This window comes from Nocardioides sp. BE266 (assembly GCF_031457855.1).
GTDB lineage: Bacteria > Actinomycetota > Actinomycetes > Propionibacteriales > Nocardioidaceae > Nocardioides.
On record NZ_JAURTI010000002.1, the window covers coordinates 111,634 to 334,740 of the forward strand.

The window sequence follows — 223,107 nt, forward strand, 5'->3', positions numbered from 1 at the left end:
GCAGGACGGCAGCCACCTCCCCGAGCCGATCTTCACGCCGGCCACGAAGGCCGAGCTCGGCGACCACGACGAGAACGTCGACTACGAGGCGGTCGTCGAGGCCGTCGGCGACGACGCCGCGGCCGAGCTCCGCATGCTGACCATGGAGGTCTACGACAAGGCCCACGCCATCGCCCGCGAGCGCGGCATCATCCTGGCCGACACCAAGCTGGAGTTCGGCCGGCGTCCGGACGGCACGACGATCCTCGCCGACGAGGTCCTCACCCCCGACTCCAGCCGCTTCTGGCCCGCCGACCTGTGGCAGCCCGGGCGCGCCCAGCCGTCGTACGACAAGCAGATCGTGCGCGACTGGCTGACCGGGGAGTCGGGCTGGGACCGGCACTCGGGCGAGGCCCCGCCGCCGCTGCCCGATGCCGTCGTCGAGCGCACCCGGGCGCGCTACGTCGAGGCGTTCGAGCTGCTCACCGGGGAGACGTTCTGACCACCCGCCGCTTCTCCGCCACCGTGGAGATGCCGCACACGGCGGAGCAGGCCTTCACCTACCTCGTCGATCCCCGGCTGCGCCCGGAGTGGCAGTCGAGCCTGCTGTCGACGGACGTGCCCGAGGACGAGGAGCCGCACCTCGGCCAGGCCTGGACCGAGCTGACCATGGTCGGCGTGCGTCCCAGCCTGGTCGTCGTCGAGTTCGCCCCGTTCCGCTCGTGGGCCGAGCGCGGCACCTGGCGCGGGGTCGAGGCCACGCTGCGGCTTCGGTTCACCTCGACCGGCCGTGGGTGTCGCGTCGTTGCCGAGGGCGAGGTGACCGGCTCGGGCGTGTACGCCATGGCCGCCGGCAGCTCCGGGCTGCTCGCGGGCCGCGCGATCGCCGCCGACCTCCGCACCGCCACTCACCGGATCACGCAACGCCAGGAGCCTCCGGCAGACGCGTGACGGCCTGCGAACCGGTGAGTAGGTTGACGTCATGCCGAACCTCTCCTCGCTCCTCGAAGGCTCCGCCGAGGCCCACCCGGACCGCACTGCTGTCGTGCTGGGCGACTCCCGCCTGAGCTACGCGCAGGTCAACGCCGCCGCCAACCAGGTCGCCAACCTGCTGGTCTCGCGCGGCATCGAGCCGGGCGACAAGGTCGCGCTGAGCTGCCCGAACCTGCCGTACTTCCCGATCGTCTACTACGGCATCCTCAAGGCCGGCGCGACCGTGGTGCCGCTCAACGTGCTGCTCAAGGGACGCGAGGTGGCCTACCACCTGGACGACTCGGACGCGAAGGCGTACTTCTGCTTCCAGGGCACGCCCGAGCTCCCGATCGGCACGGAGGGGTACGCCGGCTTCCAGCAGGCCGAGGGCTGCGACCACTTCTTCGTGATCACCGCCGACCCGGCCGCGCCGTCGCCGATCGAGGGCGCCCAGACGCTCGGCCAGGCGCTGGTCGGGCACGCTCCGATCTTCTCGTCGGTCGACGTCGACGGTGACGACACCGCGGTCATCCTCTACACGTCGGGCACCACCGGCCAGCCCAAGGGCGCCGAGCTGATGCACCGCAACATGATCAGCAACGCGCTGGCCAGCGACGCCCTCTTCGGCGCCGACGCCGAGACGCCCGACACCCTGCTCTGCGTCCTGCCGCTCTTCCACTCCTTCGGCCAGACCGTGATCATGAACGCCGGCTTCGCCTTCGGCGGCACGGTCGTGCTGCTGCCGCGCTTCGAGGCCGGGCCGGCCCTCGCGCTGATGGACAAGGAGGACGTCACGTTCTTCGCCGGCGTCCCGACGATGTACTGGGGCCTGCTCGGCGCGCTCGACGACTCCGGGGTCGACGTGCACAAGCTCGCCGAGCGGATGCGGGTCGCCGTGGCCGGTGGGTCCGCGCTGCCGGTGGAGGTCCACCACGAGTTCGAGCGCCGCTTCGGCGTCACCATCCTCGAGGGCTACGGACTCTCCGAGACCTCGCCGGTGGCCAGCTTCTCCGTCTGGGGCGAGCCGGTGCGCGTCGGCTCGATCGGCAAGCCGATCCCCGGCGTGGAGATGAAGCTGATCGACCCCGAGCCGGGTGTGCGCGAGGACGTCGAGGACGGCGAGGACGTGGTGGGCGAGATCGCCATCAAGGGCCCCAACATCATGAAGGGCTACTACGGCCGTCCCGACGCGACCGCCGAGGCGATCGTCGACGGCTGGTTCCGCTCCGGCGACCTGGGCCGCAAGGACGCCGACGGCTGGTTCTACATCGTCGACCGGTCCAAGGACATGATCATCCGCGGCGGCTACAACGTGTACCCCCGCGAGATCGAGGAGGTGCTCCTCACGCACCCGGACGTCTCGCTCGCCGCCGTGATCGGCGTTCCCCACGAGAGCCACGGCGAGGAGATCAAGGCCGTCGTCATCCGCAAGGACGGCGCCACGGTGACCGAGGACGAGCTGGTCGCGTGGGGCAAGGGGCAGATGGCGGGCTACAAGTACCCGCGGATCGTGCAGTTCGTCGACGCCCTCCCGATGACCGCCACCGGCAAGATCCTCAAGCGGGAGCTGAGCTGATGCGACCCCTCCTCATCGCGCTCGGCGTGGTGATGGTGCTGACGGGCGGCGTGTGGACGGCCCAGGGCCTCGGCTACCTGAAGGGCAGCCCGATGACCGACCAGAGCATCTGGGCGATCCTCGGCCCCCTCGTCGCCGGCCTCGGCCTCGGGCTCGTGATCGTCGCCGCCCGCCGCCGCGAGTGACGTGGCTGGGTCCTGCATCAGGAAGGCAGTTCGCGTCGATCGCTGTCGTCCGCACGCTCAGCGCCCGTGCTGCATGCCTGAACTGCCTTCGTGGTGATCCTCGCCCGTGTCCGCACATGCGTGCCCGGCGCACGGGGCCCGCGCAAGGCTCACTAGAATCGGGCTCGCCCACCTCCAGCCTGTCCCCAGGAGCACTCCGTGGCCCGAGTCGTCGTCGACGTCATGCCCAAGCCCGAGATCCTCGACCCCCAGGGCAAGGCGGTGCTCGGTGCGCTGCCCCGCCTCGGGTTCGACCTCGTCACCGATGTCCGCCAGGGCAAGCGGTTCGAGCTCCAGGTCGACGGCGAGATCACCGACGCGGTGCTCGCCGAGATCGACAAGGTCGCCGAGACGCTGCTCTCCAACCCGGTGATCGAGGACTACGAGGTCCACGTCGAGGACCACTCCGTCGCCGAGGTCGCCCACGAGGCCGGACGATGAGCACCCCACAAAACTGCTCGCTGCGCTCGCACTTCCGCGGGGACCCCGCATGAAGGTCGGGGTCGTCACCTTCCCCGGCTCGCTCGACGACGTCGACGCGCGCCGTGCCGTCGGCATCGGCGGCAACGAGGCGGTCGCGCTGTGGCACGGCGACGCCGACCTCAAGGGCGTCGACGCGGTCGTCCTGCCGGGAGGCTTCTCCTACGGCGACTACCTCCGCTGCGGCGCCATCTCGCGCTTCGCCCCGGTCATGACGTCGGTGATCGAGGCGGCCGGGAAGGGCATGCCGGTCCTGGGCATCTGCAACGGCTTCCAGATCCTCTGCGAGTCCCACCTACTGCCCGGTGCGCTGATCCGCAACGACCACCGCAAGTTCGTCTGCCGCGACCAGCGGCTGCGCATCGAGCGCGTCGACACCCCGTGGACGTCGTCGTACGCCGCCGGGGCGGAGGTCACGATCGTGCTCAAGAACGGTGAGGGCGGCTTCGTCGCCGACGAGGCGACGCTCGACCTGCTCGAGGGCGAGGGCCGCGTGGTCGCGCGCTACCTCGACGACAACCCCAACGGCTCGCTGCGCGACATCGCCGGCGTCTCCAACGAGCGCGGCAACGTCGTCGGCCTGATGCCCCACCCCGAGCACGCGGTCGAGGACCTCACCGGTCCCGGCACCGACGGGCTCGGCTTCTTCACCTCGCTCGCCTCGAAGGTCTTCGCGTGAACCCTGTTCGTCTCTACCGCCTCGTCGCGCGTGCCGAGGCCGTCACCTGGGCGCTCCTGCTGACGGGCATGTTCCTCAAGTACGTCACCGAGACCACCGAGCTCGGCGTGCAGGTCTTCGGCATGGTCCACGGCGTCGTGTTCATCGCCTACTGCCTGACCACCGTGCTGCTCTGGATCGACCAGCGGTGGTCGCTCGGGCGCGTCGCGCTCGGCCTGCTGGCGGCGATCCCGCCGTTCGCGACCGTGCCATTCGAGTCGTACGCCGAGCGCGCGGGGCTGCTCGGTGACACCTGGCGGCTGCGCACCGAGGAGCCGACGGGCATCCTCGAGAAGCTCGCCGCCTGGCTGCTCCGCCGGCCCGCCCAGGGCCTGCTCGTCGGCCTGCTCGCCGTCGCCGGGCTCACCGGCGTCGCGCTCGTCGTCGGCCCGCCGGCCTGACTCGTCAGCGATCCCCGGTCAGCCGGGGATTCCTGAACTTGTCAGGCGTTGCACGGGCCGACAAGTTCAATGATCCCCGGTCAGCCGGGGATCACGAAAGAACGGTGCGACCTCAGCGGCCCTGCTGGAGCTTGTTCCAGGTCTGGGTGGTGGCGACGCCGGAGACGCTGATCCTCAGCCGCTTCTGGTAGGTCCGCAACGCGGCCTCGGTCTTGGCGTCGAAGACGCCCGTCGCCCGGAAGCGGCCGGCGCCGGCCGCGTTGAGCGCCCGCTGGAGCCGGTGGACCGACTCGTCGGCGGAGCCGAGCTTGATCGTCGTACGGGCTCCGGCGGAGAGCAGCGCGACCCAGTGGCGCTTCTCGAAGGTGTCGGCCGGGGTGAACTTCCGCGCCGCCTGCCAGGCACGCGCCGCGGCGATCGTCGCGGCGTCGTACGCACCGTTCAGCGGACCGGAGTAGGTGCCCTGCTCGGTGAGCAGGCACTGCAGCACCTTCACGCGGGTCGCCTGGGCGGTGCCGGGGGACAGGGCCGGGTACTTCCAGTAGCCGAGCCGGGTGCCCGGGCAGCGTCCCTCCGCCACGGGCTGCGAGCCGGCGCCGAGGTCGATGTAGTTGCTGTCGATGTTGATCGTGACGCCGCCCCACGTCTCGTTGTGGCCGCCGCGGTACTGCTTCATCCGGCCGCCGGGACGCCACCCGTCCTCGGGGATGTACGTCGTCGAGGTGTTGGCGGCGCCGTCCCACCGGGCGATCCAGATCCGGTCCGGCAGCACGAACTGGCCGGGACGCTGGAGGCGGGCGTCGTCGAGCATCTTGATGCCGGAGCTGGCGCTGGAGTAGAAGCCGGCGACGTAGCCCTGCGCCTTGATCCGGCTCACCCAGTTGGAGACGAAGACCAGCGCGGACTCGCGGCAGGCGGTGTTCTTGAGGTCGAAGCCCTCGAGGTCGTACCAGATCGTGCTGCCCGGCCCGATGCCGTACGCCATCGCGTCGGCGACGTTCTTGTCGGCCTCGGCCACGCCCTGTGCGGCCGCCGTGGCGTAGCCGCCGGCGGACTTGTTGGAGATCTTGAAGTCGTCCTTGTAGCGCGGGAATCGCGGCTGGCAGGAGGCCTGCGGACCGAGCGCGATCGGCAGCAGCCGCCAGCCACGGGCCACCTGGGTGGCGATCCAGGTGGGGCTCAGGTTGGTCTGCGTGCGGCAGGCGCGCGAGTCACCGGAGATGTAGATGCCCACCGCGGAGAAGGGCGACTTCTTCCACCAGGTGTCCATCGCCGACTGGGTCGGGGCCAGGCACTGGTCGAAGCCGTGGCCGGTGAAGTCGCCCGGCGTCGCCATCGCGATCTGGAGCTGGCTGGCGAGCTTCGGCGCGCTCGTGCCGTCGGACGCGCCCGCGGGCACGGAGCCCAGCGGGACGAGGAGGATGAGCGAGAGGAAGGCGAGGACGACGCGACGCATGGGTGGACAAAACCACACCAGTCACACACGTAACAGGGCTTCCGGAGAACTACAACGCTGTAGTTCAGGAGTCGCTGCTGGGCACCTCGTCGAGCAGGAAGTTGCCCTTGGCCTCTTCCTCCTCCACCAGCTCCTCGAAGGCCAGTGCGATGTCCTCCTTGTGCTCCTCGAACATCCGCGTCAGGTGCCCCTGCAGCAGTACGCCGTTCGGCGACTCGCCCGCGAAGACCTGCTCCCAGGTGTCCTCGCCGCCCTTGATCTTCTCGACGAGGGCCTGCATGTCCTCGCCGAGCTCACCGGACTCCGCCTGCTCCTCGAGGGCTTCCTTCTCCTCGTCGGTGAGCAGCGGGCGGGCGTTCATCTGATCGACGGTCGCCTGCAGGTCGGCCAGGCTCGCGCCGAGGTCGTCGCGGGCCTCGGCGATGGCCGCCAGGATCTCGGCCTGGCTGCGGACCTCGTCGCTCATCTCGGGGTCCCTGCGGCGTTGTCGGCGGGAGGAGCGCAGCGGGGGACGACGAGAACGTCGTGGGGTGAGTTCATGCGAGGGCGGGGGTCGGCGCGGTGGGCGCGACCGGGGCGCGCTGCCCGATGGTCGGCGTGCTGACCGACTCGGGGTCGCGGATGACGCTGCTCGGCGTGCCGGTCGAGGTCGGGGCGGTCGGGGTCGAGACGGGCGCCTTGTCACCGTCGAAGAAGTTCTTCACGGTCTCGATGAACGACTTCACCTGCTTGAGGATGTTGATCAGCTTCATGATCGCCTTGTAGGCCTTCATCACGGCCTGGAAGGCCTGCCACACGGCCTGCACGACGCGGGCCCAGCCGACGCCGGGGATGCTCATCGTGGCGAGCGCCGAGGAGACCGTCTGCACGGCCGACTTCACGCACTGCACGACCGAGAGCGCGGTCTGCCAGGCGTCGCGGCAGATCTGCACGATGTTCTGGCCCATCTGGATCAGCTGGCCGGCCTGGGTGTTAAGGGAGCCCACCCAGGTGCCGATCTGCTTGATCGCCGCGTCGGAGGCGCCGCCCTGCCACGTCTTCGAGATCGTCTCGCCGCCGCTCTGCAGGTTGGCGGCGACGCCCTTCATCGAGGTGCCGAGACTGCCGAAGGAGGAGCCCTGCGAGGAGGCGCCGACCACGTCGCCGCCGATCTTCTCGGCGAGCTCGGCGCGGATGTCGAAGCCGGTGAGCATCCGCACCAGGTCGCACACGGTGTCGTAGGGGAAGCCGAAGCTGATCTGCGGCAGGCTCGTCTCGGTCGGCCCGGCCCTGCGGATCGTGGTGTCGGCGACGTCGAAGAAGCTGCTCGAGCCGTCGCGCCCGTCGGCGCCTGCGGCACGGTGACGTCGTACGACGCCGTCCTCGGTGAGCGTGAAGTCGCGGGCCGTCGCGCGCAGGGCCTCGGCGTGGTCACCCATCCCGGTGCCGTTGTCGGTGAGCGACTGGTTCACCGAGGGGAGGAGGGAGTTGTAGGCGCCCATCATCGTCTCGAGGATCGGGCCGAAGTCGGTCTGGACGAGGGCGTTGCCGCCGTTGCGGGCGATGCCGGTGAGGTCGTCGCTGGCGCGCTGGACCTGGGCTGACCAGGCGTCGAGCTCCGAGAGGTCGACGGTCATCACGGCGTTCATCAGCATCTCCTGGGGGCCGAGGGGGAGGAGCTCGAGGGGTGCCGGGTCACGTTCCCCGAAGTCGGCGCGGCGAAACCGCAGGCCGTGATTTGTTTACCCACAGGTTCGGTGGAGGGGTGTTTGGGCCCGGTCGTCGCGGGTATCCCGCACAGGTGAGCGGAAGCGGCAAGCGGTCCCTGATGCAGGTCGACCCGACCAGGCTGGTCGAGCTCGCCGCGTCCTCGGAGGCGATCCTCGACGCGATGGTGCAGGACTGGTCCACGGCCCTCGACGACCTCTCGAGGGCCTGCGCGAACCTCGGTGACGCGGTCGGCACGCGCAACGTCTCGGCGTCCTACGCCGACTCGCTGGCCGACGCCGGCGAGGTCGTCGCGTCGCTGGCCGAGACCCTCGCCCTGGGCGTCAGCGGTCTCGTCGACGCCGCGCACGACGCCGTGCGCGCCGACGACACGGTGGCCTCCGAGCTCGACCGCACCACCCAGCAGATGGCCGACGGCGGCTTCGGCCACCGGCCCGGACGGGGAGGTCGCTAGCCGTGCCCGCCAACCTGTGGGAGCTGCGCTCCGACGTGCTGCCCCTCGAGGTGGCGGCGCAGCGGTGGAGCGAGATCGCGACGCTGATGGCCCGCCGCGGCGACGAGATCGTCGACGCCGCGGTGCGCGCGACCGAGGGCTGGGACGCCGCGGCCGCCGAGAGCTACGACCACCACCGCCGCCAGGTGCTGGCCAACCTCGACCGCTTCACCACCCTCGCCAGCCAGATCTCCGGCTCGCTCCGCGCGGTGGCCAGCATCATCACCTCCTCGCAGAAGGAGCTCGACCTGGCCTGGACGAAGGTCGAGATGATCCCCCACGAGGTGGTCGGCGACTCCCGCTACCTCGTGTTCAAGCCCGAGGCCGACGACGACCGCACCAAGGTGACCGCCGGCCAGGAGGAGGCCGAGGAGATCCGCCGGCGGCTGACCCTCTCGCTCGACCAGGAGAGCACCCGGCTGCGGTCGGCGCGCTCGGAGTTCATCATGGTGCGCACCGAGCTCCAGACGATCGGCGGCGGCACCTTCGCAGGCGGCATCGAGAGGGGCACCGAGGAGTCGGGCGTGGGCACCGTCCCGATCCCCAGCACCTCGGTGCCCGGCTCGGCGCAGGGCGGAGGCGGCGCTGCCGGGCTGCCCCCGATCGGCCCGATCTCGTTCGAGATGCCGCACCTCACCGGCATCTCGGCAGCGGGCCTGGCCCCCTTCATCGCGACGGCGGCCGGTGCCGCCGCCCCGGGCCTGCGCGGGGGTCGTCGTACGTCGCCCGCAGGCACAGCTCCGATGGGGGGCATGGGCGCCGGCGGCATGGCGGCCCGCGCCGGCACGATGTCGCGCGGCATGGCCGGCGGGCGTAGCGGCTCGCAGCGGCTGGCGACCCCCAAGCTGCAGGGGCAGGCCGAGTCCGAGGCCGCCCTCTCGGCCACCGACAAGGACGCCGCCAAGCAGGCGGCGAAGGAGGCCAAGCGCGCCGAGCTCGAGCAGAAGCGTGCCGAGCGCGCTGCCCGCCGGGCCGAGCGCGAGGCCGAGAAGCAGGACCAGGACCGAGTGCCCGAGGCCGAGGTCGACGAGGCCGAGGAGGGCGAGCACGATGACGCCCCCGACGCCGACCGGGAGGCCGACGGCGGGGGCGCGGATCGTTGATCCCGTGGGGATCGGGTGGGTCAGGCCGCCTCGGCAGCCAGCTCGGGCTCGGGGTCGGTGACGACCTCCGCGACCTCCTGCTTGGGCGTACGCAGCACGGTGGCCGCGACGAGCAGGGCGACGGCCGCGAATCCGGCCGAGGTGAGGAAGGCCGCCTGCAGGCCGGGCACGAACTGGCCAGGCACCGCGCCGGCGGCGTACACCGACACGATCACCGCGACGCCGACGGCGCTGCCGAGCTGTTGCGTGGTCTGCAGCAGGCCCGACGCGGATCCCGCGTGCTCGTGCTCGACGCCCGAGAGCACCGTGACTGTGATGGGCATGAACACCAGGCCGGTGGCCAGGCCCGCGATCAGCATCGGGCCGAAGACGGCGCCGAGGTAGGTGCCGGTCGCGTCCGCACCGCTGAGCCAGGCGTAGCCCACGGTGAGGGCGGCCGTGCCGGTCATCAGCATCGCGCGGGGTCCGACCCGCCCGATCAGCCACGGGGTGACGCGTGACATCCCGAAGATGCCGAGGCTGAAGGGGAGGAACGCGAAGCCCGACATCAGCGGACCGAAGCCGAGGACCGTCTGGACGTACTGGACGACCAGGAAGAACATCGACAGATTCGCGCCGATGACCAGCGCCATCGCGGCGAGCGCGCCGACGCGGCGGCGGCGGACCAGGTGCGGCTGCACCATCGGGTGCGGGTGCCGGGTCTCCGTGCGGGCGAGCAGCAGGAGCAGCGCAGCGCCCAGGACGAAGCCGCCGATGGTGCGCGGCGAGGTCCAGCCGTGCTCGGGTGCGCCGATCAGGGCCCACACGAGGGACACGGCGCCGACGGTCGCGCTCGCGGCACCGACGAGGTCGAAGCGGCCGGGGCGGCGCGGCGTCTCGTCGACGAAGCGTCCGACCAGCAGCAGCACGGCGATGCCGAGCGGCACGTTGATGAAGAGCGTCCAGCGCCACGAGCCGACGTCGGTCAGCAGGCCGCCGAGGATGAGGCCGATGGACGCGCCACCGGAGGAGACGGCGCCGAAGAGGGCGAAGGCCCGGTTGCGCGCGGCGTCGTCGGGAGCGCTGGTGGTGAGCAGTGCGAGCACGCTCGGCGCGGCGAGCGCAGCACCGACACCCTGGAGGGCGCGGGTGATGACGAGCTGGCCCGGGGTCTGGGCCAGTCCGCCGAGCGCGGACGCGACGGTGAAGACGGCGAGGCCGAGCTCGAAGGCCCGGCGTCGGCCGAAGACGTCGCCGAGGCGGCCGCCGAGGAGCAGCAGTCCGCCGAAGGCGAGGGTGTAGGCGTTGAGGACCCACGACAGCGACGCGGGGCCGAAGCCCAGGTCGGCGTCGATGCGGGGGAGCGCGACGTTCACGACGGTGGCGTCGAGCACGATCATCAGCTGGGCGACCAGGACGATCGCGATGCCGGCGGCTGCGCGGCCGGCCTGCGGCGGCAGCTCCACGGGGAGCTCCCGGGGGGATCCCTGCTGGCGCAGGGAGGTGGTGGATGACATGAGGTGCGGTCCTGTTCTGGCCTCGTGGGCCGAGGTACAGTAGATCCGGAGGATGACTCCGCTTCCTCCACGACAATACGGAGACTGTCTCCGTTTAGCAAGCCCGAGGTGAGATTTCCGTGCGAGCCGATGCCCAGCGCAACCGAGACCGCATCGTCGAGGTCGCTCGCCAGGTCTTCCGCGAGCAGGGGTACGACGCCTCGCTCGACCTCATCGCGAAGCAGGCGGGCGTCGGACCCGGCACGCTCTACCGCCACTTCCCGAGCCGCGACGACCTGATCGACGCCGTCATGCAGGCGTGGGTCGACCACGTCGAGGAGACGGCCGACAAGGCGCTCGCCCACGAGGGCGATCCGCGCGACGTCCTGCTCAACTGGTTCGAGGAGTACGTCCGGCTGATCAGCGTGCACAAGGGCGGCCCCGCCAAGATCACCGGCGCGATGGGCGACGAGGCCTCCCCGATCCGCACGAAGTGCCAGGTGCTGCAGTCCGCCAGCGGCCGCGTGCTCGACCAGCTGCGGGCGGAGGACGCCGTACGCGACGACGTGTCGTCCCTCCAGGTCGCGCGCCTCGTCGGCGGTGTCGCGACCGTCGCCGACCAGTCCGACCTCGAGCCCGCCGCGGTGCGGCCGATGCTCGAGATCCTCGCGGACGGACTGCTGAAGTAGGGCGCGACAGCGCACTACTTCGATGGTGGTCGAGCAGCGACTCCGGCTGAGCCTGCGAAGCCGGGACGGAGCGTGTCGAGACCTGGTGGGCCGGGAAGCAGCCTCCAGTCGATCGCCGGTAGATTGGCGCCTGTGCCCGACACGAGCGCCCAGTCCCTGACCACGTCCGGCGCGACCGGCACCCTCGACACGGTGGCCCAGGCGTCGACCGACGCCGAGCGCGAGCAGCCGTGGGCCGAGCTCGGCCTCAAGGCGGACGAGTACGCCCGGATCCGCGAGATCCTCGGCCGCCGCCCGACCAGCTCGGAGCTGGCGATGTACTCGGTGATGTGGAGCGAGCACTGCTCCTACAAGTCCACCAAGGTGCACCTCAAGCAGTTCGGCGAGATCCCGCAGGAGACGCCCGTGGGCAAGATGCTCGCCGGCATCGGCGAGAACGCCGGCGTCATCGACATCGGCCAGGGCTACGCCGTGACCTTCAAGGTCGAGAGCCACAACCACCCGTCGTTCGTCGAGCCCTACCAGGGCGCCGCGACCGGCGTCGGCGGCATCGTCCGCGACATCCTCGCGATGGGCGCGCGGCCGGTCGCGGTCATGGACCCGCTGCGCTTCGGCCCGCTCGACGCCCCCGACACCGCGCGCGTGCTGCCCGGGATCGTGGCCGGTGTCGGCGGCTACGGCAACTGCCTCGGCCTGCCCAACATCGGCGGCGAGGCCGTCTTCGACGCGACCTACGCCGGCAACCCGCTCGTCAACGCGCTCTGTGTCGGCGTGCTGCGCCACGAGGACCTCCACCTCGCGAAGGCGTCCGGTGTCGGCAACCAGGTCGTGCTGTACGGCGCCCGCACCGGCGGCGACGGCATCGGCGGGGTGTCGGTGCTGGCCTCCGAGACGTTCGACGCCAATTCCGATGGGAGCAGCGGGCCGGCCAAGCGCCCCAGCGTCCAGGTCGGCGACCCCTTCATGGAGAAGCTGCTCATCGAGTGCACGCTCGAGCTCTTCGCCGCCGGCGTGATCGCCGGCATCCAGGACCTCGGCGGCGCCGGCCTCTCGTGCGCCACCTCGGAGCTGGCCTCGGCCGGTGACGGCGGCATGCACGTCGAGCTCGACCGGGTCCCGCTGCGCGACTCCACGCTCGCGCCGGAGGAGATCCTGATGAGCGAGTCGCAGGAGCGGATGATGGCGGTCGTCGAGCCCGGCGACGTCGACGCGTTCATGGCGATCTGCGAGAAGTGGGACGTCGAGGCCGTGGTCGTCGGCGAGGTGACCGACACCGGCCGGCTGCACATCGACTGGCACGGCGAGCGCGTCGTCGACGTACCTCCACGGTCGGTGGCGCACGACGGCCCGACCTACCAGCGCCCCTTCGCCCGCCCCGACTGGCAGGACGAGCTGCAGGCCGACGACGCCTCGCGCCTGGCGCGTCCGGCGTCGGGCGAGGAGCTGCGGTCCACGCTCCTCCGGCTGGTCGCCTCGCCGAACCTCGCCGACAAGTCGTGGATCACCGACCAGTACGACCGCTACGTCCAGGGCAACACCGTCCTCGCGCAGCCGGCCGACTCCGGGATGGTGCGCGTCGACGCCGACACCAATCTCGGCGTCTCGGTCTCCACCGACTGCAACGGCCGCTTCGCCAAGCTCGACCCCTACACCGGCGCCCAGCTCGCGCTCGCCGAGTCGTTCCGCAACGTCGCCACCGGTGGCGCGCGGCCGCTCGCCGTCTCCGACTGCCTCAACTTCGGCTCGCCGGAGGACCCGGCCGTGATGTGGCAGTTCGCCGAGGCCTGCCGCGGCCTCAAGGACGCCTGCCTCGAGCTCGGCATCCCGGTCACCGGCGGCAACGTCAGCCTCTACAACCAGACCGGCGAGACGGCGATCCTGCCGACCCCGGTGGTGGCCGTGCTGGGCGTGATCGAGGACGTCACGCGTCGTACGCCGACCGGCTTCCGCGCCGCGGACGAGCGCGTCTTCCTGCTCGGCGAGACCCGCGACGAGCTCTCGGGCTCCGAGTGGGCCCACGTCGTGCACGGGCACCTCGGTGGCCTACCGCCCGTGCTCGACCTCGCTGCCGAGCAGGCGCTGGCGTTGCTGCTGCAGGACGCCGGCCGCGACGGTGTCGTCACCAGCGCCCACGACCTCTCCGAGGGCGGTCTCGCCCAGGCCCTCGCGGAGTCGACCTTCACGGCCGGCATCGGCGTCTCGGTCGCGCTGGCCGGCGACGCGTTCGTCGGGCTCTTCTCCGAGTCGACGGCCCGCGCGATCGTCACGGTGACCGACGAGCAGGCCGACGCGCTGGTCGCGCTCGCCGAGCGCCACGGCGTGCCCGTCACGCCCCTCGGCCGCACCGGTGGCGACACGATCTCGGTCGAGGGTGCCTTCGAGGTGCCCGTCGCCGAGGCCAAGGCAGCCTGGCAGGCGACCCTCCCGGCGGTCCTCGGCTCCTGACTCCCGCTGTAACGCCGGGTTGTTGCTTGTAGGCACCCCCGCCGGAGATGGGTAGAACAAGCCATAACCCGGCGTTACAGCGAGCTCGGGGCAGACTCGGCCGCGTGCGTACGACGATCGCTGCCCTCGCCCTGCTCCTCCTCGCGCCGGCGCCGGCGGGCGCCGCACCCACCCCCGAGCGGGCCGCACCTGAAGGGCTCGCGGTCACCGGCTACGCGCTGCCGAGCACCCGGCCGGTGATCATCCGCCGGGACGCGGGTGCGCTGACCACGGTCACTGTCGCCGCCGTCTCCTTGAAGCCTCGTGGTGACTCGACGACCACGCCCGATCCGCGGACCCTCCGGCTCGTCGAGGTCGCGCACCGGCAGGGACTGCGGGCCGAGCTGCTCGTGGGCAACTGGAGCGACCGGCTCGGTGCCTTCGACCCTGACGCGGCCTCGTCGCTGCTGTCCGACCCGGACCACGTCGCGATCGTCGCCGACCGGCTGACCGCCCTCGTCGTCGCGGGCGGCTGGGACGGCGTCAACGTCGACCTGGAGCTCGTCCGGCGCCGCGACTCCCGCGGCCTGGTCGCCCTCGTGGTGGCTCTCCGGCAGCGGCTGCCGGCCAGTGCCTCGATCACCATCGACGTGTCGGCGAGCAGCACCGCATCGGCGTACAGGGATCGGGGGTATCGGCTCGCCGAGCTCGCGGCCGTAGTCGACGCGATCCAGCTGATGGCCTACGACCAGCACGGCCCCGGGTGGTCCGGTCCCGGCCCGGTCGGCGGGCTGCCCTGGGTCGAGAAGAGCGTCGCCGCCGCGCTCGAGGCAGTGCCGGCCGCCAAGCTCGACCTCGGCATCGCGGGCTACGGCTACCTCTGGCGACCCGACGGCACCGGGCGGACCCTCACCGTGAAGGCCGCCCAGCGCCTCGTCGAGCGTGCGGGCGTCGAGCCCCGCTGGCGATCGGGTCCGGCCGAGTGGTCGGCCCGCCTCCCTGACGGCAGCCGCCTCTGGTGGTCGGGCCTCAGCTCGATCGCCCGCCGCGCCACCCTCGCGCAGGACCTCGGCCTCCGCGGCACCGCGATCTGGCGTCTCGGCTCGGCCGGCCGGCTGACCTGACCGACAAGCCGCCGGTTGAGCAGGGCGCCCCGCGCCCGTGTCGAAACCAAGGCCACGGTGGACCTTGGTTTCGACACGCTCGCTGGCGCTCGCTGCTCAACCAGCGGTCCGTTCAGCTGGAGCGGCGCATCGCCCGCACGCCGACCCAGAGGCCGAGGGCCGCGACGACGGCCGCACCGGCGACCCCCCGCGCGACGACGTCGGCCGGGAAGGTGCCCGCGAAGAGCGCGCGCACCGCGTCGACGACGTACGTCATCGGGTTGAGGGTGGAGACGACCTCCAGCCAGCGCGGGGCGCCGTCCATCGGCAGCAGCACGCCGGCAGTCAGCAGGGTCGGGAACAGCAGGGTCTGCTGGACCGTCCAGAACATCCAGTCCTGGCCCTTCGACGCGAGCGCCAGCGCGAACGACAGCGCGCCGACGCCGATGCTGAAGAGCGACAGCACGGCCGCGGCCGCGAGGACGCCGCCGAGGTGGAGGTCGAAGCTGAACGGCGTCACGACCGCGACGATGATCGCGACCTGCATCAGCATCGGCACGACCTCCTTGAGCGCCCGCCCGACGAGCAGGGCAGGACGGCCGAGAGGCGAGACCAGCTGGCGCTCGTGCGAGCCCGACTGCATCTCCTCCATCAGGTTCGAGCCGGTGAACGACGCACCCATCAGGGCGGTCATCGCCACGATCCCGGGCACGAACCACTGGAGCGCGGAGCCGGACGCCATCTCCGGCAGCAGTGGCGCGAAGAGCCCGAGGAAGACCAGCGGCTGGATCATCGCGAAGATGACCGCCATCGGCTCGCGCCAGAGCGGCTTGAGCTCGCGGTTCATCACGTTGACGGTGTCGGCGACGAAGGTGCTCATGCTGCGACCTCGCTCTCGATGGTGGTGGCGTCGGCCTCGGTGGCCGACGGGTCGGGGGACTGCTGGGTCTCGCGCAGGCTGCGACCGGTGAGGTCGAGGAAGACGTCGTCGAGGGTGGGTCGCGCGACCTCCACCCGCTCCGGGGGTACGCCGTCCGCAGCCAGGTCGGCGAGCAGCTCACCGACGAGGGTCGAGCCGTCCTTGACCCGCAGGTCCACCGAGGAGTCGGTGACGTCGACGCGCGACTCGGGCACGCGCTCCAGGCGGGCGGCGGCCCGCGCGGAGGCGGCAGGGGTGGCGAAGCCGAGGCGGACCAGGTCACCGAGCCCGCTCTTGAGCCGGGCGGCGGAGTCGTCGGCGATGGCCCGGCCGTGGTCGACCACGATCACGCGGCCGGCGAGGGCGTCGGCCTCCTCGAGGTAGTGGGTGGTCAGCACGACAGTGCTGCCGCTCTCGGCGTGCAGACGCTGGATCAGGCCCTGGAGGTTGACCCGGTTCTGCGGGTCGAGGCCGGTCGACGGCTCGTCGAGGAACAGCACCCGCGGCAGGTGCACCAGTCCCATCGCGATGTCGAGGCGGCGGCGCTGGCCGCCGGAGAGGGAGGACACCTTGCGGTCGGCGACCGCGGTGAGGTCGAGGTCGTCGATCAGCTCGGCCGCCCGGCGCTGGGCGTCGGCGCGGGAGAGGCCGTGGGCCCGTCCCTGGCTGATGAGCTCGTCGCGACCGAGCTGGCGGTGGCCGGCGCCGTTGCCCTGGCCGACGAACCCGATCGCGCGGCGCACGTCCCGCTGCCCGGTCACCACGTCGTGGCCGGCCACGCTCGCAGTGCCGGAGGTGGGTGGGATGAGGGTGGTGAGCATCCGCAGGGTGGTCGACTTGCCGGCCCCGTTGGGCCCGAGGAAGGCGACCAGCTCGCCCTGCCCGATCTCGAGGTCGAGGCCCTGGACGGCCTCCACGGTCTGCTTGCGCGACGTGAAGTGGCGGGTCAGGCCACGGGTCACGATCGCCGGTCCTGTGTGAGTGAAGGTCATGAAGAAGACGCTAGGGACGTATGCGGTCAGTTCCTGTCCGCATTGAACATATTCTGAGGGCATGAGCACGAGCGAGCGGATGTTGCGGCTGCTGTCCCTGCTCCAGACCCACCGCTACTGGCCGGGTCCGGAGCTCTCCGAGCGGCTCGAGGTGAGCTCGCGGACGCTCCGCCGTGACGTCGACCGGCTGCGCGACCTCGGCTACACCGTCGACGCCGTCCGCGGCGCCGCCGGCGGCTACCAGCTGCGTGCCGGCGGGTCGCTCCCGCCGCTGCTGCTCGAGGACGAGGAGGCCGTCGTCATCGCCGTGGGCCTGCGCTCCACCGCGACGGCCGCGGTCGCCGGTGTCGACGACTGGTCGGTGCAGGCGCTCTCGAAGGTGCTGTCCCTGATGCCGCCGCGCCTGCGCCGCCAGATGGACGCGGTCGCCAGCCAGACCGAGTCACCCGGCCCCTGGGAGGGTGCGCCGGTCTTCGACGCCGCCGTCCTGACCACGCTCGCCCAGGCCTGCCGCGACAGCGAGCTGCTCCGCTTCGACTACTCCGCGCGCGAGGCCGAGGTGACCCACCGCCGCGTCGAGCCGCTCCGCCTGGTGAGCCTCGGCCGCCGGTGGTACCTCGTCGCCTGGGACCGCGACCGGATGGACTGGCGCAGCTTCCGCCTCGACCGGATCGCCGACCCCGAGCCCACCGGCCAGCGCTTCCGCCCGCGCGACCTGCCTGCCGACGACGCCCTCGCCTTCGTGGAGCAGGGCATCAGGCAGATGCCCCAGCGGTACGCCGTACGGGTGCGGGTGGACGTGCCGGCCGACGAGCTCGCGACCCAGGTCGGGCGCTGGGGCACCGTCACGCCCGACGGCACGGGCTGCCTGCTGGAGATGAACGTCGACGACCTGGCCTGGCCGGTCATGGTGCTGGCCGGCTCGGGCGGCAACTTCGTCGTGGAGTCCCCGCCCGAGCTGGCCGAGAAGGTGGCCGAGGTCGGCGCCCGCTTCTCCCGCGTTGGCACGTCGGGGTAGTCCAGTGGACAACGGTCGTCCTGGGTGCTTCTGGACAGCCGTTCACCACTGGACTACCCCGCCGAATCAGCCATTCGTCACTGGACTACACCGACCCGGGATCTACGCGGCCACCGGAGCGCTGATCGGCGGCGCGGCCTCCTCGACCACCCACTCCGAGGGCCGCGGCACCGAGCGGATCGAGCGGCTCGCGGTGAGCAGCACGGCCAGGAGCGCGGACGCCACCACGAGGACGGTGATGGCGGTCGTGCCGCCCTGGTGCTCGAGCAGCCAGCCGCCCAGCAGCGGCGCGAGCGGCATGATCGACATCGAGACGAACTGGCTGGTCGACCCGACCCGGCCTTGCAGGTGGTCGGGCGTGACGGCCATCCGGTAGGAGCTGATGCCCGCGTTGCCGACGGGGTTGAGCAGCAGCAGGAAGAAGGTGCTGGCGCACGCCGTCCACACGCTGGCCGACACCGTGAGCGGCACCAGCGGCAGGCAGCACATCCAGCCGATCAGCACGGTCAGCCGGCCGGTCGGCATGCGGTGGATCAGGCTCGGCGCGAGCATCGCGCCGAGGATGCCGCCGACACCGGCGGCGGTGGAAACGAGGCCGATCTGCGCGGCAGGCACGCCGTCGGCGACCATCCGCAGCACGACCACGAAGAAGATCGCGTTGGTCACCAGGTTGGTCAGTGATGCCCAGGTCATCAGGGTGCGGAAGAACGGCCGCGCCCACATGAAGCGGAAGCCCTCGGTGAGCTGCTGGCGCAGCGGCTCGCTCCGGCGGTGCGGCGCGGAGAGGTCGGTGCGCACCCGGCTCACGGTGACGCACGCGACGGCGTACGACACCGCGTCGACGGCGAACGGCAGCCAGCGGGTGACGGCGTACAACGCACCACCGAGCGGGCCGCCGAGCAGCGAGGCGACGTGCTGGCGCGCCTGGTTCTGGCTGAGCGCGGTCGGCAGGTCCTCGGTCGACACCACCGACCGGATCGCCGACATCTGGGCCGGGTTGAAGACGCCCGCCGCGACGCCCGCGACGAGGGCGACGGCGACCAGGTGGGGGAGCGTGAGGGCGCCGACCGCTCCCGCGACGGCGAGCGACGTGTACGCCGCGCAGCCGGTCGCGCTGGAGACGAGCATGATCCGCTTGCGGTCCACGCGGTCGGCGAGCACGCCGGCCGGCAGCAGCGTCGCGCACAGCCCGCCGAGGTAGGCCGCCTCGACGACGGCCGCGGTGAGCGCCGAGCCGCTGAGGGCGTAGGCGATGAGCGGGAAGACGAACATCGACAGCGCGCTGCCGAGCTCGCTGACGGTGTCGCCGATCCAGAGGACGGTGAAGTCGCGGTTCTTCGAGAGCTGGCGGTATCCGGGCATATGCGCACCATATGTTGCGCAAGTGATGTTGCGCAATAGTGCGTGCGCATTTTCGCTACGATGCGCGCATGGCCGAGCCGAAGCCCTTGTCCGACCCCCGCGTCCTGCGCGCGATCGCGCACCCGGTGCGCACGCGGATCCTCGACGAGATCTCCGCGACCGGCCCGATCCGCGCCGCCGACGTGGCGCGCGAGCTCGGCATCCCGGCCAACCAGGCCAGCTTCCACCTGCGCCAGCTCGCGAAGTACGGCCTCGTCGAGGAGGCGCCGGAGGAGGCGCGCGACAAGCGCGACCGGGTGTGGCGGGCCACCGCGGAGCAGGGCTTCACCGTCAACCTCAGCGAGCTCGCGGAGGCGCCCGGGGGCCGGGCCGCGGTGGAGGTGTTCCGCAGCAGCAAGATGGCCTCGCTGCACGAGGTGGTCGATCGCGCGTTCGCGATGAGCAAGGAGGAGGGCCGCGGGGTCTTCGCGGTGTCCGACCACGCGCTCAAGCTCACCGACGACGAGGCCCACCAGCTGCGGGGCGAGATCGACGCCGTGATCGAGGCGTGGGCCGAGCGCACCCGGGGCCGCGAGCCGGGTCGCCGGACCTACCAGGTCGTGCAGGTCATGCAGCCACGCGCCGACGGGTGACCGAGCGATCCGCGGATCGGCTCCGAACACCGCACATGCGCCGTCGTACGCTTCTGGCCCTGCCCGTGCTCGGGCTCGCCCCGCTCGTCCTGCTGACGACCTGCTCCGAGGAGTCCGTCGTGCCCACGCCCGATCCCGGACCCGTCACGCCGGACGGCGTCGAGCGCATCACCTACGGCGACGACCCCTCCCAGTTCGTCGAGCTCTATCGCCCGCAGGGTGCCTCGCGCGGCGTCGTGGTGGTCATCCACGGCGGCTTCTGGAAGGCGGCGTACGACTACACGCTCGGGCAGCCGCTGGCCGCCTCGCTCGCGGAGCGGGGCTGGACCGCCTGGAACATCGAGTACCGCCGGGTCGGCAACGGCGGCGGCACCCCCGAGACCTTCGACGACGTGGCCGCGGCGATCGACGCCCTGGCCGAGGTCGACGGCCTCGACCTCTCCACCGTGGTGACGCTCGGGCACTCCGCCGGTGGGCACCTCGCCGTGTGGGCCGCCGGTCGTGTCGATCCGGGCGTCGCGGTGACGCACGCGATCTCGCAGGCCGGCGTGCTCGACCTCGTCATGTCCGAGCGGATGGGACTCGGCGGCGGGGCGGCCGCGGCACTGCTCGGGCACACCCCCGGGCCCGACGACGCGCAGTGGGACCCGCAGCAGCAGATCCCGCTCGACGTACCCGTGTGGTGCGTGCACGGCGTCGACGACGCGATCGTCTCGCTCGGCCAGTCCGAGGGCTACGTCGTGGACGCCACGGCGGCCGGGGCGCGGGCCGAGATCATCCGGGTCGAGGGCGACCACTTCGTGGTGATCGACCCGGAGTCGCCCGCGTGGCAGTCCCAGCTGGAGATCCTCGACTCCATCGCCTGAGCCGGCCTGACTAGGCTCGACGAGTGCCTGCCCGACTCAAGGTCCTGACTGAAGCAGAGCTCGAGGGCGCCGACACCAAGGCGCTCGTGAAGCACTACCTGGCCGTCCTCGAGACGCGCGCGCCCGGCCGCTCGGTGGAGGTCCGCGTCCCGCCCTACGCCGCCGTGCAGGCGATCCCCGGCGTGCGACACACGCGCGGCACGCCGCCCGCGGTCGTCGAGACCGACGCCGAGACCTGGCTCGCCGTCGCCACGGGTCGGACGACGTGGGCCGAAGCGGTCGACTCCGGCCGGGTGTCGGCGAGCGGCGAGCGCACCGACCTGACGCCGTACCTCCCCTTGACCGGGGAGCAGGCATGAAGGCCGCGATCGCGACGCAGGAGCTGGCCGACGCGGTCGGCCCGGTCGACGGCGTCGAGGTCGCGATCTGGAACGGCGACGGCCCGCCGCCCGCTGGCGAGGTCGCGCTCTGGGTGCCGCACTACGCCACGCGCGCCGACGTCATCGACCGCGGCCACCTGCTCGACGGGCTGCGGGTGGTGCAGCTCCAGAGTGCCGGGTACGACGGCGTGGCCGAGCGGCTGCCCGACGGGATCACGCTCTGCAACGCGACCGGCGTCCACGACGACGCCACCGCCGAGCACGCGGTCGGCCTTGTCCTGGCCAGCCTGCGCGGCATCCCCGAGGCCGTGCGGAGCCACGGGCACTGGACCTCCGACAAGATGCGGCGCTCGCTGGCCGACTCGCGGGTGCTGGTCCTGGGCTACGGCTCCATCGGCCGCGCTCTGGCCGAGCGGCTGCTGCCGATGAAGACCTCGGTCACCGCGGTCGCCACGCGCGAGCGCGACGACGACCTGGTCGGCCGGGTGCGCGCGATCGCCGACCTGCCCGACCTGCTGCCCGACCAGGACGTCGTGGTCGCGCTGGTGCCGCTGAGCGACGCCACCCGCGGGATCCTCGACGACGCCGCGTTGTCGTTGCTGCCCGACGGAGCCCTCGTCGTCAACGTGGCCCGCGGCCCCGTGCTCGACACCGACGCGGTCCTCGCCCATGCCGGGCGGCTGCGCTTCGCCCTCGACGTCACCGACCCTGAGCCGCTGCCCGACGGCCACCCGCTCTGGGACGCGCCCGACGTGCTGATCACGCCGCACATCGCAGGAGGTACGACGGCGATGCTGCCGCGCATCTCCGCACTGGTCCGCGACCAGCTGCGCCGCATGGTGGCCGGCGAGCCGCTGGTCAACGTGGTGGGCGAGTAGCCCTCCAGAACAGGGTCGGAAGGCCTGCACTTCTGGATCCCGATTCGGGTACGAAAGAGCCATGGCGACCCTCAGCGATGAGCAGGTGCACGACCTCGACCTCTGGTTCCGCGCGGCCAACTACCTCGCCGTCGGGCAGATCTACCTCCTCGACAACCCGCTGCTCGAGCGGCCGCTCGAGCGCGACGACATCAAGCCGAGGCTGCTGGGCCACTGGGGCACGACGCCCGGGCTCAACCTCGTCTGGACCCACCTCAACCGGCTGATCCGCGAGCGCGACGCCGACGCGATCATCCTGTGCGGCCCGGGGCACGGCGGCCCGGCGGCGGTGGCCAACGCCTGGCTCGAGGGCACCTACTCCGAGGTCTTCCCGGCCATCTCCTTCGACCGCGAGGGCATGTCGCGGCTCTTCCGGCAGTTCTCGTTCCCGGGTGGCATCCCGAGCCACGTCGCGCCCGAGACGCCCGGCTCGATCCACGAGGGCGGCGAGCTCGGCTACGTCCTCTCGCACGCCTACGGCGCCGCGATGGACAATCCCGACCTCCTCGTGACGGCGGTCGTCGGCGACGGCGAGTTCGAGACCGGCCCGCTCGCGGCGAGCTGGCACGCGAACAAGTTCGTCGACCCCGTGCACGACGGCGCGGTGCTGCCGATCCTGAGCCTCAACGGCTGGAAGATCGCCAACCCGACCATCCCTGCACGCATCCACCGCGACGAGCTCGAGAGCCTGCTGCGCGGCTACGGCCACCAGGTCATCACGGTGGAGGGCGACGACCCCGCCGACGTGCACCAGCAGATGGCCGCGGCCCTCGACGAGGCGTACGACACGATCCGCGAGATCTGGCGCGCGGCGCGCGAGGACGGCGACGTCGAGCGCCGCCCCTGGCCCATGATCCTGCTGGTCACGCCGAAGGGGTGGACGGGCCCGGCCGAGGTCGACGGCAAGCCGGTCGAGGGCACCTGGCGCGCCCACCAGGTCCCGCTGGCCGGCACCCGGGAGAACGACGAGCACCGCGCGCAGCTCGAGGAGTGGCTGCGCTCCTACCGGCCCGAGGAGCTCTTCGGCGACGACGGACGGCCCGTCGAGGCGGTCGCCGGCCAGGCGCCGTCCGGCACCCGGCGGATGAGCGCCAACCCGCACGCCAACGGCGGCCTGCTCAAGCACCCGCTCCGGCTGCCCGACTGGCGCGACTCCGCCGTCGAGGTGGAGCGACCCGGTGCCTCGATCCACGAGCCGACGCGCGTGCTGGGCCAGTACCTCGTCGACGTGGTGCGCGACAACGACACGAACTTCAAGATCTTCGGGCCCGACGAGACCGCGTCCAACCGCCTCGACGCGGTCTACGAGGTCACCGACAAGGTGTGGGCCGGGGAGCTGAGCGACCTCGACGAGCACCTCGCCCGCTCCGGCCGGGTCGTGGAGATCCTCTCCGAGCACACCTGCCAGGGCTGGCTGGAGGGCTACCTGCTGACCGGTCGCCACGGGCTCTTCAGCTGCTACGAGGCCTTCATCCACATCGTCGACTCGATGCTCAACCAGCACGCCAAGTGGCTCAAGACCACGCGCGACATCGAGTGGCGACCGCGGATCGCCAGCCTCAACTACCTGCTCAGCTCGCACGTGTGGCGCCAGGACCACAACGGCTTCTCCCACCAGGACCCCGGCTTCATCGACCACGTCGTGAACAAGAAGGCCGAGGTGGTCCGCGTCTACCTGCCGCCGGACGCCAACACCCTGCTGTCCACGATGGCCCACTGCCTGGAGTCCGAGCACTACGTCAACGTCGTCGTGTCCGGCAAGCAGCCCAGCTTCGACTGGCTCGACGCGCAGCAGGCCGACCTGCACTGCGCCCGCGGCCTCGGCATCTGGGACTGGGCGTCGAACGACGACAGCGAGCCCGACGTGGTGGTCGCGGCAGCGGGCGACGTACCGACGCTGGAGGCCCTGGCGGCGACGTCGCTGCTGCGCAAGCACCTGCCTGAGCTCAAGGTGCGCTTCGTCAACGTGGTCGACCTGATGCGGCTCCAGGACGCGACGGAGCACCCGCACGGCCTCAGCGAGAGCGAGTTCGACGCCGTCTTCACCACCGACACGCCGGTGGTCTTCGCCTACCACGGCTATCCGTGGCTGATCCATCGCCTGACCTACCGCCGCACCAACCACGACAACATCCACGTGCGCGGCTACAAGGAGGAGGGCACCACGACCACGCCCTTCGACATGGTGATGATGAACGACACCGACCGCTACCACCTCGTGATGGACGTCATCGACCGCGTGCCCGGCCTCGGCCAGCGGGCGGCGGGCGTGCGCCAGCTGATGGTCGACACCCGACGGCGTGCCCGGGCGTGGACCCGGACCCACGGCGACGACCTGCCCGAGGTGCGCGACTGGCGGTGGGACACCGGCGCCGACCCGGAGCGGGGAGAGTCCCCGTCGACGACGGCCGACCCCGACACCGCGGCGGACAACCTGTAGCTGGGATGCCGTGGCCCGGTGCGGCTAGCGTGCGCCCATGCACGTCAGCTCCCTCGGCTTCCGCACCGACCTCGCGCTCCTGACCTCCTCGGGCAGCGTCGTGGAGGACCGCGGCACCCACCTCGTGGTCCGCTCGCCCGACAACCCGTCGTACTTCTGGGGCAACTTCATCCTGCTCGAGAAGCCGCCGGTGGCCGGTGGCGAGAAGGAGGTCGTGGCCGCGTTCCACACCGAGTTCCCCGCGGCCGACCACGTCAGCCTGGGCATCGACACCGCCGACCTGTCCGACGAGTCCCGCGTCGCCTTCGAGGCCGCCGGGATGACCGTCGACGTCGCCACCGTGCTGACGACCGGCTCCCTGGTGGCTCCGCGCGAGGTCGACGCCGAGGTGCGGGAGCTGGTCAGCGACGAGGACTGGGAGGCGCGGGCGCGGCTGAGCCAGCAGCTCTACCCGCAGACCTCGGAGGAGCGCTTCATGACCTTCGCGCGCCAGAAGAACGCCCAGGAGCGGCGGCTCGTCGACGCCGGTCGCGGCACGCGCTTCGGTGCGTACGTCGACGGGGTGCTCGCCTCGACGGCCGGGATCTTCGTGACCGAGGAGGGCGTCGCGCGCTTCCAGAGCGTCGAGACGCACCCCGACCACCGCCGCAAGGGGCTGGCCGCTGCGGTCGTCCACGCGGCCGGGCAGCACGGCCTCGACCACCTCCTCGACGGGGCTGGCGTACGCACCCTGGTGATCGTCGCGGACACCGACGGCGACGCCATCGGGATCTACCGTCGGCTCGGCTTCACCGACTCCGAACGCCAGCTGATGATGGAGAAGCGGAGCGGCGAATGGGCGAGTCTCGACAGCTAGAACCCGGGTCCTAGGGTGACCCCTATGACTGTCGACATCCCCGCTCGTCTCGCCGAGGTCATGCCCGGCATCCGCCGCGACCTCGAGGACCTCGTCCGCATCGAGTCGGTCTCCGCCGACCCGGCCCGGGCCGGTGAGGTCGAGCGCAGCGCCGAGGCCACTCGCGACCTCTTCGCCGCCGAGGGTTTCGAGGCCGAGATCGTGCGCGCGTACGACGGTGCGCCGCCGGCCGTGATCGCGAAGAAGTCCGGCCCCGAGGGTGCTCCGACGGTCCTGCTCTACGCCCACCACGACGTCCAGCCCGAGAACGACCACGCCGACTGGGACTCCCCGCCGTGGGAGCCGACGTCACGAGAAGATGCGCGCGGCGACCTCCGTCTGTATGCGCGCGGTGCCGCCGACGACAAGGCCGGCATCGCCGCCCACCTCGGCGCCGTACGCATCTTCGGCGACGAGCTGCCGGTCAACCTGGTGATGTTCATCGAGGGCGAGGAGGAGGTCGGCTCCGACACCCTCGTCGAGCTGCTCAACACCTACAAGGACCGCCTCGAGGCCGACGTCATCGTGATCGCCGACTCGGGCAACTGGGACATCGGCGAGCCCGCCCTCACCACCTCGCTGCGCGGCCTCGTGCGGATGGACGTCGAGATCCGCACCCTGACCCACGCCGTGCACAGCGGCATGTGGGGCGGCCTCGTGCCCGACTCGATCATGACCCTGAGCCGCATCATCGCCAGCCTCAACGACGACGCCGGCAACGTCGCCGTCGAGGGGCTGCACTCCGGTCCCGCCGCCGACGTGGAGTACCCCGAGGCCCGCCTGCGCGCCGAGTCCGGCGCCGCCGAGGGCATCGAGTGGATCGGCTCCGGCTCGATCGTCGAGCGCCTCTGGACCAAGCCCTCGGTCAGCATCACCGGATTCGACGCGCCCAAGGTCGACGGCGCCTCCAACACCCTCGTGCCCGCCGCGCGCTGCCGGATCAGCATGCGCATCGCGCCCGGCGACACCACGGACAACGCCGTGCAGTGCCTCCAGGCCCACCTCGAGAAGCACACGCCGTGGGGGGCGACGCTCTCGACCACCGTCGTCGACACCGGCGAGGCCACCCAGATCGAGGCCAGCGGCCCGGCCTACGACGCCGCGCGCGCCGCCTTCGCGGAGGCCTGGGACGGCACCCCCCCCGTCGACATGGGCGTCGGCGGCTCGATCCCGTTCATCGCCGAGTTCCTCGAGGCCTTCCCGCAGGCCAGCGTGCTGGTCACCGGCGTCGAGGACCCCGACACCCGCGCCCACGGCGCCAACGAGGGCCTCCACCTCGCCGAGTTCGAGAAGGTCGTCAAGGCCGAGGCGCTGCTCCTCCGCAACCTGGGCGAGCTGCCCCGCTGATCTCGGAGGGCGGTGGTGGAGCCACATTCCGAGCCCCGGAAATGTGGGCTGGCCACCGCCGCTCGAGCGTGTCGGTGGCGACGCGCCGGTGGGCGGTGGTCCACCTGCATTTCGGCGAGCTCAAATGTAGGTGGACCACCGCTCGATTGCTCGCTCGGCGGGGTGAGGCCGAGCCGCCCGCGGCGTCGGTAGCGTGACGGCCATGGCGACCTTCCGAGCCGGCGACCGGTCCACGGCCGTGCTGCGCTCATCACGCAGCGAGGTGTGGGCGGTGCTGACCGATGCCGACCTGATCGCCCGGATGACGCCGTACGTCACCGGGATCGAGGTGGACGGCGACCGCTGGACCTGGCGGATGGGCACCATCCCGGTGCTCGGCGTGTCCGTCGCGCCCCGGTTCACCGAGGTGATGACGTTCGAGCCGGAGGAGCGGATCGACTTCAGCCACGACCCGTCGCGCCCCGACGAGATGACCGCGGTCGAGGGCACCTACCGCCTCGCCGACGAGGGTGAGGGCACGGAGGTCAGCATCGAGCTCGACATCGCGTGCACCCTCCCGCTACCCGGGCTGGCGCGGCCCGCGGTCGAGCGGGTGATGGCCGGGGTCGTGAAGCACATGGGCACGGTCTTCTCCCGCAACCTCCTCAAGCACCTCGGGGAGTCATGAAGGTCCTCGTCCTCGGCGCGACCGGCTACGTCGGGTCCCGGCTCGTGCCGCACCTGCTCGAGCACGGCCACGAGGTGGTCGCCGCGTCGTCGTCGGCGCCCGACCCCGACCGCTTCGGGTGGGACGAGCGGGTCGAGGCGATCCGCTGCGACGTCACCGACCTCAACGCGGTTGCGAGGGCGCTGGAAGGCGTCGACGCGGTCGTGTACCTCGTCCACTCGCTCGACCGCACCGACTTCCCCGACCGCGACCGCCTCGCCGCGGCCAACGTCGCGGAGGCGGTCGCCGCCGAAGGAGTACGACGGCTCGTCTACCTCTCCGGGCTCGTGCCCGAGGTGCCGGAGGCCGAGCTGTCGGCCCACATCGCCTCCCGGCTCGAGGTGGAGCGGATCCTGCTGGCCTCCGGGGCGAGTGCGGTGGCGCTCCGCGCGGGCGTGGTGATCGGAGCCGGGTCGACGTCGTTCGAGATCATCCGCCAGATCGCGACGCTCTTCCTGGTCCAGCCGGTGCCGACCTGGATGCAGCACGCGGTCCAGCCGGTGGCGGTCTCCGACGTGCTCCGTGCCGTCGGCGAGCAGCTCGACGGCACCGACGAGGGTGCGGTCGACCTCGGCGGTCCCGACGTCCTCTCCTACCCGGCGCTGATGCGCGCCTGCGGCCGCGGGGCCGGTCTCGCCCGCCTCAGCGTCCCGGCCCCGGTCGCCCCGGCCGGGATCGTCGGACTGGCGACCGCGCTCGCCACCACCGCCCCGTTCCACACCGTCACGGCGCTCATCGAGTCGCTGCACCACGACATGGTCTGCCGCCCCTCCCGCACCTGGGTGCCGGCCGACGGCGGCGAGCTGCTCGGTGTCGAGGAGGCGGTCCGCCGCGCCTCCACCCCGAGGTACTCCGGCCCCGAGGGCGCCCTGCCCTCCGACCCGGCCTGGACCCGGCCGCTGCCGCTCCTGGACGTCGTACCTCTCCCGGCGGTCGGGAAGGCCGCGGCCCGGCTGGCCCTCCACCGGATGAGGTCCGTGCTCTACGGCGACATCTGAGGACGTGGTGGTCGTGGATCGGCCGTGAGGCCGTTCACCACGTCCTCAGATATCGAGGCGCGGACCTGCCATTGCATGCTGACAGCAGCACTGTCAGAGTGGGCAGCGTTCCTGGGGAGGGACCTCCGCACCGGTAGGACACCGGCGCTGAACCAGATCGGGTGACTCGGTGCCCCACCCCCGCGACCCCCACATCCCCGGCGACAGCTCGCCCTACGCTGTCGACCGCCGCCGCTTCGTCGGCTACGTCCTCGGCGGTGCGACCCTCGTCGCCGCCGCCGACCTCGTGCTGGCCGACACGTCGCCTGCCGCCGCGGAGATCCCGACCGCGCCGCAGCCGGCCGAGCTGTACGACCTCAACGACATGCTCACCGACGCCGCGCGCCCGACCGCGAACCTGGTCACGGTCACGATCAACGAGGACGGCACCGCCAGCTTCGAGCTCCCGCGGGCCGAGGTCGGCCAGGGCATCACCACCTCGACCGCGATGCTGATCGCGGAGGAGCTCGACCTGCCGGTCGATCGCGTGCGCGTGACCCTGGCGCCCGCGCGACCCGAGCTGCTCTTCAACCAGCTCACCGGCGGCTCCAACACCACCATCGCGACGTACACCCCGATCCGGGTCGCGGCCGCGGTCGCCCGCGCGGCGCTGCTCGACGCTGCCGCGATCGTCCTCGGCGACACCGTCGCCGGGCTCGTCGCCAAGGGCGGCGTGATCACGGCGCGCAACGGCTCGTCGGTCACCTACGGCGAGCTGGCCGTCAAGGCTGCGGGCAGCGCGGGGGGCCGGGCAGTCCAGGTCGAGCTCAAGAGCGAGGCCGAGTTCAGCGTGATCGGCACGCCGACCAACCGCGTGGACGCCCTGGCGGCCGTCACCGGCCAGAAGGACTTCACCACCGACCTCGACGTGCCGGACGCGCTGCCGACGATGGTCTGCCGGGCACCCACGCTCAACGGCACGCCCGTGTCCGTACGCAACCAGACGCAGGTCGAGGCGATGCCGGGCGTCACCCACGTCGCGCAGGTGAGCACCGGCGTCGCGGTGCGCGCCGCGACGTTCGGCCAGTGCATCGACGCCGTGCGCGCCCTCGAGGTGGCCTGGAAGGACGGGCCGGTCGCGGGGGAGAGCGACGCGACGATCCTGCGCAAGGTGCGCGCCGCTCAGCTGCCGATGCCGAGGCTCCCCGACACCCCGCTCGCCCAGACGGTCTCGGGCGACTTCACCTTCTGGTTCCGCAGCAACTCGCCGATGGACACCAACAGCGCCGTAGCCGACGTGCGACCCGACGGCGCCACGATCTGGGCCGGCCTGAAGTCGCCGATCGTCGCCCAGCAGCGGATCGCCGAGAAGCTCGGCATGAGCCAGGACAAGGTGAAGGTCAACGTCGTCACCGCGGGCGGGTCCTTCGGTCGGCGGCTCTTCTTCGACGGCGCCCTCGAGGCCGCCGAGATCTCGCAGGCGATGGGCGCGCCGGTCAAGCTGATGTGGCACCGCGCCGACGACGCCCGCGTCGGTCGTACGCACCCGATGGGCACCTGCCGGGTCCAGGCGACCGTGCTCGGCACCAACGTCCTCGCGTTCAACCAGTCGCTCACCTGCGTCGAGACCGACTTCCGCCACGGCCTCGGCGAGATCATCACCGCCGCCGCCGCAGACCTCCCGGCCGGCGTCGGCAACCTCGGCTTCGCCGAGACGATCTTCGCCCTCACCCAGGAGGTGCCCTACGACTTCGGCGCCGTGACGCAGACGCTCGTCGAGACCGACGACCGCTTCAACACCGGGTCGATGCGCAACATCTACTCACCCGACGTCCGTGTCGCCAGCGAGCTCGTCGTCGACAAGCTCGCCGCGAAGATGAGGATGGACCCCTACCAGTTCCGCCGGAAGTTCCAGCGCAACGAGCGGCTCCTGGCCGTCCTCGACACCGTCGCGCAAGCGGGCGAGTGGGGTCGACCGATGCCGGCCGGCACTGCGCAGGGCATCGCGATCCACAAGGAGTACAAGGGCGTCTCGGCCTGCCTGGTCGAGATCGACACCCGCCCCGCGACGACGGGTCGCCAGGTCCGCGACGCCGTCACTGGGCCGCGGGTCACCCGGGTGACGTTCGCGATCGACGTCGGCCTCGCGATCAACCCGCGCGGGCTCGAGGCGCAGATGCAGGGCGGGATCAACGACGGCATCGCGCTGGCGCTCACCTCCAGCCTCCACCTGCGCGACGGCCACTTCCTCGAGGCGAGCTGGGACAACTACTTCTACACGCGGCAGTGGAACACCCCGCCCGACGTCCGGGTGATCGTGGTGCCGTCCGAGGAGAAGGTCCCCGGCGGCGCCGGCGAGGCAGGAGTGGCCGCGACGTTCGCCGCGGTGGCGTGTGCGTACGCGCGGGCGACCGGCACCATGCCGACGCAGTTCCCGATCAACCACGACCAGCTCTCGTTCGAGCCCAAGTCGTTCGTCCCGCCGATCCCGCAGTCGCCGGTCAACGGCCTCGAGCTCACGTCCTGAACCGCTGAGGAGCACCGACATGCCAGAGCAGACATTCATCGTCAACGGCGAGCGGGTCACGGTCGACGTCGAGGACGACGTACGACTCCTGTGGGTCCTGCGCGACCTGCTGGGGATCACCGGCCCGAAGTACGGCTGCGGGATCAACGTGTGCAAGGCCTGCACCTCGCACGTCAACGGCAAGGCGTTCAACCCGTGCGCCGTGCCGGTCGGCAGCCTCGGCAGCGACGACGAGATCACCACCATCGAGGGGCTCCCGGGAGAGGTGGCCGAGCAGCAGCGCGGCGCCAACGGCCTGCACCCGATGCAGGAGGCGTGGCTGGAGCGTGACGTCGTGCAGTGCGGCTACTGCCAGCCCGGCCAGATCATGGCCGCCGTCGCGCTGGTCAACCGGGTCAAGGCCGAGGGGCGCCAGGTCACCGACGCCGACCTCGACACGATCCGCAACATCTGCCGCTGCGGCACCTACACCCGCATCCGGGAGGCGATCCGGGACGGCGCCGCACGGATGTGAGACGCGACGTGCGGAGACCGTAGACTGCAGGTCGTGCCCTACGAGACGAGCATGCGGAAGGGCGGCGACGGCCGTCTGACCACGGCCATCGACCCTCACGACCAGGGCCCGCAGGACGCCTGTGGCGTCTTCGGCGTCTGGGCCCCCGGCGAGGACGTCGCCAAGCTGACCTACTTCGGTCTCTACGCGCTGCAGCACCGCGGCCAGGAGTCCGCGGGCATCGCGGTCAGCAACGGGCGCCAGATCCTGGTCTACAAGGACATGGGCCTGGTCTCCCAGGTCTTCGACGAGTCGACGCTGGAGTCCCTCAAGGGGCACCTCGCCATCGGCCACTCGCGCTACTCCACCACCGGTGCGAGCACCTGGCACAACGCGCAGCCGACCTTCCGGCCCACGGCCGAGGGATCGATCGCGCTGGGCCACAACGGCAACCTGATCAACACCCACGACCTGCGCGAGATGGTCGAGGCGCTCCCCGGCCCGTCGGGCGAGCTCGACATCAAGGGTGTCGAGGGTGCCACCAACGACACCAGCCTGGTCACCGCGTTGCTGGCCCACCACCCGGACACCTCGCTCGAGCAGCGCGCCCTCGAGGTGCTGCCGCAGCTGCGCGGGGCGTACTGCTTCGTGTGGATGAACGAGGACACCCTCTACGCCGCCCGCGACCCGCAGGGCATCCGCCCGCTGGTCCTCGGCCGCCTCGAGCGCGGCTGGGTCGTCGCCAGCGAGGACGCCGCCCTCGCGACCATCGGCGCCAGCGTGGTCCGCGAGGTCGAGCCCGGCGAGATGATCGTCATCGACGAGAACGGCCTGCGCTCGCACAAGTTCGCCGAGCCCGACCGCAAGGGCTGCGTCTTCGAGTACGTCTACCTCGCCCGCCCCGACGCCACCATCTCCGGCCGCAACGTCCACGAGGCGCGCGTCGAGATGGGCCGCCGTCTCGCCCGCGAGTTCCCCGTCGAGGCCGACCTCGTGATGCCGGTGCCCGAGTCCGGCACACCCGCCGCGTCCGGGTACGCCGCCGAGTCCGGGATCCCGTTCGGCCAGGGCTTCGTGAAGAACGCCTACGTCGGCCGCACCTTCATCCAGCCCAGCCAGACGCTGCGCCAGCTCGGCATCCGGCTCAAGCTCAACGCGCTCGAGCACATGATCCGCGGCAAGCGCATCGTCGTGGTCGACGACTCGATCGTGCGCGGCAACACCCAGCGCGCCCAGGTGCGGATGCTGCGCGAGGCGGGCGCCCTCGAGGTGCACGTCCGGATCTCCAGCCCGCCGGTGAAGTGGCCGTGCTTCTACGGCATCGACTTCGCCACCCGCGCCGAGCTGATCGCCAACGGCCTCGACGTCGACGAGATCGCCGCCAGCGTCGGCGCCGACAGCCTCGGCTACATCTCGCTCGAGGGCATGATCGAGGCCACCGGCCAGCCCGCCGAGCGGCTCTGCCAGGCGTGCTTCACCGGCCAGTACCCGATCGAGCTGCCTGACGAGAGCCTGCTCGGCAAGCACCTGCTCGAGGCGACGCTGCAGTCGCCGACGATGGGCCGGGCGCTCCCGGTCCTCAACAACCCCTGATCCGCACGCCGCGAAGTTCGAGGAGCCCCGTGTCCGACCAGCAGCCCACCGAGTCCTCCGCCGGGGCCTACGCCGCAGCCGGTGTCTCGATCGAGGCGGCCGACCGCGCGATCGACCTGATGAAGGGCTGGGTCGAGAAGGCCCGCCGCCCCGAGATGATCGGCGGCCTGGGTGGGTTTGCCGGCCTCTTCGACGCCTCTGCGCTGACCCGCTACGAGCGCCCCCTGCTCGCCACCTCGACGGACGGCGTGGGCACCAAGGTCGCGATCGCGCAGCTGATGGACGTGCACGACACGATCGGCTTCGACCTCGTCGGCATGGTCGTCGACGACCTCGTGGTGTGCGGCGCCGAGCCGCTCTTCATGACCGACTACATCGCCTGCGGCCGGGTCGTCCCCGAGCGCATCGCCGCGATCGTCAAGGGCATCGCGGAGGCCTGCGTGGTCGCCGGCTGCGCGCTCATCGGCGGCGAGACCGCCGAGCACCCTGGGCTGCTCGACCCCGACGACTACGACGTCGCGGGCGCCACCACCGGCGTCGTCGAGGCCAGCAAGCTGCTCGGCCCCGGCCGGGTCCGCCCGGGCGACGTGGTCATCGCGATGGAGGCCAGCGGCCTGCACTCCAACGGCTACTCCCTCGTGCGCCACGTGCTCCTCGGCTCGCCCGAGTCCGGCGGCGCCGGCTGGACCGTCGACCGCCACGTCGACGACTTCGGCCGCACCCTCGGCGAGGAGCTCCTCGAGCCCACCCGCATCTACGCCAAGGCGTGTCTCGACCTCGCCGAGCGCACCGAGACGCACGCCATGTCGCACGTGACCGGCGGCGGTCTCGCCGCCAACCTCGAGCGGGTGCTCCCCGAGGAGCTGTCGGTCCGCATCGACCGCTCGACGTGGACCCCGCAGCCCGTCTTCGACGTCGTACGCCAGGTGGGCGGGGTGTCGCAGGCCGACCTCGAGGCCACGCTCAACTGCGGCGTCGGCATGGTCGCGCTCACCGCCCCGGACTCGGTCGACGCCGCGATCTCCGCGCTCGCCGGCCACGGCGTTCGCGCGTGGGTGGCGGGCGAGGCGCGCGCCGACTCCGACAACGGCGGCCGGGTCCTGCTCGAGGGCCAGCACCCGGGCTGGTAGCCCCGAAGAGAGCATTTTCGCTCCGAGCAGAACGAAATGCGGTGTCTCGGTGTGCGGGAACAGCCACCGCTCAGGTAGCGTTGTCCCCACGATATGTAACCGATCAGACCGGGCGCGTCGAGGTGCTCCTCGGCAGCCCCGGCCAAGTGTGCGAGGGGGTCGACCCTATGGGGCGCGGCCGAGCGAAGGCGAAGCAGACGAAGGTCGCACGCGACCTGAAGTACCGGACCCACGAGACGGACTTCGGCGCGTTGGCGAAGGAGCTGCACGGCGAGGACCATCACTCTTCCTCGAGTGAGGTCGAGCCCGACGAGGACGACTGGGCGGACTATGCCGACCCGCGTCGTCGCGCAGACTGACCCACCCGCTGCCTGACTGAGCGCAGCCTCCCGGGCCACCGGGCGTACGACCGCGCCCGCACGCCGACCGGGCACCGCGCCAGACACGCCGACCGGGCACCGCGCCAGACACGCCGACCGGGCACTTGGTCCGCGCCAGACACGCCGACCGGGCACTTGGTCCGCGTCAGACACGCCGACCGGGCACTTGGTCCGCCTCGAGGCGGACGAAGTGCCCGGTCAGTTGCCAGGACGCGGACGAAGTGCCCGGTCAGCTGCCAGGACGCGGACGAAGTGCCCGGTCACCTGCCAGGACGCGGACGAACCGCCCGGTCAGCCGAGGTGGATGCCGCGCAGGCGGCCGACCTCGCGCATCCGGCGCTCGGCCAGGCGGTCGGCGGCGGTCGCGGTGGTGACGCCGTCGGCCTTGGCGAGCTCGAAGACCTTGCGCGTGGTGTCGAAGATGCCGGTCGCGCGCTGCTTGGCGCGCTCGAAGGAGAAGCCCTCGAGCTCGTCGGCGACCTGGATCACGCCGCCGGAGTTCACGCAGTAGTCGGGGGCGTAAAGGATGCCGCGCTCGTCGACCTGCTTCTCGATGCCCGGGTGGGCGAGCTGGTTGTTGGCCGCGCCGCAGATGATCTTCGCGGTGAGCACCTCGAGGACCTCGTCGTTGATCGCACCGCCCATCGCGCACGGGGCGTAGACGTCGAGCTCGCTCGCGACCAGCTCGTCGGTGGAGGCGACGGCCTGCACCTGCGGGAACTCGGCGCGGATGGCCTCGACGGAGGGGGCGTACACGTCGGTGACGACGACGGTCGCGCCGTCCTCGATGAGGTGGCGCACGAGGTGGCGGCCGACCTTGCCGACACCGGCGATGCCGACGGTGCGGCCGGCGAGGGTGGGCTCGCCCCAGACCTGCTCGGCCGCGGCGCGCATGCCCTGGAAGGTGCCGAAGGCCGTCAGCACCGAGCTGTCGCCGGCGCCGCCGTGGGCGACGGTGCGGCCGGTGACGAAGTCGCACTCGCGGGCGATGTGGTCCATGTCCTCCGAGAAGGTGCCCACGTCGCACGCGGTGAAGTAGCGGCCGTTGAGCGACTGCACGAAGCGGCCGTAGGCACGCAGCAGCGCCTCGGTCTTCAGCTCGGCCGGGTCGCCGATGATGACGGCCTTGCCGCCGCCGAGGTCGAGGCCGGCGAGCGCGTTCTTGTAGGACATGCCGCGCGAGAGGTTGAGCACGTCGACGATCGCGTCGTCGGTGCTGGCGTAGGGGTAGAACCGCGTCCCGCCGAGGGCCGGGCCCAGTGCCGTGGAGTGGATGCCGATGATGGCCCTGAGACCGGTCGACTGGTCGTTGCAGAAGACGACCTGCTCGTGCTCGCTCCCGAGCTCGAAGACGTCGACTCCGGAACTGCGTGCTCCTGACATGCTTGGATCCTTTTCTGGTGGGTGCGGCCGCGGGGTGTGCGGGCCTGTTCAGCGCGGTCGAGGGGTGGTGACCGCCATCACCCTCAGGGTAGCCCTGAGCGGTCACCGCGACCGCATCACCACGAGGTCCCCGTGGGTGCCGTAGCCGAGCAGCCTGCCGCCGGCCGGACGGCCGTTGAACGCGGCCATCAGCCAGGTCCCGTCGACCTGCGCGAGGGACGGCCACGGGAGGTTGGTGGGGTACGGCGCGTCGAGCACGCCGCGGTCCGCCATCGCCAGGTCGAAGGCGGGGAAGCGTGCCCGCGTGCCCCGAGGTCCGTCGCGCCCGTCGCTGGCCAGCACGACGACCTCGCCGTCGACCTCGAGCAGCGTCGTGCCCTCGGTGGCGGTGCGGTCCGTGGCCGCGCCGAGCAGCCGCAGCTCGTCGAGGGACGGGCCGCCGGCCACCGCCGGGTGGAAGTCGAAGAACTTCCGCGCGCTGACGAAGCCGACCAGCCACTCGCCGCCCCGGCGGACCAGATGCGGGTCCCACGTCGCGATCGAGGCGAGCCCGTCGGTGGGCATCGGCAGCTCGCGCGTGTCGAGGACGTGGCGGCCGTGGAGCAGGTCGGCGTCCGACTCGGCGAGGGTCACCCGCAACCCCGCTTCGGTACGACGACCAGCGCGCGTGCGCGGCCGCTCGAAGTCTCCCCACGTGCTGGTCGCCACGAGCCAGCGGCCGTCGGACCTCAGCAGGTGGGTGGCGTGGTCGCCGAAGACCCCCGGTCGGTCCGGTCGCCGGAAGAACAGGTCGGCGGTGTGGGCGACCTCGAGGGCGTCGGGGTCGAAGCGCCACACGCTGGTGTGGGCGGTGTCGAAGAAGCCCGGCCCGGCGGAGGTGGCGGTGAGCCAGAGGGCGCCGTCGTCGCGCAGCGGAGTGCCGTCCTCCCGCGTCACGAAGCGGACGTCGCGCAGCCCGAGCTGGCCGAAGCCGCCGGCGGTGCCGCCGCTGGGAGGGAGCTCGACCTCCAGACCGGCCAGTGCTGCTTCGTCGCGGGTGTCGAGCACCTCCCGCAGGTCGTGCCGCGCCCGGGCGACCCACCGCCCGCCCTCCTGGCTCCACGCCGTGACGTGCGTGCCGGTGAGGCTCACCCCGAGCCCGCTCGGTGACTCCGCGCGGTGGAAGCGCCGGCTGCGGAGCGTCCCGCTGCCGGTGACCTCCAGCGAGACCGAGCCGTCGTCGAGCGTTGCCGCCAGCCGCTGGTCGCCGAGGTGCAGCGCGACGGGCCCGTCGAGGCCGGCGGTCGCGGCGACGTAGGGCGCGACCGCGGGCAACGGGCTCCGCCCGCCCGACGTCGTACTGACCTGGACGAACCCGGGAGCGACGAGGTCGACCGGGCGGAGGCGACGCACGACCTCGAGGCGGGGGAGCACCGGGCCATTGTGGCGGCAGGACACCGCAGGGCCCCGATCGGGACGCGATCGGGGCCCTGCGGCGTGTGTGGTGGCCAGGGGCGGGGTCGAACCGCCGACCTACCGATTTTCAGTCGGTCGCTCGTACCAACTGAGCTACCTGGCCAACGCGGAGGAGACTACCGCAGGCTCGACGGGTGCGGAGAATCGGCCGCCCTCACGGGACGTACGGCGCCTTCGCCGGGAGCTCGAGCCAGAAGGACGAGCCGACACCGGGCGTCGAGGTGCCCTGGACGGCCCCGCCGTCACGCTCGGCGATCGTGCGGGAGATCGACAGGCCGAGCCCGCTGCCCTTGGACGCCTTGTCGGCGAAGCGGACGAAGGGCTCGAAGACCCGCTGCATCTGTTCGGACGTCAGGCCGAGCCCGTCGTCGCGGACGATGATCCGCACCATCTCCTGCCCGCTCTCGCCGCGCAGCGACACCGCGGAGAGGTGCACCGACCCGCCCTCGGGCCGGTGGTAGGCGATGGCGTTGCCGACGAGGTTGGTCAGCACCTGTCGGACGGCGGAGGGGTGGGCCCACGCCGTGACGGACGGGTCGATGTCGACCTCCATGGTCACGCCGGCACTGCGCGAGGGCGCCCGGTGCCAGTGGACGACGTCGGCGACGGCGTCGGCGACCACCACGTCCTGGCGCTGGTCGTCGTCGGTGAACGTGCGTCCGGCCCCGAGGAGGCTGTCGACCACCGAGACCAGCTGCTCGCAGGCCCGCAGGATCACCGGGCCGTCCTGGAGCAGGCCTGCGGAGACGGGGTCCTGCGGGTTGCTGCTGGCGTCGTCCATCAGCACCTCGGTGTAGCCCATGATCGCGGCGAGCGGGGTGCGCAGCTCGTGGCCGACGGCGCCGAAGAAGTGCTGGTAGGACAGCTGGGCCTCGTTGCTGGTCTCGATCGCCTCGGCGAGAGCGCGACGGGAGTGCTCCTGCGTGAGCCGGGAGGTGATCGCGGCGTTGAGCAGGCGGAAGCTGCCGATCAGCTCCTCGGGCCACTGCCCGGCCCTCTCGCTCCCCGCGGACAGGCTGCCGAACATCGCGCCCCGCGCGCCGTAGACCGAGCCCACCAGACTGCGGACGCCGACGCGGTTCAGCTCCTCGCGGTCCTGGTCCGCCTCCTCCGGCAACAGCTCGCGGTCGACGAGGATCGCGAGCCCCGAGCGTGCGATCCGGGAGATCCACGGCATGGTCAGTGCGTGCTCGGGTCCGGCCCCGGTCGGGGGCAGGATGGAGGCGCTGGCACCGGGGTTGGCCCATTCGCGGACCCACGCGCGGCCGCCCAGCCGGGTCCACCCGGCCTCGTCCTCGGGCGCGAAGCTGGTCAGCGCCGTGGCCACCACCTCGACCCGGTCGCTGGACAGCAGCAGCTCGGCCGCCCGGGCGATGGCGTGGTCGATGCTGAGGTCTCCGTCGAGGATCTCGCGCGCCAGGGTCGCGGCCTCGCTGGACACGGGCTCGCACCCGGAGGTGCGCTGGAGGGAGACGTGGTCGTTCACCGTGTCGTCCCTCCCTGCGCGTTGAGCCTGAACCTGCACGGTAGCGGTGCCAAGCCCCTGCTCTGGTCGAATTTCACCTCCTGGGTCAACCTCACACGGTGGGCGACCGCCCACTCGGCCAGGTGGACGAGGACGGCCATCCCGAGGTTGCGCCCGGGGCAGGCGTGGGGTCCGGCGCCGAAGGGCAACCAGGCGCCCGGGCGGCGGGCGTCGTCGCGCCAGCGAGAGGGATCGAAGTCGCCGAGCTCGTCGGGGTCGCCCGGCACCAGCTCGGGCAGCCTCCCGAGCAGCAGGGGGCTCACCAGGACGACGGAGCCGGACGGGACGAGCCGACCGTCGAGCTCGACGTCGGTCGTCGTCAGGCGTGCGGTGATCCACGTCGGCGGGGTGAGCCGCAGCGTCTCCCACACGGCGTGGATGGGGTCGACATCGTGGGTCGGCTGGTCGCCGAGCCAGGCCAGCAGCCAGGAGCCGGCGGCGATCGGGACCTGGATCCCCGCGGCGAGCATCGTGGCCGCCTGCTGGGGCGTGCCGGGGAGGCCGTCGACGTGCTCGAGGATCGCCTCGAGACGCAGCCGTGCGTCCCGCTCGACCCGGCGGACGCGGCTCCAGCGGTGCGGCGCCCGCGCTGCGGCGATCACCGGCGCCAGGGCGTCGATCCACGCCAGGACGGCGTCGCCGACGGCCTCGCGCTGGTCCGTGCTCGCGTCGTCGAGGAGCGCGTCGCAGGTCGCGCGGGCCACCGGGCGTCGCAGCAGCTCCATGGCGTCGTACGCCTCGCGGGGGGTGTCGCGGTCGTGCGCCGCAAGGGCCTCGGGCCAGAGCTCGGCGAAGGTGGCGACGCCGCGAGCCACCTGGACAGGGGTCAGCGGGTCGAAGACGAGGTGGCCCGACCGCGTGTCGCCACGGCTGCCGGAGAGGTCACCGCCGCGGCTGACGTTGCCCGGGAAGTCGAAGTGGTCGACATCGGTGAGGACCTGCTTGGCCAGCGCGGGCGTCGTGGCGAGCCAGGGCCCGCGCGGGCCGAGGGCGACCACGCCGGTGCGTGGTGCCGAGAGAACAGCGCCGAGCCGGCCGCCGGCCGACTCGGCGCTGTCCATGTGCATCACTGGTGAAGCATCACTTCTCGGGTGTCACGAGTCCGTTCAGCGGCGGGGGGGAGCCGGACGCCACGCGTACATCGCCTGCATCTGGTTGGCGGCACGCTTGGACTCGATGTGGGTGCGGATGCGCTTCATCATGGTGTTTTCTCCAGGGTTGGGGTTGGTGCACGTCAGGGAGACGTGCGTGTTGGTGTTTCCACCGGAGGTCCGACCCGGAATTGCATTCAGGGACGAGTCAGGACCCCACATCCTTAAGTGTCTCCTCAATCAGATCAGTCAGCTGCTGGATGCGCAGCGGCTTCTGCATCACAGTTTCGACACCGAGCTCCTGGAGGACTGCCCGGTGCTCGCCTGCCCACGCGCTGATCACGACCACCTTGGTGGTCGGAGCAACGTCTGCATGCTCCCTCATCCACCGCACCACGTCGACGCCGTTCATGCGCGGCATGGTGAGGTCGAGGAGCATCACGTCGAAGGACTCCCGCTGGAGGACGTCGACCGCGTCCTGGCCGTCCACCGCGGTGGAGGCGGAGTGTCCGGCGCGCTCGACGAGGCGACAGAAGACGTCGCGGATGTCCTCGTTGTCGTCGACGACGAGGAAGCGCAACTGCCGAGACGCGGTGCCCACGGGGCAAGGCTAGTGACTCTCGGGCTACGGCGAGAGCCCATCTGGACAAGTGACCAAATTTTCCGGGTGTCGCCCACCCCTCCGGGTCCTGTCCGGGTCGGGTCCGGGTTGGGAGGGCGGCCCGTGCTGGCCCTATGCTGTACGACGCTCGCCCGGGCGTGTCCCGGGTCGAGCTGGCCCCCATCGTCTAGCGGCCCAGGACCCCGCCCTTTCACGGCGGTAGCGCCGGTTCGAATCCGGTTGGGGGTGCGATCCGGCACCGAGGTGGCCGCCGATTTGGTGGACTCCGACGAGCATGGGTTACAGTTCCACCCGCTTCGCAGAAGCACCTGGCCCCGTAGCGCAGTTGGTTAGCGCGCCGCCCTGTCACGGCGGAGGCCGCGGGTTCGAGTCCCGTCGGGGTCGCCATTGCATGCAGAGATCAGGGAGAGCCGCCAGGCTCTCCCTGATCTGTATTTCCGCCCATGGTGCACGGCTCTGCCTGCCGGTTCACCGGCCTGCCTAGGCTGGCCGCATGCCGATCGACCTCGACCCCGACGCCTTCGACGCGATGGTGGGCCGGGCGCTCGACGACCTGCCCGACGACCTCGCCCGGCTGGTGGACAACGTGGTCGTCCTCGTCGAGCCCGAGGCACCGGCCGACGACCCCGACCTGCTCGGGCTCTACGACGGCCTCGCGCTCACCGAGCGCCCGGCCAACCACGCCGGCGAGCTGCCCGACCGGATCCTGCTCTTCCGCGGGCCGCTGCTCGACATGGCCGACACGGTGGAGGACCTCGAGGAGGAGGTCCGGATCACCGTGGTGCACGAGCTGGCCCACCACTTCGGGCTCGACGACGCCCGCCTCCACGAGCTCGGCTGGGGCTAGGCGACCGGTCTAGAGCGACGACCCGAGCACCCACCCGAGCGCGCAGCCGCCCACCGCCAGCAGGGTGGTCGCGACGACGTAGGCCGCCGCGGCGCGTGCCGGCCGGTCGACGGCCTGCACCGCGAACGAGGAGAACGTCGTGAACGCCCCGCAGAAGCCGGTGCCGAGCAGCGCCCACCCCTGGTCGCCCAGCGACAGCGCGGCGAACAGCCCGAAGAGCCCCGCCCCGACGGCGTTGACGAGCAACGTCCCGGTCGGCCAGCGGTCGTCGAGCAGGTGGGCCACGGCGTAGCGCAGCGGCGCGCCCACCGCGGCACCGAGCACGACGAGCAGGGCGTTCATCGGGGTCCCCGCGGCGTTGTCCGGGGGAGCGGAGCGGAGGAGGAGAACGTCGTGGGGTGGTTCATCCCAACGCTGCTTCCGGCTCGGGGCGGTGGGAGATGCGCCGGCCCGCGGCCGCGGCACCGAGGCCGGCGGCGAGGGTGAGGGCGAGGTAGGCGCCGGCCACCGCGACGTGGCCGTCGCCCGCGAGCTCGCGGACCTGGCCGGCCCACGCCGACACCGTGGTGAAGCCGCCGAGGGCGCCCGGTCCCAGGGCGGTCGCCACGCGCCGCGAACGTCGTACGACGTCGAGGGCGGGCAGCACGCCGAGCACGAACGCGCCGACCACGTTGATCGCCAGCGTCGGCCAGGGGAACAGCCCGTGGGGCGACGCCGAGTCGACGGCGTACCGCAGCAGGGCTCCCGCGGCACCTCCCGCGGCGACGAGGAGCAGGTCGGTGCCGCGCAGGCGGGGGGCGCTCACCCGACCTGGCTGGTGCGGGTGCCCTCGGGCGGGGGACCGGCCCACGGAGTCGCCTCCGCGCCGCCGAGCTGGTGGACGAGCTCGGCGAGGAGCCAGTTCTGCAGGTCGCGCTGTCGCGGGGTGCGGGCCATCGAGAGCAGGCGCTCCGCGCGGCAGAAGGCGTCGGCCACGTCGAACATCTCGCTCATCGTGGTGAAGATCGGGGCGGCCTCGCGGACCATGGCGAAGCTCAGGTCAACGCGGGGCTGGCCCTTGCGCTCCGCGACCTGCACCTGGTCGCGGTAGGAGTCGGGGAACTGGCGCTCGAAGTTGGCGAACATCGCGGTCAGGTCGCCGGCGAGCGGATAGTCCGACTGGTGGGAGAGCGAGAGCAGCCGGAGCTCGCGCCGCAGCTCGTTGTATTGCTGGGCGAGCGAGGTGTAGAGCGGCACGTCCATGCCGAGCAGCCGGACCTCGACGGCCGCCTCGCTCGTGGGCTCGGCTCCCGGCTCGTCGTGGTGGTCGATGACCCACTCCGCAGAGGCGGCGTCGCTCATCTGCGGCGCCGGCTCGAACCAGACGATCTTGCCGTCGTTCTCGATGGTCGCGCCCCAGGCGAGGGCGCACTGGGCGACCATCGCGAGGCCGCGCCCGAACGTGAGCAGCAGGTCGAGGTCGTCGTGCGGCACCGGCGCGGGCGGGACCGGCGGGCTGGTGGACCCGTCCTCCACCTCGATCCGCGGGTGGCTGGCGGTGCCGCGCACGCGGACCTTGAAGGGGGCGTCGGCGTGGATGATCGCGTTGGCCACGAGCTCGGAGACCCCCAGCTCGGCGCACTCGACGAGGTCGTCGCGCTCGAGCCGCCGGCAGATGTCGCCCACCCAGCGCCGGGCATCGGCCGCGGCGCGCGGCGACGATGCCAGGGTCAGCTCGGAAGTCAGCGGCACTGGGACTCTTTTCGAGGATGTGGATAGTCCAGCGGGACGTCACTACCCAGTCCGGGCTTGGCCCAAACCTTGTTGAGACTCTAACTTCTCAGGAGGCCCGCTGACCCGTGTGAGCAACCAGACGCGTACGGCGTTTCGCGTGCCCGGTTGCACAAGAGGACAATGGGTACCCAAGACCGCACCTACGACCCTAGGAGCTTTCATGACCGCGACGCAGGCGACCCGCCACAAGGTGGTCGTGATCGGTTCCGGGTTCGGTGGCCTCTTCGGCACCAAGGCGCTGCGGCGCGCCGACGTGGACGTCACGGTGATCGCGAAGACGACCCACCACCTCTTCCAGCCCCTGCTCTACCAGGTCGCGACGGGCATCCTGTCCGAGGGCGAGATCGCGCCCCCGACCCGCGAGGTGCTCAGCGGCCAGGACAACGCCAAGGTCATCCTCGGCGAGGTCACCGCGATCGACCTCACGGCCAAGACGGTCACCTCGCGCGTGCTCGGCCGCGACACCGTGACGTCGTACGACTCCCTGCTGGTCGCCGCAGGTGCCAGCCAGTCGTACTTCGGCAACGACCACTTCGCCGAGTTCGCGCCCGGCATGAAGAGCATCGACGACGCCCTCGAGCTGCGCGGGCGCATCTTCGGCGCCTTCGAGATGGCCGAGCTCGGCGCCACCCGCGGCGACGACGTCGACCACCTGCTCACCTTCGTCGTGGTCGGCGCCGGCCCGACGGGCGTGGAGATGGCCGGCCAGATCGCCGAGCTCGCGCACAACACGCTGCGCAAGGACTTCCGCGCGATCAACACCCGCCACGCCCGCGTCGTGCTTGTGGACGCCGCCCCGCAGGTGCTCCCGCCCTTCGGCGCCAAGCTCGGCGAGAAGGCCCAGGGCGAGCTGGAGAAGCTCGGGGTCGAGGTCATGCTCGGCGGCATGGTCACCGAGGTCGACGAGCGCGGCCTCGAGATCAAGTTCAAGGACGGCCGCGTCGAGCGGATCAACTCCGTCGCCAAGATCTGGGCCGCCGGCGTGCAGGCCAACCCGCTCGGCAAGACGCTCTCGGAGCAGACCGGCGCCCCGCTCGACCGCGCGGGTCGCATCGCGGTGAACCCCGACCTCACGCTGCCGGGCCACCCCGAGGTCTTCGTGGTCGGCGACATGATCGCTCTCGACAACCTCCCCGGTGTCGCGCAGGTCGCGATCCAGGGCGCCAAGTACGCCGCGAAGGAGATCAAGAACCGGGTCGAGGGCAAGGCGCCCCAGGAGCCGTTCAAGTACTTCGACAAGGGCTCGATGGCGATCATCAGCCGCTTCCGCGCGGTCGCGATGGTCGGCAAGCTCCGCCTCAGCGGCATCGTCGCCTGGCTGATGTGGCTCGGCGTCCACCTCGTCTACCTCACCGGCTTCAAGAACCAGGTCTCCGCGCTGATGCGCTGGGCGATCACGTTCATCAGCAACAACCGCTCCGAGCGCACCACGACGGAGCAGCAGATCTTCGCCCGCGCCGCGCTCGCCCGCCTCCGCGGCGGCGCCGCCGACCTGGTCTCCGACCCGGGCATCTACGACGCCACCCGCGCGATGGTCGAGGAGACCCGCCGCCAGGAGCTCGAGGCCGCCGCCGCCCGCGAGGCCGAGCTCACCGACTCCGGCGCGCGAGGCGTGCCCGAGCGCTGAGTCGCGGTAGGCCTCCAGGGACTCGAACCCTGAACGAACAGATTAAAAGTCTGCTGCTCTGCCAATTGAGCTAGAGGCCCGCGCCGCGGGAGGTCCCGCGGCTGGGGTGATCATCTCAGAGCCGGCTCAGGCCTTGACGGCGAGCACCGGGCGCGGGGCGTCGAGAAGGATCTGCTGCTCGGTGCTGCCGAGGATCAGCTTGCCGACCTGGGTGCGGTGCCGGATGCCGAGCACCAGCAGGTCGACGTCGGGCTGGTCGGCCGCGGCGAGGAACTGGTCGACCGGAGAGCCGTCGGCGGCAGCCTGGATGGTCCGCACCGTGACACCGGAGCCCGTGGCGGCACCGGAGGCGAGGGCCTCGACGGTCTCGGCCTCGGCCGCGTCGACCGGCAGGTTGTGCACGATCAGGTCGGTCGCGTGGAAGGCCGCCTGCACGGCACCGGCCCGGATGGCCTCCGCGCCCTCGGGCGTGGGCTTGTAGAAGACGAGGACGCTCACGGGCTCTCCTTGGTCAGGTCGGGACACGAACGTAGCGGACCGCCCCGCGGCATAGCGTGGCCCCCGTGACCCACAGTGACACCGCCCACACCCTGGTCGAGATCTGCCTCGAGGACGTCGGGGGAGCGGCGGTCGCCGCGACCGGCGGCGCCGACGGCCTGGAGGTGTGTGCCGGACTCGTCGACGGCGGCACGACGCCGACGCTCGGTTTCGTCCGCCACTGCGCCGAGGCGGCGCCGGGCCTGGAGATCCGGGTGCTGGTGCGGTCCCGGGCCGGCGACTTCGTCCACGCCGCGCAGGACATCGACGTGATGGTCGCCGACATCGAGGCCACCCGCGCGGGCGTGCCGGCGGGCACGCGGCTCGGGTTCGTGGTCGGCACGCTCGAGGCCGACGGCGCCATCGACGCCGCTGCCGTACGACGCCTCGTGGACGCGTGCGGCGACGCACCGGTCACCTTCCACAAGGCCTTCGACTCCGTGCCCGACAAGCCGTCGGGGCTGGCGCTGCTGCGCGACCTCGGCGTCACGCGCGTGCTCACCTCCGGTGGCCCCGGTCCGGCGCTCGACCGCCTCCCGGAGCTGGCCGACCTGGTGCGACGCGGGGGCGACGACGTACGGATCGCGGTGGGTGGTGGCGTGCGTCCCGCCAACGTCGCGCAGGTCGTCGCCGCGACCGGCGCCCGCGAGGTGCACCTGCGCGCGCAGGCGCCGATCGCCTCGGCCGGGGTCTCGGCGGGCTACGACGAGGGCAGCCGGATGGTGACGAGCGCCGCGGTGGTCGCGGAGGTCATGGCCGCGCTGGGGCGTTGACGGCTCAGGCCGTGTCGCCGGGGAAGAGCACGGCGCCTGCGACCGGGTCGACCGACGACACGTCGTCCAGCGGGAACATCGGCCGCTGGATCCGCCGGTGGCCGAGCCGGGCGAGGTGCTGGTCCACGCCGCCGGGTGTGAGCGCGAGCATCCAGTCGGCGGCCATGTCGAAGAGCTCGGGCTCGAGGTAGCCGATCTTCACCACCACGATGTCGGCGCTGCGGGGGTCGAGGCCGAGCCGCGTGAAGTCGGACTCCAGGTGGTAGGGCCGGCGACGCCGGGTCAGCACCACGTCGACGTACGGCGTGCGGACGACGACCTCGAGGTTGTCGTCGCCCGGGACCACCGCGACCACCCGGCCGGAGACCTCGACGGGCGGCGCGGGCCGGTCGTCGACGCGCGCGCCGAGGGTGAGGTGCACGTCGGCGCCGACCCCGGCCTCCTGGGCGGCCAGGGCGCCGGCGGCGTCCGGGATCGAGGCGTAGATCGCCCGCTTGCCGCTCGCCGCCAGCGCCTGGCTCGCCAGCAGCTCGGCCAGCGTCCACGTCACGTCGCCGGCACCGCCGGCGGTCGGGTTGTCGCCGGAGTCGGAGATGAAGTACGGCGTGACCGGGGACGCGAGGGCGGCGGCGAGCACCTCGTCGAGCGACCCGGTCGGCGCGACGAACCCGAACTCCTCACGGCGCTCCCAGAGCTCACCGGCCAGGTCCACCGCCGAGGACAGCGCCAGCTCGGCGTCGTCGCCGACGGCCATCACGACCGCGCAGTTGCGCGGCTCGTCGGCCCACGGGTAGCCGATCCAGATGCCCGCGTCGAGGATGCCCTCGAGCGCCTCGATCTCGGGCACGCGGGCGTACAGGCTCGTCGCGGGCTCCTGGCGCGTGCTCGTCATCTCGCCCGGCAGCAGGATCGGCACCGGCACCCACGCCTTGGCCGGTCGGCGGCTCCCGACCGGGAGGGCCAGGCGGTCGAGGAGGTTGCGGGCCGCGCGCTCCTTGGTCTCCTGCCAGTCCACGTGCGGCGCGGTGCGGTAGGTCGTCAGCAGGTCGACCGTCTCGGCGAGCGTGCGCGAGACGTTGCCGTGCAGGTCCATCCCGCTGCTGATCAGGCAGTCGGGGCCGACCACGGCCCGCACGGCCAGGGCGAGGTCGCCCTCCATGTCGTCGAGACCGACGACGCTGGCGGCACCGTGGATGTCGAGCACCAGGCCGTCGAGCGGCGCCTCGGCCACGGCGGCGGTGAGGCCGGCCAGGATCTCCGCCTTCAGCGAGGCGTAGTCGTCGGCGGGGATCGCGCCACCGGCGATGTTGCGTGCCTGCAGCACACCGATCCACTCGGCCCGGTCGGCGAGCGTCCCGCCGTCGCGCCAGAAGTCCCAGGCGTCGAGCACCTCGCGACCCCGACGCGGCGCCAGCATCGCGGCCGTGGTGAGGGCGGGGGAGAAGGTGGAGGCCTCCAGGCTGATGCCGCAGACGGCCACGCGCGGGGGTGCGGCGAGGGTCACCCGGCCATGCTGTCAGGCCGTGTGAGGCGCCCCCGCGAGACCCCTCGGCGGGCCCGTTGGTCTGGTGTTCACCAGCACGTGGTGCACGACCGGTGACGTACGGCGATTTGTTGGTAGGGTTTGTCGTGCAACAGGTGCAAGTTCCAGCAGGTCGACGCCCGCGGAGTTTGTGATCCAACGGCGTTTGTTCTTCGGGCCCTGCCAGCTCGTGAGTCGCAAGCGGCGTGTCACCGCATCTGGTGCGGGTCGCTGAAGTGGCGACTCCCGCCCCGACAAAGGAGTAACGAGCATCATGGCTCAGGGCACCGTTAAGTGGTTCAACGCCGAGAAGGGTTTCGGCTTCATCGCGCAGGAGGACGGCGGCGACGACGTCTTCGTGCACTACTCGGCCATCCAGACCAACGGCTACAAGTCGCTGGACGAGAACCAGAAGGTCGAGTTCGACGTCACCCAGGGTCCGAAGGGCCCGCAGGCGGAGAACGTCCGTCCGCTCTGATCGGCTGACGCTGGACCTGTTCCAGACTTGATCCAAGCTCCGGCCTCTCCCCTATAAAGGGGAGGGGCCGGAGTGGGTTTCGGGGGAGACTAGTGACACGAAAGGGTCATTTGCCGGACGGCGCCTGTCGTGGACACTGGACCCCAACACGTACAGTCGACAGTGGGCTCGCGTCCACAGAATGAGGGAGGGTGACGTGCACGACCAGTTCGACGTGACCCTCGAGGACGGCGACCTCCTCGGCGAGGTGGAGCTCACCACCACGCTGATCATCGCCGCGAGCGAGTCCGACGAGCACCTCTCGCAGGAGGAGATCGACCGGCTGCTCGGCGTCACGCCGCGCAAGCCCTCGGAGGACTGAGCCGAGGACTGAGCCCGACCTCTCAGCAGGTCGCGAACAGCACCGGTCCACTCGTCAGGTCCGAGAGCACGTACTCGCCCTCCGCCGGGCGCAGGTCGAGCGTGATCACGCGCCCGTCCGAGCCCGCCTCCGTGACCGTGAACCGGTCGGTGAAGTCCCCGCCCTGGCCGGGCGCCGGACCGGCGGCCAGCTGGGCACGCGCGTCGGCGTCGCCGGGCGCGTCGTCGGCGTCCTCGACCTGGAGGAGCGCCCGCACGTCGCCGTCGGGCTCGATCCCCATCGCGAAGCCGGTCAGGGGGTGTACGTCGCCCGCTGCCGCGACGAGCTGGTCGGCCTCGGCCTGAGCATCGTCGTCGGCCAGCGACATCGCGAGCTTCTCGCACGCGTAGTCGCCGTCGTACACCGCCGCGGCGATCGGCGTCTCCAGCGACCCGGCCAGGTCGGCCAGGTCGCCGGCTGCGTCGGCGTCGCCGTGCACGACCTCCAGCACCTGCTCGAGGTAGGGCGCCTGGTCGGAGGCGAGCACGATGCCCTCGTCGTGCAGCAGGGCGAAGTGCTGGAGCTCCGGGGTGAGCAACGAGCCGGCGCCCGACAGCACGTCGGGGCCACCCACCCAGACCCCGTCCTCCTCGTCAGGCTCCTTCCAGCCCTTCTCAGCCAGCCGCTCCGCGAGGTCGTCGAGGTCGGCCTTGTCGCCGACCTTCATCACGTCGACCGCGCCGTCGCCCGACTGGGCCAGCAGCTCCCAGTCGATGGTCGCCGGCGAGAAGCCGAGCTGCTCCTGCATCACCCCGGCCGACGTCGCCAACGCCGACATCGAGGACAGGTCGCGGGAGAAGGCATCGGACAGGAACGCGTCGACCGCCCGGGCGTCGGAGGAGGCGCCGACGTCGGTCCCCAGCTCGGTGCGTACGGCCTCCCAGTCGGTCCACGACGCCCGGCTCGTGGCCGCCGGGACGAGGTCGAGCGCCCGCTGGAGCGGCGTACCGCGGTCCACCATCCGGAAGGCGACGAGGCCCGCGACGAGCACCAGAAGGACGCCCACGAGGGCGAGGACGGCACGGCGTTGCACGGACGGGCTCCTCGTGGATCGGGATGTGGTGTGACACTACTTCCATGGAGCCCCGCGACGTGCGCGCTGCAGGCGCCGTGGTGACGCGCAAGGGCGGTGAGGTCCTGCTGGTCCACCGGCCCAAGTACGACGACTGGTCCTTCCCCAAGGGCAAGCTCGATCCGGGCGAGCACGTCGTCACGGCGGCCGTCCGCGAGGTCGCGGAGGAGACCGGTCTCGACGTCCGGCTCGGGCCGGCGCTGTCGTCCCAGCGCTACCGGATGTCCAACGGTCGGTTCAAGACGGTGGACTACTGGACCGCCCGGGTGATCGGCAGCGACGACGTCGGCCGCTACAAGCCCAACGACGAGATCGACTCCGTGCAGTGGGTGCCGTGGGAGGCCGCGATGCGCCGGCTCACCTACCCCCACGACCGCGAGACGCTCGCCGAGGCCAAGCCACTGCGGCGCAAGACGCGTGCGCTGGTCGTGCTGCGCCACGGCAAGGCGCGCTCGCGCGGCGGCTGGAAGAAGGACGACCGGCTCCGCCCGCTCGTCCAGCTCGGCGAGCTGCAGTCCGAGCGCCTCGTCCCGCTCCTCGCCGCGTTCGACGTGACCTCCGCCCACACCTCCTCCAGCACCCGCTGCGTGCAGACCGTGACGCCGTACGTCGACACGACCGGCTGGCCGGTCAAGAAGTACGACGAGCTGAGCGAGGAGGACGCGTCCGTCGAGGGGGTCGTGTCCCTGGTCGACGCGCTCCTCGACAGCGGCGAGAGCACGGTGCTGTGCACCCACCGCCCGGTGCTCCCCACGGTCGTGGACGCGCTGCGGCTGCCCGAGACGAAGCTCGAGCCCGGCGGCATGCTCGTGGCGCACCACCGCAAGGGTCGCGTGGTCGCGACCGAGGTGCTGCAGCCCTGAGCTTGTAGGACGTCGGCGGCCCTTGCGTCAAGGGTCGCCGGACGAGTTCATGTGATCGCCGTCTCACGCACGGGTGTGCGACGCCATCCGGCCCGGTCGAGTTCATCGCCCGTTCACCGACGACGACGTGCTCGTTCTCCTGCCGTGCCTACCGTCCCTCACTGTCAGCACACATCAGACTTTCAGGAGCACTCGAAGTGAACCGCACTTCTTTCCGCAAGCTGCTTGCCCCGAGCGTGGCAGTGCTTGCCCTCTCGATCTCCCTCACCGCCTGCGGTGCCGGCAACGAGAGCAGCGCCGACACGGGCAGCGACAGCTCGAGCGAGACCTCCGGCGGCCTGTCCGGTGACCTCAACGGCGCCGGTGCCTCCTCGCAGGAGAAGGCACAGGGCGCCTGGGCCACCGGCTTCCAGGGCATGAACGACGGCAACGTGACCGTCAACTACGACCCCGTCGGCTCCGGCGACGGTCGCACCAACTTCATCGAGGGCGGCACCAGCTTCGCCGGCTCCGACTCCTACCTCACCGACGACGAGGGCGAGCTGAGCGGCGCCAAGGAGCGCTGCGCCGGCCAGGACCCGATCGAGGTCCCCGCCTACGTCTCCCCGATCGCCGTGGCGTTCAACGTCGAGGGTGTCGACGCGCTCAACCTCGACGCCGACACGATCGCGATGATCTTCGACAACAAGATCACCAACTGGAACGACAAGGCGATCGCCGACCAGAACCCCGACGCCACCCTGCCGGACCTGGCCATCACGCCCGTCCACCGCTCGGACGACTCGGGCACCACGAAGAACTTCACCGACTACCTCGGCAAGGCCAGCACGTCCTGGTCCTACGAGGCCGAGGACGCCTTCCCGGTCAAGGGTGGCGAGGCCGCTGAGGGCACCTCCGGTGTCGTCGCCGCGATCTCCGGCGGCAAGGGCACCATCGGCTACGCCGACGAGAGCCAGGTCGGCGACCTGTCCGTCGTCTCGGTCAAGGTCGGCGAGGAGTACGTCGCACCGTCCGCCGAGGGTGCCGCCAAGGTCGTCGAGACCTCGCCGGCCGCCGAGGGCCGCGCCGACGTCGACATGGCCGTCGACATCGACCGCACCACCACCGAGTCGGGCGCCTACCCGGTCGTCCTGCTCAGCTACCTGATCGCCTGCCAGACCTACGAGGACCAGGCCGAGGCCGACCTCGTCAAGGGCTACCTGTCCTACATCGTCTCCGACGAGGGCCAGCAGGCGGCGTCGCAGGAGGCCGGCTCCGCGCCGCTCTCCAGCTCGGTCGCCGAGAAGGCGCAGAGCATCGTCGACGCGATCACCGCGGGCTGATCCACCGGTCGGGGGCACCGTCCCACGACCACCCACGCTGCGTGCGGCGGGCCGGGAATCCCGACCCGCCGCACGGGCGCATGAAACGACTGAGTGAGGTAGCACGTGGCAACCATCGCCGCTGATCAGAAGACGGGCCCGGCGAGGCTGGGCGACCGGGTGTTCTCCGGCACCGCCCTGGCTGCTGGGATCGCGATCCTGCTCGCCCTGGCCGGGGTCTTCATCTTCCTGGCGATCGAGGGCGTCCCCGGCCTGGCCAAGCCGGCCGAGTTCTACGGCGACGCGACGAACTTCGCGGGCTACGTCGCCCCGCTGCTGTTCGGCACGGTGCTGGCCGCTGTCATCGCCCTGGTCGTCGCCGTGCCGCTGGCCTGGGGCATCGCGCTGGTGGTGAGCCACTACGCGCCGAAGTCGATCGCCACGCCGATCGCCTACGTCATCGACCTGCTCGCCGCGGTGCCCTCGGTCGTGTTCGGCCTCTGGGGCATCTCGGTGCTGGCGCGCCAGCTGCAGCCGGCCTATGTCTGGCTCGACGGCAACATGGGCTGGCTGCCGTTCTTCGCCGGTCCGGCCTCGGGCACCGGTCGCACGATCCTCACCGCCGGCCTGGTGCTGGCGATCATGATCCTGCCGATCATCACCGCGATCTCGCGCGAGGTCTTCTCGCAGACCCCGCGCCTGCACGAGGAGGCCGCGCTCGCGCTCGGCGCCACGCGCTGGGAGATGATCCGGATGGCGGTCTTCCCCTACGCCCGCTCCGGCATGGTGTCCGCGGTCATGCTCGGCCTCGGTCGTGCCCTCGGCGAGACGATGGCCGTCGCCATGGTCCTCTCCGCCGGCGGTGGCATCTCGTTCAACCTGATCTCCAGCAGCAACCCCGCCTCGATCGCCTCCAACATCGCCTCCAACTACAAGGAGGGCACCCCGGGCAAGATCCAGGTGCTGATCGCGACCGGCCTGGTGCTGTTCCTGGTCACCTTCCTGGTCAACTTCGCCGCCCGATGGGTCGTCACCCGCAACGAGAGGAGGCTTGCGCGATGAGCGCCACCGCTGCTCCCGTCCGCCCGCGCTCCGAGCCGGTGTCGTTCACGGCCGCCAAGCTCCCGCGGTTCGCGCCGGTGCTCGTCGGCGTCGTCGCGATCGCTGCCGGCGCGCTCCCGATGCTCCTGCTCGGGTGGGGACTCGTGGCATGGGCGCTGGTCGCCGGCGTGATCTACCTCGTCGCGCTCCCCGCCTGGGCGCGCGTCGTCGAAGGACCCCGCGGCGCCACCGACCGGATGGTCACCGGGCTCGTCTGGGCCGCCTGCGCGGTGGCCATCGTGCCGCTGGTCTCGCTGCTCTGGACGGTGGTCGACCGCGGCCTGCCGGCGATCAACTCGACCTTCCTGACCTACTCGATGTACCGCACCAGCCTCGACCAGGAGGTGGGCATCTACCACGCGCTGATCGGCACCCTGCTGATCACGCTGGGCGCGGCCGTCATCTCCGTGCCGATCGGCATCATGGCCGCGATCTACCTCATCGAGTACGGCAAGGGCAGCCGGCTGGCGCGTTGGATCACCTTCCTGGTCGACGTGATGACCGGCATCCCGTCGATCGTCGCCGGGCTGTTCGCCTTCTCGCTCTTCATCCTGATCTTCGGGCCGTCGACCCGCCTCGGCTTCGGCGGATCGGTCGCGCTGTCGCTGCTGATGATCCCGGTGGTGGTGCGCTCGACGGAGGAGATGCTGCGCCTGGTGCCCGCCGACCTGCGCGAGGCGTCGTACGCCTTGGGGGTGCCGAAGTGGCGCACCATCGTCAAGGTCGTGCTGCCGACCGCCCTGGGTGGCATCGTCACTGGCGTGACCCTGGCGATCGCACGCGTGGTGGGCGAGACCGCGCCGCTGCTGCTGATCGCGGGCCTGACCACCCGGACCAACTTCAACCTGTTCTCCGAGCGGATGACGACGCTCCCCGTGCTGATCTACACGCAGAACGCCAACCCCGGCATCGCCGAGACGCCCGGCGGGACCCCTCCCGGCATCGCGATCGCCTGGGGAGGCGCGCTGGTGCTGATCGTGATCGTCATGCTGCTCAACCTCGTGGCGCGCATCATCGGCAGGATCTTCGCCCCCCAGACCGGCCACTGAGCCAGATCCCGAAAGACAAGAGAGACTCACCCCCATGGCCAAGAGCATCACCGTCGACGACCTCGACATCTACTACGGCGACTTCCTCGCTGTCCAAGGTGTCAGCATGACGATCAAGGCGCGTTCCGTGACCGCCTTCATCGGGCCGTCCGGCTGCGGCAAGTCCACGTTCCTCCGTTCCCTCAACCGCATGCACGAGGTGATCCCCGGTGCCCGCGTCGAGGGCAAGGTGATGGTGGACGGCCAGTCGCTCTACGACAGCGCCGTCGACCCCGTCGCCGTACGCCGTCAGATCGGCATGGTCTTCCAGCGGCCGAACCCGTTCCCGACGATGTCGATCTACGACAACGTCCTCGCGGGCAACAAGCTCAACTCCAAGAAGATGAAGAAGGCCGAGGCCGACGACATCGTCGAGCGCTCGCTGAAGGGCGCGAACCTCTGGAACGAGGTCAAGGACCGCCTCGGCAAGCCCGGCATGGGCCTCTCCGGCGGCCAGCAGCAGCGCCTCTGCATCGCCCGCGCGATCGCCGTCGAGCCGCAGGTGCTGCTGATGGACGAGCCGTGCTCCGCGCTCGACCCGATCTCGACCTCCGCCATCGAGGACCTGATCCACGAGCTGAAGTCCGAGTACACGATCGTCATCGTCACCCACAACATGCAGCAGGCGGCCCGCGTCTCCGACGAGACCGGCTTCTTCAACCTCAAGGCCGCCGGCCAGCCCGGCCACCTCGTGGAGTTCAACTCCACCCAGAAGATGTTCGCCAACCCCGACAACGAGGCCACCGAGGCCTACATCTCCGGCCGCTTCGGCTGAGCCGCCCCGTCCGGGGTGGCCCGGGACGTCCTGGTGGGTTGATCGGGGGTTCAGTCCCCAGGGCGTCCCCGACCACCCCGGACGCGCGCGCCTCCGGCCGCTGGTCGATCCGCCTTCGGGAGATATCTGAGGACGGGGTGAACGGAGATCCACCTCGGATTCGTTCACCACGTCCTCAGATATCCCGTCAGTGCGCCTGCCTGTGGAGGACCGGAGCGGCGAGGGGCAGCTGACAAGCACGATGGCCGGGTGCCCCCTGAGATCTGGACTGCCGGCGCCTGGCCACTGATCGGCTCGGGTCCGCGGGAGGGGCTGCGGCCCGGCCCACGATGGCCTTCGCGCCGTGACCGAGCGGGTGTCGACGGCCCGACCGCCTGGGGCACCAGGTCGGGGGAGTGGAGGCGGGCCGGCCACGACCTGTGGGTGCCGTCGGACGTGGACTCCACTGATCCTGCTCAGCGGATCGTGGAGGCCGCGGCGCAGCTCCCGGCGTACGGCGCTGTCACAGGCTGGGCGTCGTTGTCCTGGTCGGGCGGTGTGTGGTTCGGCGGCGTCGGTCGCGGCGGTGAGCTCCTGCCAGTGCCGGTGGCCGTCAGCAGTGGCAATCGCCTTCGTCCGCGCACGGGACTGACCGTCTCCCAGGAGGTGATGGCCCTCCACCACCTACTCAGGATCGATGGCGTGCGCGTCACGACGCCGCTGTGGAGCGTCGCCTTCGAGATGCGCAAGGCGCCCAGCGACGAGGCGGCGATCGTCGCGTTCGACATGGCAGCCTTCAACGACCTCGTGTCGGTCGCCGAGCTGGCCGACTTCCTTGACACCGACCTCGTCGCGAGGTGGGGGGTCGAGCGGGTCCGACGGGTCCTGCCTTTGCTCGACGAGAACGCGTGGTCCCCGATGGAGCCGGTGATGCGGCTCACCTGGCTCGATGAGGTCCGGCCACATCGCCTGCTGTCCAACCACCCGGTCTTCGACAGCAGCGGACGGTTCGTGGGCACCCCGGACGGGATCGACCCGGACGCAGGCGTCTACGGGATGTACGACGGTGCGCTGCACCTCGCCGGCGACGTGCGCCACAAGGATGTGGCCAAGGAGGCCGCGTATCGTGCGCTGGGCCTCGAGGGAGCGACCATGATGGCGGGTGACCTGGCGGATCGAGGGCCCTTCCAGGTCAGGCTCCGGGAGGCCTACGCGCGCGCGGCGAGGAAGCCGGCCTCCGACCGCAGCTGGAGCGTCGACCTCCCCGCGTGGTGGATTGACACCACGACCGTCGCCGCCCGCCGGGAGCTGTCGACGTACGACCAGCGGCGCCTGCTGGCCCACCGTCAGAGCGCGGCGTGACCTCCCGACCCTGGATATCTGAGGACGCCATGAACGGAATCGGCGGTCATGAACGACCACCACGTCCTCAGATATCCCGCGTTGCGGGCAGGTGGAGGTCAGGGGAGGAAGAGGTGGGCGATCCCGTAGCAGATGGCGGCGGCGAGGGCGGCGGCCGGGAAGGTCAGGACCCAGGCGGTGAGGATCGACTTCGCCACGCCCCAGCGGACGGCGGAGAGGCGCTTGGTGGCGCCGACGCCCATGACCGCGGAGGTGATGGTGTGGGTGGTCGAGATCGGCGCCTCGAAGACGTACGACGTCGTGTAGAGGACCGAGGCCGCCACCGACTCGGCGGCGAAGCCGCGGGGCGGGTCGAGGTGGATGATGCGGCGGCCGAGGGTGCGCATGATGCGCCAGCCGCCGGACCAGGTGCCGAGGGAGATCGCGCTGGCCGCGGCCAGGATCACCCAGAGCGGGAGGCCGTCGGACTCGGCGACGTAGCCGCCGGTCAGCAGGGCCAGGAAGATCACGCCCATCGTCTTCTGGGCGTCCTGGAGGCCGTGGCCGAGCGCCATCGCGGCAGCGGAGATCGTCTGGGCGACCTTGAAGCCGCGGTTGGTGCGGCCCGGGTTGGCGTTGCGGAAGAGCCACATGATCGCCAGCATCAGCGCGAAGCCGAGCGAGAAGGCGACGAGCGGCGACAGGAACATCGGGATGACGACCTTGTCGAGCACGACCGCCCAGTTGGCGGTGGCGCCGGCGACCACCGCGGCGCCGCAGAGGCCGCCGATGAGGGCGTGCGACGACGAGGACGGCAGGCCGTAGTACCAGGTGATCAGGTTCCACGTGATGGCGCCGAGGAGGCCGCACATCACGATCACCAGGCCGTGGGTGCCCGGTCCCGGGTCGATGGTGTCGGAGACGGTGTGGGCGACCTTCTGGCCCAGGAACGCACCGACGAAGTTCATGACCGCCGCCATCGCCAGCGCGACGCGCGGCTTCAGCGCGCCGGTGGAGACGGACGTGGCGATCGCGTTGGCCGCGTCGTGGAAGCCGTTGGTGTAGTCGAACACCAGGGCCACGACGACGACCGCGATGATGATCGCGATTTCCATCGAGTCAGGACTCCTTGACGGCGATCTGCTCCACGATGTTCGCCACCTTCTCGAAGGCGTCGATCGCGCCCTCGAGGGACTCCACGATGTCCTTGAGCTTCAGGACCTCGAGGGCCTCGTAGTCGCCGCTGAAGAGGTTCGCGAGGATCCGGCGGTAGGACTTGTCACCGGTGTTCTCGAGGCGGTTGATCTCGATCCAGTACTCGTCGAGCGAGCCCATGGCCTCCAGCGACGGCATGGCGGCCGCGGTGAGTTCGGCGCACCGCTGCAGCACCTCCACCTGCTGGGTGGTCTCGGCCGGGAGCGAGGTGACCTCGTAGAGCAGGACCAGGTCGACGGCCTCGTCCATCATGTCCATGACGTCGTCGAGCGCCGAGGCGAGGGAGTAGATGTCCTCGCGGTCGAACGGGGTGACGAACGTGCTGTTGACCCGCCGGATGATCGAGTGGGTGGTCTCGTCGGCGGCGTGCTCGGCCTCGCGCATGCGCTGCGCGACCTCGGCACGGGAGGTGCCCTCGGCCAGCATCTCGCTGAGGAGCTGGGCTCCGACGACGAGGTGGCCGGCTGCTTCGCTGAACAGGTCGTAGAACGAGCTGTCGACGGGGCGGAACTTCAAACGCACGGTGAACTCCGAACGGGGGGCGGATGAACCGGGGAACATGCTAGGGGAGGGATTGCCCGGAGATGCAACCCGAGACCTCAGGCCCGATCAGGGCCCATCAGTTCGGGTACGCCGCTCGGCGTGTCGCCCGGCGTGTCGCTCGAAAACGGCCCCTGATCAGCGCCGGCGGCTGCGCTGGCGCGCGATCAGCTCGTCCTGGAGGTGTCGTACGCCGCTGTGGTGCACCCACTCGCCGTCGGCCTGCAGGTCCCAGGCGGAGGTCTCCTCGTCGAGGGCCAGGTCGAGCAGCGCGCCGACGTCGGCGATGACGTGCTCGTCGAGGAGCTGGACGAGCACCTCGACGCGGCGATCGAGGTTGCGGTGCATCATGTCGGCCGAGCCGATCCACACCGCGGGAGCGCCGTCGTTCTCGAACCAGAACACCCGGCTGTGCTCGAGGAAGCGCCCCAGCACCGAGCGCACGCGCACGGTCTCCGACAGCCCGGGCACGCCCGGGCGGAGCGCGCAGATGCCGCGGATCACCAGCTCGACGCGGACGCCGGCCTGCGAGGCGAGGTAGAGCGCGTCGATCACCGCCTCGTCGACGATCGAGTTGGCCTTGATCCGGATCCCGGCGGCGCGACCGGCCTCGTGGTGGGCGATCTCCTGGTGGATCTGGGCGATCAGCCCGTCACGCACGCTGTGGGGCGCCACGAGCAGGTGGTCGTAGGTCCGGTTGCGGCTGATCCCGGACAGGTTGTTGAAGAGCAGCGCGACGTCTTCGCCGATCTCCGGGTTGGCCGTGAGCAGGCCGAGGTCCTCGTAGATCCGGGCGGTCTTCGGGTTGTAGTTGCCGGTGCCGAGGTGGACGTAGCGCTTGATGCCGTCGGGCTCGTCGCGCACGACCATCGACAGCTTGCAGTGGGTCTTCAACCCGACCAGGCCGTAGACCACGTGGCAGCCCGCCTGCTCGAGCTTGCGGGCCCAGCGGATGTTGGCCTGCTCGTCGAAGCGCGCCTTGATCTCCACCACCACCAGCACCTGCTTGCCGGCCTCGGCGGCGTCGATGAGCGCCTCGATGATGGGGCTGTCGCCGGAGGTGCGGTAGAGCGTCTGCTTGATCGCCAGCACGTGGGGGTCGGCCGCGGCCTGCTCGAGGAAGCGCTGCACCGACGTGGCGAACGAGTCGTAGGGGTGGTGCAGCAGCACGTCGTGGCGCGACACCGAGTCGAAGACGTCGACGGGGGAGGCGGACTCGACCTCGGCGAGGCTCGGGTGCGTCGAGGGGAGGTACGCCGCGTACTTCAGGTCGTCGCGCGGCAGGTCGGCGATCGAGTGCATGCCGGTGAGGTCGAGCGGGCCCGGGAGCGAGACCACCTCGTCCACGCTGACGCCGAGCTCGGAGACCAGCAGGTCGAGCACCTTGGGGTCCATCGACTGCTCGACCTCGAGGCGCACCGGCGGGCCGAAGCGGCGCCGCTGCAGCTCCTTCTCGAGCGCCTTGAGGAGGTTCTCCGCGTCGTCCTCCTCGACCTCGAGGTCCTCGTTGCGGGTGACGCGGAAGGTGTGCGCGCCGAGCACGTCCATGCCGGGGAAGAGGCGCTTGAGGTGCTCGCCGATGACGTCCTCGATCGGCACGAAGCGCTGGTTGCCGAGCCCGACGAAGCGGCCGAACGTCGGCGGCACCTTCACCCGCGCGAAGTGCTCGGTGAGGGTCTTGGGATGGCGCACCACCACGGCCAGGTTGAGCGAGAGGCCGGAGATGTAGGGGAACGGGTGGGCCGGGTCGACCGCCAGCGGCGTGAGGACCGGGAAGATCCGGTCCTTGAAGAGCTTCTTGCAGACCTTCTGCTCCTCGCGGTCGAGGTCGGCCCAGCGCACGATCTCGATGCCCTGGCTGCCGAGCTCGGGCAGCAGGTCGACCAGCGCCTGGGCGTGCCGCTCCATCAGGGCGCGGCTGCTCGTCCACAGCTGCTCGAGCTGCTCGCGGGGCATCAGCCCGCTGGCCGCGCGGACCGCCACTCCGGCGTCGATGCGCCGCTTGAGGCCGGCGACGCGCACCATGAAGAACTCGTCGAGGTTGCTGGCGAAGATCGCCAGGAAGCGGGCCCGCTCCAGCAGCGGCAGCGTCGGGTCCTCGGCCAGCTCGAGCACCCGCTGGTTGAACCGCACCCACGAGATCTCGCGGTCGATGAACCGGTCCTCGAACTTCTCCACGGCCTCGATGGCCGCATCGTCGGGGGTGTAGGGCGGCTCGACGTCGAAGGTGTCCGTCGGGTGGCCGAAGGGTTCGGCGACCGGCCCTTCCTCCACCGACGGCGAGACAGTGCTGGTGAGGGTGGCCGGGTCGGACATGTCGACCAGTGTGGCACCGAAAGGTGAACGTCAGATGACGCTCCGATCAGTAGACGAGCGCCTGCACGCCGTCGCCGAGGACCTGCTCGGCGAACACGGCGGCGCCGGCGATGCGTACGCCCTCACGCAGGTCGCCCTCGGCGAGCCCGCGGCGGGCCGCGCACTGCGAGCAGACGGTGATCGTGCCGCTCGTCAGCACGGCCGCCATCAGCTGGTCGAGCGGCGTGGCCAAGTAGAGCTCGAACTCCTCCGCGCGGCCCGGCACGCCGAACCACGCGGCCTCCCCAGTGAGCCAGAGCGAGACGTCGGCGCCGGCTGCGGCGGCCGCCGCAGCGACCGTGAAGGCCTGGTTGCAGCGCTCGGCGTCCTCGGCACCGCAGGTGACCTTGACGACCAGTGATCGAGCCATGGCCAAACACTAAGGGCGGGCCACCGGCGCCACAGCCTGCTGCGCGCCGGCCGTGGGCCGGAGGCACGCCCTAGAGTGGCGCCCATGCCCTTCGAGCTGCCGGACAACCTGCACCCCAACTGCGGCCCCGTCGCCTGGCTGCTCGGCACCTGGCGCGGCAACGGCCACGGCGCCTACCCGACGATCGAGTCGTTCCAGTTCGGCCAGGAGCTGATCTTCACCCACGACGGGCGTCCGTTCTTCCACTACATGTCGCGCGCCTGGATCGTCGACGAGGCGGGCGAGTTCGTCCGCGACGCCGCGATGGAGACGGGCTTCCTGCGCTGCCCCGAGCCGGGCAAGGTCGAGTTCCTCCTCTCGCACAACATCGGGTTCTCCGAGATCTGGTACGGCGCGGCCGAGGGCGGCAAGCTCGAGCTGCACACCGCCGGCGTCGCGTTCACCGAGACGGCCAAGGAGGTCAACGGCGGCTCCCGGATGTACGGCAACGTCGACGGCGACCTGCTCTACGCCTACGACATGGCCGCCGTCGGCCAGGAGCTCCAGCCCCACACCTGGGCCCGCCTCCAACGCGCATGAGCGACGACCTCGCGGCGCGCCTGCGCGAGCAGGGGCTGCGGCTCACCCCGCAGCGCCAGCTGATCCTCCGGGCCGTCGAGGACCTCCGCCACGCCACGCCCGACGAGGTCCTGGCCCACGTGCAGAGCCAGGTCAGCTCGGTCAACGCCTCCACCGTCTACCGCACGCTCGAGGTGCTCGAGGAGCTCGGGCTGGTGCGCCACACGCACCTGAGCGACCGGGCGCCGACGTACCACTCCACGCTGGAGCACGAGCACGTCCACGTCGTGTGCCGGCGCTGCCACACGGTCAGCTCGTACGACCCCGACCTGGTCGCTCCGGTCGTCGCCACGCTGGCGGACGACGGCTTCACCGTGGACGTCGGTCATCTGGCGATCTTCGGCACCTGCGCCGACTGCGCTGGGACCTGAGTCCCTCGGAGACTCAGCGGCCCGGTTCGGGGACCCGGCCTAGACTAGAAGCCATGGCCAGCCCTCTCCTCGCCCTGCCCGGAGCCGTCGCCGGAGACGGCATCGACGCCCCGGTGGCCGCGCACTACGGCTCGTTCAACACCGAGCAGCGCAGCCTCGCCGGCGGGGACGGGTTCGTCGACCTGTCGCACCGCGACGTGCTCCGGATCTCCGGCCCCGAGCGGTTGGGCTGGCTGCACAACCTCACGACGCAGTACTTCGACGGCCTCGCCCCCGGCACCTGGACGCAGGCCCTCGTGCTGAGCCCGCAGGGTCATGTCGAGCACGCCTTCACCGGCGTCGACGACGGCGAGGCGTTCACCGCGCACACCGAGCCCGGCGCCGGCCCCGCGCTGGTCGAGTGGCTCCAGAAGATGATCTTCATGACCCGCGTCGAGGTCGCCCTCGTCGACGACCTCGCCGTGATGTGGCGCCCCGGCGACGGGATGGGGCGTTACGACCTGGTGCCCCGCGACCGCATGGAGGCATACGCCGAGGCAGCCGGCCCGGCTGCCGGGCTCTGGGCCTTCGAGGCCCTGCGGATCGAGCGCGGCGAGCCGCGCTTCGGTCTCGACACCGACCACCGCACGATCCCCAACGAGGTCGGCTGGATCGGCCCGGCCGTCCACCTCGACAAGGGCTGCTACCGCGGCCAGGAGACGGTCGCGCGCGTGCACACCCTCGGCCGGCCGCCGCGCCGCCTCGTGCTGCTCCACCTCGACGGCTCGGAGAACCGCCTGCCCGCCGCCGGCTCCCCGGTGTCGTACGACGGCCGCGACGTCGGCTTCGTCGGCTCGAGCGCCCGCCACCACGAGCTCGGCCCGATCGCCCTCGCGCTGGTCAAGCGCAACGTCCCGGTCGACGCCGCCCTGACCGTCGATGAGATGCCCGCCGCCCAGGAGGTCGTCGTCGACCCCGAGGTCGGGCTCCACGTCCGCCCCCTCCGCTGACGCCTCCGGTGCCGCCCCGACCGACGGGATATCTGAGGACGTCGTGAACGCGATCAGGGGTCCCGGACGTTCACCACGTCCTCAGACATCGCGATGAGGCGGGTCAGGCCCGGCGGCGGTACTGCACGTGGGTGTCGGCGTCCGCGTGGGCGAACCCGAGGCCCGAGTAGACCGCGACCGCGGGGGCGTTGTCGGCCTCGACGTAGAGCAGCACCTCGGCCACGCCGAGGCCCGCGAGGTGGTGCAGCCCGGCGAGGGTGAGCAGCTTGCCGAGGCCGCGGCCCTGCGCGGCGGGCGCGATGCCGACGACGTACACCTCGCCGTGCTCGGCGTCGTGCTGCTTGGTCCAGTGGAAGCCGAGCAGCCCTGACGCGTCCTCGGCGACGAGCAGGCCGGCAGGGTCGAACCACGGCTCGGCCATCCGGCGGGCGAGGTTGTCGAGGTCCATCGCACCCTGCTCGGGGTGGTGCGCGAAGGCCGCGCCGTTCACCGCGACGACCGCCTCGGCATCGTCCGGCCGGTAGCCGCGCACCGTCACGCCGTCCGGCACCGACAGGGCCGGCAGCGTGAGCGAGGTCGGGCGCCGCATCACCCAGAGGTCGCGCACCTTGTCCCACCCGTGGCTGGCGGCGAGCCGGGCAGCGGCCGGGTGGTTGCCGTGCGACCACGCCGTCACCCCGCTGCCGTACGACGACGAGGCGCGGGCCAGCAGCGCAGCACCGATCCCGCGACCGCGGGCCGCCGGACGCACGGCGAGCGACAGGTCGCCGTCGTGCAGCAGCGCGAAGCCGTCGTCCTCGAGGAGCACCTCTGCCGCACCGTCGGCGAGGGCGATCCGGGCGGCCTCGTCGAGCGGCGAGGCCCCGTCAGCAGCAGCGGCCTCGTCGGCGATCGCGATGACCTGGTCCACGTGGCGACCCTAGCGGCGCGGTCGCGGCGAGGTCTCCGGCCGGTTGCGATTCCGGCGAAGCGCCACGGGGACGCAGGCGGGTCGGGCAACATGTGCGGCGCTCGGGACAAGAAGGGGTGAGCAGGATGCTGGCACGGCTGCGTGCAGGACTGGCTGTCGTGATGCTCGCGGGCGTCTTCGTGCTCGCCGCCCTGGTGCTCGGCGGGCTCCTTGCCGCGGTGGCCTGGATCTTCGCGAGCGGCCTCCCGGGAGGAGTGCTGGTCGGCGCCGTGCTGGCCGCGGTGGCCCTCGTGCTCGTCGTGGCGCTCACCCGCGTCTTCCGCACGACGCCCGTCGCGCCGGACGGGGTGGAGGTCTCGCCCGTCGGGCAGCCCGACCTGTGGCGCCTGGTCCGCGAGGCCGCCGGCGGCGTCGGCACGCCCGAGCCCGACGAGGTGCGCCTCGTCGCCGAGGCCAACGCCGGCGTCACCGAGAGCTCCCGCCTGCTGGGGCTGGTCCCCGGCGCGCGCGTCCTCTACATCGGCGTACCCCTGCTCCAGACCCTCACTCGCAGCGAGCTGCTGTGGGTGCTCGGCCACGAGATGGGCCACTACAGCGAGCGCCACACCGCCCTCACCGGCGTCACGCGCCGCGGCCTGGTCGCGCTCGACGAGGTCGTCGCCGGCCTCGGTCCGCGGCACGCGCTCGGCTGGGTGTTCCGCAGCTACCGCAGCGGCTACACCCGTGTCCTGCACGCGCTCTGGCGCCACCAGGAGCTCGAGGCCGACCGCTGGGCGGCCACGCTGGCCGGATCGAGCAACGGTGTCTCGGCCATGCGCGCCGTCGCGTCGTCGTCGTCGACGTGGTCCACCTACGTGCACGAGTACGCCACCGTCGGCGCGAGCGTGGGCATGGTGCCGCGCGGCCTGTTCTCGGGCTACGCCGAGTTCCTCTCCGACCCGGCACGCAGCGACCTCGACGTCGACCGCCTCATCGCCGAGGAGCCGCACTCCCCGTTCGACACCCACCCGCCGACGGCGAAGCGCATCGAGCGGCTCCACGAGTGGGGCCGCGAGGCGCACACCGACTCGGGGGTCGTCCCCGACGACGAGCCGGCCCTGCTGGTGCTCTCCGACGCCCCGGCCGTGACGGAGCGGGTCGAGGAGCACCTGGCCCGCGAGGAGTCGCTCACCCGGGTCGCGTGGGAGCGCGCCGTGCTGTTCGGCAACCGCCGTCGCGACGAGGAGCGGGCGCTCGTGGTGATGTCGGCCGTCGACACCCTGACCGACGGCGCCTCCGACCTCAGCCAGGCCCTGCACCTGGTGGCGCAGGGCCGCGGCCGCGAGCTCGCCGAGCTCCTCGCGGATGGGCGAACTCTCGACGACGAGGCGGTCGCCGAGCTGGTGCGCGAGAGCCTCGAGGTCCTCGTCCGCACGGCGCTCGTCAGCGCGGGGCACGCGTCCTACGTGCTGCGCTGGGACCGACCCGACGTCATCGTCGACGAGGCCGACCTGGAGGTGGACGTCGCGGGGCTCGTCGCCGCGGTGCCCGACAACCCGTCGATGTCGGACTGGCTGCTCGAGGTGCTGCGCGAGGAGGGCATCTCGCGCACCTGGTACCCGAGCATCAGCAGCGCGGTCCTCGGCCCGGCCGGCCCGGAGGTGCTGGCCGTCCTGGTGATGAAGCCGACGTGGCGCTGGACGACCCCGGTCGTGCACGTCACCGAGGCGGGTCTCGCCGTGCGGCAGCTGACCTATCGCGAGCAGCTCGCGATCCCGCCGCTGCGCCCGCGCAAGACGCCAGCACAGCTCCTGGTGCACTCGATGCGACGCACCGGGCTGCAGCTCCTCGCCGACCCCGACACCGAGGTGGTGCCGTGGAGCGAGGTCGAGCAGGTGACGTACGTCGACGGCCGCAGGCCGCGGCTGTCGGTGCGTCGCGGCGGTCGCCGGACGTCGTACCGGCCCGTCGCCGTCGTCGGCGACCCGCGCCAGGCGTGCGCCCGCTTCACCTACGGGCGCGACTCGCTCGGCTGAGCCTCGGTGACGCCCTCGGCGTCCTTGTCGCGGCTGGGCAGCACGAAGCGGTAGCCGACGTTGCGGACCGTGCCGATGTGGTGCTCGTGCTCGGTGCCGAGCTTGGCGCGCAGCCGCCGGACGTGCACGTCGACGGTGCGGGTGCCGCCGAAGTAGTCGTAGCCCCACACCTCCTGCAGCAGCTGCTCGCGGCTGAAGACGCGGCCTGGGTGCTGGGCGAGGTACTTGAGGAGCTCGAACTCCTTGTAGGTCAGGTCGAGCGGGCGTCCGCCGATGCGGGCGGTGTAGGTCGCGTCGTCGACGACGACCTCGCCCCGGTGGATCACGTGGGCGGTCGGGTCGTCGGGCGAGGCGGCGCTGGAGCGGCCGATCGCCAGCCGGATCCGGGCGTCGAGCTCGGCAGGGCCGCAGGTGTGCAGCACGACGTCGTCCATGCCCCAGTCGTGGGCGACGACGGCCAGGCCGCCCTCGGTGACCACGAGCAGCACCGGCGCGTCCGCGCCCGTGGTGCGGATCAGGCGGCACAGGTCGCGCGCGGCGGCGAGGTCCTGCCGGCCGTCGACGAGGACGAGGTCGGACTCCGGCGCGTCGAGCAGCGCGCTGCCCTGGGCGGGGAGGATCTTCACGGTGTGCGAGAGGAGCGCGAGCCCCGGCAGCACCTCGGCGGAGGGCTGGAGCGCACCAGTGAGCAGCAGCAGGGCGCTCATGGCGGGGCCCTCCTCTCAGCCGGGGATGAGGAAGGATATCCCGCATGAGTACGGCATCCGGGCGCGATCGCGGCGATGAGACGGTCACCGTGCGCTACTGGGCGGGCGCCCGCGCGGCCGCCGGCACGGCCGAGGACACCTTCGTGGTGACCGGCGCGCTGCCTCTCTCCGAGGTCGTCTCGCGTGTCCTCGAACGCCACCCGGACGACCGGATGGCCCGCACCGTCGCGGTGTGCTCGGTGCTGCTCGGCGACCAGCCGGTGCGCTCGCAGGACCCCGCCTCGGTGCTCGTCGCACCGGGCACGGTGGTCGAGCTGCTGCCCCCCTTCGCAGGCGGCTGACGCAAGGGGTTCCGGACCCGGGTGTTTGAAACGGGTCCGAATAGGTGAAGATGCTCCTCGTTCGGGGTCATTCGGCTCCGCAACGGGGGACGTGCTGGTTGGCGACGCGCTGCGCCGTCGGCTGGTTCGGCGCGGCCCGGCATCGACAACCGAGAACAGGGGGATCCAGATGCAGTCTGGACGGACGGGCGCACCCACGCGCCTGACATCGATCGTGGCAGCGGGAGCGCTCGCCGCGGCAGCATTCGCGACGGGGGTCGCCGCACCGGCCAACGCCGCGCCGGTCGGCGTCACGACGACGCTCACCGACCCGGCCGGCAACGTGCTCGACGGCTACGTCGCCGCCTACGCGCTGCAGGCGGACGGCAGCTACACCGACGCGGGTTACAGCGTCGTGGCCGACGGCGTCGTGAGCATCAACGTGGAGCCGGGCACCTACAAGTTCTTCTTCAGCGACGACGACAACGTCTTCGTCAGTGAGTACTACAACGACAAGGCCACGTTCGACACGGCCGACCCGGTCGGCGTCACCGGCCCGACCACCCTCGCCCCCGTGTCGCTGGCGGCCCGCCCGACCCTCGCCGGTCAGGTCATCTCCCCGTCCGGCAAGCCGATCGAGGACGCGTCGATCCAGGTCTACAACGCTGCCGACGGCACCACCGAGACCTTCGGCTCCACGCGTGCCGACGGCTCGTGGGTGGTCGGCGTCGACCCGGGCTCCTACAAGGTCCGGTTCTCGGCCTCCGGCTACGCCTTCGAGTACTACAGCAACAAGGCCACGCTGGCCACGGCCGACGTGGTCGGCGCCGGCGCCAACCTCGGCCAGGTGACCCTCTCGAAGGGCGGCGTGGTCCAGGGCGGCATCACCAACGGCGCCGGCGTCCCGCTGGAGCGGGCCCGCGCGACCGTCTACACCACGTCCGGCTCGCAGGTCGGCAGCGACCTCACCGACGCCACCGGCAACTACCGCATCGAGGGCGTCGCCCCCGGCAGCTACCGCGTCCAGTTCACCGACCCGGTCGGCGAGTACCTCTCCGAGTGGTTCAACGACAAGGCGACCCTCGCGACCTCCGACCCGGTCGACGTGGGCGTCGACGGCATCGTGCAGGTCAGCGCCGCGCTCGCGAACGACCCCGACGCGGCCATCGACCCGGCCACGGTCGACGTCTCCGGCACGATCACCGACTCCTCGGGCGCCAAGGTCATCGGCGCCGAGGTGACGGCGTACGACACCCCGGCCGACGCGGACAAGCCCGACTACGTCGAGTCCGTGCGCACCAACCGTGCCGGTCAGTACTACTTCACGCGCCTCTCGGAGACCTCCGAGAACGCCTTCAAGGTCCAGGCGGTCGACACGCTGGACCGCGAGGAGGGGCAGTACTCCCGCCTCCCGCGCTGGTTCGGCGGCGCCCAGACCTACGAGGTCGCCCCGACCGTCGGCAAGCCCGCCGGCGCGGTCGACATCGCGCTCCCGCTCACCGGTGGCGTCAGTGGCACCGTGACCTCCGAGTCCGCCCTGCCGGTCGAGGGCACCGCGGTGCGGTTCTTCGACGAGAAGGGCAACCCGGTCGACGAGCAGACGACCTACGTCGAGGACGACGGCACCTACGCCACCACCAGCCTGGTGCCCGGCACCTACAAGGTGCAGTTCATCGACTTCGGCTACTTCCGCTCGTTCAACACCGGTGATGTCCGCGTCCACGCGCCGGAGTGGTACGACAACACCTCGTTCGCCAAGGCGAAGGAGATCGTGGTCAAGAGCGGCCAGACCGTCGGCGGCATCAACGCGGCCCTCTCGCAGGACCTGCGTGCCTTCCGCAAGCCGGAGATCAACGGCAAGCCCTACCTCGGCGGCAAGGTCCGCGCCTACCCCGGCGTCTGGGCCCTCGAGAGCGGCACGACGTACACCTACCAGTGGCTGATCGGCGACACGCTCGTGGCCACCGGCAGCACCTACAAGGTGACGAAGGCGGCGAAGAACAAGCGCCTCACGCTGCGGGTCTCGGCCGAGAACGGCCTGCTCAACGGCACCGCGGTGGTCTCCTCCCAGGTGATCAAGAAGAAGCCGAAGGTCAAGGTCGCCGTGAAGGGCAGCAAGGCCTCGATCGACGTCTCGGCCAAGAAGGTCAAGGCCAAGAAGTTCAAGGGCAAGGTCGTGGTGAAGAAGATCGTCCGCAAGGACGAGTACGGCGCCCCGGTCTACAAGAAGGTCGGCAAGGCCAAGCTGGTCAACGGCAAGGCCCGCCTCACCCTCAAGAAGCTCACGAAGGGCAAGAACAAGCTCGTCTTCGTGATCACGCTCAAGGGCGGCAAGTACGGCAACGCCGAGGTCGAGAAGACCGTCAAGCTCAAGCGCTGACGGCCTTCCGGCACCCACGCGGACCCCGCGGAGCACTCGCTCCGCGGGGTCTGGCGCGTTCTGACGGCGAGGTGGATCGGGGTCAGGCCCCGATGGCGGCGGGTGACTCGCCGTCCGTGCGCAGCTCGATCTTGCGCGGCTTGGCCCGCTCCGCCACGGGGACGACCAGCCGGAGGACGCCGTCGTGGTAGGACGCCTCGATCCGCTCGAGGTCGAGGTTGTCGCCGAGCACCAGCTGCCGGCTGAACGCACCACGCGGGCGCTCGGAGGCGAGCATCTGCCAGTCGCCGTTGCCGGGCACGCGCTCGGCACGGATCGTCAGGACGTTGCGCTCCACGTCGAGGTCGACCGAATCGGCGTTGACGCCGGGAAGGTCGAACTCGAGGACGAAGCGATCACCCTCACGCCAGGCGTCCATCGGCATGGCGACGGGGCGGTTGGTGGTGCCCATGACCTGCTGGGTGAGTCGGTCGAACTCACGGAACGGGTCTGCGCTGCGGATCAGCATGGTGTCTTCCTCCTGGTTCTCTGATCGGGTGGAGCGCGTCGGGGGCGCTCCGCGATGTGTAACGGGTGATACAGGTTTCTTATATTCCATGCGTCAGGCAGAATCAAGGCCCGAGGCACAGGAAGTCGAGGAGAGGCGATGGGACGACGCGAGGTGGGGGTGTTCGCCATCTCGGTGGCTGCCGAGATGACCTCGATGCAGATCCAGAACCTCCGGGTGTACGAGCGCCGCGGCCTGGTGGAGCCCGACCGCACCGCGGGCGGCACCCGTCTCTACAGCGAGGACGACATCGACCGGCTGCACCGGATCCGCGAGCTGCTCGGCGCGGGGCTCAACCTCGCCGGCATCCGGGCCGTGCTCGAGCTGGAGGTCGAGGTCGCACGCCTGCGTGAGCAGGTGGTGCGACTCCAGTCCCGCTGACCTGGGAACACATCGCGGACCCTCGCGCGTTGAGGGCTCCGTGAGCACCGGAGCCTGGATCGCCGTCGCCGCTGTCGTCCTCGCGGTCGGCGTCGGGCTGTGGCGCCTCGCCACCGACGGCCGCTTCCGCGGCACCCATGCCGTACGCCGCCCGGCTGAGGACGTCGCTGCGGAGGCAACCGACGTCCCTGCGGGCGCCGAGCTCGTCGCCGCCGTCGGCGGCACGCTGGGGGAGCGGGCCACCCTCGTGCAGTTCTCCAGCGCCTTCTGTGCCCCCTGCCGCGCCACCCGCCGCGTCCTCGGTGAGGTCGTCGGCCTGGTCGACGGCGTGACCCACGTCGAGATCGACGCCGAGCACCACCTCGACGCCACCCGCGCCTTCGGCATCCTCCGCACGCCCACCACGGTGGTCCTCGACGGCGCCGGCCAGGAGGTCACCCGGGCGACGGGAGCGCCGACGCGCGCGCAGGTGCTGAGCGCGCTCGGCACCGTCTGATCTCACGATATGGATGCATGGACCGCATCGTGAGACAGCGCGGTCCTGGGCGGCCGGCACGGCCTACTGTCATCGGCATGTCCTCGACCATGCTCACCCGTCGCCGCGCAGTGGACCACTGCCGCGTGCGCTCGGCGCTGTGTCGAATGTCCTGACGGGTCCGCCAGATCTGACCATCCAAGTCTAGTGGATTACTGGACTACTCTGGTGTGACCCGTGCGCTGCGCACGTCCCCAGCGCGCCCGGACCGAGCCGGGCCACGACCCCTTCCCAGGAGCGACATGTCCACCACCCATCCCGCCGCCACGCGTCGTACGACGCCGGGCGTGCGCACGCCCGCCGACGGCGGCATCGACCCGCGCGGTCCCCAGCTCACGGCCGGCCTGACCGCCGTCGTGCTGGTCGCCGTGCTGCTGCTGCCCGAGCCGTGGAGCATCGCGCTGCTGGCCGTGCAGGCGGCGCTGTTCGCCCTCGGCGCGGTCCGCGGGGTGCAGGCCACGCCGCACGCCTGGCTCTTCCGCACGCTCGTCCGGCCGCGCCTGGCGCCGCCGACCGAGTGGGAGGCGCCGGAGCCGCCGCGGTTCGCGCAGGCCGTGGGCCTCGCCTTCGCCGCCGTCGGCCTCGTCGCGCTGCTGGCCGGGGCGACCCTCGTCGGGCAGGTCGCGGTCGGGTTCGCGCTGGTGGCCGCGCTGCTCAACGCCGTCTTCGCCTTCTGCCTGGGATGTGAGGTCTACCTGCTCGCCCGCCGCCTGACCGCCTGACCACCGATCCACCCGCACCACCACACGACTGTTCACCACCACCAAGGAGCACACCACCATGAGCCGCGAGAACTCGCTCGTCACCGCCCAGTGGGTCGAGGACAACCTCGACACCGACGGCATCGTCCTCGTCGAGGTCGACGAGGACACCACTGCCTACGACAAGGGCCACATCAAGGGAGCGATCAAGCTCGACTGGACCACCGACCTCCAGGACCAGGTCCGCCGCGACTTCGTCAACAAGGCCCAGTTCGAGGCGCTGCTCTCCGAGCGGGGCGTGTCCAACGACGACACCGTCGTGCTCTACGGCGGCAACAACAACTGGTTCGCCGCCTACGCCTACTGGTACTTCAAGCTCTACGGCCACCAGGACGTCAAGCTCCTCGACGGCGGCCGCAAGAAGTGGGAGCTCGACTCCCGCGAGCTGACCGCCGACCTGCCCAGCCGCGCGGCGACGTCGTACACCGCGACCGAGCAGGACTCCTCGATCCGCGCCTTCCGTGACGAGGTCGTCGCGGCGATCGGCACCCAGAACCTCGTCGACGTGCGCAGCCCCGACGAGTACGCCGGCCGGCTGCTCGCCCCGGCCCACCTCCCGCAGGAGCAGGCCCAGCGCGCCGGTCACATCCCGACCGCGGCGAGCGTGCCGTGGAGCAAGGCGGCCAACGACGACGGCACGTTCAAGTCCGACGACGAGCTCAAGGCGATCTACTCCGAGGCCGGCGTCGACTGGGAAAAGGACACCATCGCCTACTGCCGCATCGGCGAGCGCTCCTCGCACACGTGGTTCGTGCTCAAGGAGCTGCTGGGCCAGGAGAACGTGAAGAACTACGACGGCTCGTGGACCGAGTACGGCTCCCTCGTGGGCGTCCCGGTCGCCCTCGGCGACGAGGCGGGGGAGGCCTGACATGTGCGGAGCAACTGAGGGCGGCCTGTCGCTCGACGGCGTCAACGTGGCCAAGGAGGCCGTGATCCAGGGCCAGGTCCTGCGCGGCCAGGAGCCGGTGCCCAACGCGTACGTCCGGCTGCTCGACCGCAGCGGCGAGTTCACCGCCGAGGTGCCCACCTCGGCGACCGGGCACTTCCGGTTCTTCGCCGGTGACGGCGAGTGGACCCTGCGCACGCTCGCGCCGAAGGCGGAGCCGGTGGACACGCCCGTCGTGGCCGCCACCGGGACCGTCGCCGAGGTGCAGGTGCTCGTCAGCGCCTGAGCCTGACCAGTACGAGACGCCACGGGGCCCCGACCATGCGCTGGTCGGGGCCCCGTGCCGTGCTCGGTGTGCGGCGTCAGTCGCCGGAGTCGTCCTTGCTCCCGCTCGCCCGCCGGGACTCGATCATCACCGGAACCACGCCGGCCCGGACGCGCTTCTGCGAGCCGAGGCTGCGGACGGTCCCGTCGGGGGAGTACACCCGCTTGGTGCGCTCCGGGACGGCAACCATCCGCTTGCGACCCGACACGGTCCAGATGACGCGCCGCTCCACCCGCTTGCGGGTGAAGAGGCAGCTGTAGAGGTCGCCGTTCTTCGTGATCGTGCACTCCTCGGCCCGCGTGCCGATGAGCCACGGCTGGATCACACCGAAGGCCTTTCCGGGCGGCGCGAGCTGGCCGTCGTCGGTCAGCATGGCCGTGTTCATGTTGTCCTTGGGCCTCGACCAGTAGTGCCAGTAGACCCGCTGCGTCCCGATGGAGGCGTTGAGCACGTAGGTCTTCACCACGTTGGCGACCTGCTGGTCCGTGCTGATCGGGACGGTCGGGTTGGGGCCGTTGACGTCGTAGTTGATCTCGACGATCCAGATGGGCCCGGAGAAGCCCTGCTCGCTGGTGATGCGGCGCAGCCACTTCACCAGGCGAATGCCCTTCTCAGGCCCGTGCTTGGGCAGGGGGAAGCCGCTCAGCGACGCCACGTCGACCCACTTCGCGACCCGCTTCCCGTGGACGCGCTGGCTCCAGAAGTCGCGGAACCAGTCGCGGTTCTCCTTGTAGCGGATCGGCCCCTGCGGTGCGACGACCTGGGCGCCGGGGGCGTTCGTGTGCACCTCCTGCGAGGCGACGCGGGCCATCTTCGCCATGTGCCGGACGGGGCCGAAGTAGTTGCCGGGCACGTTCATCTCGGCCCAGAGCTGGTAGTCCGCGCGGGAGCCGTAGCGCAGGGCGAGCGCCCTGACGAACGCCCGGTAGGCGCTGAGCCTGGGTGGGCGGACATATGCCGCGATGGCAGACGGTCGCGTGGCCCAGAAGCTCGGTGTGCCGTACAAGGTGAGCAGCGGCCTCGAGTCGTGCTTCCGCGCCATCTCGATCATGGCGTCGACGGTCGACCAGTCGTAGCTGCCCGGCTCCTTCTCCACCTTGGCCCAGTTGATGATCAGGCGCATCGTGGGCGTCGACTCCAGCGGAGCTGGAGGTGCGGTGGACTGGATCAGGTCCATCCCGAAGAGCTCGGGCCTCACTCGTTCGGCCTGTGCGCTGGGAGCCGGCAAGCCGGCGATCAGTGCAGCGGCGAGGGCGCCGGCGACGGTGTGAGAGACGGTGCGGAGCGAGAGAGTCTTCATCGCGGCGGAACATAACAGCCGACGGTGACGCTCGCGGCAATCTCGGGAACCAGCGGCTCGTGGAAGCGCTTTCCTCATTTTCGCCACAGTTATGCCGAAGTGGCTCCCACGCGGGGTGTCCTGCTCCTACCGTGAGAACGTCAGGCCCGGGCGTGCGAAGGGGGCTCACGTGACTCAGCAGACGCGTCTGCCCGAGACCGACGACCTGTGGCGCCTCACCGTGGAGCACTCACCCGTCGGGATGGCGTTGGTGTCCCCCGGGGGTGACTTCCTCACCGCCAACGTCGCCCTCTGCGACATGCTCGGCTACGACCCCGAGCAGATGGCGCAGCTGTCCTTCCAGGCCATCACCCATCCCGACGACCTCGCCAGCGACCTACGCCTGGTCAACCGGTGCCTCGCGGGCAAGATCAGCTCCTACCGCCTCACCAAGCGCTACATCCGCGCGGACGGGTCGATCCTCATCGGTGACCTGTCGGTCGCGCTGCTCCGGGGCCCCGACGGCACCCCGATCCACTTCATCTCCCAGATCGCCGACCTGACCGAGCGCCACGCGTTCGTCGAGCGCCTCGACGCGGCCGAGGCCGCCGTGGAGTCCGAGCAGCGCAAGGGCGATGCGGTCTTCGACACGGTCGCGGTCGGCCTGCTGCTGCTCGACGCCGACGGCTCCTACCAGGGCTACAACTCGCGCCACCAGGACTTCATGGACCTCGCGTTCCCCGACGGTCACCGCGGCCGCGTGGGGCAGACCGGCTTCCTGTACGACGCCGAGGGCCGCGCCCTGACCTCGGAGGAGATGCCGACGACGCGCGCCGTGGCCGGCGAGGAGTTCGACGATTTCATGGTCTGGGTCGGCGAGGACCCGGAGGCGCGGCGGGCGCTGTCGGTGTCCGCGCGATCCATCCGCGACCGCCTCGGCGTGCTGACGGGTGCCGCCCTGGCCTACCAGGACGTCACCGACCTGATGCGGGCCATCAAGGTGAAGGACGAGTTCGTCGCCTCGGTCTCCCACGAGCTCCGCACGCCCCTGACGTCGGCCATGGCCTACCTCGAGCTCGTCGAGGACTCGGGCGAGATCGGCCCCGACGTCCATCAGCAGATCGCGGCCGCGCGACGCAACATCCTGCGCCTCTCGCACCTCGTGGCCGACCTGCTGTTCTCCACGCGCGCCACCTCCGGCTCCACGATCATCGACCCCTACCGCGTCGACGTGGTCACCGTGATGTCCGAGGCCCTCGACTCCGCCGCGGTCGACGCCGCGAGCGCGGGCGTCACCCTCGAGTCCGACCTCCCCGACTCCTTGGTGGCGGTCGCCGACGGGATGCGGCTGCGGCAGGTGATCGACAACCTCCTCGCCAACGCCATCACCTACACCCCGCGCGACGGCAAGGTCGCGGTCACCCTCGGCGCCACGAAGCGGCATGTGCAGATCACGGTCGCCGACACCGGCGAGGGCATGGACGAGGACGACCTCCGCGACGTGTTCGTGCGCTTCCACCGCGGGCAGAACGCCCGCCGCCGGCAGGTGCCCGGCACCGGCCTGGGACTCACCATCGTGCGCACCATCGTCGAGGCCCACGGCGGCGAGGTGTCGGTCGACAGCGCCCTCGGCGTGGGCACGACCGTGCGCGTCCTCCTCCCACGCTGAATTCACCCGAAAAACGAGTCTCGGGAACGCTCAGGATCGATCGGGCCGCGCCGATTGGCTCGCGTGGAACGCGCGTGGAGATGTCCACGCGGCGTCCACATGTTGAAAGTCACACGACCCCGATTTCGCAGCGGCTCCGGGCGGTGTCAACATAACCTTGACTGGCTCGGGCTCGTTGGCCTGGGCGAGAGTCGCTGGATCGTGGGGATCCGGCGCCGCACCGTCAACCAGGGGAAAATGCATGTCGCAGGTCGACCATGACAGGGATCGTCAGCCCCTGCCCGGCTCCACCCAGCCGGACAGGCGACCGGTCAACTCGATAGTCCAGTCCGTGGTGCGGGGTCGCCGCACGGCTGTGCTGATGGCCTTCGACGCGGTCGCCCTCCTGGCTGCCTACCTCGTCACGATCGTCGTCCGCTACGACGTCGTGACCGGCGCCATCCTCCGCGACGGAATGCTGGTGGCATGCGCAGCGGTCACGCTCCAGTGGGGCGTCGGCCTGGTCGGTCGGCTCTACCTCGGCCGGGTCGGGGTCGCGACCAACGAGGAGACCATCCTCCTGAGCTGCTCGACCACGGTCGCGGGCATCCTGGTCTTCGTCGCCAACGCCTCGGTCGATCCCCAGTGGGTCGCCCGCAGCGTGCCCATGACGGGCACCTTCCTCGGCATCTTCATGATGCTGACCACCCGCGCGCTCTGGCGCCGGCTCACGATGCGGCTGGCTCCCATGACCTCTGCGGCGGGCAGCCGGGCGGTGATCGTCGGCGCCGGAGGCAGCGGGGCCCGGCTCGTGCACTCGATGCGGTCGCACCCAGACTCCGGGCTCCTGCCCGTCGGGTTCCTCGACGACGACCCGTGGATGCGCAACCGGCGCCACTTCGGCGTGCCCGTGCTGGGCACGGTTGATGACCTCGAGCGGGTCGTGGCCTCGACCGGCGCCACCGCCGTCGTGGTCGCCATCCCGAGCGCGAGCAAGGAGACGATCAAGCCCTTGGTCGACCGTGCAGCAGACCTGGGCATCACGATCAAGGTGCTGCCCCCCTTCGCGGAGTCATTCGCCTCCCATGCGGACGTCCGCGACGTCCGCGACGTCAACATGACCGACATCCTCCGCCGAGCCGCGGTCGAGACCGACGTCGCGGCCATCGCGGGCTACGTCACCGGCAAGCGCGTGCTCGTCACGGGAGCGGGTGGGTCGATCGGGTCCGAGCTGTGCCGCCAGCTGCACCGCTACGGGCCTGCCGAGCTGATCATGCTCGACCGCGACGAGTCCGCGCTCCACGCCGTGCAGCTCTCCATCCACGGCCGCGCCCTCCTCGACAGCCCCGATGTCGTGCTCAACGACATCCGCGACGCGACCGCGCTGCGACAGATCTTCCAGGACCGTCGCCCGGAGGTCGTCTTCCACGCCGCTGCGCTCAAGCACCTCCCGATGCTCGAGCAGTATCCCCACGAGGCGATGAAGACCAACGTGCTCGGCACCTCCAACGTGCTGCGCGCCGCTCGTGACGTGGGCGTGACGACCTTCGTCAACATCTCGACCGACAAGGCAGCCGACCCGACGAGCGTGCTGGGCTACTCCAAGCGCGTGGCCGAGCGGCTGACGGCTGCCGTCGCGCAGGAGTCCGAAGGCGCCTACATCAGCGTCCGCTTCGGCAACGTACTGGGCTCGCGCGGCTCCGTGCTGCACACCTTCACCTCGCAGATCGCCTCCGGCGGGCCGGTGACCGTCGTGCACCCTGAGGTGACCCGCTACTTCATGACCGTCGAGGAGGCCGTCCAGCTGGTCGTCCAGGCGGGCGCCATCGGCGAGGACGGTGAGGTGATGATCCTCGACATGGGCGAGCCGGTGAAGATCGTCGACGTCGCCCGCCAGCTGATCGCGATGTCCGGCAAGAACGTCGACATCGTCTACACCGGTCTGCGTGAGGGCGAGAAGCTCCACGAGATCCTCTTCGGGGGCGCCGAGAGCGACGAGCGGTCCAAGCACCCGCTCGTCTCGCATTCGGTGGTGAGCCCGCTCTCGACTAACGTCGTGCACTCGTTCGACCTCGAGGCGCCGCACTCCGACGTGCTGGAAGCGTTCGAGGACTGGGTGCACTTGCCCGACCCGGCCGCCACCCATCGCTGAGCGATCCATCCCCCCTCATCCTGAAAGCGAGATCCCCGTGTCGACCCCCGTCGATCCCCAGTCCACCGTGCTCGTGACTGGTGGCACCGGTTCGTTCGGTCACACGATGGTGCGCCGGCTCCTCGACTCCGGGGTGGGTGAGGTCCGCGTGCTCAGCCGCGACGAGCTCAAGCAGCACGACATGCGTCTCGAGCTCGCGGACGACCGGGTGCGCTTCTACATCGGCGACGTCCGGGACTACGACAGCGTGGACCGCGCCACGCGCGGGGTCGACCACGTCTTCCACGCGGCCGCGCTCAAGCAGGTCCCCAGCTGCGAGTTCTTCCCCCTGGAGGCGGTGCGCACCAACGTGCTGGGCAGCGCCAACGTCATCGAGGCCAGCAACAAGAACGACGTGCGCTCGGTCGTGTGCCTCGGCACCGACAAGGCGGCCTACCCCGTCAACGCGATGGGCATGTCCAAGGCCATGATGGAGAAGGTCGCCCAGGCCTTCGCGCGCAACAACCCCACTGCGCACACGGTCGTCTCGACGGTGCGCTACGGCAACGTGATGATGTCCCGGGGCTCGGTGATCCCGCTGTTCGTGGAGCAGATCAGGTCGGGTCGTGCGGTGACGGTCACCGACCCCCGCATGACCCGGTTCCTGATGTCGCTCGAGGAGGCCGTCCTCCTCGTCGAGCACGCTTTCGCGCACGCGGAGCCTGGTGACCTGTTCATCCGGAAGGCGCCTGCCTCGACCATCGAGGACCTCGCGAGGGCCGTCGGGAAGGCGATGGGCGTCGAGCCCGACCTCCAGGTGATCGGCACCCGGCACGGGGAGAAGCTCTACGAGACGCTGGCCACGCGCGAGGAGCTCGCCCGCGCCACCGACCAGGGCGACTACTTCCGCGTCGCAGTCGACGCCCGCGACCTCAACTACGGCGAGTACTTCGACGAGGGCGACAGCCGCGAGTCGGAGCTCGACGACTACCACTCGCACAACACCGAGCGGCTGGACGTCGACGGCGTCGTCCAGCTCCTGGACACGCTGCCTCGGTTCCGTCAGCAGATCGCCGCCGGAGTGTGATGGTCGCCTTCTCGGTGGCACTGGCGGCCGGCCTGGCGTTGACCGGCCTGCTCGTGCCGGTGCTACGACGCGCCCAGCTCCTCGACGTACCCAATGAGCGGTCCTCCCACACCGCGCCTGTGCCGCGCGGGGGCGGGTTGGCCGTGATGGCTGCCGTCGCGATCGCGACCGCCGCTGCCTCCCTGGCCGGCGATGACGTGCTGTGGGCACCGCTGGTGGTCGCGCTCGGGCTGGCCGGAGTGGGTCTGGTCGATGACCGTGCCTCGCTGCCGGGGGCTGTTCGGCTCGTGCTCCAGCTCCTCGCCGGCGTGGTGGTCGCGGTCTGGACCTGGTCGGCCACCTCACCTGCCCACGCGGTGGCCCTCTTCGCGCTGGTCGTCGTGGTCGGCGTCGCCGGCTACGTCAACGCCTTCAACTTCATGGACGGCATCAACGGCATCTCCGCGCTCACCGCCGTCGTGGCAGGCGCGTGGTGGTGCTGGGTCGCCGTCCAGTACGACCTCGACGGCCTGCTCGTGCTCGGGGCGAGCGTGGCGGGGGCGATGCTCGGCTTCGCGCCGTGGAACACCCCACGCGCGCGGGTCTTCCTCGGAGACGTCGGCAGCTACGGCATCGGCTTCCTGGTCGTCGCGGGAGCTGTGTGGGCCTGGGCGGGTGGTGTGCCGGCGCTGCTGTGCGTCGCGCCACTGGTCGTCTACCTGGCAGACACCGGCTGGGTGCTGCTCAAGCGCGCTCGCGGACGGCGTCCGCTGATGCAGGCGCACCGTGAGCACGTCTACCAGCAGCTGGTCGACCTCGGTTGGACGCACACGGCCTCGGCCCTGATGTGCGCGGGCGTCAGCGCCCTGGTGTGCTGTGCCGCCGCGTTCGCCCCGCTCGAGGTGTCTTTGCCCGTGGTCGCCCTCGCGCTGGTGGGCTACCTCCTGCTGCCCCGCTTCACGCGACCGGAGGTCGTGGCGTGAGGATCGGGATGATCAGCCAGTGGTACGAGCCGGAGACCGGTTCGGCTGCGCACCCCACGGCGATCGCCCGCGGGCTGCAGGCGCGCGGGCACCAGCTCCGGGTGCTGACGGGCTTCCCCAGCTACCCGCAGGGCAAGGTGTACGACGGCTACCGGATGCGGCCCCGGGCCCACGAGCTGCGCGACGGCATCGAGCTGCTGCGGGTCCCCGACCTGCCCAGCCACGACCAGAACGCACTTCGGCGGGGGCTCACCCTGACGTCGTTCGCCGCGTCGGCGACCGCGCAGGTCGGCTGGCTGCGCGGCGCGGACGTCGTGCTCACCTACCTCTCGCCCGCCACGGTCGGGCTCGCCGCCTGGGCCCTGGACCGGGTCAGCGGAGTGCCCTACGTGCTCTACGTCCAGGACCTCTGGCCCGAGACGATCACGGCGAGCGGCTTCCTGCCCGGAGAGCGGCTCAACCGGGCCGCCGAGACCGCCATCAACATCGGCCTGCGCGGGCTCTACCGGCGCGCCGCTGGAACGGCCGCGCTCAGCCCGACCATGGCCAGGACGCTCGCGGGGCGCGGAGTCGTGGTCCCTCCCGTGTCGATCCCCAACTGGGTCGACGAGGAGATCTTCGCGCCAGCAGCGCACGCCACGTCGCGGGAGCTGCCGGAGGACCGCACGTGGATCATGTACGCCGGTGGGATGGGCGACGTGCAGGCGCTCGACCACGCCGTGATGGCCGTGGCGCGGCTCTCCGCTCGTCCGGACATCGGGCTGGCGTTCGTGGGCGACGGCGTGGCGCGGGCGCGTCTCGAACGGCTGTCGGCCGACCTGGGAGTCTCCGACCGGGTGCTGTTCCTCGGAGCGCGTCCGATGTCCGCGATGCCCGGGCTCATGGCCGAGGCCGCGGCCCAGCTCGTCTCCCTCAAGGATCTGCCACTCTTCCGTGGCACGATCCCGAGCAAGGTCCAGGCGGCCATGGCGTGCGGGAGCCCGATCGTGTGCGCGGTCGCGGGAGAGGCCGCCGACGTCGTCACCCGTGCGGGCTGCGGCATCGTGGTGGCACCCGAGGACGACGCCTCGCTGGCGGAAGGATTCGTCGCGATGGCCGACCTCAGCCTCGCCGCGCGCCGGCAGATGGGTGCTGCCGGCAGGACGGCCTACGTCCGGGACTACTCAGCGGCCGCCGGCACCGAGCGCCTCGAGCAGCTGCTGGTGAGTGCGGCACGGAGGAAGCGATGAGCCCCCGACCGACGACAGGCCCCGTCGCGGTGCTCGGAGCCAGTGGCTTCGTGGGATCGCACGTGGTCTCTGCGCTGACCCAGCGAGGAGTCGACGTGTTGCCCGTTCGCGCCCCTCGCCTCGACACCGGCGCGCGGACGGCGTCCGACCTGCAGGCCGAGCTCTCGCGTGCTGACGTGACGGCGGAGATCGAGCGTCTCCGAGGGGAGCTGGCCGACGCCAGGGCAGTGGTCAACGCCGCCGGCCTCGCCCACGCCACCGGAGCAGGCGACGACCTCTTCGGGGCCAATGCGCTCCTGCCGGCAGTCGTGGCCGATGCAGCACCGGCCGGTGTCCGGCTCGTGCACGTGAGCTCCGCCGCGGTCCAGGGACGCAGGGACCCGCTCGACGAGACGACGGAACGCGCGCCGTTCAGCCCCTACTCGTCCTCGAAAGCGCTGGGAGAGCAGCTCGTGGGACAGCGTGCGGGGACGGTGTGCTTCCGTCCCACGTCGGTCCACGGAGCTGACCGAGCGGTCACGCGCAGCCTGCACCGTGTCGTCTCGTCTCCGCTCGCGTCGGTGGCCGGGTGGGGAGACGGACCGACCCCGCAGGTGCTGGTCGAGAACGTCGCCGACGCAGTGGCCCATGTCGTGCTGGTGCAGGAGTCGCCGCCCGAGGTCGTGCTCCAGCCGTGGGAGGGGTTGACCGTCGCTGGACTGGTGCGAGACCTGGGTGGGCGCGAGCCGCACCACCTCTGGACCTGGCTCGCACGCCTCCTCGTGCGGCTCCTCACCGTCGTGGGCGCGCTGGTTCCCCCGGCGGCGGGCGTGGCGCGGCGGCTCGAGATGTTGTGGTTCGGTCAGGGGCAGGTCGCAGGCTGGTTGACCGCGGCCGGCTGGTCGGCTCCGATGGATCGGCGACGATGGAAGGACATGATGTGAAGCAGGTCGCGATCACGGGAGGCTTCGGCTTCCTGGGCTGGCACACCGCGTGCCGGCTCCGCGCGCTCCACGGGATCGAGCCCGTCCGGCTCGGCCGGCAGGAGCTCGCTGACCCGGACGTGCTCGCCGCCGCGCTCGACCGTGCCGACACGGTGATCCACATCGCGGGAGTCAACCGAGCCGCCACGGACGCCGAGGTGGAGTCCGGCAACGTGAGCGCTGCCGAGTCGCTGGCGGTTGCGTTACGAGCGTCCGGCCGGCCCATCGACGTCGTCTACGCCAACTCGGTCCAGGCCGAGCTCGACAACGCCTACGGCCGGGGCAAGGCAGCGGCAGCGGGCGTCCTCTCCGCTGCGTGTGCAGACACGGGCGGGCACTTCGCCGACCTGCTGCTGCCCAACCTGTTCGGAGAGCACGGGCGCCCCGGCTACAACTCCTTCGTGGCCACGTTCGCCCACGAGGTCGCTGCGGGGCGAACGCCCAGCGTGACGGGCGACCGGGAGATCGAGCTGCTGCACGCCCAGGACGCCGCTGCGGCACTGATCGCGGCGACGGGACAGGACGTACGCACCCGAGTGGCAGGCGAAGCGATCCGTATCAGTTCGGTGCTCGAGGCGTTCGAGGAGTTCCACGAGCTCTACGGCGGTCGGGGAGAGATTCCCGACGTGTCCACCGCGATGCGGCTCAACCTGTTCAACACCTACCGGGCGGCGGCCTTCGCCGACGCGCCCGCGGTGGCTCCCCAGGTGCACTCCGACAACCGCGGAGACCTGTTCGAGACGGTGCGGTCGCACGGCGGGACAGGCATGTCCTACGCCTCCACGACCAAGCCCGGCCAGAAGCGTGGCGAGCACTACCACCTGCACAAGATCGAGCGCTTCGTGGTGGTCAAGGGCGAGGCCGAGATCCAGCTGCGCCGGCTGCTGCACGACGAAGTCGTGACCCTGCGGGTGAGCGGCGAACGGCCCGTCTTCGTCGACATGCCGACGCTGTGGGTGCACAACATCCGCAACGTGGGTGAGGACGATCTGCTGACCGTGTTCTGGGCCGACCAGCTGCTCGACCAGCAGAATCCTGACCAGTTCCCCGAGACCATCGCCCAGGAGGCGCACGCATGAAGGTCATGACCGTCGTCGGCACGCGTCCGGAGATCATCCGGCTCGCCCGGGTGATCGACCGTCTCGACGCCACGAGCGGCATCGAGCACGTGCTCGTGCACACCGGTCAGAACTACGACCACTCCCTCAACCAGGTGTTCTTCGACGACCTCGGACTGCGCGCCCCCGATCACTACCTCGGCGTCGACACGAGCAGCCTCGGAGCGGTGCTGGGCGGCGTGCTGGTCGGCACGGAGAAGGTGCTCGTCGAGGAGCGTCCGGACGCGCTCTTGGTCCTGGGCGACACCAACTCGTGCATCGCGACCGTGATGGCGAAGCGGATGCGGATCCCGACCTACCACATGGAGGCCGGCAATCGCTGCTTCGACGAGAACGTGCCCGAGGAGACGAATCGCCGGCTCGTCGACCACGTCGCCGACTTCAACCTCGCCTACACCGAGCACGCCCGTCGCAACCTCCTCGCCGAGGGCCTGCACCCGCGTCGTGTGCTGGTGACGGGCTCGCCGATGCGGGAGGTGCTCGAGCACTTCCGCGACCAGATCGAGGCCTCCGCCGTCCTGGACGAGCTCGAGCTCGAGTCGGGTGGCTACTTCCTGGTCAGCGCGCACCGGGAGGAGAACGTCGACTCTCCCGAGCGGCTCCAGATGCTCATCGCCTGCCTGGAGCGGGTCGCCGCGGAGTGGGGCCTGCCCGTCGTGGTCAGCACGCACCCGCGCACCCGCAAGCGAATGGAGGCCCTGGGCCACGAGGTCGAGGGCGACATCCGCTGGCTGGAGCCCTTCGGCTTCCACGACTACAACAAGCTCCAGCTCGAGGCGGCCTGCGTCCTCTCCGACTCCGGCACGATCTCCGAGGAGTCGTCGATCCTCGGCTTCCCCGCCATCACCCTCCGGGACTCGATCGAGCGGCCGGAAGCGCTCGACACAGGTTCGATCATCATGACGGGCCTCGACGTCGACGACGTCGAGCGGGCGGTCCGGATCGCCATGGAGGACGGTGCGATCTCCTCGTCGATACCCGCGGGGTACGAGATCGGCGACACGAGCAACAGGGTGGTGCGGTTCATCGCCTCTACGGCGTCACGGCACGCGGCGTGGGCCGGCATCCGGGGCACCGGGTGACGTCAGGGTGAAGATCGCCTACGCCGTTCCCCACCCGGTGACCGGAGCCATCCGGCAGAGAGTCCTCGGGTTGGTGAGGTCAATCCGTGCTGCCCGACCAGACGTCGAGGTCACCGTCCTTGCCCCGGCGATCGACCTGCCCGCAGAGAGCGCCGGGACGGTGACGTTCCGAAGGGTCGAGGTGATCCCCGACGGCGCCGACGCCAAGGACAAGGTGGCGCGGCGGGTGCGTCTGGGCACGGAGACGGTCGCCGAGCTCGGTCGGGTCCGTCCGGATCTCGTCATCATCTACGGCGGCGGCGCCCTCTACATGGGCAGGATCCAGTCGTGGGCGCGGCGAGTCGGGTGCCTCGTGGCCGCCGATGCCGTCGAGTGGTACGACCGCTCGCACCTCCCCGGTGGCCGATGGGGCCCGTTCGCCATCGACAACGAGCTGATGATGCGTCGTTCGCTGCTTGCGTGCGACGGAGTCATCGCAATCTCGCAGTTCCTCGCCTCCTTCGTCTCCAGGCAGAGCAGCGCCTCGGTGGTGGTGATCCCTCCCCTCCTCGACGTGCAGGCGATCGCGTGGGAGGCGGGCCGCGGTGCCCTGCAGCGCTTGGCCTACTGCGGCACTCCCGGCCGGAAGGACGACCTGGGCGTGTTCATCGCGGCGCTGTCAGCCGTCGATCCCGACGGAAGGTCGTTCGAACTGGTGGTCGCCGGCCCGAGCGAGGATGACCTGCTGAGGCTTCCCGGGGTCACGTCCATCCCCGACTCGGTCCGGACAGTGGGTCGTCTGTCGTCGGAGGACAGCCTGGCGCTCGTCACAAGCGCGACCTGGGCACCCTTGGCTCGACCGGACAAGCGGTTCGCCCACGCGGGTTTCCCCACAAAGCTGGTCGAGGCGCTTGCCGCAGGCACACCGCCGATCGCCAACCTCACCTCAGACCTAGGGTCGTACCTCAAGACCGGCCGGAACTCGCTCGTGATGGCAGACAGCACCCTCGAATCCGCCATGGTGGCCTTGGACACTGCGCGTTCGCTGTCGGAGGCGGACATCGCGGACATGTCGGGTCGCGCTCGCGTGACCGCCGAGGAAAACTTCGACTTCCGGGCGCACGCTGCGCATCTGGACAGCTGGCTCGGCGAGATGTCGTCACGGGGGCGTGCATGAGATGGGCTGAGGCCTTCTGGAGGGGGCCGTCGCTACTGGCGCGTGCGTCGCGACGGGCGCGAATGATCCCTCACCGCCCTCGATTCGCCCGCCACGGCTCGAGGTTCTTCTTCGACCCCTCCGGTACGTACTCCTACGGCAACGTCTCGGTCGGGTACAACGTCAACCTCGGTCACCGTCCCACCCTCATCGCGGCGCAGTCGCGCATCATTATCGGGGACAACGTCATGTTCGGGCCCGACGTGTCGATCTTCGGCGGGGGCCACAACATCTCCGTCGTAGGTACCCCGATGATCGACGTCATCTGGAAGCGCGGTGACGAGGACCTGGGAGTCTCGATCGGCAACGATGTGTGGATCGGCACCCGGGCGGTCATCCTGCGAGGCGTCGACGTCGGGACAGGCTCCGTCGTCGCAGGAGGAGCGGTCGTGTCCAAGTCGGTGCCCGACTACGCCATCGTGGCCGGCAACCCGGCGCGCGTGGTGGGCCACAGGTTCACGCTCGACGAGGCGATCTCGCACGAGACCCAGATGTACGGACTGCCTTCGTCGGAGAGGTTGGAGACGCTGAGGATCATGATCGAGTCGGACGCGATGCTTCCGCGTCGACAGGTGCCGCTTTGATGCCGAACGCCAGCCGGGTCGGGATCCGGCAGATGATGGGCAACGAGGTGCTCCGCTGGGACGCACGAAGCCTGGCGGTAGCGGGTGTGGCCGCGTTGAGTTTCGTCGCGCCCAACTTGGCGTGGCGCGAAGGTGCGCTGTTGTGCCTGCTGGTGCTACTGACGTCCCTTCGGACGTTCAGGCCGGCGCCGGCCGATTTTGCCGCGATCGGACTGACAGGTCTCGCCTTCACGTCATTGCTGTGGACGAGCTCCACCGCACTCACCGTCACCACTAGCGTCAACCTGGCGACCAGCGTGGTCGTGTTCATGTCCGTTCGAGCCGTGTGTCGACGGAGACGCGACGTCGTCATCGTCGGCTCCGGAATGATCGCCGGTGCGACGATCGCCGTCCTCGCGGCGGCTCACAACGCCTCAGGGTTCCGTCTGGCCGTTCAGGCCACCGCGGATCGCGTCGGCGTAAACGGGGTCAACGTCAACTTCACGGCGTACTCGCTGGTGACCGCAGCGGCCGTGATGTCTGCCCTCGTCGTCTTCCGACGCAACCGCTCGGACTACTACCGCCTCGCCGCGGCCGGTGCATTCCTAGCGGTCGTCTACCTGGGAGTCGTCCTCACCGGGGCTCGTGGGGCGATGCTGTCCCTTGTGGGACTGGTCGTCTGGCTCGTCGCCTCACGGTTCCTGCCGCGCCTGGTCTGGTGGGCGCTGATCGTCGTTTTCGTGATCTCAAACGCTGCCATCGCCTTGGGGTGGAGCGACGCCCTGCTGCGCAGGTCCGCGACAGGCAGCACCCGAGAGACGGGGGACCTGAACGGTCGTCTAGGCGTGTGGCCACTGGCCCGGCACGTGTTCGAAGACAACTGGCTGCTCGGTGGGGGCGCTGGCTCGCTCCCCTCCGCGCCTGGCAACACGATGGGGATCAACGCCCACGCTGTCGTCCTCGACGTGGCCGCGGGCCTGGGGAGCTTGGGAATCGTGGCGTTCGCGAGCGTGTGGATACTTGCGCTGCGCGAGCCAATGTCGACTGCCGACACGCGGGTGATTCGGGCCGTCGGCGCGTTCTTGGTGGTGAGCCTTCCGGTGATCCTGACCGGCTTCTGGTTCGAGTCGATCGTGCTGTGGTCCGCCATCGCCTTCTTCTCGCGCGTCGACGTCCTCGCGCTGGCGGACGGCCGTTCCTACTCCGACGAAGTGCTAGGCGTGACAGACGATCGGTAGCCGGCCAGCAGGGCAGGCAGAACCGTCACGAGGTAGGCGACAGTGCCGACAAGCGGCACCCACTCGATCCCCAGCTGCTCGGCTGCGACGACCTTGCCCGGCGCCGACACCAGCAGGAAGGCGGTCCAGCCCAGCATTTGTGGACGCATATGACCGGCAGCGTTCTGCACCATCGAAAGGGGCGATGTGGCTGACACGACGAGCCACCATGACGCGAGCGCCAGCAAGAGCGTGTAGTTCGCTGTCTGCACGCCGTGAGTCAGGACGTCGAGCAGGACTTGCGTCAGTGCGATCACGGCGACGGACGCCAGCAGAACGGTCGCACTCGACAGCTTGACCATGCGTGCCGTGGTTCGACGGACCCAGGGGTAGTCGTGAGCGGCGAGCGCACGAGCGTTCATCGGCCAGAGGGGCTGGTTCACAACGGTGACGATTAGGCCGAGAGCTGTCAACAGACGCGCTGAGACCCCGAACTCGGTGACCGCCGATGCGCCCCTGACCTGAGCGATCACGAGGTTGTCGAGGTTGTACGCCACGGCCGCCATCGTGGTGATGACCAAGAACGCGCCGCCGAGGCGAAGGAGCGGCCCTGCCTGATCTCGTTTGATCCCGCCCCATGTGGGTCGCAGATGAGGGTTGGCACGGAAGAAAGTCGCGCTCGCGACGATGTTCGCCACGGGTGGTCCTGACGCGGCAGCGAGCACGAGCAACCACAGGGGGGCGCCGACAGCCGCAGCAATGGCCGCACACGCCAGCGACGTCCACGGGCCGAGCGCGGTGATGAGGTTGCTCCGCGAGACCTGCTCAGCGGCGTACTGAACGCGCTGGATCAGTGAGAGTGGCACGTTGCACGCGAACATTCCGATGGACACCATCGCGAGCGTCCTCGCCTCCTGGGACATGGAGTCCGAGAGACCGACGATGGATGCCCACGAGAGAACGTGAAGCGTCACGGAAAGCGCGAGTAACATCATCAGCCCGGCGATCGACACCAAGAGGTACGCCGTCGAGATCTCTCGCTGGGCCTGGGTTCGATCGCCGATACCGAGCGACCGCGAGAGCTGCGTCATGAGCCCGTTGCCCAGACCGAGGTCGGCCCACACGAGCATGCCCGTGAGCGAGGTGACGGTCAGCCAAGCGCCGAACGTCTGCTCTCCCATCGCCGGCAGCAGCACGTAGATCAACGCAAAAGGCGCGATCGCCGCAGAACCCCGGCTCACGGCAGCGGTCATGATGCCGCGGACGATCTGCTGCTCTCGCGTGAATCTGCTCGTCGTCACCTCTACCATCCCGGTGTGGTCCTCACGGTCAGCACTACTCGGACAACCACAGGCGTCGATAGGCGTCGACGACGACGTCCAGGGAGTAGGTCTCCCTGACTCTGCGAAGGGCGGTGGCCGCCATCGACGAGCGAATCTCTGGGGCCGACGTGACAACCTCGAGGGCCGCGACGAGCGCTGGCACGTCCTTCGGCGGCACGACGATCCCCGCGCCGTCGCGCAACATCGCGGGGATCGCGCCCACGGATGTCGCGACGACAGGTGTTCCGGTGGCCATAGCTTCGAGGATGACGTTTGGAAAGCCTTCCGTGTGGCTGGGAAGAACGAGGAAAGCTGCCTGCGTCATTTCCGCGATGACCTCGTCATGGCTTCGCGGTCCCACTAGCTCGATTGACGCGTCGAGCGTTCCCAGCCAGGCGGGGGACGCGTAGGTGGCAGCGGGAGGGCCGACGAGTCGCAGATGCCAGCCGCTCGGCGCCAGGTCGGTCCAGGCCGAGACCAGTTCGTCGATGCCCTTGGACGCTCCGACGGAGCCCACGAAGAGTGCGACGCGGGAGTCCCTCTCAAGGTTGGCCTCGTAGCGCTCCGTCTCGATGAAGTTCGGCAGGATCTGCGCCCGGGTGGACCCGACGAGGTTCGAGACGGCACGGTGCGTCGGTTCGTCGATGCTCAATGTCACCGAGGCGGTCCTGACAGCCCGACGGAGCAGCCTCCCCTCGCCCGAACCGTTCGACAGGATCTCCGGCGTGCGACCGAAACGGAGGTGCAGGACGGTCCGCACTCGGAGTCCCCTACAGACGGTCAGGGCGATGAGATCGCGGACCAGGCCGAGACTTCCAGAGCTGTTAACGTGCACGCACGATGGCCTGCCGGACGTCATGAAGCGGGCGAGAAGCCCGTGGAGGACGATCAGCAGCTGCCGCAGCCCGCTGGCCACTCTGTGGACAGTGCTGGTCTCATCTGTCCGCTGTTGCCTGTGGGACGAGTCGACGACGAGCAGCTCGACCCCGATCCGCTCCGCGGGCATATCCACCATCGTGCGTGTCCAGCGAGCTATGCCGCCGAGCGGTGGGGGCAGAGGCGAGATCAGGACGACCTTCGGCAGCGTGTCGGCCGCGCCACGTCGCCAAATCCTACGAGACATCACGGAACCACTGAAGCGTGTCCTGCAGGCCCTTCTCGAGCTCGACTGCGGTCACGTCGGGGAACAGCGCTCGAAGTGAGGCATTGTCAGCCTGCGAGTGCGGAACGTCGCCGGGGCGTGGATCGCGGTGACGCACGTCGGCCGTCGACCCGGCCACCTCCTCGATGTGGCGCGTCAACTGCAGGAGTGAGGTGTTCGTGCCGAAGGCGAGGTTGACCGGCTCGGGATGGGAGACCTTGCGCTCGACGGCGTCGAGCAGGACCGAGCACACAGTGCCGACGAAGGTGAAGTCGCGGGAGTTGCTGCCGTCTCCGTTGATCCACAGCGGCTCATCTCGCAGCAGTGCGTCCAGGAACGTGGGGATCACGGCTGCATAGACGTGGCCGGCGCGCTGCCGGGGGCCGTAGACGTTGAAGAACCTGAAGGCGAGCGTGTCCATGCCGTACGACTGCTGGTAGGCGAGTGTGTACTGCTCTGTCGACAACTTGCTGACGGCGTAGGGGCTCATGGGGCGAACCCACTCGCGCTCGCTCTTCGGGAGGGCCGGGTTCAGTCCGTAGACGCTGCTCGACGACGCGCAGACGGCGTGTCCGACGCCAGCGGCCCTGGCCGCCTCGAGGACCCGAAGGGTGCCGGTGGAGTTCACCTCGTGGCTGCGGACCGGATCGGCGATGCTGCGTGGCACCGAGCCGAGCGCGGCCAGGTGAACGACGCTGTCCACTCCCTCGACTGCGCGTTCCAACGCGGAGGGGTCGAGGATGCTGCCCTCGATGAAGTCGACGTCGAGCCCGTCCAGGTTGTCGCGGAACCCGGTGGACAGGTCGTCGAGCACGACAACCTCGTGGCCGTGAGAGAGAGCGAGCCGCGAGAGGTTGGAGCCGATGAAGCCGGCGCCACCAGTGATGAGGATGCGCATCAGGATTCCAGTCTCATAGTCGAAGGTCGGCTGCGCCCTTGGGCAGCAGTGACTTGAGGTCGTAGAGGACGTGTCCGCCCCGCTTGCCGTACGCCCGCACACCGTCAGAGCCGAGGGCACGGAACTCGTCGTGACCGACGGCCAGGATGACAGCGTCGTAGGTGTCCACCTCCGGCGTGACGACCTCGATGTCGTACTCGTGGCGTGCCTCGTCGACATCGACCCAGGGGTCGTGGACATCGACCCGCATCCCGTAGGTGCCGAGCTCCGAGACGATGTCGACGACGCGCGTGTTGCGCAGATCGGGAGTGTTCTCCTTGAACGTCAGCCCCATCACCAGGACGCGGGCGTCGCGTAGGTCGATCCCGTTGGCGATCATCGCGCGCAGGAGCTGTGCCGCGACGTACTCACCCATGGAGTCGTTCAGCCGGCGACCGGCGAGGATCACCTCGGGGTGGTAGCCGACCGCCTGGGCCTTGTGGGTCAGGTAGTAGGGGTCGACGCCGATGCAGTGACCGCCCACGAGACCCGGCCGAAACGGGAGGAAGTTCCACTTCGTGCCCGCGGCCTCGAGCACGTCGAGGGTGTCGATGCCGAGGCGGCTGAACACCAGCGCCAGCTCGTTGACCAGGGCGATGTTGATGTCGCGCTGGATGTTCTCGATGACCTTGGCCGCCTCGGCGACCTTGATCGACGGCGCCAGGTGGGTGCCAGCCTCGACGACGGTGTTGTAGAGCGCGTCCACGAACTTCGCGGCGTCCGGTGTGGACCCCGAGGTCACCTTGACGATGGTCTCGAAGCGGTGCTCCTTGTCGCCCGGGTTGATGCGCTCGGGGGAGTAACCCACGAAGAAGTCCGCGTTGAACTTCAGTCCGGAGATTTCCTCCAGGAGCGGGACGCAGTTCTCCTCGGTCGCGCCCGGGTAGACGGTCGACTCGTAGATCACGACATCGCCGCGCTTGAGCGTCATCGCCACGGTCCGGGTCGCAGCGAGCACCGGGCCGAGGTCGGGCTGCTTGTGCTCGTCGATGGGCGTCGGGGTGGTGACGATGTAGACCTCGACGTCGCGGAGGACCTCGACGTCGGTGGTGGGCGTGAGGCGCTTCGCCGCCTGGAGCTGTTCCTCGTCGACCTCGAGCGTCCGGTCGTGCCCCGCGCTGAGCTCCTCGACGCGAGTCGGGTTGATGTCGAAGCCCACGACATCGAAGTGCCTGGCGAACGAGACGGCCAGCGGTAGCCCGACATAGCCGAGACCGATGACGCCGATGACTTGGTTACCGAGTGCCAAGGACATGAGTGTTGGACAGCCTTCTTCGTGTGTGGACGGCGCTGCGGTCCAGCCCACCCCGCGCGCGGAGCCGCGAGGAGCAGCAGCCGAGGCGGATCGTGCGGGTGGTCACCGCAACCCCCTGCGAGCCGTCAGGTGACCTCGTCGAGCGGCCGTTCGCAGCCGGTCGTCAGACTGGGTCTGCGGCTGGCGTGGGCGAGGGCCCCTCGTCGGGACAGCAGGCACCATGGTAACGACGCGCGAACCCAAGCAGGAATCCGCGTCCGCTCTGTCGGCTGTCCGCTGGACGCGGATCTCCGATGGCCCCGTCGAGCGCTGCCCGTCGCGCCGCCTGACCTCGAGCCTGGGAGACCGCGCTGCTAACGTCGATGGCCTTGTCTGCATTGAACCAACCGCTCACGTCGAAAGTCTGCGACTTGTCCCCGATGTCCTCGTCCTGGCGTCCGCTCCGTCTTGTCACCTGGCTGCCACTGGCCGTGGCCCTGACTCTGCCGCTGGGGGGTGCCGTCGCGCCCGCCCACGCCCAGAAGATCAAGCCGGAGTTCTGGGGCATGCACGACAGCGACTGGACCACGGCGCCGGGCGCCCAGGTCGGGGCCGCGAACTTCACGACCTCGCTCCTGTACTGGCAGAACGTCGAGACACGGCAAGGCCACTACGACTGGAGCCGGCTCGACCAGCAGGTCGCGGCCGCCGAGAGCATCGGCGCCCAGCCGATGGTCCTGCTGGGACAGACGCCGCGCTTCCACTCCACCCGGCCCGGCTCGGCGGAGTACGACGACTTCATGCCTGATACCGCCGCCTGGAAGCGGTACGTCACCAAGCTCGCCACGAGGTACGGCACGAGGCTCGACTACCAGATCTGGCCGGAGCCCAACATCGTCCAGAACTGGAAGGGCACGCCGCGCCAGATGGCTCAGCTCACGGCGATCGCCAGCAAGGCGATCCGGAAGGCCGCCGGCCGGAAGGCAAAGGTGGTCTCCCCTGCGGTCGCCCTGCGGCTCGCCAGCCAGCGCAGGTGGACGCTCGAGTACTTCCAGCAGCGCATCGGTGGCGTGCGGGTCCACCGCTACATCGACGCGATCGCGATCGATCCCTTCCCGGAGCAGAGGGGCACTCCCGAGGACTCCTACGCGATCATGAAAGACATCCGGCGATCGCTGGCCAGCATCGGCGTCCGCAAGCCGATCTGGAACAACGAGATCAACTACGGGGTCCCCGGTGGTGGCGCAACCACGACGACCAGGTACCCCGTCGCCAAGCAGCGCTCGTACGTCATCCGGACCTACGTGCTGAGCGCTGCGGCCCGGATGCAGCGCACCTACTGGCTGGGGTGGTTCAGCAACTCGACGATGGCGATCAACATGGCCGACAGCACCGGGCGCGCGCTCGGGCCGGGCAAGTCGTACGCCGTCGTGCGGTCGTGGCTGAACAGGACCAACTTCAAGGGCTGCACCACGAGGAAGGGACTCTGGCGCTGCACCGCCAAGAAGGGCGGCGAGGTCCGCACGATCTACTGGAAGCGTCGTGGCAAGGCCACGATCACGACGCCTCGCTCGACCGTGCGGGTCGAGAACCAGAACGGGGCGGTGGACGACCGCGGCGGCCGCACCACGGTTCGCGTGACGTCCAGGCCGATCATGGTCGCGTCACAGCGCTGAGCGCGTCCCTGAGTGCCGAAGAGGCCCCGACCGTGTCCGGTCGGGGCCTCTTGCGTGCGGCGCGCGTCAGCTGCCGCTGTTGATCATGCCCGCGCCGACGGTGACGCCGGTGGCCTCGTCGATCAGGATGAACGAGCCCGTGGTGCGGTTCTTCGAGTACGGGTCGCACAGCAGCGGCACGGTGGTGCGCAGCTGGACGCGGCCGATCTCGTTGAGGCCGAGCTCGCCGGCGTCCTGGTCGCGGTGCAGCGAGTTCACGTCGAGGCGGTACTGGATGTCCTTGACCATCGCGCGACCCGTGCGGGTGGTGTGCTTGATGGCGAGCTTCTGGCGCGGACGCAGCGGCTCGTTGGTCATCCAGCAGACCATCGCGTCGATGTCCTGGCTGGGCTTCGGAGCGTTCTTGACGCGGGCGATCATGTCGCCTCGCGAGACGTCGACGTCGTCCTCGAGGCGCACCGTGACCGACATCGGCGGGAACGCCTCGTCGACCTCACGGTCGAAGAGGTCGATCGCCTCGATCTTCGAGGTCATGCCGCTGGGCAGCACGATGACCTCGTCGCCCTTCTTCAGCACGCCGCCGGCGATCTGGCCGGCGTAGCCGCGGTAGTCGTGGTGCTCGTCCGACTTGGGACGTACGACGTACTGCACCGGGAAGCGGGTGTCGACGAGGTCGCGGTCGGAGGCGACGTGCACGTGCTCGAGGTGGTGCATCAGCGTCGGGCCGGCGTACCACGGCGTGTTCTCCGAGCGGTCCACGACGTTGTCGCCCTTGAGCGCCGAGATCGGGATGACCTCGAGGTCGGGGATGTTGAGCTTGGTCGCGAACTGGGTGAACTCCGCGTGGATCCGCTCGTAGGTCTCCTCGGACCAGTCGACGAGGTCCATCTTGTTGATGCAGAGCACCAGGTGCGGGACGCGCAGCAGCGACAGCAGCACCGCGTGGCGGCGCGACTGCTCGGTGAGGCCCTGGCGGGCGTCGACGAGCACCAGGCCGAGGTCGGCGGTCGAGGCGCCGGTGACCATGTTGCGGGTGTACTGCACGTGGCCCGGGGTGTCCGCGATGATGAACTTGCGGGTGGGCGTGGCGAAGTAGCGGTAGGCGACGTCGATCGTGATGCCCTGCTCGCGCTCGGAGCGCAGGCCGTCGGTGAGCAGCGACAGGTCGACGTACTCGTGGCCCTTGTCGGTGGAGGTCTTCTCCACTGCCTCGAGCTGGTCGGCGAAGATCGACTTGCTGTCGTAGAGCAGGCGGCCGATCAGGGTCGACTTGCCGTCGTCGACCGAGCCGGCGGTCGCGAATCGGAGCAGGTCCATCTGGCCATCGGTGGCGCCCATCAGAAGTAGCCTTCCTTCTTGCGGTCTTCCATGGCCGCCTCGGAGAATCGGTCGTCACCGCGGGTCGCACCGCGCTCGGTGACCCGGGCGGCCGCGACCTCGTCGATGATCTCGTCAATGGTGCTGGCGGTGGACTCCACGCAGCCGGTCAGCGTGATGTCGCCACACGTGCGGAAGCGCACGGTGCGCTCCTCGGCGGTCTCGCCGGGGCGCATCGGGTTGAGCGGCGTCTCGGTCATCAGCATGCCGTCGCGCTCGAAGACGCGGCGCTGGTGGCTGAAGTAGATCGAGGGGATCTCGATGCCCTCGCGGCCGATGTAGTCCCAGATGTCGAGCTCGGTCCAGTTCGAGATCGGGAAGATGCGCATGTGCTCGCCGGCGTGCAGGCGGCCGTTGTAGAGGCTCCACAGCTCGGGGCGCTGCATCTTCGGGTCCCACTGGCCGAACTCGTCGCGGTGGGAGTAGACGCGCTCCTTGGCGCGGGCCTTCTCCTCGTCGCGGCGTCCGCCACCGAAGGCGGCGGTGAAGCCGTTCTCCTCGATCGCGTTGAGCAGGGTCGCGGTCTGCATGCGGTTGCGGCTGGTCTTGCCGTCGTCGACGAGGACGCCGTTGGCGATCGCCTCGTCGATCGACGCGACGACCAGGCGCACGCCGAGGCGGTCGACCCAGCGGTCGCGGGTCTCCATGACCTCGGGGAAGTCCAGTCCGGTGTCGACCTGCATGATCGGGAACGGGATCTTCGCCGGGTAGAACGCCTTCTCCGCGAGGCGGAGCATGACGATCGAGTCCTTGCCGCCGGAGAACATCAGGACCGGCTTCTCGAACTCGGCGGCGACCTCACGGAAGATGTGGATCGACTCCGCCTCGAGCTGGTCGAGCTGACTCAGCTGGTAGTCGACGTGGGTGTTGGTCATGGCGTAGCAAGGACCTCTCTAGGGACAGCAGCCATCATCGTAGCGACGGGCGTCGCCCCGGTGAATTCGCGTCGCCGGGTGTGGTCGGCAAGACTCGGGCGAATGAGCCGCAACCTCCGACTCGCCCCCCGCTCCTCACGCCCCAGGCGCCTGCTCTGCGGGTTGCTGGCCGTGGCCTTCGTCACGGCAGCCTGCTCGTCGTCCGGCGACGACGGCCCGCCGTCGTACTCCACGAGCGACCGGCTGAAGGTGCAGGTCCTGCCCCAGCTGGCGGCCACGGGCGAGGACACGCAGCTGGCCGACTCGGCCGCGTGGGTGGTCGACGCCACGGTCGCCGACGAGGATGAAGGCACCGCCGTCACCCTCTACGCCAGAACCGGTGACGGCGGGTGGGCGGCCGTCTCCGAGGAGGAGACGGACGACAAGGGCCACGTCGCGCTGACCAGCACCACGCCCGGCGAGCTGCAGGTCATCGTGGGCGACGACGACGACGCGATCGGCACCAAGGTCTCCACCGCCGACGCCCCCCAGCCCACCTTCACCGACGACTTCGAGGCCGACACCGTCGACCTGAAGAAGGGCGGCGTCTGGCGCACCCGCGAGCAGGGCAACATCGGCCTCCGCACGTGCTCGCGCGCCGACGCGAGTGCAGCCTCCGTCCAGGACGGCGTGCTCCAGCTCAGCGTCGACGAGGACCCCGAGAAGGAGGGTCAGGACTGCCAGCTCCCCGGCCGCCGCAAGCAGGTGGCCTACCGCGTCAACGGTCACGTCGGCACCGAGGGCCTCTACAGCTATACCTACGGCTTCGCCGCGGCGCGGATCAGGACCCAGTCGGCCCGTGGCCAGCACTCCGCCTTCTGGATGCAGGCCGTCGGCGGCCAGCACAAGGGCGGCGCCAAGAAGGGCGGCGCCGAGATCGACGTCATGGAGTACTTCGGCGACAACCACCCCCAGGGCGGCCTGACGAGCTTCACCTACTACCTCGACAAGGCCGGCAAGAAGCGGACCGTCGGCGGCTGGGTGCCCGACCTCGACCAGTACGGCGACGACTGGTCGAAGAAGTACCACGTGTTCTCCGTGGAGTGGACGCCCGAGGAGTACGTCTTCCGCATCGACGGCCAGGTCACCCACCGCATCGAGGAGGAGACCTCCGGGCGCCCGGAGTTCCTGATCCTCAGCCTGCTGTCCTCCGACTACGAGCTGCCGCGCTTCAACGGCGAGCTGCCCGAGCACATGGAGGTCGACTGGGCGCGAGTGTGGGAGACCGGACCAAAGTCCTAGGTCTCGATACGCCCGCTCGTTCCTCGCGGGCTACTCGACCACCTGGGGAGCTGGGGTGTCGAGGACGAGGGTGATCGGTCCGTCGTTGACCGACTCCACCCGCATGTCGGCGCCGAAGCGCCCGCGCGCCACCTGTGCGCCGAGCCGCTCGAGCTCGGCGCACACGGCGTCGTACAACGGCTCGCTCACGGGACCGGGCGCGGCGGCCTGCCACGTGGGGCGGCGGCCCTTGCGGGCGTCGCCGTACAACGTGAACTGGCTGACGACCAGCACCGGCGCACCCACGTCGCTGGCGCTCTGCTCCTCGCGCATCAGCCGCAGGTCCCAGATCTTGCGGGCCGTCCACGCGACCTCCGCGGTCCCGTCGTCGTGGGTGACGCCGAGGTAGACCAGGAGCCCGGGGCGGTCGAGCTCGCCGACCACCTCGCCGTCGACCCGGACGCTGGCGGAGAGGACCCGCTGGATGACCGCACGCATGGTGCAAGGATGCCGCCATGTCTGATGCGTTGCTGATCACGGTCGCTCCCACCGGAGCCGAGACCGCCAAGGCCGACTGCCCGCAGCTCCCCACCACCCCGGAGGAGATCGGCCGCACCGCCGCCGAGTGCGAGGCCGCCGGCGCCGCGATGATCCACATCCACGTCCGCGACGGCGAGCACGCGCCGACGCTCGACCAGTCGCTGCTGCGCGAGTGGGTCGCGGCCGTGCGCGAGTCGTCGTCGCTCGTCGTCCAGCTCTCGACCGGCGGGTCGGTGCACGACCCGCTCGACAAGCGCCTCCAGGTCCTCGACGCCGAGCCCGACTCGTGCTCGCTGACCATGGGCACGACCAACTTCGGCGACGACGTCTTCCTCAACCCCTGGCCCTTCGTGAAGGACCTCTACCAGCTGGCGCTCTCGCGTGGTGTGGCTCCCGAGTTCGAGCTCTTCGACCTCGGCCAGGTGCACGCCCTGGGCCGGCTGATCCGGGAGTACGGCACCCCTGCCGGCGGCAAGGTCCACGTCGACTTCGTGATGGGCGTCCCCGGCGGCATGCCGGGCACCGCACCGGCGCTGGTCGCCGGGGTCGCCGCGCTGCCGCCCGAGGTCACCTCGTGGTCGGCCACCGGCATCGGCCGCTCCACGCTGTCGGTCGCGATGGCCTCGCTCTCGATGGGCGGGCACCTGCGCGTCGGCATGGAGGACGTGCTCACCATCAGCCGCGGCGTGCCGGTCGAGTCCAACACCCAGCTCGTCTCCCGCGCCGTCGACCTCGGCCGGATCGCCCAGCGCGCGCCGATGACCCCGGCCGGCTGCCGGGAGCTCCTCGGCCTGGCCTGAGGGCCACTTTCCGCAGCCCTCCCCGGCGACACGCCGTACGCCACTCGCGACACGCCGCGCACCCGGCCTGCCGCGTCCCAGGACCGGCCCCTCAGGCCGCGACCGGCAGGGCTAGCGCAGCGCGCACGGTCCGCACCACCACGTCGGGTGCGAACATCACCTGCTCCCACGTGAACCGCAGGACCGTCCAGCCGGCGACGACGAGCGCGTTGTAGCGCAGGCAGTCGGCGTCGTGCTCGGGCCTTCCCGCGTGGAAGGCCCAGGAGTCGGCCTCGATCGCCAGCGCGTGGAACGGGTCGGCCAGGTCCGGGTGGTAGGTCACGCCGGAGACGGTCGTCTCCCACTGAGGTACGACGTCGATGCCGGCGTCGACCAGGATCGCCCGGAGCGCCGACTCGAACGGGTTGGCCGCGAGGTGCGTGGCGTGCTCGAGGACCTTCCGCACGTGCGCCGGGGTGTCCGGGCGCAGGCTGGCCATCAGGTCGTCGTGGGTGAGGTCGCCGTGCCGCAGGGCCGAGTCGGCGACCGCGAGCGCCTCGCTGAAGGGGAGCTCGGCGGCGCAGTCGAGCACCGTGCGCAGATGCGAGGTCGACCACCCGTCGAGGTCGTTGCGGGGCAGGGTGTCGCAGACCAGCTCGCCGTCGACCGGGTGCTCGGGCTTCGCCCGCGCGACGACCTGCGGGTAGCGCGCCGGCCACTGGGTCTCCCACCCCAGGTGCGCGGCCGCCGAGAGCAGCCGCAGGTGACCTCCCACCTCGAGCGCGACCGCCCGAGCCTGGTCGGCCGTCGGCAGGGAGTAGCGGCCGCGCGACACGTGCACCACGTGTCGCGCCTCGACGGCACGGCGCAGGCGCTTGCGCGTGGTCAGCAGGAGGATGTCGGCCGTGGACCCGATGCCGCCGAGGCGGGTCAGTGCATCCACGGCGTCCATGGCCAGTGAGTGTCGTCCGGTCGCTCGAGAGGCGCGACCACTTCTCCACAGGGGCCGCTTCGAAGCGTCGGCGCCCGCGACACGCCGTACGCCGTCTCCGACACGCCGACCCACGGCCGGGGCAGACCAGGAAGCGGCCCTAGGACTCGTCGACCTTCTTCATGCCCACGAGCCCGGGGCGGTAGCTGGGGTCCTCGAGCTGGGCGATGGTCGGCTGGCCGAACATCGGGAGCCCCTGCGACTTGCGGATGAAGCCCCACACGACCGGCAGCACGAGGAGCACGACGAGGCCGACCCCGGCGATGAGCATCGGGTGGGTCTCGTCCTCGCCGGCGCCCAGGGGAGCCCAGCCGGCCTTGTCGAGCAGCGCGACGCCGCTCATCGTCAGCACCACGACGATGCCGCGCCGGATGAACGACTGCGGCACGCGCGGGGCGATCGCGGAGCCGATCAGGGTGCCGGGGACAGACCCGAGCACGAGCGGGATCAGCAGGTTCCAGTCGAGGCCGTGGAGGGCGATGTTGGAGATCGCGGCCGCCAGCACGAGCGGCACGGCCTGGACGAGGTCGGTGCCGACCAGGCGCACCGCGGAGAGACCGGGGTAGAGCATCAGCAGCGCGATCATGATCACCGAGCCGGAACCGACGCTGGTGATTCCGACGAGGAGGCCGCCGAGGGCGCCGACGAGCAAAGTCGGGACGGGGCGGATCGCCGGGTTGTCGTCGGGGTGGTCGCCGCCGCGGACCCGCAGCAGGTTGAGGTAGAGCCGCAGGGCGTACGTCGCTGCCGCGAGCAGCAGCGCGAAGCCGATGCACAGCTTGAGCGTGTCGTCGATCTCCTCCGGTGGGACGACCCACGAGACGAGGTGGGGCCCGAGCAGCGCCATCGGGATCGACCCGATCATCAGCCACTTGGCCAGCTGCATGTTGGGCGAGCCCTCGCGCTTGTGCACGATCGCGCCGCCGGTCTTGTAGATCGCGGCGGCGGTCAGGTCGGCGGTGACGACCGTGGCCGCCTCGCCCACGCCGAGGAAGATGAGGGCGGGCGTCATCAGGGCGCCGCCGCCCATGCCGGTCAGCCCGACCACGATGCCGACGAAGAAGCCGGCCGCGAGGATCGAGAGCGCGGTGAGGGTGAGGAGGTCACTCATGCGCGGGATCCTCCCAGTCTCGGCACCAACACACCCAACATGCTCGAGATTGTGCCCGCCGCCGCCTCGGCGGCCGCAGTCCCGCGCCGGTAGGGGTCGGCGATGTCGTGCTCGGGACGCGGCGCCGAACGCCGCTTGCCGGCGGCCGCGAGGAGGTCGCGACCGTCGAGGTCGGGGTGCTCGGTGGCGAAGGCCGCGAGCTGCCCGACGGTGAAGACCTTCCGGAAGTGCTCGGGGTGCTCGTCGAGGACGTACGAGCGGTGGGACGCCTCGGCGGTCAGCACGAGGTCCGCGTCGCGGAGGATCGCGGCGTCGAGGCGGCGGCTGCGGAAGGCGTCCGCCGCACCGGCGGGCAGCAGCACGGCCATCTCGGGGTTCATCGGCTCGTCGACCCACCCCTGCGTGCCGGCGCTGGAGAACTCCAGCGGAGCGTCGCCCGCCAGCTGCCTCGCCGTCAGCTCGAGGAACGGTGAGCGGCAGATGTTGGCGGTGCAGACGAACAGGACCTTCAGCGGCTCGCTCATGCCGACCCCTCGGGGGAGCCGGTGAGGTGGAGGTAGCCGGCCTCGTCGAGGGCCACGAGGACGTCGTCGAGCGCGTCCTCGATCGTGCGACCGGTGGTGTCGACGCGGACGGCAGGGTCGGTGGGCTCCTCGTAGGGCGAGGAGATGCCGGTGAACTCGGGGATCTCGCCCGCCCGCGCCTTCGCGTAGAGCCCCTTGCGGTCACGGCGCTCGCACTCCTCCAGCGGCGTGGCGACGTGGACCAGGAAGAAGGCGCCGCCGGCGTCCTCGACCATCTGCTGCACCTGGTCGCGGGTCTCGGCGAAGGGGGCGATCGGCGAGCACACCGCGACCCCGCCGTGGCGGGCGATCTCGGCAGCGACCCAACCGATGCGGCGGATGTTGGTCTCCCGGTCGGCCTTGGAGAAGGTGAGGCCCGCCGACAGGTGGCGGCGTACGACGTCGCCGTCGAGGCTGGTGACCGATCGACCGCCCTGCTCGAGGAGGAGGTCCATCAGTGCGCGGGCCAGGGTCGACTTGCCGCTGCCGGAGAGGCCGGTGAAGAACAGCACGAGCCCCTGCTCCTCGGGCTCGGGCTGGTCTTCCTCGACGATGGCACCGATCGTGTCGGGGTAGGCGGAGTCGCGGTCCGCGAGGGCGTGCACCGGGTCGGGGCCGGCGTAGGTCGCGACCACCTGGGCGCCGAGCTCGTGGTCGGCCTCCGCGTCGCCGTGCGAGGGCAGGGGTACGGCGATGACGGAAGCGTCGTCGAGCAGGTCGGCGGCCGCGAGCGTCGCCCGCACCAGCGCCACGGGGGAGAGCGACGGGGTGCCGGTGCCCATCAGCGCGACCAGTGCGACGCGGCCGAGGCCGCGGAGGTCGTCGAGGTCGGCCTCGGTGAGGGCGTCGACGACGGGCACGAAGGTCGCGCCGGCGTGCTGCTCGCGCGCCTGGGCCGGCGTGAGGTGCAGCCGGCGGAAGGGGCCGTACTGCGCGTGCGTCAGGGGCTCGAGCGCGCCGTCAGCCGCAACGCGTGCGAGGGGCAGGCCCTCGGGGTCGACCAGCTCGGCCTCGGTGGCGCCGTCCGGGAGCGCCAGCGTGACCGGCGAGCCGGGCTCGTTGAAGCGGGTGACGGGGGCGTAGGCACCGGAGACCAGGAGCTCCAGGTCGTCGAGCTCGGTCGGCGTGGGGCAGTGCTGGATCACCCGCGCATCTTCTCAGACCTGTGGTCGGTAGCCTGCGCCCATGTCTGTCGCTGGTCTGCCCGTCGCTCTGCCCGTGGTGGCCGAGATCGTCCGCTCCGGTTTCGTGGAGGGTCACCACTACGGCTCGGTCGTCGCGCTCGCCGCCGACGGCTCGGTGGACTGGTCGGTGGGCGCGGTCGACGTGCCGGTGCTGCCGCGCTCGAGCAACAAGCCGATCCAGGCGCTGGCCATGCTCGAGCTGGGCCTCGACCTGCCGGCTGAGCTGGTGGCCCTCGCCTGCGCCTCCCACTCCGGCGAGCAGTTCCACGTCGACGGCGTACGCCGCATCCTGGCGACCGCCGGGCTCGACGAGTCCGCGCTCCAGACCCCGCCCGACTACCCGCTCGACGACGATGCCCGCGAGGCCGTGATCCGCGCCGGCGGCACGAGGTCGTCGATCCTGATGAACTGCTCGGGCAAGCACGCGGCGATGCTCGCCACGTGCGTCCTCCGCGGCTGGGACACCGCGACCTACCTCGCACCCGACCACCCGCTGCAGGTGGCGATCGCCGAGACCTTCGCCCGCCTGACCGGTGAGCCGGTCACCACCGTCGCGATCGACGGCTGCGGCGCTCCGCTGCTCTCCACCTCGCTGGTCGGGCTGGGGCGGGCGTTCGCCGCGCTCGCGACGGCCACGGAGGGCCCCGAGCAGCGGGTGGCCGCGGCGATCCGCCAGCACCCGGAGTACGTCAGTGGCTCCACCCGTGACGAGCTGCGCCTGCACCGCGCGGTCCCCGGCCTGATCGGCAAGGCCGGTGCCGAGTCGTGCTACGCCGTGGCGCTGCCCGACGGCCGTGCCTGGACGCTCAAGACCGACGACGGCGCCCCGCGTGTGCGCCCGGTGCTGATGGCCGAGGCGCTGCGCCGCTCCGGCGTGCTGGACGAGGGCGGCGTCGACGCCGAGGCCGTCACCGCGACGGGCCGGCTCGACCTGCTCGGCGGCGGCAAGCCGGTCGGGGAGATCCGCGCCGCGTTCTAACGGATCTGTCGTCGCTCCGCGGTGCCGAGGATCCCGACGAGCGCGGCCCCTGCGACGGCGCCGACCAGGGCACCGAGGGTGTTGGCCACCACGTCCGACATGGTGGCCGAGCGCTCGGACAGGGCGACGGCCTGGACGACCTCGACGGCGAAGGACGCCACGAACCCGCCGGCCGTCCAGTCGCGCCAGGTGAGGCGGTCCCAGAGCATGGCGCCCAGGAACGGGACCGGCGCGAACGCCACCACGTTGAGCACGAACTCGACCCGGGAGGTTGCGACGAGCGAGGACGGCAGGCCCTCCTCGGCTCCGATGCGAGCCACGGTCTCCACCAGCCACGTCGGGCCTGCCGGGGAGGGCGCCAGGAGTGCCACTGCGAGGACCGCGAGCCAGGCCGCGAGGAGCACGGCCACCAGTGCTCGCGCGTAGGGGTGGAGTCGTCGTCTGGCCATCGCACGATGGTAGGCCGTGCGATCAATTCCATGCCTGTTAGCGCGAATGTGCGCTTGTGCATTGGCGTGTGAGTGCGGTCACCGGCGAAGAGTTTGCAATCTGCTAACTGTGTTAGCAGACTGGAGACATGGCCAAGGACAAGAGTGACAAGGGCAGCAAGTCCGTCGTCAGCTCGCTGAACTCCCTGGGGGACTACCTCAAGGAGCAGCGCCTCGCGGCGCGGCTCTCGCTGCGTCAGCTCGCCGACCAGGTCGGCGTCAGCAACCCCTACCTGAGCCAGATCGAGCGAGGCCTGCGCAAGCCGTCGGCCGAGGTGCTCCAGCAGCTCGCCCGGGCCCTGCGGGTCTCGGCCGAGCAGCTCTACGTCCGTGCCGGGATCGTCCACCCCGACACGGAGCAGGCCGGCTCCGTCGAGCTCGCCGTCCTCGCCGACACCGGCCTGACCGAGCGGCAGAAGCAGTCGCTCCTCGACGTCTACGCCTCGTTCCTGGCACTCAACAACCACCCCGTACCACCTCAGTAGCCCACCCACAGAAGGAGAAGGACATGGCCACCGCCAAGTTCGACATCAAGACCGAAGCCCTGAAGCCCGTGCTGGCCTACGTCGGTGTCACCGACCTCGCCGTCGAGGTCGTCCGCGACGCCGTCGCCGACGTGCAGAAGCGCGTCGCGGCCGTGCAGAAGGATGTCACCGCCCGCGTGGCCGACGTCCAGAAGACTGCGACCGCCCGCGTCGCGGACGTCCAGAAGAGCGCCACCAAGACCGCTGCCGACCCGAAGGCGCTGCGCGACCAGGCCGTCACCGTCGTCTCGGCCCGCGTCGACGCCCTCGCCAAGGACGCCCAGGCCCGCCGTACGGCCATCGAGGCCCGCGTAGCCGAGCTCCAGGCCGAGGCCAAGGCCTACCCCGCCAAGGTCTCCACGCTGGTCGACGAGAACGTCGCCGCCGCCAACGCGACCTACGCCGACCTGGTCAAGCGCGGCGAGTCGCTCGTCGGCCGCATCCGCCGCCAGGAGTCCACCAAGGCCACCGTGACCTCTGCCAAGACCACTGTCACCAAGGCGAAGACCACCGCGACCCAGGCCAAGAAGGCCGTCGAGGCCGAGACCACGGCCACCAAGAAGGTCGAGACCGCCAAGAAGACCGCCAAGAAGGCCCCGGCGAAGAAGGCCGCCGCCAAGAAGGCGCCCGCCCGCAAGGCCCCGGCCAAGAAGACGGCCATCGCCCAGAGCAGCGCCAAGGCCACCGCCACCGCCGCCAAGAAGACCGCGTCCAACGCGGTCCAGGCCGTCACCGACGCCGCCGAGAAGGTCGGCGACTGAAGAGACGACGAGCAGCTGATGCTGTTCTGAGCACGAAGGGCCCCCGTCGACCTGACGGGGGCCCTTCTCGCTGTCACCTACTCTGGTGCCGTGGACATCTACGCCTTCCAGAGCACGACCTGGCTCGTCGTGCTGGTGGTGCTGCTCGCGGTCAAGGGCTTCGCGTTCGTCAACGCCCTCACCTACTCCGTCGAGGCCTACAACGCCGCCGGCAAGCTCACCAAGCAGGCATGGTGCGCGATCACCGGCCTCGGGTTCGCCGCCCAGCTGATCCTCATCAGCTCCTCGCCGCTCGGGATCATCCACCTCGTCTTCACCATCGCCGCGCTCGTCTACATCGCCGACGTCCGCCCTGCGCTCGCCGAGGTCACGTCACCGCGTTGAGCGACACCGCCGCTGGTTGAGCAGCGAGCGAAGCGAGCGTGTCGAAACCAAGGTCCTTGGTTTCGACACGGGCGCGGGGCGCCCTGCTCAACCGGCGGTGGCGCGGGGCGCCCTGCTCAACCAGCGGACAGGGTCAGGAGAGGTAGCGGTCGAGGGCGGCGATCGCGTCCTCGGGCTCGAAGCCGGTGGCGCGGATCTTCTCCAGCGACATCGCCGAGTTGAGGGGGCGCGGGGCGAAGGGGTTGCCCTGCGCGAGCACCCCCTCGGCGTACGCCGACGTGCTGGTGCCGGATACGTCGTCGCCGCTGCGCCCGGAGCGCTCGAAGACGGCCTGGGCGATCTCCCGCCAGGACATCGCCGGGCCGCCGTTGGAGACGTTGTAGGTGCCGTAGGCGGCGCCCGAGTCGAGCAGGTGGCCGATCGCGCGGACCAGCTCGCCGGTGAAGGTGAGCCGTCCGACCTGGTCGTCGACGACGCTGGGGGAGACGCCCTTCTCGGCGAGCGACTGCATGGTGCGCACGAAGTTCTTGCCCTCGCCGATCACCCAGGAGGTGCGCAGGAGGTAGTGGCGCGGGGCCAGGCCGACGGCGAGGTCGCCCGCGGCCTTGGACTGGGCGTAGACGCCGAGCGGCGAGAGCGGCTCGTCCTCGGTGTGGCCGGGGTCGAGCGGGGCGGTGCCGTCGAAGACGTACTCGGAGGAGACGTGGACGAGCGTGAAGCCGTGTTCGCGGGCCAGGCGGGCGAGGGTGGCCGGACCCGTGCCGTTGGCGGCCCACGCAGCGACGCGGCCCTCGGTGGTCTCGGCGGCGTCGACGGCGGTGTAGGCCGCGGCGTTGAGCACGACGGCGTACTCGTGCCAGGGCCAGGCGGCGACGGCAGCCGCGTCGGTGAGGTCGAGGGCGGTGACCCCCTCGCCGTCGAAGAGGTCGACGCGGTCGGCGTCGGGGTGGGCGGTGTGCAGGGCACGACCGAGCTGGCCGAGGGCTCCGACGATGAGCGTCTTCTTCGGCTTCATCGGCACGACGTCGCCCAGGCGCGGGTTGTTGTGGTCCTTCTCGGAGATCTCCGCCTCGTCGAGCGGGATCGGCCACGCGATGGCTGCGGACTCGTCGGCGAGGTGGAGGGCGGGGTAGCTCACGCCCGGGCGCCAGTGGTCGTTGACGAGGTAGGTGTAGGCGGTGCCGTCCTCGAGGGCCTGGTAGGAGTTGCCCACGCCGCGCGGCACGAAGACCGCGATCGACGGGTCGACCTCGATCGAGAACGTCGTGCCGAAGCTCTCGCCCTCCCGCATGTCGACCCACGCGCCGAAGATCCGCCCGGTGGCCAGCGAGATGTACTTGTCCCACGGCTCGGTGTGGATGCCACGCGTGGCACCGCGGGAGGCGTTGAAGGAGATGTTGTTCTGCACCGGGCCGAAGTCGGGCAGCCCGAGGGCGACCATCTTCTCCCGCTGCCAGTTCTCCTTGAACCAGCCGCGCGCGTCGCCGTGCAGGGGCATCCGTACGACGAGCAGGCCCGGGATCGGGGTCGTCTCGACGGTCAGATCGGCCATCACTGGCCCTTCTGCGCGTACTTCGCCTCGGTCGCGTCCTTGTGGGGGCGCCACCAGTCCTCGTGCTGCTGGTACCACGCGATGGTGTTGGCCAGGCCGGACTCGAAGTCCTGGAATTGCGGCTGCCAGCCGAGCTCGTGGCGCAGCTTGCCCGACTCGATGGCGTAGCGCAGGTCGTGGCCGGCGCGGTCGGTGACGTGGTCGAAGGCGTCCTCGGGCTGGCCCATCAGCTTGAGGATCAGCCGGACGACCTCGAGGTTGTTCTTCTCGCCGTCGGCGCCGATCAGGTAGGTCTCGCCGATGCGGCCCTTCTCCAGGATCGTGAGCACGGCGGAGGAGTGGTCGTCGGCGTGGATCCAGTCGCGGACGTTCTCGCCGGAGCCGTAGAGCTTGGGGCGGATGCCGTCGATGACGTTGGTGATCTGGCGGGGGATGAACTTCTCGATGTGCTGCCAGGGGCCGTAGTTGTTCGAGCAGTTCGACACCGTCGCACGGACGCCGAAGCTGCGGACCCACGCGCGGACGAGGTGGTCGGAGCCGGCCTTGGACGCGGAGTAGGGGGAGGACGGGTTGTAGGGGGTGTCCTCGGTGAAGCGCTTGGGGTCGTCGAGCTCGAGGTCGCCATAGACCTCGTCGGTCGAGACGTGGTGGAGGCGCTTGTCGTGCTTCCGCACGGCCTCGAGGATCGTGTAGGTCCCCAGGATGTTGGTCTTGATGAACGGGCTCGGGTCGTTGAGCGAGTTGTCGTTGTGCGACTCCGCTGCGTAGTGGACGACCGCGTCGTGCGCCGCGACCAGCGGGTCGACGGTGTCCTCGTCGGCGATGTCGCCGACGACGAGCTGCACCCGGTCCTCGGGGAGCCCGGCCAACGCCTCCTTGCTCGCGGCGTAGGTGAGCTTGTCGAGCACGGTGACCTCGAGGTCGGTGTGCTCCATGAGGTGGTGCACGAAGTTCGACCCGATGAACCCCGCGCCCCCGGTCACAAGAAGGCGTTCCATGGCCCGGAGTCTAGGGGCCGGTGGCTCAGCCCGCCGAGCCGGTGATGCTGAAGCTCGGCTGGGTGACCAGTCCCGGGTTGTCGTACGACGCCACGCCGCGGCCCGACCGGGTCCAGCCGTCGGGCAGGTCGGCGACGTCGTACCCCCTCGGCCAGTGCACGGTGACCTGGAGCGACTGCGGGACGACCATGCCCTGCGGGGTGGCGTCGAGGTGGTAGACCAGCGTGCCGTCGTCGGAGGCGACCGCGGCGGCAGGGACGTCGTACTCGAGGAGGCCCTCGCGCGTCTCGCCGGGCGGCAGCACCAGGCGCAGCAGCTTGTAGGGGCGGCCGTAGTAGTCGAACGTGTCGATGCCGAGACCCTTGCCGGCAGCGCTCGCGCTGCGGATCTTCGCGCCATCGGGCAGGAAGACCCCGACGGTCATGCCGTTCCAGCGGGTGAAGTACGTGCCACCGCGCGGGTCGCCGAACGGCTGGAGGTAGGGCGGCGAGTCGTTGTGCACGGTGATCTTCATGCTGACCCGGGCCGAGCCGTCCTTGCGCAGCCGTACGTCGCTCGTCACGGAGCGCTTCTGCCAGTAGTCGGACTTGCTGACGTTGGTGTTCTGGTTGAAGACCGCGACGTAGTCGTGCTCGGTGTCGGAGAGGTCGCCGGACAGCCCGATGTCGGCCAGTGGAGCCTGCACGTCGGGGTCACGCATGTAGATGGCGAAGTGGCGGGCGCGGGCGGAGTCGCGCAGGGACTGCACCTTCTCCAGGCCGTTGCCCGACCCGAGGACGCGGTCGGTGAAGATCGGGATCATCGCCCGGTTGAGCTCCTTGCGCTCCTCGTTGGAGGAGAAGGAGTCGTAGTCGCCGATCAGCTTCTCGGTGAAGCCGGCACCGTCGAGGGTGCCGTAGTAGGGCACCTCGACCGGCCCGGTGATGTCGAGCAGGCTTCCCAGGGCGGGGACGTCGACAGCGATCAGACCGTCGAGGTCCTGGCCGCGCTTGCGCTCCCACCCGCGCAAGAGCTCCTCGCCGGAGACGGACCAGTCAGGGGCGTAGGTGGACGTCGAGAGTCGCAGCTTGCCGTTGTGGAAGGGGTTGCCCTCCACCTTGTCCCACCGGCCGACGCGGTAGAGGTCGGGGTCGGTGGCGTCCTGCGCCTCGCCGACGGTGACCCGTCCGTCGACGACGTCGATGACCGCCAGGGTCAGGGGCGCGCCGCCGGAGAAGCGCTGCTCCGAGGGGTTGAGCAGGGAGAGCAGGTAGGACTTCTTGCCGTCGGCGGCGAACAGGTCGGGGAGCGCGTCGGCGAGCGGCTTGAAGCGTCGCGCGTTGGAGGCCAGCGGGTCGACGATCTCGGCCGCGTCGTCGCGCGCGTCGGCCACGCGGGTGCCGACCCCGATCGCGGAGTCATGAACCTCGGTGAGCTCGAGCTGGGCCGTGTCGAGGCTGGCGCTGGCGTCGGACACGCCGCGCACCACCGTGGTCAGCGTGGGGACGTCGACCGACCCGTCGCGGAACAAGGTCGCCTTCTTGCCGTCGACCAGGGGCCACGTCTCGACGCCGATCTCGGCGACCGACGTGAGCTCGTCGAGCGCGTTGCCCATGTGGCGTACGTCGGCCACGGGCCGCCCCACGAAGGGGATCAGGCTCCAGACGTCGCCACCGATGCCCTGCACGGCGCCCTGCACCTCGTCGGCGTGGCGCCGCGCGTTCGCGACGTGCTCCTCCGCCAGGTCGAAGTCCTTCGCAGTGAGGGCAGTCCTGGCCGCCTCGAGCTCGGCCTTGGCGTTCTCCGCCGCGGCGGGGGCCTTGCGGAACGGGAGGGCCAGCAGACCGAGGACGACGAGCAGGAGGAACAGGCCGCAGGCGATCATCCAGGGTCGCACGGTGCGATGGGACGACGAGCGGCGGCGAGAAGGCATGTGCTTGATGGTCTCAAACGCACCCGAACACCGATAAATCGTCGGACCCCTAGGGTGGGCCCATGCGCGGAATCATCCTGGCCGGCGGCACCGGCTCTCGCCTGCACCCGATCACCCAGGGCATCAGCAAGCAGCTGGTCCCGGTCTACGACAAGCCGATGATCTACTACCCGCTCTCCACGCTGATGCTCGCGGGGATCCGGGACGTCCTCATCATCACCACGCCCCACGAGGCCGACGGCTTCCACCGGCTGCTCGGTGACGGCTCGCAGTTCGGCATCAACCTCACCTTCGCGGTGCAGCCGAGCCCCGACGGCCTCGCGCAGGCGTTCATCATCGGCGCCGACCACATCGGCGAGGACCGGGCCGCCCTCGTGCTCGGCGACAACATCTTCTACGGCTCCGGCCTCGGCCAGCAGCTGCTGCGGTTCAAGGACCTCGACGGTGCCGCCGTCTTCGGCTACCACGTCGCCGACCCCCGTGCGTACGGCGTCGTGGAGTTCGACGACGCCGGTCGCGCCCTCTCGCTGGAGGAGAAGCCGGAGAACCCGAAGAGCGACTTCGCGGTGCCCGGGCTCTACTTCTACGACAACGACGTGGTGCAGTACGCCGCCGAGCTGGAGCCGTCGGCGCGGGGCGAGCTCGAGATCACCGACCTCAACCGGCGCTACCTCGAGGAGGGCCGCCTCCACGTCGAGGTCCTCCCGCGCGGCACGGCCTGGCTCGACACCGGCACCTTCGACTCCCTCAACGACGCCTCGAACTTCGTGCGCACCATCGAGGGCCGGCAGGGCTTCAAGGTCGGCGCGCCCGAGGAGGTCGCCTGGCGGATGGGCTTCCTCACCGACGACGAGCTCGCCGCCCGCGCCGAGCCGCTGCGCAAGAGCGGCTACGGGGAGTACCTCCTCAGCCTGCTCACGCACGGCTGAGCGGTTGCTGCGCGACCGCCTCAATCAGGTGGTCGAGTGCCGAGCGAGGAACGAGCGAGGTGTATCGAGACCTCCCCGGATGACAGGTGGGTCTCGATATGCCCGCTCGCTGGCGCTCGCGGGCTACTCGACCACCTAGGTGAGGAGGTCGGCGGCCACCATCCGGGCCACGATCTCCTCGAACGCCACGGTGGGCTCCCAGCCCAGCACGTCGCGGGCCTTGCTGGCGTCGCCGACCAGCTCGGTCGGGTCGGCGGGGCGGAAGAACGCCGGGTCGCTGCGGACCAGCGGCTCCCAGTCGGTGATGCCGGCGGCCGCGAATGCAGCGGCCACGAAGTCGCGCACCGAGTGTGCGCGACCGGTCGCGACGACGTAGTCGGACGGCTCGTCGGCACGCGCGGCGCGGACCATCGCGTCGACGTAGTCCGGCGCCCAGCCCCAGTCGCGGCGCGCGTCGAGGTTGCCGAGCACCAGCTCGTCGGCGTCACCGCGCGCGATCGCAGCGGCGGTGGAGGTGATCTTGCGCGTCACGAACCGCTCGGCCCGCCGCGGCGACTCATGGTTGTAGAGGATCACGCTCGAGACGTGCAGGTCGCGCTGGCGCAACACGTGCGCCGAGAGGTGCGCGAAGGCCTTGGCCGCGCCGTAGGGGTTGACCGGGCGGATGGCGGTGTCCTCGGTCTGCGGTGACTCGCCCGGCTCGCCGAAGATCTCCGCGCTCGACGCCTGCACGACGCGTACGCCGCCCACCTGGCGCGCCGACTCCATCAGTGCGACCGCCGCCTGACCGTTCACGTGGGCCGTGCGGTCGGGCTCGTCCCACGACTGGGCGACCGAGCTGACGGCCGCGAGGTTGTAGACCTCCTGCGGGGAGATCTCGTGCACCAGCCGGCGGGTCGCCTCGAGGTCGCCGAGGTCGCCGGTGTGCAGCACCGCCTCGTCGGGGCAGTGCTGGGGGTGACCATCGGAGGAGTAGACGAGGGCATGGACCTCCACGCCCTCGCCGACGAGACGCTCTGCGAGGTAGGTGCCGTCCTGACCGCCGATGCCCGTGATGAAGGCGCGAGCGGTCACCAGCCGGCCTTGACCGCCGCGATGTCGCTGTCGACCATCATCGCGACGAGCTCGGCGAAGGAGACCGTCGGCGTCCAGCCGAGCTTGTCCTTGGCCTTCGAGGCGTCGCCGATGAGCAGCTCGACCTCGGCGGGGCGCATGAAGCGCGGGTCCTGGGTGACGTGCTTGGACCAGTCCTCGATGCCGACGTGCGTGAAGGCGAGGTCGAGGAAGTCGCGGATCGACCAGGTCTCGCCGGTGGCGATGACGTAGTCGTCGGCCTCGTCCTGCTGGAGCATCCGCCACATCGCCTCGACGTAGTCGCCGGCGAAGCCCCAGTCGCGACGGGCGTCGAGGTTGCCGAGGGCCATCGAGTCCTGCTGGCCGAGGTGGATGCGGGCCACGGCCTGGCTGATCTTGCGGGTCACGAACTCCGGCCCGCGGCGCGGCGACTCGTGGTTGAACAGGATGCCCGACGAGGCGTGCATGCCGTAGGACTCGCGGTAGTTGATCGTCATGTAGTGGCCGTAGACCTTGCTCACGCCATAGGGCGAGCGCGGCCAGAGCAGGGTGCTCTCCGACTGGGGCACCTCCTGCACCTTGCCGAACATCTCCGAGCTCGACGCCTGGTAGAAGCGGATGCGCGACGGGTCGTCGCCGGCGTGGAGGCGTACGGCCTCGAGCATGTTGAGCACGCCCATGCCGGTCACGTCGCTGGTGACGAAGGCGTTCTCCCACGAGTAGGCCACGAAGGAGATCGCGCCGAGGTTGTAGACCTCGTCGGGATCGGTGTCGCGCATCGCCCGCATCAGGCTGGACAGGTCGGTGAGGTCACCGTTGTGCAGCGTGACGTCCGGGACGACCTTGTGGACGAGCTCGCGGCGCGGGTTGTTCTGGCCGCGGATCAGCCCGTGGACGTCGTACCCCTTCTCGAGCAGCAGCTCGGCGAGGTAGAGGCCGTCCTGGCCGGTGATTCCCGTGATGAGTGCGGTAGGCATGCGCGCATTCTGTCAGGGGAGGCCATCGTTAGGGTGAGGCGCATGAAGATCCTCGTCAGCGGCGGCGCCGGCTACATCGGCTCGCACACCGTCATCCAGCTCGTCGCGGCCGGCCACGACGTGGTCATCGTCGACGACTTCAGCAACGCCCACCCGACCGTGCTGGGACGGATGGAGTCGCTGACCGGTACGGCGCTGCCGACGCACTCGTTCGACCTGTGCGACTACGACAAGACCGAGCACCTCTTCGCCGCCGAGGACTTCGACGCGGTCATCCACTTCGCCGGCTTCAAGGCCGTCGGCGAGAGCGTGGAGAAGCCGCTGGACTACTACGAGAACAACCTCGGCTCCACCTTCTCGCTGGTCCGCGCGATGCAGAAGAACGGCGTCGACAAGCTGGTCTTCTCCTCCAGCGCCACGGTCTACGGCACCGACCAGGCCGGCGCGACCGAGGACCGCCGCACGTTCGCGACGAACCCCTACGGCTGGACCAAGGTGATGCAGGAGCAGATCCTCAACGACGTCGCCGTCGCCGCTCCCGACATGCGCTTCGCGCTGCTGCGCTATTTCAACCCCGTCGGCGCACACGCGTCGGGCACGATCGGCGAGGACCCGTCCGGCACGCCCAACAACCTGATGCCCTTCATCGCCCAGGTCGCCGTCGGCAAGCGCGACAAGCTCATGGTGTTCGGCGACGACTACGACACCGTCGACGGCACCGGCGTGCGCGACTACATCCACGTCGAGGACCTCGCCGCCGGCCACGTCGCCGCCCTCGAGGCGCTCGCCACCACCGACAAGAGCGTGAACGTGTGGAACCTCGGCTCCGGCCAGGGCACCAGCGTGCTCCAGCTGCTCAAGGCCTTCGAGCGGGCCGTCGGCCGCGAGATCCCCTACGAGGTCGTCGCCCGGCGCCCCGGCGACGTCGCGGTGTCCTACGCCGACCCCTCGAAGGCCAACGCCGAGCTCGGCTGGAGCACCCAGAAGTCGGTCGACGACATGTGCGCCGACACCTGGCGCTGGCAGTCGCAGAACCCGCACGGATACGCGGGCTGATGCTCCGGCGCGCGGTCGTCCTGCTCCTCGCACTTGTGGTGGGCCTTGGTTTCGACACGCTCGCTGCGCTCGCTGCTCAACCGGCGGATCCGCTGGTTGAGCAGGGCGAGGGACGAGCCCGTGTCGAGACCAAGGAGCCCCTCTCCGGCCGCACGATCGTGATCGACCCCGGCCACCAGCTCGGCAACCACAACTACCCCGCGCAGATCAACCGCCCGGTGCCGGCCGGCGGCTTCACCAAGCCCTGCAACACCACCGGCACCGCGACCAACGGCGGCTATCCCGAGGCGACCTTCGCCTGGCAGGTCTCCCGGCTGGTGGCGAAGCGGCTGCGCGACCTCGGCGCCACCGTCCGGCTCACCCGCCACAGCAACCGCCAGGACCGCTGGGGGCCGTGCGTCGACGCGCGCGGCCGGGCCGGCAACGCCATCGACGCCGACCTGAAGCTCTCCATCCACGCCGACGGGTCGTACGCCGCCGGCGCCCGCGGCTTCCACGTCATCGTGCCGCCCGACCGGGCTCCGTGGACCGACGACATCGCCGCCCCCTCGATGCGGCTCGCCAGGGCCGTGAGGTCCGGCCTCCAGGGCGCGGACTTCGTGGTGGCGAACTACATCGCCGGTGGTGACGGGCTCGACGTCCGCTCCGACCTCGGAACGCTCAACCTGTCCGACGTACCCACCGCGATGGTCGAGCTGGGCAACATGCGCAGCGCCGCCGAGGCGCGGGTGATGACCTCCCCGAAGGGCCGCGCGCGCTACGCCCGCGGCCTGGTCGCCGGGGTGCGCGACTTCCTCGGCTGAGGCCCGACACCATGCAGGCAGTTGGTCGGCCGAGCGGTTCGGCCCAGCGTGCGCGGGGTCGCGCAAGGCTCCAACTGCCTGCAGGGTGCCTGTGGAGGGAGCGAGCGAACCGGGACCGGGTGGTGCCAGCCTGACGTCGTGGACCCAGTCGACGCGCTTCGTGAGCTGGGCGGCGTGGCGCCGTTCGGTGAGCTCGTCGTGCTGACGACTCGGGCACAGATTGCGGCTGCGATGGCGGAGGGCCGGATCCGCAAGCCCCGCCACAACAGGTACTGCCTGGCGGACGCGGAAGCCACGATGCGAGCCGTGGCCCGCACGGGAGGCACGGCCTCGCACCTCAGCGCCGCGCAGGAGTTCGGCTGGAAGCTGAAGCACGACCCGGTCAGGCCGTGCATCACGCTCCCACGGAGCGCGCGCAAACCCGCGGGCGCCTACGAGCTGCACTGGGCCGACCTGTCCGACCGTGAGCGCCGCCGCAACGTCACCTCGCGCACGCGCACGGTGATCGACTGTGCACGGGCGTACGAGTTCGACGTGGCCCTGTCCGTGGCCGACTCCGCACTGCGTGAAGGCATCGTCGACCGCGACGACCTCCTCGTCGCCGCCGCCCGAAGCCCCCGGACCGGCCGCGCCAAGGCAGTTCGTGTGGCGCAGACGGCCACGCACCTGCGGGCCAATCCGTTCGAGTCCTGCCTCCATGCGATCGCGATGACAGTGCTCGGTCTGACGGCGATCCCGCAGGGGGAGGTGCCCGGAGTGGGACGGGTCGACCTCCTCGATCGCACCCTCGGCATCGTCATCGAGGCCGAGTCCCTCGAGCACCACTGGACCAAGGCGGGGCTGCAACGCGACGTGGACCGCTACACGAAGGCGGCCCGACTCGGACTGGTCGTCCTGAGGTTCACGTGGGCGGACGTCATGTTCTCGCCTCACCAGGTCGCAGCGGCCATCGAGGACGTCGTCCGCTGGCGCATGAAGCAGGCAGTTGGCCGCCACGCACTGGTCGCCTGAGCGTGCGCACATGCTCGGAGCAAACGAACTGCCTGCAGGGTGTGGTCAGCGGACCGCGAGCAGCTCGAGCGCGTGGAGGACCGCGCGGAGGTGGGCGACCTCGTGAGTGCGGATCAGGTGGGTGCCGCCGAGGGCGGCGAAGACGCCGTAGAAGCCCTCGGCCTTGCGGAACTCGTCGCTGAAGAGGTCGTAGGAGTGCGGCACCGCGTTGCAGACCGGCACGCCGAGCTCGCGGAGCCGGAAGACCTGGGCCAGCACCCGGGTCTGGTGGCGTGCGCGGGTGGGCGGGTCGACGAGGTTGCCGTAGTAGAAGCCCATCCCGGGGTCGATCACCACCTGCTGCACGCCGAGCTCGCGGGCGTGGGCGATGCGGGGCGCGAAGTGGTCGAGCAGCACCGGGACCGGGTCGGCGTCGGGCGGCACGTCGGCGATCTCGCGGACGTTGGCGGTCTCGCCGAAGCACATCACGACAGCGGCGTCGTACTCGGCGGCGAGCGCGAGCATCTCGTCCTCGTGCTCACGGCCCGTCATGTTGAGGATGCGGGCGCCGGCCTCGAGACAGGCGTGCACGACGCTCGGCTCGTAGGTCTCGACGGAGACGATCGCCTCCTCGGCGAGGCCCTTCACGGCCGGCACGAGGGTGGCGATCTGGTCGTCAGCGGTGACGCGGGCGGCGCGCGCGTTGCTGGACTCAGCGCCCAGGTCGATGACCGCCGCCCCTTGCGCGGCCTGGATCCGGCCCATCCGGACGGCGTCGTCGGGGCTGATGGCCACGCTTTCGCGGTAGGTCGAGTCGCGCGAGAGGTTCACGCAGCCCATCAGCGTGACCGGGCCGTCGCCGATCCGCACCTGGCCCTTGGGGCCGTCGAGCACCACGGGCACGATCGGGTTGGCCCACGCATCGCCATGGGCGTTCTGGAGGGCGGCCAGGTCGGCGAGGGTGATCACGGTGCAACAGTAGGGGCGTGACCCACAGGGACCTCGAGCTGCAGCGCCTGGCCGACCTCACCGACGACGACCTGGCCCGGATCTACGCACCCCACGGGCAGCCGTGGCTGCGGGTGAACTTCGTCAGCACCGTCGACGGCGCCGCCACCGGCTCCGACGGCCTGAGCGGGTCGATCAACAACGCGGCCGACAAGCGGGTCTTCGACGCCCTGCGCGAGCGCGCCGACTGCCTCGTCGTCGGGGCGGGCACCCTCCGCGCGGAGGAGTACGACGTACCGCGACTGCCGCTGGTCGTGGTGAGCCGATCGGCCGACGTGCCGCCGACGCTGCGCGACGCCCCGCGCGGACGGGTCCTGATGGCCACGATCGGGTCTGCCGACGGGCTCGAGGCGGCGCGCGAGTCGCTGGGTGACGACCACGTGCTCGTGCTCGGGGACGACGAGATCGACTTGGCCGCCCTCAAGCAGGCGCTCGCCGAGCGCGGGTGGACCGAGCAGCTGTGCGAGGGCGGGCCCTCGCTGTTCGCCGACCTGCTGGCCGCGGGTGTCGTCGACGAGCTGTGCCTGACCATCGTGCCGATGCTGGCCGGCGGTGACGCGCCGCGCATCACGACCGGTGCCGAGGTCGACGCCCGGCTGCGTCCCGCCCTGCTGCTGGAGCAGGACGGGACGCTGCTGGGGCGCTGGCTGGTCGAGCCTCAGCCGGCCGGGTAGTCGACCAGGAAGCTCGGCACGCCGGGCGCGGAGCTGTCCACTCGCGCGCCGGTGTCGTTGACGACGTGCTCGATGCTTCCGGCGTCGAGGTTGACCGTCATGACGTGGTGGAGCCGTACGCCGGCCCGGTCGGGGACCTCGAAGCCGCTCTCGGTGGTGATGGACGGGTCGTTGCGGTTGAAGACGTAGACCCCTCCTCCGAAGAGCTGGTGGCTCCGCACCCGGTCGCCGACCTTGTAGCCGGGCCAGCCGAGCGTGCCGTCCGGCTGGGTCCAGTCGGCCTGCGTGGGCGGGTCGTAGGGCAGCTCGTTCTGGTAGAGCACGACGTGACCGTCCTCGCCGTTCCAGACGGTGTTGTAGGTCTGGAAGTGCTCGACGAAGAGGCCGGTCGCCCGCACCCGGTCGCCGTTCACGACCAGCCCGACCCGGCCGGTGTTGGTGCGCCAGCGGTCGGTGTCACCGCTGGCCCCGGCCGTGAAGCCCTCGACGCCGTGATCGGCGCGCCAGACCCAGATGTGGTCGATCAGCACGTCGTCGGCGTCGATGACCAGCGCGGTCTGGGTGCGGCCGACGTGCGGCCCGCCGACGCGGAAGTAGACGTCGTTGAGCGTCGTGCTCGGCGTGCTCGAGGAGCCGTGCCGGTCGGAGCGGCCGCGCCAGTGGTGCCCGTGGCCCCTCTGGCCCTCGAGGTGCATCAGCGAGCGCGAGAGACCGGTGCCGGCGTCGATCGTGACGCCGGCGATGATCACGCCGCTCGCCTTGCCGTCCACGACGATCGGGGTCGAGCCGCCCACCGCGGTGAGCGTTGCCTGGCCCATGCCCAGCACCACCGTGTCGCTGCGCCTGATCTCCAGGCTGCGGTCGACGTCGTACACACCCGGGGTGAGGAGGAGGTGCTTGCCGCGGGCGAGCGCGGTGGCGAGCACGCGGGCCGGCTGGTCGGGGCTGGCGACGTGGAAGGTGGACAGCGGCAGGTCGCGACCGGTGTCGGCGCCCACGGTCCAGTCCGGGCCGCGCGAGCCGTTTCGGGCCGCCGGCACGTGGACCTTCCACGCGCCCGAGCCGTCGATGAAGAGGAAGGGCTTCTCGCGGCTGACCGGGGTGGTGTCGAGGGTCGTGTAGGTCTCGGTCGGGAAGTTGGCCTCGGAGGGTGCGCCGATCGTGCCGGCGAAGACCTGGTTCCAGACGCCGTTCGACCACGAGGCGACGTCGCTGTTGCGGGTCAGCCACTGCTGCTGCGAGCCGTTGATGATCGTGCCGGCGCGCGAGTCGGCGAGGAAGCCGCCACTGGCGTACTGCGGACCCGCGGTGCAGTAGTCCATCAGCGAGAGGTTGCCGTTGCGGATGTCGACGCGGCGCAGCGCGGACGCCTGCGAGGCCGCCCAGAAGTTCGCGGAGCCGCGGCAGCCGTCCTGGCCGGTGCCGTTGACGTTGATCGTCAGGTTGAACATCGAGCGCCAGAAGTTGTTGAGCGCCACGCAGTAGGGCTGGGTGGGGCCGTCGGTCAGGCAGCGGTTGTAGACCTCGACCTTGCCGTTGATCACGGTGTCGGACGGGGAGGCGCCGAGACCGGCGACCTCGGTGTAGTAGCCGACCTTGATCTGCAGCGGGTCGGCGTCGGTGCCGTAGGTGCCGGGCTTGAAGAGCAGGCTCCAGCGCTCCGACGACATCTCGGCGTCGACCTGCTGGGTCCAGATCGACTCCGCGCGCGCCTCGATGTCGGCGACGGGCATCGAGGGGTCAAAGACGACCACGCGGTCGCCGAGGCTCGGCGCGGTGGCCGGCGGCTTGGGCTTGGACCCGTGCCGGGCGTCCGGTGCGCCGGCGGTGGCGGTGCCGGCGAGCTGGAGTGGCGCGAGGCCGACGACGACCAGGGCGAGGGCGGAGATCGCAGTACGCCATGGCGTACGACGCGGGGGACGAGGCATGGAGTTCCTTCCGAGTGAGAGCGCTTCCACCCGGGAGTGTGCCGCAGAAGTGTGACCTACGCCACACCTGCTTCCAGCCCGTGGTCGGGGTAGTCCAGTGGCGAGTGGTTGGTCCGGCGGCTTGCCTGCAGCCACTCGCCACTGGACTACCCGGTTTCAGCCAGCCGAGGGACGGCGGTGGTCCACCGACATTCCGCGGGCCAGAAATGTGGGTGGACCACCGCCCGCCGGCGCGGCGTCGTACGACGCGCGCATGGGCGGTGGCCGACCGACATTCCGCGGGCCAGAAATGTGGGTGGACCACCGCCCGCCCGAGCGACACGACCGGGACTCGGCCTTGAGTCTCTGGGGGACTCAAGGGCAAGTAGGGCCGGTCAGTCGGTGCCGACGGCGTCCAGGAGGGCCGCGTTGAAGGCAGGGAGGTCGTCGGGGTTGCGGCTGGTGATCAGGTTGCCGTCGACGACGACCTCCTCGTCGACCCACTCGCCACCACCGTTGCGGATGTCGGTCTGGAGGCTCGGCCAGCTGGTGAGCCGGCGACCCCGGACACTCCCGGCCTCGACCAGGGTCCACGGGGCGTGGCAGATCGCGGCGACCGGCTTGCCGGAGTCGACGAAGGCGCGGACGAAGCCCACGGCCGCCTCGTCGAGGCGCAGGGCGTCGGGGTTGGCGACGCCGCCGGGGAGGACCAGGGCGTCGTAGTCGTCGGGTGAGGCGTTGGCGACGAGGCGGTCGACCTGCTGGGTCGTGGACTTGTCGAGGTGCTGGAACAGCTGGACCTCGCCGTCCTCGAGCGACAGCAGCTCCACGGTGTGACCCGCGTCGGCGGCGGCCTGCCACGGCTGGGTGAGCTCGACCTCCTCGATGCCCTCGTTGGCGGTCAGGAATGCGATGCGCTTGGTCATGTAGACCACGCTCGCTCGCTGATCACGGCCGGACAACGCACCAACGGGTGGTCTGGCTCCGAGGGGTGTGCGGGCCTTCGCTAGCGTCGGCGGCATGACTGACCACGCCCACGGGCCCGACCTCGCGTCCCTGACCATCGCCGTCCTCGGTGGCACCGGACCCCAGGGTCGTGGCCTGGCCCGGCGCTTCGCAGCGGCCGGGCTGGACGTCGTGCTCGGGTCGCGCGACGCGCTGCGCGCGCAGGACACGGCGGCGACCCTCGCCGACGCGGGCCGGGTGCGCGGTGCCACCAACGCAGACGCGGCGACCGCCGGCGACATCGTGCTCGTCGTGGTGCCGTGGGACGGGCACGCGGAGCTGCTCGAGTCGCTGAAGGGCGAGCTCGCCGGCAAGGTCGTCGTCGACTGCGTGAACCCCCTCGGCTTCGACAAGCAGGGCCCCTACGCGCTGCTCGTCGAGGAGGGCTCGGCCACGCAGCAAGCGGCGGCGATCCTCACCGGGTCGCGCGTGGTGGGCGCCTTCCACAACGTCAGCGCCGTGTTGCTTGAGGACCCGGAGGTCGAGCGGATCGACACCGACGTGCTGGTCCTCGGCGACGACCGCGAGGCCACCGACCTCGTCCAGGCGCTGGCCGACGTCGTACCCGGCATGCGGGGGATGTACGGCGGCCGCCTCCGCAACGCGCACCAGGTCGAGGCCCTGACCGCCAACCTGATCGCCATCAACCGGCGCTACAAGGCACACGCCGGCGTCCGGGTCACGGACGTCTGACCGACCGGGCTAGCCGATCGCGCCGTTGTTGTCCTTCGCCAGCGAGCGGGAGATGACCATCCGCTGGATCTGGTTGGTCCCCTCGAAGATCTGCATGACCTTCGCCTCGCGCATGTAGCGCTCGACGGGGAAGTCGCGGGTGTAGCCGTAGCCGCCGAGGACCTGGACGGCGTCGGTGGTGACCTTCATGGCGTTGTCGGTGGCCACCAGCTTGGCGATCGAGGCCTCGCGGGAGAACGGCAGCCCGGCGTCACGCAGGCGGGCGGCGTGCAGCACGGTCGCGCGGGCGGAGACGACGGCGGCCTCCATGTCGGCCAGCACGAACGCCAGGCCCTGGTGGTCGATGATCGCCTTGCCGAAGGTCTCGCGCTCGGAGGCGTAGGCGACCGCGGAGTCGAGGGCGCCCTGGGCGAGGCCGGTCGCGACGGCGGCGATGCCGAGGCGGCCCGAGTCGAGGCCGGCCAGCGCGATCTTCAGGCCGTCGCCCTCCGCACCGAGGCGGCGCTCGACGGGGACGCGGACGTTGTCGAATCGCATCGTCGCCGTCGCCGAGCCGGTGAGGCCCATCTTGCGCTCCGGCGGGTCGGCGCTGAGCCCCTCCGACGAGGCCGGGACGAGGAAGCAGGAGATCCCGTTGCGATCGTCCGAGGTGCGGGCCATCACCTTGTAGAAGTCGGCGTGGCCGCCGTGCGTGGTCCACGCCTTGGCCCCGTTGATGACGTACGTGTCCCCGTCGAGGCGCGCCGTGGTCTTCATCGCGGCCGGGTCCGAGCCGGCGTGCGGCTCGGACAGGCAGTAGGCCCCGAGCAGGTCGCCGCCGAGCATGTCGGGCAGCCAGTCGGCCTTCTGCTCCTCGGTGCCGAAGTAGGCCAGCCCGAAGCAGGAGAGCGCGTGCACGGACACGCCGACGCCGACCGAGGACCACACGGCGCCGATCTCCTCGAGCACCTGGAGGTAGACCTCGTAGGGCTGCTCACCGCCACCGAACTCCTCCGGGTAGGGCAGCGACAGCAGGCCGGCCTGGCCGAGCATCGCGAAGACGTCGCGCGGGAAGGTCTCCGTGGCCTCCGCCTCCGCCGACCGGGGCGCGAGCTCCTTGGTGGCGATCTCGCGGGTGAGGGCGAGCAGGTCGCGGGCCTCGTCGGTCGGGAGCTGGCGTCGAGCGGTCATGGAGCGCACGCTACCGGCGTAGTCCGCGGGGGATCGGCGGGGTAGCCCGTTGGGGTCACTGGGGGGCCATGGGGAGTGGGGGAGGGCCCGTCGGCGCCTACCGTGGCGCCTCGTGGGTGCTGGGTGGTTGCCGTGGTCGACGGCGTCGTTGGCGAGCGGGGCCGTCCTGCTCGTGCTCGGCGCGCTGTCGATGCCGCCGACCGCCGAGGTCGGGCAGCTGATCGAGTCGGTCACCCACCAGGACGACGCCTGGCTGATGGCGGCGGTCTCCTTCTTCCTCGCCTCGGTCGGCCTGACCATGGGGCTGCCTGCCTTCCTCTGGCTCTTCCCGCGCCGGCACCAGGCGTCCGGCCTGGTCGGCCTCTGGATCTGGGCGCTCGGGATCATCGGCATGGCCGGTGTGGCGGCCCTCCTCGTCCTCTTCCGCGCCGTGGTGCGCATCGTGGGCCTGACGGCTGCGCAGTCGGAGGCGCTCAGCCACGACCCGGCGCTGCGGATCGGGGTCCTCTGCCTGTTCGGTGCGTTCTACCTCGGCGAGCTCGTCGTCGCGCTCGTCCTGCTGCGCGGCCGCGCCGTCCCGCTGTGGGTGCCCGGAGCGCTGGTTCTCCACGTCGTCTTCGCACCGCTCAACCACCTCCTGCCCGCGAACCTGCAGGGGCTGCAGACGATCGTGCTCGGCGTGGCGCTGATGGGCGTCGCGGTCCGCGCCACCGAGACCTGGGCCGGATCGCGGCCGATGTCGCCTCTCTGAAGGACCGCCGAGGGGTCAGGCCGGCGGCCGGACCAGGCCCTGGTCGGCGAGCACGCCGAGCGCATCAGCCACCAGCTCGGCGGCCTGAGGGTGCGCGCCCCACGCGGCGGTGACCTCGGCGACGAGCTCGTCCTCGGTGCGCGGCTCCCCGAGGTCGAGCCAGAGGGCCACCCCGAGGCCGCCGAGCACCTGGACGCGGTCACCGACCATGACGACCAGCTCGTCGTCGTACTCCACCGCGTCCTTCCACGGCGTGCGGGTCCAGCGGCCCTCGACCGCCGCTGCATCGCGGCCGTCGAAGGGGTGGTTGAGGCGCGCGGGCGGCTCCTGCGCCTCGCTGTCGAGCAGGTCGACGACCTCGTCGACCCGGTCGGCGAACTCGCGGTAGTGCAGGCCCCACGCCCCGCCACAGGCGTCGATGACGTCGGCGAGGCGGCGGATGGGCTGGTCGACGTGGACCAGCGACGAGCTCTGCTCGACGATCTCCACGATCGCGCGGGCGGCGGTGAGCGGCACCATCCCGGAGTCGTCGGCGCCGCGGTGCAGCACCACGAGCCGGTGGAGGTACGACGACGCAGGTGGCCGCAGCAGGCCCAGGTCGTCGGGCGAGACGGAGTCCTTCGCGGGCGAGACCACCGGGTCGATGACCACGGACAGTGGCTTGGGGTGGGGGTGCACCACGAGCGAGTCGTCGAGCGAGACAGTCTCGTCGGAGAGGTAGCCCAGGCGCCCGGCGAGCATCCCGATGGCGGTCGTCTTGCCGGACCCCGAGGGCCCGACCAGGGCGATCGCGCGTCCCTCCTCGTCGGCCACCGCGCCCGCGTGCAGGTTGATCCGCTGCCCGGCGGTGGCGTCGAGGGCCGCGAGAGTCACGCGCGTGGTGATGGCGTAGTCGAACGCCGCGTCGTCGTCCGACTCGTCGCGGGTGACGTCGACGCTGGTGGTCGGCGGACGCTCGGTGAGCGCGCGGCTCCACTGGCGCCGCAGCCGGTCGATCGCCTCGCCGGTGACCGGGATCCCGACGGCCACGCCGAGGGCCTCGACCACGACGTCGGGTGTCGTCGTCTCGGTGCTCACGGCCCCAACTCTAGGGTGGGCCCGTGACGTGGGCGCGGGATCGTCGGATCGCGGCGGCGGCCGGAGCGGCGTACGTCCTCGGCATGGTGGTGCTGGTCGCCGGACCGTGGGGCTGGTGGCTGAACCGGCTGACCGTGCGGCTCTACACGCTGTTCCGCTACGACGTGCCGATCGCGCCGGACTGGGCGCTGCCCGAGCACTACGGCTACCTGCTCAACGTCCTGCTGTTCGTGCCCGTCGGGGCGGCACTCGTCGCCGTCATGCGATGGCCGTGGTGGTGGGCCACCGGCGTCGCGACCGTGGCGTCCGCCGCGATCGAGGTGGTGCAGTGGCTCTGGCTGGACCGCGAGGGCAGCTGGCACGACGTGGTCGCCAACGGCCTGGGCGCCCTGCTGGGCGCTGCGCTGGCGCGCCTCGTGGTCAGTCCTCGCGCACCACGCCGATGATCACGAGCTGGTCGACCAGCTCGGCCACGTCGTCGCGGATGTCGTCGACGGCCGCGTCGGACATCGCCGCCGCGGCCGCGGTGACCTCCTCCAGCGTCCCGCCGTCCGCCAGCGCGAGCCAGACGACGCACCCGGACCCCTCGAGCATGATCGGCATGCCCCGCGGCACCCGGGTGAGGTAGGCCGTGGGCTCCTCGTCGGCGTCGAGGTCCTCCTGGCTGACCCAGGCCACGTCGTCGGCGATCCGGTAGATGTGCGTCACGACCGCTTCACCCGCTTCACCAGCTCGTCGGCCGCCCGGCGCAGCCGCACGCGTTGGCGTTCGCGGATCTCGGCCTTGGTCGGCGGCCGGCCGAGCTCCATGCGCAGGTGGTCCTGGTTGACCCGGAACGCCGCGGTCACCAGGCGCGCCTTGGCGCGCGGGCCGGACGCGGCCGCGAGCCGGGCACGCCACTCGTTGCTGCGGCTGCCGCCCTCGGCGAAGTGGCGCCACAGCTTGTAGGTCGGGTGGGAGCGGTACAGCTCGAGCTCGCCGATCCCCGCGGCCAGGGCCACCTCGGCGTCGAGCTCGGCCGCCAGCTTGCGTACGTCGTCCTGCTCGCCCGGGTCGGCGGCGAGCCAGGCGTGGTCGATGTCGGAGCTGCCGCCGGAGCGTGCCGAGTGCAGCACGAGGATCAGCCGCTGGGCGGTGCGGTCGGGCACCCGACAGTCGCGGTGGGCGATCTGCAGCATCTCGCTGGTCCGCGCGAACACGTCGAAGGCCTGCTCGGCGTCGACCATCACGCCGGGCCAGTGCACGTGCACGTCGACCCAGCCCCAGTCGTCGTGCCACCAGTTCGCGGCGTGGGCGAAGACCGACCCCGTGGAGAAGTCGGTGCGCTGCTCCCAGCCCACGGACTCCAGAGCGGCGGCCAGCCGCGCCAGGTGGCTGGGGCGGACGAGCACGTCGACGTCGCTCGAGTGGCGACCCTCGGCGCGGAGGCCCGGCAGGACCGCCGGACCCTTGAGGTGGAGGAGGTCGAGGTCGCCGTCGTCGGCGAGCTTCTGGACGACCGCGTGGGCCAGGTGGACCCGCGCCGCGATGGGCGCCGTCCGGCCGTCCGGCTCCTCGGTCATGTCCCACATCGTGCCAGCAGCGCCACGGCGGTGTCGGCGTTCCGCCCGGACAGGCACGCCGTACGCCCTAGACTCGCGAGCATGACCTTCGGGGACTTCGTCAGGCTGAGTCGCGCCTATGTGTGGGTGCTGATCGGCTGCACGGTCCTCGGCGCGCTGCTGATGATGGCCAAGACGACGCGCGACCCCGTGCTCTACTCGGCGACCTCGTCGGGCCTGGTCGTCGTGGGCCAGGCCACGTCCGCGGGCGAGGAGCAGGGCAACTCGGCGCTGGCCGAGGAGAAGGCCGGGCTCTACGCCTTCCTCGTCAACTCGCAGCCGGTCGCGGAGAAGGTCGTGGAGGACCTCGGCCTCGACACCCCACCTGCGGAGATCGCCAGCCGCTTCACCGCCACGGTCAACGCCGACGTCAACGCCCTCACGATCACTGCGACCGGCACCACGCCCGAGGAGGCACGCGACCTGGCGACCAGCGTCGTCGGCGCCGTCGTGGAGTACGCCCAGGAGGTCGACACCGGCGAGGCGAACCCCAAGCAGGACCCGCTGACCCGCATCGTGCAGGTGACGCCGGCCGAGCTGCCGGGTGCGCCGTTCACCCCCGACTACCGCAAGGCGGCGATGAAGGGTGCGGCCGGCGGCCTCGCCCTGTGCTACGCCGTGCTCATCGCGCGCCGCCTCATCGATCGCCGGGTCCGCTCGGTCAAGCACGTCGAGGACGCCACCGGCGCCTCGGTGCTGGGCATCATCCCGAAGGAGGACGCGCTCGGGCGCAGCCACCGCGGCGTCCGCGGTGACCTGGGCCGCGCGGCCGAGTCGTTCCGCCAGCTGCGCACCAACCTCCGCTTCATCGACGTCGACAACGAGCCGCGGAAGATCGTGGTGACCTCGGCGCTCGCGGGAGAGGGCAAGTCGACGGTCTCCTCCAACATCGCCCGACTGGTGGCCCAGGCCGGCACGCCGGTGCTGCTGGTGGACGCCGATCTGCGTCGCCCCCAGATCGCGACCACCTTCGAGATCGACGGTGCGGTGGGGCTGACCCAGGCGCTCGCCGGCGACGTGGAGATGCGCGAGGTCATCGTGGACTCGGGCATGGCCAACCTCAGCGTGCTCCCGGCGGGGCGGATCCCGCCGAACCCGAGCGAGCTGCTCGGATCGCTGCGGATGAAGCAGTTCATCGACGACCTGTCCCAGGACTACCTCGTGATCCTGGACGCCCCGCCGCTGCTGCCGGTCACCGACGCGGGCCTGCTGTCGGCCTTCTGCGACGGCGCGCTGCTCGTGCAGGCCGCGGGCAAGACCCAGATCGAGCAGAGCCAGCACTGCCGTCGGATCCTCGACCAGGTCGGCAGTCGGCTGCTGGGCGTCGTACTGAACAAGGCGCCGGTCAAGGGCGCGAGCGCGATCGCGTACGGCGGCGGCTACGGCGGCTACGGAGGGTACGGCGGCTACAAGGCCGAGGAGGCCTCGCGCCAGGCGTACTCCACCGCGGGCAAGGGCCGGCGCCGCAAGCTGCTGGCCAAGTCCGGCAAGGACTGAGCCTCCTCAGTAGGCCCCGCGGCTGGCCAGCACGGCGGAGACGGTGCGGGCGAGGATCAGCAGGTCCTGCACCATCGACCAGTTGTCGACGTAGTACAGGTCGAGGCGGACGGTGTCCTCCCACGACAGGTCCGAGCGCCCGGAGACCTGCCACAGGCCGGTCATGCCGGGCAGCACGTTGAGCCGGCGGAGCATGTCGTCCTCGTACTGCTCGACCTCGCTGGGCAGCGGCGGGCGTGGGCCGACGAGGCTCATCTCGCCGCGGACGACGTTCCACAGCTGGGGCAGCTCGTCGAGGGAGAAGCGGCGGATCAGCCTGCCCGGCTTGGTCACCCGAGGGTCGTCGGTGCTCTTGAACAGGACGTGGCCCTCCCGCGTCTCCAGCTCGGCGAGGCGGGCCTCGGCGTCGACGTGCATCGAGCGCAGCTTGAGGCAGGTGAACTCCTTGCCCTCGCGACCCACGCGGACCTGCCGGAACAGGGCCGGACCGCCGTCGTGGAGCCGGATCCACAGCATCAGCCCGAGCAGGACCGGCGAGACCAGCAGCAGGATGAGGGCCGCGCCGACGAGGTCGAAGGCGCGCTTGGCGTCGTTGGTCGCCAGCTGCGAACGGGAGCGGCCGAGGTGCATCAGCGGCAGGCCGGCAACCGGCCGGATGCTCACGCGCTCGCTGGAGACGTCGGTGAGGTTGGGCGCGACGATGATCTGGACGTCCTGGTGGTCCTCGAGGTCCCAGGCGAGGCGGCGCAGCTGGGTGGAGGACTTCACCGCGCCCGCGGTGAAGAACACGATGTCGGGCGAGACCTCGTCGACGATCGCGCGGACGTCGTCGATGAGCCCGAGGACGGGGACGCCCGAGGAGATGGTCGACGGACCGGCGTGGACGGGCGGCACGAGGCAGCCCATCACCCGGTAGCCGAGCCAGGACTCCCGATCCAGCACCTTGTGGATCTCTTCGATGTAGATCGGGCTGCCGACGAGCAGCACCTTCTCGGTGAAGTGCCCGGCCGCGCGGAGCCGCTGGATCACCCGGCGGCTCCCCAGCCGGCCCACGAACAGCAGCAGCACACCGATCGTGAAGAAGAGGACGAAGAAGCCGCGGGACAGCGGGTACTGCAGGAGGAACGCCATCGTCGCGACGAGGGCGCCGGTGAAGAAGGAGCCGTTGACGACGAGCTTGAACTCCTCGGGGCCGGCGCCGAAGACGTGGCGCTCGTAGGTGCCGTAGATCGCCAGCATGACCACCCACGTCGCCACGAAGAAGACGCTGGCGACGGCGGTGTTCTGCAGGACGTCGTCGGCGGTGTCGAAGACCGACAGGGTGAGGCGGAATCGGATCGCCAGCACCGCCGCCAGGCTGATCATCACGAAGTCGACCGCGCCGACCAGCCAGGGGAGCAGGCGGATGCCCTCGGGTCGCACCTAGCCCAGCCTCCCTTCCGCGTCGACGATGCCGCGGATCCGCTCGATGAAGCGGCCCTCGCTGAACTCCTCGGCGCGGGCTCGCAGGACGTCAGGATTCCACGGGTGGAGGTCGGCCCGGTCGAGAACCGCGGTGATGGCGTCGGGCTCGGGGTGGTCGAAGAAGAGGCCGGTCTCGTGCTCGACGATCGTGTCGAGGTAGCCGCCGCCGCGCAGCGCGATCGTCGGCACGCCGAAGGCCGCGGCCTCGAGCGGGGTCAGCCCGAAGTCCTCGTGGCTCGGGGCGATCAGCACGCGGGCGCGGGAGTACGCCCAGCGCATCTGCGCGTCGGTCAGGCCGCTGAACATGCGCACGTTGGCCGGGATCAGCGCACGCAGCCGCGTCTCCTCCGGGCCGCGCCCGACGATCACGAGGCGGTGGCCGGAGTGCCGGGCCGACTCGATGGCGGCGTCCACGTTCTTGTACGGGAGCAGGCGGGAGACGACCAGGGCGTAGCCGCCCTGCCAGTCCTCCAGCTCCTCGATCGGCTCCTGGGGTGCGCTCGCGTCCATGCTGTGCGGCGCCGGGACGATCTCCGGCTCGATGCCGTACGTCGACCGGATCCGCTCGCGGACCACGCGCGAGATGGCGAGGTAGCGGTCGGCCGCCCGGGCCGCGCGCTTGTCCCACCGGATCAGCGGGGTCTGCATCGCCATCAGGCCCAGGCCGAGGAGCGACTTGTGGGTCGGGCCGCCGAGGTAGCGCTCGCTGTCGTAGAGCCAGCGGGCCGGGGAGTAGCAGTAGACGACCGACCTGCCGCCGATGTCGAAGCCGTGGGCCCACCCGCTGCTCGACACGATGGTGACGTCGGCGTCGACCTTGATCCGCGAGGCGGCCGGGGCGAGCAGGGGCAGCGCGCGGCGGTGGTCGCGGCGCAGCAGCAGCACGCGGTTGAGCGGCGAGGTGACGATGTCGGCGTCGGCGAAGTCGGGATAGGTGCCGTCGGGGTCGTAGAGGGTCGTGTAGACCTTCGCCTCCGGGAACGCCTTCATCAGCGTGAGGACCACCCGCTCCGCGCCTCCGCGCTGCGTCAGGTAGTCGTGGGCGATGGCCACCGTCGGCCGACTCATGGGGCGAGCTCCTCGAGCAGTCGTCGTACCCGCAGCCGGCCGGCGTGCGGGGAGTAGTCAGCCTCCCAACGTGCACGCGCCCGTTCCGTCACGGCACGTACGTCGTCGTCGGAGGCGGACAGGGCCAGGGCGATCACCCGGGCGAGGTCGTCGGCGTCGCCCGTCCGGGCGATCCACGGGTGGTCGGGTCCGGCGACCTCCGGAAGCGCACCCGCGTCGGAGACGACGAAGGGAACGCCGCTGGCCATCGCCTCGGCCGCCACCAGGCCGAACGGCTCGGCCGAGATGCTCGGGAAGACGGCGACGTCGACGCGGGCGAGCACCTCGGCGCGCTCGACCTGGCCGAGGAGCGAGACCTCGGCCGGGGTCTCGTCGAGGGCGCGCAGCACCGCGTCCCGGCGATCGGCGGGGACGTGCCGGTCGTCGCCGCCGACGACCAGCTCGACGTCGTGACCGGCGCCGACGAGGGTGCCGACCGCTCGGGCCAGCACGTCGAGGCCCTTGTCGGTGGTCAGTCGGCCCAGGAAGCCCACGCGCAGGCGGGGCCGCCGTGGCGGCCGGGGCAGGAGCGGGAGGTCCTCGGTCCAGTTGAGGTGGACACGCGCGCCCATGACGTCGTGGGTCATCGCCTGCGAGGGGACGAGCACGCGGAGCGCAGGCCTGCGGGCCACCACGAGCGCGGCGGCCTGCCCCCTCGACTGGGGCTGCTGGTGGAGGTGCACGATGCGGCGGCGGTGGCCCGCCGTCGCGAGCGCCGGCACGAGCCCGTGGCACCACAGCAGGCCGTCGCGCTCCCGGCGGTCCCAGTTCCGCAGGGCACGGATGTAGCGCGGGCGGTCCGTGGCCCGGATCGGCAGTACGTCGATGCCTGCCGCCGCCGCGACCTCGGCCAGCTCCCCGCCGGCCGTCACGACCTGGACGTGGTGGCCGAGCTCGGTCAGGGCCTCGGCATGCCGGAGCAGCATCCGCTCGCCGCCGCCGAGGTCGGGGTTGTTGGCCACCAGGTGGATGTGCTCAGCCATCCGCCACCACCCCGGGTTCGTGCTCGCGCAGGGCGTAGCCCAGCGCCATCGCGACGGCCACCGCCATCGGGGTGTCGAGCAGCACCTCGCCGAGGGTGACCGCCATGACGGCCACGCCGATGAGTGCGGCCTGGGCGCCGGCCGCGACGAGGTCGCCTCGGCGGGCCCGCCTGGTGAGCCGCAGGAACGCGTAGACGATCAGGGCGAGCACGAGCAGGAGGGCCGGCCAGCCACCCTCCTGCCGGGTGGCCAGGTAGCTGTTGTGGAAGAAGAACTCGAGGTCGCCGATCTGGACGCGGGCCGTTCCCGGGCCGTGGCCGAACCACGGTGCGTCGGAGAGCTGGACCCGCTCCTGGGCGATGATCCGCTCGCGCAGGGCGTCGCTGCCGGACCGGTTGGAGAACGGGCCGGAGAGCGCCAGGTCGTCGGGGATGTTGCCGACGAGCCACACGAGCCCCGCCGCCGCTGCTGCGCCTCCGAACACGCCCAGCCGTCGACCGAGGAACATCCAGGCGACGGCGAAGGCGAGCGCCAGCAGCCCGGTGCGCGAGTAGGTGAGCACCAGGCCGGTGACGATGGGCACGGCGACCGCGAGGCGCACCTTCCACCGGTCGTCGGAGAAGAAGACAGCCAGCACCCCGAGCACCGCGAGGAAGTACGCCCCGGCGTTGGGGTCGGCAAGATATCCGGTGAGGCGGCCCGAGTACGCGCCGCCGCCGATGCCCGCGACGCCGAGCGCGACCACGGCCGTGAGGCCGGCAGCCAGCCCCGCCCCGACCGATCGGAGCGACAGGCGGCCGGTGCTGCCGGCCCAGACCAGACCGCACAGGATCGCGACGTGCCCGACGCGCCGGGTCCACTCGATGTGGTTGGCGAGGCCCGAGTAGACCAGCAGCGTCATGAGGGCGGCCACGATGAGGATGACCACCTCGGGCAGCTTCGCGTTGCCGCGTGCGGGTCGCAGCAGGCACAGGCCCACCAGGGCGGCCATCGCGAACTCGTTGATCGGGAAGCCGGCCACCTCGAAAGACCTGAAGGGCAGCACGGCCATCAGCGCGAAGTCGGTGATGCGGATCTCGCGGTCGGCGGTGTCGGCGCGGTCGATGCTCTCGTCCGGGAGGTTCCACGGCGACTCGATGCGCTTCATCGCTCTCCTCCGAGGCCGTCGTACACCTCGGAGATGCGTGCGCACATGTCCGCGACGGTCGGCCAGCCCTCCAGCCCGGGACGGGCCGCAGGCTCGAGGCCCTGTGTCGCGAGGGCGGTGGCGACGGCTGCGGGGTCGTCGGCGTCGACCAGGCACCTGGCCGGCAGCTGCTCGGGATTGCCGCCGACGTCGCTCGCGACGACGCCCAGCCCTCGGGAGGCCGCGTCGAGGAGGGCGTAGGAGCAGTTCTCCCAGACCGACAGCATCGCGAGGACGTCGTGCTCCGCCATGGCGACGTCGGGATCGAGGAAGCCGGGCAGGGTGACGACGTCGCCGAGGCTGAGCCGCTCGACATGGGACCGCAGCGCCGCCTCCTCCTCACCCGTGCCGCCGATGGTCAGCCGGGCGTCGGGGTGCTCACGGTGCAGCGCGGCGAAGCCGTCGAGGAGGGCTGGCAGCCGCTTCTCGGGGGCGAGCCTGGCGAGGGACAGGACCCGCAGGCCGCCCTCGCTTGGTGGTTGAGGTGCGAGCGGAGCGAGCCTCGAAACCACGGGGTCGACGCCATTGGGGATGACGGTGATCGGGCGCCGCGGGTGCCACTTCTCGGTCATCGCGTCGGCGGTCGCGCGACTGACCGCGATGACCGCGTCGAAGCGGCGCAGGCGGGCGGTGTGGGCAGCAGCCATCACTCGGGCCTTGGCCGGCGAGCGGTGGTAGACGAGGTCGTCGCGCGCGATGCCGTGCTCGGTGGTGACCAGCCGGGTGCCGCGACCGACCGCCATCGCGGCGACGATGTCGGCGTGCGAGAGGTGGCTGTGAACGACCGCGGGCCGCAGCGTGCGTACGGCGTGGCGCAGCGAGGCCACCGACGCGCGGGTCCCGTGGTCGGGGCCGAACGGCTCGACGAGCACCGCGGCGCCCAGGTCGCGCAACGCGTCGGGCAGGTCGCCCGGCGGGGTGAGGAAGACCAGCCTCCACCCCGGCAGACCGGAGCGCGCCACGTCGAGGACGTGGCGCGCCACACCGGCCAGGTTGCTCACCGGCACCACCCAGAGGGCGGTGGGTGGGGTCAGAACCATTGCTCCAACCGCTCGAGGGCGACCCAGAAGCCCTCGCCGTCGTTGACGTGCCCCTGCCAGATCTCCGGGATGAAGCTCACGCCCGGCGACATCGCGTCGAGCTGCTGGGCGAGCACCGCCCAGTCGATCTCGCCGTCGCCGACCTGCACGCCCTCGCCGTCGACGCCGGTCGCGTCGACGAGGTGGAGGTGCTCGGTGTGCGGCGCGAACAGGTCGGTGGCCTCGGCGAACGACATGCCGAGGTAGTTGGCCGACAGCTTGGAGTGGGAGACGTCGAAGCAGAGGCGGCGGTCGTAGCGGGCCGCGAACTCGGCGGTGTCGCGCGGGTCGACGAAGAGGTTGCAGTAGAGCTGGCCGCCCATGTACCAGGGGTACGGCGGCAGCGTCTGCGCGCACAGCCGGACGCCGGAGTCGTCGACCCGGGCCAGTCCGGCGGCGACGCGGGCGTACATCTGCTCGCGCTCGGCCTTCGGCACGAAGGCGTCCGTGGTGAAGCCGCCGAGGCTGGCGACGATGACCGGTCCCTCGATCGCACCCTTCGCGTCGGCGTGCTTGGTGAAGTGCTGCTGCATCTCGCGCGTGGTGTCGACGACCCGCTGGAGCTCGCGGATCGACCGCTCCCAGTGGGCGTCGTCCTCGGAGGCGAGGTTGAGCAGGAAGTCGCCGGCGAAGAGGTCGGGAGAGTGTGTGGTGAAGCCCATCGGCAGGCCGCCGTCGTACTTCGCGAACACCTCGGCGACCGGCAGGTCGAGGTCCTTGTAGGAGAAGTGGAACTCGAGGAAGTCGGGGGTGGTGTCCTTCGTCATCGCGTCGATGTCGTGGTAGCGCACGGCCAGGCCCCACGGCCGGCGGAAGTCGTAGGCGCGGCCCTTCGGGGCGGCGTCGCCGAGGTCGGTGGCGTAGAAGAAGTCCCCGGCCTCGAGGGCGCGGGTCGTGGTGCGCCCGACGAGCTTGTCGTACGCGTTGGGCTGCAGGCCGCGTCCGGGGCTCTTGATGTCGATGTCGGCGTCGGTGAGCACCTCGCCGACCTCGATGCGGCGCGCCGCGACGAGCGACTTGGCCAGGTTGACGCGGTTCATCATCTCGCCGGTGGAGACGGCGCGCGGAGCAGAGGTGCCGAGGGCCTCCTCGACCTCGCGGACCCGCTGCACCATCTCGCGGAACTCGCCGGGGAGCAGGCTGACCTTGTGGTCGTTGCCCTCCAGGTCGCGGTCGATCGTGAAGTGCTTCTCGATGATGCGGGCGCCGAGGGCGACCGCGGCGACCGGAACGTGGAATCCGCGCTCGTGGCCGGAGTAGCCGACCGGTGCCTGGGTGAGCTCGGCCAGCCGGGTGAGGTAGGCGAGGTTCACGTCCTTGAAGGGCGCCGGGTAGGTCGACTGGCAGTGCAGGAACGCGTGCGCGACGCCGGTGCTCCGCACCAGCTCGACGGTCTCGCGGATCTCGCCCTCGGTCGACATGCCGGTCGAGATGACCATCGGCGTGCCGCTGGCGGCCATGTGGCGCAGCAGTGCGTGGTTGGTCATGTCGGCCGAGGCGACCTTGAGCGACGGGACGCCGTAGTCGACGAGCCGGTCGACGGAGACGGGGTCCCAGGCGGTGCACATGACGTCGATGCCGATGTCGCGGCAGTGGTCGAAGACCTCGAAGAGCTGGTCGGCCTCGAGGTTGTACTTGGCGAGCAGGTCGAGCGTGTACTGCGGGCCGAGGTCCTCGCCGCCCGACCCCGAGGAGCCCTGGCGGTAGAGCGAGTCCATGTCGCGCAGCTGGAACTTCACGATGTCGGCGCCGGCCTCGACGGACAGGTCGACGAGCTGCTTGGCGAGCGACACGTCGCCCTGGTGGTTGATGCCGATCTCGGAGATCAGCAGCGTCGGGGCGTCGGCCGCGACGACGTGGCGGCCGATGCGCAGCTCGTCGGCGCGGTTGATCGCGACGGCGACCAGGTGCCCGCGGTCGTCGACCAGCGCGACGTGGTCGATGCCCGACCCGAAGGCGTGGGAGATCTCGGCCGGGCTGCTGCCGATCGGCAGGCTGCGCGGTGAGGTGTTGGCCGCCTCGATGGCCGGCACGTCGACGGTCAGGCTCGCGGCGCTGCTGACCCAGCGACGGAAGTCGCCGTCGGACAGGACCCCGTCGAGGTGCCCGTGCGCGTCGACGAGGAAGATCACCCGCGCCTTGTTGGCGGTGATCTTCTCCAGGGCGCGGAGGACCGGGTCGCCCGAGTAGACGACGTACGGCGTGAGGTCACGCTCGATGATCAAGGCTGGTGCCTTCCGTGGGTGTACGTACGGCAAAACACTAGCCAGCCGACGCGCTCAGCGGGGGGACTCCGCTCAACGTGCGGTCATCAGGCGCACGGCGAGGGCGACGTCGAGCTCGGTGTCGATGTCGATCCCCTCGTCCTCGTGCATCACGAACAGGCCGATCCGGCCGCCGAGGCGGTTGTCGTGCTGCTCGTAGATCTCGGTGCGGGTGACGTAGAGCGAGCCCGTCTCGCGGTAGCGGCGGGTCTCGTCGGTGAGGTCCTGGCGCCGTGGTCGCGCGTCCACGGCGTACGCCGCCGTGGGCGGGTCGCCGGCCTGCCAGATGAACGGAGGCTGCTCGACGACGCCGACCATCGAGTCGACCCCCGTGGCGGCGAACTCGGCCAGGGCGCGCGCGAGCGTGTCGTCGTGGCGCACGGGTGAGGTGGCCTGGAGGAGCATCACCGCCTCGGGCCGGCCGCGCTCGGCAGTGACCTGCTCGATGGCGTGGCGGACCACAGGCTCTGTCGGCGTGGTGTCCTGGGCGAGCTCGGCCGGGCGCAGCCACGGGACCCGCGCGCCCGCCGCGCGGGCGACGTCGGCGATCTCCTCGTCGTCGGTGGAGACGAGCACGTCGAGATCCGGCACTGCCAGGGCCTGCTCGATCGTCCAGACGATGAGTGGCTTGCCGCCGACGTCGAGGAGGTTCTTGCGCGGGACGCCCTTCGAGCCGCCCCTGGCGGGGATCACGCAGAGCGTCATGACACCGCCTCCGTGAGGAGGGCCGCGATCCGTCGCGCCGGCTCGGACGCGGGACGTGGGGGCGGCGGGGTGGGAGTGCCTCCGGAACGGTGCATGCCGTAACGCTCCCAGAACTCGCCCAGCCATGCGGGAGGGCGGGGGAAGTCGACCCACGCGTCGCGGCCCTGCGCCGCTGCTTCGAGGACGCCGGTCGAGAAGACGCTCACGACCGGCCCGCCGAGCTGGGCCAAGGGCACTGAGCCGTCGACGGTGATCCCGAGCCGGCGGTAGCCGTCGTGCGTCAGCCGGGACAGCTTGTCGCGCTCCGAGGGATGCGGTCGGTAGGTCGCGTCGTGCTGACGGCAGAAGGACGCGGCCGCGAGCACCAGCCGCCGCCGCGACAGCTCGGCGGCATGCATCTGACCGAGGTAGGTGAGGCGCGTGTCTGGCGCGTCGGTCGGCGGCCGTCCGGCGGCGTGCCACAGCAGCTGGCTTCCGACGACTTCGTGCTCGACGTCGGCGCGCCCGGAGCGCCAGAAGGTGGCGTCGGCGTCGCTCCAGGTCAGGAGGCGGGCGTCCCGGGGCAGTGGCGGTGCGTGCGGAGTGAGGGCGCCGTGCTGCACGACGAACGAGTCGATCCGGAGCTCCTTTGCCCACGCGTCGGCGGCTTCGCCGCGGGGGAGGTAGCTGCCGAGCGAGACGACGGCTCGCAATCCCCGGAGCGCGGCCGGCAGCTGCGAGCTGACCTCCTCGGTGGCGAGCGGCTGGCGTCCGGGCAGCGCGGGCGGCGGCCCGGGGGTGAGCAGGGCCAAGGGGACGCCGAGATGGGTGAGCGGCTCGACCAGCGACGCGTGGCTCGTCGGCGAGGAGGAGTCGAGGGCCACGAGCAGGCGCGGCTCGACGTCGTACGTCGTCAGGACGAGCTTCTCTGTGGCCGCCCCCGACGGCCTGCGCACGGAATGGCGCAGCTGTCGCAGCCGGTGCCGCGACTGCTGCCAGCGGTGCCAGGCCGCGAGGTCGCTGGGGTGGTTCAGGCCCATGCCGCCTCCAGCACGGGCACCCGGTGGTCGAAGGTGTGCTCGGCCAGCGTGCGCACCCGCCCGCGCTCCGCGATGTCGCGCGCCCACGCCCGGTCGGACCGGGCGCGTTCGCAGAGCTCGGCGAGCTCGTCGAGCCCGGAGAACACCAGGACCTCACGGCCGGGTTCGTAGAGCTGGTCGACGTCCGGCCTGTCGATGAGCTGGAGCGACCCCGTGCCGGGCAGCTCATAGGTCCGCATGGTGAAGCCGTCCTGGTCGGTGTGGGAGTTGAGCGCCGCGACTGCACCAGCCGTGACGCCGTACGCCGTGGCGCGGTCGACGTCGCGCTCCGCTGGCAGGTCGGGGCGCGCGAGCTGCCACGTGCGGAGGCGGTCGACCGGATGGTGCGACCAGTCGCGCCCGTAGGCGCGCACCGGGATGCCACGCGCGTGCAGGCCGGTGAGGATCCGGGTCCGGTCGGGGTAGCGTGCGCCGACGAAGACCACGTCGTCGCTGGGGACCGGGCTGAAGGGGATCGTGTGGTCGAAGGCGTCGAGCACGTGTCCCGCGCGCAGCCCGCGAGTCTCGAGGGCGCTGACGTCGTGGGGGGAGTACGACACGATCGAGGGACGCGAGGCGATGACGCTCTCGTCGAACGACATCCGCGCCAGCTCGTCGTAGAGCCACAGGAGCTGTTGGGCTCCGGACCGGTCGACCGCCTCCCAGTAGCCCTGGCCGAGCGCGTCCCCCTTGACGGTGATGACGACGTCAGGACGGCTGCCACGCAGCGCCTCGACGGCGCGGTCGGTCAGCATCTGTCGGCGTGCGCGGTCACCGGAGGGCGACCCGAGGCGTCCCGGCAGCTCGTGGAGGACCTTGGTGCGGACCTTGTCGCTGAGCCGGGCGTTCGAGTCGTAGGGGTGGACCGTGACCTCGTGCCCGGCGCGGCGGAGCGCACCGGCGATCGAGTTGCCGTAGCCGTGGAAGGCGGGCACCACGAGAAGGATCCGGCGAGGAGTCACAGGTGGGTCCGCACCCGGTCCGGGTAGCGGCGTCCGGCATCCGCGGCCGACTGGACGGCGAGGGCGACGAGCTTCTCCGCGGGCCACTCCGGCAGCCTGTCGAGCGTCCGGTCGAGGGTGCGTCCGACGAATCCCAGCGAGCGCTCGGTCGAGAGAGCAGAACCGACCCGCACGAGGGCGTTCCACGGGCTGCGATCGAGGCGAGTGAAGGTCCGCGCCTCCGGCCCGTGCTTCGAGATGAACTTGCGGTATGCCTCTCCGGAGTGGAAGGCGCGCTGCACGCGCTCGGTCGTGCTGGTCACCGGGCCGTGGTGAAGGGTCGTGAATCCCGGTGCGACCAGGATCTCGCGACCGAGCTGGTGGAGCCGGTAGCCCCACTCGACGTCCTCCCAGCCGTAGGCGCGGAAGTCCTCGTCGTAGCCGCCCACCCGGTGGAAGTCGTCGCGCGTGGACGAGACGTTGCCCGACCACCACTGCCAGGTCCGCTCGGGCGGGGTTGCGAAGGCCTGCTGGCGGATCGCCTCGTCGGCGCGGATGCCGTAGGCCCGCGCGTACGGCGTGTCCGGAAATATGTCGCGACACATGGCGATGACGCCGCGCGGTGCCTCCGCGTGCAGTCGAACGTGGTGCTCGACGAAGTCGGGCTCGAGCTCCAGGTCGTCGTCGGCGCGGATCAGGACGTCACCCGTCGCGTCGAAGAAGCCAGCGTTGAGGGCGGCTGCACGCCCTCTGTTCTCGGGAAAGACGATCGACCTGACCGGCAACTCCTTCCCGAAGCGGGCGACGACGGAGTCGCTGTCGTCGATGTCGCCGTCGAGGACCACGATCATCTCGACGTCGGGGTCCGTCTGTGCCCGGAGTGACTCGAAGAGCATCGGCAGGCGGGCCGATCCGCCACGTGAGGGGACGACGATCGAGGCCCGGGTCATGGTGCGTCACTCTAGCGTCGGGACCGCGGGCGGGACCGAGTTCCCGCGACTAGGCTCCTGCACGATGAGCGACTTCGAGGGACTGAACGAGGCGACGTACCGCCAAGCGGGGATCGTCGACGAGTACGCCGCGCAGGAGTCGCTGCACGAGGGCGAGGAGCGCCTGCTGGAGCGGGTGGGCGACCTGTCCGGCGCCCGGATGCTCGACATCGGAGTGGGAGCCGGCCGGACCACGGCGCACTTCCTCGACCGCGTCGGCTCCTACGTCGGCATCGACTACTCGCCCGAGCTGGTCGATGCGTGTCGCAGGCGCTTCCCCGGCGCCGATGTCTCCGTCGGTGATGCCCGCGACCTGTCCCGGTTCGCGGACGGCTCGTTCGACCTCGTGCTCTTCTCGTTCAACGGGATCGACTACGTGGCCGACGAGGGCCGGCGTCGGGTGCTGGCGGAGGTCCGGAGAGTGCTCGCTGACGGCGGCCACTTCATGTTCTCCTCGCACAACCGCGACTACTCCAGGCTCGGCAAGCTGCCGTGGCAGGACGCCCGCCCCGGACGGACGATGCTGAAGCAGAGCGCCCATGCGTTGCTGCACACCCGGCGTCGCCGCGAGATGCGCCGCCGCGAGCTGGTCGGACGCGACCACGTCCTCGTCAACGACAACGCGCACGACTGGTCCCTGCTGACCTACTACATCTCTCCGCCGGATCAGGTCCGCCAGCTCGCGGACGCCGGGTTCGCCGATGCGGAGTGCTTCGACCAGTGGGGTCGACCTAGCGCGACGGACGAGGCGTCCGTGTGGCGGCACTACCTGGCTCGGTGAGCCGGCTTCCACGCCTCCTCGAGGTCGGTGGAGAGGTCGCGGAGCGGGTGGACGTCGCGCCCGGCCACGCGGCGCGCGGCGGTGGTGAGCACGTTGACGAGCGCGACCCCGGTGAGCAGGGCGCGCAGCCGACCGACTCCGCCCCACTTCGCGGCGTACGTCAGGCGTGACTCGGCGAGCCAGGTCTGCGCCCGTGCGGGATCGGACGAGGCTCCACCAACGTGGTCCAGCGAGACCGAGCCGAGGTAGACGCGCCGCACGCCCGCGAGGGCGAGCCGCTGCTGGAGGTCCACCTCCTCGGCGTACATGAAGAAGCGCTCGTCGAAGCCGCCGACGAGGTCGAAGGAGGCACGGGGGACGAGCAGGCACACCCCCGCGATCCAGTCGACGGTCCGGTCGGCCCCGGCCCGTACCCGGAGGTCCTGCCCGATCCCGCGCAGCCACCACTCGGACCTGTGGAACCGCGCGAGCACGCGGATCCGTTCGAGGGCCTGGTAGCGAGGCCGCGGGAAGCGGCGTGCAGTGTGCTCGACGGCACCGCCCGTCTGCACGGCTGGTCCCGCCAGGGCCGGCTGCCACGGCGCTGCCGCGTCGACCAGGCGTCGGACGAAGCCGCGCTCGATGCTGACGTCGCTGTTGAGGATCAGCACCAGCTCGCAGCCGGTTGCGGCGACGCCGGTGTTGACCGCAGACCCGAACCCTCCGTTGGTGTCCCTTCGGACCACTCGCGCCCCGCTCACCTGCGGCAGCGGGGCGGGCGAGCAGTCGTCCACCACGACGATCTCGGCGACGCCGGGCTCGTCGTGGAGCTGGGCGACCAGAGCGGTCACCGGTGCAGGATCGCCGTAGTGGGGGATCACGACCGAGACGTCCGGCCGAGCGGCGAAGCCGGACGCTGAGGAGCTCGGATCTGCTGGAGTGGTCATGACCTCGTGCTCGCGTCGATCGGAGACTGGCCACAGCAGCCTAGTCGGGGGGCCGGCGCTTCCTCACTACGATCGGGGCCATGCCAACCTCTGTCTCGCGAACCGCAGAGTGGGGCAAGCGGTTGCTCCCGCATGGCACGGTGAAGGCGCTTCAGAGCACCAAGCACCACGTGGCCGTGTTCGTGAAGCGGGCGCGGTGGGGGTTCCCGCAGTGGCGAGGGCCGCTGCTCGAGCCGCTGCACGCATGGCGGCAGCGTCGGCGGCCGCGACCGTTCCCCGCGGCGACGTACGCCGACACGTGGCTCGCCGCGTCGGCTGCCGGCCGGCACGTCGAGCCTGGGGAGTCGGTCGCGCGCCGGCTGTTCGTCGTGTGGACCGGCGACAACGCGATGCCCGAGCAGCGCCGTCGCAGCCTCGACGAGATCAGGCGCGTGAACGGCGTGCTGGACGTGGTGCTGGTGACGCCGGACACGATCGGTGACTGGTTGGTGCCGGAGCTCGCCCTGCCGCCGCAGTACGAGCACCTCTCGCTCGTGCACCGCTCGGACGTGCTGCGGGCCTACCTGCTGCACGTGCACGGTGGTGGTTACAGCGACGTCAAGCGACCGCGGGAGCCCTGGCTTGGTGCGTACGAGCGACTGGAGCAGTCCGGTGCGTGGATCCTCGGCTACACCGAGCGGCACCGCCTCAACGCACCGCTCGTCGGTGGCCGCCTCCAGCAGGACCTGCGGTCCGTCTCCCAGCAGCTGCTGGGATATGGCGGCCTCGTCGTGCGACCGCGCACCGCGCTCACGGAGGAGTGGTGGACCAGGGTGTGCGCCGTCCTCGACGACAACACCGACGCGCTCGCCGCCAACCCCGGCAACGTCCGCGGCGACAACCCCGGCTATCCGCTCGGATGGACGGAGGTGCTCGCCCACGTGGTCGCACCGCTGACGTGGAAGTACCAGGACCATGTGCTCCACGACGAGCGCGTGCTGCCCGAGCTGCGGAACTACCAGTGACGACACGAGTCCTGGTCTTCAACAGCACGACGACGCGCGCGGAGCCCCAGCCTTACGGCCTCGAGGCCCTCGAGCCGCTGGGGTACGACCTCGTCCTCCCACCGCGCGCGCCGCTGCCGCGCAAGGTCCGGGACGTGGTGCACCACCGATGGGGCTTCCAGGTCGACCAGCTCGGGCTGCGTGCCTCACGTCGTGCGGACCTGACCCTGGCCTACCTCGAGCCCAACATCGCCTACCCCGCGATGCTCCGGCACGCCACGCCGCGCATGCGCCGGACCCCTCTGGTCGGGATCTTCTGCTGGGCCGCCGAGGAGCTGCTCACCGCGGACGACGTACGCCGTCGCCGGCTCCGACGGATGCTGTCGGCCTGCGACGTGGTGGGCTTCTTCAGTCGCAACCAGAGGGACGTCTTCGTCTCGCACGGCGTTGCCGAGGACAAGCTCGCCGTGCTGCCGTTCGGCATCGACACGAGCCAGTTCCCCGTGAGCGCTGCGGGGGAGGAGCGGGACATCCCGGTGCTCTCGGTGGGCTGGGACCGGGGACGTGACTACGACACGCTCGCCCGAGCCGTCGACGGCAGCGGGATCGGGGTGACGGTCGTCGCCCCGCGTGAGCGGTTCGCGGACCTGTCCGCTCCTGCCGAGCTGGACGTGCTCGGGACGGTCCCCCACGCGGAGTACCGGGCGCTGCTGACCCGCGCGCAGGTCGTCGTCGTGCCCACGCACGAGCTGGCGTACCCGACCGGGCAGACCGTGGCCATGGAGGCTGCTGCGGCGGGGTGTGCCGTGGTCGTGACCCGGACTGAGGCGATGGAGGACTACTTCACCGACGGGGTCACGGCAGCGATGCCCCCGGTGGCCGATGCGCCCGCCTTGCGGGCGCGGATCGAGGGCCTGCTGGGCGATCCGACGCGACGCAGTGAGCTCGTCACCCGGTCGCTGGAGCACGCGCACCAGCACTTCGACCACGCTCGGTTGTGGCAGGCCCTCGACGGCGAGCTGCGGTCGCGCAACCTCGCGCCGGCGCGGGGCGCGGGCCGTTAGGATCGCCCGATGCCGTTGCTGGTCGTGGTGCCTCCCGGTCCGGTCGACCTGCATGACGGGGTCTTCTCGACGACCGCGAAGTTCGCCGACGGGATCGCGATGTATGCCGAGCTCTGGGACGGCGACGTGCTGGTCCTCGGCCCGCAGGCCGAGTCCGCGGACGAGTCGAACCTGGGTGCGGTGTCCCTCGAGACGACCGGTCTGCCCTATCGGGTCGCGACCACCGCGGACGTCGCCGGCACGCTCAGCTCGGTGCGAGCAGACGTCGCCCTGGTCCAGCTCGACCTGCGCTTCGCCGACCTGGTGGGAGCCGCGCGCCGAACGGTGTTCGCTGCCGAACACACCGGGAAGTCACGGCTCGAGATGGCTCTGGCCAGCCCGATGGCACCTCTCGACCGGGTGCGGGCCGAGATCGGCTTCCGGCGCCTGACGCCCCGGCTCCAGGGTCTCGCGTCGCGCGCCGACGGCATCCAGTGCAACGGCCAGGTGGCGTGGGACGCCTACGCGAGCCACAACCCGAAACCGCTTCGTATGTACGACAGCCGCGTCCGCCTCGCCGACGTGCATGCGGCCCGACAGGTGCACCAGCCGTGGTCGGGAGGGCCGCTCCGGCTCGGCTTCTCCGGCCGCCTGATCCCGATCAAGGGACCCGAGTACGCCGTCGACGTCCACCGTCGACTCGCGGCATCAGGTCTGGACGTGACCCTTGACGTGTTCGGCGACGGGGAGCTCCGGGCGAGCCTCGAGCGGGAGGCACCGGGCGTCCACTTCCACGGCACCGTCGACTTCGCCGACGAGTGGTGCCGAGCAGTCGCCTCGTCGATCGACCTCATGGTGCTGCCGCACGTGCAGTCCGACCCCGCCGGCACCTACCTGGAGTCGGCCGGGATGGGAGTGCCCGTGATCGGCTTCGACAACGTCGCACTGGCGCACCTGGTCGACGTGGCCGGTCTGGGCTGGACGACGCAGCCCCGACGTGCCGATCTGCTCGCGAGTCGGATCGAGGAGCTGATGGCGTCCCCGTCCGAGCTGGCGCGGGCCGGCGCGGCCGGGAGCTCCTTCATGGAGGAGCACTGCTTCGAGAACGACTTCGCCGCCCGTGTGCAGCACCTGGGTGACGTGGTGGCGTCAGGCGTCGAGTGAGCCGAGGGCGACCAGCCGGGCGAAGGCAGAGTCGTTGGACCGGAGCTCGGAGAAGGACCCCTGCGACCGGATCTTCCCGTCCTCGAGGAACACGATGGTGTCGCAGTCCTTGACGGTGGAGAGGCGATGGGCCACGACGACCAGGGTGACCTCGCCACGAAGCGTCGACATCGTCTGGGCCACCTTGAACTCCGTCTCGTTGTCGAGCGCAGACGTGGCCTCGTCGAGCACCAGGAGGGTCGGGTTGCGGTAGAGGGCACGAGCGATCCCGACGCGCTGGCGCTGCCCACCCGACATCCGCGATCCGCGCTCGCCGACCTCGGTGTCGAGGCCGGCGGGCAGGTCTGCGACGACGTCCGCCAGGCCGGCCTGCTCCACCGCGCGGGCGAGGTCGGGATCGGGAGCCGGGGCAGGAGCGGCGGTGAACCGGATGTTGTCGCGGAGGGACTCGTCGAGCAGGTAGACGTCCTGCGGGACCATGGCCAGTCCGGCCCGCCACCGGGGAAGGTCGTCGAAGACGTCCTGCCCATCGGCCAGCACCGCACCGCCAGTCGGGCGGTGGAAGCCGAGGATGATGTCGACGAGGGTCGTCTTGCCGGCGCCGCTCGACCCCACGAAGGCGACGGAGGAGCCGGCCGGGATGCTCAGCGAGACGTTCGAGAGGACGTCGCGGACGCCGTCGGGGTAGCGGAACGAGAGCGAGTCGAGCACGAGGCCGTGCTCCAGCGGGAGCCTCTCGCTGGCGGTGGGGTCCGAGGGTGGCTCCTCGCGAGCGTGGACCAGGTCTGCCTCGACGAGCTCGAGAGCGGGCACGCCTGTCCGGACGAGGGTGATGGACGCCAGGCACCTCACCATGCTCGGGAGGATCCGGAAACCGGCCACGCCGAAGAGCGCGATCGTGCCCAGGGCTTGCTCGGGATCGTTCTGCGCGTAGGCGAGCACTGTCATCAGTCCGATGCCGGCCACGAACAGGATCTCCAGGACGTACTTGGGCATCTCTCCCAGGAACGAGCTCGAGCGTTGTGCCGCGGCGGCCCGTGTCCGGCTGGCGCGGTAGGCGTCGACCATGAGGTCCTGCTCGTGTCGCAGCTGGATCTCCTTGATCCCGCCCAGGGCCTGGAGCGTCGTCTTGTTGGAGACCATGGCCTCCTCGAGGAGGACGTGCGACGCGACGCGGACGCGCCCCTTGACGGCTCGTTGGAGGAGCCAAGCGGCCGCGGCGAAGTACGTCCCGACGAGGACCGTCGCGAGCGGATTGACGACGAGGAGCGTGATGGAGAGCGCGGCGAGCGTGATCAGCTCCGTCGTCGCGGAGATGGAGCCGAGGACGACGGCGGTGTAGACGAAGCCCGACCCCTCGTTCAGCACGCGCAGCAGGTCAGGCGTGCCGCGCCGCACGTGCATGGAGTACGGGGCCTTGAGGTAGTAGTTCAGCAGGCCGGACGACGTCCGGATCGACTGTTGCATGATGAATCCGATGGACCACCACCGGAAGGCCATCGACCCCAGTCCCTTGACGACGAAACCGGCCAGGACCAGCACGGCGACGTAGGTCGCCAGCCGAGACGTCGACGGCTCACCGAGCAGGTCCGACACGGTGCGCAGCTGGGCGCTGCTTTCCGGCGTCTTGCCGGTGGCCAGGGCCATGAGAGGGAGCACCGCGACCACCGCGACTGCCTCGGCGACGGCGATGGCCAGCGATCCGACCAGCAGGAGGAGGAGGCGCACCCTCGTGCGGGCGTCGAACAGACCGTTCATCGTCCTCAGGAGGCGTCCCACTGGTCTCCTCTGACGTCGTCGGGGTCCATCGCGAGTCTAGACGTCGTCGTCGAGCCGCCGCGGACGATCGAGTCGAACAGGCTCGTTCGCGCGCGCCATTCCTGCCTCCGCACCACGGTCGTGCTGAGGTTGAGGCAGGATGTCCGGCGTGCCGGAACGGCGACAACCCGTGCCGAGGACTCGACTCGGCCACGAGCCCGGAGGGGGCCCGCAGTGCGCAGACTGGTGATCGCACCCCACATGGACGACGAGTCCCTCGGGTGCGGCGGCCTGCTCGCGAAGCACCCGGAGGACTCGACCGTCGTGGTCGTCACCCAAAGCGGTGACGACCGCAGGGCCGAGCACGCACGAGCCATGGAGCTCCTCGGCGTCACCGACACTCGGTGCCTGGAGTATGTCGACGGGACGACGCAGCAGTTCATGAGCGAGCTGGTCGGCCGGATCGACGACGTGATGGCAGACGTCCAGCCCGATGAGGTCTACCTGCCGTTCCCGTCGCTCCACCAGGACCACATCGGCGTGTACGAGGCCGGCATGCGATCCGCGCGGCTGTCGATGTCACCCGGTCACTGGGTGCCCAACAGCGTGCTCGTCTACGACATCGCCGTCTACGACGTGAACCTCTACCCGTCCGACCTTCGCTGGAACGTGTTCGAGTCGCTCACCGAGGAGCAGGCCGACCTGAAGGCGGCAGCCTGTGCGGCGTACGCGTCCGAGAATCCCGGCGGAGCGCACCCCATGAATAGCATCAAGGAGATTGCCGCCACCGTCGGCCACATGCGCAAGGTGGAGTTCGCCGAGCAGTACGCCCTGGTCCGGCAGGTGCGCCGGTGAAGGTCACCATCCACCAGCCCGACCTACTGCCGTACTCCGGCTTCTGGTTCAAGATGGCGACCTGCGACACCTTCATCCTGTCGGTGCACGACCAGTTCCAGAAGCACGGCTACCAGAGGCGCGTGAAGATGCGCGACGCGTGGTGCTCGCACCAGCTCGTCGGCAAGCCGGCCCTCGTCCCAATCAACTCGATCGAGGTCGCCGAAGGCTGGCAGCAGCGCATCGCCGACGTGGTCCGCGGTCGCTACGCCGGGTCGAAGTTCTTCTCGACGCGTGGGGCGGAGCTGGTCGACCGGATCCTCGCGTGCGAGGGCCGGATGCTCGACGAGGTCAACATCTCGATGATCGAGGCGGTCCGCGACATGCTCGGCATCGAGACCCCGTTGGTCGTCACCGATCCACCCACCCACGCTGCGACAGAGCGCCTCATCGAGCAGGTGCAGATGGTCGGCGGCTCCGCCTACCTGGCCGGGCAGGGAGGCAAGGCCTACATGGGCGATGACCCCGAGGCCCGTTTCGCCGAGGAGGGGCTGGAGCTCCTCTGGTCCGACCACCAGCACTCGACCGGCGACTCGATCGTGTCGGTGCTGATGGACGAGGACGACCCGATGGAGATCGTGCTTCGTCGCGTCGGTTGACGCGCTTCCTCGGCTCGTGGGGTCAGGAGGTCATCAGCTCGCGAGGGGGAATCCTTCGGAGCAGCTGGTGCCGCACGAGCCCGAGGATGCTGCCGGTGATGCCTCCGAGCTGGGCGGCCAGCGACCGGCGCCCGGCCTCCGTCCTCACCAACCTCGGTGCGCTCAGCACGGTCTGGGCGAGGTGACGGAGCGAGCCCGCTAGCGTGACGCGGTCGCCGACATCGAACCTGGCCTGGAGGAGCGTCGCCCCGCGCCGGTAGCTGAGGTACTGCCTGAACGTCCCATCGAGCGTCTCTCGATGCCGGTAGATGACGATGGCACGCGGCGCTGCCAGCATCACGCCTCCCGCCTCCTGCACACGCCAGTAGAAGTCGTTGTCCTCGGCGCCTCGCCGGTAGCTGTTGTCGAACCCGCCGACGGCCTGCCAGTGCTGGCGCTGGACCCCCAGACCTCCACCGCCCCCGGTCGGCAGGTAGCCGAGCAGGTTGAACTGGGGAGCGTGAGGGGCCCCTCGCTGGTCCACAGGGGATGACGCAAGGCCTGCGGCGTACTCGTCGGGGCGCTCGTGGGACGCGGCCACGATGTCGGCGTGGTCGAGCGCCTCGTTCATCGCGTTGAGGAACCACGGGTCGTAGGTGTCGTCGCAGTCGCAGAAGACCAGTCGCTGACTGGCGGCATTCTGGGCGCCCGTGTTCCTGGCGTACGCCGCGCCCGCTCGCTCGTGTGCCTCGACGAGCCGCACGGGGAAGGGGCTGGTTGCCGCGAAGTCGCGAACCTCCTCGGCGGATCCATCGGTGCTGCGGTTGTCGACCACCACGACCTCGAACGGCGGCGGCGCGTGCTGGGCGCCGAACGACGAGAGTGCCTGGCGGATGGTGGATTCGCCGTTGTGCATCGGGATGACCACGCTGAGAACGATGTCCACCTCGGAAACCTAACAAGATCTGCATTCAGGACAGGTGCGACCGACACGACGCCTAGGGTGTCGCCGGTGACCATCCGCGAAGCCGTCGTGGGCCGACCGAATGCCCTCAACCTCGTCCGCCTGGTCCTTGCCAGTCTGGTGATCTTCTCGCACGCCTGGCCGATCGGCGGGTTCGGGGAGATGTGGGGCGGAGAGCCACCCTTCGGCCGCTGGGCCGTCAGCAGCTTCTTCTGCCTGTCCGGATTTCTCGTCGCGCGATCGCGGATGCGCCTCGGTCTGGGGACGTTCCTCTGGCACCGCGGGCTGCGCATCTTCCCAGGTGCGTGGGTGTGCCTCGCTGTCGTCACCTTCGTCCTCGCGCCGATCACGCTCCTCAGCGGTGGAGCGTGGCAACCCCGTGTCGTGGCCGGCTTCCTGCTGCGCAACGTCGACCTCGTGAACCTCGCTGGTCACCTGTCGGGCACGGTGGATGACCGGGTGTGGATCGGATCGATGTGGTCGCTGGAGTACGAGTTGCTCTGCTACTTCGTCGCCGGCCTCCTGCTCGTCGGTGTGGTGCGCAAGAGGCCCACACTGGTGCTCGGCGTGGCGATCGTCGGCCTGACCCTCTACGCCAAGCTCACCGACGGCGACTGGCGGTGGCTCCTGGCCATGTTCGTGGCGGGGATGTTCGTCTACGCGATCAGTGACCGTCTGCCGGTCAGTCCGTGGCTGGCGCTGGCGTGCGTGGCGGCGCTCGTCGTCACGAACCAGGTGGGACTCGAGCAGGTGCTGTGGCCGCTGCCGCTCTGCTACTTCGTCCTGTGGGCCGGGGTCACGATCCCGGCGCGGTGGGCGCCGACGGCCGACATCTCGTACGGCGTCTATCTCTACGGCTTCCCGATGCAGATCTTCATCGAGTGGTTCCTGCCCGGCCTCTCGCTCGTGCAGCACATCGTCCTGGCGCTCGCCGTGACCTACCTCGTGGCGTACGCATCGTGGATCCTCGTCGAGCGGCCGGCCCTGAGGCTCAAGGACCTGACGTGGTCCGAGGTGAAGCACCGCTGGCACGCCAAGGATCTGGCCTCCAGCCGCTGACGGTCACACGGGCGCTTCGCCGAGTTCCTCCAGGATCTCCGCCACGAACCGCTCCACGTCGCCCGCGCCGGCGACGGGGCCGCCCGCCATCAGTCCGTCAGCGCCCAGAAGGACCGCGCCGGGAGCGCCGACGGAGAAGATCCGACGCACGTTGTGCTGCGGCTCGATCATGGTGAGCTCCGCCGAGTGCGGCAGGTCGAGGCCGGGCTCACCGTGCACCGCGATGAGGCCCACCGCAGGGGCCAGCTGCTCGGCCCAGGAGTCGAGCTTCTCCGCGGTGCGCACGCAGGCGCCGCAGTGCTCCTTGAGCACGACGAGCAGCCGAGCCTGGGTCGCCGCGAGCTCGACCAGCGTCGAGGACGTGCCGTCGGGCATCGTCAGCACGCCGTACGGGATGGGGGTGCGCTCGTAGTCCAGCTCGGGCTCACCGGCCGGAGCCGCGCCACCGTCGGAGTGTCGGACGATCATCGCCGCGACCGTCACTGCGGCGAGGGCGGCGAGGAGCGTCCACCAGTCCACACCTCCGAGATCGGTGGCGGCGGCCCAGACGGACCCACCGGCGACACCGATCGCGACCGCGACCCCCGAGAGGCCGAGCAGCAGGACGTTGCGGGCGAGGGTGACTCGGTCGACGACGTGGCTGGCGAGCGTCCCGAAGCACGCGCATTCGACCGGGTCCTCGAACGTGAGCGCCCGGGCGATCAGCCAGGTGTAGACCGCCATCAGCAGCGTCACCAGTGCGGCCACCACGACGAGGGCCGCGCTGGGGGAGGCGAGCAGGAGGAGTGCCAGTGCTCCCTCGGCCCACGGGAGGCCGCGGCCCACGAGGCCGCGCGGCACGAAGGACGGCACCCGGAGCGACACCAGCGCGTCCTCGACGGCGAGCGGGTCACGCATCTTCGCGACCGCGCTGACCGCGAGCACGACCGCGAGGGTCAGCAGCACGAGCAACGAGGCCGTCGGGGCGCTGGACATGCCCCGCATCGTAGGAGCAACGGCTCCAACGAGAGGTGCTCGGCGCCCCGCCGAAAACCCGCGACTGCCGCCCGCACCACGTTAGGGTGTGGGGCCGTAGCAGCCGGGTGTGTCGAGGAGAGATCGTGGACTGGGTGCCCATGAACGACCTCTCCCGGTCGGTCTCCCTCCACCGCGAGGAGCTACTCGCCGACCTCGTCGACACCCTCGACTCTGGCTGGTTCCTCCTCGGGCCGCGCACCACGGCGTTCGCCGCTGAGCTCGCCGCCTACCTCGACGTGCCGCACGTGGTCCCGGTCGGCAACGGCACCGACGCACTCGAGATCGCGCTGAAGGCGCTGATGCCCGACGGGCGCACGACGGTCCTGTGTGCCGCCAACGCCGGCGGCTACGGCTCGGTCGCTGCCCGTCGGGCCGGCTTCGCGGTGTCGTACGCCGACGTGGACCCCGCCACGCACTGCCTCGACCCAGACGACCTCGCGGCCCGCATCAGCGACGAGGTGGGGGTCGTCATCGTGACCCACCTCTACGGGCGCGCCGCCGAGGTCGATCGCATCAGCGAGGCGGCGCACGCCGTCGGCGCCCTGGTGCTGGAGGACTGCGCGCAGGCTCTCGGGGGCCTCACCCCGGCAGGTCGGGTCGGGTCGCTCGCGGACGCCGCGACCTTCTCCTTCTACCCGACCAAGAACCTCGGTGCCCTCGGCGACGGCGGTGCCGTCGCCACGTCGTTCGACGAGGTGGCCGAGCGGGTCCGGCGGCTGCACCAGTACGGCTGGGACACCAAGTACCGCATCGCCGACGACGGTGGGCGCAACTCGAGGCTCGACGAGCTGCAGGCCGCCGTCCTGAGCCGACGGCTCCCCCTGCTGGACGACTGGAACAGTGCGCGGCGTTCGGTGATCAGCGCCTATGCCGACGCCGCCCCCGACGGCGTACGCGTCCTGCCAGCGGCCGACGAAGGACACACCGGGCACCTCGCGGTCGTCGAGGCCGACGACCGCGACGCGCTGCGCGCGCACCTCGAGGCGGCCCGCGTCCGCACCGACGTCCACTACCCGACCCCCGACCACCAGCAGCCAGGCCTCGACGGAGGCGGTGTCGTGCTCCCGGTGACCGAGCGGCTCAGCACGCGGGTACTCTCCGTGCCGGTCTTCCCCGAGCTGAGGCCCGACGAGATCTCGAGGGTGGGTGAGGCACTTGCGTCCTTCCGTCCCTGAACCTGGCGAGGCGACCGCCGCGCCGCGCTACTCCGTGGTGATCCCGGTCTACGGCAACCGCGCCACGCTGCCCGACGTGCTGACGCGCCTGGCCTCCGTCGCCGACCAGCTCGCCGGCGACCTCGAGGCGGTCTTCGTCGTCGACGGGTCCCCCGATGACTCCGCCGACGTCCTCGCCTCGCTGGTGCCGCAGCAGCACCTGGCCGTCCAGGTGCTCGAGCACAGCCGCAACTTCGGGTCCTTCGCCGCTATCCGCACCGGGCTCGCGGCCGCCCGAGGCGACTACGTCGGGGTGATGGCTGCTGACCTCCAGGAACCTCCCGAGGTGATGCTCGGCTTCTTCGGAGAGCTCGAGTCGGGGTCGTACGACGTCGCGGTCGGGCGCCGCGCGAGCCGCTCGGACCCGGGTGGGTCGGCCCTGATGTCCAAGGTCTTCTGGGGTCTCTACCGTCGCACCATCAACCCCGAGATCCCGCCCGGCGGGGTCGACGTCTTCGCCTGCACGCGTGACGTTGCCCAGCGGCTGGTGCTGCTCGACGAGTCCCACACCTCGCTCGTCGCGCTGCTCTACTGGGTCGGCTTCCGCCGCGTGGAAGTGCCGTACGACCGGCTCGCGCGCACCGAGGGCACGTCGGGCTGGACCCTGCGCAAGAAGGTCATGTACCTCTCAGACTCGGTCTTCGCCTTCACCCGCATCCCGATCCACGCCCTCACCGCGCTCGGCGTGGTGGGCACCCTGATCACCCTCGTCGTCGGGCTCGTCGTCCTCGTCTCCTGGCTCGCCGGGCGGATCGACTCGCCCGGCTACACGCCGCTGATGCTGACGATCCTCTTCTCCACGTTCCTGCTGCTCACCGGGATGGGGGTGCTCGGCTCCTACGTCTGGCGCACCTACGAGAACACCAAGCGTCGTCCGGCGGCCCTCACCCGCACGCACTGGGTCCACGACCCCCGGTCACCCCACCCGAAGGAGGAGGCGTGAGCGTCTTCGTGCACCCGTCCGGCATCTGCGAGTCCGAGCAGGTCGGCGACGGCACCCGCATCTGGGCGTTCGCGCACGTGCTGCCCGGCGCCCGGATCGGCGCCGACTGCAACATCAACGACCACGTCTTCATCGAGAACGACGTCGTCGTGGGCGACCGCGTGACGGTGAAGTCGGGCGTGCAGCTGTGGGACGGCATGCGCCTGGGCGACGACGTCTTCGTCGGCCCCAACGCGACCTTCACCAACGACCCGTTCCCGCGCTCCAAGCAGTACCTCGCCGAATATCCGCAGACCGTCGTCGGTCCGGGCGCCTCGATCGGCGCCAACGCCGTGGTCCTTCCCGGCGTGCGGATCGGCCGCCGCGCCATGGTCGGCGCGGGAGCGGTCGTCGTACGCGACGTGCCGGCGCACGCGATCGTCGTCGGCAGCCCGGCGCGCATCGTGGGGTACGCCGACTCCGCCCCGTCTCCGGCCGCGGAGCTCGTCGAGCAGCCGCTGGCCACCGAGCCCGAGGACGTCCTGCCCGGTGGCGCCCGGCTGATCCCGGTGCAGACCGCCAGCGACCTGCGTGGCTCCCTGGCCGCTGTCGAGCTGGAGTCGGCGTTGCCGTTCGTTCCACGGCGCTTCTTCGCGGTCTTCGGGGTGCCGTCGAAGGAGGTGCGTGGCGAGCACGCCCACCGCGAGTGCGCGCAGGTGCTGGTGTGCCTGCAGGGGTCGGTCCACTCGATCGTCGACGACGGCACGCACCGCCGCGAGGTACGACTGGGCTCGCCCGACGTCGCTCTCTACATGCCGCCGATGCTCTGGGGCACGCAGTACCGCTACTCCGAGGACGCCGTGCTGGGCGTCTTCGCCTCGCACTCCTACGACGCCGACGACTACATCCGCGAGTACGAGCAGTTCCTCGCTGAGGTCTCGCGTAGTGGGTGAACGGATCTCCCGTCCCGGACTCGGGCCCAGGGGGCTCTCGTGGGCCTGCTTCGTGCTCACCTGGCTCGCGCTCGTCGCCACCGGTCCGTCCGGCCAGCTCTTCGACGCCTCGGTGTACGTCGACAGCGCGAACCGTCTCGTCGACGGGCTCGAGGTGCCCGCCGGCTACGGGACCCGTGGGGCGCTGACCCAGCTCGTCTACGTGCCGGCTGCTCTCGCCAGCAAGACGGGACTGTCGATCGAGCGGGCCGTGCTGTTCCAGAACGCGCTGCTGCTCGCGGCCCTCGCTGCGTTCCTGGTCCCCGCACTCCTGCGACGCCTCGGGACCGTCGGCACGTGGAGCCCCGCGTGGTCCTGCCTCGCCGTCGTGGTGGTGCTCGGCCGCTTCGCGCCCGTGGGCTTCATGGACATCTGGTCCCTCGCCGCGGTCGTCGGGATGCTCGTCCTGGTCGCAACGCCCACTCGCTCTCGCCTGGTCGCCGCGGGCGCGTTGCTCGGCGCGGCCGTCAACCTGCGCCCGGCGTACCTCCTGCCGTCCCTGCTGCTGCTGCTGGCGTGGGCCGTCTGGGTCCGGCGGGGGTGGATCTGGGTGGTGCTCGGGTCGACGACGGCCGTGCTCTCCCAAGGCGTGCTGCAGCTCTTCCGACCCGGCTCCTTCGAGACCTGGTGGGACGGGCTCCAGATCATCAACGAGGTCCAGCTGACCTACTCGGCCTGGGTCGTGCGCTACGACACGGTGCCGTCCTCGATCGCGCCGCAACAGTTCTTCTGCGACCCGGACATGGCGGCGGTCCAGCAGGCACCGATCAGCTCGCCGAGCGACCTGGTCGGGCACCTGATGACCTACGTGCCGCAGTCCATCGACCTGGTCGCCCAGAAGCTGACCGCCTGGCTGATGTGGACCTGGTCGACGCCCTACTACGACACCTTCGACCCGTCGACCTCGCAGCTCTCCCTCCTGGTGGTCGCCGCCGTCGTGGCCGGAGGCTTCGGCTGGGTCCAGGCAGTACGACGTGGGGCGGTGCCGCGCAGCCTGGTGGTCGCCGTCGGGGCGCTCGCGCTCGGCGTCCTGGGCGGCGCGGTCGCGGCCACCCCCGAGGCGAGGTTTGCCTTGCCGCTGGTCGTCCTGGGTCTCGTGGGCGTGGCGCTCATCGACGTACGTGGAGTGACGGTGCGTCAGGGAGCAGGGCTCGTCCTGGCCGTCGTGGTGGTCGTGCTGCTCGGCCAGCACGGTCTCGACCACCCCGCGCCACCCGGCCCGGTGACCCCGGAGACCTGCTCGACCGCCTGAGACCCAGATCACATCTGTGGTTGAAAGTCGCACCGTACTGAGTCCAGTTGTTACCGAATCGTGCCCCACGGCTCCCTACCTTTGAGTCATCAAGGCGGCCGTGGGGGTTCGCCGCAACCCAGTGGGGGCTCAACCAACATGGCGATCGACACGAACGTGCTCGACACCGTACGTCCTTCTCGGCGCACCGTCGTCCGCGGCGCTGCCTGGAGCGTGCCCGTGGTCTCGATGGCCGCGACGGCTCCGGCCTTCGCCGCGTCTTGTGGCGCGACCACCTACGCGTACACCCTCGACTGGAACACGGCCACCATTAACACCTCGACGTCGGGCAACGCGGTCACCGCGACGACGTCGATCACCGGGCCAGCCGGCAGCTCCGCCATCCTGGCGACGTTCAAGAGCACCACCACCGGTTCCGTGACCCGCGATTCCGACAACCTGACGGTTTCGTCCGAGACCAACGTCGGAAACCTCGGTGGCAAGGCGCTCAACATCTCCCACTCGTCGCCGATCACGGCGGGTTCGGGCAACCGCCAGACCGTGGCGATCTCGTTCAACCGCGCGGTGACCGGCCTGAACTTCTACATCAGCGACATCGACAGCTCGCTGACCAACGTCGGCTCCCAGCGCAATCCCGTCTACTCGGGCTGGTGGGACCGGGTGTCCCTCACAGGCACCTACACCCCGAACCGCGACACGAACTTGCGTGGTTCGGGCACCAGCAACGACCCTTGGTACTACAACGACAGTGACACGAACGTAGGCAACGAAGCAGCTGGCGCGCGCGTCAAGGTCACCTACTCGGGCACCATCGCCGCGAACACGACGATCACCCTCGAGTACTGGACGACGCAGGCCGGCGGCAACCAGCGCATCTTCCTGACGGACTTCGGGTTCGACGCCAAGGGCTGCTGACACACGTCACATCGCCGTTATCGGCAAAACCCCGCGCGCGGGGAGCGGCGTACCTAAGGTAAAGGCGTTTCCGAACGTCCGCCCGAGCAGGTGATCCGCATGGCCGAGCTGGCCCCCAGCCGCCGCACGCTGGTGCGTGGGGCTGCCTGGAGCGTCCCCGTCGTCGCCATGGCGGCCACCGCTCCGGCGTTCGCCGCCTCGTGCGGCTCGCTCACTGCTGCCTTCGCGCTCGACTGGAACAACACCGCGAGGACGACGTACACCCCGCCCGCGACCCCCGCCGGCACGGGCACCGGCAAGAAGACGGGGTACGCCACCGCACTCGCGCCGGCCGGCAGCGGCGCCTCCAACGTGACGGTCACCTTCGACAGCACGACCGTCGGCACCGTCAGCCGGACCGCGAACAACCTCGTCCTCGGCGGCACCAACGTCGGTGGCACGGGTGGACCGGGCCTCCAGCTGACCCACGACAACCTCCAGGCCGGCCGCGGCAACCGGCAGGAGCTGTTGATCACGTTCTCCCGGCCGGTGACCGAGCTGTCGTTCTCGATCGCCGACATCGACTCCTCGAGCGGCAACTGGTACGACCAGGTCGAGCTCACCGGCTATACGGGTTCCGGGGCAGCGTCCTTCACGCAGTCGCCCGTCGCGACCACCTCGAGCACGAGCGTGGTGGTGTGGGGCGACGGATCGCAGAGCCAGCCCTGGCGGCCGCGCAACGACTCCCAGAACATCGGCTCCGGCAGCAGCGCCGGCAACAAGCTGGTCACCTTCACCACCGCGGTGAAGACGCTGAGCCTCGTCTACTGGAACTCCGCGGGCAACGGGAACCAGGTCATCGCGCTGACCGACTTCAGCTTCACGTCCAAGGGCTGCTGACCCGCGGACGGCGCCGGGCAGCTTTGCAGGCATTGCCCCGGCTCCCTAAAGTAAAGATCGACCCGTGAAGGTACTCGGACCGACGCAGGAGATCTCCCCATGCCCGACCCCAGGACTCCGTCCCGGCGCAGCGTGGTGCGCGGCGTCGCGTGGAGCGTGCCCGTCGTCAGCGTCGCGGCCACCGCCCCGGCGTTCGCTGCCTCTCCCTGCCAGACCCGCTACACCTACCGGCTCGACTGGGGCACGACGTCCTACACGCGGACCGATGCTCGCAACTCCTCAGCCAGCGTGAGCACGACGGGCGGCGGCACGCCGGTCCCGGTGACCTTCAAGAGCGTCTCGTCCACGTCCGCCAACGTGCCGGACCCGACACGCAACCTCTCGATCCCCGCCAACACCGGGAGCGGGACGACGGCCGACCCCGTGGTGACCAGCCTCGGCGGTCGGGCCAACGAGCGCGGCGTGATGCTCTACCACGCGACGAGCACGGCTGGCCGCGCCAACCGGCAGGAGGTCACGATCACCTTCGGGCGGGCCGTGCGCAACCTGCAGTTCTGGATCACCGACGTCGACACGATCACGTCGCCGGCGTACGCCGACCGGGTCGAGCTGATCGGCTACAACGCCAGCAACGTGGTGGTGCCCTTCGCCGCGGCCAACGACGGGATCACGGGGGCGGGGTCCGAAGCCAGCCCCTGGCTTCGCTCGGCCGACTCCAACGTCAGCGAGAACGCTGGCGGCGCCCAGACGTCGGTGAGCTTCGGGACGGCTGACGTGAAGTCGCTGAAGCTGACCTACTGGAACAACAGCGGCGGCACGCAGTACCACCGGGTCTTCCTCGGCGACCTCGCCTTCACCGCGCTCGGCTGCTGAGCCCGGTCGACGCGGTCGCGCGCCCGGCGAGCGCGACCGCGGCGCGCTGCACGATCGGCAGCTCCTCGGGGTCGCGCGCCGCCTCGTGCGGGATGTCGCCACCGAGCAGCCCGGCCGGGGTGGTCAGCCAGATCCACGCCCGCCAGGGGTCGACCCCTGCGGACAGGAGCGTCTCGATCACGACGAGCAGCTCGGTGCGCACCTCGCCGGTCGCGTCGAGCTGGAACGACGGGACGAGCGTCGCGCCCTCCTGCTGCACCAGGAGCACCGCGCGTCGGTTGTGCGCCTTGTGCAGCGCGAAGCGGGCGGCGTCCTCCGAGATCCCGCGCAGCGCCGCGACACCGGCGTAGTCGAGCCACCCGGCGGCCAGCAGCGCTGCCCGTTCCCGGGCCTCGCGACGGAGCCGCACGAGCGCGACGGGTACGGCGTGGGCCGGGTCGTCGCCCTGCGCGCGCAGCTGCCGGTCGAGGTCGGCCAGGCGCTCGGCGCTGAGCGGCTCGACCGTGCCCGGCTCGCGCCACCGCACGACGCCGTCCTTGCGGTCGTACGTCGGCAACCCGGCGGCGGCCAGCTGGTCGGAGAGCCCGAGCTCCTCCAGCCAGCTAGCCAGCCGCTCGCCGATGTCGTCAGGTCCCGGCACGGCGACGGCTACTTGTTGGCCTTCCGGGCCCGCGAAGCGGTCTTGGCGCGGGCGTTGGCGTCGAGCACGACCTTGCGGATGCGCACCATCTCGGGCGTGACCTCGACGCACTCGTCCTCGCGGCAGAACTCCAGACACTGCTCGAGCGAGAGCCGCTTCGGCGGGATCAGCTTCTCGAAGTTGTCGGAGGTGGCGGACCGGATGTTGGTCTGCTGCTTCTCCTTGGTGATGTTGACGTCCATGTCGTCGGCGCGGGAGTTCTCGCCGACGATCATGCCCTCGTAGACCTCGGTGGTCGGCTCGACGAAGAGCACGCCGCGCTCCTGCAGCGACGTCATGGCGTACGCCGTCGCCGCGCCGGCGCGGTCGGCCACCAGCGAGCCGTTGTTGCGCGAGCGGATCTCGCCGGCCCACGGGAAGTAGCCCTCGGAGATGTGGTGCGCGATGCCGGTGCCGCGGGTTTCGGTGAGGAAGTCGGTGCGGAAGCCGATCAGGCCGCGGGCCGGGACGACGAACTCCATCCGCACCCAGCCGGTGCCGTGGTTGGTCATGCCCTCCATGCGGCCCTTGCGGACGGCGAGGAGCTCGGTGATCGTGCCGAGGTACTCCTCCGGCGCGTCGATGGTGAGGCGCTCGAAGGGCTCGTGCACCTTGCCGTCGACCTCACGGGTGACCACCTGCGGCTTGCCGACGGTGAGCTCGAAGCCCTCGCGGCGCATCTGCTCGACGAGGATCGCCAGCGCGAGCTCGCCACGGCCCTGGACCTCCCAGGCGTCGGGACGCTCGGTCGGGAGGATGCGCAGCGACACGTTGCCGATGAGCTCCGAGTCGAGGCGGTCCTTGACCAGGCGGGCGGTGACCTTGGCGCCCTTGACCTTGCCGACCATCGGCGAGGTGTTGGTGCCGATCGTCATCGAGATGGCGGGCTCGTCGACGTGGATGAGCGGCAGCGCTATGGGGTTCTCGGCGTCTGCCAGCGTCTCGCCGATGGTGATGTCGGGGATGCCGGCGATGGCGACGATGTCGCCCGGACCGGCGGACTCGCCCGGCTTGCGCTCGAGGCCCTCGGTGATGAGGAGCTCGGTGATGCGGACGTTCTTCACGTCGCCGTTGCGCTGCATCCAGGCGACGGTCTGGCCCTTCTTCAGGGTGCCCTGGTGGATGCGCAGCAGCGCCAGGCGACCGAGGAACGGCGAGGAGTCGAGGTTGGTGACGTGGGCCTGCAGCGGCGCCTCGTCGTCGTACTGCGGGGCGGGGATCGTGTCGAGGATCGTGCGGAACAGCGGCTCGAGGTCGCTGCCCTCCGGCATGGTGCCGTTCTCGGGCTGCTCGAGCGAGGCGATGCCGGCCTTGCCCGAGGCGTAGACGACGGGGAAGTCGAGCGCGTCCTGGCTGTGGGACTCGTCGAGGAGGTCCATGAAGAGCTCGTAGGACTCGTCGACGACCTCGGTGATGCGGGCGTCGCCGCGGTCGGTCTTGTTCACGACGAGGATCACCGGCATGTCGGCGTTGAGCGCCTTGCGCAGCACGAAGCGGGTCTGGGGGAGCGGGCCCTCGGAGGCGTCGACGAGCAGCACGATGCCGTCGACCATCGACAGGCCGCGCTCGACCTCGCCGCCGAAGTCGGCGTGGCCGGGGGTGTCGATGATGTTGATCGTCATGCCCTCGGGAGCCGACGGTCCGGTGTAGTGGACCGCGGTGTTCTTCGCGAGGATCGTGATGCCCTTCTCGCGCTCGAGGTCGCCGGAGTCCATGACCCGGTCGGCGACGCTCTCGGCCTGGTGCGCGGTGAAGGCGCCGGCCTGGCGGAGCATCGCGTCGACGAGCGTGGTCTTGCCGTGGTCGACGTGGGCGACGATCGCGACGTTGCGCAGGTCGGAACGGGACTGGGTGGGCATGCAGGGGCCTTCCGGGCGGAGACGAGGCCGGGACGGGCGGTCCGGGCCGGGCGCGGCCGTCACAGCCGCAGCGCACCAAGTCTAGTGGCCCGGGCGCCAGATCAAGACTTCGCGGCAGCCACCCGGCCCGGAGGCCTACCGGCTGTCGGGGCGGCGCGGTAGACCTGTCCCATGGCGAACACTCGGGCAGCACACTGCAGCTTCATCCCGCCCTGGCTCTCCGAGCGCGTCAGCGGTCCGGGCCAGGTCCTCCTCGACGAGGCCCTGCGCGCCGGGCGCGGTCTCGGGGCCGGCATGACCATGCTGCCGCCGGGCCTGGTCACCGACTCGGCGTGGACGGTGCACGACGCCGGCTCGACGACCGACCTGCCGGGTGACCCGATCCGCTCCGACGGTGATCCCGAGACCGGTGACCTCGCCGTAGACGAGGCGGCCACCGGCATCGCGGCCACGCTCGCGATGTGGTCGGAGGAGCTCGGCCGCAGCTCCCACGACGGCGCCGGCACACCGGTCAGCCTGACCGTCCACTACGGCTCGCGCTACAACAACGCCTTCTGGGACGGCACCCAGCTCGTCTTCGGCGACGGCGACGGCAAGGTCTTCGAGCGCTTCACCAAGCCGATCGACGTGCTCGCCCACGAGTTCGGGCACGGCGTCGTCGAGCACACCGCCGACCTCGTCTACCGCAACCAGTCGGGTGCCCTCAACGAGTCGGTCGCCGACGCCTTCGCGGCCTGCCTCAAGCAGCGCGTGCTCGGCCAGGAGGCCGCCGACGGCGACTGGCTGATCGGCGAGGGCATCTTCAAGCCCGGCATCGAGGCGCGGGCGCTGCGCGACATGGCCGCCCCCGGCACGGCCTACGACGACCCCGAGCTCGGCAAGGACCCGCAGGTCGGCCACATGGACGACTTCGTGACCACCACGACCGACAACGGCGGCGTCCACCTCAACTCCGGCATCCCCAACCGCGCGTTCCAGCTCGCCGCCGTCGCCATCGGCGGCACGGCGGTCGCCGGTGCCGGCCGGGTCTGGTACGACGCCCTCACCGGCGGCGACGTCCCGACGACGGCGAGCTTCGCCGAGTTCGCGGCCGCCACCATCGCGGCCGCCGGGCCGCACGCCGACGTCGTACGCGACGCGTGGGCGCAGGTGGGGGTCGAGCCGGCCGACGCCGTCGGCACCCCCGAGCCGCCGGAGCGGCCGGCCGGCTGGGTGCTGCGGGTGGAGCGCTCCGGTGGCTTCGCCGGCCGCACCGAGACCGCCGAGGTCGACCTCGACGACACCGACGAGCCCGAGCTGCGCACCTTGGTCGCGGAGGCAGGTCTGGACTCCGACGAACTCGCCGAGGGCGACACCACGACGAAGCCCGACATGTTCCTCTACTCCTTCACGCTGCGCGACCGCACGGTGCGCGTGCCCGAGCACCGGCTCACTGCGAGCCAGGCCGAGCTCGCCCGCCGCGTGCTGCACCGCAACCAGTTCTGAGGAGCGGCGGTGGAGCTCACGGTCGTGGAGGGCGACATCACCACGCAGCAGGTGGACGCGGTGGTCAACGCGGCGAGCCGGGCGATGCGCGGCGGGCTCGGCGTCGATGGTGCGATCCACGCCGCGGGCGGCCCGGAGGTGCTCGAGGACTGCGTCCGCCGTTTCCCGCACGGTCTCGCGACCGGCTCGGCCGGGTGGACGACCGCGGGCCGGATGCCTGCTCAGTGGGTGATCCACGTGGTCGGCCCCAACTGGAACCGAGGCGAACGAGACCGAGGTCTGCTCACCTCCTGCTACACCGGTGCGCTCGCGGTCGCCGACGAGCTCGGCGCCCGGTCGGTCGCCTTCCCGCTGATCAGTGCCGGTGCCTACGGCTGGCCGCGCGACGACGCGATCCGGGCAGCGATAGACACGCTGCGCGAGACCGCGACCAACGTCGAGGAGGCGCGGCTCGTCGCCTTCGGCCGGGCAGCCCACGACGAGATCGTGGCGGCGCTCGACTCCTGACCCTCCTTCGGGGTGTTCGCAGCCGGTCGTCGCCCGCACTACCTTCCCGGCATGCCCCGACTGCGGCGTACGTTCCCCGACCAGCCGGGCTGGACCCGACGACGATCGGGCTCGGGGTTCACCTACCTCGACGAGAACGGCGACCGGCTCGGCGCCGACGACGCGCAGCGCTGCAAGGACCTGGTCATCCCGCCGGCGTGGCAGGACGTGTGGATCACGCCCCACCCCAACGGCCACCTCCAGGCCGTCGGCACCGACGACGCCGGGCGGCGGCAGTACCTCTACCACCCGCAGTGGCGCACCAGCCGCGACGCCGCGAAGTTCGACCGGATCCTCGGCTTCGGCAAGGCCCTGTCGAAGGCGCGCGAGCGGGTGCTCGCCGACATCGGGTCCGAGGGCATGTCGCTGGAACGGGCGTGCGCGGTCGCCGTACGGCTGCTGGACCTCGGCTACTTCCGCATCGGCAACGACGTCTACACCGACACCAACGGCTCCTTCGGCCTCACCACGCTGCTCAAGGAGCACGTCTCACGCCACCAGAAGGGCCTGCGCTTCTGCTTCGTCGGCAAGTCCGGCGTCGAGCACTGCATCGACATCGACGACCCCGCCGCGATCGACGCGCTCGACGTGATGCGGCGCCGGCGCGGCGGTGGTGACGAGCTGCTCGCGTGGAAGGACGGCCGCCACTGGAAGGACCTCGGCGCCGCCGACGTCAACGACTACATCCGCACCTGCTTCGGCATCGAGGCCACCGCCAAGGACTTCCGCACCTGGCACGCCACCGTCATCGCCGCGTCCGCGCTCGCGGAGACCGACGAGCCGGGCGAGACCAAGGCGTCGCGCAAGCGGGCGGTCGCGAGCGCGATGAAGGAGGTCTCGGAGTTCCTCGGCAACACCCCGACCCTCGCCCGGACGTCGTACGTCGACCCGCGCGTGGTGGAGGCCTACGAGCGCGGCCGCACGGTCACCGTCCGTGGCAAGTACGACACGGACGACGCCCGGCAGGCCGCGCTCGAGCGCGCGGTGCTCAAGCTGCTGAACGGCTGAGCGGTCAGCTGTTCTCGACGACGAAGTCGATCGCCGCGGTGAGCTTCTCCACGTCGGACGGGTCGATTGCGGGGTACATCGCGATGCGCAGCTGGTTGCGGCCGAGCTTGCGGTAGGGCTCGGTGTCGACCACGCCGTTGGCGCGCAGGGTCGCGGCGATCGCGGCGGCGTCGATCGAGTCGTCGAAGTCGATCGTGCCGATGACGAGCGAGCGGTCGGCGGGGTCGGCGACGTAGGGCGTCGTGTACGCCGTCCGCTCGGCCCAGCCGTAGAGCGCGTCGGAGGACGCGGAGGTCCGCTCGACCATCGCCTTGAGTCCGCCCTGGCCGTTCATCCAGTCGAGCTGCTCGGCCATCAGGAAGAGCGTGGCGACCGACGGGGTGTTGTAGGTCTGGTTCTTCGAGGAGTTGTCGATCGCGGTCGGCAGGTCGAAGAACGGCGGGATGTAGCGGTCGGTCGCGGCGATCTCCTCGGCGCGGGCGAGCGCGCGCGGCGACATCAGCGCGATCCAGAGGCCGCCGTCGGAGGCGAAGCACTTCTGCGGCGCGAAGTAGTAGGCGTCGACCTCGGTGAGGTCGACCGGCAGGCCGCCGGCGCCGGAGGTGGCGTCGACGAGCACGAGCGCGTCGTCGGCGACGTCGGCCGGGCGGCGTACCGGCGCCATCACTGCGGTGGAGGTCTCGTTGTGCGCCCAGGCGTAGGCGTCGACGCCCTCCTCGGCGACGGCGTCGGGGCGCGCGCCGGGCTCGCTCGCGATGACCGACGGGTCGGCCAGCCACGGGGCCTTCTTGGCCGACGTGGCGAACTTCGAGGAGAACTCACCGAAGGACAGGTGCTGGCTCTTCTCGCGGATCAGGCCGAAGCAGGCGATGTCCCAGAAGGCGGTGGCGCCGCCGTTGCCGAGCACGACCTCGTAGCCCTCGGGCAGGTCGAAGAGGGCGGCGAGGCCCTCGCGCACCCGGCCCACGGTCTTCTTCACGGGCGCCTGGCGGTGGGACGTGCCCATCAGCTCGGAGCCGGTCGCGGCGAGCGCGTCGAGGTGGCTGGTCTGGATCTTGGAGGGGCCCGCGCCGAAGCGGCCATCGGCGGGCAGGAGCTCGGCGGGGATCTGCAGGGCGTCGGTCATGGAGGAACCTCGGGTCGTTGCGGAACGGGCGGGTCCTGACGACGCTGTCAGCGAGGTGCCTATTGTGGCATCCGCGCACGCACATCTCACGACGGGGGACACACCATGAACAGCGACGGCTCACCCGGGCTGCAGAACCAGTCGACGGTCCGCACCACGGCCCGCGTCGTCTCCGTCGTGCTCCTGCTCGTCGGCGTCGTGCTCCTGGTGAAGGGGATCAGCGCCTTCGCCTCCGAGTTCGACGACCCGATGGCCTCCGACGGCCCGGGGTCGATCCTCATGGCCGGCGCGGGAGGCTTCTGCATCGTCTTCGGCCTCGCCGCCGCCAACGTGGGCTGGCTGCGCGCCCAGGCGTCCTACGTCGCCGGGGAGACCGTGCCGGTGATCAAGGACTCGCTCGAGCACCTGCAGGCCGGCCCCTACTGCCGCCAGTGCGGCACCCGCAACGACACCTCCGCGACGTTCTGCGACTCCTGTGGCCAGTCCCTCGCCTGAGCCGGCGGTGCTGCACGTCGAGCGCCTCCCCATCACCCACCCCGACGCGCAGCTGCTGGTCGAGGCCGTCCAGGAGGAGTACGTCGTCCGCTACGGCGGCCGCGACGAGTCGCCCATCGACCCGCGCGACTTCGAGGACCCCCTCGGCCGGTTCTTCGTCGGCTACCTCGACGGCGTCCCGGTGGCGACCGGAGCGTGGCGACGGAGCAGCGTGCAGGCGCTCGGCGCGGAGGTGACCGCGGAGATCAAGAGGATGTACGTCGTCCCCGCGGCGCAGCGTCGCGGCCTCGCGCGGCAGATGCTCGCCCACCTCGAATCCACGGCGGCCGGCGCCGGCATCCAGGCGCTCGTGCTCGAGACCGGGATGAAGCAGCCGGAGGCGATCGAGCTCTACCTGTCGTCCGGCTACGAGCCGATCCCGGGCTTCGGCTACTACGCCGACAGCGACCTCAGCCGCTGCTTCGGACGGCTGGTCAGAACTACAGATCTGTAGTTCGCGCGAACCCCTGACGCCCGCTCGCGAGGCCTTCTACGGTCCTCGGGTCACGAGTGATCTCTGGGGAAGGTGGTGCATCGGATGCGCGTGCGTGCGCTGGTCCCGACGACCCTCCTCCTCGTGCTCGGGCTGCTCCTCGGCCTGGCGGCCCCGACCTCAGCCGGGTCGTCGTACGGACGCCGGGGGATCGTGACGTCGTCCGCGCCCTACGTCATGCCGATCGAGCCGTACGCCGGCTACCAGCCGCAGACGAAGTGCCGCCAGAAGCCGAAGGCGGGCATCCTCATGCTGGCCGACTGGCTCGTCGTGCGCGGCGGTGGCTACGGCCCGATCAGCCGCTCCTGCGCGGGATCCGGCACCAGCGAGCACAAGGAGTCGCGCGCCTTCGACTGGCTGCTCGACGCCACGAACCCGGCCGACCAGGCGCTCGCGCAGGCCCTGCTCGAGGAGCTCTTCGCTCCCGACGACACCGGCGAGCCGGCGGCGCTGGCCCGCCGGATGGGCATCCTGTACGTCATCTGGGACGACACGATGTACGCCTCCTACCGGGGCTTCGCGCCCGAGCGCTACCTCAGCTCCAGCTGCCGCAGCCGCAAGAAGTGCTCGCCCACCCTGCGGCACCGCGACCACGTGCACATCTCGCTGACCCGCCAGGGTGCCAAGGGCCTGACGTCCTGGTACTTCGCGCAGCCGCCCGTCGTCTGACCTCGCCGTAGGCTGGAGTCATGGAGCGCGGCATCATGCTGAACGACGGCGACTGCGGCTTCTGCATGAAGGCCGCGGCCCAGGTGCCGCGCCTCGGCGTCGACGTCGACTCGGTCCCGCTGCAGTCCGTCGACCTGTCCCGGTGGGGCATCGACGAGCAGCGCGCCCTGGTCGAGATGGCCTACGTCCACCCCGACGGGCGCGTGGTCTACGGTCACGCGGCGTGGGCCGCGATCCTGTGCACGGGACCGCTGCCCTGGCGGCTCGTCGGCCGCGCCATGACCAGCCGTCTCGGCACGCCGGTCGCGCGCCGGGTCTACCGGCTCGTCGCCGACAACCGCGACAAGCTCCCCGGCGGCACGCCCGCCTGCTCGGTGGAGAACCGCAGCACTACCGCTGGTTGAGCAGGGCGCCCAGCGCCCGTGTCGAAACCGAGGCCGGTCTGGTGACCTTGGTTTCGACACGCTCGCTTCGCTCGCTGCTCAACCAGCGGTGTGGCTCAGCCCCAGGCCTGGTCCCAGCCGTCGACCTCGCTGGCCGGGCGCGAGGCCGGGCCGGCGTAGACGGCGGACGGGCGGATCAGGCGACCGGTGGTCTTCTGCTCGAGGATGTGCGCCGACCAGCCGCCGGTGCGGGCGCAGGTGAACATCGATGTGAACATGTGCGCCGGCACCTCGGCGAAGTCGAGCACGATGGCGGCCCAGAACTCCACGTTGGTCTCCAGCACGCGGTCGGGACGGCGCTCGCGCAGCTCGGCGAGGGCGGCCTTCTCCAGGGCCTCGGCGACCTCGTAGCGCGGGGCGTCGAGCTCCTTGGCAGTACGACGCAGCACGCGGGCGCGGGGGTCCTCGGCGCGGTAGACGCGGTGGCCGAAGCCCATCAGGCGCTCGCCGTTGTCGAGCAGCTCCTTGACGTACGACGCCGCGTCGCCGTCGCGCTTCTCGACCTCTTCGATCATCCCGAGGACGCGCGAGGGCGCACCGCCGTGCAGCGGACCCGACATCGCGCCGATCGCGCCGGAGAACGCGGCGGCCACGTCGGCGCCGGTCGAGGTGATGACGCGGGCGGTGAAGGTCGAGGCGTTCATGCCGTGCTCGGCGGCCGAGGACCAGTAGGCGTCGATCGCGTGCGCGTGCTTGGGGTCGGCCTCGCCGCGCCAGCGGATCAGGAACCGCTCGGCGAGCGTGCGGCCGTTGTCGACCTCGGCCTGCGTGACGACCGGCTTGCCGAGGCCGCGCGCCGACTGGGCGGCGTACGACAGCACCATCACCGCGACGCGGGAGAGGTCGAGGCGCGCCTGCTCGTCGGAGATGTCGTAGGTCTGGCCCATGCCGAGCATCGGCGCGAGCATCGCGACCGCGGCCTGGACGTCGGCGCGGACGTCGCCGGTGTGGATCGAGATGTTGTAGGGCTCGGCCGGCGGGAGGCCGGGCGTGTAGGCGCCGTCGACCAGGAGGCCCCAGACGTTCTCGAAGGGCACGCGGCCGACGAGGTCCTCGATGTCGACGCCGCGATAGCGCAGGGCCGATCCCTCCTTGTCCGGCTCGGCGATCTGCGTCTCGAACGCGACGACACCTTCGAGGCCGTGGTGGATCTCGGTCATGGGGCCACTCCTTCGTGGACGGGGTGCCCCGGAGGACTGCACGGGGACGGCTCATTCTGCACCGGCCCGGTGACGACGGTCACGGGAGGTGTCCACGCGCCGCGCTCCACCGCGGATCTCGATACGCCCCGTCGCGGCCTCGCAAGCTCGGCCGCGGGACCACTCGATCTCCCGCCACACACGCGGCGCTCGTTCCTCGCGCCGCACTAGTGTCGTGACATGGACCTGAGCGGACTGCGCGAGGAGTACGGCCGCGGGGGCCTCGACGTCCCCGACCTGGCAACCGACCCGATCGAGATGTTCGAGAGGTGGCTCCAGCAGTCGGTCGACGCCGGCGTCCACGAGCCCAACGCGATGGTCCTCGCGACCTCGACACCCGACGGACGGCCCTCGAGCCGGATGGTCCTGCTCAAGGGCGTGGACGCCGACGGCTTCGTCTTCTTCACCAACCAGGCCTCGCGCAAGGGCGAGGAGCTCGCGGCCAACCCGCGGTGCGCGCTGCTCTTCCCGTGGCACCCGCTCGAGCGCCAGGTGCGCGTCGAGGGGGTCGCCGAGCCGCTCGACCAGGCGCGGGTCGAGGCCTACTTCCGCGCGCGACCGCGCGGTGCGCAGCTCGGGGCCTGGGCCTCGCACCAGTCGCGCCCGGTCGCCTCGCGCGCCGAGCTCGCGGCGTCGTACGCCCGGGAGCAGGAGCGCTTCGGCGCCGACCCGTCCGACGGCGAGGTGCCGGTCCCGCCGGAGTGGGGCGGCTACCTGGTCACCCCGGACGTAGTGGAGTTCTGGCAGGGCCGACCCGGCCGGATGCACGACCGGCTGGTCTACCACCGCGAGGGCGACGGCTGGGCCGTCGGGCGGCTCGCGCCCTAGGCCACCGACTGCGGGCCGGCGACGATGACCTCGGCGAGCTCGCGCATCGGGGTGTTGGCCCGTGAGCTGGCCTCCCTCAGCAGCTGCAACGCCTCGTCCTGGCTGACCTTGCGGCTGGCCATCAGCACGCCGACGGCGGCGCCGATCGTGCGGGAGGTGGACAGCGCCTTCTCCAGCTGGGCGGTGTGCTCGCGGCCCACGACACCGTCCGCCTGGAGCTCGGCGATCAGCTCCCGGTCGATCGCCACATGGGCCTGGAGCTCGTCGATGTCGGCCCGGTTGGCGCTCACGCGATCCGCGGCCTCGTCGGCGCGCACGTCCGAGTCGTCCGCGCGTGCGATCAGTGCGTCGATGTCGGCGCGGCCCTTCGTCACGAGTGCGACGAGATCGTCGATCTGCTTCTGAAGGTCCGTCCCCTGGGGGATCTCCATGCCCCAATTATGGGAAGACCTGCGCGCCTTCGCCAGATGGAATTTCGGCACTCGGCCGCCTGAGTCCCAGCCCCAGGACGAGCAGGGCCAGCGCGCCCCCGGCCACCAGGATCCACCACGGCAGGGCCGTCGGGATGCCGAGGAACGTGGTGATGCCGAGGATGCGGGCCATGCCCCACGGGAGCAGCGCGAGCTGGTCGTTCCAGACAGTGAGCGCGTCCTCGAGACCGACCGCGGCAAGCAGGCCACCGAGGGCCAGCAGCACCGCGCCGACCGTGCCGACCACGACCGCGGTCGCGCGCCGGCGTCCGGCATGGGCCGCGAGCGACCAGACCAGTGCTGCGAGCACCCAGCCGGCGAGCACGAACGCCACGACGACGTACGCCGACCGCACGCCGGGCTCGGTCCAGAAGGCGAACCAGTAGCCGCCGGGCCCGCGGAACGCCAGCACGGCCAGCAGCAGGATCGAGCGCAGCACCACGGCGCCACCCACCCCGGTCGCGACGTGCCACGACCTCGTGCGGAGGGTCGCGACCCCGACGACGACCGCGAGCACGCCCCACCCGAGGCCGACGGCCAGCAGGTGGCTCGGCGCGAGGAACCACGTCAGCACCAGCCTGCTCCACACGACAGCAGCCACGGGCAGCCCGACGACGAGCCACGGCCGGACGGCGCCCGGGTCGCGCCACGGGGTCACCGCGGTGCGCGCCAGCGACCGGCCGGCGCGGGTCAGCCCGAGCCCGAGCAGCAGAACCAGCAGCCCGCCGCGCGCGAGCCACGCCATCGGCAGGTCGCGCACGGCTCGCGCCTCGCCGATCCTCGCTGCGGTCAGGTTGTAGGCCGGCAGCAGCACGTCGTCGCCGTACCTCGCCTGGTGGCGGGCGGCAGCGGCGTCGAAGCCGCGGCGAGCGCCCTCCCACGCCTTCCGGTCTCCGCCGCTGTCGAGCCACTGCGCGTGCCGCAGCGTCATCTCGCGGTAGGCGCCGAGCAACGCGTAGAGGTCGACCTGGTAGTCGAGCGAGTCGAGGAGGGCCGTGCGCAGCGCGGGATCGCGATAGGTGTCCGGGTCGCTCTGGGCGACCAGGCCTCGCATGGTCTGGGCGAGGTCGATCGCGTGCTGTCCGTCGTCGATCGCGGCGGTGACGCCGTCGAGCGTCGGGCTGCCGCCGTGGTCGCGGGCGATCGCGTAGAGGACGTCGAGCACCGCGCTGTCGCCGGTGAGGATGTCCCACTCGAAGAGCAGCATCTGCGGCGGCGGCTCCAGGCCGAGAGCGAAGGCGCGCACCTCGGCGAACTGCGGGACGTACTGCCCGTGCGTCACCGCCTCGCGGGAGTACGACATCGCCTGGGTGACCTTGGCGACGGTCTCCGGGTCGGTCGACAGCCAGCGTCGTACCCAGTCGGCCGTGACCTCGGCGGGGTCGGTATCGGGGTCGCGGGCCAGCCGTGCGGCGACGTCGGTGTTGAGGTCGTAGAGCTGCCAGAAGCCCGAGGTCAGCAGCAGTGACATCGGGCCAGCGCGCCACGGGCCGCCGTCCTGGGTCCACGTCCAGATGCCCTCGACGTGCGGGTTGGCCGCGATGAACCGCTGGAGCGCGAGCTGGTGCAGCACACCGAGGTCGTTGGGCACCGCGCCGAACGACTCGAACTCGCGTCGGCTCTGCAGCTCGACGATGCGGCGCTGGTCGCCCTGCTCGAGGGTGTCGTTCAGCGGCAGCCAGGAGTAGTAGTCGCCGAGGCTGTACTTCGTCGACACGACCAGCCGCGGGGAGTCGATGCCGGCCAGCACCTCGTCGTACGACTCCGGGTTGGTGTGCATGTCGCCGACCGCACCCACGCCGACGCTCCAGGTGCGGAAGACGACGTCCTTGTCGGCGCGCTCGGCCTCGTCGGTGAGGGCGCCGAGCATCGCGCGGACCGCGGGCGCGGTGGTCACCGAGATCTCGGAGTAGTAGTCGATGCCGGGGGAGTTGTAGATGCTGCCGCCCTCGCCGATGCGCAGCACCACGCCGGAGAGCTGGGGGAGCTCGGTGTAGATCTCGTCGAGGGCGGTCTCGTAGACCTTCCACAGCGCGGGGTCGGTGGTGTCGAGGTCGAACCGATCGGTCAGGTAGCGCTCGAGCGGCCCGCTGAGGATGAGCATGTCGGTGCGGAGGTAGACGTCGAGGCCGAGGTCGTCGAGCTCGGCCCAGATCGGGCCGAAGGCGTTGCGCACCGCCTTCGCGCGGGCGACGTAGTCGGGGTCGTCGGCGTAGATCTCGGGGATGTCCGCGAAGGTGACGTAGTCCAGGAAGCCCGGCACGGCGACGGCGTTGTAGCCCTGCGCGAGCATGTGGTGGGCGTAGGCCAGGACGCTCTCGCGGGCCGCGGCCAGCGCGTCCTGGTCGACGTACGGCGCCTCCGGGAGGAGCACGTCCTCGAAGGCCCGGGAGTAGTGGGAGTAGTCGGTGCCGCCGCGCCACTGGTCAGGGTCGGCGTCGACGCCGGCCGCGCCGAGGTCGACCATCCGGAACGGCAGCCGCGAGGTCGTCGTCGTGCCGACGCCCTCGGCCAGGTCGCGCTGGGCCCAGGCCTTCTGCGCCAGGTCGTAGACGCCGCGGACCGCGCCCGTCTCGCTGGCCGCGGTGATCCGGAGGCGGGCGCGGGTGCCGGAGAGGCGGTAGGAGTCGTCGTCGCGGTCGCCATCTCGATGCCGTACGACGAGCGTCGTGCGGCCCTTGGTCTCGCCCGAGGTGGCGTCCGTGAGCTCGTCGAGCGCCGCCGCCATCCGCGAGCTGTCCGGGGCGTCGACCCGCACGATGCGCGGGGGAGGGACGGCCTCGCGCGGAGGAGCGGCGTGGAGCTCCTCGACGGGGACGTCCTTGGACTCGACGCGGATGCCGAGCGCGCTGGAGATGCCGGCGGCGAGCAGGCCGCCTAGCAGGCCGAGGACGACCACGACCACGCCGACCTGGAGCCCCCGCTTCGCCACGCGCGCACTCTAGCGAAAAAGAGTTTGTGAGTGAGTGCTCACTCACTTACAGTGGAGGGCGTGCCACCTCGCGCCAAGCCCCTCTCGCCCGACGACCGCCGCGCGGCCCTCGTCGACGCGACCGTCCCGCTGCTCCTCGAGCATGGGCGCACCGTGACGACCCGCCAGATCGCTGATGCCGCCGGCATCGCCGAGGGCACCATCTTCCGGGTCTTCGACTCCAAGGACGACCTGGTCCTCGCCGCCCTCGAGCACGCGCTCGACCTCGACCCGTTCATCGCCCAGCTCCAGCAGGTCGAGCCCGACCAGGAGCTCGCGCCGATGCTGCTCGAGGTCGTCGAGCTGTTCCAGCGACGCTTCGCCCGGGTCTTCCAGCTGATGACCCGCATGGGCATGGTCGGACCGCCCAAGGCCCACCGCCACATGGAGGCCGAGCGCGAGCGGGTCGCCCTCATCCTCGTCGGCCTCGCCGAGCGGCATTGTGACGCGCTCCGGGTGCCGCCGAGCCAGCTGATGCACATGGTCAGGCTGCTGACCTTCTCCGGCACCCATCCCCACATCTCCGACGGCAACCCGCTGAGCGCGGAGGAGATCGTCGACACCGTTCTCAACGGCGTACTCAAGAAGCCACAGAAGTAAGGACTCCTGAATGCTGCTGCGACTCGTCCGCACCTACCTCAAGCCGTACGCCGCCCCGCTCGCCGCGGTCGTGGCGCTCCAGTTCGTCGGCACGATGGCTGCGCTCTACCTGCCCAGCCTCAACGCCGACATCATCGACAAGGGCGTCGTCACCGGCGACACCGGCTACATCCTGCGCCACGGCGGCCTGATGCTGGCCGTCTCGCTCGTCCAGATCATGTGCTCGATCGCGGCGGTGTGGTTCTCCGCCCGCAACGCGATGGGCTTCGGCCGCGACTTGCGCGCCGCGATCTTCCACCGTGTCGGCTCGTTCTCGACCCGCGAGGTGCAGCAGTTCGGCGCGCCCTCGCTGATCACCCGCGAGACCAACGACGTCCAGCAGGTGCAGATGCTCGTGCTGATGGGCGGCACTTTGATGGTGGCCGCGCCGATCATGATGGTCGGCGGCATCATCATGGCCGCGCGCGAGGACGTCGGCCTGTCCTGGCTGGTGCTCGCGGTCGTGCCGGTGCTCGGCGTCTCGATCGGCCTGATCGTGCGCAAGATGGTGCCGAGCTTCCGCCTCATGCAGGAGCGCATCGACGAGGTCAACCGGCTGCTGCGCGAGCAGATCACCGGTGTCCGTGTGGTGCGCGCGTTCGTCCGCGAGGAGCACGAGACCAAGCGGTTCGGCGACGCCAACCAGCAGCTGACCGACGTGGCGATCCGCGCCGGTCGCTGGCAGTCCGCCATGTTCCCGACGGTCATGATCGTCGCCAACGTCGCGACCGTCGGCGTGCTCTGGTTCGGCGGCCACCGGGTCGAGAACGGCCACATGGAGGTGGGCGCGCTGACCGCCTACATCTCCTACCTGATGCAGATCGTCATGTCGGTGATGATGGCGATGTTCATGCTGATGATGGTGCCGCGCGCGTCCGTCTGCGCCGACCGCATCACCGAGGTGCTCGACACCGAGTCCTCCGTCGTGCCGCCGAGCGACCCGGTCACGACGCTGCCCGAGCGGCTGACCCTGCGCCTCGACGACGTCACCTTCGCCTACCCGGGCGCCGACGAGCCCGTGCTCCGCGAGGTCGCGCTGACGGCCGCGCCGGGCGAGACCGTCGCGATCGTCGGCTCCACCGGCGCGGGCAAGTCCACCCTGGTCAACCTCGTGCCGCGGCTCTTCGATGTCACCGGGGGAGCGGTGCGCGTCGGCGACGTCGACGTGCGCGACCTCGAGCCGGAGACGCTCTGGTCGCGGATCGGTCTGGTGCCGCAGAAGGCCTTCCTGTTCCGCGGCACGGTCGCCGACAACCTGCGCTACGGCAAGGCCGACGCGACGGAGGAGGAGATGTGGGCGGCCCTCGAGATCGCCCAGGCCAAGGACTTCGTCGAGGCGCTGCCCGACGGGCTCCAGGCCGAGATCGCCCAGGGTGGCTCGAGCCTCAGCGGCGGCCAGCGCCAGCGGATGGCCATCGCCCGCGCGGTGGTCCGCCGCCCCGACATCTACCTGTTCGACGACTCGTTCTCCGCTCTCGACCTCACCACCGACGCCCGCCTGCGGGCGGCGTTGCGACCGGTGACCAGGGACGCGACGGTGGTGATCGTCGCGCAGCGCGTGGCCACCATTCGGCACGCCGACCGCATCGTGGTGATGGAGGACGGCGCCGTCGTCGGCACGGGCACCCATGACGAGCTGCTCGACACCTGCGGCACCTACCGCGAGATCGTCGAGTCGCAGCTGACTGCAGAGGAAGTGGCATGAACACCCCACGCCGTCCTTCTCCGCCGCTTCGCTCCCCCGAACAACGCCGCGAGGACCCCAAAAACATGAGCGACACGAAGCCCGCAGCCAGCGGGCAGATGAAGGAGACCGAGCGGGTCCAGTCGGGCCCCGGCCCCGGTCGCGGCCCGATGGGCGGCGGGATGATCGGCCAGAAGGCCGACACCTTCTGGCCCTCGCTCAAGCGGCTGCTCGCGCGGCTGCGTCCCGAGCGCACCAAGGCGTACGCCGTCGTGGTGCTGACGCTGCTCAGCGTCGTCTGCATGGCGATCGGTCCCAAGATCCTCGGTCGTGCGACCGACCTGATCTTCGCCGGCCTGATCGGCCGCGACGTGCTCGGCAGCGGTGCGACCCAGGAGCAGGCGATCGAGGGCCTCCGCGCGCAGGGCGAGACCAACCAGGCCGACATGCTCGCGTCGATGAAGCTGACCGACGGCGTCGACTTCTCGTCCGTCGCCGACGTCCTGATGCTCGTGCTCGCTGTGTACGTCGCCGGCTCGCTGCTGGCGTGGCTCGGCGGCTACCTCCTCAACGACGTCGTCCAGGGCACGGTGCTCCGGATGCGCTCCGAGGTCGAGGACAAGGTCCACCGGCTGCCGCTGGGCTACTTCGACAAGCAGCCGCGCGGCGAGCTGCTGAGCCGCGTCACCAACGACATCGACAACGTCAGCCAGACCCTCCAGCAGACGATGAGCCAGCTGCTCAACTCGCTGCTGACGGTGATCGCGGTGCTGGTGATGATGTTCTACATCTCGCCGCTGCTGGCGCTGGTCGCGCTGATCTCGGTGCCGATCTCGATGTTCGTCACCGGCGCGGTGATGAAGCGCTCGCAGGGCATGTTCATCCAGCAGTGGCGGCGCACCGGCACGCTCAACGCCCACATCGAGGAGACCTTCTCCGGGCACTCGATCGTCAAGGTCTTCGGTCGCCAGGCCGAGTCGGAGCGGGTCTTCGCCGAGCAGAACGACGAGCTCTACCAGGCGTCGTACGGTGCCCAGTTCGTGAGCGGGCTGATCATGCCGATCATGATGTTCGTCGGCAACCTCAACTACGTCGTCATCGCGGTGCTCGGCGGCCTCCGCGTCGCCAGCGGCACGATGTCGCTCGGTGACGTGCAGGCCTTCATCCAGTACACCCGGCAGTTCACCCAGCCGCTGACCCAGGTCGCCTCGATGCTCAACCTGCTGCAGTCCGGCGTGGCCTCGGCCGAGCGGGTCTTCGAGCTGCTCGACGCCCCCGAGGAGCCGGCCGACCAGCAGGGCCTTCCGGCGGCCGCGCAGGATGCCCACGGCGAGGTCCGGTTCGAGGACGTGTCGTTCTCCTACGACCCCGAGCACCCGCTGATCCAGCACCTCGACCTGGTCGCCCGCCCGGGCAGCACGGTCGCGATCGTCGGCCCGACCGGGGCCGGCAAGACCACGATGGTCAACCTGGTCATGCGGTTCTACGACCCGCAGTCCGGCCGGATCCTCATCGACGGCGTCGACGTCGCGAGCATCCCGCGCGGCGTCCTGCGCAGCCGGATCGGCATGGTGCTGCAGGACACCTGGCTCTTCGCCGGCACGATCCGCGACAACATCGCCTATGGCCGGCCCGACGCCACCGAGGACCAGATCCTCGAGGCGGCCCGGGCGACGTTCGTGGACCGCTTCGTGCACTCGCTGCCCGACGGCTACGACACGGTCATCGACGAGGACGGCTCGAACCTCTCGGCCGGCGAGCGGCAGCTGGTCACGATCGCCCGCGCCTTCTTGTCCGACCCGGCGCTGCTGATCCTCGACGAGGCGACCTCGTCGGTCGACACCCGCACCGAGCTGCTGCTCCAGCAGGCGATGGCCGCGCTGCGCTCGGACCGTACGTCGTTCGTGATCGCGCACCGCCTCTCCACGATCCGCGACGCCGACCTGATCCTCGTCATGGAGGACGGCTCGATCGTCGAGCAGGGCTCGCACGAGGAGCTGCTCGAGGTCGGCGAGGCCTACGCCCGTCTCTACCAGTCGCAGTTCGAGTCTCCGGTCGAGGAAGCCATCGTCTGACATCTGAGGACGTGGTGAACGGGATCGGGCCGGATCCACGTCCATCACGTCCTCAGATATCCCGTTGTCCGTCTTCGGCCGGGGACGTACGTTGGTCGTACACGGAAAGGAGGTGATCCGAAGCATGAAGTCTTTTCGGATGAGTGAGGTGGCTGCCCGCTAGGCAGCCCGGCTACGCCGACAGCTGCCGGCGAAACCACAGCAGTCACCCGACCCGCAGGCCCCCGGAGTCATCCCCCGGGGCCCCTCTCCGAGGGGCAGCAGGCCTGCGGGTCGCTGCATTTTCGGAAGGTCCGTCCCGCGGCTCGGTCGTCCCTCGACCTTGAGTCTCTGAGGGACTCAACGCCGAGGGTGGCGGCGTACGACATCCGCGGCGGGGCCTTCGATGTCGTACGCCGCCACCTTGCGGCGCGCGCCCGCGGCGCCGGTCGGCGTACTCCAGTGACGAACGGCTGCCCGCCGCCGGTAGTCCAGCGGCGAGTGGCTGTCGTGAGGTGCTCGGGACGACCGTTCGCCACTGGACTACCCCGGGGAGCGGTGTGGCCGACGTCTCGTGGCTGCCGGGTTGGAGGAGGGCCGCCGCAGGCATATAGTTGTCCTATACAACTATTGTGGTGCGCAACCAAGATCGAAGGAATGCAGTGACCCAGGCTCCCACCGTCTCCGCCGAGCAGAGCGGCCAGATGACCCACCGCGAGGTGCTCGAGGCCCTCAGCGGACTCCTCCTCGCGATGTTCGTCGCGATGCTCTCCAGCACGATCGTCAGCAACGCGCTGCCGACCATCGTCGGCGACCTCGAGGGCAGCCAGACCGGATACACCTGGGTCGTCGTCGCGACCATGCTCGCGATGACCGCGACCACGCCGATCTGGGGCAAGTTCGCCGACCTCTTCGACAAGAAGGTGCTCGTCCAGTCCGCGCTGATCATCTTCTCGGCGGGCTCGCTGGTCGCCGGCTTCGCGCCGTCGATGGAGGTGCTGATCGGCGCCCGCGTGATCCAGGGCCTCGGCGTCGGTGGCCTCACCGCGCTGGTCCAGGTCGTCATCGCCACGATGGTCTCCCCGCGTGAGCGCGGTCGCTACAGCGGCTACATCGGCGCGGTCTTCGCCCTCGCCACGGTCAGCGGCCCGCTCGTCGGTGGCGTCCTCGTGGACACCGTCGGCTGGCGCTGGTGCTTCTTCGCCGGCCTGCCCGTCGCCGCGCTCGCCTTCGTCGTGCTGCAGAAGACGCTGCACCTGCCGGTGGTCAAGCGTGACGTGACGATCGACTACCTCGGCGCCTTCCTGCTCGTCGGCGGCGTCTCGATCCTGCTGATCTGGGTCTCGCTCGGCGGCCAGAACTTCGACTGGGTGTCGTGGACCAGCCTGGCCCTCGTCGTCGGCGCGATCGCCGTCATCGGTGCCGCGATCCACGTCGAGGCCAACGTCGCCAAGGACCCGGTCATCCCGCTGCGGCTCTTCAAGGACCGCACCCTGACCCTGGCGACCACCGCCTCGGTCCTGATCGGTGTCGCGATGTTCGGCTCGACCGTCTACCTCAGCCTCTACTTCCAGCGCGCCAAGGACATGAGCCCGACCGAGGCCGGCCTGATGTCGATCTGCATGGTCGGCGGCCTCCTCGTCTCGAGCATCATCAGCGGCCGGATCATCTCCGCGACCGGCGTGTGGAAGCGCTGGCTCGTCGGCGGCATGGTCGCCGTCATCGCCGGCATCGGCCTGCTCTCCACGATCGACGCGGAGACCCCGCTGTGGCGCACCGGCCTGTTCATGGCCGTCCTCGGCCTCGGCCTCGGCGCCACGATGCAGAACCTCGTGCTCGCCGTGCAGAACACCATCGCCCTGTCCGACATGGGCGCGGGCTCGTCGGTCGTCGCCTTCTTCCGCTCGCTCGGCGGCTCGGTCGGCATCGCCGCCCTCGGCGCCGTGCTGGCCCACCAGGTCGCGGACTCGGTGAAGACCGGCCTGACCGCCCTCGTGAGCGACCACCCCGAGCTGGCCGCGCAGGTCTCCCACGAGACCGGCGGCGTCCCCGACGTGTCCAGCATGCCGGCGCCGATCCGCGCGATCTTCGAGAGCGCCTTCGGCGACGCGACCGGTCACATCTTCCTGGTGGCCCTGCCGTTCGCGGTCGGCGCGCTCATCGCGGTGCTCTTCATCAAGGAAGTCCCCCTGCGGACGTCGGTGAAGCGCGACGATGAGCTCATGGCTGAGATCTCCCCGGCGTCCCCGCAGGCATGAGCACGACCATGACCACCACGAGCACGCCCCCGGAGACGGGCACCCGCACCCGGTACGACGACCTCCGCAGCATCGAGACCGAGGTCGGCACCCTGATCCGTCGCGTCAAGCGGGTGATGGGTGAGCGGGCCCGCGAGGTCCACCCGGACCTGCACCCGATCACGTACTTCATCCTCACCCACCTCGCGGTCCACGGGCCGCTCCGTGGTGCGGACCTGTCCGACGCGTTCGGCATGGACAAGGGCGGCGTCAGCCGCCAGGTGCAGACGCTGGTCGACCTCGAGCTGGTCGAGCGTCAGCCCGACCCCGAGGACCGCCGCGCGATCCTGCTCGACGCGACCGAGCACGGCCGCGAGCGGCTGCGCACCGTGGCCCGCCACCGCAGCGACCGCTTCGACCAGCGGCTCGCCCACTGGAGCGACGAGGAGCTCGCGACGTTCGCCCGCCAGCTGGCGTCGTACAACTCCGCGCTCTCCGACGACTGACACCAAAGACATCTGAGGACGCGGTGGACGGATCCGGGACTCCCGGACGTCCACCGCGTCCTCAGATTTCGGTCAGCGGAGCCAGACGGCGGTGTCGGCCGGCAGCGTGCCGTCAATCGGGCCGCTGGCCAGCAGCACCTCGCCCTCGGGCAGCTCGACGGGCTTCGTGCCGCAGTTGAGCACCACCGTCAGCGGTCCGCGGCGGAAGGCCAGCACGTCGGTGCCGAGGTCGAGGAGGTCGACCTCCTCGCCCGCGGTCCACGCGAAGCTGCGGCGGATCCGCAGCGCGTCGCGGTAGAACGCCAGCGTCGAGTCGGCGTCGGCGTCCTGGGCCTCGACGGTGAGCGTCGCCCAGTCGCTCGGCTGCGGGATCCACGGCTGACCGGCGCCGGGCCCGAAGTCGTACGGCGCCTGCCGACCGCCCCACGGGATCGGCACGCGGCAGCCGTCGCGACCGACCTCGCCGGTGCGGAGGTACGACGGATCCTGCCGGTGCTCCGGGGCGACGTCGACCTGCTCGAGGCCGAGCTCCTCGCCCTGGTAGAGGTAGCTGGATCCGGGCAGCGCGAGCATGGTGAGCGTCGCCGCGCGGGCACGGGCCAGGCCCTTCGCGCCGCCGCCGTAGCGCGTCACGTGGCGGGTCACGTCGTGGTTGCTGAGCACCCACGTCGGCGAGGCGTCGACCGACTCGACCGAGGCGAGCGTGTCGGTGATGACCTCGGCGAAGTTCTCCGCCGACCACTCGGCGAGCAGCCAGGCGAAGTTGAACGTCTGGTCGAGCTCGTCGGGCCGGATGTAGGCCGCCATCGACTCCACCGTCGAGGTCCAGGCCTCGGCGACGGCCATCCGGTCCGGGCCGGCCTCGTCGAGGATCCGGTGCCACGCGCGGTAGACCTCGTGCACCTCGGGCTGGTCCCACATCGGCTCGTCGCGGGCGTCGCGCTCGACCATCTCCTTGTGGTCGCGGGAGTCCGCGTCGGTGCGGCCGTGCGACGACCCGGCCGGCTCGTCCTCGCGCAGGACCTGGTCGCGCAGCGAGGCCTCCTTGAACAGGCCGTGGGCCACGTCGACCCGGAAGCCGTCGACGCCGCGGTCGAGCCAGAAGCGGAGCACGCCCTCGAACATCTCGGGGACCTCGGGGTTGCGCCAGTCGAGGTCGGGCTGGGTGGAGTCGAAGAGGTGGAGGTACCACTGGCCGTCGTCGACCTGCGTCCACGCCGGACCGCCGAAGACGGACTCCCAGTTGTTGGGCGGGTTGCCGTCGTCGCTGTCGCGGAACAAGTAGCGGGCGCGCTCGGGGCTGCCCGGCTCGGCGGCCAGCGCCGCCTGGAACCACTCGTGCTCGTCGGAGGAGTGGTTGGGCACGACGTCGACGATCACGCGCAGGCCGAGCTCGTGGGCCCGGGCGATCAGGTCGTCGGCGTCGTCGAGCTTGCCGAAGAGCGGGTCGACGTCCTTGTAGTCGGCGACGTCGTAGCCGTGGTCGTGCTGGGGAGAGGTGTAGAAGGGCGTGAGCCACAGCGCGTCGACACCCAGGTCGGCGAGGTGCGGGAGCCTCGCGGTGATGCCCGGGAGGTCGCCGATCCCGTCGCCGTCGCTGTCGGCGAAGCTGCGGACGTAGACCTGGTAGACGACGGCGTGCCGCCACCAGTCCGTGATTGGATCGTTCAAATCAGCCATGCGCCTCATCCTCTCAGGCGCACCGCCCGTCGGGTCAACCCGGGACCCGGCCGCCGAACACCGACGGGTCGACGGCGATCCACACGTGCTCGGCCGTGGCGACCACCCGTCCGTCGGCGTCGTACAGCGTCGAGGCGGTGAAGGTCTTGCGGCCGTCCTGGCCGCGTCCCTCGCCCACCACGACGTGCGGCTCGCCGATCAGCGGGAGGACGTCGACGCGGGCGGTCATCCGGCCCAGCACCATGAGGCGCTCGGTGAGGTCGCCGGCCCAGCCGCCGATGCAGTCCAGCGCCGCCCACGTCGAGGCGAGCGAGGCGCGGGTGTGCTCGTCGACGTACGTGTGCCAGTCCTCGTGCAGGCTCGGGTGCGGCGTCCAGGCCGCGGCGACGAGGTCGCCGTCCGGTCCGTCGCCCACCTTGCCGGGGAAGATCCGCAGCCCGTCGCCCTCCTCGCGCCCGGTGCCACAGGCGAAGCAGGTGGGGAAGGGGTGGAAGTCGTGCCCCGGGTACGACGACTCGGCAGCGGCCGCGGTGGCCGGGTCGACCGGGTCCACCTCCCGCAGGTCGCGGTCCGCGCGGAGGGCCGAGGCGACCGGTGCGCCGTCGAGGCTCGCCGTCAGCACCCCGTCCTCGGTCGACACATCGAGGGGGGTGTCGAGCGGCGGCGGTCGGCGCAGCGAGACCTCGATCGCCGGCCAGCTGTCGCACCGGTTGTCGGGTGAGTCGGCGTCGTCGAGCGCGGCGATCGCACCGGCCGTCCAGCCGCCGTTGCCCGAGTCCGGAGGGCCGCAGAAGCGCCGCGGCACGATGAGTTCGCTCACCGGCCTCACTGTGCCACGGGTCGAGGGGCGGGGGCAGTTGCCGGATGGGACACAATGTCCCCCGTGAGTGACCTGATCGACACCACCGAGATGTACCTCCGCACGATCTACGAGCTCGTGGAGGAGGGCATCGTCCCGTTGCGCGCGCGCATCGCCGAGCGCCTGCACCAGTCGGGGCCGACCGTCTCGCAGACGGTCGCGCGGATGGAGCGTGACGGCCTGCTGACCGTCGAGGGCGACCGCCACCTCGAGCTCACCGACGAGGGCCAGGTCCTCGCCACCCGCGTGATGCGCAAGCACCGCCTCGCCGAGCGCCTGCTGACCGACGTGATCGGCCTGGACTGGGAGCTCGTCCACGCCGAGGCCTGCCGCTGGGAGCACGTGATGTCGGAGACCGTCGAGCGGCGGCTCCTCGAGCTGCTCGACCACCCGACCGAGTCGCCGTACGGCAACCCGATCCCCGGCCTCGACGAGCTCGGCGACCGCCGGTCCGAGGACTTCATGGACAACGTCGAGCCGCTGTCGTCGGCCGCGACGGCCGAGGACGCCCGCGTCCACGTCAAGCGGATCTCCGAGGAGATGCAGAAGGACGAGGAGCTGATGGGCCTGCTGCGCCGCGTCGGCGCCCTGCCCGGCAAGACCGTGACGATCGCGCGCACCGACGAGGGCATCCTGATCGGCTCCGGCGGGGAGACCGCCGAGCTCGTCGCCGAGGCGGCCGAGCACATCTTCGTCCGCCGCTGAGCGGTTCCTTCAGTGATCCCCGGCTGACCGGGGATCACTGAACATGTCGGCCCGTGCACGGCCTGACAAGTTCAGTGATTGACGGACAAGGTCGCCCAGGAACTCGCTGCACCCCACCTCGAGCTTGTACGACGCCAGCGGATCGCCGCGGGTCTCACCACGGTTGACGATCACGACCGGCGTGCCGTGCAGGGCTGCCCGTTTGACGAAGCGCAGCCCGCTCATCACCGTCAGCGACGAGCCGGCGACCAGCAGGGCGCCGTCGGGCCCGAGCGCCTCGACGGCCTCGTAGCAGCGGGCGACGCGGTCGGCGGGGACGTTCTCGCCGAAGAACACCACGTCCGGCTTGAGGGGCCCGCCGCACGCGCAGGTCGGCACGACGAAGTCGTCGGTGTCGTCGAGGTCGACGTCGCCGTCGGGACGCGAGGCGACCCACCCGTGCCGCTCGAGCCACTGCGGGTTGAGCTCGTCGAGCACCCGCTCGAGGTCGGCGCGCGACGAGGTCTCGCGACACGTCAGGCAGATGACGTCGGCGACGCGGCCGTGCAGGGCGACCAGTCTCCGCGAGCCCGCGGCCTCGTGGAGGCCGTCGACGTTCTGGGTGATCAGCAGGGTCGGGTCGAGCGCGGCCAGCGCGCGGTGGCCGTCGTTGGGGAGTGCCCGCCCCATCCGCTGCCACCCGAGGTGCGAGCGCGCCCAGTAGCGCTGCTGCGCCTCGGCGCTGCCGACGAACTCCTGGTAGGTCATCGGCATCCGGCTCGGCGCCCCCGGGCCGCGGTAGTCGGGGATGCCGGAGTCGGTCGAGAGCCCGGCGCCGGTCAGCACGACCAGCGGCCGGGTGGCGAGCAGGTCGAGGGCCTCGGCCGGCTCGGCGGACGTCAGCGTCACGTGCCGTACCGCAACTGGGCGCGGGCGCGGGCCTTGGCCGCCTCGACCTCGCGGTTCTTCGGGGGAGCCGTGGTCACCAGGTCCTGCAGCAGGTGCTCGGTGATGTGGGCGATCTCCTTCACGGCCGCGTAGAACACCTCTTCGTTGGCCTGCGACGGCTTGGTCGTCCCGGCCACCTTGCGGACGTACTGCAGGGCGGCGGCGGTGACCTCGTCGCCCGTCGCGGGCGGCTCGAAGTTGTTCAGCGGGCGGATGTTGCGGCACATACCGGCGAGCGTACGTCGACGGCCTTGGTTTCGACACGGCGCTGGCGCCTGCTCAACCAGCGGCCCCGGCGTTTCGCCGGTTGAGCAGCGAGCGCCAGCGAGCGTGTCGAAACCCAGGAGCTACACGGAGAAGAAGGTGACGTCCTCGCCGGTGACCAGCGCGACCTTGCCCGAGGCGAGGGGCACGAGCCGTACCTGCGCGACGTCGCTGCCGTGCTCGACCTCGACCATCCGGTTGGTCATCCGGCCGTCGTCGAGGGAGAGCACGGAGACCCAGCCGGTGGTGCCGGTCCAGCCCTGCTGGACGACGGTGAGCACGACGCGCTGCTCGGGGAGCCAGGTGAGCTGGCGCGGGTCGGTCGCGGCGCCGGCGAGGCTGCCCTTGGCGTACTTCACGACGTCGAGCTGCCGCGGGTTCGTCAGGTCGGTGACGTCGAAGAGCGCCGCCTGCGCGCCCTGGGTCATCCCGTCGGTGGTCGCGTCCTGGCCGAGGCCGATGAGCCGGTGCTCGCCGAGCGGGTGGAGGTACTCCGAGAAGCCGGGGATCTTCAGCTCGCCGAGCAGCCGCGGGTCGGACCGGTTCGTCAGGTCGATCGCGTAGAGCGGGTCGGTCTGCCGGAAGGTCACCACGATCGCGAGGTCGTCGAACCACCGCACCGACTTGATCTGCTCGTCGACGCCGAGGTCGTCGACCCGCCCGTCCTCGAGCAGCTTCGTGCCGTCCTCGCGGAGCGTGACGACCGAGTTGTAGTTGCCGGTCTGCATGCTCTGGCCGATCGCGAGGCGCAGCGATCCGCCGACGGCGTCCATCGACCAGCGGTCGGCGATGGTGCCCTCGACCTCACCCGAGGCGACGTACGTCGCGTCCATGCCGTCGAGCGCGAAGGCGAAGATCGGCGTGGTGCCGTCGGGCGGGCCGGACGTGCCGCCCATCCGGCAGTCCCAGCAGTCGTTCCAGCCCCAGGCGTTGGTGCCGGCGGCGAGGTAGAACCGGTCGGTCGAGAAGTACGACGTGTCGGAGTCGGTCGCGACGGCGACCGACGTCCGCTCGGTCGGCGCGGCCGGGTCGAAGGCGAGCACCGTCGTGGCGCCGATCCCGATCCTGTCGTCGTCGGGGATCGCCACGTCCTCGCAGTCGACGATGGGGTCGCCGTCGACGGTGGGCAGCCAGTCGGCGAGCGTCGTGTCGCGCACCAGGCTGCGGTTGCGCATCCGGGAGGTGAGCTGGCCGATGCGGCTGTCGGGGTAGGAGAAGTCCAGCTCGGGCAGCCCGTTCTGGACGACCACGCGCACCACGTCGTCGTGCAGCCGCACTGCCGAGGCGCGGCCGCGGATCGTGGTGGCGTCGACGATGCTCGGCGAGGTCGGGTCGGACAGGTCGACGGTGGTGATGGTCGACTCGAGCCCGTCGTCGGAGGTGCCGAGCACGACGGCGCGGCCGTCGACGAACACCATCTCGCCGCCCGGGTCGCCGATCCAGCCGTTGCCGCCGGCGTCGTCGATCGGCGTCGAGGACAGCTCGGTCGGCTCGTTGCCGGAGACGTCGTACGCGATCAGGACGCCCTCGCGCAGCCGCAGCAGCAGGCTGCCCGACACCTTCACCACGTCGGACTCGTCGACGCCGAGCTCCTGCACGTTGGTGCCCGACTCGTTGCTGACCGACCGCGAGGTCTTGGCCATCGAGCGGGCGCTGTCCGACGAGGCCATCGGCGAGCTCGCCTCCGAGCCGGCTTGCGCGTCGAACATCACGATCGGGCCGCCGCCCCAGCCGTAGGGCCCGACCTGGTCGAGGGCCCGGTCGATGTAGGAGTCGAGGAGGTCGTCGCAGCTGGCGGCCCGGGTCAGGTCGGCGTTGGCGAGCGCGATGGGCGGCGAGGTCGGCGGGCCGTCCTCCGACCCGCGGCCGGTGCCGACGACATAGCCCACTCCTGCTGCGGCGACCAGGCTGGTGGCCGCCGCGACGCTGGTGCCGACCCTGCGCAGACCCATGGCGTCTGCTCCCCTCGTGACGTGCCCGGAGGTGCTTCCGGTGCTGCTCTGCCCGGTGGGACGGGCGCGGTGGGGGACCGGTTCCTTCTGACACGATGGCGCGATGAGCGACCGCGACCTCGACCTCGTGCTGTTCGGTGCCACCGGCTTCACCGGTGGCCTCACCGCCGACTACCTCGCCGCCCACGCACCCGACGGGCTGCGCTGGGCGATCGCCGGCCGCAACGCCGACAAGCTCGAGTCCGTACGCCGTCGGCTCGGGGACGACGTCGAGGTGCTGGTCGCCGACGCGTCCGACCCCGCGGCGCTGGCTGACGTGGCCCGCCGCGCGCGCGTCGTGATCTCGACGGTCGGCCCCTACCTGGCCCACGGCGGGCCGCTCGTCGCGGCGTGCGCCGAGGCCGGGACCGACTACGTCGACCTCACCGGCGAGCCGGAGTTCGTCGACCGGATGTTCCTCGAGCACCACCAGACCGCGGTGCGCACGGGCGCCCGGCTCGTGCACGCGTGCGGCTTCGACTCGATCCCGCACGACCTCGGCGCCTTCTTCACGGTGAAGCAGCTGCCGTCCGACCAGCCGATCACCCTGCGCGGCGTGGTCCGCTCGGGCGGCACGTTCTCCGGCGGCACGTTCCACTCCGCGCTCAACCAGTTCGCCCGCGCCAAGGAGATGCGCAAGACCTACACCGCCCGCCGCCGCGCGGAGGTCCGGCCCGAGGGCCGCTCGTCGCGCTCGGTCGGCGGCAAGCCCCACCGCGACTCCGTGCTCGGCTACTGGCTGCTCCCGCTGCCGACCATCGACCCGATCATCGTGGCGCGCAGCGGCGCCGCGCTGGCGTCGTACGGTCCGGAGTTCCGGTACTCCCACTGGGCCGGCACCAAGACGCTGCGGTACGCCGCCGGTGGCGCGGTCGGCGTCGGCGCGATCTCGCTGGCCTCGCAGGTCAAGCCCCTGCGCGAGCTCCTGCTGAGCAAGGTGCCGCAGGGCTCGGGCCCCGACCAGGCCAAGCGCGACAAGTCGTGGTTCACCGTCGACTTCGTCGGCGAGGCAGGCGGGACGACCGTCCACGCCAAGGTCTCCGGCGGCGACCCGGGCTACACCGAGACCGCGAAGATGCTCTCGGAGGCCGCGCTCTGCCTGGCGTTCGACGACAACCCCGAGACCGCCGGCCAGGTCACCCCGGCCCAGGCGATGGGCGACGCGCTCCTCGCGCGCCTCCAGGCGGCGGGGATCCGGTTCGAGACCATCGCTGGTTGAGGTGCGAGCGGAGCGAGCTCCGAAACCGGAGGGTGGTGCGTGGTGCCCCAGGCAAGAGTCGAACTTGCGACCTTTCGCTTAGGAGGCGGCTGCTCTATCCACTGAGCTACTGGGGCGGTGCCGTGCACGCACGGCGGGCAGCATCCTGCCACGAGGGCGTACGACGACCCGCAACGCGCAGCGAAGTGCACCACTTCACGCGACTTTGTCGTGTCGTCGTGGGCTCCGGGATCTTGCCCGTGTCGAGTAGGTTCAGACGCGGTCAGCAGTTTCCCTGTGCACAAAAGGTGAGCGCGTGTCGGACGAGTCGAGCCCGGAGGCTCCCACTGGCGCGCCCAAGCGCAAGGGCAAGGCGGCGCGCAAGCACACCGTCGGCCGGGTCATCCTGATCAGCGTCGTCGTCCTGGCCCTGGTCACCGGCCTCGGCACTGTCTACCTCATCCGCCACCTCAACGGGAACATCGAGGGTGTCTCGCTCGGCGCCCTCGACGAGGACGCGCGCCCGGAGGAGCTCTACAAGGGCAACGGCGAGCCGCTCGACATCCTCGTGATGGGCTCGGACTCCCGCGACTGCGACGGCTGCGGCATCGACCAGGAGGGCGGCGGTGGCTCCGACACCACGATCCTCGTGCACCTGTCCGCCGACCGCTCGCGCGCGTACGCCGTCTCGATCCCGCGTGACTCGATCGTCGACCGTCCCGAGGACGGCTGCGACTCGCCGGCGGTCACCGACGTCATCTGGAACGCCGCCTACAGCGTCGGCGGTCCGCTCTGCACCCTGCGCCAGCTCGAGGACAACACCGGCATCCACGTCGAGCACTTCATCGTGGTCGACTTCGCCAGCTTCGGCTCGATGGTGGACGCGGTGGGCGGCGTGCCTGTGTGCGTGCCCGAGGACATCAAGGACCCGGCCCACCAGATCTTCGTGCCGAAGGGCAACCCGTCGGTGCTCACCGGCGACGAGGCCCTCGACTACGTCCGCGCGCGCTACGTCGGCGACCTCATCCAGCGCAACGACATCTCGCGCATCCGCCGGCAGCAGGAGTTCATCGGCGCCCTCGTGCGCGAGGTGTTGTCGGCCGGCACGCTGACCCGCCTCGACAAGGTGGTGAAGTTCCTCGACGCGGCGACCAAGTCGCTGACCACCGACGACGAGTTCGCCAACGTCACCCGGCTCGGCAAGGTCGCCATGCAGCTCCAGGGCATCGGCCTCGACAAGATCAAGTTCGTCACCCTGCCGACCGCCTACTACCCGCGCGACTCCGAGTTCTGGGGCCGGGTCTACTGGACCGAGCAGGCCGACGAGATCTGGAAGCTCCTCGCCGAGGACAAGGAGATCCCCAAGAAGCTCCTCGCCGGCAACTCGACCAGCGCCGAGGCGCCCGCCACCGCCAACGAGAGCGAGTCGCCGGCGACCGGCAGCGAGTCGCCCAGCGAGAGCACCTCCGAGACCCCGTCGGAGACCCCGAGCGAGACGCCCAGCGAGACCGCCTCCGAGACCCCGACGGAGACTCCGAGAAGCTCGGCGACGACCAAGCCGGAGGACCAGATCTACGGGGTCTGTGCGTGAACGACCCCGTGACCTCTTCGGCTCCTGAGGAGGAGCCGGACTGGAAGCGCCGCCAGCGCCTCGCCGCGGTCTTCGGTGACGGCGTACCCGAGCAGACCTCCGACGACCGCGACCGGCGCGAGGACTCCGCGGGCAAGGGCGACGACTGGTACCGCGACCAGGTCCCGCCCCACCACGGCTGACGCCTGACCAGGCGGCGCCCGGTCGCGACCTGGTTGTTCGGTGGTGTCGCGGGATCTCGCTCCGTTGCCCGGGGTAGTCCAGTGGCCATTGGTTGTGCCCTCGGGGTACTCCAGTGGCGAACGGCTGTCGATCCCACCCGAGGACAACCATCCGTCACTGGACTACCCGCCACTGCCGGACGTCACTGGACTACCCACCGCTGCCGGACGTCACTGGAGTACGCCGACACGTCGCGGACGAGACGACGAACGGCCCGCCCCCTCGGGGGACGGGCCGCGCGTGTGTCGGTGGGCTCAGACGGCGCCGCCGCGCGCCTTGATGGCGTCGCGGATCTCCTCGAGGAGCGCGATGTCGGCGGGGGTGCCGGCGGGCTCGTCGGGGAAGAACTTCTCCTTGGCCCGGGTGTAGGGCATCACGACGAAGAAGTAGACGACGGCGCCCATGATCACGAACGAGACGACGGCGTTGAGGAAGGCGCCGAAGCTGTTGGCCTCGTTGCTGAAGATCTCGGACGTGGAGTCAGGAAGCAGGGCGGTGAGCCAGGCGGTGAAGGTCGTGACCACCGATGCGAAGGCCAGCGCCATGATCAGACCGGTGGCGATCTCGATGAGGTTGCCCTTGAGGATGAAGTTCTTGAAACCAGTCATGTTCTCTCCTTCTGGGGGCCCCCGAGAGGGCCGCAGACAAGCGGATGCACCGCACGCTAGCGGGTCCACGACACGCTGAGGAACTGCGACAGGGCGGCTGAGGTGATCTTTACCGCGGCGTCCGCAGAGGCCCCGACGACCACCAGCGCACCACCGGAGCCGCCCGTCGGGCCCTCCGGGACCCCCGTCGGCGTCGACAGCACGACCACGTCACGCGCGACGACGTACGTCGACCCGGTGCTCGGGTCGGTCGCCATCAGGTCCACCTCGTCCCCGGCGCGCAGCAGCGTCGCCATGCCGGCGTCGGGTAGCCGGACCGGCAGGACCGTCTGTCCCGCCGCCGCGTCCGCGAGCCCGGGGCCGAGCACGCCCGCCTCGGTCAGGACCTCGCCGCTCGCGAGGGGTCCGGCCAGCACCCGGCCGACCGGCGCAGCGGCCGCGGCCGACGGGGCGAGGTCCGCCGGATAGGCACGGGCGACCACGTCGTCACGGTCGAGGAGCGTGCCCGAGGGCAGGTCGCGCGCGGCGACCATCACCTGCACCGTCTCGGGGGCCGGGGGAGCGAGCGTGCGCAGCGCGCCCAGTGTCGCGGCGGCCACGAGGACGGCCGCGATCCACCGGCGCCGGCGCCTCAGCTGGTGGCGGAGGGCACGGATCCGGCGCCGTGCCGGAGGGAGTCCCGGGAACATGCCCCGACGCTAGGCCGGAGGTGCGGTCGCGCGCTGGGCCTCTCCACAGGCCGCTACCGGTGCCCCCGTCGGTTGAGCAGCGAGCGCAAGCGAGCGTGTCGAAACCAGGGGCTACGGATGGGGATGCCTTGGTTTCGACACGGGCGCGGGGCGCCCTGCTCAACCAGCGGCGGCCGCCGCGGGGCGCCCAGCTCAACCAGCGGGCGGTGGGTGACTCAGTCGGAGGAGGACGAGGAGGAGGTGCTCGACGAGGACGACGAGGACGACGAGGACGACGACGAGGAGTCAGACGACGAGCTCGTGGAGGTCGACGAGGCGGGGGTCGAGGACGAGGACGACGAGCGGCTGTCGGTGCGGTAGAAGCCCGAGCCCTTGAACACCACGCCCACCGCGTTGAACAGCTTGCGGAGCTTGCCGTCGCACACGGGGCAGACCGTCAGCGCGTCCTCGCTGAAGCTCTGGAACTGCTCGAAGGCGTGGCCGCACTCGGTGCAGGCGTACTGGTAGGTGGGCATGTGGGAGTCCTCGGGGTGGTTCCGTGGTGGCGATCGGCAGGGCCGGCGCGACGCGCTGGCACTCAAGCCCTTCGACTGCCAATGGTACGGCACAATGGCGAACGCGATGAGCGAGCAGGCACCCACCACGTCCCCCGACCCGACTTCCGGCTCCGCCGACGCCGACACGGTGTCCTGGTGGCAGGCCTTCCGCCGCGCGCCCCGTGCCGTGCGGTGGACGGCGTGGACCGCCCTGGGCCTCGTGCTGCTGCTGGTGGTGCTGGCGGTCACCGTCGTGGTCGTCGTACGGCGTCCGCTGCCGCAGACGAGCGGCGAGGTCGAGGTGCCCGGCCTGTCCGCGTCGGTCGAGGTGATCCGCGACGACAACGACATCCCGCAGGTCTACGCCGACACCGACGCCGACCTGATGTTCGCACAGGGCTACGTCCACGCGCAGGAGCGCTTCTTCGAGATGGACTTCCGCCGGCACGTCACCGCCGGTCGGCTCTCGGAGCTGTTCGGCGAGGACACCCTCGAGACCGACAAGTTCATCCGCACCATGGGATGGCGCCAGGTCGCGGAGGAGGAGTGGGCGCTGCTCGAGCCGGCCACCCGCGACGCGCTGACGGCGTACGCCAACGGGGTCAACGCCTACATCGCCGACCGCTCGCCCTCGCAGCTCGCCGCGGAGTACTCCGTCCTCGGGCTCACCGGCCTCGACTACACGCCCGAGGAGTGGGAGCCGGTCGACTCGCTGGCCTGGCTCAAGGCGATGGCGTGGGACCTGCGCGGCAACATGGACGCCGAGGTCGACCGGGTGCTGTTGTCGCTCGACCACACCGAGGAGGAGATCGCCTCACTCTGGCCGGCCTACGACTTCGACGCGCACCCGCCGATCGTCTCCGGTGGCGGCGTCGTCGACGGCGTCTTCGAGCAGAACGCGACGGCCAACGGCACCCGCAACCCGCGCCGGCCGGCGTACTCGCAGGAGGTCGTGGACGCCCTCGAGCGCGTGCAGGACGCGGTGGGGAGCGTGCCCGACCTCGTCGGGTCGGGGCGCGGCATCGGCAGCAACTCGTGGGTCGTCGACGGCGACCACAGCGCCACCGGCATGCCGCTGCTGGCCAACGACCCCCACCTCGGCATCAGCCAGCCGGGCATCTGGATGCAGATGGGCCTGCACTGCCGCGAGGTCAGCGAGGCCTGCACCCTCGACACGTCGGGCTTCACCTTCTCCGGAGTCCCCGGCGTGATCATCGGCCACAACGCCGACATCGCCTGGGGCTTCACCAACCTCGGCCCCGACGTCACCGACCTCTTCCTCGAGGAGACCGAGGGCGACGACCGCTACGTCCGCGACGGCGAGACGCAGGCCATGCAGGTGCACACCGAGACGATCAAGGTGCGCGGCGAGGACGACGTCGAGCTGCGGGTGCGCGAGACCGTGCACGGCCCGCTGATCAGCGACGTGTCGTCCGACTTCGCGACCGTCGGCGCCAACGCACCGACCGACGAGCCCGGCGACCGCGGCAGCGGGTACGCCGTCGCTCTCGCGTGGACCGCGCTCGACCCCGCGCCCACGGCCGACGCCATCCTCGAGCTCAACCGCGCCTCCGACTGGGACTCCTTCCGCGCCGCGGCCGCCGACTTCGCGGTGCCCGCGCAGAACCTCGTGTACGCCGACCGCGAGGGCCACATCGGCTACCAGTCGCCCGGCCGGATCCCGATCCGGCGCGGCGGCAACGACGGCACGATGCCGGTCGAGGGCTGGATCAGCGCCAATGACTGGACCGGCGACTACATCCCGTTCGACGGGCTGCCGAGCGTGCTCGACCCCGAGGAGGGCTTCATCGCCACGGCCAACCAGGCCGTCATCGACGAGGACTACCCCTACCTCCTCACCAAGGACTGGGACTACGGCTACCGCTCGACCCGGATCCGCGAGGTGCTCGCCGACGAGGGCGAGCTGTCGGTGCAGGAGATGGCACAGCTCCAGCTCGACACCACCAACCCGATGGCCGAGACCCTGGTGCCCTACCTCCTCGACGTCGAGCGGCTGCCCTCGGCGTACTACCGCAACGCGCAGGACCTGCTCCGCGACTGGGACTTCACCTCGCCGGCCGACAGCGCGGCGGCGGCCTACTTCAATGTGGTCTGGCGCAACCTGCTGGAGCTGACCTTCCACGACGACCTGCGCCAACGCACGTGGCCCGACGGCGGCGACCGGTGGTTCACCGTGGTCAGCCGGATGCTCACCGACCCGGCCGGCCCGTGGTGGGACGACGCCGACACCGACGACGTCGTGGAGACCCGCGACGACATCCTGCGCGAGGCCCTGATCGAGGCCCGCGACGAGCTCACCCGCCGCCAGGCCCGCGACCCACACCTGTGGGAGTGGGGCCGGCTGCACCGGATGAACCTCCACAACTCGAGCCTCGGTGAGTCGGGCGTGGGGCTCGTCGAGCGGCTCTTCAACCGCGACGGCTGGGAGGTCGGCGGCGGCTCGTCGATCGTCGACGCCACCTCTTGGAACGCCGTCGACGGCTACGAGGTCACCGCCGCCCCGTCCATGCGGATGGTCGTCTCGCTCGCCGACTGGGACGACTCGCGCTGGATCAACCTCACCGGCGTCTCCGGGCACCCGGCGTCGTCCCACTACACCGACCAGACCGAGCTCTACGTCGACGGCAAGACCCTCCCCTGGGCCTTCTCCCGCGACGCCGTCGAGGCCGCCGCCGACGACACACTCGTCCTCAACCCGGCCCAGCCCGCTGGTTGAGCAGGGCCGCCAGACGGCGACCCGCTGGTTGAGCAGGGCCGCCAGGCCCGTGTCGAAACCCAGGGCCTTGGTTTCGACACGCTCGCTTCGCTCGCTGCTCAACCGGCGGCGGAGTGCGCTCGCTGCTCAACCGGCGGGGAAACCTCTGATCTCGGTGGCGGTCAGCGCGAAGGCGACCGGGAGGTCGTGGGGGTCGGTGGGGACGGGGAGCCCGACCTCGTCGTCGTACAGCACCACGGCGACGGGGGTTCCTGGGGTGATCCGGGGGAGCGTGCGGTCGTAGCAGCCGCCGCCCTGGCCGAGGCGTTCGCCGGCGGAGGAGACGGCGAGCCCCGGCACGAGTACGACGTCGGCCTGGGCGACGGCCTCCTTGCCGAGGCGCGGGCCGGTGGGCTCGAGCAGGCCGCGGACCGCGGGCGCGAGGTGGTCGCGCCCCTCGTAGACCGCCCAGTCGAGGTCGAGCCCCGGGAGCACGACCGGCAGCAGCACGCGCTTGCCGGCGGCCACGAGTGCGTCGAGCAGGAGGCCGGTGCCGGGCTCGCTGCCGACGGAGACGTAGGCCGCGACGGTGGCGGCGCGGCGTACCTCGTCCCACCCCAGCGCGACGTCCGCGACGGACGCGGCGAAGTCCGCCGCGGCACCCAGCGGGCGCCGCTTGCGGGCCGCGCGGACCTGGTCACGGAGGGCTGTCTTGGCGGCCGTGCTGTCCGCCGAGTGTCGTGCGTCCACGTCGGCAGCCTACGATCGAAGCATGGCAAGCAAGGGCACCCCTCACGGCCTCGACCTCGCGCGCGAGAAGATGCGGAAGGCCGGGGTGGACGAGGTCGCGATCGACACGTTCGCGCACTACTACCGGCTCCTCGAGCACGGCGAGACCGGCATGATCGCCGAGGACACCATCGAGCCCCTCGACATGGAGGCGCTGACCGACGTCGAGGTCACCGACGACGTCGCCGCCGAGGCGATCCGGAAGACGGCGGTGATCAAGCTCAACGGCGGCCTCGGCACGTCGATGGGCATGGAGCGCGCCAAGTCGCTGCTGTGCGTGCGGCGCGGGCTGAGCTTCCTCGACATCATCGCCCGGCAGGTGCTCCACCTCCGCAAGGAGTACGACGCCACGCTGCCGCTGCTGTTCATGAACTCCTTCCGCACCTCGGCCGACACCATGGAGGCCCTGGCTCGCTACGAGGACCTCCCGGTCGACGGCCTCCCGCTGGAGTTCCTCCAGAACAAGGAGCCCAAGCTGCTGGCCGCCGACCTGCTCCCGGCGGCGTACCCCAAGGCGCCCGACCTCGAGTGGTGCCCGCCCGGCCACGGCGACATCTACACCGCGCTGCGCGGCACGGGGCTGCTGTCGCAGCTCATCGACGCGGGCTACCGCTACGTCTTCGTCTCCAACTCCGACAACCTCGGCGCGGTGCCCGACGCCCGGGTCGCGGGATGGTTCGCCCAGACCGGTGCGCCGTTCGCGATCGAGGCGGTGCGGCGCACGGCCTCCGACCGCAAGGGCGGCCACTTCGCGCGGCGCAAGGCCGACGGCCGCATCGTGCTGCGCGAGTCGGCCCAGACGCTCGACGCGGACAAGGAGGCGCTGGCCGACCTGGGCCGGCACAAGTACTGCTCGACCAACAACCTCTGGTTCGACCTCGAGGCGATGGTCGAGGCGCTCGACGCCCGGGGCGGCATCCTCGGCCTGCCGCTGATCCGCAACGTGAAGAACCTCGACCCCGCCGACCCGTCGACGCCGAAGGTGATCCAGATCGAGACGGCGATGGGCGCCGCGATCGAGGTCTTCGAGGGCGCGCGCACGATCGAGGTGGGCCGTGACCGCTTCGTCCCGGTGAAGACCACCGACGACCTGCTGGTGCTGCGCTCCGACGTCTACAGCCTCGGCAAGGACTTCGTGCTCGACCAGGCAGGTGACGAGGTGCCCTACGTATCGCTCGACGGCGAGTTCTACAAGCTGGTCGGCGACTTCGACAAGCGCTTCCCCGAGGGGGCGCCGTCGCTGCGCGAGGCCGACTCCTTCACCGTCGAGGGCGACTGGACCTTCGGCCACGGCGTGAAGGTGGTCGGCGACGTGACCCTCAACGGCAAGGGAGCCCAGCGCGTCGAGGGCGGCTCCGTCCTCAGCGAGCAGGACGCCGAATGAGCGACCTGCTTCCCGTCGCCGACTACGTCGAGCGCATCCTCGCCACCGTCTCGCCGCTGCCCGCCTTCCCCCAGCCCCTGATGGAGGCCCTCGGCCTCGCGCTGGCCGAGGACGTCGTCGCCCCCATCTCGCTGCCGAGCTTCGACAACTCCGCGATGGACGGCTACGCCGTGGTCGCCGAGGACGTCGCCGGCGCGAGCGAGGACGCCCCGGTGACGCTGCCGGTCGTCGGAGAGATCGGCGCCGGCCAGTCCTCGATCCTCGCGCTGTCGCCCGGCACCGCGGTCAAGATCATGACCGGCGCCCCGGTGCCTGCCGGCGCCACTACGGTCGTCCCCTACGAGTGGACCGACCGCGGGGTCGCCTCCGTGCGCATCGACCGAGCCGCGGTCCCGGGCCAGCACATCCGCCCGACCGGCGACGACATCACCGAGGGCGACATGCTGCTCGAGGAGGGCACCGTCCTCGGCGCCCGCCACCTCGGCATGCTCGCCGCGGTCGGCCGCGCCACGGTCCGCACCCGGCCGCGCCCGCGCGTCGTGGTGATCTCCACCGGGTCCGAGCTCCGCGACCCCGGCACCGCGCTGGGTCGTGACTCGATCTACGACGGCAACTCCTACCTCCTCGCTGCCGCCGCCCGCGCGGCCGGCGCGATCGCCTACCGCGTCGGCATCGTCCCCGACGAGTCGCACGCCTTCACCGAGGCGCTCAGCGACCAGCTCGTCCGCGCCGACCTCGTCGTCACCAGCGGCGGCGTCAGCGAGGGCGACTTCGACGTCGTCAAGGAGTCGCTGTCCCACCACGGCTCGATGTGGTTCGGCGGCGTGGGCATGCAGCCCGGCAAGCCGCAGGGCTTCGGCACCATCGGCGAGGACGACACCCCGGTCTTCACGCTGCCCGGCAACCCGGTCTCCTCCTACGTCTCCTTCGAGATGTTCGTGCTCCCCGCGATCCGCCGGATGATGGGCAAGCTGCCCTACGTCCGCCCGACCGCTCGGGCCCGGCTCACCCACGGCATCTCCTCGCCCGAGGGCAAGGTGCAGCTCGTGCGCGGGCTCTACGACACCGACCGCGGCGGCGCCTTCGTCTCGCCCGTCGGCGGCCACGGCTCGCACCTCATCGGCGACCTCGCGACGGCCAACTGCCTGATCCAGGTGCCCGCCGAGACGACCTCGGTCCCGGCCGGCGAGATGGTCCAGGTCCGCAAGCTCGACGAGGAGTTCTGATGGCAGACCGCCTCACCCACGTCGACGCCTCGGGCGCGGCCCGCATGGTCGACGTGTCCGGCAAGGACGTCACGGCACGTACGGCGTCCGCCACCGGCCGCGTGCTCGTCAGCCCCGCCGTCATCGACCTGCTCCGCGGCGAGGGCGTGCCCAAGGGTGACGCGCTCGCCGTGGCCCGCATCGCCGGGATCATGGGCGCCAAGCAGACCCCCGCGCTGATCCCGCTGTGCCACCCGCTGGCCATCTCCGGGGTGACCGTCGACCTGGCGGTGACCGACGAGTCCGTCGACATCACCGCGACCGTCCGCACCACCGACCGCACGGGGGTCGAGATGGAGGCGCTGACCGCGGTGTCCGTCGCGGCGCTCACCGTCGTCGACATGGTCAAGGCGGTCGACAAGGCCGCGGTGATCACCGACGTCCGGGTCGAGACGAAGACCGGCGGGAAGTCGGGCCCGTGGTCGCGATGAGACAGTGGGCGCGATGAGCCCTCTCGCCGCCGTGGTCGTGGCCTCCAACCGCGCCGCGGCGCGCGTGTACGCCGACGAGACCGGCCCCCTGATCGCCGACTGGCTGCGCGCGCAGGGCTTCGACTGCGGCGACCCCGTCGTCGTGCCCGACGGCGACCCGGTGCGCGAGGCGATCGCCGCGGCCGTGGCGGCCGGCGCCCGGCTGGTGCTCACCACCGGCGGCACCGGCCTGACGCCGACCGACCGCACACCCGAGGCCACCCGGCCTCTGCTCGACCGCGAGGTCCCCGGAATCGCCGAGGCGATCCGCGCGGCCGGCGTCGCGAAGGGCGTGCCGACCGCGATGCTCTCCCGCGGCCTCGCCGGCATCGCCGGCGACTGCCTGGTGATCAACCTTCCCGGGTCCCGCGGTGGCGTGAAGGACGGGCTCGGCGTGCTCGAGCCGGTCGTCCGGCACGCCGTCGAGCAGGTCGTCGGGAGCGACCACTGAACGCCGCGCCGGGCTGGCCGGCCCGCCTCGACTCGCACGGTGTCGTCGTGCGCTCGCTGCGCAGGTCCGACGCCGACGACTGGGAGGCGGTCCGCGCCCGCAACCAGGACTGGCTGGCGCCGTGGGACGCGACCGTCCCACCCGGCGGCGCGCCCCGCCCGACGTCGTACCGCCTCGTGGTGCGTGCCCTGCTCCAGCAGGCGAAGCGGGGGCAGACGCTGCCCTTCGTGATCGAGGTCGACGGTCGTTTCGCCGGACAGGTCACCGTCAGCAACATCGCCCGGGGATCGGCGCAGTGGGCATCGATCGGCTACTGGGTCGACGCGGGCGTCGCCGGTCGCGGCGTCGCGCCGCGCGCGGTCGCGATGGTGATCGACCACTGCCTCGGCCCGGTGGGCCTGCACCGCGTCGAGATCTGCGTGCGCCCCGAGAACACGAACTCGCTGCGCGTCGTCGAGAAGCTCGGCCTCGAGCAGGTCGGCTACGCCCCACGCTTCCTGCACATCAACGGTGACTGGCGCGACCACCGGATCTTCGCGGTCACCCGCGAGGAGGTGCCGGGAGGCGTCGAGGCGCGGCTGGCGACACACCAGTCACACCAGTAGTTCTGCGACACACCACTTGACATCCGTCCCGCCCAGCCCTCACGCTCCTACGCTTCCTTCGTGGACCTGAGCGCGCTGATCTTCGTCGCCCTTGCCGTGGCGTGGGCCGTCTACCTCATCCCCAAGGCCCTCAAGCACCACGACGAGGTGGTCCGCAGCCGGTCGGTCGAGAAGTTCTCCCACACCATGCGCGTGCTCGCGCGTCGGGAGCCGGTCGACCGCCGCAACGCCCGCCTGGTCGTGGCCCCGATCCGCGCGGCCCTCCGCCCGCCGGTCGAGACGAAGGCCCACGTCGCCCCCGAGCCCGTCACGGCGTCCGCCGCCGCCCCCGCAGCCCGTACGACGCTCCCGCCGGCGCCCGCCGTGCAGCGAGCCGCCGCCCGTCGCGCCGCCAAGCGCCGCCGCAACGTGCTCACCCTCGTCCTGCTCGCCAACGCCGTCGTGATCGGCCTCGCCGCCGCATCGGTGATCACCTGGCCGTGGGTCGCCGTGCCCGCCGCCGTCCTCGTCGCCTGGCTGGTCGCCTGCCGCGTCTCCGTGCGCGCCGAGCGTCGTCAGCGCGCGGCCTGGTCCGCCATCGAGATCGGCGAGACCCCCGAGGTGGAGACCGAGCTCGACGACGCCGACGTCACCGGCGAGGTGCCGGTCGTCGCCCCCGAGCCGCGCCTGCCGCGCACCGTCGAGGAGGTGCCCGCCGCCGAGGCGCCGTCCGTGACCACGGGCGAGGTCCCCGTCGTCGGTGGCTGGGAGATGGTGCCCACCACCCTGCCGACCTACGTCAGCAAGCCGGCCGCGCAGCGTCGTACGGTCTCCACGATCGACCTCGACTCGACCGGCGTGTGGTCGAGCGGTCGCAACGACGAGGACTCCGCCCTCGCCCGCTCGGCCGAGCAGACCGCCAAGGCCGCGCGTGACGCCGAGGAGACCCGCCGCGCCAGCGGCGCCTGAGCCGCTCCACGCGCCCACTCCGATGGATTTCCACGCGTATGAGTGGAAGTTCAGCGGGCTCGAGGGCACCTCACGCTGAGCGCCGGATGGAGTCCCGCGCACACGGGCGGAAGTTCATCGGGGCCGATTCGGTGAGGCTCCGCAGGCTCGTGTATCTTTGCGACGCGCCGTGAGGCGTATGGGGCTGTGGCGCAGTTGGTAGCGCGTCTCGTTCGCAATGAGAAGGTCAGGGGTTCGAATCCCCTCAGCTCCACCACCGCTGGTCAGAGGCCGTGCACCGATCCTGGGAACAGGAGAGGGCACGGTCTCTTTGCATGTGACCGCCTCTCGGCGACCGGGTCACGAGACGACTTCCGTGAAACGGCATCCACCCCCTAACCTGAACACCGTTCACCTGAACGGCGTTCAGGTGCCCCCGCACATCGACTCGTCCAAGGTGGAAGACATGGCCCCGACCTCCCTCAGCACCCGCGACCTCCCGCTCGTGGCCGTCTTCGCCGGCGTCATCGCCGCGCTCGGGCTCTTCCCGGCGATCTCCGCGTTCGGCGGGGCGGTGCCGATCACCGCGCAGTCGCTGGGCGTGATGCTCGCCGGCGCGATCCTCGGCCCGCGGCGCGGGGCCCTGGCGCTCGTGGTCTTCCTCGCGCTCGTCGCCATCGGCCTGCCCCTGCTGGCCGGTGGTCGCGGTGGCCTCGGCGTCTTCGCCGGCCCGTCCATCGGCTACCTGGTGGGGTTCCCGGTCGCGGCCTGGGTCATCGGTGCCGTCACCTACGCCATCGGCGCGCCCTACCGGATCGGCTGGGGTGTCGTGGCCAACGTGCTCGGCGGGGTGCTCGTGCTCAACGTGCTCGGCATCATCGGCCTGGTGCTGCGGGCCGACCTGTCGGTGGCCGGTGCTACGAGTGCCGCCCTGGTCTTCGTGCCCGGCGACCTCGTCAAGGCGATCGTCTGCGCGGTGGTCGCGCGTGGCGTGCACGCGGCGTACCCCGTCCTGCTTCCCCGGCGTCGCGAGGTCGCCGCGCAGAGCCCGGCGGCCGACGTCGTTGGCTGAGCACGTCGACGTCCTCACGGCCGCCGACCCCGTGTCGGCGGTGACCGCCGCGGCTCCCGACGACCTCCTGGCCTTCCGTACGGCGGGGACCGCGGGTCGGCCGCGGACGGTGCTCCGGACCGCCCGCTCGTGGCTGGAGTCCTACCCACACGTGTCCGAGCTGCTGGAGCTGACGGCCACCAGCCGGGTCTGGGTGCCCGGCCCGCTCACCGCCTCGATGAACCTCTTCGGCGCCGCCCACGCACGGTGGGCCGGCGCCACGGTCACAGCGGAGTCCGAGGGTGCGACCCACGCGCACCTGACGCCGTCCGCTCTGCGTCGGCTGCTGGCCGACCGGCCGGACATGCTGTCCGGCATGCGCGTCGTCGTCGCGGGAGACCGCCTCACGTCGTCGCTGCACGACGCCGCGACGGCGGCCGGTGCCCGCGTGAGCCACTACTACGGTGCGGCCGAGCTGTCGTTCGTCGCGTGGGGCGGGCACGCGGGCGTGTTGCGTCCGTTCCCCGGCGTCGAGGTGGAGTCGCGCGACGGTGAGCTGTGGGTGCGCTCGCCCTACGTCTGCACGGGGTACGCCGAGCCGGAGCACGCGCTGCGGCGCGACGCCGACGGCTGGACGACCGTCGGCGACCGCGGTGTGGTCGAGGTGGACGGCCGGGTCACGGTGCTCGGCCGCGCCGGTGGGGTCACGACGGCAGGAGCGACCGTGCTCGAGGCCGACGTCGAGCACGCGCTGCAGCAGGAGGCCGTGGGGGAGGTGGCGGTGGTCGGCGTCCCGCACCCCGACCTCGGCCAGGTCGTCGCTGCGGTCGTCACCGACCCGGACGACGTGGTCCGGCTGCGCGAGGTGGGCCGCCGTGTCCTCTCGGCCGCGCAGCAGCCGCGGCGGTGGTTCCACCTGGAGTCGCTTCCGCTGACCGGCAACGGCAAGGTGGACAAGGCCGCGATCGTGCGGGCGGTGTCGACGGAGGTGGACGGGTGACGCGGACGGACGATGCGCCGGTGGTCGTCGCGGCGGTGCGCACCCCGATCGGCACGGCCGGCCATGCCCTCGGCGGACTCACGGTCGACCAGCTGGCCGCGCCGGTGCTGGCGTCGGTGCTGTCCCGCGGCGGACTGGAGGCGGACCGCGTCGACGAGGTGCTCCTCGGCAACTGCATGGGCCCGGGCGGCAACGTGGCCCGCGTGTCATCGCTGGCAGCAGGGATCCCGCGGTCGGTCCCCGGGCTGACCGTCGACCGTCAGTGCGCGAGCGGACTCGCCGCGGTGGAGCTCGGCGCCCGACTCGTGCGAACCGGCGCCGACGTCGTCCTCGCCGGCGGGGCCGAGTCCGCGAGCACCGCCCCGTGGCGGTCCTGGCCACCGCAGGAGGGCCGCGGTCCGGTGCGCTACGAGCGGGCCCCCTTCGCCCCCGCACCCGACGACCTCGACATGGGCCTGGCCAACGACCTCCTCGCCGACGACGCCGGCGTGACCCGCGAGCGGCAGGACGCGTACGCCGCGCGCTCGCACCGGCTCGCCGTGGCGGCCCGCGAGGCCGGGGCGTTCGACGCCGAGGTGGTCCCGGTCGGCGGCCTCGCGCGCGACGAGCGCCCGCGCGCCGGGCTCACGGCCGAGCGGCTCGCGCGGCTCCCGGCGGCCTTCCGGCCCGGCGGCACGGTGACGGCGGGCAACGCCTGCGGCGTCAGCGACGGTGCAGCCGCGGTGGCCGTGGTCAGCGGCGAGGTGCACCGGCAGCTGGGCGTGCCGGGCCTGCGGGTGATCGCCGGCGCGAGCGCCGGTGTCGACCCGACGCGACCGGGTCGTGGCCTGGTGCCGGCCGTCCGGCTCGCGCTGGAGCGGGCCGGCACGACGCTGGACCGGATCGACGTCGTCGAGCTCAACGAGGCGTTCGCCGGACAGGTGCTGGCCTGCTGCGACGAGCTCGACCTGGACCCCGACCGCGTCTGCACCGAGGGTGGCGCACTCGCGCTGGGACACCCCTGGGGTGCCTCGGGCGCGGTGCTCGTCGTGCGGCTGTTCGCCCAGCTCGCCGGGCGCGGCGACGGTCGGCTCGGCCTGGCCGCCATCGCTGCGGGCGGCGGCCAGGGCGTCGCGATGGTGGTGGAGTCGTGCTGATCGAGGTCACCGGCGTCTCGCACGTCTACCCGGGCCGCGAGGCACCCGCCCTCCGGGAGGTCGACGTACGCCTCGAGGAGCACCGCATCGGCGTCGTCGGCGCCAACGGCTCGGGCAAGTCCACCTTCGCGCGACTGCTCAACGGCCTCGTCCTGCCGTCGGCCGGGACGGTCACCGTCGGTGGCTGGGACACCGCCCGCGAGGGGCGGGAGGTACGGCGTCGGGTGGGCTTCTGCTTCACCGACCCGGACTCCCAGATCGTGATGCCCACCGTCGCCGAGGACGTGGCCTTCGGGCTGCGTCGCCGCGGCATGTCCAAGCCCGAGGCGGCGATCCGCGTCCGCGAAGTGCTCGAGGACTACGGCCTCAGCGCGTACGCCGACCACGCCGCGCACCAGCTGTCCGGCGGCCAGAAGCAGCTCCTCGCCCTCGCGTCCGTGCTCGCCACGGAGCCCGAGCTCCTCGTGATGGACGAGCCCACGACGCTGCTCGACCTGCGCAACAGCCGGATGGTGGCCGACACCGTCGCCCGGCTGCCGCAGCAGGTCGTCCTGGTGACGCACCACCTCGACCTGCTCGACGACTTCGACCGCGTGCTGGTCTTCGACGAGACCCGGCTGGTGCACGACGGCAGCCCCGAGGAGTCGGTGAAGGTCTACCACGAGCTGATGTCGTGACCACCGCGCTCGGGCTCTACCTCCCCGGCACCTCGCCGCTGCACCGCCTGCCCGCGGGCGCCAAGCTGGGTGCGCTCGCCGCGGCCGGCGCCGGGTCGGTGCTGGTCGACACGCCCGCCCAGACCGCCGTTTCGCTGGCGGTCGTCCTGGCGCTGCACCCGCTCGCCCGCGTGCCCGCCCGGGTGGTCGTCGACATGGTGCGACCGTTGCTGTGGATGCTGGTCCCGCTCTCGGTCTTCCAGCTCGTCGTCGTCGGCTGGGAGCGGACCACGGTCCTCGTCGGGGTGATCCTGGCGCTGGTGCTGCTGGCCAACCTGGTCACGCTGACCACCCGCACCACCGACCTCATCGACGTCGTCGTGGCGATCTGCCGGCCGCTGCGGGTGGTCGGCATCGACCCCGTCCGGGTGGGCCTGCTGCTCAACCTCGCGATCCGGTGCGTGCCACTGGTCATCGAGCTGGCCGGCCAGGTGCGCGACGCGCAGCGCGCCCGGGGGCTCGAGTCGAGCCCCCGCGCGCTCGTCGTACCCCTGCTGGTGCGGACGCTCCGCCGTGCCGACGAGCTGGGTGAGGCGCTCGCCGCCCGGGGTGTCGGCGACTGACGTCACGACCTGCCCGGGTCGTCGACGTAGACGGTGCCGCCCAGCGAGAGGAACTCCGCGGACTTCTCGGCGAAGCGCTCCCGCACGTCCTGGCTGATCCGCATGGAGCAGAACTTGGGGCCGCACATCGAGCAGAAGTGGGCGGTCTTCGCACCCTCGGCGGGGAGCGTCTCGTCGTGGAACGACTCGGCGGTGTGCGGGTCGAGCGAGAGCGCGAACTGGTCGTGCCACCGGAACTCGAAGCGCGCCCGGCTCAGCGCGTCGTCCCACTCGCGGGCGCCCGGGTGGCCCTTGGCGACATCGGCGGCGTGTGCGGCCAGCTTGTAGGTGATCACGCCGGTCTTCACGTCGTCGCGGTTCGGCAGGCCGAGGTGCTCCTTGGGCGTGACGTAGCAGAGCATCGCCGTGCCGTGCATCGCGATCGCTGCGGCGCCGATGGCGCTGGTGATGTGGTCGTAGCCGGGCGCGACGTCGGTGGCGAGCGGGCCGAGCGTGTAGAACGGGGCGCCGTGGCACCACTCCTGCTGGAGCCGGACGTTCTCCTCCACCAGGTCGAGCGGCACGTGGCCGGGCCCCTCCACCATCACCTGTACGTCGTGCTCCCACGCGCGCGTCGTGAGCTCGGCGAGGGTGCGCAGCTCGGCGAGCTGGGCGGCGTCGTTGGCGTCGGCCACGGATCCGGGCCGCAGGCCGTCGCCGAGCGAGAAGGAGACGTCGTAGGCCGCGAAGATCTCGCAGAGCTCGTCGAAGTGGGTGTAGAGGAAGTTCTCCTCGTGGTGGGCCAGGCACCAGCCGGCCATGATCGAGCCGCCGCGGGACACGATGCCCGTCACCCGCTCGGCGGTGAGCGGCACGTGTCGCAGCAGCACGCCGGCGTGGATGGTCATGTAGTCGACGCCCTGCTCGCACTGCTCGACGACGGTGTCGCGGAAGACCTCCCACGTGAGCCTGTCGGCCTCGCCGCCGACCTTCTCCAGGGCCTGGTAGAGCGGGACGGTGCCGATCGGCACCGGCGAGCTGCGCAGGATCCATTCGCGGGTGGTGTGGATGTCCTCGCCGGTCGAGAGGTCCATGACCGTGTCGGCGCCCCACGTGGTGGCCCAGGTGAGCTTGTCGACCTCCTCGGCGATGCTGCTGGTGACGGCCGAGTTGCCGATGTTGGCGTTGATCTTCACCAGGAACCGGCGCCCGATGACCATCGGTTCGGACTCGGGGTGGTTCACGTTGGCGGGGATGATCGCCCGTCCGGCGGCGACCTCGCTGCGCACCAGGTCGACGTCGCAGCCCTCGCGCGCGGCGACGTACTCCATCTCGGGCGTCACGATCCCCTGGCGGGCGTAGTGGAGCTGGGTGACCGTGCGTCCCGGGACCGCCCGGCGCGGTGCGCGGCCGGCGCCGCGCCACTCCTCGCGGGCGGATCCGCGGCGCACGGCGGAACGGCCGTTGTCGACGAGCGCCGTGGCCCGGCCGGCGTACTCCTCGGTGTCGCCGCGAGCCGCGACCCAGCCCGCGCGGATCGCGGGCAGCCCGGTCTCCGGGTCGGCGCCCGGGCCTGAGGTGCAGTAGCGGTCGAAGGTCTCGCCGTTGGTCAGGCTGACGCGGGTGACGGGTACGCCGAGGGGGCCGGTGAGGACGCGCTGGTGCGCCGGGTGGACGGTGTGGTCGAGGGTCATGCGGTTTCCTCCTGCTGGACGGGGTGGACGGGGTGGACGGGGCTGGTGTGTGAGATCGGTCCGCGGCCGCGGCCGAGGGTCCAGGAGCGGCTGTCCTCGAGGCGGCCGGTGACGTACGCCGACGCGGCGAGGACCGCGTCGGCGAGCCCCGCACCGTGGGCGATCCCGGCGGCGAGGGCGCTGGCGAAGGTGCAGCCGGTGCCGTGGTCGGCGGTGGTCGCGACGGCAGGGTGGGGGAGTGGGTCGGCGGTGCCACCGGGCAGGCACAGCCAGTCGGTGCAGGTGCGGGTGTCGTCGTCGGGCCGCCAGTCCGGTCCTCCGGTGAGGACGACGGCGCATCCGAGGTCGGCGAGCCGGGCTGCCAGGTCCGGGGCATCGCGATCGACGCCGGCCAAGGCACGCGCCTCGGCGAGGTTCGGGGTCGCGACGACAGCCGCCGGGAGCAGGTGGTCGCGGTAGGCCCGCGCGACCGCGGCAACGCCGAGCACGGCCCCGCTGGTCGCGGCCAGCACCGGGTCGACGACCAGCGGTAGGTGCCCGAGGCGGTCCGCGACCAGGCGGGCGACCTCGGGCGAGCCGAGCATCCCGGTCTTCACGACCGCGATCGGGAGGTCGTCGAGCACCGCTTCGAGCTGGCGCGCGACGACCTCGACGGGCACCTCGTGGACCGCGTGCACGCCGGTGGTGTCCTGCGCCGTCACGGCGGTGACCGCGCAGGCGCCGTGGCAGCCGAGGTGCCCGATCGTCGCGAGGTCCGCGGCCAGCCCGGCCGCGCCGCCGCTGTCGGTGCCCGCCACTGCGAGGACCACGGGCGGGGTCCTCACCGGAGCTCCCGCAGGAGGTCCGCGACGACGCCGGCAGGGTCGGCTGCGCGCATCACCGCTCCCATCACCGCGACACCGTGGGCACCAGCGGCGACTGCGTCGGCCGCGTTGCCGACGTCGATCCCGCCCAGTGCCAGCACCGGCACCGGGTGGCCGGCGTACGCCTCGGGTGGCAGGGCCGGCCCGTACCCGGGCTTGCTGGCGCTGACGGCGTACGGCGACAGGGTGGCCCAGGACGCCCCGGCATCGGCGGCACGGCCGACGTCCGCGCGGGAGTGGCAGGACCGGCCCCATCGCACGCCGGGGAGCGGCGCCTGGTGCGCCGCCAGGTGCAGCCCGTGCGCGGCGGGCTCGAGGATGCGCGAGGAGACGACCGTGAGGCCGGGGACCGCCACCAGCGCCCGGACGAGTGCGGCGCGGGCGGGACCCTCGAGGTCGTGCTCGCGCACGACCACGGCTGCGAGGCCGGCCTCGGCGCACTCGCGGACCGTGCGCACCAGTCCGCGGCCCAGGCGCAGCTGGGACCGGTCCGTCAGCAGCACCAGCCGCGGGATCACGCGATCCTCCCGTCGAGCGGGCTCGCCGATCGAGCCACCGCCCGGCGCGGGATCCGTCCGGCTCGCCGTGCCGCGACACCCGCCTCGACGGCGAGGCGGAGGGCTCCGGCCATCGCGACCGGGTCCGCCGCCCGCGTCACCGCGGTGGCGGCCAGGACGGCATCGCAGCCGAGCTCCATGGCCAGCGCCGCGTCGGAGGCGGTGCCGACACCGGCGTCGAGCACGACCGGCACGTCGACGGCCGCGACGACCGTCTCGATGGCGTGCGGGTTGAGGATCCCGAGTCCCGATCCGATCGGGGAGCCCAGCGGCATCACAGCAGCGCAGCCGGCGTCCGCGAGGCGACGGGCCAGCACCGGGTCGTCGGTGGTGTAGGGCAGCACCGTGAACCCCCGCGCGACGAGCGCCGCGGCCGCCTCGACCAGCTCCACCGCGTCGGGCAGCAGGTTCGTCTCGTCGCCGATCACCTCGAGCTTCACCCAGTCCGTCTCCAGCGCCTCGCGCGCGAGCTCGGCCGTGAGGACGGCGTCCCGGGCGGAGAGGCAGCCCGCTGTGTTCGGGAGCACGAGTGCACCGTGCTCGCGGAGGAGCGGCAGCAGCGCACCTGCGGACGTGCTCGACGTACGTCGCACGCTGACGGTCACCAGCCCCGGGCTTGCGGCAGCCAGGACCGGGCCGACCAGGTCGGGCCGGGGCAGGCCCCCGGTGCCCAGGAACAGCCGCGACGACAGCGTGCGGCCGGCGATCACGAGCTCGCTCATCCGCCGGACACCGCCGTCACCACGTCGACGACGTCCCCGTCGACGAGCAGCCGGCTGGCATGCTCCGCCCGCGGCACGACCTCGTGGTTGACGGCCACCGCGTGCCCGCTCGGGAGCGGCCCGACCAGGTCGTGCAGGGTGTCGGCATCGGCGTCCAGCAGCACGCCGTTGAGGGTCAGGCGCACGTCACACCTCCATCGGGAGTCGGTAGGAGCCGTCGGGGATCGACGGCCGGATCGGGGGCTGCCCCCTCGAGGGCGTCGGCGAGCATGCGGGCCGTCAGCGGGGCGAGGAGCACGCCGTGGCGGAAGTGCCCGGCGGCGAGCCAGGTGCGCGGGTCGTGGGTGGGACCGACGAGGGGCAGGTGGTCGCGCGTCGCCGGCCGGTCGCGCGCCTCGCACGCCAGCAGCTCGGCGCGGTCCAGGGCCGGAAGGAGGACGCGGGCCGCGCGCAGCAGCCGGAGCACGCCACCGGCGGTCGGCACCGGCGCGGCGTCGTGCTCCTCGACCGTGGCCCCGACGACGACCTCACCACCGGCACGGGGCACGAGGTAGACAGGCTCACCCGCCACCCAGCCACGCACCACGTGGCGAGGACCGTCCGACGTGCGGAGGCGCACGACCTCACCGCGCACTCCGCGCACGAGCGAGGTCCACGGCTGGGGCAGGCGTGCACCGGTCGCGACGACGACGGCATCGGGCGTGGCGTCCGGCTCGCGCGCCCGGACCCGGTCGCCCAGCCGATCGAGGAGTGCGGCCACGACGGCGCGCGGGTCGACGGCCGCGTCGTGGAGCAGCAGCGCCCGGCTGGTGCGACCCAGCCCGGGCTCGAGGTCGCGCGCGGCACCTGGCGGGAGCACGTCCACGGCGACGCCCAGTCCGGCCAGGACCTGCACCTGGCGGTCGACCTCCTGCCCGTCGCCCGCGTCGTGCCCGACCAGCAGGGTCCCGCAGGCGTGCAGCGGCACAGCGAGCCGGGCAGCGTACGCCGGCCACAGCCGCGCGCTCGCCACCCCGAGCCGGTGGACGTCGGGCTCGCCGTGCCACGCCTCGCCACCCGGCGAGAGCATGCCGGCGGCGACGGCGGAGGCGCCGCAGCCCGGCGTCGGGTCGACGACCACGACGTCGTGGCCGCGGTCGAGCAGCTCTGCTGCGCAGGCGAGGCCGACGATGCCGCCACCCCGGACGTGGACCCGCATCAGCCGAGCTCCTGCACCAGCTCCTCTGCTGCGGCGACGGGATCGGGCTCCCGCCAGATCGCGCCCAGGACCGCCACGCCGTGGGCACCTGCGTCCAGTGCGGCACGGACCCGGCCGGCGCCGATGCCGCCGATCGCCACCAGTGGCAGCACGCCGCGCGCCGCGGTGATCGCCGGCACCCCGAGCGCCGGCGGCAGCCCGGCCTTGCTGGACGTGGGGAACACCGGGCCGAACCCGGCGTACGCCGCACCTGCCGCAGCCGCCCGCTCCACGGCGGCCCGGTCGCGACAGGTGGCACCGACGATCAGCTCGGGGGCCACCGTGGTGGCGAGCTCGACCGGCAGGTCCTCGGCCCCGAGGTGGACGCCGTCGGCGCCGGTGGCGAGCGCGACATCGACGCGGTCGTCGACGACCACCGTGGCACCGAAGGGCCGGACGGCAGCGAGCACGACGCGGGTGAGCTCGACGAGCTCGCGCGTCGTGGCCGCCTTGTCACGGACCTGGAAGCCGTCGACCCCGACCTCCGCGAGGTCGGACAGCGCGGACAGGTCGTCGGTCGAGGAGACCAGGCAGAAGATGCGCGGCAGCAGCACGTGGATCACTTCCTTCGCCGGCATGACCCGGATCAGGTGCGACGGTCGGAGCGGCTCCAGCTCCCTCTCAGCCCGCTGCCGCGGACTCCCGTGTGGACGTCGGCGACGCTAGCAGAGCCGGAGGGGCTGGCCGCACCGGGGCCGTCGGCGAACACGAGCCACGTGGCCCGCGTCCTTCAGGAGTAGCGGGCGATGACGTGGCGGTGCTCGCCCGGCACCAGGGCGGGCAGGAACGTCACCGAGTCGGGGGACCTCGTCGTCCAGATGCCGTCGATCGCCCGGTTGCCGAACGTGCTCTCGCCGGGCTCCGTCGCCCACCAGGCCGTCAGCCCGCCGATGCGCATGTGGTGGAAGTTGTCGTCGCCGTAGACCTCGACGTCGAATCCGCGCGCGAGGTCCTCGGCGACGAGCTCGCCGATCCTGGGCCGCTCGCGGTCGCGGTGCCGGGCCACCCGCTTGGGCCGGTCGCCGCGGTAGTCCATGTGGCCGATCTGCACGCCGGCCGTGAGGTGGAGGTTGTAGCGGATCACCACCGAGCCGTCGCGGCGACGCGACTTCAGCCGGGTGCACCACGACGGCCCGAGGAAGCTGCGTCGGCCGGGCACCTTGTCGACGCGCCCGGCGGGCGCGAGCACCGAGGCCCAGCACGCGAGCGGGGTCTCGTGGAGGCTGTTGCGCACGCCGATGGGGCCGCCGCCGGCGTGGGCGCGGTGGAAGCTCCACCTGCCGCGCGGCTCCAGGTCGTGGGGTGAGACTCCTGGCCACCAGCGGAAGAGCCGCCCCTGGGCGGCAAGGAGGTCGTTGCGACCGCGCGGCCACTCCTGGAGCGCGAGCACGTCGCAGACGTCGACGAGCTTCTCGAAGCGCGTCTCGACGGCCGGGCTGTCGAGAGTGACCAGGATGTTGGCGGTTCCGCACACGACCGTGTCGGCCATCTCCCCATCTTCCTCGCACGCCACGCCCGGATCCATCCCCTTCGTGGGGGGAGATGTGGCCATTCCGCCACGCCGTCCGGCACTTTGCTGATTACCTATGACCTGAGGGCAGGTGGGGTAGGACGCGTCACGATCGGCACCTCTGGAACGGAAGGTCTCGGGAGTGGCAACGGTGCTGGTCGTCGATGACGACGACGACATCCGCGAGCTCATCGCGATCGGCGTGCAGCGGGCAGGGCACGACGTGACGAGCGTGGCCGATCCTGTCGCCGCCCTGGCGGTCGCGACGGAGTCGTCCTTCGACATGGCCGTCCTGGACTGGAGCATGCCGAACATGAACGGCGGCGAGCTCTGCGCGAGGCTGCGGAACCTGCCGCACTTCGCGTCGCGTCCGGTCCTGATCCTCACGGCGTACGCCGACCGCGAGACCCGCACCAAGGCACTCGCTGCGGGCGCGACGGCCTTCATGACCAAGCCGTTCTCGCTCCGGGACCTGGGCGACGCCGTCGAGCGCGCGCTCCCCGCTCGCACCGGCTAGGAGGCCGGCGGCTACGCCGATTCCGTCTCCTCGCCGCCCGTGGGCCCGAAGCGCTCGACGCGGATCGCCGCGGGATCCATGCCGCACGCGACGAGGAGCTCCTCGGCGTACGCCGCGAAGCGGGCCGACCCGCACACGAAGCCGAGCTCGACCCCCTCGAGCATCGGGGTCACCTCTTCGACGGTGAGCGGCCCGGGCGCACGGTCACCCGCCTGCGCGCGGGTGTACGCCGTCGCGGCGCCGAAGCGCTCCAGCTCGGCTGCGTAGGGGAGGTCCTCGCGCCGGCGCGCGACCGCGGCGATGCGGAGCAGGTCGGTGCTCCCGAGCCGGCGCGCGGTGCGGGCCATGGCGACCGCGGGCACGACCCCGGTGCCGCCCACGAGGCACAGGATGGGGGTGCGGGTGTCCCAGACGAACCAGCGACCGATCGGCCCGCGGAGCTCGAGCACGTCCCCGACCTCGGCGACGTCGGCGAGGAACTCCGAGACCTCGCCGTCGGGCTGCCGCTCGATGAGCAGCTCGAGGAGCGGGTCGTCGGTGTCGGAGGCCAGCGAGTAGGAGCGTGTCGCCGTGTAGTCGTCGGGCGCGCGCAGCCGCACCAGGTAGTGCTGCCCAGGCAGGTGGCGGGGCTTGTCGTCGACGTGGAGGCGCAGCCGGACCGTGCGCTCGGTGGGCCAGTCCTTCTCGATGATGCGGCCGTCGCTCCATGCCGCCATCGGTGCGGGGGCCATCTCAGTCGTCACCCTGGTAGCGCTGCTCGCGCCACGGGTCGCCGCGGTCGTGGTAGCCGTTCTGCTCCCAGAAGCCCGGCCGGTCCTCGGCCATCAGCTCGAGGCGCGAGATCCACTTCGCGGACTTCCAGAAGTAGAGGTGCGGCACGAGGAGGCGGAGCGGTCCGCCGTGCTGGCGGGGGAGCGGCTTGCCGTCGACGTCCCACACGATCCAGGCACGACCGCCGGTGAGGTCGGCGAGAGGCAGGTTCGTCGTGTAGCCGGTGACCGAGTGCGCCATCACGAAGGACGCCGTGCTGCTCGGCCGGGCGACGTCGAGCAGGTCGTCGACGCTCACCCCGCTGAACGTGATGTCGAGCTTGGACCACGTCGTGACGCAGTGGATGTCGCCGAAGAAGGTCGACCCGGGGAAGGCGTGCAGCTCCGACCAGGTCCAGCTGTGGGGCGACTCGACGAGGCCGTCGACCGACAGCGTCCACGACTCCGCCGGCTGCTGCGGCGTCGCCTCCGCGGTGAGCACCGGCCACGACGAGCCGGTGTCGTACTGCCCGGGTGGGATGCGGCCGCGCTCCGGCTCGGGGCGGCGGCGGGTGAATCCTCGCGTGACCGGCATGGGTGCAGTCTGCCGCGTGGAGAGGGCCGAGCGCGACGGGTACGACGATGGCTCAGGTGTTGCGACCCCTGGCCGTCACCGGCCAGGGAGCGTCGCCGTCCGTCGGCCACAGCTCGTCGGCGAGGTTGGCCGCGGTGCAGCAGTGGTTGGGCACGACGAGCACCCGGCTCCCCAGCGCGGGGAGCGTGCCTGGCAGCTCAACGACCGCGTGGTGCTCCGACAGCTGGACGATGCGCGCGTCCGGGTGGTCGAGCAGCCGGCCGAACCCGGTGGCGTACGACGCCCGGTCGGCGCCCAGCACCTTGGACCCCGCGTCCAGGACGAGGCGGCCGCCGGCGTGGCTGACCACCGTGGCGACGGCCGTGAGTGCGACCTGGTCCGGCGCCGCCGAGCCGAGCTCCCACTGCTGGGCGTCGTTGAAGACGTACACGCCGGGGCGGAGCTCGGTCAGCACGGAGGCATCGGCGTGCTCGAGCGACGGGGTGGATCCGCCGCTGACGACCAGGTCGGTGAGGCCGGCGGCCCCGAGGGACGCGCGGCCGGCCGCCAGTGCGACCGCCTCGTCACGGGCGGCGGCTGCGCGGCCGTCGGGGGAGTAGGAGTGGCCGGGGAACGTGAAGACGCCGAGCACAGTGAGGTCGCCCGCAGCGAGGGCGACGTCGCCGGCCAGGCCCGGCGCGATGCCGCTGCGGTGGTGGCCCGAGTCGACCTCGACGACCAGCTCCACGCCCGACCCGGCGAGCAGGGCGGCGGCCTTCTCGGCCCCCGCGAGCGAGTCGACGCCGATCGCGAGGCGTACCCCTGATCCGGCCAGCGCTGCCAGCCGGTCGGCGAGGGCGTCGGTCAGCCACAACGGGTAGGCGACGAAGAGGTCCGTGCACCCCTGCTCCGCGAACGCCTCGGCCTCGCCGACCGTGGCGACGGTCAGCCCGACGGCGCCGGCCTCGAGCTGGAGCCGCGCGACGTCGGCCGACTTGTGGGTCTTGGCGTGCGGTCGCAGCGCGACCCCAGCCGCCGCCGCGGCTGCTGCGGTGCGGGCGATGTTGTCGCGCAACCGGCCGACGTCGACGCGCAGGTAGGGAGTCGCCGGGTCGGTCACGCGAAGTGCCGCCACTCGCCCTCGGAGACGACCTCGACCCGGTCGCCGTCCACCACGACGGCGGACTGCTCGTCCAGTGCGTAGCCCGGGTTGCCGAGGCCGGCCGCCCACTGCTCGGCGTCCTCCATCGTGTTGGACTCGAACAGCCCGACGTGGGGGTAGATCGAGAAGTCGACGAGGCCGAGCGCCCCGTCGCCCTCCTCGGGCCGCCAGTGCGTGAAGCGGTCGCCGATGCGCGGCGCCAGCGCCATGCTGCCCGCGCTGACGCCGACCCAGACCGTGTCGTGGAGCGACGGCAGGAGCCGGCCGAGCCCGGACTCCGCCACCCAGTGCGCGAGGTACGTCGCCTCGCCGCCGTCGACGAGCAGGACGTCGACGTCGCGGACCCACGGCTCCCAGCGTTCCGCGTCGATCGTCGGCAGCGCGGTCAGCTCGACCAGCCCGACGGACTGCCACCCGAGGCCGGTCATCGTGGGCGGGGTGCGGTCGGTGGCGAAGCCGCGCGCGGTCAGCGGAGTGCACATCGGGTGGCCCCACTGGGCGGAGGAGATGCCCAGGGCGGTCGACTCCTCGATCGGCTTGCCGAGGAGGTCGACGAGGGCCGCCCGGATGCTGTCGTTGGTCACGCCGCCGGAGGTGAGCAGGAGCTTCATGCCCGGCATCGTCGCAGACCGGCGCCTCCCGCTACGGTCAGGACGTGGGCGACCTCCAGCGGATCTTCGTGGTGAGCGCGCCGGCCGGCACGGCCGAGGTCGCGGCCCTGCGGAAGCGGCTGGGGCAGCAGGCGACCGTCCTGGCCGCGCCGACGGCGGAGGCCAAGCGCGTCGTCGAGGGTCTCGGCCGCGAGCCGACCCCCGACGTGCTGCTGGCGCCGGTGCGCTTCCCGGACGTCGACCGCGGGCACCGCCTCGACGACCTCGTGCGCCGGCACGCGGTGGCGGACCGCTGGCGTGACGTCGTGGTCGTCGCCGACCCGGCGACGGTGACCCTGCTGCTGCGGGTGCTGGCCCCGGATCAGCTGCCGGCGGCGGGTCCGGTCACCGAGGTGGGCCTGCCGCGGGGCACCCGGCCGGTGCCGCTGCCGCGTGCCGTGGCCGGCGGCGCGGGGCTCGCGGTGGTGTCGGGCCTGCTCGCGTCCGTCGTACCGGTGTGGGTGCTGCCGCTGCTCGCCGTGGTCGCCGGGCTCGCGCTGCTCGTGGTGCCGAGCCGGCGGCACGTCGGTGAGTCGCTGCTCATCGCGGTCGCGGTGGCGGTGCTGGTGACGCTGCTGGCGATCGCGGGGTCGTCACGGTTCCCGGGTGCGTGGTGAGGACAAACGAGAACCCCGCCCGGGCTGGATCGGGCGGGGTCACGTGTGTGGGTGGCGCTCAGGCCACCGGGGTCAGCCCTTGCGCGGGCCGAACAGGAGCTTGACGACGGGACCGCGCTGCTTGGGCAGCGCCGGTGCGACGAACCACGCGTTGGTCAGACCGCCCCCGCGGTTGAACCCCTCGTGGAAGACGTAGTTGAGCCCGCACTCGCAGACCCAGCGGCTCCCCACCTCGAACTCCGCCTGCGCATCGGGAGCACTGTCGGTCTCCAGGCAGATGTGCAGCAACGTTGAACTCATCGGACCCTCCCCAAGGGCTCTGTCGGCGCCACCGGCGGCGCTGGTGCCAATGGTGGGGCCTCGCATGGCCCGAATGCACTAGTCGACGCGGAATTTCGGGCCATCTTGACGAAAATTGGGAAATCCGATCTCGCCTCGGCTACGTGGTCTGGGCCAGTGGAGGCGTTTTCCGCTGATTCCGCGGTCTAGATCCAGCGACGGAACCAGATCCGCGAGTCCCACTCCGACTTGGTGAGCAGGGCGTCGGTCCAGATCGGCCAGAACCATGCGAAGGCGATCACCGCCAGCACGGTGTAGCTGCCGGCGACCACCACCCCGAACGTACGGCGGGGGCCGGGCACGTCGGACGTGCCGATCAGGTGGCCCATGGCCAGCGCGAGCGACAGCACGAGGAAGGGCAGGCTGGCGATCGCGTAGAAGTAGAAGATCGGCCGGTCGTCGTAGAGGAACCACGGCAGCCACGTGGTCGCCAGGCCGACGACCGCGACCCCGTGGCGCCAGTCGCGGGCGCCGATCCAGAGCAGCAGCGAGGCGATCATCGCCAGGCACCCGCCCCACCACACGACCGGGTTGCCGATCAGCAGGATCTGGCGGATGCACGTCGAGCCGCTCGGCGCGCCGCAGCCCTGCGCGCCGGGCTGGATGTCGGTCTGGGCGTCGACGCCGACGGGCCGGCCCATCACCAGCCAGGTCGACGGCTTGGAGGCGTAGATGTGCGTCGAGTCGTTCAGGAAGTGGCTGTGGAAGGTGTAGACGTCCTGGTGGTAGTACCAGAGCGAGCGCAGCGACTGGGTGACCTCGCCGAACCCGTGGGCGTCGGGCTCGGTCGCGGTCGGCCACTGCTTCCCGCCGTCGTACGTCGTGTACTGCGTGTTGCTGAACGCCTCCTCGTAGGCGTCGGCGTGGATCAGCCAGCCGGTCCACGAGGCGAGGTAGGTGACGAAGGCGACGCCGACGAGCGCGAGGAACGCCGGGACGCCGTCGAGGACGATCGAGCTCAGCAGCGGCCGCCGCTGGCCGAAGGCGCGGCGGGCGCCCGCGCTCCACAGCCAGACCAGCAGGCCGAACGCGGCGAGGGTGTAGACCGCCGACCACTTGGTGCCGCACGCCAGGCCGAAGCTCAGTCCGCCGAGCAGCAGCCACGGTCGCCACAACGTACGACGTGCTCCGGCCGCGAGCCGGTCGCGCAGCCACTGCCGGTCGGCCACCACGCAGTGCACGCCGCAGAGGATGAAGAAGGCCAGGAAGATGTCGAGCAGCGCCAGCCGCGAGAGCACCAGCTGGAGGCCGTCGAGGGAGAGCAGCAGACCGGCGACCAGGCCGAGGACGGTCGACCCAGTGACGCGGCGGACGAAGCGGCACATCAGCAGCACCATCAGCGCACCGATCACCGCGGAGGCCATCCGCCAGCCGGCCGGGTCCATCCCGAACAGCTTGATGCCGACCGCGATCAGCCACTTGCCGACCTCGGGATGGACGATCATCGACGGCCCGTCCTGCCACAGGCCCGTGACGTGGCCGTTGAGGATCGTCTTGTCGGCGTCCTCGACGTAGGCGCGGACGTAGCCGTGGTTGAGCAGCGACCACGCGTCCTTGGCGTAGTAGGTCTCGTCGAAGGAGAACTGGTGGGGCGTGCCGAGGTGCCAGCGCCGCAGGAAGAAGGCCAGGCTCGCGAGGCAGATCGCGCCCACCCAGCCCAGGAGCGGGTCCTCCGACCGCCAGCGCGGGCGATTCCGCTCGGCGGCAGTCGGGGTCACGACGGGAACTCTAACCAGCCGGTGGAGACGCCCTTGACGTGACGACCGGCACACCCGAGACTCGTGAACCTGATTCAGAGATGCGAACTCTGTTCACGATCTTGCTCAAGAGGAGAGACATGCGCGCCGTCCGCCCCGCTGTCCGACCGGCATCGACGCGGTTCGCCCTGGCCGTGCTCCTGCTGGTCGCCTCGACCCTGTCCGGCGCGTTGGTCGCCTCCTCGCCCACCGCGGCCGCGACGGAGGGCCGGACCTGGGTCGTCGACGCCGTCGACAGCACCTCGAGCAACACGTGGGAGTCGGTCGACACCGGCACGTCGGTGGTCACGATCGCCGTCGGCGACACCGTCGAGTGGCAGTTCGACCGGGCCAACCAGGGCCACGACCTGACCTCGCTCGCGCCCTCGAGCGCGTGGGAGACCGTGTGGCCGACGCCGCTCGTCGAGCACCGCGAGGCCAACGGGACGCCGGTGACCTACACGTTCGACCAGCCGGGCACCTACCGCTACGAGTGCTCGATCCACGGCTCGATGATGACCGGGACGATCGTGGTGGTCGCGCCGGGAAGCAACGCGGAGCCGACGATCGACCCGGTCGTGGAGCCGACCTCCGGCCCGGCGCCGCTCGTCGTCCACGCCACCGCCAACGCGGCCGACCCCGACGGCGACGTGGTCGCCACCTCGTGGGACTTCGGCACCGGGGCCGCGGCGACCTACACCGACCACGCGATGTTCGAGTACACCACCCCGGGGACGTACGTCGTACGGCTGCGGGTGAGTGATGGACGTGGCGGGCTCCGGGAGCAGGACTTCCCGGTCACCGTCACCCAGGGCAGCGGCCCCGTCGACCCCGAACCGCCGGCGGACGACGGCCTCCCGGCGATCGATGCGCTCGCTGCCCCCGCTCAGGGCACGGCGCCGCTCGCGGTGGCCTTCTCGACGCAGGTGACCACCACCGGCACGCTCCACGCGTACTCCGTCGGCCTCGACGCCTACCCCGACCTCACCGGCACCGCGGTCCTCGTGCGCAGCCGCGGTCGCACCCACACCTCCCTCCAGGTCTCGGGCACCAAGCCGAGCGCCGTGCACTCCGCCGTGCACGTCCACGAGCAGGCGTGCGCCGACAACCTCGGCGGCGCGCACTTCCGCTTCGACACCGCCCAGCCGTTCGCCGAGCCCAACGAGATCTGGCCGCTGTTCACCTCAGACGCGACCGGTGCCAGCGGGCTGGTCGAGGTGACCAAGCCGGTGCGGGCCGGCCCGAAGGCCGTCTCCGTCGTGGTGCACGACCCCGACAACGCCGCGCGCCGCATCGGCTGCGCCGACCTCACGCCGGGCACCGCAGACCTCACCTACTCCTGGAGCTTCGGTGACGGCACGACCGGCTCCGGCGCGGACCCCGACCACACCTATGCCACCCCCGGCGCCTACACCGCCACCGTGACCGTCGCGCACGGCACGGGTGAGCACGCCGGCCACCTGTCGGTGAGCGACACCGTCCAGGTCGTCGTCGGCGGCGGCGCCACGCCGCCGGCCCCCGCGCCCGCGGTCGACACCACCCCGCCCCGGATCTCCAAGGTCGGCCCCGTCCGCAGCGTGCGCACCGCCCGGCCCACGGTCAGGGCACGCGTGGCCGACCCCGGCTCGGGCGTGCGCACGAAGGCGATCGTGCTCCGCGTCGACGGCCGCCGCGTCACCGGCATCCGGTACGACGCCCGGCGCGGGCTCGTGCGCTGGAAGCCCCGCCCGGCCCTCGCTCCCGGCCGCCACGTCGTACGGCTCCGGGTGACGGACGCCGCCGGCAACCGGCAGACGCGCACCTGGCACTTCAAGGTCGTGAAGAAGTAGGTCTCGCTCGGCTACTCGACCACCTGTTTCGCCTAGGTGGTCGAGTAGCTCGCGAGCGCCAGCGAGCGGCGTATCGAGACCCCCTGACATGATCGGGACATGGCAGGCGTCCTGGTCCTCGCGGGCACCCCGATCGGGCAGGCCGGCGACGCGCCGTCGCGGCTGGCCGCCGAGCTCTCCGGCGCCGACGTGGTCGCTGCGGAGGACACCCGGCGGCTGAAGCGGCTGTGCGCGGACCTCGACATCACCCTGTCGGGACGCGTCGTGTCGTACTTCGAGGGCAACGAGCAGGCCCGCACGCCGGCGCTGCTCGAGGCGCTGCTCGCGGGCGACCGGGTCGTGCTCGTGACCGACGCCGGCATGCCGAGCGTGTCGGACCCCGGCTACCGACTCGTCGCCGCGGCGGTCGAGCACGACGTCCGCGTCACCGCAGTGCCGGGCCCGAGCGCCGTACTCACAGCGCTCGCGGTCAGCGGGCTGCCGGTCGACCGGTTCTGCTTCGAGGGCTTCCTCCCGCGCAAGGCGGGGGAGCGCGGCCGGCGGCTCGCCGCGCTGGCCGCCGAGGAGCGGACGATGGTGTTCTTCGAGGCGCCCCACCGCACCGAGGCCGCACTCGCCGCGATGGCCGAGGCGCTGGGCGACGACCGCTCCGCTGCCGTCTGCCGCGAGCTCACCAAGACCCACGAGGAGGTGCGCCGTGGTCCGCTCGGCGACCTCGTCGCGTGGGCGAAGGACGGCGTCCGAGGCGAGGTGACGATCGTGGTCGAGGGCTCGAGCGGCGCCCCGGCCGTGGCCACCGACCCCGGCTCCCTGCGGGCCGCCGTGGCCGACCTCGAGGCGGGCGGCTCGACGCGCAAGGAGGCGATCGCCGAGGTCGCCAAGCGCGCGGGCCTGCCCAAGCGGGAGGTGTACGACGTTGTCCACCGCTGATCCCACGCGCAGCCGGGCGGCGACCGAGGAGAAGTCGGGCGCGCGCCGCGACCGCGAGCGCCCGCCGGCACCGGAGCCGCTGCCGCACCCGGTGGTCGACAACCACTGCCACCTCGACATCGCCGACGGCGACTGGATCACCACCGAGGACGCCCTCGCGGCGTCCGCAGCGGTCGGGGTGCCCCGGATCGTCCAGATCGGCTGCGACCTGCCCGGCGCGCGCTGGGCGGTGCAGGCGGCGGCCGAGCACGACGCCCTCGTGGCCGGGGTCGCCCTGCACCCCAACGAGGCGCCCCGGCTGGCGGCGACCGGCGACCTCGAGACGGCGCTGGAGGAGATCGAGCGCCTCGCCACCGCGCACGACAAGGTGCGCGCCGTCGGCGAGACCGGCCTCGACACCTTCCGCACCGGCGAGGAGGGTCGGGCCGTGCAGGAGGAGAGCTTCCGCCGCCACATCGACCTCGCCAAGCGGCTCGACAAGACGCTCGTGATCCACGACCGCGACGCACACGACGACGTGCTGCGGGTGCTCGACGAGGAGGGCACACCCGAGCGCTGGGTGATGCACTGCTTCTCCGGCGACGAGGACGTCGCGCGCCGCTGCCTGGACCGCGGCGCCTTCCTCAGCTTCGCCGGGACGGTCACCTTCAAGAACGCCGCGCCGCTGCGCGAGGCGCTCGCGATCACGCCCATCGACCGGGTCCTCGTCGAGACCGACGCGCCCTACCTGACGCCCACGCCCTACCGCGGCCGGCCGAACGCGTCGTACCTCGTGCCGCTCACCGTGCGGGCCATGGCGGAGGTGCGGCAGGACGACCTCGAGGAGCTCTGCCGGGCGATCGACGCCACCACCGAGGTCGCCTTCGGTGGCGCCTGGTAGGGAGATCCGTCCCCCAATTTCTCCGTTCGAGTTTGCGTCACGGGTCGGTTTCGTTATCGTCTTGTGATTGTTGGCCGGGATCGGGAGCGATTTCCGGCAGCACCAGGAGTCGGATCGGGCCGGCTTCGCGAGACCCCCGCTCGCAACTCGTACGCCCTCGCTGGGTGCTGCGCGGCCGCAGGTGGGGCGTGCTGCCGCCCGAGGCCCGGGGAGTACGACGTTCGGAGAATCGTGCGCTCTCGTTTCGCGCAGCTCAGCAGGTCCAAGGCAGTGCTGGCCGCCGCAGTGGCGGTCATCGTGGCAGCCGTCGCAGGTACGACGGTCGGCTACGCAGCCCTCAGCAAGGACGTGACCCTCAGCCTCGACGGCCGGACCACCCACGTGAGCGCCATCGGCGACACGGTCGGTGAGGTCCTCTCCTCCGAGGGCATCGAGGTCTCCGACAAGGACCTGGTCGCACCCGCGATCGACGAGACGGTCACCGACGGCTCCGCGATCGCGGTGCAGTTCGGTCGCCCGTTCGAGCTGTCCGTCGACGGCGACGAGCAGACGTACTGGGTCAACTCGACCAGCGTCGCCAGCGCGCTCGGCGAGATCGGCCGCCGCTTCGACGGCGCCGACCTGTCCGTGAGCCGCAGCGCCTCGATCGGCCGCAGTGGCCTGGCGCTCAAGGTCGTCACCCCGAAGGTCGTGAGCATCAAGCTCGGCGCGAAGGACCTCAAGAAGCAGCAGGTCACCGCGCTCACCGTCGCCGACGTGCTGAAGTCGATGGGCTTCGAGGTCGACAGGCACGACAAGGTCAAGCCCTCGCTCGACACCGAGATCACCGACGGCGACAAGGTCGTCGTCAAGGACATCCGCCTGGCAACCAAGAAGGTCGCCCGCGAGGTCGTCGACGCGCCCGTCATCGAGCGCGAGGACGCGTCCATGTACGAGGGCGACGAGGAGGTCGTCCGCGAGGGCAAGGACGGCGTCCGCAAGGTCACCTACCGACTCCGCTTCGTCAACGGCAAGCTCGTCGCCCGTAAGGTCGTCACCGCCTCGCCGCTCGTGAAGGCCGTGCCGACGATCGTGAAGGTCGGCACCAAGGAGCAGCCGACCTCCAACTTCGCCGGCGGCAACACCGTCTGGGACGCCCTCGCGCAGTGCGAGTCCGGCGGCAACTGGGCCATCAACACCGGCAACGGCTACTACGGCGGCCTCCAGTTCAACCTCGGCACCTGGCGCGCCTACGGCGGCACCGGCCTGCCGAGCCAGGCCTCCCGCGAGACCCAGATCGCCATCGCCACCAAGCTCCGTGACGCCTCCGGCGGCTACGGCGCGTGGCCCGGCTGCGCCGCGAAGCTCGGCCTCCCCCGCTGACCCACTCAGGTGGTCGAGTAGCACGCGAGCGCAGCGAGCGGCGTATCGAGACCCACCACTAGGCTTGACCACCATGACCACGAACCCGGCCGGCCCGAGGCTCCTCGGGCCGGCCGAGGTGCGTCAGCTCGCCGCCGAGCTCGACCTGCGCCCGACCAAGCAGCGCGGCCAGAACTTCGTCATCGACGCCAACACCGTCCGGCGGATCGTGCGCGAGTCCGCCATCACGGCCGACGACGTGGTCGTCGAGGTCGGCCCGGGGCTCGGTTCCCTGACGCTGGCCCTGCTCGAGGTCGCGAAGCGGGTCATCGCCATCGAGGTCGACCCGCTCCTCGCCGAGCGGCTGCCGACCACCATCTCGTCGTACGCACCCGGGCAGGCCGATCGCTTCGAGGTCGTGCTCGCCGACGCCATGCGCGTCGAGGAGCTGCCCGGCCCGGCGCCGACCGCGCTGGTGGCCAACCTCCCCTACAACGTCTCGGTCCCCGTGCTGATCCACCTGCTGACCCTGCTGCCGTCGCTCGAGCGCGGGCTGGTGATGGTGCAGGCTGAGGTCGCCGACCGACTGGCCGCGGGTCCGGGGTCGAAGACCTACGGCGTGCCGAGCGTGAAGGCCGCCTGGTTCGCCGACGTACGACGTGCGGGGGCGATCGGGCGCAACGTCTTCTGGCCCGCCCCCAACGTCGACTCCGGCCTGGTCGCGTGGACCCGGCGCGAGCCGCCGCAGACCACTGCGACGCGCGAGCAGGTCTTCGCCGTCGTCGACGCAGCGTTCGCGCAGCGCCGCAAGCAGGTCCGCGCGGCCCTGCGCGGGCTGGCCGGCTCCGCCGACGTCGCGACCGCCGCGCTGGAGTCCGCCGGCGTCGACCCGACGGCCCGCGGCGAGGTGCTCACGGTCGAGGACTTCGCGCGCATCGCCGAGGGTCTCGCCGCGGCGGGAGCGGCATGACGATCACGGTCCGCGCGGCCGCGAAGATCAACCTGCACCTGGGTGTCGGCCGCGTGCGCGACGACGGCTTCCACCCGCTCGACACGGTCTACCAGGCGGTCTCGCTCTACGACGACGTCGCGGTCTCGGTGGCCGATGCCGACGTGCTGTCGGTGGAGGCGCCGCCCTACATCGACGTCGAGGGCGTGCCCGCCGACGGCACCAACATCGCGATGCGCGCGCTCGCCGAGGCGGCCTGCGGCGAGCGGCACCTCGTGCAGATCGGCAAGCAGATCCCGGTCGCCGGCGGCATGGCGGGCGGCTCGGCCGACGGCGCCGCCGCCCTCCTGGCGCACGACCGGCTGCACGACCTCCGCCAGCCCGACGACGCACTGCTGGCGCAGGCGGCGCGGCTCGGCAGCGACGTGCCCTTCTCCCTCGTCGGGGGTACGGCGCGCGGCCGGGGCCGTGGCGAGGTCGTCGAGCCGATCGAGGACCACGGGAGCTGGTGGTGGGTGGCCGTGCCGTCCGACGTCGGGCTCTCGACACCGGCGGTCTACCGCCACTTCGACGAGCTGTTCCCCGACGCGCCCGAGCAGCCAGCCGAGCCGCGCGAGCTGCTCGCCGCGCTGGCCAGCCGGGAGCCCGTACGCCTCGCCCGCGCGCTCCACAACGACCTGCAGGAGCCGGCGATCGACCTGCGCCCCGAGCTCGGCACGCTCATCGAGCGAGGCGAGTCCGAGGGCGCGCTGCGCGGCCTGGTCAGCGGCTCCGGCCCGACGTGCGTGTTCCTCTGCGACTCCCAGGAGGGCGCGATGGCCGTCGTCGCCGGCCTCTCGGAGTCGTACGACGTCGTGCTCCCCGCGGTCGGCCCGGTGGCTGGCGCGCACGTCCTGCCCTGACGGGACAGATGGGGCCAGGACCGGGTGGCATGAACTGACCCGGACGGGGAAGCATGCCGCTATGTTGTGCGCGGCAGTCACGCCGCGAGCGTGACTGAGCATGATCTGGGGGAGGCATCGTGACCGTGTTCTTGGTGGTGGGCGTCATCGGCGTCGCCCTGCTCCTGGTCGCGCTGGTCGTCGGCGACTTCCTCGACGGCGCCCTCGAGGGGCTCAGCGCCGGCTTCTTCTCGACCGAGGCGCTCGCCGGCTTCCTCGGCGCCCTCGGCTTCGGCGGCGCGATCGCGCTGTCGGCGACCGGCTCGACCTCGGTGGCCGTCGTCATCGGCCTCGTCCTCGGCGTGCTGCTCGGCTGGCTCGCCGCCAAGGCGTCGTCGTTCCTCCACGGCAGCGGCGAGACCGACACGGTCCGCACCTCCGACATGGTCGAGAAGATCGGCCGCGTCGTGAGCGACATCCCCGAGGGCGGCCTCGGCGTGGTGTCGATCAGCGTCGGCGGCCACCTCACCCGGCTCAACGCGCGCTCCAGCGTCGCCGTACCTGCTGGCACGCAGGTCAGCATCACGGAGGTCATCTCACCCACGGCCGTCCAGGTCGAACCGCTCTTCCTCACCTGATCCACGTCCCTCCACAAGGAGCTTCTCCATGTTCGAGCTGTCCCCGGTCGTCACGTCAGTGATCGGCCTCGTCGTCCTCCTCGTGCTGCTGGCGCTGCTGGTGACCACGCGCTACAAGGTGGCCGGGCCCAACGAGTCGTTCATCATCACCGGCCGCAAGGGCAAGGGGGAGGTACGCAACCCGGAGACCGGTGAGATCTCCACCGACCTGTCCGGCCAGAAGGTCGTCATGGGCGGCGGCGTCTTCGTCATCCCGTTCGTGCAGCGGCTCGCGACCCTCGACCTCTCCTCGCGCCGCATCTCGGTGCAGATCCGCGGTGCCGTGTCCGGCCAGGGCATCAAGCTCAACCTCGACGGCGTCGCACTCGTGAAGGTCGGCGGCAACGAGGACTCGATCCGCGCGGCCGGCCAGCGCTTCCTGAGCCAGCAGGCCGAGATCGAGACCTTCACCCAGGAGGTGCTCGCCGGTGCGCTCCGCTCCATCGTCGGCTCGATGTCGGTCGAGCAGATCATCCGCGACCGCGCCGCCTTCGCCCAGCGCGTCGCCGAGGAGTCGGAGTCGTCG

General features: G+C 71.3%; 222 protein-coding genes, 6 tRNA genes and 1 riboswitch (2 of these 229 cut by a window edge). Of the genes, 132 read left to right on the plus strand and 96 right to left on the minus strand.

The genetic code is table 11. The annotated features are described in order from the left end of the window. The 7 genes from J2X46_RS04850 to J2X46_RS04880 form a co-directional block, all read left to right on the plus strand. A protein-coding gene (locus tag J2X46_RS04850) for a phosphoribosylaminoimidazolesuccinocarboxamide synthase (RefSeq protein ID WP_310247574.1) crosses the window boundary here: on the plus strand, window positions 1-481 show its 3' portion. Its footprint begins 413 nt before the window's first position; the window shows 481 of its 894 coding nt (coding positions 414-894); the start codon falls outside the window, past its left edge; its stop codon occupies window positions 479-481. After that, entirely contained in the window at window positions 478-930 is a 453-nt protein-coding gene (locus J2X46_RS04855) for an SRPBCC family protein (protein ID WP_310249171.1), read from the plus strand. The genes J2X46_RS04850 and J2X46_RS04855 overlap by 4 nt, the downstream gene beginning before the upstream one ends. 31 nt (window positions 931-961) lie before the next feature. Then, window positions 962-2,527 carry a long-chain fatty acid--CoA ligase gene (locus J2X46_RS04860; RefSeq protein ID WP_310247577.1) on the plus strand — a complete coding sequence of 522 codons (1,566 nt, stop codon included), beginning with the start codon at window positions 962-964 and terminating at the stop codon, window positions 2,525-2,527. Further along, window positions 2,527-2,712 (plus strand): hypothetical protein, encoded by a 186-nt coding sequence (locus J2X46_RS04865; RefSeq protein ID WP_310247580.1) that lies wholly within the window; start codon window positions 2,527-2,529, stop codon window positions 2,710-2,712. The genes J2X46_RS04860 and J2X46_RS04865 overlap by 1 nt, the downstream gene beginning before the upstream one ends. A gap of 198 nt (window positions 2,713-2,910) precedes the next feature. Beyond that, window positions 2,911-3,192: a phosphoribosylformylglycinamidine synthase subunit PurS gene (purS, locus tag J2X46_RS04870; RefSeq protein WP_310247583.1), complete on the plus strand. Its 282-nt coding sequence runs from the start codon at window positions 2,911-2,913 to the stop codon at window positions 3,190-3,192. A 49-nt stretch (window positions 3,193-3,241) separates the two neighbouring features. Beyond that, window positions 3,242-3,910: a phosphoribosylformylglycinamidine synthase subunit PurQ gene (purQ, locus tag J2X46_RS04875; protein WP_310247586.1), complete on the plus strand. Its 669-nt coding sequence runs from the start codon at window positions 3,242-3,244 to the stop codon at window positions 3,908-3,910. Continuing rightward, window positions 3,907-4,350 (plus strand): DUF3817 domain-containing protein, encoded by a 444-nt coding sequence (locus J2X46_RS04880; RefSeq protein ID WP_310247587.1) that lies wholly within the window; start codon window positions 3,907-3,909, stop codon window positions 4,348-4,350. The genes purQ and J2X46_RS04880 overlap by 4 nt, the downstream gene beginning before the upstream one ends. Before the next feature lie 112 nt (window positions 4,351-4,462). On the opposite strand, the gene J2X46_RS04885 is transcribed toward J2X46_RS04880, so the two are convergent. From J2X46_RS04885 to J2X46_RS04895, 3 genes are all read right to left on the minus strand, one after another. Continuing rightward, complete coding sequence (locus J2X46_RS04885) at window positions 4,463-5,806, minus strand: glycoside hydrolase domain-containing protein (protein WP_310247589.1); 1,344 nt, start codon at window positions 5,804-5,806, stop codon at window positions 4,463-4,465. 64 nt (window positions 5,807-5,870) lie between these two features. Then, window positions 5,871-6,272, minus strand: coding sequence for a hypothetical protein (locus tag J2X46_RS04890; RefSeq protein WP_310247590.1), 402 nt, complete (start codon window positions 6,270-6,272; stop codon window positions 5,871-5,873). A 70-nt stretch (window positions 6,273-6,342) separates the two neighbouring features. After that, complete coding sequence (locus tag J2X46_RS04895) at window positions 6,343-7,434, minus strand: hypothetical protein (protein WP_310247591.1); 1,092 nt, start codon at window positions 7,432-7,434, stop codon at window positions 6,343-6,345. A gap of 152 nt (window positions 7,435-7,586) precedes the next feature. Between J2X46_RS04895 and J2X46_RS04900 the strand changes: the two genes are divergently transcribed. Together J2X46_RS04900 and J2X46_RS04905 are read left to right on the plus strand one after the other, a co-directional pair. After that, on the plus strand, window positions 7,587-7,967 hold the full coding sequence (locus J2X46_RS04900) for a hypothetical protein (protein ID WP_310247594.1): 381 nt from the start codon (window positions 7,587-7,589) through the stop codon (window positions 7,965-7,967). A 2-nt stretch (window positions 7,968-7,969) separates the two neighbouring features. Continuing rightward, window positions 7,970-9,109 (plus strand): hypothetical protein, encoded by a 1,140-nt coding sequence (locus J2X46_RS04905; protein ID WP_310247596.1) that lies wholly within the window; start codon window positions 7,970-7,972, stop codon window positions 9,107-9,109. A gap of 20 nt (window positions 9,110-9,129) precedes the next feature. On the opposite strand, the gene J2X46_RS04910 is transcribed toward J2X46_RS04905, so the two are convergent. Beyond that, on the minus strand, window positions 9,130-10,605 hold the full coding sequence (locus tag J2X46_RS04910; protein ID WP_310247597.1) for an MFS transporter: 1,476 nt from the start codon (window positions 10,603-10,605) through the stop codon (window positions 9,130-9,132). Between the two features lie 119 nt (window positions 10,606-10,724). Here J2X46_RS04910 and J2X46_RS04915 point away from each other — a divergent pair, with 119 nt between their 5' ends. The 3 genes from J2X46_RS04915 to J2X46_RS04925 all read left to right on the plus strand — a co-directional run bounded on the left by J2X46_RS04915 (window position 10,725) and on the right by J2X46_RS04925 (window position 14,821). Further along, window positions 10,725-11,273, plus strand: coding sequence for a TetR/AcrR family transcriptional regulator (locus J2X46_RS04915; protein ID WP_310247600.1), 549 nt, complete (start codon window positions 10,725-10,727; stop codon window positions 11,271-11,273). A 132-nt stretch (window positions 11,274-11,405) separates the two neighbouring features. Then, entirely contained in the window at window positions 11,406-13,718 is a 2,313-nt protein-coding gene (gene purL / locus J2X46_RS04920) for a phosphoribosylformylglycinamidine synthase subunit PurL (RefSeq protein WP_310247603.1), read from the plus strand. Between the two features lie 104 nt (window positions 13,719-13,822). Then, window positions 13,823-14,821: a glycosyl hydrolase family 18 protein gene (locus J2X46_RS04925; RefSeq protein ID WP_310247605.1), complete on the plus strand. Its 999-nt coding sequence runs from the start codon at window positions 13,823-13,825 to the stop codon at window positions 14,819-14,821. A 112-nt stretch (window positions 14,822-14,933) separates the two neighbouring features. Here J2X46_RS04925 and J2X46_RS04930 read toward each other — a convergent pair whose 3' ends face one another. Beyond that, entirely contained in the window at window positions 14,934-15,680 is a 747-nt protein-coding gene (locus tag J2X46_RS04930) for an ABC transporter permease (protein ID WP_310247608.1), read from the minus strand. Beyond that, window positions 15,677-16,711, minus strand: coding sequence for an ATP-binding cassette domain-containing protein (locus J2X46_RS04935; protein ID WP_310247609.1), 1,035 nt, complete (start codon window positions 16,709-16,711; stop codon window positions 15,677-15,679). The genes J2X46_RS04930 and J2X46_RS04935 overlap by 4 nt, the downstream gene beginning before the upstream one ends. 61 nt (window positions 16,712-16,772) lie before the next feature. Here J2X46_RS04935 and J2X46_RS04940 point away from each other — a divergent pair, with 61 nt between their 5' ends. After that, window positions 16,773-17,729 (plus strand): YafY family protein, encoded by a 957-nt coding sequence (locus J2X46_RS04940; RefSeq protein ID WP_310247612.1) that lies wholly within the window; start codon window positions 16,773-16,775, stop codon window positions 17,727-17,729. Window positions 17,730-17,831: 102 nt separating this feature from the next. On the opposite strand, the gene J2X46_RS04945 is transcribed toward J2X46_RS04940, so the two are convergent. Next, a complete protein-coding gene (locus J2X46_RS04945) occupies window positions 17,832-19,091 on the minus strand; it encodes an MFS transporter (RefSeq protein ID WP_310247614.1) in 1,260 nt (419 codons plus the stop codon). A 68-nt stretch (window positions 19,092-19,159) separates the two neighbouring features. Here J2X46_RS04945 and J2X46_RS04950 point away from each other — a divergent pair, with 68 nt between their 5' ends. From J2X46_RS04950 to J2X46_RS05015, 14 genes are all read left to right on the plus strand, one after another. Then, window positions 19,160-19,723: a helix-turn-helix domain-containing protein gene (locus J2X46_RS04950; protein WP_310247617.1), complete on the plus strand. Its 564-nt coding sequence runs from the start codon at window positions 19,160-19,162 to the stop codon at window positions 19,721-19,723. Window positions 19,724-19,758: 35 nt separating this feature from the next. Then, complete coding sequence (locus J2X46_RS04955; RefSeq protein WP_310247619.1) at window positions 19,759-20,589, plus strand: alpha/beta hydrolase; 831 nt, start codon at window positions 19,759-19,761, stop codon at window positions 20,587-20,589. A 23-nt stretch (window positions 20,590-20,612) separates the two neighbouring features. Further along, window positions 20,613-20,948 carry a sterol carrier family protein gene (locus J2X46_RS04960; RefSeq protein WP_310247622.1) on the plus strand — a complete coding sequence of 112 codons (336 nt, stop codon included), beginning with the start codon at window positions 20,613-20,615 and terminating at the stop codon, window positions 20,946-20,948. Next, window positions 20,945-21,847, plus strand: a complete 903-nt coding sequence (locus J2X46_RS04965; RefSeq protein WP_310247625.1) for a 2-hydroxyacid dehydrogenase — start codon at window positions 20,945-20,947, stop codon at window positions 21,845-21,847. Before J2X46_RS04960 ends, J2X46_RS04965 begins: the two co-directional genes overlap by 4 nt. Before the next feature lie 61 nt (window positions 21,848-21,908). Further along, window positions 21,909-24,326: a phosphoketolase family protein gene (locus J2X46_RS04970; protein WP_310247626.1), complete on the plus strand. Its 2,418-nt coding sequence runs from the start codon at window positions 21,909-21,911 to the stop codon at window positions 24,324-24,326. A 37-nt stretch (window positions 24,327-24,363) separates the two neighbouring features. Beyond that, the gene (locus tag J2X46_RS04975; protein ID WP_310247628.1) at window positions 24,364-25,182 is read left to right on the plus strand and encodes a GNAT family N-acetyltransferase; all 819 of its coding nucleotides are present in this window, start codon (window positions 24,364-24,366) and stop codon (window positions 25,180-25,182) included. Between the two features lie 24 nt (window positions 25,183-25,206). After that, window positions 25,207-26,568: a dipeptidase gene (locus tag J2X46_RS04980; RefSeq protein ID WP_310247629.1), complete on the plus strand. Its 1,362-nt coding sequence runs from the start codon at window positions 25,207-25,209 to the stop codon at window positions 26,566-26,568. A 202-nt stretch (window positions 26,569-26,770) separates the two neighbouring features. After that, entirely contained in the window at window positions 26,771-27,235 is a 465-nt protein-coding gene (locus J2X46_RS04985) for an SRPBCC family protein (protein WP_310247630.1), read from the plus strand. Continuing rightward, window positions 27,232-28,272, plus strand: coding sequence for an NAD(P)H-binding protein (locus J2X46_RS04990; RefSeq protein ID WP_310247632.1), 1,041 nt, complete (start codon window positions 27,232-27,234; stop codon window positions 28,270-28,272). Before J2X46_RS04985 ends, J2X46_RS04990 begins: the two co-directional genes overlap by 4 nt. Window positions 28,273-28,441: 169 nt before the next feature. Beyond that, a complete protein-coding gene (locus tag J2X46_RS04995; RefSeq protein ID WP_310247635.1) occupies window positions 28,442-30,778 on the plus strand; it encodes a molybdopterin cofactor-binding domain-containing protein in 2,337 nt (778 codons plus the stop codon). 19 nt (window positions 30,779-30,797) lie between these two features. Then, the gene (locus tag J2X46_RS05000; protein WP_310247637.1) at window positions 30,798-31,292 is read left to right on the plus strand and encodes a 2Fe-2S iron-sulfur cluster-binding protein; all 495 of its coding nucleotides are present in this window, start codon (window positions 30,798-30,800) and stop codon (window positions 31,290-31,292) included. A 51-nt stretch (window positions 31,293-31,343) separates the two neighbouring features. Further along, window positions 31,344-32,864, plus strand: coding sequence for an amidophosphoribosyltransferase (purF, locus tag J2X46_RS05005; protein ID WP_310249172.1), 1,521 nt, complete (start codon window positions 31,344-31,346; stop codon window positions 32,862-32,864). 29 nt (window positions 32,865-32,893) lie between these two features. Continuing rightward, entirely contained in the window at window positions 32,894-33,994 is a 1,101-nt protein-coding gene (purM, locus tag J2X46_RS05010) for a phosphoribosylformylglycinamidine cyclo-ligase (RefSeq protein ID WP_310247641.1), read from the plus strand. A gap of 167 nt (window positions 33,995-34,161) precedes the next feature. Next, window positions 34,162-34,353 carry a DUF3073 domain-containing protein gene (locus tag J2X46_RS05015; protein ID WP_310247644.1) on the plus strand — a complete coding sequence of 64 codons (192 nt, stop codon included), beginning with the start codon at window positions 34,162-34,164 and terminating at the stop codon, window positions 34,351-34,353. A 312-nt stretch (window positions 34,354-34,665) separates the two neighbouring features. Here J2X46_RS05015 and J2X46_RS05020 read toward each other — a convergent pair whose 3' ends face one another. The 6 genes from J2X46_RS05020 to J2X46_RS05045 all read right to left on the minus strand — a co-directional run bounded on the left by J2X46_RS05020 (window position 34,666) and on the right by J2X46_RS05045 (window position 40,408). Continuing rightward, entirely contained in the window at window positions 34,666-35,757 is a 1,092-nt protein-coding gene (locus J2X46_RS05020; protein WP_310247647.1) for a Glu/Leu/Phe/Val dehydrogenase, read from the minus strand. Window positions 35,758-35,859: 102 nt separating this feature from the next. Further along, window positions 35,860-37,170 carry a hypothetical protein gene (locus tag J2X46_RS05025; RefSeq protein ID WP_310247650.1) on the minus strand — a complete coding sequence of 437 codons (1,311 nt, stop codon included), beginning with the start codon at window positions 37,168-37,170 and terminating at the stop codon, window positions 35,860-35,862. Between the two features lie 68 nt (window positions 37,171-37,238). Next, a tRNA-Phe gene (locus J2X46_RS05030) sits at window positions 37,239-37,315 on the minus strand. 51 nt (window positions 37,316-37,366) lie between these two features. Then, window positions 37,367-38,698: a HAMP domain-containing sensor histidine kinase gene (locus J2X46_RS05035; protein ID WP_310247652.1), complete on the minus strand. Its 1,332-nt coding sequence runs from the start codon at window positions 38,696-38,698 to the stop codon at window positions 37,367-37,369. Continuing rightward, window positions 38,695-39,798 (minus strand): cytochrome P450, encoded by a 1,104-nt coding sequence (locus J2X46_RS05040; protein WP_310247655.1) that lies wholly within the window; start codon window positions 39,796-39,798, stop codon window positions 38,695-38,697. The genes J2X46_RS05035 and J2X46_RS05040 overlap by 4 nt, the downstream gene beginning before the upstream one ends. A gap of 238 nt (window positions 39,799-40,036) precedes the next feature. Then, window positions 40,037-40,408 (minus strand): response regulator, encoded by a 372-nt coding sequence (locus tag J2X46_RS05045; protein ID WP_310247658.1) that lies wholly within the window; start codon window positions 40,406-40,408, stop codon window positions 40,037-40,039. Window positions 40,409-40,605: 197 nt separating this feature from the next. Between J2X46_RS05045 and J2X46_RS05050 the strand changes: the two genes are divergently transcribed. The 3 genes from J2X46_RS05050 to J2X46_RS05060 all read left to right on the plus strand — a co-directional run bounded on the left by J2X46_RS05050 (window position 40,606) and on the right by J2X46_RS05060 (window position 41,297). Beyond that, window positions 40,606-40,678 (plus strand) — tRNA-Glu (locus J2X46_RS05050). A gap of 82 nt (window positions 40,679-40,760) precedes the next feature. Next, window positions 40,761-40,837 (plus strand) — tRNA-Asp (locus tag J2X46_RS05055). Between the two features lie 106 nt (window positions 40,838-40,943). Beyond that, window positions 40,944-41,297: a metallopeptidase family protein gene (locus J2X46_RS05060; protein ID WP_310247659.1), complete on the plus strand. Its 354-nt coding sequence runs from the start codon at window positions 40,944-40,946 to the stop codon at window positions 41,295-41,297. 9 nt (window positions 41,298-41,306) lie between these two features. On the opposite strand, the gene J2X46_RS05065 is transcribed toward J2X46_RS05060, so the two are convergent. The 3 genes from J2X46_RS05065 to J2X46_RS05075 form a co-directional block, all read right to left on the minus strand. Then, window positions 41,307-41,639, minus strand: coding sequence for a CrcB family protein (locus J2X46_RS05065; protein ID WP_310247662.1), 333 nt, complete (start codon window positions 41,637-41,639; stop codon window positions 41,307-41,309). A 61-nt stretch (window positions 41,640-41,700) separates the two neighbouring features. Next, window positions 41,701-42,102 carry a CrcB family protein gene (locus J2X46_RS05070; RefSeq protein ID WP_310247664.1) on the minus strand — a complete coding sequence of 134 codons (402 nt, stop codon included), beginning with the start codon at window positions 42,100-42,102 and terminating at the stop codon, window positions 41,701-41,703. Beyond that, entirely contained in the window at window positions 42,099-43,028 is a 930-nt protein-coding gene (locus J2X46_RS05075) for an ATP-binding protein (protein WP_310247668.1), read from the minus strand. Before J2X46_RS05075 ends, J2X46_RS05070 begins: the two co-directional genes overlap by 4 nt. Before the next feature lie 202 nt (window positions 43,029-43,230). On the opposite strand from J2X46_RS05075, the gene J2X46_RS05080 reads away from it, so the two are divergent. Then, on the plus strand, window positions 43,231-44,697 hold the full coding sequence (locus J2X46_RS05080; protein WP_310247671.1) for an NAD(P)/FAD-dependent oxidoreductase: 1,467 nt from the start codon (window positions 43,231-43,233) through the stop codon (window positions 44,695-44,697). A 7-nt stretch (window positions 44,698-44,704) separates the two neighbouring features. On the opposite strand, the gene J2X46_RS05085 is transcribed toward J2X46_RS05080, so the two are convergent. Then, window positions 44,705-44,777 (minus strand) — tRNA-Lys (locus J2X46_RS05085). Between the two features lie 46 nt (window positions 44,778-44,823). Then, on the minus strand, window positions 44,824-45,195 hold the full coding sequence (locus J2X46_RS05090) for a universal stress protein (protein ID WP_310247672.1): 372 nt from the start codon (window positions 45,193-45,195) through the stop codon (window positions 44,824-44,826). A 65-nt stretch (window positions 45,196-45,260) separates the two neighbouring features. Between J2X46_RS05090 and J2X46_RS05095 the strand changes: the two genes are divergently transcribed. Further along, window positions 45,261-46,007 (plus strand): copper homeostasis protein CutC, encoded by a 747-nt coding sequence (locus tag J2X46_RS05095; protein WP_310247675.1) that lies wholly within the window; start codon window positions 45,261-45,263, stop codon window positions 46,005-46,007. 4 nt (window positions 46,008-46,011) lie between these two features. Here the strand turns inward: J2X46_RS05095 and J2X46_RS05100 are convergent, their stop codons facing one another. Continuing rightward, entirely contained in the window at window positions 46,012-47,511 is a 1,500-nt protein-coding gene (locus J2X46_RS05100; protein ID WP_310247677.1) for a M81 family metallopeptidase, read from the minus strand. 292 nt (window positions 47,512-47,803) lie between these two features. Here J2X46_RS05100 and J2X46_RS05105 point away from each other — a divergent pair, with 292 nt between their 5' ends. After that, window positions 47,804-48,007 carry a cold-shock protein gene (locus tag J2X46_RS05105; protein ID WP_045548871.1) on the plus strand — a complete coding sequence of 68 codons (204 nt, stop codon included), beginning with the start codon at window positions 47,804-47,806 and terminating at the stop codon, window positions 48,005-48,007. Between the two features lie 181 nt (window positions 48,008-48,188). After that, window positions 48,189-48,368: a hypothetical protein gene (locus J2X46_RS05110; protein WP_310247694.1), complete on the plus strand. Its 180-nt coding sequence runs from the start codon at window positions 48,189-48,191 to the stop codon at window positions 48,366-48,368. 22 nt (window positions 48,369-48,390) lie between these two features. Here J2X46_RS05110 and J2X46_RS05115 read toward each other — a convergent pair whose 3' ends face one another. After that, window positions 48,391-49,440 (minus strand): hypothetical protein, encoded by a 1,050-nt coding sequence (locus J2X46_RS05115; protein WP_310247696.1) that lies wholly within the window; start codon window positions 49,438-49,440, stop codon window positions 48,391-48,393. A gap of 44 nt (window positions 49,441-49,484) precedes the next feature. Here J2X46_RS05115 and J2X46_RS05120 point away from each other — a divergent pair, with 44 nt between their 5' ends. From J2X46_RS05120 to J2X46_RS05145, 6 genes are all read left to right on the plus strand, one after another. Continuing rightward, a complete protein-coding gene (locus J2X46_RS05120; RefSeq protein WP_310247698.1) occupies window positions 49,485-50,342 on the plus strand; it encodes an NUDIX domain-containing protein in 858 nt (285 codons plus the stop codon). A gap of 197 nt (window positions 50,343-50,539) precedes the next feature. Continuing rightward, complete coding sequence (locus J2X46_RS05125) at window positions 50,540-51,664, plus strand: phosphate ABC transporter substrate-binding protein PstS (protein WP_310247700.1); 1,125 nt, start codon at window positions 50,540-50,542, stop codon at window positions 51,662-51,664. Window positions 51,665-51,769: 105 nt separating this feature from the next. After that, complete coding sequence (gene pstC, locus J2X46_RS05130; RefSeq protein ID WP_310247702.1) at window positions 51,770-52,705, plus strand: phosphate ABC transporter permease subunit PstC; 936 nt, start codon at window positions 51,770-51,772, stop codon at window positions 52,703-52,705. Next, the gene (pstA, locus tag J2X46_RS05135) at window positions 52,702-53,793 is read left to right on the plus strand and encodes a phosphate ABC transporter permease PstA (protein ID WP_310247705.1); all 1,092 of its coding nucleotides are present in this window, start codon (window positions 52,702-52,704) and stop codon (window positions 53,791-53,793) included. The genes pstC and pstA overlap by 4 nt, the downstream gene beginning before the upstream one ends. Window positions 53,794-53,827: 34 nt before the next feature. Further along, the gene (gene pstB, locus J2X46_RS05140) at window positions 53,828-54,607 is read left to right on the plus strand and encodes a phosphate ABC transporter ATP-binding protein PstB (RefSeq protein ID WP_310247707.1); all 780 of its coding nucleotides are present in this window, start codon (window positions 53,828-53,830) and stop codon (window positions 54,605-54,607) included. A gap of 681 nt (window positions 54,608-55,288) precedes the next feature. After that, window positions 55,289-55,948: a hypothetical protein gene (locus tag J2X46_RS05145; protein ID WP_310247710.1), complete on the plus strand. Its 660-nt coding sequence runs from the start codon at window positions 55,289-55,291 to the stop codon at window positions 55,946-55,948. Between the two features lie 98 nt (window positions 55,949-56,046). On the opposite strand, the gene J2X46_RS05150 is transcribed toward J2X46_RS05145, so the two are convergent. From J2X46_RS05150 to J2X46_RS05165, 4 genes are all read right to left on the minus strand, one after another. Then, the gene (locus J2X46_RS05150; RefSeq protein WP_310247713.1) at window positions 56,047-57,042 is read right to left on the minus strand and encodes an inorganic phosphate transporter; all 996 of its coding nucleotides are present in this window, start codon (window positions 57,040-57,042) and stop codon (window positions 56,047-56,049) included. A 4-nt stretch (window positions 57,043-57,046) separates the two neighbouring features. Beyond that, on the minus strand, window positions 57,047-57,664 hold the full coding sequence (locus J2X46_RS05155) for a DUF47 family protein (RefSeq protein WP_310247714.1): 618 nt from the start codon (window positions 57,662-57,664) through the stop codon (window positions 57,047-57,049). 156 nt (window positions 57,665-57,820) lie between these two features. Further along, window positions 57,821-59,998: an RNA degradosome polyphosphate kinase gene (locus J2X46_RS05160; protein ID WP_310247716.1), complete on the minus strand. Its 2,178-nt coding sequence runs from the start codon at window positions 59,996-59,998 to the stop codon at window positions 57,821-57,823. 46 nt (window positions 59,999-60,044) lie between these two features. After that, window positions 60,045-60,407, minus strand: coding sequence for a DsrE family protein (locus J2X46_RS05165; protein ID WP_310247718.1), 363 nt, complete (start codon window positions 60,405-60,407; stop codon window positions 60,045-60,047). Between the two features lie 84 nt (window positions 60,408-60,491). Between J2X46_RS05165 and J2X46_RS05170 the strand changes: the two genes are divergently transcribed. Genes J2X46_RS05170 through J2X46_RS05180 form a run of 3 tightly spaced genes read left to right on the plus strand, consistent with a single transcriptional unit; the run spans window position 60,492 to window position 62,385 of the window. Beyond that, window positions 60,492-60,986, plus strand: a complete 495-nt coding sequence (locus J2X46_RS05170) for an FABP family protein (protein WP_310247719.1) — start codon at window positions 60,492-60,494, stop codon at window positions 60,984-60,986. Next, a complete protein-coding gene (locus tag J2X46_RS05175; protein ID WP_310247721.1) occupies window positions 60,983-61,396 on the plus strand; it encodes a Fur family transcriptional regulator in 414 nt (137 codons plus the stop codon). The genes J2X46_RS05170 and J2X46_RS05175 overlap by 4 nt, the downstream gene beginning before the upstream one ends. Window positions 61,397-61,449: 53 nt before the next feature. Beyond that, window positions 61,450-62,385, plus strand: a complete 936-nt coding sequence (locus J2X46_RS05180) for a glycine cleavage T C-terminal barrel domain-containing protein (protein WP_310247725.1) — start codon at window positions 61,450-61,452, stop codon at window positions 62,383-62,385. A gap of 103 nt (window positions 62,386-62,488) precedes the next feature. Here J2X46_RS05180 and mshD read toward each other — a convergent pair whose 3' ends face one another. After that, a complete protein-coding gene (gene mshD / locus J2X46_RS05185; protein WP_310247727.1) occupies window positions 62,489-63,295 on the minus strand; it encodes a mycothiol synthase in 807 nt (268 codons plus the stop codon). Window positions 63,296-63,420: 125 nt separating this feature from the next. Here mshD and J2X46_RS05190 point away from each other — a divergent pair, with 125 nt between their 5' ends. After that, window positions 63,421-65,310 carry a M48 family metallopeptidase gene (locus tag J2X46_RS05190; RefSeq protein WP_310249175.1) on the plus strand — a complete coding sequence of 630 codons (1,890 nt, stop codon included), beginning with the start codon at window positions 63,421-63,423 and terminating at the stop codon, window positions 65,308-65,310. Here the strand turns inward: J2X46_RS05190 and J2X46_RS05195 are convergent. Continuing rightward, window positions 65,286-66,017, minus strand: a complete 732-nt coding sequence (locus J2X46_RS05195; RefSeq protein WP_310247730.1) for a response regulator transcription factor — start codon at window positions 66,015-66,017, stop codon at window positions 65,286-65,288. The genes J2X46_RS05190 and J2X46_RS05195 overlap by 25 nt on opposite strands. Before the next feature lie 44 nt (window positions 66,018-66,061). Between J2X46_RS05195 and J2X46_RS05200 the strand changes: the two genes are divergently transcribed. Next, the gene (locus tag J2X46_RS05200) at window positions 66,062-66,358 is read left to right on the plus strand and encodes a MoaD/ThiS family protein (RefSeq protein WP_310247733.1); all 297 of its coding nucleotides are present in this window, start codon (window positions 66,062-66,064) and stop codon (window positions 66,356-66,358) included. A gap of 169 nt (window positions 66,359-66,527) precedes the next feature. Beyond that, complete coding sequence (locus J2X46_RS05205) at window positions 66,528-68,717, plus strand: carboxypeptidase-like regulatory domain-containing protein (RefSeq protein WP_310247736.1); 2,190 nt, start codon at window positions 66,528-66,530, stop codon at window positions 68,715-68,717. An 82-nt stretch (window positions 68,718-68,799) separates the two neighbouring features. Here the strand turns inward: J2X46_RS05205 and J2X46_RS05210 are convergent, their stop codons facing one another. Further along, complete coding sequence (locus J2X46_RS05210; RefSeq protein WP_310247738.1) at window positions 68,800-69,225, minus strand: Hsp20 family protein; 426 nt, start codon at window positions 69,223-69,225, stop codon at window positions 68,800-68,802. A 138-nt stretch (window positions 69,226-69,363) separates the two neighbouring features. On the opposite strand from J2X46_RS05210, the gene J2X46_RS05215 reads away from it, so the two are divergent. The 5 genes from J2X46_RS05215 (at window position 69,364) to J2X46_RS05235 (ending at window position 72,113) form a co-directional block, all read left to right on the plus strand. Next, window positions 69,364-69,645: a MerR family transcriptional regulator gene (locus J2X46_RS05215; protein ID WP_310247741.1), complete on the plus strand. Its 282-nt coding sequence runs from the start codon at window positions 69,364-69,366 to the stop codon at window positions 69,643-69,645. Between the two features lie 40 nt (window positions 69,646-69,685). Beyond that, window positions 69,686-70,141, plus strand: coding sequence for a thioredoxin family protein (locus J2X46_RS05220; RefSeq protein WP_310247743.1), 456 nt, complete (start codon window positions 69,686-69,688; stop codon window positions 70,139-70,141). Between the two features lie 281 nt (window positions 70,142-70,422). Next, window positions 70,423-70,902, plus strand: coding sequence for a DUF4395 domain-containing protein (locus J2X46_RS05225; RefSeq protein WP_310247746.1), 480 nt, complete (start codon window positions 70,423-70,425; stop codon window positions 70,900-70,902). A gap of 58 nt (window positions 70,903-70,960) precedes the next feature. Beyond that, window positions 70,961-71,809 (plus strand): sulfurtransferase, encoded by an 849-nt coding sequence (locus J2X46_RS05230; RefSeq protein WP_310247748.1) that lies wholly within the window; start codon window positions 70,961-70,963, stop codon window positions 71,807-71,809. Window position 71,810: 1 nt separating this feature from the next. After that, entirely contained in the window at window positions 71,811-72,113 is a 303-nt protein-coding gene (locus J2X46_RS05235; protein ID WP_310247750.1) for a DUF1416 domain-containing protein, read from the plus strand. Window positions 72,114-72,189: 76 nt separating this feature from the next. On the opposite strand, the gene J2X46_RS05240 is transcribed toward J2X46_RS05235, so the two are convergent. After that, window positions 72,190-73,452 carry a hypothetical protein gene (locus J2X46_RS05240; protein WP_310247752.1) on the minus strand — a complete coding sequence of 421 codons (1,263 nt, stop codon included), beginning with the start codon at window positions 73,450-73,452 and terminating at the stop codon, window positions 72,190-72,192. A 169-nt stretch (window positions 73,453-73,621) separates the two neighbouring features. Here J2X46_RS05240 and J2X46_RS05245 point away from each other — a divergent pair, with 169 nt between their 5' ends. From J2X46_RS05245 to J2X46_RS05295, 11 genes are all read left to right on the plus strand, one after another. Further along, on the plus strand, window positions 73,622-75,100 hold the full coding sequence (locus tag J2X46_RS05245; protein ID WP_310247754.1) for an ATP-binding protein: 1,479 nt from the start codon (window positions 73,622-73,624) through the stop codon (window positions 75,098-75,100). Between the two features lie 331 nt (window positions 75,101-75,431). Then, window positions 75,432-77,231, plus strand: coding sequence for a nucleoside-diphosphate sugar epimerase/dehydratase (locus J2X46_RS05250; protein WP_310247757.1), 1,800 nt, complete (start codon window positions 75,432-75,434; stop codon window positions 77,229-77,231). A 37-nt stretch (window positions 77,232-77,268) separates the two neighbouring features. After that, complete coding sequence (locus tag J2X46_RS05255; protein WP_310247759.1) at window positions 77,269-78,297, plus strand: polysaccharide biosynthesis protein; 1,029 nt, start codon at window positions 77,269-77,271, stop codon at window positions 78,295-78,297. Continuing rightward, window positions 78,297-79,259, plus strand: coding sequence for a hypothetical protein (locus tag J2X46_RS05260; RefSeq protein ID WP_310247761.1), 963 nt, complete (start codon window positions 78,297-78,299; stop codon window positions 79,257-79,259). The genes J2X46_RS05255 and J2X46_RS05260 overlap by 1 nt, the downstream gene beginning before the upstream one ends. An 8-nt stretch (window positions 79,260-79,267) precedes the next feature. Next, window positions 79,268-80,488 (plus strand): glycosyltransferase family 4 protein, encoded by a 1,221-nt coding sequence (locus J2X46_RS05265; RefSeq protein WP_310247764.1) that lies wholly within the window; start codon window positions 79,268-79,270, stop codon window positions 80,486-80,488. Continuing rightward, window positions 80,485-81,411, plus strand: a complete 927-nt coding sequence (locus J2X46_RS05270; protein WP_310247766.1) for an NAD-dependent epimerase/dehydratase family protein — start codon at window positions 80,485-80,487, stop codon at window positions 81,409-81,411. The genes J2X46_RS05265 and J2X46_RS05270 overlap by 4 nt, the downstream gene beginning before the upstream one ends. After that, window positions 81,393-82,529 carry an NAD-dependent epimerase/dehydratase family protein gene (locus J2X46_RS05275; protein WP_310247767.1) on the plus strand — a complete coding sequence of 379 codons (1,137 nt, stop codon included), beginning with the start codon at window positions 81,393-81,395 and terminating at the stop codon, window positions 82,527-82,529. The genes J2X46_RS05270 and J2X46_RS05275 overlap by 19 nt, the downstream gene beginning before the upstream one ends. Continuing rightward, window positions 82,526-83,650: a non-hydrolyzing UDP-N-acetylglucosamine 2-epimerase gene (gene wecB, locus J2X46_RS05280; protein ID WP_310247770.1), complete on the plus strand. Its 1,125-nt coding sequence runs from the start codon at window positions 82,526-82,528 to the stop codon at window positions 83,648-83,650. Before J2X46_RS05275 ends, wecB begins: the two co-directional genes overlap by 4 nt. 7 nt (window positions 83,651-83,657) lie before the next feature. Beyond that, complete coding sequence (locus tag J2X46_RS05285; RefSeq protein ID WP_310247773.1) at window positions 83,658-84,806, plus strand: glycosyltransferase; 1,149 nt, start codon at window positions 83,658-83,660, stop codon at window positions 84,804-84,806. Between the two features lie 62 nt (window positions 84,807-84,868). Further along, a complete protein-coding gene (locus J2X46_RS05290; protein ID WP_310247776.1) occupies window positions 84,869-85,429 on the plus strand; it encodes an acyltransferase in 561 nt (186 codons plus the stop codon). After that, the gene (locus J2X46_RS05295) at window positions 85,429-86,646 is read left to right on the plus strand and encodes an O-antigen ligase family protein (protein WP_310247780.1); all 1,218 of its coding nucleotides are present in this window, start codon (window positions 85,429-85,431) and stop codon (window positions 86,644-86,646) included. Before J2X46_RS05290 ends, J2X46_RS05295 begins: the two co-directional genes overlap by 1 nt. Here the strand turns inward: J2X46_RS05295 and J2X46_RS05300 are convergent. The 4 genes from J2X46_RS05300 to tviB form a co-directional block, all read right to left on the minus strand. Next, window positions 86,607-87,926 (minus strand): hypothetical protein, encoded by a 1,320-nt coding sequence (locus J2X46_RS05300; RefSeq protein ID WP_310247782.1) that lies wholly within the window; start codon window positions 87,924-87,926, stop codon window positions 86,607-86,609. The two genes, J2X46_RS05295 and J2X46_RS05300, sit on opposite strands and share 40 nt — an antisense overlap. A gap of 34 nt (window positions 87,927-87,960) precedes the next feature. Beyond that, complete coding sequence (locus tag J2X46_RS05305) at window positions 87,961-88,953, minus strand: glycosyltransferase family 4 protein (RefSeq protein WP_310247784.1); 993 nt, start codon at window positions 88,951-88,953, stop codon at window positions 87,961-87,963. 106 nt (window positions 88,954-89,059) lie between these two features. Beyond that, window positions 89,060-89,986 carry an NAD-dependent epimerase/dehydratase family protein gene (locus tag J2X46_RS05310; protein WP_310247786.1) on the minus strand — a complete coding sequence of 309 codons (927 nt, stop codon included), beginning with the start codon at window positions 89,984-89,986 and terminating at the stop codon, window positions 89,060-89,062. Between the two features lie 13 nt (window positions 89,987-89,999). Further along, on the minus strand, window positions 90,000-91,280 hold the full coding sequence (gene tviB, locus J2X46_RS05315) for a Vi polysaccharide biosynthesis UDP-N-acetylglucosamine C-6 dehydrogenase TviB (RefSeq protein WP_310247787.1): 1,281 nt from the start codon (window positions 91,278-91,280) through the stop codon (window positions 90,000-90,002). 410 nt (window positions 91,281-91,690) lie between these two features. On the opposite strand from tviB, the gene J2X46_RS05320 reads away from it, so the two are divergent. Further along, entirely contained in the window at window positions 91,691-92,935 is a 1,245-nt protein-coding gene (locus tag J2X46_RS05320) for a hypothetical protein (RefSeq protein ID WP_310247789.1), read from the plus strand. A 66-nt stretch (window positions 92,936-93,001) separates the two neighbouring features. On the opposite strand, the gene J2X46_RS05325 is transcribed toward J2X46_RS05320, so the two are convergent. Together J2X46_RS05325 and cysD are read right to left on the minus strand one after the other, a co-directional pair. Next, window positions 93,002-94,273 (minus strand): GTP-binding protein, encoded by a 1,272-nt coding sequence (locus J2X46_RS05325; protein ID WP_310247791.1) that lies wholly within the window; start codon window positions 94,271-94,273, stop codon window positions 93,002-93,004. After that, the gene (cysD, locus tag J2X46_RS05330) at window positions 94,273-95,187 is read right to left on the minus strand and encodes a sulfate adenylyltransferase subunit CysD (RefSeq protein ID WP_310247793.1); all 915 of its coding nucleotides are present in this window, start codon (window positions 95,185-95,187) and stop codon (window positions 94,273-94,275) included. The genes J2X46_RS05325 and cysD overlap by 1 nt, the downstream gene beginning before the upstream one ends. 102 nt (window positions 95,188-95,289) lie before the next feature. On the opposite strand from cysD, the gene J2X46_RS05335 reads away from it, so the two are divergent. Further along, window positions 95,290-96,468: a glycoside hydrolase family 16 protein gene (locus J2X46_RS05335; protein WP_310247795.1), complete on the plus strand. Its 1,179-nt coding sequence runs from the start codon at window positions 95,290-95,292 to the stop codon at window positions 96,466-96,468. A 30-nt stretch (window positions 96,469-96,498) separates the two neighbouring features. On the opposite strand, the gene dtd is transcribed toward J2X46_RS05335, so the two are convergent. Further along, on the minus strand, window positions 96,499-96,945 hold the full coding sequence (gene dtd, locus J2X46_RS05340) for a D-aminoacyl-tRNA deacylase (RefSeq protein WP_310247798.1): 447 nt from the start codon (window positions 96,943-96,945) through the stop codon (window positions 96,499-96,501). Window positions 96,946-96,962: 17 nt separating this feature from the next. Between dtd and J2X46_RS05345 the strand changes: the two genes are divergently transcribed. Continuing rightward, complete coding sequence (locus J2X46_RS05345; RefSeq protein ID WP_310247800.1) at window positions 96,963-97,787, plus strand: 3-keto-5-aminohexanoate cleavage protein; 825 nt, start codon at window positions 96,963-96,965, stop codon at window positions 97,785-97,787. A 91-nt stretch (window positions 97,788-97,878) separates the two neighbouring features. On the opposite strand, the gene J2X46_RS05350 is transcribed toward J2X46_RS05345, so the two are convergent. From J2X46_RS05350 to cysC, 4 genes are all read right to left on the minus strand, one after another. Then, window positions 97,879-98,718, minus strand: coding sequence for a DUF559 domain-containing protein (locus J2X46_RS05350; RefSeq protein ID WP_310247803.1), 840 nt, complete (start codon window positions 98,716-98,718; stop codon window positions 97,879-97,881). Window positions 98,719-98,857: 139 nt separating this feature from the next. Then, entirely contained in the window at window positions 98,858-99,868 is a 1,011-nt protein-coding gene (locus tag J2X46_RS05355; protein ID WP_310247805.1) for a sulfite exporter TauE/SafE family protein, read from the minus strand. Further along, on the minus strand, window positions 99,865-100,392 hold the full coding sequence (locus J2X46_RS05360; RefSeq protein ID WP_310247807.1) for a hypothetical protein: 528 nt from the start codon (window positions 100,390-100,392) through the stop codon (window positions 99,865-99,867). Before J2X46_RS05360 ends, J2X46_RS05355 begins: the two co-directional genes overlap by 4 nt. Then, window positions 100,389-101,576 (minus strand): adenylyl-sulfate kinase, encoded by a 1,188-nt coding sequence (cysC, locus tag J2X46_RS05365; RefSeq protein ID WP_310247810.1) that lies wholly within the window; start codon window positions 101,574-101,576, stop codon window positions 100,389-100,391. The genes J2X46_RS05360 and cysC overlap by 4 nt, the downstream gene beginning before the upstream one ends. A gap of 40 nt (window positions 101,577-101,616) precedes the next feature. Here cysC and J2X46_RS05370 point away from each other — a divergent pair, with 40 nt between their 5' ends. Continuing rightward, the gene (locus J2X46_RS05370; protein ID WP_310247812.1) at window positions 101,617-102,594 is read left to right on the plus strand and encodes an asparaginase; all 978 of its coding nucleotides are present in this window, start codon (window positions 101,617-101,619) and stop codon (window positions 102,592-102,594) included. Here J2X46_RS05370 and J2X46_RS05375 read toward each other — a convergent pair. Beyond that, complete coding sequence (locus tag J2X46_RS05375; protein WP_310247814.1) at window positions 102,591-103,043, minus strand: VanZ family protein; 453 nt, start codon at window positions 103,041-103,043, stop codon at window positions 102,591-102,593. The genes J2X46_RS05370 and J2X46_RS05375 overlap by 4 nt on opposite strands. Before the next feature lie 128 nt (window positions 103,044-103,171). On the opposite strand from J2X46_RS05375, the gene J2X46_RS05380 reads away from it, so the two are divergent. The 3 genes from J2X46_RS05380 to J2X46_RS05390 all read left to right on the plus strand — a co-directional run bounded on the left by J2X46_RS05380 (window position 103,172) and on the right by J2X46_RS05390 (window position 104,751). Then, window positions 103,172-103,567 carry a helix-turn-helix transcriptional regulator gene (locus tag J2X46_RS05380; RefSeq protein ID WP_310247815.1) on the plus strand — a complete coding sequence of 132 codons (396 nt, stop codon included), beginning with the start codon at window positions 103,172-103,174 and terminating at the stop codon, window positions 103,565-103,567. A gap of 23 nt (window positions 103,568-103,590) precedes the next feature. Beyond that, window positions 103,591-104,367, plus strand: a complete 777-nt coding sequence (locus tag J2X46_RS05385; RefSeq protein ID WP_310247816.1) for a hypothetical protein — start codon at window positions 103,591-103,593, stop codon at window positions 104,365-104,367. Between the two features lie 90 nt (window positions 104,368-104,457). Then, window positions 104,458-104,751, plus strand: coding sequence for a DUF2516 family protein (locus J2X46_RS05390; RefSeq protein ID WP_310247818.1), 294 nt, complete (start codon window positions 104,458-104,460; stop codon window positions 104,749-104,751). Between the two features lie 133 nt (window positions 104,752-104,884). On the opposite strand, the gene J2X46_RS05395 is transcribed toward J2X46_RS05390, so the two are convergent. Genes J2X46_RS05395 through J2X46_RS05405 form a run of 3 tightly spaced genes read right to left on the minus strand, consistent with a single transcriptional unit; the run spans window position 104,885 to window position 109,177 of the window. Beyond that, window positions 104,885-106,303, minus strand: a complete 1,419-nt coding sequence (locus J2X46_RS05395; protein WP_310247820.1) for a bifunctional dTDP-4-dehydrorhamnose 3,5-epimerase family protein/NAD(P)-dependent oxidoreductase — start codon at window positions 106,301-106,303, stop codon at window positions 104,885-104,887. After that, complete coding sequence (rfbB, locus tag J2X46_RS05400; protein WP_310247823.1) at window positions 106,303-107,301, minus strand: dTDP-glucose 4,6-dehydratase; 999 nt, start codon at window positions 107,299-107,301, stop codon at window positions 106,303-106,305. Before rfbB ends, J2X46_RS05395 begins: the two co-directional genes overlap by 1 nt. Window positions 107,302-107,326: 25 nt before the next feature. Next, window positions 107,327-109,177, minus strand: a complete 1,851-nt coding sequence (locus J2X46_RS05405; protein ID WP_310247825.1) for a DUF4012 domain-containing protein — start codon at window positions 109,175-109,177, stop codon at window positions 107,327-107,329. 98 nt (window positions 109,178-109,275) lie between these two features. On the opposite strand from J2X46_RS05405, the gene rfbA reads away from it, so the two are divergent. Next, window positions 109,276-110,142, plus strand: coding sequence for a glucose-1-phosphate thymidylyltransferase RfbA (rfbA, locus tag J2X46_RS05410; protein WP_310247826.1), 867 nt, complete (start codon window positions 109,276-109,278; stop codon window positions 110,140-110,142). A gap of 135 nt (window positions 110,143-110,277) precedes the next feature. Here the strand turns inward: rfbA and J2X46_RS05415 are convergent, their stop codons facing one another. Together J2X46_RS05415 and gmd are read right to left on the minus strand one after the other, a co-directional pair. Further along, window positions 110,278-111,216: a GDP-mannose 4,6-dehydratase gene (locus tag J2X46_RS05415; RefSeq protein ID WP_310247830.1), complete on the minus strand. Its 939-nt coding sequence runs from the start codon at window positions 111,214-111,216 to the stop codon at window positions 110,278-110,280. After that, window positions 111,213-112,193 carry a GDP-mannose 4,6-dehydratase gene (gene gmd, locus J2X46_RS05420; protein WP_310247832.1) on the minus strand — a complete coding sequence of 327 codons (981 nt, stop codon included), beginning with the start codon at window positions 112,191-112,193 and terminating at the stop codon, window positions 111,213-111,215. The genes J2X46_RS05415 and gmd overlap by 4 nt, the downstream gene beginning before the upstream one ends. 42 nt (window positions 112,194-112,235) lie before the next feature. Between gmd and galE the strand changes: the two genes are divergently transcribed. The 3 genes from galE to J2X46_RS05435 all read left to right on the plus strand — a co-directional run bounded on the left by galE (window position 112,236) and on the right by J2X46_RS05435 (window position 115,063). Next, window positions 112,236-113,249 (plus strand): UDP-glucose 4-epimerase GalE, encoded by a 1,014-nt coding sequence (gene galE / locus J2X46_RS05425; protein WP_310247834.1) that lies wholly within the window; start codon window positions 112,236-112,238, stop codon window positions 113,247-113,249. After that, entirely contained in the window at window positions 113,249-114,052 is an 804-nt protein-coding gene (locus J2X46_RS05430; RefSeq protein WP_310247837.1) for an N-acetylmuramoyl-L-alanine amidase, read from the plus strand. Before galE ends, J2X46_RS05430 begins: the two co-directional genes overlap by 1 nt. A gap of 138 nt (window positions 114,053-114,190) precedes the next feature. Further along, window positions 114,191-115,063 carry a hypothetical protein gene (locus J2X46_RS05435; protein ID WP_310247839.1) on the plus strand — a complete coding sequence of 291 codons (873 nt, stop codon included), beginning with the start codon at window positions 114,191-114,193 and terminating at the stop codon, window positions 115,061-115,063. Window positions 115,064-115,108: 45 nt separating this feature from the next. On the opposite strand, the gene J2X46_RS05440 is transcribed toward J2X46_RS05435, so the two are convergent. Further along, window positions 115,109-116,011 (minus strand): dihydropteroate synthase, encoded by a 903-nt coding sequence (locus J2X46_RS05440; protein ID WP_310247842.1) that lies wholly within the window; start codon window positions 116,009-116,011, stop codon window positions 115,109-115,111. A 17-nt stretch (window positions 116,012-116,028) separates the two neighbouring features. Here J2X46_RS05440 and J2X46_RS05445 point away from each other — a divergent pair, with 17 nt between their 5' ends. Then, entirely contained in the window at window positions 116,029-116,724 is a 696-nt protein-coding gene (locus tag J2X46_RS05445; protein WP_310247843.1) for a dihydrofolate reductase family protein, read from the plus strand. Here the strand turns inward: J2X46_RS05445 and J2X46_RS05450 are convergent. Together J2X46_RS05450 and J2X46_RS05455 are read right to left on the minus strand one after the other, a co-directional pair. Continuing rightward, entirely contained in the window at window positions 116,709-118,652 is a 1,944-nt protein-coding gene (locus tag J2X46_RS05450; protein ID WP_310247845.1) for a hypothetical protein, read from the minus strand. The two genes, J2X46_RS05445 and J2X46_RS05450, sit on opposite strands and share 16 nt — an antisense overlap. Before the next feature lie 374 nt (window positions 118,653-119,026). Next, window positions 119,027-119,557, minus strand: coding sequence for a type 1 glutamine amidotransferase domain-containing protein (locus J2X46_RS05455; RefSeq protein WP_310247847.1), 531 nt, complete (start codon window positions 119,555-119,557; stop codon window positions 119,027-119,029). A gap of 94 nt (window positions 119,558-119,651) precedes the next feature. Here J2X46_RS05455 and npdG point away from each other — a divergent pair, with 94 nt between their 5' ends. Next, window positions 119,652-120,329 carry an NADPH-dependent F420 reductase gene (gene npdG / locus J2X46_RS05460; RefSeq protein ID WP_310247849.1) on the plus strand — a complete coding sequence of 226 codons (678 nt, stop codon included), beginning with the start codon at window positions 119,652-119,654 and terminating at the stop codon, window positions 120,327-120,329. A 9-nt stretch (window positions 120,330-120,338) separates the two neighbouring features. On the opposite strand, the gene J2X46_RS05465 is transcribed toward npdG, so the two are convergent. Further along, a complete protein-coding gene (locus J2X46_RS05465; protein WP_310247852.1) occupies window positions 120,339-121,499 on the minus strand; it encodes an acyl-CoA dehydrogenase family protein in 1,161 nt (386 codons plus the stop codon). A gap of 112 nt (window positions 121,500-121,611) precedes the next feature. Between J2X46_RS05465 and J2X46_RS05470 the strand changes: the two genes are divergently transcribed. After that, entirely contained in the window at window positions 121,612-122,250 is a 639-nt protein-coding gene (locus J2X46_RS05470) for a hypothetical protein (RefSeq protein WP_310247854.1), read from the plus strand. A 15-nt stretch (window positions 122,251-122,265) separates the two neighbouring features. Here the strand turns inward: J2X46_RS05470 and J2X46_RS05475 are convergent, their stop codons facing one another. Then, window positions 122,266-123,327, minus strand: coding sequence for a hypothetical protein (locus J2X46_RS05475; protein WP_310247855.1), 1,062 nt, complete (start codon window positions 123,325-123,327; stop codon window positions 122,266-122,268). Between the two features lie 23 nt (window positions 123,328-123,350). Between J2X46_RS05475 and J2X46_RS05480 the strand changes: the two genes are divergently transcribed. Then, the gene (locus tag J2X46_RS05480) at window positions 123,351-123,773 is read left to right on the plus strand and encodes a VanZ family protein (RefSeq protein ID WP_310247856.1); all 423 of its coding nucleotides are present in this window, start codon (window positions 123,351-123,353) and stop codon (window positions 123,771-123,773) included. On the opposite strand, the gene J2X46_RS05485 is transcribed toward J2X46_RS05480, so the two are convergent. Together J2X46_RS05485 and J2X46_RS05490 are read right to left on the minus strand one after the other, a co-directional pair. After that, window positions 123,748-124,035, minus strand: coding sequence for a PqqD family peptide modification chaperone (locus tag J2X46_RS05485; protein WP_310247858.1), 288 nt, complete (start codon window positions 124,033-124,035; stop codon window positions 123,748-123,750). The genes J2X46_RS05480 and J2X46_RS05485 overlap by 26 nt on opposite strands. Further along, the gene (locus tag J2X46_RS05490) at window positions 124,032-124,889 is read right to left on the minus strand and encodes a nucleotidyltransferase family protein (protein ID WP_310247859.1); all 858 of its coding nucleotides are present in this window, start codon (window positions 124,887-124,889) and stop codon (window positions 124,032-124,034) included. Before J2X46_RS05490 ends, J2X46_RS05485 begins: the two co-directional genes overlap by 4 nt. Window positions 124,890-124,970: 81 nt before the next feature. On the opposite strand from J2X46_RS05490, the gene J2X46_RS05495 reads away from it, so the two are divergent. Further along, window positions 124,971-126,425, plus strand: coding sequence for a polysaccharide biosynthesis tyrosine autokinase (locus J2X46_RS05495; protein ID WP_310247860.1), 1,455 nt, complete (start codon window positions 124,971-124,973; stop codon window positions 126,423-126,425). 6 nt (window positions 126,426-126,431) lie between these two features. Here J2X46_RS05495 and J2X46_RS05500 read toward each other — a convergent pair whose 3' ends face one another. From J2X46_RS05500 to J2X46_RS05545, 10 genes are all read right to left on the minus strand, one after another. Next, window positions 126,432-127,847, minus strand: coding sequence for a sugar transferase (locus tag J2X46_RS05500; RefSeq protein ID WP_310247862.1), 1,416 nt, complete (start codon window positions 127,845-127,847; stop codon window positions 126,432-126,434). Next, window positions 127,848-128,957, minus strand: coding sequence for a glycosyltransferase (locus J2X46_RS05505; protein ID WP_310247864.1), 1,110 nt, complete (start codon window positions 128,955-128,957; stop codon window positions 127,848-127,850). Further along, on the minus strand, window positions 128,954-129,979 hold the full coding sequence (locus J2X46_RS05510; RefSeq protein WP_310247865.1) for a glycosyltransferase family 4 protein: 1,026 nt from the start codon (window positions 129,977-129,979) through the stop codon (window positions 128,954-128,956). Before J2X46_RS05510 ends, J2X46_RS05505 begins: the two co-directional genes overlap by 4 nt. After that, window positions 129,972-131,126, minus strand: coding sequence for an O-antigen ligase family protein (locus J2X46_RS05515; protein WP_310247866.1), 1,155 nt, complete (start codon window positions 131,124-131,126; stop codon window positions 129,972-129,974). The genes J2X46_RS05510 and J2X46_RS05515 overlap by 8 nt, the downstream gene beginning before the upstream one ends. Next, entirely contained in the window at window positions 131,123-132,205 is a 1,083-nt protein-coding gene (locus tag J2X46_RS05520; protein WP_310247867.1) for a glycosyltransferase family 4 protein, read from the minus strand. The genes J2X46_RS05515 and J2X46_RS05520 overlap by 4 nt, the downstream gene beginning before the upstream one ends. Next, window positions 132,196-134,469 carry an N-acetylneuraminate synthase family protein gene (locus tag J2X46_RS05525; protein WP_310247869.1) on the minus strand — a complete coding sequence of 758 codons (2,274 nt, stop codon included), beginning with the start codon at window positions 134,467-134,469 and terminating at the stop codon, window positions 132,196-132,198. The genes J2X46_RS05520 and J2X46_RS05525 overlap by 10 nt, the downstream gene beginning before the upstream one ends. A 72-nt stretch (window positions 134,470-134,541) precedes the next feature. Continuing rightward, complete coding sequence (locus tag J2X46_RS05530) at window positions 134,542-135,213, minus strand: acylneuraminate cytidylyltransferase family protein (RefSeq protein WP_310247871.1); 672 nt, start codon at window positions 135,211-135,213, stop codon at window positions 134,542-134,544. Further along, entirely contained in the window at window positions 135,210-136,232 is a 1,023-nt protein-coding gene (locus J2X46_RS05535) for a hypothetical protein (protein ID WP_310247873.1), read from the minus strand. The genes J2X46_RS05530 and J2X46_RS05535 overlap by 4 nt, the downstream gene beginning before the upstream one ends. After that, window positions 136,223-137,206: a glycosyltransferase gene (locus J2X46_RS05540; RefSeq protein WP_310247875.1), complete on the minus strand. Its 984-nt coding sequence runs from the start codon at window positions 137,204-137,206 to the stop codon at window positions 136,223-136,225. Before J2X46_RS05540 ends, J2X46_RS05535 begins: the two co-directional genes overlap by 10 nt. 23 nt (window positions 137,207-137,229) lie before the next feature. Beyond that, entirely contained in the window at window positions 137,230-138,162 is a 933-nt protein-coding gene (locus J2X46_RS05545) for a glycosyltransferase (RefSeq protein WP_310247876.1), read from the minus strand. Between the two features lie 64 nt (window positions 138,163-138,226). Here J2X46_RS05545 and J2X46_RS05550 point away from each other — a divergent pair, with 64 nt between their 5' ends. Next, window positions 138,227-138,982, plus strand: coding sequence for a class I SAM-dependent methyltransferase (locus J2X46_RS05550; RefSeq protein ID WP_310247877.1), 756 nt, complete (start codon window positions 138,227-138,229; stop codon window positions 138,980-138,982). On the opposite strand, the gene J2X46_RS05555 is transcribed toward J2X46_RS05550, so the two are convergent. Further along, window positions 138,967-139,908, minus strand: coding sequence for a glycosyltransferase family 2 protein (locus J2X46_RS05555; RefSeq protein WP_310247878.1), 942 nt, complete (start codon window positions 139,906-139,908; stop codon window positions 138,967-138,969). The genes J2X46_RS05550 and J2X46_RS05555 overlap by 16 nt on opposite strands. 80 nt (window positions 139,909-139,988) lie before the next feature. Here J2X46_RS05555 and J2X46_RS05560 point away from each other — a divergent pair, with 80 nt between their 5' ends. The 3 genes from J2X46_RS05560 to J2X46_RS05570 are packed head-to-tail and all read left to right on the plus strand — an operon-like array spanning window position 139,989 to window position 143,098. Beyond that, complete coding sequence (locus J2X46_RS05560; protein WP_310247881.1) at window positions 139,989-140,912, plus strand: hypothetical protein; 924 nt, start codon at window positions 139,989-139,991, stop codon at window positions 140,910-140,912. Next, window positions 140,909-141,955, plus strand: coding sequence for a glycosyltransferase (locus J2X46_RS05565; RefSeq protein ID WP_310247882.1), 1,047 nt, complete (start codon window positions 140,909-140,911; stop codon window positions 141,953-141,955). Before J2X46_RS05560 ends, J2X46_RS05565 begins: the two co-directional genes overlap by 4 nt. A 9-nt stretch (window positions 141,956-141,964) precedes the next feature. Continuing rightward, a complete protein-coding gene (locus tag J2X46_RS05570) occupies window positions 141,965-143,098 on the plus strand; it encodes a glycosyltransferase family 4 protein (RefSeq protein WP_310247884.1) in 1,134 nt (377 codons plus the stop codon). On the opposite strand, the gene J2X46_RS05575 is transcribed toward J2X46_RS05570, so the two are convergent. Next, on the minus strand, window positions 143,084-144,856 hold the full coding sequence (locus J2X46_RS05575) for an ABC transporter ATP-binding protein (RefSeq protein ID WP_310247886.1): 1,773 nt from the start codon (window positions 144,854-144,856) through the stop codon (window positions 143,084-143,086). The two genes, J2X46_RS05570 and J2X46_RS05575, sit on opposite strands and share 15 nt — an antisense overlap. Before the next feature lie 234 nt (window positions 144,857-145,090). Between J2X46_RS05575 and J2X46_RS05580 the strand changes: the two genes are divergently transcribed. Both J2X46_RS05580 and J2X46_RS05585 read left to right on the plus strand, forming a co-directional pair. Continuing rightward, on the plus strand, window positions 145,091-145,711 hold the full coding sequence (locus J2X46_RS05580; protein WP_310247888.1) for a PIG-L family deacetylase: 621 nt from the start codon (window positions 145,091-145,093) through the stop codon (window positions 145,709-145,711). Continuing rightward, complete coding sequence (locus J2X46_RS05585; RefSeq protein ID WP_310247892.1) at window positions 145,708-146,349, plus strand: WbqC family protein; 642 nt, start codon at window positions 145,708-145,710, stop codon at window positions 146,347-146,349. The genes J2X46_RS05580 and J2X46_RS05585 overlap by 4 nt, the downstream gene beginning before the upstream one ends. 22 nt (window positions 146,350-146,371) lie before the next feature. On the opposite strand, the gene J2X46_RS05590 is transcribed toward J2X46_RS05585, so the two are convergent. Beyond that, on the minus strand, window positions 146,372-147,274 hold the full coding sequence (locus tag J2X46_RS05590; RefSeq protein ID WP_310247894.1) for a glycosyltransferase family A protein: 903 nt from the start codon (window positions 147,272-147,274) through the stop codon (window positions 146,372-146,374). A 66-nt stretch (window positions 147,275-147,340) separates the two neighbouring features. On the opposite strand from J2X46_RS05590, the gene J2X46_RS05595 reads away from it, so the two are divergent. Then, window positions 147,341-148,351 (plus strand): acyltransferase, encoded by a 1,011-nt coding sequence (locus J2X46_RS05595; protein WP_310247897.1) that lies wholly within the window; start codon window positions 147,341-147,343, stop codon window positions 148,349-148,351. Between the two features lie 3 nt (window positions 148,352-148,354). Here the strand turns inward: J2X46_RS05595 and J2X46_RS05600 are convergent, their stop codons facing one another. After that, entirely contained in the window at window positions 148,355-149,326 is a 972-nt protein-coding gene (locus J2X46_RS05600) for a MauE/DoxX family redox-associated membrane protein (RefSeq protein ID WP_310247898.1), read from the minus strand. 125 nt (window positions 149,327-149,451) lie between these two features. Between J2X46_RS05600 and J2X46_RS05605 the strand changes: the two genes are divergently transcribed. From J2X46_RS05605 to J2X46_RS05635, 7 genes are all read left to right on the plus strand, one after another. Further along, the gene (locus tag J2X46_RS05605; RefSeq protein ID WP_310247900.1) at window positions 149,452-150,543 is read left to right on the plus strand and encodes a DegT/DnrJ/EryC1/StrS family aminotransferase; all 1,092 of its coding nucleotides are present in this window, start codon (window positions 149,452-149,454) and stop codon (window positions 150,541-150,543) included. Then, a complete protein-coding gene (locus J2X46_RS05610) occupies window positions 150,524-151,525 on the plus strand; it encodes a glycosyltransferase family 2 protein (protein WP_310247901.1) in 1,002 nt (333 codons plus the stop codon). Before J2X46_RS05605 ends, J2X46_RS05610 begins: the two co-directional genes overlap by 20 nt. Next, window positions 151,522-152,457 carry a WxcM-like domain-containing protein gene (locus J2X46_RS05615; protein ID WP_310247903.1) on the plus strand — a complete coding sequence of 312 codons (936 nt, stop codon included), beginning with the start codon at window positions 151,522-151,524 and terminating at the stop codon, window positions 152,455-152,457. Before J2X46_RS05610 ends, J2X46_RS05615 begins: the two co-directional genes overlap by 4 nt. Before the next feature lie 52 nt (window positions 152,458-152,509). Beyond that, the gene (locus J2X46_RS05620; protein WP_310247905.1) at window positions 152,510-153,748 is read left to right on the plus strand and encodes a hypothetical protein; all 1,239 of its coding nucleotides are present in this window, start codon (window positions 152,510-152,512) and stop codon (window positions 153,746-153,748) included. 219 nt (window positions 153,749-153,967) lie between these two features. After that, a complete protein-coding gene (locus J2X46_RS05625) occupies window positions 153,968-154,663 on the plus strand; it encodes a hypothetical protein (protein WP_310247907.1) in 696 nt (231 codons plus the stop codon). Between the two features lie 99 nt (window positions 154,664-154,762). After that, complete coding sequence (locus tag J2X46_RS05630; RefSeq protein ID WP_310247909.1) at window positions 154,763-155,542, plus strand: hypothetical protein; 780 nt, start codon at window positions 154,763-154,765, stop codon at window positions 155,540-155,542. Between the two features lie 99 nt (window positions 155,543-155,641). Next, the gene (locus tag J2X46_RS05635) at window positions 155,642-156,415 is read left to right on the plus strand and encodes a hypothetical protein (RefSeq protein ID WP_310247912.1); all 774 of its coding nucleotides are present in this window, start codon (window positions 155,642-155,644) and stop codon (window positions 156,413-156,415) included. Here J2X46_RS05635 and J2X46_RS05640 read toward each other — a convergent pair. Further along, window positions 156,396-157,055 (minus strand): hypothetical protein, encoded by a 660-nt coding sequence (locus J2X46_RS05640; protein WP_310247914.1) that lies wholly within the window; start codon window positions 157,053-157,055, stop codon window positions 156,396-156,398. The two genes, J2X46_RS05635 and J2X46_RS05640, sit on opposite strands and share 20 nt — an antisense overlap. Window positions 157,056-157,063: 8 nt before the next feature. Next, complete coding sequence (gene typA / locus J2X46_RS05645) at window positions 157,064-158,953, minus strand: translational GTPase TypA (protein WP_310247917.1); 1,890 nt, start codon at window positions 158,951-158,953, stop codon at window positions 157,064-157,066. A gap of 171 nt (window positions 158,954-159,124) precedes the next feature. Between typA and J2X46_RS05650 the strand changes: the two genes are divergently transcribed. From J2X46_RS05650 to J2X46_RS05660, 3 genes are read left to right on the plus strand one after another with little or no spacing between them, the layout of a single operon-like run. Further along, the gene (locus J2X46_RS05650; protein ID WP_310247919.1) at window positions 159,125-160,438 is read left to right on the plus strand and encodes a protealysin inhibitor emfourin; all 1,314 of its coding nucleotides are present in this window, start codon (window positions 159,125-159,127) and stop codon (window positions 160,436-160,438) included. A 9-nt stretch (window positions 160,439-160,447) separates the two neighbouring features. Further along, the gene (locus J2X46_RS05655) at window positions 160,448-160,945 is read left to right on the plus strand and encodes a macro domain-containing protein (protein ID WP_310247922.1); all 498 of its coding nucleotides are present in this window, start codon (window positions 160,448-160,450) and stop codon (window positions 160,943-160,945) included. A gap of 51 nt (window positions 160,946-160,996) precedes the next feature. Further along, window positions 160,997-161,992 (plus strand): DNA topoisomerase IB, encoded by a 996-nt coding sequence (locus J2X46_RS05660; RefSeq protein ID WP_310247925.1) that lies wholly within the window; start codon window positions 160,997-160,999, stop codon window positions 161,990-161,992. 4 nt (window positions 161,993-161,996) lie between these two features. Here J2X46_RS05660 and serC read toward each other — a convergent pair whose 3' ends face one another. Next, window positions 161,997-163,118, minus strand: a complete 1,122-nt coding sequence (gene serC, locus J2X46_RS05665; RefSeq protein WP_310247926.1) for a phosphoserine transaminase — start codon at window positions 163,116-163,118, stop codon at window positions 161,997-161,999. A gap of 105 nt (window positions 163,119-163,223) precedes the next feature. On the opposite strand from serC, the gene J2X46_RS05670 reads away from it, so the two are divergent. The 4 genes from J2X46_RS05670 to J2X46_RS05685 all read left to right on the plus strand — a co-directional run bounded on the left by J2X46_RS05670 (window position 163,224) and on the right by J2X46_RS05685 (window position 165,218). Continuing rightward, on the plus strand, window positions 163,224-163,613 hold the full coding sequence (locus J2X46_RS05670; protein ID WP_310247929.1) for a zinc-ribbon domain-containing protein: 390 nt from the start codon (window positions 163,224-163,226) through the stop codon (window positions 163,611-163,613). After that, window positions 163,594-164,106: a GNAT family N-acetyltransferase gene (locus J2X46_RS05675; RefSeq protein ID WP_310247932.1), complete on the plus strand. Its 513-nt coding sequence runs from the start codon at window positions 163,594-163,596 to the stop codon at window positions 164,104-164,106. The genes J2X46_RS05670 and J2X46_RS05675 overlap by 20 nt, the downstream gene beginning before the upstream one ends. An 84-nt stretch (window positions 164,107-164,190) precedes the next feature. Further along, window positions 164,191-164,814 carry a hypothetical protein gene (locus J2X46_RS05680; protein WP_310247936.1) on the plus strand — a complete coding sequence of 208 codons (624 nt, stop codon included), beginning with the start codon at window positions 164,191-164,193 and terminating at the stop codon, window positions 164,812-164,814. A gap of 20 nt (window positions 164,815-164,834) precedes the next feature. Next, window positions 164,835-165,218 carry a DCC1-like thiol-disulfide oxidoreductase family protein gene (locus J2X46_RS05685; RefSeq protein WP_310247938.1) on the plus strand — a complete coding sequence of 128 codons (384 nt, stop codon included), beginning with the start codon at window positions 164,835-164,837 and terminating at the stop codon, window positions 165,216-165,218. A 95-nt stretch (window positions 165,219-165,313) separates the two neighbouring features. Here the strand turns inward: J2X46_RS05685 and J2X46_RS05690 are convergent, their stop codons facing one another. Then, a complete protein-coding gene (locus J2X46_RS05690) occupies window positions 165,314-166,417 on the minus strand; it encodes a citrate synthase 2 (protein WP_310247939.1) in 1,104 nt (367 codons plus the stop codon). Between the two features lie 219 nt (window positions 166,418-166,636). Here J2X46_RS05690 and pdxH point away from each other — a divergent pair, with 219 nt between their 5' ends. Beyond that, complete coding sequence (pdxH, locus tag J2X46_RS05695; protein ID WP_310247941.1) at window positions 166,637-167,284, plus strand: pyridoxamine 5'-phosphate oxidase; 648 nt, start codon at window positions 166,637-166,639, stop codon at window positions 167,282-167,284. On the opposite strand, the gene J2X46_RS05700 is transcribed toward pdxH, so the two are convergent. Continuing rightward, window positions 167,281-167,715 carry an ANTAR domain-containing protein gene (locus J2X46_RS05700; RefSeq protein WP_310247944.1) on the minus strand — a complete coding sequence of 145 codons (435 nt, stop codon included), beginning with the start codon at window positions 167,713-167,715 and terminating at the stop codon, window positions 167,281-167,283. The genes pdxH and J2X46_RS05700 overlap by 4 nt on opposite strands. Before the next feature lie 7 nt (window positions 167,716-167,722). Next, window positions 167,723-170,686, minus strand: coding sequence for a hypothetical protein (locus J2X46_RS05705; RefSeq protein ID WP_310247945.1), 2,964 nt, complete (start codon window positions 170,684-170,686; stop codon window positions 167,723-167,725). Between the two features lie 60 nt (window positions 170,687-170,746). Between J2X46_RS05705 and J2X46_RS05710 the strand changes: the two genes are divergently transcribed. The 5 genes from J2X46_RS05710 (at window position 170,747) to J2X46_RS05730 (ending at window position 177,845) form a co-directional block, all read left to right on the plus strand. Next, on the plus strand, window positions 170,747-171,325 hold the full coding sequence (locus J2X46_RS05710; protein ID WP_310247947.1) for a TetR/AcrR family transcriptional regulator: 579 nt from the start codon (window positions 170,747-170,749) through the stop codon (window positions 171,323-171,325). Between the two features lie 10 nt (window positions 171,326-171,335). Then, window positions 171,336-173,069 (plus strand): ABC transporter ATP-binding protein, encoded by a 1,734-nt coding sequence (locus J2X46_RS05715; protein WP_310247948.1) that lies wholly within the window; start codon window positions 171,336-171,338, stop codon window positions 173,067-173,069. 65 nt (window positions 173,070-173,134) lie between these two features. Continuing rightward, window positions 173,135-175,123: an ABC transporter ATP-binding protein gene (locus tag J2X46_RS05720; RefSeq protein ID WP_310247951.1), complete on the plus strand. Its 1,989-nt coding sequence runs from the start codon at window positions 173,135-173,137 to the stop codon at window positions 175,121-175,123. A 641-nt stretch (window positions 175,124-175,764) separates the two neighbouring features. Continuing rightward, window positions 175,765-177,360: an MDR family MFS transporter gene (locus J2X46_RS05725; RefSeq protein WP_310247953.1), complete on the plus strand. Its 1,596-nt coding sequence runs from the start codon at window positions 175,765-175,767 to the stop codon at window positions 177,358-177,360. An 8-nt stretch (window positions 177,361-177,368) separates the two neighbouring features. Then, window positions 177,369-177,845 carry a MarR family winged helix-turn-helix transcriptional regulator gene (locus J2X46_RS05730; protein WP_310247956.1) on the plus strand — a complete coding sequence of 159 codons (477 nt, stop codon included), beginning with the start codon at window positions 177,369-177,371 and terminating at the stop codon, window positions 177,843-177,845. A gap of 72 nt (window positions 177,846-177,917) precedes the next feature. On the opposite strand, the gene J2X46_RS05735 is transcribed toward J2X46_RS05730, so the two are convergent. Next, window positions 177,918-179,525, minus strand: a complete 1,608-nt coding sequence (locus J2X46_RS05735; protein ID WP_310247958.1) for a glycoside hydrolase family 13 protein — start codon at window positions 179,523-179,525, stop codon at window positions 177,918-177,920. A gap of 34 nt (window positions 179,526-179,559) precedes the next feature. Then, window positions 179,560-180,345 (minus strand): hypothetical protein, encoded by a 786-nt coding sequence (locus tag J2X46_RS05740; RefSeq protein WP_310247961.1) that lies wholly within the window; start codon window positions 180,343-180,345, stop codon window positions 179,560-179,562. Between the two features lie 63 nt (window positions 180,346-180,408). Between J2X46_RS05740 and J2X46_RS05745 the strand changes: the two genes are divergently transcribed. Beyond that, window positions 180,409-181,089, plus strand: a complete 681-nt coding sequence (locus J2X46_RS05745) for a metal-dependent transcriptional regulator (RefSeq protein ID WP_310247964.1) — start codon at window positions 180,409-180,411, stop codon at window positions 181,087-181,089. A gap of 9 nt (window positions 181,090-181,098) precedes the next feature. Here J2X46_RS05745 and J2X46_RS05750 read toward each other — a convergent pair whose 3' ends face one another. The 3 genes from J2X46_RS05750 to J2X46_RS05760 form a co-directional block, all read right to left on the minus strand. Then, complete coding sequence (locus J2X46_RS05750) at window positions 181,099-181,977, minus strand: Sir2 family NAD-dependent protein deacetylase (protein ID WP_310247966.1); 879 nt, start codon at window positions 181,975-181,977, stop codon at window positions 181,099-181,101. Further along, the gene (locus tag J2X46_RS05755; RefSeq protein ID WP_310247967.1) at window positions 181,974-182,243 is read right to left on the minus strand and encodes a DUF2277 domain-containing protein; all 270 of its coding nucleotides are present in this window, start codon (window positions 182,241-182,243) and stop codon (window positions 181,974-181,976) included. The genes J2X46_RS05750 and J2X46_RS05755 overlap by 4 nt, the downstream gene beginning before the upstream one ends. 120 nt (window positions 182,244-182,363) lie before the next feature. Continuing rightward, window positions 182,364-184,232: a beta-propeller domain-containing protein gene (locus J2X46_RS05760; RefSeq protein WP_310247969.1), complete on the minus strand. Its 1,869-nt coding sequence runs from the start codon at window positions 184,230-184,232 to the stop codon at window positions 182,364-182,366. A gap of 103 nt (window positions 184,233-184,335) precedes the next feature. Between J2X46_RS05760 and J2X46_RS05765 the strand changes: the two genes are divergently transcribed. Then, window positions 184,336-185,490, plus strand: coding sequence for a saccharopine dehydrogenase NADP-binding domain-containing protein (locus tag J2X46_RS05765; protein ID WP_310247971.1), 1,155 nt, complete (start codon window positions 184,336-184,338; stop codon window positions 185,488-185,490). A gap of 40 nt (window positions 185,491-185,530) precedes the next feature. Here J2X46_RS05765 and J2X46_RS05770 read toward each other — a convergent pair. Further along, window positions 185,531-185,606, minus strand: a tRNA-Arg gene (locus J2X46_RS05770). A 179-nt stretch (window positions 185,607-185,785) separates the two neighbouring features. Between J2X46_RS05770 and J2X46_RS05775 the strand changes: the two genes are divergently transcribed. Next, window positions 185,786-187,060 carry an LCP family protein gene (locus tag J2X46_RS05775; protein ID WP_310247974.1) on the plus strand — a complete coding sequence of 425 codons (1,275 nt, stop codon included), beginning with the start codon at window positions 185,786-185,788 and terminating at the stop codon, window positions 187,058-187,060. Continuing rightward, window positions 187,057-187,242, plus strand: a complete 186-nt coding sequence (locus J2X46_RS05780; RefSeq protein WP_310247976.1) for a hypothetical protein — start codon at window positions 187,057-187,059, stop codon at window positions 187,240-187,242. Before J2X46_RS05775 ends, J2X46_RS05780 begins: the two co-directional genes overlap by 4 nt. Before the next feature lie 294 nt (window positions 187,243-187,536). Here J2X46_RS05780 and J2X46_RS05785 read toward each other — a convergent pair whose 3' ends face one another. From J2X46_RS05785 to J2X46_RS05795, 3 genes are all read right to left on the minus strand, one after another. After that, on the minus strand, window positions 187,537-187,890 hold the full coding sequence (locus J2X46_RS05785; protein ID WP_310247978.1) for an MscL family protein: 354 nt from the start codon (window positions 187,888-187,890) through the stop codon (window positions 187,537-187,539). Between the two features lie 56 nt (window positions 187,891-187,946). Continuing rightward, on the minus strand, window positions 187,947-188,579 hold the full coding sequence (locus J2X46_RS05790) for an SAF domain-containing protein (RefSeq protein WP_310247980.1): 633 nt from the start codon (window positions 188,577-188,579) through the stop codon (window positions 187,947-187,949). Window positions 188,580-188,794: 215 nt separating this feature from the next. After that, complete coding sequence (locus J2X46_RS05795; RefSeq protein WP_310247983.1) at window positions 188,795-189,094, minus strand: FmdB family zinc ribbon protein; 300 nt, start codon at window positions 189,092-189,094, stop codon at window positions 188,795-188,797. A 106-nt stretch (window positions 189,095-189,200) separates the two neighbouring features. Here J2X46_RS05795 and J2X46_RS05800 point away from each other — a divergent pair, with 106 nt between their 5' ends. Next, on the plus strand, window positions 189,201-191,852 hold the full coding sequence (locus J2X46_RS05800) for a penicillin acylase family protein (protein ID WP_310247985.1): 2,652 nt from the start codon (window positions 189,201-189,203) through the stop codon (window positions 191,850-191,852). Window positions 191,853-191,978: 126 nt separating this feature from the next. Here the strand turns inward: J2X46_RS05800 and J2X46_RS05805 are convergent, their stop codons facing one another. Further along, window positions 191,979-192,581, minus strand: a complete 603-nt coding sequence (locus J2X46_RS05805) for a 5-formyltetrahydrofolate cyclo-ligase (protein ID WP_310247987.1) — start codon at window positions 192,579-192,581, stop codon at window positions 191,979-191,981. Window positions 192,582-192,603: 22 nt separating this feature from the next. Between J2X46_RS05805 and J2X46_RS05810 the strand changes: the two genes are divergently transcribed. The 12 genes from J2X46_RS05810 to J2X46_RS05865 all read left to right on the plus strand — a co-directional run bounded on the left by J2X46_RS05810 (window position 192,604) and on the right by J2X46_RS05865 (window position 202,188). Then, window positions 192,604-194,004 carry a UTP--glucose-1-phosphate uridylyltransferase gene (locus J2X46_RS05810; RefSeq protein WP_310247990.1) on the plus strand — a complete coding sequence of 467 codons (1,401 nt, stop codon included), beginning with the start codon at window positions 192,604-192,606 and terminating at the stop codon, window positions 194,002-194,004. Next, a complete protein-coding gene (glp, locus tag J2X46_RS05815) occupies window positions 194,001-195,230 on the plus strand; it encodes a gephyrin-like molybdotransferase Glp (protein WP_310247992.1) in 1,230 nt (409 codons plus the stop codon). The genes J2X46_RS05810 and glp overlap by 4 nt, the downstream gene beginning before the upstream one ends. Beyond that, on the plus strand, window positions 195,230-195,700 hold the full coding sequence (moaC, locus tag J2X46_RS05820; RefSeq protein WP_310247995.1) for a cyclic pyranopterin monophosphate synthase MoaC: 471 nt from the start codon (window positions 195,230-195,232) through the stop codon (window positions 195,698-195,700). Before glp ends, moaC begins: the two co-directional genes overlap by 1 nt. A gap of 13 nt (window positions 195,701-195,713) precedes the next feature. Further along, complete coding sequence (locus J2X46_RS05825; protein ID WP_310247997.1) at window positions 195,714-196,190, plus strand: MogA/MoaB family molybdenum cofactor biosynthesis protein; 477 nt, start codon at window positions 195,714-195,716, stop codon at window positions 196,188-196,190. 47 nt (window positions 196,191-196,237) lie between these two features. Next, window positions 196,238-196,795, plus strand: coding sequence for a GNAT family protein (locus J2X46_RS05830; protein ID WP_310247998.1), 558 nt, complete (start codon window positions 196,238-196,240; stop codon window positions 196,793-196,795). Window positions 196,796-196,855: 60 nt separating this feature from the next. Next, window positions 196,856-197,743, plus strand: a complete 888-nt coding sequence (locus J2X46_RS05835) for a hypothetical protein (protein WP_310248002.1) — start codon at window positions 196,856-196,858, stop codon at window positions 197,741-197,743. A gap of 180 nt (window positions 197,744-197,923) precedes the next feature. After that, window positions 197,924-197,999: transfer RNA gene (locus J2X46_RS05840), tRNA-Ala, on the plus strand. Between the two features lie 189 nt (window positions 198,000-198,188). Next, window positions 198,189-198,794: a biotin transporter BioY gene (locus J2X46_RS05845; protein ID WP_310248004.1), complete on the plus strand. Its 606-nt coding sequence runs from the start codon at window positions 198,189-198,191 to the stop codon at window positions 198,792-198,794. Beyond that, entirely contained in the window at window positions 198,787-199,773 is a 987-nt protein-coding gene (locus tag J2X46_RS05850; RefSeq protein WP_310248007.1) for an AMP-binding protein, read from the plus strand. Before J2X46_RS05845 ends, J2X46_RS05850 begins: the two co-directional genes overlap by 8 nt. Then, a complete protein-coding gene (locus J2X46_RS05855) occupies window positions 199,770-200,909 on the plus strand; it encodes a thiolase family protein (protein WP_310248009.1) in 1,140 nt (379 codons plus the stop codon). Before J2X46_RS05850 ends, J2X46_RS05855 begins: the two co-directional genes overlap by 4 nt. Beyond that, window positions 200,903-201,586, plus strand: coding sequence for an ABC transporter ATP-binding protein (locus tag J2X46_RS05860; RefSeq protein ID WP_310248011.1), 684 nt, complete (start codon window positions 200,903-200,905; stop codon window positions 201,584-201,586). The genes J2X46_RS05855 and J2X46_RS05860 overlap by 7 nt, the downstream gene beginning before the upstream one ends. Then, the gene (locus tag J2X46_RS05865) at window positions 201,583-202,188 is read left to right on the plus strand and encodes an energy-coupling factor transporter transmembrane protein EcfT (RefSeq protein WP_310248013.1); all 606 of its coding nucleotides are present in this window, start codon (window positions 201,583-201,585) and stop codon (window positions 202,186-202,188) included. The genes J2X46_RS05860 and J2X46_RS05865 overlap by 4 nt, the downstream gene beginning before the upstream one ends. Before the next feature lie 2 nt (window positions 202,189-202,190). Here J2X46_RS05865 and thiC read toward each other — a convergent pair whose 3' ends face one another. The 8 genes from thiC to J2X46_RS05905 form a co-directional block, all read right to left on the minus strand. Further along, complete coding sequence (thiC, locus tag J2X46_RS05870; RefSeq protein WP_310248015.1) at window positions 202,191-203,861, minus strand: phosphomethylpyrimidine synthase ThiC; 1,671 nt, start codon at window positions 203,859-203,861, stop codon at window positions 202,191-202,193. After that, a complete protein-coding gene (gene thiD / locus J2X46_RS05875) occupies window positions 203,858-204,670 on the minus strand; it encodes a bifunctional hydroxymethylpyrimidine kinase/phosphomethylpyrimidine kinase (protein ID WP_310248016.1) in 813 nt (270 codons plus the stop codon). The genes thiC and thiD overlap by 4 nt, the downstream gene beginning before the upstream one ends. An 11-nt stretch (window positions 204,671-204,681) precedes the next feature. Further along, complete coding sequence (locus J2X46_RS05880; RefSeq protein ID WP_310248018.1) at window positions 204,682-205,242, minus strand: thiamine phosphate synthase; 561 nt, start codon at window positions 205,240-205,242, stop codon at window positions 204,682-204,684. Next, a complete protein-coding gene (locus tag J2X46_RS05885) occupies window positions 205,239-206,003 on the minus strand; it encodes a thiazole synthase (RefSeq protein WP_310248021.1) in 765 nt (254 codons plus the stop codon). The genes J2X46_RS05880 and J2X46_RS05885 overlap by 4 nt, the downstream gene beginning before the upstream one ends. Then, window positions 206,000-206,188 carry a sulfur carrier protein ThiS gene (gene thiS, locus J2X46_RS05890; protein ID WP_310248026.1) on the minus strand — a complete coding sequence of 63 codons (189 nt, stop codon included), beginning with the start codon at window positions 206,186-206,188 and terminating at the stop codon, window positions 206,000-206,002. Before thiS ends, J2X46_RS05885 begins: the two co-directional genes overlap by 4 nt. Continuing rightward, on the minus strand, window positions 206,179-207,201 hold the full coding sequence (locus tag J2X46_RS05895; RefSeq protein WP_310248029.1) for an FAD-dependent oxidoreductase: 1,023 nt from the start codon (window positions 207,199-207,201) through the stop codon (window positions 206,179-206,181). The genes thiS and J2X46_RS05895 overlap by 10 nt, the downstream gene beginning before the upstream one ends. Continuing rightward, window positions 207,201-207,818: a thiamine phosphate synthase gene (gene thiE, locus J2X46_RS05900; RefSeq protein ID WP_310248032.1), complete on the minus strand. Its 618-nt coding sequence runs from the start codon at window positions 207,816-207,818 to the stop codon at window positions 207,201-207,203. The genes J2X46_RS05895 and thiE overlap by 1 nt, the downstream gene beginning before the upstream one ends. Beyond that, a riboswitch (TPP riboswitch) is annotated at window positions 207,787-207,896 on the minus strand. (Overlaps the previous gene by 32 nt.) Window positions 207,897-207,970: 74 nt before the next feature. After that, window positions 207,971-208,729: a hypothetical protein gene (locus tag J2X46_RS05905; protein ID WP_310248035.1), complete on the minus strand. Its 759-nt coding sequence runs from the start codon at window positions 208,727-208,729 to the stop codon at window positions 207,971-207,973. A 163-nt stretch (window positions 208,730-208,892) separates the two neighbouring features. Between J2X46_RS05905 and J2X46_RS05910 the strand changes: the two genes are divergently transcribed. Beyond that, window positions 208,893-209,267, plus strand: a complete 375-nt coding sequence (locus J2X46_RS05910; RefSeq protein ID WP_310248038.1) for a response regulator — start codon at window positions 208,893-208,895, stop codon at window positions 209,265-209,267. 11 nt (window positions 209,268-209,278) lie between these two features. Here J2X46_RS05910 and J2X46_RS05915 read toward each other — a convergent pair whose 3' ends face one another. The 4 genes from J2X46_RS05915 to J2X46_RS05930 are packed head-to-tail and all read right to left on the minus strand — an operon-like array spanning window position 209,279 to window position 212,363. Further along, on the minus strand, window positions 209,279-209,998 hold the full coding sequence (locus J2X46_RS05915; RefSeq protein WP_310248040.1) for an FAD-binding oxidoreductase: 720 nt from the start codon (window positions 209,996-209,998) through the stop codon (window positions 209,279-209,281). A 1-nt stretch (window position 209,999) separates the two neighbouring features. Then, the gene (locus J2X46_RS05920; protein ID WP_310248042.1) at window positions 210,000-210,611 is read right to left on the minus strand and encodes a sulfite oxidase-like oxidoreductase; all 612 of its coding nucleotides are present in this window, start codon (window positions 210,609-210,611) and stop codon (window positions 210,000-210,002) included. 52 nt (window positions 210,612-210,663) lie between these two features. Continuing rightward, window positions 210,664-211,710 (minus strand): alanine racemase, encoded by a 1,047-nt coding sequence (locus J2X46_RS05925; protein WP_310248043.1) that lies wholly within the window; start codon window positions 211,708-211,710, stop codon window positions 210,664-210,666. Next, a complete protein-coding gene (locus J2X46_RS05930) occupies window positions 211,707-212,363 on the minus strand; it encodes a Type 1 glutamine amidotransferase-like domain-containing protein (RefSeq protein ID WP_310248046.1) in 657 nt (218 codons plus the stop codon). The genes J2X46_RS05925 and J2X46_RS05930 overlap by 4 nt, the downstream gene beginning before the upstream one ends. Before the next feature lie 44 nt (window positions 212,364-212,407). Here J2X46_RS05930 and J2X46_RS05935 point away from each other — a divergent pair, with 44 nt between their 5' ends. Then, window positions 212,408-213,019 (plus strand): hypothetical protein, encoded by a 612-nt coding sequence (locus J2X46_RS05935; RefSeq protein ID WP_310248049.1) that lies wholly within the window; start codon window positions 212,408-212,410, stop codon window positions 213,017-213,019. 72 nt (window positions 213,020-213,091) lie between these two features. Here J2X46_RS05935 and J2X46_RS05940 read toward each other — a convergent pair whose 3' ends face one another. Both J2X46_RS05940 and J2X46_RS05945 read right to left on the minus strand, forming a co-directional pair. Next, entirely contained in the window at window positions 213,092-213,319 is a 228-nt protein-coding gene (locus tag J2X46_RS05940) for a hypothetical protein (RefSeq protein ID WP_310248053.1), read from the minus strand. Between the two features lie 185 nt (window positions 213,320-213,504). After that, window positions 213,505-215,076 carry a phospholipid carrier-dependent glycosyltransferase gene (locus tag J2X46_RS05945; RefSeq protein WP_310248056.1) on the minus strand — a complete coding sequence of 524 codons (1,572 nt, stop codon included), beginning with the start codon at window positions 215,074-215,076 and terminating at the stop codon, window positions 213,505-213,507. Between the two features lie 119 nt (window positions 215,077-215,195). Here J2X46_RS05945 and J2X46_RS05950 point away from each other — a divergent pair, with 119 nt between their 5' ends. The 8 genes from J2X46_RS05950 to J2X46_RS05985 all read left to right on the plus strand — a co-directional run. Beyond that, window positions 215,196-216,923, plus strand: coding sequence for a PKD domain-containing protein (locus J2X46_RS05950; RefSeq protein ID WP_310248059.1), 1,728 nt, complete (start codon window positions 215,196-215,198; stop codon window positions 216,921-216,923). A 99-nt stretch (window positions 216,924-217,022) separates the two neighbouring features. Further along, on the plus strand, window positions 217,023-217,853 hold the full coding sequence (gene rsmI / locus J2X46_RS05955; RefSeq protein ID WP_310248061.1) for a 16S rRNA (cytidine(1402)-2'-O)-methyltransferase: 831 nt from the start codon (window positions 217,023-217,025) through the stop codon (window positions 217,851-217,853). Next, a complete protein-coding gene (locus J2X46_RS05960) occupies window positions 217,840-218,733 on the plus strand; it encodes a TatD family hydrolase (protein ID WP_310248063.1) in 894 nt (297 codons plus the stop codon). The genes rsmI and J2X46_RS05960 overlap by 14 nt, the downstream gene beginning before the upstream one ends. Window positions 218,734-218,964: 231 nt before the next feature. Beyond that, the gene (locus tag J2X46_RS05965; protein ID WP_310248066.1) at window positions 218,965-220,095 is read left to right on the plus strand and encodes a transglycosylase family protein; all 1,131 of its coding nucleotides are present in this window, start codon (window positions 218,965-218,967) and stop codon (window positions 220,093-220,095) included. Between the two features lie 73 nt (window positions 220,096-220,168). Continuing rightward, window positions 220,169-221,044 (plus strand): 16S rRNA (adenine(1518)-N(6)/adenine(1519)-N(6))-dimethyltransferase RsmA, encoded by an 876-nt coding sequence (gene rsmA / locus J2X46_RS05970; protein WP_310248068.1) that lies wholly within the window; start codon window positions 220,169-220,171, stop codon window positions 221,042-221,044. Beyond that, complete coding sequence (locus J2X46_RS05975) at window positions 221,041-221,925, plus strand: 4-(cytidine 5'-diphospho)-2-C-methyl-D-erythritol kinase (RefSeq protein WP_310248069.1); 885 nt, start codon at window positions 221,041-221,043, stop codon at window positions 221,923-221,925. The genes rsmA and J2X46_RS05975 overlap by 4 nt, the downstream gene beginning before the upstream one ends. A gap of 119 nt (window positions 221,926-222,044) precedes the next feature. Beyond that, a complete protein-coding gene (locus tag J2X46_RS05980; RefSeq protein ID WP_310248071.1) occupies window positions 222,045-222,542 on the plus strand; it encodes a hypothetical protein in 498 nt (165 codons plus the stop codon). A 28-nt stretch (window positions 222,543-222,570) separates the two neighbouring features. After that, window positions 222,571-223,107, plus strand: partial view of an SPFH domain-containing protein gene (locus J2X46_RS05985; protein ID WP_310248073.1) — the start only. It continues 1,029 nt past the right edge of the window; only the first 537 of its 1,566 coding nucleotides appear in the window; the start codon lies at window positions 222,571-222,573; its stop codon lies off the right edge, out of view.

What these genes read in the sequence shown, in the direction of transcription:
- J2X46_RS04860 (WP_310247577.1), top strand. Translation starts at nt 962, where the DNA reads ATGCCGAACCTCTCCTCGCTCCTCGAAGGCTCCGCCGAGGCCCACCCG.
- J2X46_RS04865 (WP_310247580.1), top strand. Translation starts at nt 2,527, where the DNA reads ATGCGACCCCTCCTCATCGCGCTCGGCGTGGTGATGGTGCTGACGGGC.
- purQ (WP_310247586.1), top strand. Translation starts at nt 3,242, where the DNA reads ATGAAGGTCGGGGTCGTCACCTTCCCCGGCTCGCTCGACGACGTCGAC.
- J2X46_RS04885 (WP_310247589.1), bottom strand. Translation starts at nt 5,806, where the DNA reads ATGCGTCGCGTCGTCCTCGCCTTCCTCTCGCTCATCCTCCTCGTCCCG.
- J2X46_RS04890 (WP_310247590.1), bottom strand. Translation starts at nt 6,272, where the DNA reads ATGAGCGACGAGGTCCGCAGCCAGGCCGAGATCCTGGCGGCCATCGCC.
- J2X46_RS04895 (WP_310247591.1), bottom strand. Translation starts at nt 7,434, where the DNA reads ATGAACGCCGTGATGACCGTCGACCTCTCGGAGCTCGACGCCTGGTCA.
- J2X46_RS04910 (WP_310247597.1), bottom strand. Translation starts at nt 10,605, where the DNA reads ATGTCATCCACCACCTCCCTGCGCCAGCAGGGATCCCCCCGGGAGCTC.
- J2X46_RS04930 (WP_310247608.1), bottom strand. Translation starts at nt 15,680, where the DNA reads ATGAGCACCTTCGTCGCCGACACCGTCAACGTGATGAACCGCGAGCTC.
- J2X46_RS04935 (WP_310247609.1), bottom strand. Translation starts at nt 16,711, where the DNA reads ATGACCTTCACTCACACAGGACCGGCGATCGTGACCCGTGGCCTGACC.
- J2X46_RS04940 (WP_310247612.1), top strand. Translation starts at nt 16,773, where the DNA reads ATGAGCACGAGCGAGCGGATGTTGCGGCTGCTGTCCCTGCTCCAGACC.
- J2X46_RS04945 (WP_310247614.1), bottom strand. Translation starts at nt 19,091, where the DNA reads ATGCCCGGATACCGCCAGCTCTCGAAGAACCGCGACTTCACCGTCCTC.
- J2X46_RS04950 (WP_310247617.1), top strand. Translation starts at nt 19,160, where the DNA reads ATGGCCGAGCCGAAGCCCTTGTCCGACCCCCGCGTCCTGCGCGCGATC.
- J2X46_RS04955 (WP_310247619.1), top strand. Translation starts at nt 19,759, where the DNA reads ATGCGCCGTCGTACGCTTCTGGCCCTGCCCGTGCTCGGGCTCGCCCCG.
- J2X46_RS04965 (WP_310247625.1), top strand. Translation starts at nt 20,945, where the DNA reads ATGAAGGCCGCGATCGCGACGCAGGAGCTGGCCGACGCGGTCGGCCCG.
- J2X46_RS04970 (WP_310247626.1), top strand. Translation starts at nt 21,909, where the DNA reads ATGGCGACCCTCAGCGATGAGCAGGTGCACGACCTCGACCTCTGGTTC.
- J2X46_RS04975 (WP_310247628.1), top strand. Translation starts at nt 24,364, where the DNA reads ATGCACGTCAGCTCCCTCGGCTTCCGCACCGACCTCGCGCTCCTGACC.
- J2X46_RS04980 (WP_310247629.1), top strand. Translation starts at nt 25,207, where the DNA reads ATGACTGTCGACATCCCCGCTCGTCTCGCCGAGGTCATGCCCGGCATC.
- J2X46_RS04985 (WP_310247630.1), top strand. Translation starts at nt 26,771, where the DNA reads ATGGCGACCTTCCGAGCCGGCGACCGGTCCACGGCCGTGCTGCGCTCA.
- J2X46_RS04990 (WP_310247632.1), top strand. Translation starts at nt 27,232, where the DNA reads ATGAAGGTCCTCGTCCTCGGCGCGACCGGCTACGTCGGGTCCCGGCTC.
- J2X46_RS05000 (WP_310247637.1), top strand. Translation starts at nt 30,798, where the DNA reads ATGCCAGAGCAGACATTCATCGTCAACGGCGAGCGGGTCACGGTCGAC.
- purF (WP_310249172.1), top strand. Translation starts at nt 31,344, where the DNA reads ATGCGGAAGGGCGGCGACGGCCGTCTGACCACGGCCATCGACCCTCAC.
- J2X46_RS05015 (WP_310247644.1), top strand. Translation starts at nt 34,162, where the DNA reads ATGGGGCGCGGCCGAGCGAAGGCGAAGCAGACGAAGGTCGCACGCGAC.
- J2X46_RS05020 (WP_310247647.1), bottom strand. Translation starts at nt 35,757, where the DNA reads ATGTCAGGAGCACGCAGTTCCGGAGTCGACGTCTTCGAGCTCGGGAGC.
- J2X46_RS05040 (WP_310247655.1), bottom strand. Translation starts at nt 39,798, where the DNA reads ATGGACAGCGCCGAGTCGGCCGGCGGCCGGCTCGGCGCTGTTCTCTCG.
- J2X46_RS05060 (WP_310247659.1), top strand. Translation starts at nt 40,944, where the DNA reads ATGCCGATCGACCTCGACCCCGACGCCTTCGACGCGATGGTGGGCCGG.
- J2X46_RS05065 (WP_310247662.1), bottom strand. Translation starts at nt 41,639, where the DNA reads ATGAACGCCCTGCTCGTCGTGCTCGGTGCCGCGGTGGGCGCGCCGCTG.
- J2X46_RS05080 (WP_310247671.1), top strand. Translation starts at nt 43,231, where the DNA reads ATGACCGCGACGCAGGCGACCCGCCACAAGGTGGTCGTGATCGGTTCC.
- J2X46_RS05105 (WP_045548871.1), top strand. Translation starts at nt 47,804, where the DNA reads ATGGCTCAGGGCACCGTTAAGTGGTTCAACGCCGAGAAGGGTTTCGGC.
- J2X46_RS05110 (WP_310247694.1), top strand. Translation starts at nt 48,189, where the DNA reads ATGAGGGAGGGTGACGTGCACGACCAGTTCGACGTGACCCTCGAGGAC.
- J2X46_RS05120 (WP_310247698.1), top strand. Translation starts at nt 49,485, where the DNA reads ATGGAGCCCCGCGACGTGCGCGCTGCAGGCGCCGTGGTGACGCGCAAG.
- pstA (WP_310247705.1), top strand. Translation starts at nt 52,702, where the DNA reads ATGAGCGCCACCGCTGCTCCCGTCCGCCCGCGCTCCGAGCCGGTGTCG.
- pstB (WP_310247707.1), top strand. Translation starts at nt 53,828, where the DNA reads ATGGCCAAGAGCATCACCGTCGACGACCTCGACATCTACTACGGCGAC.
- J2X46_RS05150 (WP_310247713.1), bottom strand. Translation starts at nt 57,042, where the DNA reads ATGGAAATCGCGATCATCATCGCGGTCGTCGTCGTGGCCCTGGTGTTC.
- J2X46_RS05160 (WP_310247716.1), bottom strand. Translation starts at nt 59,998, where the DNA reads ATGTCCGACCCGGCCACCCTCACCAGCACTGTCTCGCCGTCGGTGGAG.
- J2X46_RS05165 (WP_310247718.1), bottom strand. Translation starts at nt 60,407, where the DNA reads ATGGCTCGATCACTGGTCGTCAAGGTCACCTGCGGTGCCGAGGACGCC.
- J2X46_RS05170 (WP_310247719.1), top strand. Translation starts at nt 60,492, where the DNA reads ATGCCCTTCGAGCTGCCGGACAACCTGCACCCCAACTGCGGCCCCGTC.
- J2X46_RS05175 (WP_310247721.1), top strand. Translation starts at nt 60,983, where the DNA reads ATGAGCGACGACCTCGCGGCGCGCCTGCGCGAGCAGGGGCTGCGGCTC.
- J2X46_RS05180 (WP_310247725.1), top strand. Translation starts at nt 61,450, where the DNA reads ATGGCCAGCCCTCTCCTCGCCCTGCCCGGAGCCGTCGCCGGAGACGGC.
- J2X46_RS05190 (WP_310249175.1), top strand. Translation starts at nt 63,421, where the DNA reads ATGCTGGCACGGCTGCGTGCAGGACTGGCTGTCGTGATGCTCGCGGGC.
- J2X46_RS05195 (WP_310247730.1), bottom strand. Translation starts at nt 66,017, where the DNA reads ATGAGCGCCCTGCTGCTGCTCACTGGTGCGCTCCAGCCCTCCGCCGAG.
- J2X46_RS05200 (WP_310247733.1), top strand. Translation starts at nt 66,062, where the DNA reads ATGAGTACGGCATCCGGGCGCGATCGCGGCGATGAGACGGTCACCGTG.
- J2X46_RS05205 (WP_310247736.1), top strand. Translation starts at nt 66,528, where the DNA reads ATGCAGTCTGGACGGACGGGCGCACCCACGCGCCTGACATCGATCGTG.
- J2X46_RS05210 (WP_310247738.1), bottom strand. Translation starts at nt 69,225, where the DNA reads ATGCTGATCCGCAGCGCAGACCCGTTCCGTGAGTTCGACCGACTCACC.
- J2X46_RS05215 (WP_310247741.1), top strand. Translation starts at nt 69,364, where the DNA reads ATGGGACGACGCGAGGTGGGGGTGTTCGCCATCTCGGTGGCTGCCGAG.
- J2X46_RS05225 (WP_310247746.1), top strand. Translation starts at nt 70,423, where the DNA reads ATGTCCACCACCCATCCCGCCGCCACGCGTCGTACGACGCCGGGCGTG.
- J2X46_RS05230 (WP_310247748.1), top strand. Translation starts at nt 70,961, where the DNA reads ATGAGCCGCGAGAACTCGCTCGTCACCGCCCAGTGGGTCGAGGACAAC.
- J2X46_RS05235 (WP_310247750.1), top strand. Translation starts at nt 71,811, where the DNA reads ATGTGCGGAGCAACTGAGGGCGGCCTGTCGCTCGACGGCGTCAACGTG.
- J2X46_RS05240 (WP_310247752.1), bottom strand. Translation starts at nt 73,452, where the DNA reads ATGAAGACTCTCTCGCTCCGCACCGTCTCTCACACCGTCGCCGGCGCC.
- J2X46_RS05260 (WP_310247761.1), top strand. Translation starts at nt 78,297, where the DNA reads ATGGTCGCCTTCTCGGTGGCACTGGCGGCCGGCCTGGCGTTGACCGGC.
- J2X46_RS05265 (WP_310247764.1), top strand. Translation starts at nt 79,268, where the DNA reads ATGATCAGCCAGTGGTACGAGCCGGAGACCGGTTCGGCTGCGCACCCC.
- J2X46_RS05270 (WP_310247766.1), top strand. Translation starts at nt 80,485, where the DNA reads ATGAGCCCCCGACCGACGACAGGCCCCGTCGCGGTGCTCGGAGCCAGT.
- J2X46_RS05275 (WP_310247767.1), top strand. Translation starts at nt 81,393, where the DNA reads ATGGAAGGACATGATGTGAAGCAGGTCGCGATCACGGGAGGCTTCGGC.
- wecB (WP_310247770.1), top strand. Translation starts at nt 82,526, where the DNA reads ATGAAGGTCATGACCGTCGTCGGCACGCGTCCGGAGATCATCCGGCTC.
- J2X46_RS05290 (WP_310247776.1), top strand. Translation starts at nt 84,869, where the DNA reads ATGATCCCTCACCGCCCTCGATTCGCCCGCCACGGCTCGAGGTTCTTC.
- J2X46_RS05295 (WP_310247780.1), top strand. Translation starts at nt 85,429, where the DNA reads ATGCCGAACGCCAGCCGGGTCGGGATCCGGCAGATGATGGGCAACGAG.
- J2X46_RS05305 (WP_310247784.1), bottom strand. Translation starts at nt 88,953, where the DNA reads ATGCCCGCGGAGCGGATCGGGGTCGAGCTGCTCGTCGTCGACTCGTCC.
- J2X46_RS05310 (WP_310247786.1), bottom strand. Translation starts at nt 89,986, where the DNA reads ATGCGCATCCTCATCACTGGTGGCGCCGGCTTCATCGGCTCCAACCTC.
- tviB (WP_310247787.1), bottom strand. Translation starts at nt 91,280, where the DNA reads ATGTCCTTGGCACTCGGTAACCAAGTCATCGGCGTCATCGGTCTCGGC.
- J2X46_RS05325 (WP_310247791.1), bottom strand. Translation starts at nt 94,273, where the DNA reads ATGGGCGCCACCGATGGCCAGATGGACCTGCTCCGATTCGCGACCGCC.
- cysD (WP_310247793.1), bottom strand. Translation starts at nt 95,187, where the DNA reads ATGACCAACACCCACGTCGACTACCAGCTGAGTCAGCTCGACCAGCTC.
- J2X46_RS05335 (WP_310247795.1), top strand. Translation starts at nt 95,290, where the DNA reads ATGAGCCGCAACCTCCGACTCGCCCCCCGCTCCTCACGCCCCAGGCGC.
- dtd (WP_310247798.1), bottom strand. Translation starts at nt 96,945, where the DNA reads ATGCGTGCGGTCATCCAGCGGGTCCTCTCCGCCAGCGTCCGGGTCGAC.
- J2X46_RS05345 (WP_310247800.1), top strand. Translation starts at nt 96,963, where the DNA reads ATGTCTGATGCGTTGCTGATCACGGTCGCTCCCACCGGAGCCGAGACC.
- J2X46_RS05350 (WP_310247803.1), bottom strand. Translation starts at nt 98,718, where the DNA reads ATGGACGCCGTGGATGCACTGACCCGCCTCGGCGGCATCGGGTCCACG.
- J2X46_RS05355 (WP_310247805.1), bottom strand. Translation starts at nt 99,868, where the DNA reads ATGAGTGACCTCCTCACCCTCACCGCGCTCTCGATCCTCGCGGCCGGC.
- J2X46_RS05360 (WP_310247807.1), bottom strand. Translation starts at nt 100,392, where the DNA reads ATGAGCGAGCCGCTGAAGGTCCTGTTCGTCTGCACCGCCAACATCTGC.
- J2X46_RS05370 (WP_310247812.1), top strand. Translation starts at nt 101,617, where the DNA reads ATGTCTGTCGCTGGTCTGCCCGTCGCTCTGCCCGTGGTGGCCGAGATC.
- J2X46_RS05375 (WP_310247814.1), bottom strand. Translation starts at nt 103,043, where the DNA reads ATGGCCAGACGACGACTCCACCCCTACGCGCGAGCACTGGTGGCCGTG.
- J2X46_RS05380 (WP_310247815.1), top strand. Translation starts at nt 103,172, where the DNA reads ATGGCCAAGGACAAGAGTGACAAGGGCAGCAAGTCCGTCGTCAGCTCG.
- J2X46_RS05385 (WP_310247816.1), top strand. Translation starts at nt 103,591, where the DNA reads ATGGCCACCGCCAAGTTCGACATCAAGACCGAAGCCCTGAAGCCCGTG.
- J2X46_RS05395 (WP_310247820.1), bottom strand. Translation starts at nt 106,303, where the DNA reads ATGGCCGATCTGACCGTCGAGACGACCCCGATCCCGGGCCTGCTCGTC.
- rfbB (WP_310247823.1), bottom strand. Translation starts at nt 107,301, where the DNA reads ATGGAACGCCTTCTTGTGACCGGGGGCGCGGGGTTCATCGGGTCGAAC.
- rfbA (WP_310247826.1), top strand. Translation starts at nt 109,276, where the DNA reads ATGCGCGGAATCATCCTGGCCGGCGGCACCGGCTCTCGCCTGCACCCG.
- gmd (WP_310247832.1), bottom strand. Translation starts at nt 112,193, where the DNA reads ATGCCTACCGCACTCATCACGGGAATCACCGGCCAGGACGGCCTCTAC.
- galE (WP_310247834.1), top strand. Translation starts at nt 112,236, where the DNA reads ATGAAGATCCTCGTCAGCGGCGGCGCCGGCTACATCGGCTCGCACACC.
- J2X46_RS05430 (WP_310247837.1), top strand. Translation starts at nt 113,249, where the DNA reads ATGCTCCGGCGCGCGGTCGTCCTGCTCCTCGCACTTGTGGTGGGCCTT.
- J2X46_RS05450 (WP_310247845.1), bottom strand. Translation starts at nt 118,652, where the DNA reads ATGCCTCGTCCCCCGCGTCGTACGCCATGGCGTACTGCGATCTCCGCC.
- J2X46_RS05455 (WP_310247847.1), bottom strand. Translation starts at nt 119,557, where the DNA reads ATGACCAAGCGCATCGCATTCCTGACCGCCAACGAGGGCATCGAGGAG.
- npdG (WP_310247849.1), top strand. Translation starts at nt 119,652, where the DNA reads ATGACTGACCACGCCCACGGGCCCGACCTCGCGTCCCTGACCATCGCC.
- J2X46_RS05465 (WP_310247852.1), bottom strand. Translation starts at nt 121,499, where the DNA reads ATGACCGCTCGACGCCAGCTCCCGACCGACGAGGCCCGCGACCTGCTC.
- J2X46_RS05490 (WP_310247859.1), bottom strand. Translation starts at nt 124,889, where the DNA reads ATGACCGAGGAGCCGGACGGCCGGACGGCGCCCATCGCGGCGCGGGTC.
- J2X46_RS05495 (WP_310247860.1), top strand. Translation starts at nt 124,971, where the DNA reads ATGACCTTCGGGGACTTCGTCAGGCTGAGTCGCGCCTATGTGTGGGTG.
- J2X46_RS05505 (WP_310247864.1), bottom strand. Translation starts at nt 128,957, where the DNA reads ATGAGTCGGCCGACGGTGGCCATCGCCCACGACTACCTGACGCAGCGC.
- J2X46_RS05510 (WP_310247865.1), bottom strand. Translation starts at nt 129,979, where the DNA reads ATGGCTGAGCACATCCACCTGGTGGCCAACAACCCCGACCTCGGCGGC.
- J2X46_RS05515 (WP_310247866.1), bottom strand. Translation starts at nt 131,126, where the DNA reads ATGAAGCGCATCGAGTCGCCGTGGAACCTCCCGGACGAGAGCATCGAC.
- J2X46_RS05520 (WP_310247867.1), bottom strand. Translation starts at nt 132,205, where the DNA reads ATGGTTCTGACCCCACCCACCGCCCTCTGGGTGGTGCCGGTGAGCAAC.
- J2X46_RS05530 (WP_310247871.1), bottom strand. Translation starts at nt 135,213, where the DNA reads ATGACGCTCTGCGTGATCCCCGCCAGGGGCGGCTCGAAGGGCGTCCCG.
- J2X46_RS05535 (WP_310247873.1), bottom strand. Translation starts at nt 136,232, where the DNA reads ATGGGCCTGAACCACCCCAGCGACCTCGCGGCCTGGCACCGCTGGCAG.
- J2X46_RS05545 (WP_310247876.1), bottom strand. Translation starts at nt 138,162, where the DNA reads ATGACCCGGGCCTCGATCGTCGTCCCCTCACGTGGCGGATCGGCCCGC.
- J2X46_RS05550 (WP_310247877.1), top strand. Translation starts at nt 138,227, where the DNA reads ATGAGCGACTTCGAGGGACTGAACGAGGCGACGTACCGCCAAGCGGGG.
- J2X46_RS05555 (WP_310247878.1), bottom strand. Translation starts at nt 139,908, where the DNA reads ATGACCACTCCAGCAGATCCGAGCTCCTCAGCGTCCGGCTTCGCCGCT.
- J2X46_RS05560 (WP_310247881.1), top strand. Translation starts at nt 139,989, where the DNA reads ATGCCAACCTCTGTCTCGCGAACCGCAGAGTGGGGCAAGCGGTTGCTC.
- J2X46_RS05570 (WP_310247884.1), top strand. Translation starts at nt 141,965, where the DNA reads ATGCCGTTGCTGGTCGTGGTGCCTCCCGGTCCGGTCGACCTGCATGAC.
- J2X46_RS05575 (WP_310247886.1), bottom strand. Translation starts at nt 144,856, where the DNA reads ATGAACGGTCTGTTCGACGCCCGCACGAGGGTGCGCCTCCTCCTCCTG.
- J2X46_RS05600 (WP_310247898.1), bottom strand. Translation starts at nt 149,326, where the DNA reads ATGTCCAGCGCCCCGACGGCCTCGTTGCTCGTGCTGCTGACCCTCGCG.
- J2X46_RS05630 (WP_310247909.1), top strand. Translation starts at nt 154,763, where the DNA reads ATGGCCGAGCTGGCCCCCAGCCGCCGCACGCTGGTGCGTGGGGCTGCC.
- J2X46_RS05635 (WP_310247912.1), top strand. Translation starts at nt 155,642, where the DNA reads ATGCCCGACCCCAGGACTCCGTCCCGGCGCAGCGTGGTGCGCGGCGTC.
- typA (WP_310247917.1), bottom strand. Translation starts at nt 158,953, where the DNA reads ATGCCCACCCAGTCCCGTTCCGACCTGCGCAACGTCGCGATCGTCGCC.
- J2X46_RS05650 (WP_310247919.1), top strand. Translation starts at nt 159,125, where the DNA reads ATGGCGAACACTCGGGCAGCACACTGCAGCTTCATCCCGCCCTGGCTC.
- J2X46_RS05660 (WP_310247925.1), top strand. Translation starts at nt 160,997, where the DNA reads ATGCCCCGACTGCGGCGTACGTTCCCCGACCAGCCGGGCTGGACCCGA.
- serC (WP_310247926.1), bottom strand. Translation starts at nt 163,118, where the DNA reads ATGACCGACGCCCTGCAGATCCCCGCCGAGCTCCTGCCCGCCGATGGC.
- J2X46_RS05670 (WP_310247929.1), top strand. Translation starts at nt 163,224, where the DNA reads ATGAACAGCGACGGCTCACCCGGGCTGCAGAACCAGTCGACGGTCCGC.
- J2X46_RS05680 (WP_310247936.1), top strand. Translation starts at nt 164,191, where the DNA reads ATGCGCGTGCGTGCGCTGGTCCCGACGACCCTCCTCCTCGTGCTCGGG.
- J2X46_RS05685 (WP_310247938.1), top strand. Translation starts at nt 164,835, where the DNA reads ATGGAGCGCGGCATCATGCTGAACGACGGCGACTGCGGCTTCTGCATG.
- J2X46_RS05690 (WP_310247939.1), bottom strand. Translation starts at nt 166,417, where the DNA reads ATGACCGAGATCCACCACGGCCTCGAAGGTGTCGTCGCGTTCGAGACG.
- pdxH (WP_310247941.1), top strand. Translation starts at nt 166,637, where the DNA reads ATGGACCTGAGCGGACTGCGCGAGGAGTACGGCCGCGGGGGCCTCGAC.
- J2X46_RS05700 (WP_310247944.1), bottom strand. Translation starts at nt 167,715, where the DNA reads ATGGAGATCCCCCAGGGGACGGACCTTCAGAAGCAGATCGACGATCTC.
- J2X46_RS05715 (WP_310247948.1), top strand. Translation starts at nt 171,336, where the DNA reads ATGCTGCTGCGACTCGTCCGCACCTACCTCAAGCCGTACGCCGCCCCG.
- J2X46_RS05720 (WP_310247951.1), top strand. Translation starts at nt 173,135, where the DNA reads ATGAGCGACACGAAGCCCGCAGCCAGCGGGCAGATGAAGGAGACCGAG.
- J2X46_RS05730 (WP_310247956.1), top strand. Translation starts at nt 177,369, where the DNA reads ATGACCACCACGAGCACGCCCCCGGAGACGGGCACCCGCACCCGGTAC.
- J2X46_RS05735 (WP_310247958.1), bottom strand. Translation starts at nt 179,525, where the DNA reads ATGGCTGATTTGAACGATCCAATCACGGACTGGTGGCGGCACGCCGTC.
- J2X46_RS05755 (WP_310247967.1), bottom strand. Translation starts at nt 182,243, where the DNA reads ATGTGCCGCAACATCCGCCCGCTGAACAACTTCGAGCCGCCCGCGACG.
- J2X46_RS05760 (WP_310247969.1), bottom strand. Translation starts at nt 184,232, where the DNA reads ATGGGTCTGCGCAGGGTCGGCACCAGCGTCGCGGCGGCCACCAGCCTG.
- J2X46_RS05765 (WP_310247971.1), top strand. Translation starts at nt 184,336, where the DNA reads ATGAGCGACCGCGACCTCGACCTCGTGCTGTTCGGTGCCACCGGCTTC.
- J2X46_RS05785 (WP_310247978.1), bottom strand. Translation starts at nt 187,890, where the DNA reads ATGACTGGTTTCAAGAACTTCATCCTCAAGGGCAACCTCATCGAGATC.
- J2X46_RS05790 (WP_310247980.1), bottom strand. Translation starts at nt 188,579, where the DNA reads ATGTTCCCGGGACTCCCTCCGGCACGGCGCCGGATCCGTGCCCTCCGC.
- J2X46_RS05795 (WP_310247983.1), bottom strand. Translation starts at nt 189,094, where the DNA reads ATGCCCACCTACCAGTACGCCTGCACCGAGTGCGGCCACGCCTTCGAG.
- J2X46_RS05800 (WP_310247985.1), top strand. Translation starts at nt 189,201, where the DNA reads ATGAGCGAGCAGGCACCCACCACGTCCCCCGACCCGACTTCCGGCTCC.
- J2X46_RS05810 (WP_310247990.1), top strand. Translation starts at nt 192,604, where the DNA reads ATGGCAAGCAAGGGCACCCCTCACGGCCTCGACCTCGCGCGCGAGAAG.
- glp (WP_310247992.1), top strand. Translation starts at nt 194,001, where the DNA reads ATGAGCGACCTGCTTCCCGTCGCCGACTACGTCGAGCGCATCCTCGCC.
- moaC (WP_310247995.1), top strand. Translation starts at nt 195,230, where the DNA reads ATGGCAGACCGCCTCACCCACGTCGACGCCTCGGGCGCGGCCCGCATG.
- J2X46_RS05825 (WP_310247997.1), top strand. Translation starts at nt 195,714, where the DNA reads ATGAGCCCTCTCGCCGCCGTGGTCGTGGCCTCCAACCGCGCCGCGGCG.
- J2X46_RS05845 (WP_310248004.1), top strand. Translation starts at nt 198,189, where the DNA reads ATGGCCCCGACCTCCCTCAGCACCCGCGACCTCCCGCTCGTGGCCGTC.
- thiC (WP_310248015.1), bottom strand. Translation starts at nt 203,861, where the DNA reads ATGACCCTCGACCACACCGTCCACCCGGCGCACCAGCGCGTCCTCACC.
- J2X46_RS05885 (WP_310248021.1), bottom strand. Translation starts at nt 206,003, where the DNA reads ATGAGCGAGCTCGTGATCGCCGGCCGCACGCTGTCGTCGCGGCTGTTC.
- J2X46_RS05895 (WP_310248029.1), bottom strand. Translation starts at nt 207,201, where the DNA reads ATGCGGGTCCACGTCCGGGGTGGCGGCATCGTCGGCCTCGCCTGCGCA.
- thiE (WP_310248032.1), bottom strand. Translation starts at nt 207,818, where the DNA reads ATGCCGGCGAAGGAAGTGATCCACGTGCTGCTGCCGCGCATCTTCTGC.
- J2X46_RS05905 (WP_310248035.1), bottom strand. Translation starts at nt 208,729, where the DNA reads ATGGCCGACACGGTCGTGTGCGGAACCGCCAACATCCTGGTCACTCTC.
- J2X46_RS05915 (WP_310248040.1), bottom strand. Translation starts at nt 209,998, where the DNA reads ATGGCCCCCGCACCGATGGCGGCATGGAGCGACGGCCGCATCATCGAG.
- J2X46_RS05920 (WP_310248042.1), bottom strand. Translation starts at nt 210,611, where the DNA reads ATGCCGGTCACGCGAGGATTCACCCGCCGCCGCCCCGAGCCGGAGCGC.
- J2X46_RS05930 (WP_310248046.1), bottom strand. Translation starts at nt 212,363, where the DNA reads ATGAAGCTCCTGCTCACCTCCGGCGGCGTGACCAACGACAGCATCCGG.
- J2X46_RS05940 (WP_310248053.1), bottom strand. Translation starts at nt 213,319, where the DNA reads ATGAGTTCAACGTTGCTGCACATCTGCCTGGAGACCGACAGTGCTCCC.
- J2X46_RS05950 (WP_310248059.1), top strand. Translation starts at nt 215,196, where the DNA reads ATGCGCGCCGTCCGCCCCGCTGTCCGACCGGCATCGACGCGGTTCGCC.
- rsmI (WP_310248061.1), top strand. Translation starts at nt 217,023, where the DNA reads ATGGCAGGCGTCCTGGTCCTCGCGGGCACCCCGATCGGGCAGGCCGGC.
- rsmA (WP_310248068.1), top strand. Translation starts at nt 220,169, where the DNA reads ATGACCACGAACCCGGCCGGCCCGAGGCTCCTCGGGCCGGCCGAGGTG.
- J2X46_RS05975 (WP_310248069.1), top strand. Translation starts at nt 221,041, where the DNA reads ATGACGATCACGGTCCGCGCGGCCGCGAAGATCAACCTGCACCTGGGT.